The sequence below is a fragment of the Gemmata sp. SH-PL17 genome (assembly GCF_001610855.1).
In the GTDB taxonomy this organism is placed as follows: Bacteria; Planctomycetota; Planctomycetia; order Gemmatales; family Gemmataceae; genus Gemmata; species Gemmata massiliana.
Genome location: NZ_CP011271.1, coordinates 6,505,333 through 6,736,018, shown reverse-complemented (window position 1 = coordinate 6,736,018; position 230,686 = coordinate 6,505,333). Strand labels below are relative to the sequence as shown.

The following is a 230,686-nucleotide window of genomic DNA, read 5'->3' as shown; positions in this document are numbered from 1 at the left end:
GCTCGAAGCGGCCCTGAAACAGTACAGCGAGCAGAGCGGCGAGAACGCGCGGCAAGCCGCCACTGATTTGCACAGCGTCGCGAACGCGCGCAAGGCGTTCAGTGGGCAACTCCAGGGGCTGCTCGATCCGAAGATCATGGAACAGAAGCAGAAATCCGAGCGCGGGCTCGTTGAGAGCGCCGCGACACACAAGTACCGGTCACTGACCCCCGGGCCGGTCGATCCGAAACGGTTGGCCGCGTTCGACGACACGCTCGACGCGCTCGTGAAGATCGAGGCCGTCCAGGTGAAGCTCCGCGGGTTCGAGAAGGAGCACGGGCTGGTCGAAACCGGGCACGCATTCTTCTCGCCGCTGTTCGGCACCGCCCGGCACTGCGTGCGGATGGGCGACGAGTTGCCGAAGAAGTCGGCCGACCGGCTCCGCGAATACCGCGACTCCAACCTCGAATCGCTCAAGTACCAGCTCTTCAGCCCGGCGCCGATTTACCCGGAACTGGAGCGCGCGAAGCTCACCGCGTCGCTCACGTTCATGGCTGAGAACCTCGGCGGCGAGCACGCGCTCGTGAAGATCGTTCTCGCGGGGAAGAACCCGGCCGCTCGTGCGGAAGAGTTGATCGCGGGGACGAAGCTCCTCGACCCGGCCGAGCGGAAGAAACTGGTCGATGGCGGGAAGGAAGCGATCGACGCGAGCAAAGACCCGCTCATTGTTCTGGCGAAGTCTGTGGACGCCGAATCGCGCAAACTGCGCACGCAGTACGAAAACGAGACCGAAGAACCGGAGCGTCAGGCGTATGCCGCGCTCTCCGGCGTGCGGTTCCTGGCCTACGGCAACTCGGTCGCACCGGACGCAACATTCACGCTGCGCCTGGCGTTCGGCACCGTGCGCGGGTACGAGGTCGGCGGCGAGAAGTTGAACTTCCACACGACGTTCGGCGAAGCGTTCGAGAAGGCCGCGAAGTTAGACGGCAAGGAGCCGTTCGATCTGCCGAAGCGGTGGCTGGAGGGGAAGGACAAACTCGACCTCAAGACCCCTTTTAACTTCGTGAGCACTGCGGACACGATCGGCGGCAACTCCGGCAGCCCGGTTCTGAACCGCGCGGGCGAACTGGTCGGCATCAATTTCGACCGAAACCGGCACGGGCTGGTGCGGAACTTCGTGTACACCGACGTGCAGGCCCGGCACATCGCGGTTCACTCGAAGGCTGTACTGGATGCGCTCCGCAAACTGTACCCGGCCGCGCCGCTCGTTAAAGAACTGACGGGCAAGTAACCACACCGCGGGCATGTGTTCCACTCGTTCGTTGGCACTCGTGGTTCGCCAAGAAACATTCAGGCGAACCACGAGTGCCAACGAACGGGTGGAGTCCGGCAGTCTCGTCTAACGTTCACGCCGGTCGAGTCACTCACCTCACGATCGCACAACCCGAGTCGTCAGACACCGTTACAGCCGAGCCAGCGTGCGCGCGGCAATCCTGGGGCGACGCCCCGACGCGCTCGGCCGGCGGTTGTTTGAGTATCTCTTCGCGTGCGAGCCGCAGGGCACCTTCCTCGTCCATCGCGGGAACTCCGCCGCCGCGCCCGGTCGCCAGATTGAGCCACACACCAACGAACCGCGAGACACGCGGTCGGGCGCCCGGCAGCGGAATGAGGGGCGGGAATCCGGGCGGCAGCTTGAGCGGCTCGAAGTCCTTTCCCGCGCTATAGAGGTACCACTGACCGTTGTGAAGCATCGCAGGCATAGTCAACGAACCCGCTTGTGTGGTTACGGCTGTTCACACTCAATGCGAAATTCTGCCGGCTTGTCCGCCACCAATTTTCCCTTACACCGCCGAACCCTGAAGAAATGAGTGCCCCTTGAGGTTGTGACGAATGGGGCCTTGCGTCACAATGCCATCGACCCACAGGAGCGCACGAATGCCCGCTTTCACTGCGAGAACCACGCCGAAAACCAAGTTCCCCACGATCGCCGACGTCCAAGAGCGGATCGGCCACGTCCCCGAATCGCGCATTCTGTCGTTTCCCGCCCCGGGTACCGCGACCGTACAGGACTTGCTCGATGGCTCCATCACTGGCGACCGAGGGTGCGAACTCGTCGACGGGATTCTCGTGGAGAAAACGATGGGCTTCCGAGACGATGCGATTGGCGCGCGGATCATCTACCTCCTCTTGGCGTTTCTTGAAACGCACAATCTCGGACTCGTAGCCGGTGCTCAGGGACTGATTCGGTTCAAACTCGATTTGGTTCGCGTGCCCGATGTCTCGTTCATCCGCTGGGACAGCGTGGACGACCCGAACGAGATCGAGAACCCCGCCGGCGCGTTTCTGGAAGTGCCGCCGGACCTCGCGGTAGAGGTGCTCAGCCCGAGCAATACGCAGCGCGAAATGGAGATCAAGCTCGCGGAGTATGCGAAATCTGGCGTGAAACTCGTGTGGTTCGTGGACCCCGAGCGGAAAGAAGTGGATGTGTACCCAAAGGGCAACCCGAAGCGCAAGAAGACGCTCGGGGTGAACGACGAACTGGATGGTGGAACCGTGCTGCCGGGGTTCGCTGTGAAGGTGTCGCGGATTTTCGAGAGCCGCGCGCCGAAGGCCCCTAAGACTTCAGGCAATAAGACTCAGCCGAAACCCAAAAAGGGACAGTGACGGAAGCGGGCCACCAACTGTGACCCGCTTTCGTGCGGTCGCTCAGTCACTGCACTCCGCCGGAGCGGTTCAGCACTTCCGGATGACGCCGGCCAGCACGCCCAGGATGCGAATGTCTTCGCGGGCCGGGTCCACGATGATCGGCTCCATCGTGCTGTTCATCGGGTGCAACTGGATCTCGTTCTTCTTCTTGTAGTATTTCTTCAGCGTCATCGCTTTTTCGACCATCGCGACCACCTTCTCGCCGTTCTCGCACGTTTCCTTCTTGCGGATCACGACGAAGTCGCCGTCGGCAATGTGGCCATCGATCATCGAGGTGCCGCGGACCTTCACGACGAACAGGTCGTCGCTGCCGAACAGGTCGCGCATTTCCAACCGGTCGTCTTGTTCGGTCGTTTCAATCGCGCGACCGGCCGCGACCACGCCGACGAGCGGGAGGCTGAACCCGCCGGACGTGACGCCCGGGATCGTGATCCCGCGCGCCTGCGCCTTGACCGAGTTCTCTCCCTTTTGGATGCGCTGGATGTATCCTTTCGATTGCAGCGCCTTCAAGTGGCACATGACGCCGTTCGGCGACGAGATGCCGAACTCGGTGCAGATGTCGCGGATCGCGGGTGGGAAGCCCTTGTCCTCGATGTGCTTGCGGATGAAGTTGTAGATCGCTTCCTGGCGATCGGTCAGCAGGGGGCGGTCGGACATAGGTGGCCTCAACGAGGAGTTAGTGTAGACAGACGGTTTTCCTCACTGGAGGTTTATCCAGGTCTGTCGGTGGTTGTGATGAACCGGGGTGTATTTCTCGTGCCTTTTCGGATCACGCAACCGGCACAATCGTTACACCCGTCCACTGTATGAAAGTATAAGTAACAACTGTTCACAACGGAAGAGAAAAATTTCGCTTTCTGAGCTTGCGCGATACCATTTCGCCAGGGCTTGAGGATTCTCCCCTCTTTTGGGTGCGTCGTTTGGAGCATTTGACCCCAACTTGGTTCCCCGAGCTGTTTGCCCAACTCCTTAACGGGCAAGATTTACCGGCGGCCGGGGTGACGGAAGCGGTGCGCGATCTCGTCGCCGGGCGCGTGGACGAGGCCCGCGGGGCCGCGTTCCTGACCGCGCTGCGAATGAAGGGCGAAACCGCGGAAGAAATCGCCGCTGCGGCGCTCGTGCTGCGGGAACAGATGATTGGACTCGTCCCCGTGTCCGGTCCGGTTCTGGACACGTGTGGCACCGGCGGCGACGAAAGCGGCACGTTCAACATCAGCACCGCCGCGGCGCTGGTCGCGTGCGGGGCCGGTGTGCCGGTGGTGAAGCACGGCGGGCGAGCCGTGTCGAGTAAGTCGGGCAGCGCGGACGTGCTGCGCGAACTCGGCGTGCCGATCGAGGCCGGCCCGGAGTGGGCACAGCGGTGCCTCGATCGCACCGGGTTCGCGTTCTGCTACGCCCCGCACTTCCACCGCGGTATGGCTCACGTCGCCGACCTCCGGAAAAGGCTCGGTACCCGCACGCTGTTCAACCTGCTGGGGCCGCTCGCGAACCCAGCCAATGCACCCTACCAACTTCTTGGTGTGGGCAAAGCTGAGTTGCTCGATCCGCTGGCCGCGGCACTTGCGCGTTTAGGGGTTCGGCAGGCTGTGCTGGTCACCAGCTTCGACGGACTGGACGAAGTGAGTCTCTCGGCGCCGACGATGGTCCGCGTGGTGCGCGGGGACGAGTACGACGTCCTTGAATGGAGCCCGAGCGAGTTCGGGCTGGCGCCGGTTTCGCCGGCCTCGATTCGCGCGGCGGACTCGCGCGAGAGCGCGGCCATCATTCGCGGCGTGCTGAACGGCGAAGACGGCCCGGCGCGCCGCATCATCGTCGCGAACGCGGCGGCCGCGCTGTGGGCGGCGGAGGCCGTGCCCACGCTCCGGGACGGCGTCGAACGAGCGGACGCGGCGCTGAAGGCGGGCAAGCCGCGCGCGGTGCTGGCGGAATTGTGCCGCCGGGACAGCTCGGCGGGCTAAGTCTTGTCGAGTACCAGATCGACCACCCAACACCCGCGCACGTGCGTCAACGACGTGTCGCGGCAGTGGTTGAGGATGTCGGCGTTATCACATCCGGCATCTTGAAGCGCGTCCGCCAGAATCGGCATCGCGTTGAAGTCACGCGATTCGTACATCTGTGATGCGAGCGCGATGGCGTCGGACGTGCGCCAGGAAGGGGAAAAGATCACGGGGCGGAATGGGTTGCCGAAGATGTCGCGGATGAGACTGACCTGATTGGTTTGTTCGGTTCGTAACGCGGATACGAACTCGGGCAAAGCCCGAACCGCAGTCTCGTCCCTGCGCTGGTTCATGTCTCCCGGCCACCCCCTCGGCTCCCAGAGGGCGGCGATCCGTTCCAACCCGGGATTACCACTGCGCCAGAGCGCATCGTAAGCGACGGCGTCACACGCGAAGTCGGCGCAATTTGCCCATTGGCCCCGGCAAGCAGTCTCGAAAGCTCCCGCGGAGTAATGTAGCGCGTAAAGTCCGGCTTCGCCCGGGTTGCGGATCGACGCGCCGGTGCCGATCGCATCACTGACCACATCGCCCAATGCGGCCCGAAAACGGCTTTCACCGTCTGGCCCCTCGACTTCATTTTCCCACGCGACAAGGGCCGCGCGACATCCTTTCGTGTCCTCACCACTCAGCAGAAACTGGATGCGTTGGCAGCAAGCGAGTGCAAACAATCGCAGTTTTCGTTTGTCTGTCCCATCGTCAACCGCTTTCAGCAGTAAAAGTGGGTCTTCGCACATTAGCCACTCTGCTTCGGTCATCTCTCGACCTCTGAAGCCGATTTCGCTTCAACGCGGTAGATGCTGAGAAGGTCACTCCTGGTATCGCTGTCTGTACTCGTAGCCAGGCCATGCGGACCTGGCAAATCGGAAATGACGCCGGCGGAGCTAAGGACTACCGGACAAAACTACGAAGTCGCCTATCCTGATCGGCACCCATTCTGCTCAGGATTCGGTCCATGCAACTGAAGGATCTGGCCCGCGAACTACCGGAAGGCATCTGGGCGGTCTTTGAGCCGGTCCTGCCGACCAAGGTTTGGTCCGGCAACGGTCGCCCGCCGTGCGGCAATCGGGAATGCCTTCACGCGCTGTTGTACGTCCTGGCCTCGGGCATTAGTTGGGAGTTGCTCCCGTGGTGCTTCCCGTCGTACAAGACGGTCCAACGCCGACTCAAGGACTGGCTCCGCGAGGATGCGTTTCTTCGGGCGTGGCAACAACTGGCCGAGCGGTACCAGCGGTTGCACGGGATCAACTGGGACCAGATCCTCCTCGACGGGTCCAAGAAGCCGTCGGAAAAGGGGGCGAAGCTTCGGGGCCGAGTCCGGTTGATCGCGGCAAGTCGGGCACGGCGATCCACATAGCGAGCGACGCGCGAGCCATGCCCCTGGCGGTCGTAGTCACCAAAGCCGGGGCCAACGACGGCTGCCAGACCCACAAGGTGCTGGCGGCCCTGGTCGTTCGTGCGCCGGCCCCGGAGGTGCCGACCGACACGACCGACGAGCGGGGCCGACCAACCGCCCGAGCGGACGGTGCATACGGGAACGAACCGTCGCGGGGCCGAGCCGGTTCCCAGGGGTTCCGGTTGTACGCTCCCGGCCGTGGTCAGAAGCGCCCCGGAGTCGGCAAGGTGCGCAACGCCGTCGAGCGGTGTCACAACTTCTTCGCCCAGTTCGGCCGGGTCCGCAGGCGGCGCGACCGCAACGCGCGCAACTACCTCGGCTGGTGCCAGATGGCGGCTTGCGTGATCCTCTTACGATCGGGTTTTGTCCGGTAGTCCTAAGCTCCGCCGGTTCGCCCGCAAGCCTTCTGCATGACCGCGACCCGAGGAAACTCAGCGTCGGTCGCGTGCGACTACTTGACGGGTGGGACCGGGGGAATTCCTTCATTTGAAATTGGAATGGGAATTGGCACGAAGGGAGTCGGTCCCTTCTCGCTCCGCGATATCGGACCGCGGATCTCATACGTCAGTTGTGTCCCGGCCCGGACGTTGTCCTCTTCGCCGGGACCGACGCCCGGCGGCGTGCGGCGCCACGCGATCCCCTGGCACGTGATCCGGTACCCCTCGTTGAACATGCCCGTGAGCTGCGGGATCGTGAACGCCATGCTCGACGTCGGGGCCGGGTACTCGGGCGGGATGGCGGTCAGATAGTAGTTCATCCCCGTCAGCATCCCGGTCGTGAAATAGCGCTGCAAGTCGCCCCGCGTTTGCGCGTAGATCATCGCGGAGATTTCCTTGCTGGCCAGCGTGAGCGCCAGCGGCTTGATCTTCTCCTGGTCGGCGTACAACTTCCCGGCGACGACGAAGTACACGTTCGTTCCCGCGAGGTCCGCGTTCGGGTCTTTCGAGCGGTCCTCCGGTGGCACGTAGGGCGGCATGACGAAGAGAGCCTTTGAGACGCCCCCATCAATGTGCCGCTCCGTCACACACCTGCCGTCCACGTCGACCGTGATGTGCTGTGGCGGGAAGGCGCCCGGAATGGCGGACGACCCGAGGAGAATTTGCTGAATGAGCTTCACGTCCTGCGGGCGCCCGCGACAGGCGATTGCCCCGATGTCCCAGACGACGAACTGTTTGCTCTCCGCCGCGGTCGTGCCGATGTAGAGGCGCCGGCCCTTTTGGTGCTCCCGGGCCAGTTCGCATATCACCTGCGGGGACAGCACCTCCGCCACCTTCTCGGCGAGCGGGGTGTTGTCCGCGAGCGACTCACGGAACAGCCCGCGCACGGGCTTCATCTTGTAGAGGTCTTTTGCTTCCAGGGTCGTGTAGAACGTCTTCAACTGTTGGTCGTAGGCTGACCCGAGGAACGCGAAGGGGGCCGTCAGCGCGCCGGTGCTGATGCCGGTCACGACATCGAACTCGGGGCGATCGCCGCGCGCGGTCCAACCGCACAGAACCCCCGCCGAGAACGCCCCGAACGATCCGCCCCCGGACAAACTGAGGACGTTCTTCTCCCGAAACGGAGTGTTCGGGTTGCGCTCCTTTAAAGCCTTTTCCAAAGCCGCTTTACGCACCATCTCCGAGCGCGCGGCAATCTGTTTGAAATCGGCTTGGGCACTGAACTCGGCTTGCGCGACCGGGTCGATCGTGTCACGGGTGTGCATGCCGAGGGTGGTGGGCGTTGGGCATTCTCGTCTGGCTTGACGTGCGCTTTTGCAGCCAGTTGCAACGACGCCGAGCAGCGTCGCCAAGAATATCACCGAGCCAACTCGCTGCTGGAATAAGCTCATGGGATATTTCTCCAGTCAAAAGTATGCATCGGCTCGATTTCCCGGAAAACGGATATTCACATTCCTAATCGGGTGTTTAGTCGGGGCGCATCAGGAAATAGGCACAATCCTTGCAAGCCGGGCAAACGGCATGAACGGGTGAGGGGAGCGGATCTGGGGTACCCGGACGCACCTGTTCCGAATCACCGTACTCTCGACGTGAACGGCTCCGGCGTGATTACCGGCACTCCCTTTGCAAGTGCCGGCGCGGGAATTGCTTACCCGCTGTCGCCAAATCGAAAGTAGTGGTCCGATACTTGGTTTCACTCACAGGGGCGGCCCGGTAAAATGGGCGGACTCTCGCTCGCGGCTCGCTCTCTCCGTCGGGAACAATTCAATGCCACGAAAGGTGCTCCTCATCGCCGATCCGGGGATCGACACCGCGTTCGCGGTGGCCCTGGCGCTCAACGACCCGAACCTGGAAGTCGTCGGTCTGTTACCGACGGCCGGGAACGTGTCCGCGGAACAGGCGACCGCCAACGTCCACACGCTCATCGACGTCCTCGATCCCCCCAAGTGGCCGAAGCTCGGGGCCGCGCTACCTGTGCGCTACGACACGGACGGCACCGCCCTCCACGGACCCGGTGGGCTGGGCGGCGTCACGTTCCCGTCCGCCACGCGGCACACGCTCCACCCGGCTGACAAGATTTTGTGCGAACTGGCACACGAGCACCCGCGCCAGATCACGGTCATCAATCTCGGCCCGCTCACGACGCTCGCCACCGCGCTCGATCGCGATCCGGTTCTGCCCGCGCTACTCGATCAGACGGTCGTTATTGGTGGGTGCTGGCGGGAAGCGGGGAACTCCGGTCCGGTGGCCGAGTTCCACATGCACCTCGACCCGGACGCGGCCAAGCGCGTGTTCGCGGCCGAATTGAACCCGCTGCTCATTACACTCGACTCCACGCGCCGGCTGATCTTCTCCCCGCGCGACCTGCTGAACTTGCCGAACCCCGATTCGCGGACGTGTCAATTCCTGCGCCAGATCGTGCCGTTCGGCATCCGGGCCAGCTCGAACCTGTACGGCATCGAGGGCTTCCACCTCAAGGACGTGCTGGGCACTGTGGCCGTGGCGGTCGCCGGGTGCGTGAGCAGCGAATCGCATTATGTGGACGTCGAGACGCGCGGTGAACTGACGCGCGGGATGACGGTGATCGACACCCGCCCCAGTCCCGCGTCCGCGCCGAACGCCCGCGTCGCGACCAGCGTTGCAGTGGACGAGGTCCGAGAGTACATCCAGCGCATTCTGAAGGCCGCGCATTAGTTTGTGGAAGAGCCGTGAACCGAAGCATGAGGCTCGACAATAATTAGCGGCTATCGGTAACTTGAAAGAGCCGGCTGCGAGGACCGCACTCCAGGGACACAGGTTGCGCACGGAGCATTCATGATGCGTTACACCGCGACGATGGTACTTGGCCTGGTGCTGGTTGCGGGTACTTCCGCACAACCGCCCGATCCGGAACCGGTTCCGCTTCCGTTGCCCGCGCCCAAGCCGACGCTGGCACCGGCTCCGATCCCGCTTAAAGCGCCCAAGAGCGTGCCGCAACCGACGTCCCAAGAGGTTGCGGATCTATCGAAAACGCTCCGCACACTCACGCTCGCGAACCTCCCCGAACCGCTCGTGAAGGCGAACGACGGGTGGGGGAAGCAGAAGGAGTTCGTTGTCGGTGCGGTGATGCTGCGCAACCCCAAACGGTTCGGAGCGGATGCGCCGCGCCAGATGGTTAACGACGGCTTGTGGCGCCGGACCACCGTTACTGCGCGGAAGCCGGCCGACACGCTGAACGTGGCGATCGCCGATCTCGTGCGCCTGGACGCGAACACGGCGAACCTGGCACTCGACACGGAAATGGAGATCGACTTCCGCGTCGAGCACCAGCTTTGGAAGCGCGGCATCCAGCTCTACTCGGGCGAGACGCGCGGGCACTGCAAGGCCGGGCTGAAGATCAAAGCCGAGGTCGTGAGCAAGAGCGAAAAGTTACCCGGCTCGTTCTTCCCGAAGGTCACGCTGCTCATCAAAGTGACCGACGCAAAACTGTTCCACGACAAGATCATCATCGATCACACCGCCGGCCTGGACGGTGAGGACGCGAAGGCCGCGGGTGATTTCGTCCTCGACACGGTGAAGACGCTCAAGCCGGACCTGGAAAAGCAACTCTTGGACAAAGCGAACGCGGCCATCATGAAGGGGGCCGGGTCGAAGGAAATCAGACTGGAACTCGACAAGCTTCTGGGAACGGCCGTCAAGAAGTGAGCCGGTCCGAGGGGTCGTTGAGTTCTCGCGGTTGCGTCACTCCACCCGCTCGTAATGTAACGGCTCGGCGAATCACGTTAATGGTCGGATGGGCGTGCGGCGCAATATGGCCCGCTGGTCCCGGGTCAGCAGACACGGGCTAGCACGCGAGCGCGACAAATTCGCTCCAGAGGATCGCTAGAATGGCCGCCCGGCCAATTGCAGCGAAGTTGCCCGCATCCCACGAGGTGCCGACATCATGAGCGAACACAAGGACGCGCCGTCCGACAAAGACGCCGAACTCGAACGTGAGATCCGTGCAGAGCGCAAGTTTTCGTTGAGCGAAGCGATCGGGCGGATGGCCGGTCCCGGGATGATGAAGGGCGTGTCGCCGGTTACACGCAAGCGCCAAGCGGAGATCGAAGTACAGGAACACATCGCCCGTCACCTGACCGATGCCGGGGGCGTTCTCGGCACCGTCGTCCTCCGCCTTTTCACGGAAAGCGAAGTGCTGCTCAACAACCTCGACCAGCCGCTCGCGGCGCTGGCGACCGGCATCCGGAAGGTTCTCGACTCGGACTATCTGCTGAAGGAACTCGTTCGCGAGGCCGACGTGGAGTGGGGACGAGTGTTTGGGGAACGGCCGCACTTCGAGGTGGAGGGCCGCCCGCCCGACCCGGACGACCCCTACACGCATGCGTCGGTCAGGGCGGCGCTGACCGCTTTGTTGGAGACGTTAGCCGTCGGCGAAACGTAGCATTCCGGTGAGGGCCCCTCCCTGCCGAGGTACTCTCCGGACACGAACTCGATCGAACGGGTGTGGTGGCGGGTAATCGACACGTGATCCGCCGGGCAGGTACCTCGTAACTGCCCACTTCCACACATTAAACGGCCCTGGGAGCGCGGGTGGCGCTTGGCCTTTCGCGGGCGGTTCCGTTTTGTTTTGGCTCGCGCCCTGTCGCGAAGCCAAAAATTCCATTTCTACTGACATCGCGTTCATGTCTGACGGGTGTTAATGTTCCTCACATCGTCCACATTGCGCGTTTGAGATTGTGCGGCTTATTGCAACGTACTGGATTTCGTCATTGTTAGCATGCACCCAATGCGAATTGCATTTTCTCCCGTGAAAAATGCAATTTCGGGTGGCGCAATCCGGGAATGTTAGCAATTGTTAGCCCGGTTTCGGGCGTTTTTGGAGAGGATTTGAGTGGTGAAGGATAGTCGCCCTGTCAATTCGTAGTCTCATGGGTCGCTCGGTATTCTGAATTTCGAGGTGCCAACGAAGCGGATGAGGACGGCTGCCGTACTTGAGCTTGTCCCACTTTCCGCGTCTGCGTATAGAGTGCCGTCTCCGCGGCGGGCGCGAATCGCCCGGTCTGCCGCTTCACGGCAAGGACGCCGCCAGATGCTTCGTTTCGTGCTCGCTTTTGCCCTCATGGGCATCGCCCTCGCTGCGCGCTTCACGGTCGCTGCCGACGCACAACCGGACCCGATCGAGAAGCAACTCGCGGTGCAGCAGGCGATGGCCGACGCCCGTAAGTACCTCGAAGCGGGTTCGTCCGCCGAAGCGACTGCGGCGCTGGAAAAGGAAATCTCGAACGCGGACGGCAGTAAGGCGTTCCTCACACTGCTCCGCGAATGCTACACCGTCGAAGTTGCCCGACTCGAAAAGACTCCGAACGCGGACGCGGAACGCATCGCTCAAACACGACGCAAACTTTCGCTTCTCGGTGGTGAAGCGAAGCCGGCTCCGGTCCCCACGCCGGTGGCCCCCGCGGTGCCCGTAATGCCGCCTGTGCCCGCGACGCTGCCGGAACCAAATCTCGGCCCGTCGCTGGTCGAGCCGACGGTGGAACCGCTTGCGGCGCCAACAATTGCGCCGGCGGGTGATTCGGCGGCGAGTGCGGTTGCGGCGTTCAAGAAGGGCAACTACACGGACGCGGCGCAGCTCTTCGCTTCGGTCGGTGGGGCTAAACTCACTGTCGAACAAAAGGCGGCTTGGGCGTATTGCCGCATCAAACTCTCGGCGGACCGCGTGAATTCGCCGTCGTGTGACGCGGTAACCGCCGCCAGCGCCGTACAGGATGTGACAGAAGCACTGCAACTCGTTCCGCAGAGCGCGGACCTTCAGAAAGTCGGCCAGCAGTTGCTGAAGGCGGCCCAAGCCAAGGCCGGTAGCGCGAAAGCGGTTACTCCGGTCGTGAGCGCGGCCGGCGACGTGGTGGAGACGGACAGCTTCCGCGTGCATCACGGCGGTGATCGCGCTCTCGGCGAGTCGGTGGCGAACGCGGCGGAGGCGGGACGCAAGCAGATTTTCGAGCGCTGGTCCGGAGCGCCTGGTGGCGCGTGGCAACCGAAGTGTGACATCGTAATCCACACGACGGGCGACGTTTACGCGAAAGCCACGGGCAAGCCCGCCGCGATGACGGGGCACGCCAGTGTCAGCCTCACTAACAAACGCGCCACTGCCCGCCGGATCGATCTGCGTGCAGATGACACCGCCGCCGTCTCGAACGCGCTGCCGCGGGAACTGACGCACGTGGTCCTCGCCGACCTGTTCGCCGACAAGCCGCCGCCCAAGTGGGCCGAAGAGGGAATGGCGATCCTGGCCGGTTCGCCGGAAGAGATCAGCCGGTACACGCGAACGCTCCCGCGCTGCGCACGCGATAACGAATTGCGGAACCTCGCGGCTCTCTTTGAACTGAAGGATTTTCCCTCCGAGAAAATCACGGGCTATTACTGCCAGAGCGTGAGCGTCACGGAGCACCTGATTAAGCTGAAGGGCGAGCGGAACTTCAAAATCTTCCTGAGCGACGCCGAACGCTACGGCACCCCGCGCGCCTTGGAGCGACAGTACGGCATTCAAAGTGTGCAAACGCTCGAAGCCGCCTGGAAGAGCGCGAACTTGGAATCGGCCCGCGGCCAGGCGCCGTGAGCTTGTGAAGTGTGAGGAATGAAGAACCGCAGATAACGCGGATTAAGACGGATTGATTCGTCGGAAGATGATGCTGCGTTTGGACTTGCGTTATTTGCGATTCTGCTGGAATTAACTATGATCGCGGACGATGTGATTCGCCTGTTGCAACTCCAACCGCACCCGGTCGAGGGCGGGTTCTTCCGCGAAACGTACCGCTCCACTGCAACGCTCCCGGCGTCGGCGTTACCCGCGCACAACGCGGATCGCAGCGTATCCACCGCGATTTACTACCTACTCAAACCGGGGCACGTGTCTGAACTGCACGTGCTCCCCGGCGATGAGGTGTTCCACTTTTACCTCGGGTCGCCCGTGCGCATGCTGCAATTGTGGCCCGACGGCAGCGGACGCGAAGTGGTTCTCGGTGCAGACATTACGGCGGGGCAAGTTCCGCAAACCGTGGTGCCCGGTGGTGTGTGGCAGGGCACGCACCTGATCGGCGACAATGGATTCGCGCTGCTCGGTTGCACCGTCGCGCCTGGCTTCGATTACGCGGACTATCAGAGTGCGTCGCGGGCCGAACTCACCGCGAAGTGGCCCGCGTTCACCGACGCGATTCAGAAGTTGACGCCGCGCGGTTAGCGCTTTGGCTACAAGGTCTTCAGGTACTCGATCACCTGCGCGCGTTGTTCGTCCGTGAGGTCGTCACCGTAGGTGTGACCCGCGTTGCTCCGACCCGGTTTCGAGGTGTCGTAAATCTTGCGCGCTTCGTGCGGTGGCAGTTTCTCGCTCGGCGGGTCGCGTAGCTCGGTCACCTTCCACCCCACGTTCACTTTGTCGTAGGAGGCTTCGTTTGTTTTGAAGCTCCGCGTGTAGCGCTTCAGGCGGGCTTTGGAGTTCAATACGCCATCGAGAGTGGGAACACTGCCGTTGTGGAAGTACGGAGCCGTGGCCCAGATACCGTCGAGTGGAGGTGCCTGGTAACCCGCTGTTGCGCGTAACGGAAGCCCGTTCACGAACCAGCCGTTCTTTTCCTTCCCGAACCACGATTCGGAGTATTCCTTGCCGTAGGTGACGTCGATGCCCTTGTGCCGCGTCGGATCGGTGCCGATCTCGTCGAGCGGGATCACCTTGTTGGGGTACGTCCACTTCTCACCGTAGGTGCCGTGACACGTCGCGCAGTTTTGGTGGAAGAGCACTTTGCCCTTCGCGGCTTTGGCTTCGTCGATCGGGTACGGGTACTTCGGCGGTTCGAGACTGATGAGGTACTGTTGAATGTCGCGGAAGGCCGGTTCGTGCTTCTCGAAGTCTTTCGGCGTCGTGAGCGGGTGCATCATGAATTGCATGAGCGTGCGCACCGAGCGCGAATCCGTCGTACCCGCGTGGTAGATGGTTTTCTTCTTCATCATCAACCACCACGCCGGCACGTCCTCACACAAATCGTCACGTAACCCGAGTTCCTTGCGTGGGGTACGGAGGGTGAGGTCCGGGTTGCGGAACCCAAGGAGATACACGCCGAACCCGCCCGCTTCGGTGGTGCCGCGGACGTTCGAGAACGTGAACGGTAATTTCCCGCTCAGTCCGTCGACCTTGGCGAAGTCCTCGAAGAGCGCCTGAACGTCGAGCGTCGAATTTCCGAGGCCGACGATGCTTTTGCCGTCAATCGAACCCGCGTGGCACAACATGCAGTCGATCCCGACCCCGGTGTTCAGCACGCGGCTCGCTTTGCGCAGACCCATCGGTAGTCCGTCGTTCGCGTAGGGCGCAGAGTGCAGGCCGTAGCGTTCGAGGACGGCCGTGGTGTAGTTCGTGGGCTTTTCGGTCGCGCCCCACTGCTTCCACGCATTCGGGACGACGTTCTGCGTCCAGAACGCCGGGATGAACGCGGTCTGTGTGAGTGCTTGGTACCCGCGTTCGGTGGGGCTGATTTGATCGGCCACCTGCGGTTTCTTACCCGAAGCCGGTACTTCGTTCTCGGCGGCGAACGTCGAGGCGCAGGGGACGAGTAGTGCGAGCGTGGCGAACAACCGTGTCATCGGAACGTCCTCTGGGGCGCCAAGTATTCGCCATCTTACCTACCGCAGATTCCTTCTCCAACGGAACAGCAGGTGTGCTCGAACGCTAAACAGGGGACTTGAGAGAAATTCGCGAAAGTAGTTCGTCTCAGCGCAAGAGCTTGGCGTAGCCGCGTACCGGAGATGTAAGCGGTGCAAAACTACCCGCAACGCGAGACGCGGAACAACAACCAGAACTTCACCTTGTGACGGACTCAACCATGATTCGCTCAAGCCTACTCGCTCTGGCCGCCCCGGTCGCACTTGTCGCCACGATGTTCAGCCCCGGAACGGCTGAAGCCGCCAATCGGTTCGCCGTGACTGGCATCGAGAACAAGAGCACGCACACGATCACGTACAGCTACAAGTGGGGCAACGATCCCTGGCACACTGCCACCATCAAGCCGGGCGAGCAGCGGCTCCACTGGTGGACCTACGATAAGGCGAATGAGAACCACTCGCCGGACTTCCACGTGCGATTCGACTCCGAGTTCGACCCGAAGCAGAAGCCGTTCTTCATCTCGTACAAGTTGAAACGGAGCGCGGCCCCGGCTCACGATTGGGAAGACGCCCACAAGTACGTGTTCAAGAACGATGGGAACAAGTTCTTCGTGGATCTCTACGAGAAGAAATGACGGCTCCGATGACGAGGGGAACCGGCCGGTTCCCCTTCTCCATTTACAAAACACGAAGCCTGAATCAGAGACGTGCTTTACCCGACGCGATGTCGGCGCCCTGTGCGAGGAACAGCGTGTAGCTCTCTGGGATGTGTGTCACATCAACGGTGGCTGCGAGCAGTATGGCTGCGGCCACGGCGGTCGCGGTGAGGTCGTCACGCGGCGGCACCACGGCGAGGTGCGGCGGCGCGAGGCTTCCTCCGGACCAGAACGCCGAGGCCGCAAGGCACCCCGGAGCGGTCCCGTAGTTAGCTGCCGAAGCTGCGTCACCGCAGGCGCGCCGGTTGGCTTCGGTCGGTTCCTTCACCCACGCATCGGCAGTTGCAATCGCCCGGGTGACTTCCGGCACGGGCTTGGGGAACGCGGCGCGCACGCACCCGAGTGCCCACCACACACTTTCGCGCTTCGGGAGCGCGGCGGCCAGGAAGCGGATCGCGTCTTCGGCCAACTCGGGTTGAGCCGCGAGTACGTCAAAGAACTGCCGCGGTGTGTGTGCCGGGTTAATTAGCGCTTTCGCGGGTTCGGACAGTGCCAGCGTCTTCGCGATATCGGTCGCGAGTCGAGTGGAGCGCGGCGTGGTGGTGGGCGTAGTCATGTGACCTTTTCGCTCTCTGATCTCAATTGCTCGCGCACGCCCTCAAGTGTTCCTGGGGACGTAGGCACCTCGCCCATTTGGGCGACCCGTCCCCGTCTCAGAGGAGTGTGGCCGACGCGGGCACTAGCCCGGTATGGTTGCCCAAAATCGTTATACCTGGACCGTTGAGCGGCGAGACGTTCACGGTCCAGGGATGGTCGCAAAATGACCTCAAACCTGAGACCACACCCTTACGGCAACGCGCGCGCGAATCTTTCGCCGAGATTTGCAAAGAAAAATGACACCCCTCGCCGCCCCCCTCGTGATTGGCGCGGGGCATTAAAAGTGATTATCGGCGCACGGCTCGCAGGTTGGGCATCTCGTCGGCGAACTTCTCGGCCCCGTCCGCGGTGATCTTGGTCGAACCCGCGTAGAGCGTGCGCAGCCCGTCCAGCACTTTGAGTTCGAGCAGTCCCTTATCGCCGACTCCGGTTTTAGAGAGGTACAGAGCCTGCAGCCGCTCTAGGGCTTTGACCGTCGCCATTCCCTTGTCAGTGACCTGTGGGTTCTCGGAGATATCGAGTGATTCGAGGAACGCGAGTTTTTTCAGGCCGACCATTTCGGTATCAGTCAATCCGGCATTAGGAATTCGCAGGTCGCGCAAGTTCGCACACTGCGCGATCGCGTTGACGCGGGTCACCGTCAGGTTAGATTTGCTGAGAATCAACCGGCGCAAGTTGGGCAGGTCTTTGAGTGCGGTGAACGCCTTATCGGTACATTTCGAGGCGTCGAACACGTCGACGGAGCCGATTTGTGGGTACTTCTTGAGGGCCACCAGCGCGGCGTCGGCTCCGGTCTCGAATTTCACCGAAACGCGCCCCTTCTCGGGTAATTTGGGGTCGATCTCGGCCGTCCCCCCGGCCTTCACAACGGCATCAATTGCTTTCTGCTCGTCGGCCGTGGGCTTCGACGGTTGCGCCAGGGCCAAAGAAGTGAGACCGAGCGCGAGGAATGAAGTTAGTAGGGCACGCACAGGAGATCTCCGTCGGGGCGTGTGGTGGGCTTGGTGGGTGAAACCACGGCAGGAGTTCAGGCCAGTTTATCACAGAGTTTCTTTTCGTCACCGCACAGTTCCTGGAGGACCGTTACTAGCTCTTACTTGCGCCCGCTACTGACGAGGCGCGCGGGCGGACTGATACCCAGAATCGTCTCATTTCTCTTTCTGGTGCGATGAGATAAGATGGAGGTCGTTGACATCCGCCTCACGTTCTCCACCGTCGGCTCGTTCGGCGGTCGCTGCGGAACAACCCGTTGCGTTTAATTGACACCCCCACACGGCGGTTTTGCTGAACCTCCTGCGAGCCGGACCATGCCGGATACCCAGCCGCAAACCGCGCCGCAGCAACCGGACCTGACCGGCCGCACGCTGGGGGACTTCCACATCCTCCGCCGGATCGGAGCGGGCGGTATGGGGCAAGTGTACCTCGCCCGCCAAACGTCGCTGAAACGCGAGGTCGCGCTCAAACTGCTCCGCGACGAGTTGAACGCGAACCTCACCGCGCTGGCTCGGTTCCAGGCCGAGGCCCAGGCGGTCGCGAAGCTCAACCATCCCAACATCGTTCACATCCACCAGATCGGCGAGTCCGACGGGGTCCGGTACATGGTGCTGGAGTTCGTGGAGGGGCGCAATCTCCGCGACTACCTGGCGCGCAAGGGACCGCCCGATCTGCCGATTGCCCTGAGTGTGGTGCGGCAAGTCACGCTCGCGCTCCAGAAGGCCCACGAACAGGGCATCGTTCACCGCGACATCAAGCCCGAGAACATCCTGGTGACGCGGAAGGTCGAGGTGAAGGTCACCGACTTCGGTCTGAGCCGGTTCTTCGCGGGGGAAACGCCGGCCACGAACATCACGCAGAGCGGCGTCACGCTCGGTACGCCCCTGTACATGTCCCCAGAACAGGTGCAGGGGCACGCGGTCGATCACCGCAGCGATATCTATTCCTTCGGCGTGACGTGCTTTCACCTCCTCGCGGGGGAGCCACCATTTCGGGGCACGTCTGCGTTCGATGTGGCGCTGAAGCACGTTCAGGAGCAACCGCGCCAGCTCTCAGGCTTGCGGCCTGACCTGCCCACGGAACTGTGCGGCATGGTCCACAAGATGATGGCGAAGAAGCCGGAGGATCGCTATCAGTCCGCGCGCGACGTGCTCCGCGACCTGATGAAGGTGCGCGGCGGGTTAATGACGGGGACCGCGCAATTTTCCCTCTCTCAAAACACCGGGAAGGTGCTTGCGCTGGGAGCGGGCGACTCGTCGTCCTTGCTCACGCAAGCTCCCGTGCTCTCTTCCGAACACCGAGGGCGGTGGGGTCAGTGGCTCCTGATCGGGGCCGCGTGCGTGCTCGCCGCGGTCGGGGGGGTGTTCCTGTACGCCGGCACGAACCCGTCCGCCGACGCCGCGCACACGCCGTCGGGCGCGAGTAGTGGTCCGGGGTTGCCCGACGTGCGCTCCCCGGACCGGCTCAACACGACGCGCGAGCGCGAGTTGCTCGTGGTTCTTAACACCGAGGGCACGAAACCGGACGACGCGATCAAGGCGTCCGTCGAACTCGGGCTGCTCTACGTGAAGGAACGGCGCTTACCGGAAGCCAACGACCGGTTCGAGCGCCTTCGCGGTCGCGAGCGGGAGTGGCGCGACCCGATCGCTGCACGCACTGCCGGTGTCGCGGGGCGTTTGGGGCTGGCGGTGGTGCTGGCCCACGAGAACAAGCCGGAGCCGTCGAACAAGCTGTTTTTGGATGTGGCACAGGACCAACCGAAGTTCGGTGGTCCCGGCATGCCGAAGTTCGAGCGCCCGACGTTCAGCGTGAGCGGCACGCTCCTCCGCTACCCGGACCTGAGTCACGCCGTTTCGGACGCACTCAACCGTAACGCCACGAACCTCGGCAAGACCCGGCTCGAACCCGCTGTGCTAGAGCAACTCCGTTCCCCACAGCGCGTTGGGAAGTAGGTACCCACCGATACTCGACCGCCATAGTCAACCGCAGAAGAAGGACGGGTTGCCGAACTTCAACAAGGGGCGCAGGAGCTACTGCTAGCGCCGGCGCCCGTCTGTTCGCAGCTACGGACGTTATTTCGGCTTGTGGCCACCGGGGAACTTGATGCGGGCGAAGTCCTCGGCTTTCTCGACGCGAACCAAGCCGCGACTGTCCACGAGCATCCGTTCCCCGTTTACGCCCTCGGCTTCGTATGCCAGGATCGGTTCTTCGCCCTCGCCCAACCGGTTGTCCGGTACGAACGGGACGAGCACGATTGGTTTCTGATCCCGAGGGGATACGAGCGACGCGATCGTCTCGCCGTGCTCTTTCAGGAACGGCTTTAGATCGTCGGGGGTGGGGGGCTTCTTCTTCGTTCGGTACGCCTGCATGTACGCGGTCGAGATCTTGCGGAACATATCGGACGCGGCGACCGTCTGGTCGTCGTACTGCCGCGGGGCCGACGAACTGCACCCGGCTGAAGTGAGTACGACGCCGACGAGAAACAAGCACAGACTGAGGCGAAGCATGGTAATTCCTTGGCGGTGAGAGAGGAACGCGGGCGGGTACCTGCGACCCGCCCGACCGGGGCAGCGGGTCACAGGTCGCCCGGTACCACCTCACTGCCGTTACGGGTGCCGATCGCCCGGTATGCGTTCACGTCCATGTTGTACCGGAGGTGCTTGACCGAGCCGTCGGCGAACACCACGTTCATACCGGTTTGGTGGGCCGATCCGAACCGCTCGTTAGCCCCGTAATTCCAGTTGGTCGAGGTGTCACGCTGCCCGATGTTATCCGGGATCGGCAGATCCCAGGTCCGCCGGCACACCCCCCACCCGTGCCCCCGGGTGATCGGATCGCTCCCCCAGTCGTCGCTCTGGTATCGGTTGATCGGGATGTACTTCTCACCGACCATGAGTGTGTTCGACGTCCCGTCTGTGACCCCGGTGACGGTCAACCGCCCCTCGAAATTATCGACGTCCATTCCGTTGTGCGGGTTGTCGTACTCGCCCGACGTACCGTAGCTGCTCACATAGTCGGCCCGGAAGATCATCCGACCGGATTCGTTGAGGCTGGAGTACGGTTGGAGCGCGCGGCTCGCGCAAGAGTACGTCGGGACCACGACCTTGTCGATCGCCGCGTTCCGGCCGAGCGTCTGATCGGCCGCCGAGGTCGACACCGGAGACAGTTTCCAGAGGTTCGTTTGTTCGATGTAGGGGAGGATCTGGAACTGCCACCCGGCCAACTGGGTCGTCAGATCGAGGGCCGGCGGGCTGACCGCGGACTTGGCCGGGATCGGGCCGTTGGCCGGATCCCACCACCGGCCGCCGGCCGTCGGGAAGTAGCCGAACGTGCTCTCGTGGTTGTGGTACGCCAACCCGATCTGTTTGAGGTTGTTGGAGCACCTCATACGCGCCGCGGCTTCGCGGACTTTTTGCACGGCTGGTAGCAGTAACCCGATCAGGATCGCGATGATCGCGATCACCACCAGTAGCTCGATTAATGTGAACCCGCGGGCTGTTTTGGTTCCCAGGCGCATGGAGCCCCCTACGATAAAATGAAATGATTGGGCGAAACACGGATCTCACTGACTTGCAGCTATGAACCCGGTCCGAGACGCCCGCGGCTCGCGAGCTAACCGGCCCGGACGTGAGTTGGTCGTCCAACCGAAATACCTATGAACTTGCCGGCTCCGATTAAGACGTGTCAACTCAACTAGCAAATATAATCATTCGTTTTATTGATTGTCTTGGCTGAACCGTGAGTCTACACTCGGTTTCGCGCACAACTTGTTAGCCCGCGGCACGCCGGTGGTATTCGCCACTTTGACGCCGATTCTCATTATTCAGGCTGTTGAAGTAGGTGTGACAAGGAGCAGTTCTCGTACCGATCGGCGCCTATATTACCGCCCAATTTGTATTCGTCGTTGCAAGTGCCACGCAAAATAGCCCTCGTATTTTCGCTGAAGGGCCGGGAGTTGCCAGTCGCTTCCCGTCACCAATCCGCGACAGGTTGAGGCCCCACACTGACACGGCATCGGTTCGGCGTCGTGGTCGATCGTGGCGTAGTCCAGTGTCAGCTCTTCGCCCGCTTTCACGTCCCGCATCGCAACGAACACGATCTGTCCTTGCACGCCCACGTTCGGTTCGCACGAGTGATTCAGGAACATCATCACCGACTCGAATTCCTCGGCCGTTGTCGGTGCAAGAAACAGATCGTCAGCGATCTGCATATCGGCGTCGCTTACGACCGCTTTCAGACGCTCCAGGCTGGCTTTATCGAGTAAATGGCCGCCCTTCACGCACACAACTTCGTCGCGGGCGATCGGCTCGGTCGCGAACAGCCCCCGACCGACGATTCCGCTTTGCCTGATAACTGTTTTCGGCGACCGATAAGACGCGAGTTGCATACTCGTTACCGTGCGAGTTGGGCGAAATGAACGATCCGATGCAGACGCGCGTAACATTGCCGAGGTTCGCGCGGGTACTCGCAGGTTATCGAGTGGGTTATCCGCACCAGCTCGTCGGTTATTTTCCGCGTTGCGTTTCCGCGACCAACTCGAACGATCGGAGCCGGGCGGCGTGGTCATAGATTTGTCCCGTCACGATCAGTTCGTCCGCCCCGGTCGATTCGGCGATGGCTTCCAACCCGCGTTGCACCACATCCGCCGAGCCGACCGCGGAGCACAGCGTCATGCGCTCAACGTGTGCCCGTTCGATCGGTGACCACAGGCCGTCCATCGACTCGACTGGAGGTGGGAGTAACCCAGTTGCCCCGCGAACCAGGTTCAAGAATGCCTGCTGAACCGACGTGAATGGCCGATGAGCCTCGTCGTGTGTGTCTGCCGCGACCGCGTTGACGCCGACCATGACCCGCGGTTCGGCCAGCGCCACAGACGGCTCGAAGTGCCGCCGGTAGAGGGTCAGGGCTTCGTGGTTGCTCAGCTCGTGGGCCACCCGGTACACCCGGTCGAACAGCTCCTCCACCGGGGCGAACAGCTCGGCCGTCCCCTCCAGCCCGGTACTCACCAGCCTGTGCAACCGGGTCCGCTCCCGAGCCGCCCCTTTCTCCCCGCGCACAGCTTCTTCAGGCTTCCCGCCACCGCTTCCGGCCGCCCGCGCAAGCGCCGCCCGGCCGAGTCCAGCGGCCGCCGCCCGTCGTCGGTGATGGCGCTGCGCACGGCCGCGCAGTACCCGCGCACCACCTCGACCCCGGCCCGGTCCTCCACCTTCCGCTCGATCTCGCGCACCCCGCGGACCGCCTTCTTGGCGTGCCGGCCGGCCTCGTAGATGGGGCGGGCGGCCTCCCGCAAGTAGTGGAACTGGCGCAACTGGTGCGGCACCCCGGGCCGCGCCTTGGCGACCGCCTTGCGGATCGAGTGCGGGCCGTCGGAGGTGACCCCGGCAACGGGCACCGCCACAGGCGGTCTTCACCGCCGATAGCAACGCGGCAAGGTCCTGATTCCGGACGCTCAACAGGCTCTTGGCCAGCAAGATCTCGCCGCTGAGCATGTCCCGGATCACCCACAGGATCTCGTGCCCGACGTCCGGTTGGAGCCCGTCGAGGGCCAGGATCACCTCCTTCTGGGCGGCCAGGAGCGCCTTCAGACGGGCGTTGTCGGTGAGGGACGTGGCCCGGAGCTCGTCGTACCGGTCGAGCCGGTTGGTGGCACCTCGTCGGACGCCGTCACCTTGCGTCCGACGAGGTGCGCGCGGATCTCGGGGAGGGGCCGGTGCTCGGCGTACCGCAGGCGCCCGATGAGAGCGACTACGTTGAGCCCGAACTCGTGCCGGGGCAGCGCGAAGGAGCCCTCGGCCTCGAGCCGGTACGGCTTCTCGTGGGCCGCGCAGGCGGTGTTGTGGCACCGCCGGATGGTCAGATTGAGGCGGGTCACACCGGTCAGGGTGTGGAGGGTGCGGCGGTTGGCGTAGTCGGCGGTCATCGGCCGGGCGCAACGCGGGCACGTCGTCCGCTCGGGCGTCAGGTCGTGGGTGATCGTCGGCTCGGCCGTCTTCGCCGTCTTCATGGGCCATCCCCTTCGGTGACCCAATGCCTACAAAATTGGCCACTAATGAACCAGTTACGTTTGCCGGCCTAGGTTTTGGGGGCTTCGGCGATTGCGGGCGCAGGGCACTCGGTCGGCGCGGGCGTGGCCGCGGTCGTTTCGGGTACGGAGGGGACGAATATCGCTTGGATCAGGAGCAGTGCGGCTCCGACGACGAGGCAGCAGTCGGCCACGTTGAACACCGGCCACTCGATGCGGTAGAAGTAGAGGAAGTCCCGCACCCCGCCGAACACGAGTCGGTCGTACAGGTTCCCGATGGTACCGCCGAGGATCAGCCCCAGTGCGACCATCAGCCCCCGCTCGCTGGCGGTATGTCGGCGCGTTCCCCAAACGACGATCGCAACGGCCGCCGCGACGCTGATGATCGCGAAGAAGCCGTTCGCGTTCCCCTTCTGACCCTGTCCCAGGCCGAACAGCGCCCCGTGGTTCACGCGGGGCATGATCGGCGCGCTCCACGTTTGTAGCGCGGAGAACCCGCAGTCGCACAGTGGCGCGTCGGGATCGAACTGGGCAATGAACTTGAACCAGCCCGGCACCATGTCGTGTTCGTTACCGATACCGCTGCTCAACGCACCGTCCCGGTAGAGCCACTTGAACACCCCGTACTTGCTCGCCTGGTCCGCGCTCAAACCGATCACGGCCAACGTGACGAGAACCCAGCGGTACGTGCGGTCGGCCATGAGAACATCCGTCCGGGCAATGTTTGATCGTTAGCGGTCTAAAGTCACGATACGCCCGCTGTTCGGGCCAGTCAAGAATCGCGGGCGCTGGACAAACCGCTATACCCGTGCGTACCGTCAAACTCAACACGGATCCCAGAGCGGCCGCTCCGCGGGTGGCCTTGACCAACAGGAGAGGCGCGGGAATGATGCGCTGGGTGTGTAATTCTTACGCGCGAGCCGCCCGACCGTTCGCCCGGGACCGAGGAGGATCTGTTCAATGAGGCTCGCCGGTACCGGGTTGATCGTCGCCGCGTTACTGGCACTCGTCGGGTGCAAGTCCACGGACAAATCGGGCGACAAAACCCCGACCGGTCTCGGGGCCGGGCGCCTGAAGAACAAGGACACGAGCAAGGACGGAAAAGACGCGCGCGGCGACCTCGCGAAAAACACCCCCACGTGGCTCGATAACATGGACCGGCTCCCCGGTTCCGGCACGAGCGTTCCCAAATCCACCGGTCCGACGAACCCCAAAGACCCGAACTTCGACCCGAAGACTGCGGCTCAAGACTCGCTCGGTGGTCGCGTCCTCGATCCCTACGGCAAACCGGCGCGCAACGTGTATGTGCGCGTCGAGCAGGTCGGGGCGCCGGCGACTCCACTCGAAGTGGGCCTCTACACGGACGCGGAGGGGTACTTCTTCTCCCCCGGTTTCAAGCAGGGCAAGAGCTACGAAGTTACGGCCATCGCGACGCAGGACGGCAAACAACTATCGGGCGGTGCCCAAACGAAGGTTCCGAACGCGACCCTCTTGATCCTCTTGCGCGACGACGTCGCCCCGCCCACGGGTACCTTCCCGCCCTCCCCGAAACCCTCGGATAAGGGCAGCGACTACATCCCGCCGATGGGGGCCGCGCCGTCGACCCCTCAGCCGGTTCGTCCCAAACCACCGGGCGATGCGTGGGGGCCGGCTGGTCCGACGACCGGGGTGCCGCCTGCAACGATCGGCAGCGCGAACAACGCAGCACCCCCGCCCAAAACGCCCGGCGTTGCGCCGCCGAGTGGCCTCGTCCCGGGGCCGGACGATCTGGTGCCCTCGCCGAAACCAGTTCGTCCAGAGTCCACTGCGGACGGCCCGCGTGACCCGCGCACGCCGCCCCCCGCGAGCATCCCCAACCCGAACGGCCCGCCGGTGCCGAAGCTGCCGCCGCCAGTGAATCCGGTGGGGGGAAGCGGTTCCTCGATGGGCACAAACGCGGGGCGCACGGCCGACAAGTTCACCCTGCTCGACCCAATGGAGCGCACCTGGGACTCGGACTCGATGATCGAAGACGGCTCGCTCGTGTTGGTCGAGTTCATGGAGTCGTCGTGTCTGCACTGCCCCAAGGTGATCCCGATCCTGAAGGACTTGCAGTCGCGTTACGGCGCGAACGGGCTCCAGGTGATGGGCGTGTTGTGCGACGACCTGCCCCAAAAGGAGCGCGCCGCGGCCGCCGGGAAGTACGCGCAAGACCATAACTTGAACTACGCGGTCTTCATCGAACCGGTGAAACCGGGCAGCGTCCGGGACCGCCTGGGTGTCAATCGCTACCCGACGGCCGTGTTGCTCAACTCGGCGGGCAAGGTGCTGTGGCACGGGCACCCCGGCGACACGGCCAAACTCGAAGCCGCCATCAAACAGGGCCTCATCAAGTAGCGAGTTGGCCCGGCGCGGCTGTTAGCCCGCGCCGTTCGTTTTTCTGGGGCCTTCGGCCGGGAACCACCCGCCCGGTTGAACTTCGAGCGTCAGCACCTTCTTGAATTCGGCGAAGTGCTCAAGTGCCTCGGCCAGTGGCTTGCTGTTCGTTAATCCCTGCTGCCACACCTTTCGTTCCATCGTCCCCAACACCACGTACTCATTCCCGACCGCGGCCGGGGCGAGGCGCGTCATGGCGTGATTGATCTCCGCGTCGAGTTCGTTCTTGTGGGCCATAATCAACTCGCACTTCGAGCAGTACCGGCACGTCTTGCCGAGCGCGAGCGGGCCGTACTCCTTGATGTCGATCAGGAGCGGGAACTTCCGCATGTGCGTCAGCTTCTCGCACCGCGGGCACTTGCTCAACCGCACGTCGGAGTACGGGTTCAGGATGAAGGAGTACCGGGCGGGCAGGCCGCCGATTCGCTTTCGGGCCACGAGCGTTCCTCCGGCGCTGGTTTTGGCGCGGGCCGTTCTATCGTAACAATAGCGACCTTCGCGAACTCCTGGCGCAGCGCCTCGGCTCTTTCCAGCGGCAGATCCCGCAGCACCACCGCAGGCAGATCGGATAATAACGCCCGCGCCTGTTCGAGCATCATGCCAGCGTGTAACCGCGCGAGCTTTGTCACTGTGTGGCGTTGATCTGCATCGAAGGCGCGAATAATCAGGTCGCGCCGAATCGCAACGCTGCTGGCCCACTGCGTTTCGACCTGGGGACGCACGTGTTGAATGCGTCCCAGGACGGACGCCAGTTGGTGCTGGAGCCGAAGGAACTCACCTCGCGCGTCCCCTCGATCTTCCAACCAGTCCGCGTACACGAGTCGCGTGGCATCGTCGTTCGGGTCGGCAACGAGAGCCGCAGTGAATGCTGCATCGTCGTTCACGTGGCACCTTCCAGGGTTTGCGCGAGCCGATCGAAGTCGCCCGCGTCACCGAATTTGTGTTCGCGGCTCATTTCCCGAACGGGAGCGCTCCCGGGCCGCGCGGCTTGGTGGCGCCGTACCCGCCCACCTTGTCGTAGACCCGGACGTAATCGACCACCATCTCCACCGGGAACTTCGTATTCTTGTCCGGGTTGCCCAGGAACTTCCCGCCCACCGCGACGTTCATCACGAGGTAGAACGGCTGATCGAACGGCGCCGGCCACGCATTGAGGTCCGATTCCTGGCGCGGCTTCACGCCCTTATCGCCGTCGAGTTTACTGCTGCTCCACCAGGACGTTTGGGTCGCATACACTTTGCCGTCCACGGACCAACTGATCTGCCCCGGCTCCCATTCGAGGGCGTATTCGTGGAAGTCCGCGATCGTCCCCTTATTCGGTAGATCGTAGGTCTTGCTGCTGTGCGCGTTGTTCGGCCAGCGCGAGCCGTAGTGGAGCGTGCCGAGTACCTTCGTCGGCTCCTGGCCCCGCGCTTCCATCACGTCGATCTCGCCGGACGAGGCCCAGGTGCCGTACTTGTCGGATTGCGGCAACATCCAGAGTGCGGGCCACACGCCCTGGCCCGTCGGGAGCTTGGCGCGAAACTCGAACCGGCCGTACTTCTTACTGAACAGCTCGCTCCCGTCGCGCTTGCGAGACTTCATCCGGGCGGAGGTGTACCCGCAGCCGTTGTACGATTCCTTGATGGCCCGGATGTGCAGTGTGCCGTCCTTGACGAATGCGTTCTCGGGCTCGCGCGTGTAGTATTGCAGTTCGTTGTTGCCCCACCCGCTGATCCACATGTTCGCGTCGTAGTTGTAGAACCCGTTGCCCAACTCGAAGTCCCACTTGGACCGGTCGATCTCCTTCCCGTCGAACTCGTCGCTCCAGACCAGTTTCCACCCGTCGGGTGCGGGGCCGGGTTCAGCCGCCTTCGGGAGCACCGCGGGGGCGACCGCCGCGGCGAGTAGCGCACATGTCATCGGCCCCAGGACGCGCGGGACACGCATTGGGAGAGCACTCCTGTTGAGAAACGCCCGCGCCCGACTCACGACGAACCGGCGCGTATCGCGTTTCATTCACAGGTGTTTGTATGTCCCCGGTTCCGACACGCGACCGCGTCTTACGAGAATCTGGGCGCCGCAACTCGTGAACTCGGGCGCCCGTTAATAACGGCTAACAATTGCTAACATTCTGGGGCCGTAAAGTGGTGCGTATTCATCGTAAATATTTTGGTGGTAGTATCTTGTGAGAAACCGTATTCTGGCAAATTCCGCGTGCGATCACTTCGCTTTTACCCTGTGCTTGCGTACTGGCCCGTCAGGTTCCCCATTATACGCCGGCCAAGCGTCTGGTCATGCGTTCAATTTGTTTCGATTTTGCCAGTTTGTGCCAGTGATGTGTTGGGTAGTAATATGCGACTCGGTTAAGAAACGTTTTTTGACAGGATTAACAGGATTGACAGGATTCAAATGCGTAATTCCATGCGCCCGTTGGCACGCGCGGTGCGCCAAGACTTGAGGTGAACGGCCGGTGTGAGCCGGCCGGTGAGTGGCTCGAAGCCGATGCTGGAGCACATTTGGCGTCCTTGTTCTGTAAGGGCACCGGGGCACCGCGGTTGGTGAACCCCGCCCGCAAGGGCGGCGGGTGTAAGTCCGAGCGGGAGCACAAGGCGCGACCCGCTGCCCTTGCGGGATCGAGCGACCCGCCGCCCTTGCGGGCGGGGTTCACCAATAACGCACAACAACCGGTCACCGCAGGTTCCACCAGCCGGCTCACACCGGCCGTTCGCTTCAAGTCTTGGCGCACCGCGCGTGCCAACGAGCGCGTGGAGCATTCCCGTGTGGCACTCGTTGCGTGCGGCGTGATTTCCAATTGGTAATGGCGATGGATAACGATGGTTGGATCGGGTTTAACTTATTTCGTGCGCGGCTATTCTGGGTGAAGAGGTCGTTCGACCCGGTTTCTTGCCCCGGAGGTGCTCATGTCCGTCGCACGTGTTTTCCGCCCGGCCCTTGCTGCCGCTCTCGTCGGCGCAGTGGCGTATTCTCAGGCCCAACCGCCCGCTCCCGTCCCGGGCACGCCCGCGCCCGCCGTACCCGCTTCTCAACCGCGCTCGCTCACCGAGGACGGTGGGCAGCCGGTCGGTAACAACCAGAACAGCCGCACGGCGGGGCCGAACGGTCCGGTCACGCTGGACAACTTCCACCTCATCCAGAAGCTCGCGCGGTTCGACCGCGAGCGCATCCCGGAGCGCGTCGTCCACGCCCGCGGGGTCGGCGCGCACGGCGAGTTCGTGAGCGCCGGGGACTTCTCGCAGCACACGAAGGCCAAGCTGTTTGCCGAGAAGGGGAAGAAGACCCCGGTGTTCCTCCGGTTCAGCACCGTGATTCACCCGGGCGGCTCGCCCGAACAGCTCCGCGACCCGCGCGGGTTCGCCGTGAAGTTCTACACCGAGGAGGGCAACTGGGACTTGGTGGGCAACAACCTGCCCGTGTTCTTCATCCGCGACGCGATGAAGTTCCCGGACATGGTCCACAGCCTCAAACCCAGCCCGGTCACCAACCAGCAAGACCCCAACCGGTTCTTCGACTTCTTCAGCCACCAGCCCGAATCGACGCACATGCTCACGTTCGTGTACAGCGATCAGGGCACGCCGACGAATTTGCGGCAGATGGACGGGTTCGGCGTCCACTCATTCAAACTGGTGAGCGCGCGAGGTGAGGTGACCTACGTGAAGTTTCACTGGCGCTCGAAGCAGGGCCACAAGCCCGCGACCGCGGAAGCAGCCGCAGCCGCCAGCGCCAAGAACCACAGCGGGCACACCGAAGACCTGTACGAGAACATCCGGGCCGGGAACTTCCCGGCTTGGGATCTGTGTGTTCAAATGCTCGACCCGAAGGACTTGGGTAAGTTCGACTTCGACCCGCTCGACGCGACGAAGGTGTGGACCGGGGTGCCGGAGGTGACGTTCGGCACGCTGACGCTGAACAAGGTGCCGGACAACTTCTTCGAGTTCACCGAACAAGCCGCATTCGCACCGGGCATGGTGGTTTCGGGGATCGAACCGAGCGAGGACCGGTTGCTCCAGGGGCGGCTGTTCAGCTACCCGGACACCCAGCGGTACCGCGTTGGCACCAACTACCTGATGCTGCCCGTGAACCGGCCGCTCGCGTCGGTGGCGAACAACAACCAGGCCGGGGCCATGAACTTCGGTCACACCGCAAGCGACGTGAATTACGAGCCGAGCGTGGTCGGCGGGCGCCGCGATACCGCGTCGGCCGAGTACAGCAAGCTCACGCTCAGCGGTACCGTTCAGCAGCAACCGATCGCCAAGGAGCTGAACTTCCGGCAAGCGGGTGAACTGTACCGGTCGTTCACCGATACCGAAAAGACGAACCTGATTAAGAACCTCGCGGGCGATCTGGGCCAAGTGAAGAACGCGGACGTGAAGAAGAAGATGGTAGCTCACTTCTACGCGGCCGACGCCGACTACGGCACCCGGTTGGCCAAGGCGGTCGGGGTCGATGCCTCCGACGTCGAAACGATCGCGAAGACGCTGGCTGTGAAGTAGCACTCCACTTGCGCCGGTGGGCCGAGACCACACCCGGGGTTGAAACCCCGGGCTATTCCCGGTGACCCCATTCGGGGTCCAAAAGGCATGGTGTTTCGGACGCCAACGGCGTCACCGGTAATAGCCCGGGGTTTCAACCCCGGGTACGAACCGCACGATTCGTGTTCCCATACCCGAGGATCGATCCATGTTCGCGTCTCTGATTCTGTCGACCGCGCTCGCTGTTCCGTCCTCGCCTCCGTCCGCACCTGCCGCCCCGGTCGTGCTCGACGATGCGACTCGCGCCAAACTCAAGGAACTCGCGTTCCGCGCTGCACGCGAAGGAGACGCCAAGACACTCAAGGAGTATTTCGCCGCCGGGTTCCCCGCGGACGAGGCGAATACCCGCGGCGACACGCTGCTGATTCTCGCGACCTACTACGGGCATGCGGATGCGGTCGAAATCATTTTGAAGCAGTCGAAACCCGGGTTGGGGCACCGCAACAAGATGGGGTTCACCGCGCTGGACGGAGCGGCGTTTAAGGGGAGCGTGCCGCTCGCGAAGTTGCTGGTCGCGGCTGGAGCGGACGTAAACGGCGCGAGTGAAACGGGTAAGACGCCGCTGATGCTCGCGGCCCTGACGGGGCGGACTGAGATGGTCGAGTACCTGTTGTGCGCTGGGGCGAAGCCCGACGCGGCGGACACGGCCGGCAACACGCCGCTCTCGTTGGCCCGCACGCAGGGGGCGAAGGACGTCGTGAAGTTAGTCGAAGGCGCGCGGGCGAAGAAGTAGGCCCGGCGCCGTTCGCGTGCTCACCGTTGCCTTTGGAACAGCCCGTTTTCCAACAGCACGCCTGTTAGCGCATCCGGGAGCGACTGGTTCCCATTTCGCATTCGGTCGAATACGGCCGGGTAATTGACGTTCGTGTACGACTGTGGTTCGGTCAGCGTGAGTACCCGGAGCGTGGAGGGCAGATGCCTCACGATCGGATCGGGAAGGCGCGCGTCACACGCTTCGATTGCGACTATCTCGATCCGCCCCCGCTTGCAGGCCGCCTTCAGCCGCGTGGCGAATTCCCACTTGGACGTGCCTACCCCGTTACGATACCGGCCGAGTAGAAGCGCGCGGCCAAGCTCGTGGCCGAGTAGGATGCGCCCAAGAATATTGTGTCCGAGATGCCGATGTCCCAGCAAACTCTTCCCTAGCTGATTTTTACCCAAAATGTTGAACCCCAAGCCGTTGAACCCCATGTGGTGGCGACCCAAGAAATATCGCCCCAAGTTGTGGTGCCCCAGGAAGTATCGACCTAGAAGTGCGTGCCCTAAGAAACGCTGACCCAGAAACGCACGACCCATGTGGTTCCGCCCCAGGGCTCTTTGTTCTGCTACGACGGGGGCATTTGGTTGGCACGCATCCAGCGCCCAAAGCAGTTCCTCGCTAGAGCGAGCTTCAAGCAACTCGGCCATCAGACCGGTCAGCGCAAGGTTTTGGTCGCCGTGAGATTTGACGACCAAAACAATCGACGACCCACTTTCGGCCGCGAAGTCGGTCGCGACTTTGAGCGCGTTGGAGAACACTTGGGGGCGCGAAAGCGGGTGCTCCCGTTCTGCGTTCAGTTTCGCATGCGGCACTGTGAGAGGGATTCGGCGCGGTTCCGGCTCACCCCTGCGATACGCCAGCGCGTAGCCTCGCTGTGCGTCCTCGTTGGTGAAGGCTACGACCCCAGCAAACTGTTCCGGCCCTTCCGCGAGTCCACGCTGAATCGCGGCTGAGTCACTTGAAGCGGCGCAGGGGAATTCAATGTGGTCTTCATCGAGCCGCTCAGCCAAAGCGTGATGCTCGTGACAAGTGCTTTCTCGGAGCCAACTCGTTAATTGGCGGTAGGACTCAGTTTTCTTCGTGTCGTTCGTGTATGTCACCAGAACGTTAGACATGGCTGATACCCCATGTTGTGGAGATCCGTCCTTAAGACATTCGTTTCGCACACGAATTGTTTTACCCAATCAGTAAGCTCATCTAACGCAATTCGCGGCTCACATCTGCTGTTGTTACAAACCGATTCCGGCGCCCGCTCTCTGAATACCTGGGATGGTGAATGCAGGTTTCACTCACACAAGAATACGCGGCGTCACTGACGGTGCGTCCACCCGCTCGTTAGCACGCGCGGTTCGCCTGAGCGCCAAGGCGAACGGCCGGTGTGAGCCGGCCGGTAGAATCTGCGGTAACCGGTTGTTGTGCGGTTGTTGGTGAACCCCGCCCGCAAGGGCGGCGGGTGTAAGCCCGAGCGGGAGTACAAGGAGCGCCCGAATGCGGGTGGATCAAGCAACCCGCCGCCCTTGCGGGCGGGGTTCACCAACCGCGCGGTGCCCCGGCGCCCTTATGAACAAGGGCGCCAAATGTGCTTTGTAGCGGCTTCGAGCCGCTCACCGGCCGGCTTACACCGGCCGTTCGCCTTGGCGCTTAGACGAACCGCGCGTGCTAACGAGCGGGTGCAGTTGCGCAACCACGAGAACTCAACAGCTTGGTGTCACTGCTTGAGATGTGACGCATCTCGACCTGAAGTGGAATCAGTCACTGCACCGATTCGCGTGCTCGACAAGCCCACAAACGCACGACGCCCACCCGTTTGCGGGTGGGCGTCGCGTCGCACGTTAGCGGTGCATTACTTCTTCTTGGCCGCGACCGCGGGGGCCTCGCGCTGTTTGGTCTTGGCCTTCGGCGAGCCGGGGCCGACCTTGTTCGTCGGGCGGACCTGAACGACTGCGCCGGGGAACCCCGGGATGCCGCCGCGGATCAGCAGCAGGTTGTTCTCCGTGTCCACCTTCACGATGGTCAGGTTGCGGATCGTGACCCGCTCGTTCCCGTACTGACCGGCCAGGTTGCGGCCCTTCTTCGGGCGGCCGCTACCACGGTTGCTGGCGAGTGACGACGTCGAACCGGGCTGCCGGTGGTTCTTCTTCGAGCCGTGCGCGGCCGGCATACCGTCGAAGTTGTGGCGCTTCATAACGCCCGAGTACCCGCGGCCCTTCGTGGTGCCGATCACGTCCACCGCGAGCACGTCCTTGAACACCTGATCGATGGTCAGCTTGTCGCCGACCTTCACCGTCATTTCTTCGCTGTACGCCTCGAACTTTTTGGTCGCGCCCTCGCCGCTCACCTTGATGCGCTCGACCTTGAAGGTCGCTTCGGCGGGGCCGGCCTTCACCGAGGCGGTGTCCACGAACGCGCCGCCCACGTCGAGGCGGAACTCGCGGATCACGCGCTGCGGCTCGCAGTCCGCCTTCGGGGGCAGCACCACGCCGGCCTTCTGACGCACGTCCTTGCGCTTCGACTTCAGCGCGGCCGCGACGTGGCCCTGTTCCGGGCGGGTCGCGCTCTTACGCTTCTTGTCCTTGAACCCGAGTTGCACCGCGGTGTAGCCGTCCTTCCGGACGGTGCCTGTGCGCTCGCTCTGGGCGGTGGGGTACTTGATCTGGAGCACGGGGCACGGCCCGAGTTGGAGCACCGTGACCGGTTCGGCCTTACCTTCGGCGGTGAAGATCTGCGTCATCCCGACTTTGTAGCCAATCAACCCGAGAGACATCGAAGCACCTTTCGGCCGCACGCGGCGGCTCATGTTCACCCCGGCCGGCCTGCACCCGACGCGGTCGCGTCGCGCATCAGCCGGATTTTGTGCCGGGCGTGTAGGAGTACAAATTGTAGCGGTCGCGTCGGTTCCGGCCAGTGCGCACCGGGCGGCGCCAGCGCACGAGTCGGTTCGCGAGTTGGACATCGACGGGGCGGGCGTCATGATTGCGGCTGGAGAAGATGAGAGGCGGCGGGGCGGCGCTGGGGAATCGGGCGTAATAATCGCTCGCGCCTCGCCCGGCCGCACACGTGTCACCGGTTCACACGAATCGTAACTCGCGCGGTCTGGCCGGTTGCGAACGGCTTGACTCCGTGGGTAGTATTGAGTCGCTTCTCCACATCTTGAAGGGGCACAACATGAGGCGGCTGTTCGCGGCGATCGGGACGTGCGGGCTGGCCATCGGCTCTGCTGGCGGAAATCCTCCAGCACCCGCACCAGCGGCGCCAGGAACGAGCGTATCGGCGCCGGTGCCCGCGGCCGCTACTCAATCGCGGATCGCACAACTGATCGCGCGCCTCGGGGCCGAGGACTTCCGCGACCGCGAATCGGCCGTTTCGGAACTGGAGAAGGCCGGAGCGGAGGCGATCGCCCCGCTGCGCGACGCGGGCAAATCGGATAACCCCGAAGTGCGCCAGCGCGCGGCCGTTATTCTCTTCAAACTCGAGCGCCGTTCGGACAGCAGCAAAATACTGGTGCCGAAGAAAATCGCGCTCGCGTACCGCGACATGCCGCTCGGCAGCGCGATCAACGACCTGAAAACGCGCACCAAACTGAACCTTGCGCTCGACCCGGCCCGAATCGCGGACCCGCTCCGGAAGGTGACCTGTGTAACCGCGGGCGAGGTTCCGGTGTGGGAGGCGCTCGAACAGTTCTGCGCCGCGGCCGGGTTGTGCGAAGCGCACCGGCTCGAACTCGCCGTGCCCAAACAGCAACCGCACGGGCGCCGGGTGTACGTCCCGCCGCCCACGGTCCCGCTCCCGGACGCGGTGCCCATCGTGCTGATTGACGGCAAGGGTGAGCGCCTGCCCGGTGCCCGCGACTCGGCCGTCCGCGTGCTCGTGATGCCGCGAACGTTCTCGGGGCACCGCGTTACGCTCGGTACGGGCGAAACGACTCTGTGCTTCGACGTCGCGCCGCTCCCGGGCCTGAACTGGCAGGACGTGGTCGGGGTGAAGGTTCACAAACTCGTCGACGACGCCGGGCGCCTGGGCGGGGCCGGGACCGCCCGGCCGGTCGCGCAGGGGGGAGAGTTCGAGGGCGTTGCCGCGTGGGGCGGCGGGGCGGTGTTCGTTGGTGGGGGATTCGGGGGCGGGTTCGGAGGGCGGTTCGACCCGCGGACCGGGATGCCGATCCCGGCCGAAACGATTGCGAACCCGCGCATGGTGAACGTGCCGCTGAAACTCGGCACTCCCACCGCCCGCACCATCAAGCGCATGGAGGGGCACGTACTCGGCGAGATCCAAATGCCGAATCAAAACCTCATCACGATCACCGACCTGGCGAAGAACGCGGGAGTGGCGTTCGAGGGTGCGGGGCAAACACGCCTGACGGTGGTGTCCGTAGGCGAGCCGAAGGGCAACGCGGGCGTCGTGATCCAGGTGCGACTGGAACACCCCTCACCGTGGGCCGTGAACGCGCGCCGCGGACTCAACCCCGGCGGGATCTGGCCCGAATCGCCGCGCCCGTCTCAGGCCCCGACCGTGCAGGCATTCGACGCGAACGGTAAGCAGATGTCTTCCCAGAACAACGGCGCGTTCAACGATTCCAGCGACGACGGAACGATGATGATCCAGAACCTCAACCTGACGTTCCGCAAGGACGCGGGTACTCCCGCGAAACTGGTCCTCGTCGGCCCGCGCCCCGTAATCGTCGAGGTGCCGTTCGTAATGGAAAACGTGCAGTTGCCGTAGGTTGGGTGGACGTGACTTTTTGTCGGGTGTGCCAGAACTTTGTGCTGGTACACCCGCTTTTGTTTCCGCCGAGCGCGTTATGCCCCATCCGAACCCGCGTCAGTACAGCCTCGTCCGGTTCCAAGTCGATCTGCTGCCCGTTGAGTACCGCGACCGTTATCCCTTTACCCGGGACGGGGTGTACGTCTACTTCGGCGAGATCCCGAACATGCCCGGTCACTGTGTCGTTGCGGACCACCGGTCCGGCAGGATCTACTCCGGGTATCACATCGAGCACTTCGCCGAGATACCCGAGGACGAAATCTGACGGATCGCAGCAATCACTCCACGCGCACTTCGGTATCGGCGAACACCACGTGGGTGGCAGAGCTGTCGGTCGGGAGGCTGTAACTGACCCGCACGCGGACCGTACCCGCCTTGAGGCCTTTCCACGTCCCGTCGACCTTGCCCGCGAAATCCCCGCCGCCGAATACCGTCACGGTTTCGCCGGGCGCCAGGAATTTCAAGGCACCGTAAACCGGTACGTCCTTAAACACGATCGTGGTCACGTTCTCGGAGTGCGGGGTGATGCCGACCCCGTAACCGTTTTGGCTGATGTTGCCCACCGCTTGCTGCTTGTTCGATGTGTTCGTGACGGTGATTTCAATCACCTCGCTGGCCTTCATTTCGACACCGACTTTCAGAGCCTTTTTCACCTTGGCGCGGACGTCGAACGACCGCACCACCTCGAACTCGACCGGCTCCGAGCGCACCTCGAACAGCGGCACGCCGGCCATGAGTCCGCGCTCGGCGTCGGGGCGCGGTTTGCCGTCTTTTCCGCCAGCGGCGCGGTAGGCGTAGTGTCCGGTCAGGCGCACTTTGCCCGGATACTGGAACTCGAACCGCGCCGGCGAGTACCAGTCCGAGAGCGCGAGTTCCGCGCCCGGCTTCAGTTCAACCACGTCCTTCGCCCAATCCCAATCGAACAGCCCGCACCGCCCGAACGACTGGCGCTGCATTGCCGTCCACGAGCCGTCCACGCCGCGCTGCTCCGCGGTCACGTGAACCCACGGATCGCGCCAGCCGCATTCGGAGCCGTCACCGGGCTTCACCACCTTGTGCGTGCGCGTTTTGGAGGTGTTGACCAGCTTGAACTCGATGTACGGCTGCGTGCCGGCTTCGATGATCCGCGTGTCGCCGAACACCTTCGGCACGAGCTTCAGGTCGCTTTCGATCTGATCTTTTGTGACCGCGTCCGGCTTGGGATCGGCGGCGGGGGAAACGAACGCGAAGAGTATCGCCCCGAGACTGGCGTAGGTCGCGCTGCGCATGGCCCTCTCCCGGAAGCACGCGAATGGGTTTCACGATTCGATCATACCTGTGCGTTTCGCGTGCGTTACGATATTCGCGGTCCTCGTTACGAACCGGAGACGATCGCCATGCGCCCCGTGCGTTGGTTCGCTGTGGTTGCGGTTCTCGTGCTGCACGCATCGCTGCTGTCGCCCGTTGCCGGAGCGTCCGAACCGCGTGACGTCGCACCGGCGCCGCGGGCGATCGTCCGTCCGGTGTTGGAGGAGCTCCGCAAAGCACTTAAACTCGATCCCTTTTACGCGAAAGCAGCCGATTATAAAGGGCTTCCCATTCTCGCGTCGGAAAAAGTATCGGACGCTGCGCTCGCAGAGGCCCGGTACCTCATTGGGATGATGCTCGCGGACCGTGACGACGTCACTCGGGCGCTCGTGAAGGCCAATTGCCGGTTCGTCGTGATGGCGCCCACCGAAATGACCACGGACGTACCCGAACAGCGGAACATGACGCCCAAAGACTACTGGGACAAGCGCGCACGCGGGTTGGGCGGGCGCGTCACGTCGTGCGGCGAGGAGAACCTGTTGAACCTGCGAGGCGACCGGTACCCGCGCGAGAACATTCTGATCCACGAGTTCGGCCACTGTATCCACCAGTACGGCCTGCGCACGGCGGAGCCGAAGTTCGAGGCCCGACTCCGCGCGACTTACGCCCGGGCGATCGAGCGAGGGTTATGGAAGGACACCTACGCCGCGACCAACGCCAGCGAGTATTTCGCCGAGGGTGTGCAATCTTACTTTGACTGCAATAGCCCGCCGAACGCGGGTGTCCACAACGACATCAACACGCGCGAGAAACTCGCTAAGTACGACCCGGACCTGTTCGAGCTGATCGACGACGTGTTCCGGAAGTCGCCGTACCGCTACGTGCGCTACGACAAGCGCGGGAAGTCCCCAGCCGCTCGCTAGCACGCGCGGCTCACCAAGACCAGGCGTTCAACGGCCCTGAATCCGCCCGCAACTCTGACTTGACGCCTCCGCTTACCCACGCTATCACCTCGGCCTTTGTGAACCCGGGGTGCCTTGGGGGGCGATATGGGCACCCGATTCGCCTGGAGGAAGTCCGAGATGCGCAAGTCGATTCGCGGGGCCGCGGCCCTGGTTCTCGGTTCGGCCCTGACCGCGTCGGCCGCGGCCCAACCGCCGGCGCCGGGCGCGCCGCCCGCTACCCCGCCCGCAGGTGTACCCGCGACCCCGCCGGTCGGTGGGGCACCCGGCGCCGCTGCCGGACTCCCCGGTGTGGCCCCGTCCGTGACGCCCGCGGCCAAGGCGCCCGAAGTGCGCCCCACCGGGACCGCTGCCACTGTTAACGGGAAGGCCATTCCCGAGGTCGCCGTTTACCGCGCGCTGCGCCAGTTCCCGGACGCGCACAAGGAGATGGCCCGCAAAGAGATCATGGCTCACCTGATCGAGAACGCCCTTATCGACGAGTACCTCACCCTCCTCAAGGTGACGGTCGACGAGAAGGACGTGAACAAGCTCATCGGCGACCTGAAGAAGGAGCTGACCGACGCGAAGAAGGACTACACCAAAGAACTCGAAGCGATGATGCTCACCGAGGCCGAGTTCCGGACCGAGGTGACGGCCCAGATGAAGTGGGAGAAGTTCGTCCAGCAGCAGGGCACCGACGCGGCCCTCAAGCAACTGTTCGACAGCAGCCCCGAGGTGTTCGACGGCACGATGGTCCGCGCGCGCCACATCCTCATGACGCCGGGCACGGACGAGGCCAAGCAGAAGGACGCGGCCCAGAAGCTGCGCGGGATCAAGCAGGTGGTGGAGCAGGAAGCGGCCAAGGCCGTCGCCGCGCTGCCGCCCACCGCGGACGCGCTCGCGAAGGAACAGGCCCGGACCAACAAGACCGACGAACTGTTCGCGGCCTACGCGAAGGAGTACTCCACCTGCCCGTCCAAGAAGGACGGCGGCGACTTGAACTTCTTCCCGCGCGCCGGGGCGATGGTCGAGCCGTTCGCGAAGACCGCGTTCGGGCTCAAACCGTATGAGATGAGCGACGTGGTCGCCACCGAGTTCGGCTACCACCTGATCCTCGTGACCTCGCGGCGCCAGGGCGCGCCCAAGAAGTTCGAGGACAAGGGCGTGAAGGAAGACGTGCAGATGCTCTACGCGATGCGGCTCCGCGAGTCCGTCATCACGATGATGAAGCCCAAGGCGCAGATCACCATCGCGCCGAAGTAAATCGGACCTTCTGGGCGAACGGTCGGTTCGTACCGACCGTTCGCCGTTTCCTGCAAAGAGTAGCCCTTCCGTCACTTCCCGGCACACGAACACACCCGAATCACATCCCTTTCGGCTACAAAAGCCGCCGATCGTTGCTGCGTAGGTCGGGCTGTGCCCGACTGTTGCGTATCGCGCAATACCAGCCTATCCACAGTCCCCTTGTGAAGTTTAGCACCGTCGGGCACAGCCCGACCTACTTCACCAGCAACGCCGACCCGCCTCCCACTACCTCTCCCGGTTCGCAGTTCGGCTTGATTTTTTCGGGCACAACTTTACCATCCGCCGTCCCGGTAATGGAGTACCGAAATGGCAGACGCGACCGGCCGCGCCGGGCTGATCCACGCGATTCGCACGAAACTCAACCTGTTGATGTACACCCGGGACTTTCGCGGGGCGTTCCGTGCGTCGTGCCGCGCGGCGAGCTGGCTCGCCTCCGGGCAGTTCAGCCGGTTCTTCAACAAGTTGCGCTCCCCGCGCCACGGGCTGCGCCCGGCCGGGTTCTTCGTGCCGGTCCGCACCGGTCCGCCGCTGTACCTCGCCGGTCACATCCACGGCCACGGCGGGTACGACCACGTGGTGCTGAAGGCGCTCGTCGGGTTGACCGCGTCCAACGTCCACGTGTTCCGCGACCCGCGCGCGTTCATGAACCCGAAGTTCGTGCCGGACGAGGCCGTCCCCACCGAGCGGATGTACACGTTCGACGAACCGCGCCTCGCGATCATCCCGCCGCACCTGCTCCACCGGTTCCGCCCCGGTACGCGCACCGCGGCTTGGACCATGTGGGAAACCGACACGCTGCCGCACGGGTCCGCAAAGTACCTGAACAAGTGTGGCCTGCTGCTCATCCCGAGTCAGTGGGGCGTGGACTGCTTCCGCGCCAACTGCGTCACGGTGCCGATGGAGGTCGTGCCGCTGGGCTACGACCCCGAGGTGTTCTCCCCGCGCCCGGCTAACAGCGGCCCGGAGATCTGCACGTTCGGCACCGCCGGCGCGCTCGACGAGGGCGGGCTGCGCAAGAACGTCCAGCGCGTTATCGACCTGTTCGTGAAGGCGTTCCCGAACCAGCGCGACGTGCGCCTCAAGGTGAAGATCACCCCGCGCTCGCCGATGGTGAAGACCCACGGCGACTCGCGCATCGAGGTCGTCCACGGCAGCCTCACGCCGCACGAACTGGCCGACTGGTACCGCTCGCTCACGTGCTACGTGAACGCCTCCTACGGCGAGGGGTTCGGGCTGCACCTGCTCGAAGCGATGGGGTGCGGGGTGCCGCTCGTGAGCACTACGTTCAGCGCCGTCGGCGAGGTCTTCGATTCGGCCGTCGGCTACGAGGTCGGCTACAAGCTCATCGAAGCCAAGAACAAGATCTACTCCGGCATGTGGGCCGACCCGGACAACGACCACCTCATTGCCCGGATGCGCGAGGTGTTCGCCGACCGCGCCACTGCCGACCGGTTCGGCACCGCCGCCGCTCAGCGTGCCCCGTCGTTCAGTTGGACGGAAGCCATGCGCAAGCTCCGCGGCGCGCTCGCGAAGCACGGCTTCCTGCCGGCGGACGCGGTCACGAGCACGGAAACCCGCGCCGCGGCGTGAACCGCACCACAAGCACGATTCCCCACCCGTCGCCGTTGAACTTCGTCCGCAAGGGCGGAGTTCAACGGCGACATCCGTATGTCCTACCCCTTCGGCGCGGTGCCGGTCGCATCGAAGTACGACTGGCGCACCCGATCGAGCACCACTTCGTTCTCGGTCACGCGGTCCACGAGTACAGGACCGGCAAATACGTACCAAACCGACAGCGCGAGCGGCAGCACAACTGTTGAGAAGATCGCCGTCATCACCAGCGTGACGGCCAGGTCCGTGTTCTCGGTGCCCATCACCCGTCGCGTGACAACAATCGCCCACGCCCACAGTGCGACCAGCCCAAGCGACATCACGAAGCCGATCCACACGAACCGGTCGCGGAACCGGCGGTGCCGGTCGCAAGTCGTGACCGCGACGAGCATCGTCGGTGGATCGACCGGCGCGGCCGGTTTGGGCGCGGGCGTCGCTGCACTTCGGGGCTTTGTCACGAACCCGACGAGCGCACCGATCGCCGACACAATCCCCTTCAGCAGTTCCCACAGCACGAACGGCAGCATGAGTAGCCCGAACACCGCCGAAATGGGATCATCGCCGAGTGGAACCACCGACAGATCACCTCCACCGCCCCCGCCTTGGCTCGGCTTGTGATTGACGACCCGCCATTCCTGTTTCGTGGTGGCGGTCGCGCCGCAGTACATGCACACCATCGGGACCGGGCGGCGGTCGTTGCGGTTCAGAGTCAGTTCGGGCATCGGTCCGGGATCCAGCGCGATAGAGAGATTCGGTCGTGACTCGCTACTATCGGCGAGCGCGGACCCACGAGTTCAGAAGATCATCTCCGATCACGTTTTCGCCCGATCCGTTGCCACAGCGCCGAGTTGCGCGATTTCCCGAGCGTACACCGGTTGCAACAGTCGCGTGACGAGGCGCCGTTCGAGCCAGCCGACCGGCCACCCGTGAACCTTCATGTCGGTCGCGATCGTCACGCGCGCCTTCTGCCCGCCCTCGACCGGATCGACCGTGAACGTCGTGACGATCTTGCCCTCCACGTCCGTCTCCACGAGCACGCGCCCGGGTTCCGGCTCCGAGATCGTGGCCCGCATGGTGCGCGTGGCGCCGAGCATGCGCATCTGGAATCGAATAACAGTGCCGGCGCCGATACCGCCTTGCTCCACGTCCAGGGACACGAACGGCGGGCGCGGAAGGATGAGCGGGTGCCCGTCGCGGTAGTCCGCGATGGTGGCGTAAACCATCGACGCGGGAGCCGAAATCGTGGCTTCGGCGCTGATGCGGTGAACGGGCACAAAAGTCTCCACGGGGTGGATCGGGCAGCGGGGCTAACATTTGCTAACGTTTTGGGAAACCGGCCCCGTGTCCCTCTTCGCCGATACGCGCCAACTGCTTGTTTCCCTGTTACTTCCGGCTCCAAAACCGCTCTCAATTCACCGTTTTTGGGCCGATTTCTGCTAACATTCGGCTAACACAGACGACAGATTCGACCAAATTTCGCCCGCGAATCCCTCAAAACGAGCCACTCGCGTAAATCCGGTGGCCACGTTTCGTTGACGCGGTCGGGCCATCGGGAACTCTTCTACTAAAGTATACGCATTAACAGGTGGATTATCCAGAAGAAATCCGCGGGTCACAGGGCCTTTACTCCACCCGCTCGTTGGCACTCGCGCGTGCTTCCCGTGCCTGTTTACTTTTGCACACTCAACGATCCACCGCGCGTTACTCCTTCGCACGTTCGAGGCGCAGGAAGAGCGGGTGGAGTGACGCATCCGCGAGAACTAAACGGCCCTGTAAACCAAATACGCATTCTTCCGTTGTCTGATCCGCGTTATCTGCGTGATCCGCGGTTCCGCTTACTGATCTGCCTTCCGTACTCCCACTCTGAAAGCCGTTCGCCGCGGTCCGGTATCCGCCGTAAGAAAACGTGAAGTATCGTTCACCCCGGGCGGGCCATGCGAATCGCGTTCATCACCGCCGGCGCCGCGGGCATGTATTGCGGCAGTTGCATGCGGGACAACACGCTCGTCACCGCGCTGCGGCGCCTCGGGCACGACGCGCTGCTCATCCCCGCGTACATGCCCATCAAAGTGGACGAGCCGGATGCGTCGCAGCAAAAGGTCTTCTTCGGCGGCGTGAACATCTACCTCGAACAGAAGTTCTGGCTGTTCCGCCACACCCCGCGGTTCCTCGACCGATTGTTCAACTTCCGCTGGCTCCTGAAATGGGTGTCGCGGTTCGCCGTGCGCGCGAAGTACAGCGAGCAGGCCGAACTCACGATCTCGATGCTGCGCGGCGCACGCGGAAATCAGGCCAAAGAGGTCGAGAAATTGGTGGAGTACCTCCGGGACGAGAAACCGGACGTGGTGCTGTTCACCAACGCGCTGCTGTCCGGCGCCATTCCCTCGGTGAAGCAAGCGCTCGGGGTACCGGTGTTCGTCACGCTCCAGGGCGACGACATCTTCCTGGACGAGCTCTCGGAGCACGAACGGCAGAAGTGTTTCGAGCTGATTCGCGAGAACGGGCGCTCCGTGGATGCGTACATCAGCACGAGCGCGTACTACGCCGATCACATGGCCGGGTACATGGGAGTGGCCCGCGAGAACATCTACGTCGTTCCGCCTGGCATCAGCCTCACGGGTCACGGTGGACCCGCGGACGCGAACCCCACGCGCCCGCTCACGATCGGGTACTTCGCCCGGATCTGCCCAGAAAAAGGGTTCCACCGCGTTGTGGAAGCGTTCATTCGGTTGCGCCAAACGCCCGGCGCACCGGACGCGAAGCTCCGGGCCAGCGGGTGGATGGGCGAGAACAACCGGCCGTACTTCGAGGAGCAGATCAAGCGCCTCACGAGCGCGGGGCTGATCGCCGATTTCGAGCACGTCGAGAGTCCTACGCACGAAGACAAAGTGCGATTCATGCGCAACATCGATGTGCTCTGCGTGCCCACGGTGTACCGCGAACCGAAGGGGCTGTACGTGCTCGAAGCGTGGGCCAACGGCGTGCCCGTTGTGCTGCCCGCACACGGCTCGTTCCCGGAACTGGTCGAGTCTACCAGCGGCGGGTTGCTCGTGGACCCGGACTCGATCGATGAACTCGCCGGCGGGCTGCACCGCGTGCTGACCGATCACGAGTTCCGCGGGCGCGCCGGGCGCGCGGGCGAAACCGCTGTGCGCGAGCGCTTCACCGCCGACACGATGGCACGCGACACCGTCGCGCTCCTGAACCAGTTCGTCCGCACCCAGGCACCGACTCCCGTATGACGACCCCATTCAGCATCACGCGCCGCGTCGAGTTCGGGGACACCGACATGGCCGGCATCATGCACTTCTCGAACTTCTTCCGCTTTATGGAAGTAGCGGAGACGGACTTCCTCCGCGCACGAGGATTGTCCGTGAGTTGGATCGAGGACGGCGTGAAGTGGGGGTTCCCGCGCGTTTCGGTGACGTGTGACTATCAGAAACCGGCGAAGTTCTCGGACGTGCTGACGATCGCGGTGCGCCTGGAGAAGCTCGGGAAGAAGTCCGTGGGCTACCGGTTCGACTTCACGAACCAGCGCGGCGAACCGATCGCGGTCGGGCGCATGACCTCGGTGTATTGTCGGGGCACCAACTCGGACCAGATCGAGTCCCTGGAGATCCCGGCCCGCGTGCGCGAGATCCTGGAAGGGCAACTGTGACCGAAGTAGAACCGTACCTGGTGCGCCTCACGACCCGGTTGCTCGAAGGGATCGAGCGCTTGCCCGCGGACCAGCGCGAGCGGAACACCACGTACCTGCTCGAAGCCCAGAACCCGGACGGCGGGTTCTCCGGGCGCGAGGGCGGGTCCGATCTTTATTACACCGGGTTCGCGCTGCGCTCGCTGGCAGTGCTTCAAGCACTGAACGAAGACGTCTGCAACAAGGCCGCGAACTTCCTCCGCACGAAGATGACCGGCAGCGCGGGCGTGGTGGACTTCTTCTCGCTCGTCGTGAGTTGCTATCTGGTTCCGTTGGGTGGCGGTCCCGATGTGTTGGCAGACGCCCCTGCCGACTGGCCTGAGCGCGTCGCGGCCACGCTCGAAACGTTTCGCACCCCAGACGGAGGCTACGGTAAAACGCCCGGCGCGCTGTACGGCAGCACTTACACCAGTTTCCTCGTCACGCTCTGTTTGCAGCTTCTTGGGCGCTCCTCCCCGGATGCGGAGAAACTGGCCGCGTTCGTGAAATCGCGCCGGCGCGACGACGGCGGGTACGTGGAAATCTCCGCGATGAAGCGGAGCGGTACGAACCCCACCGCCGCGGGCGTGGGGTTGCTCCAGATCCTCGGCGCACTCGACGACACGGCCCGCACCGGCACCGCGACGTTCCTCGCGGCGCTCCCTTCGCCGTTCGAGGGCGGGCTTCGAGCAAACGATCGTATCCCCGCAGCGGACCTGCTCTCGACGTTCACCGGGAGCTGGACGTTGGACCAACTCGGCCATGCGAACAAGCTCGACTGGGACGCGATCCAGCGCTACGCCGAAGAGTGCGAGCGACCCATCGGCGGGTTCCGCGGTGGGTTGTGGGACGAACACACTGATGTGGAGTACACGTTCTACGGCCTCGGCACGCTCGCGCTCGCGGCCCTCATGCTGGAATGAACCTGGGACCGCGGGCGGCCTGTCCGGTGTTGGCCTGCGTTAGCCCGCGAGCGGGGCTTGGATTTCCTGGTGATGGATTTGCCTGTAGCCCACGGTAGCCAACCGCTCGCTCCGCGAGCGGACCAAACTCAAGAATGGTCGTGATCGCTTCCAGGGAACGCGGCGGCGATCACGATCCGGGCGCACGCTTCGGCGTCGGACCCGGCGTCGTGGTGCATCAGGCCGATCCCAAGACGCCGACACACCGCGGGCAGGTTCGCGGGTTTGAGCGCCCACTTTCGGCGCGCGAGCTGAACTGTGCAGACGAAGGGCAGGGCGGGGGCCGCCAGTTCCGCCGCGGCGCAGCACGCGGACAGCACGCGCCGGTCGAACGGGGCGTTGTGTGCGGCGAGGAACTTCACCCCTTCGAGTACCGGGGCGACCTTCGACCACACATCTTTGAAGACCGGCGCGCTTTTCACCATCGGCCACGTGATGCCGTGAACGTAAGTGAACAGAATGCGCTCGCGCGGCGGGCGGATCAGTATTGCTTCGCGGTGAACGATCTTCGAGTTTTCCACTCGAACTACCCCCACCGCGCAGGCGCTATCGGGGCCGTTGTCGGCCGTCTCGAAGTCGATCGCCACGAACGGGCCGTCCAGCGGCGGGAGCGGAACGGGCGGCTTCTTGCGGCGCGGGGTCATGGGTTCGTCCTGTGCCATTGCCGTTAGTATACGCCCTTTCCTCAGACGCGCGTCCAGGGCAAACTGTAAAGAGTGAACGGACCGTGGGTTACTCCCGTTATTTTGGGGTAATCGTTCGGCTTATTTCGGTTGCGCCGCACCGAGATGTGCGTATAATGTATTTATGTTCATATTGCGAGCCGAGTGCTTGGCGAGTGACTGGTGTAGTCGCTGCCGCCCGCTCGTTAACACTCGCGGTTCGCCGGGGTTGCACGCGAGTCGCTCTCCACCGGCCGCCTTGCACCGTCTGTTTGCCAAGAGGCGCGGGCGAACCGCGAGTGTTAACGAGCGGGTGGGGCAACGTGCGTCGCTCGCGCTGGTTGTTCGCCCAAAAACTAGGGTGCGCGCATTCATCGAATGTTAGCCGCGGGTGTGAAAAACGCCTGGGAAAACGCACCGTTGAGGCGGCTGGGGCGGAAACGTTAGCAAATGTTAGCCGCGCGGGGCTAACGATCGCGGTGGGGCGAAAATGGCTGCAAACGTTCGGGACATCCCGTAATCTGCGTGGGGCCGGCCACCTACCCACGAACCCAAGGTTCCACCGATGCGCCTCTCTCGCGCGTTCCTGTTCGCGCTGCTCGTGTTCGCCCCGTCCGCTCGCGCCGCTGATCCGCGGGTCGCGGACAGCCTGCAACCGTTCGTCGAAAAGAACCAGCTCGCGGGCGCGGTCGTGTTGGTCGCGTCGCCGGACAAGGTGCTGACCGTCGAAACCGTGGGCTTCGCCGATCGCGAGGCCAAGATCGCGATGAAGCCGGACGACCTGTTCTGGATCGCGTCGATGACCAAGCCCATGACGGCCGCGGGGCTCATGATGCTCGTCGACGAGGGGAAGGTCGCGCTCGACGACCCGATCGAGAAGTACCTGCCGGAATTCAAAACGCAGTGGATGGCCGTGTTCCAGGACAAGGACACGGTGCTGTTAAAGAAGCCGGGCCGCGTGCCCACGATCCGGGATTGCCTGCGCCACACGAGCGGAATGCCGTTCGGTTCCGCGCTCGAAACTCCGACCATCGACAAATTGCTGCTCAAGGACGCGGTGGGCAGTTACGCCATCACGCCGCTCCAGTACGAGCCGGGCGCGAAATACGTGTACTCGAACGCGGGCATCAACACCGCGGGGCGCATCATCGAAGTGGCCAGCGGCCTTTCCTACGAAGAGTTCATGGCGAAGCGGCTGTTCGGGCCGCTCGGGATGACCGAAACGACCTGGCGCCCCACGAGCGAGCAACTGAAGCGGCTCGCGAAGACCTACCGCCCGAGTAAGGACGGCAAGGGACTGGAAGCGATGCCCATTTCGCCGCTGGCGTACCCGCTCAGCGACTCGACGCGGCACCCGTGCCCGGGCGGTGGGTTGTTCTCCACGGCGCGGGACGTGGCCGCGTTCGGGCAGATGGTCCTGCGCGGCGGTACGCACGGCGAAAAGCGCTTGCTTTCCGAAGATTCGATTCGCGCAATGACCGGCACCCAAACCGACACGCTGCTCGACAAGGCGAAGGGGGAGAGCGGTTACGGCTTGGGTCTGAGCACGACGCGCAAGTCGAAGAAGGACGGCCCGGCGGTCGCGGGGCCGTGCGGTCACGGCGGGGCGTTCGCTACGAACGTGTGGATCGATCCAGACAAAAAGCTCGTAACAGTGTACATGGTTCAGCACGCGGGCTTCCCGGGAGAGGGCGCGAAGGCGCGATCGGCGTTCGAGAAAGCCGCCGCGGACATCTACGGTAAGTGACGGAAGACGACCGGTGGTTCCGGCCGCTGCACACAAACGAAAGCTGCTATGTCGCGTATCCTGTTGTTGCTCCTACTTCCTTTAGTGGTACTCAGCGCCATGCCAGCGGCCGAACCGCCCGCGACACCGAAAGGCGAGACGCTCACCCCGGAGTGGGCGTCCGCGTTTGCCAAACTCGCGCTGAAGGGGGCGAAGAAGGAGTTCCCCAACAAGCCGGGGCACGTGCTGCTCGACGACAAGGACACCAAAACGCCCAAAGCACTGCACCCCGCGTTCTACGGCTGCTACGACTGGCACTCCGCCGTTCACGGGCACTGGATGCTGGTCCGCGTGCTGCGGGCGCACCCGACGCTCCCGCAAGCGAAGGATATTCGCGCCGTTCTCGCGGAACACCTGACTGCGGCAAACATCAAGACCGAAGTTGAGTATTTCAATCGGCCGGAAGCGAAGTCGTTCGAGCGGCCTTATGGTTGGGCGTGGTTGCTCAAACTCGCGGAAGAGTTGCACACCTGGGACGACCCGGACGCGAAGACGTGGGCCGAGAACCTGCGCCCGCTCGCGGAACTGATCGCCAACCGGTACATCGAATACTTCCCGAAGCAGACGTACCCGATCCGCGCCGGGGTTCACTCGAACACCGCGTTCGGCCTCACGTTCGCACACGACTACGCGAAAGCGACGGGTAACAAGAAGCTACAAGAGTTGATCGAGGAACGGGCGAAGGCGTACTACGGGAAGGACGCGGACGCGCCCGCGCGCTGGGAACCGGACGGGGCCGACTTCCTCTCCCCGAGTTTGTGCGAAGCGGACCTCATGCGCCGGGTACTTCCACCGGCCGAGTTCGCCGCGTGGTTCCACAGGTACCTGCCCGGCGCGGTCAAAGGCGAACCCGCGAACCTGTTCGGCCCCGCGACCGTTACCGACCGCACCGACCCGCAACTCGTTCACCTCGACGGCCTGAACCTCAGTCGCGCGTGGTGCTTGCGCGGCATCATCACCGCGCTCCCGAAAGACGATCCGGCGCGCAAGGCGCTGGCCGCTTCCGCCGCGAAGCACGCCGAGGCCGGGTTAAAGCACGTTTCGAGCGGGGACTACGCGGGCGAGCACTGGCTCGCGTCGTTCGCGGTGTGGATGCTCTCGCTACCCGCGCCGGAGTGATGCGATTCAATGATCAGAACTCGGTGAAGCCGTCGTCGCCGCCCGAACCGAGTCGGTCGAGTTCGTGGGTGTGTTTGCTCTTCACCGGGCGGCTCGCGCCGGGGCGCGGCTTGTGAACCGGCGCTTTGGGTTTGGCTTTAGGGCGCGTGCCTCGTGTGGGCCGGGCCGGGGCGCTACTTTCGTTGTGGCTGAGCCTGAACCGGGTGACGAGGTCGCGGAGCTGGCCGGCCTGGTCCGTAAGCGTTTGGGCCGTGGCCGACATTTCTTCGGTTTGGGCCGCGTTGCGCTGGGTGACTTCGTCCATCTGCGAGACGGCTTTGCTGACCTGATCGATACCTGTGGACTGTTCCTTGCCCGCGGCGGCAATTTCGGTGACGAGGTCCGTCACGCGCGTGACCGAAGTTACAATGTCCCCGAGCGTAGCCCCCGAGCGGTTCACGAGTTCGGTGCCGGCGTCGACCTTCTTGACCGAGTCCTCGATCAGGTCTTTGATCTCCTTGGCTGCGGTCGCGGAGCGTTGGGCCAAGTTACGCACTTCCGAGGCGACGACGGCGAACCCGCGGCCCTGCTCCCCGGCTCGTGCGGCTTCGACGGCGGCGTTGAGCGCGAGCAGGTTCGTCTGGAACGCGATCTCATCGATCGTCGTGATGATGTCCGCGATCTTTTTCGACGACTGGTTGATCGCATTCATAGCGGTGACCGCGCTGCCGACGACCTGCCCCCCGCGCTCGGCGATTTCTTTCGAGTTGTTGGCGAGTTGCCGGGCTTGCTGGGCGCTGTCCGAGTTCTGGCGCACGCGGGCCGTGATCTGTTCGAGCGTGCTGGCGGTTTCTTCGAGGCTCGACGCCTGCTCCTGGGCGCCCGTGGAGATCTCTTCACTGGCCGAGGAGAGCTGGCTCGAGGCATCGGCGAGTTGCTCGGACACCTCGCGCACGCCCTCCAGGGCTTCGCGCACGGAAACGACGGCCTTGCTCAGTGCCGCGGCCATCTGACCAATAACGTCGGTGCCCATTTCGGGCGTCTGGTGCGTGAAGTCCCCTGCGGCCAGGGCGGTGATTCCGGTCAGGATGATATCGGCCTTGCGCCGCAGGTCTTCCGCCTGCTGGCGCTCGGTTTGGCGGACCCGTTCGGCCTCGGCTTCGCGCGCGGTCCGCTCGGCGGTCTCGCGCTCTGTGCGCTCGCGAATTTCCTGCGCTTGGGCGGCGATCGCTTGTAGATTGGCGCCCGACGCGCGTTCCGCTTCGGCGAGCGCGGCCTCGCGCGTCGCCTGCGTGCGCATTTCGTCCGTGCTGAGCACGCACATCCAGGCCAGAACGGGCATCGAGAACAGCGCCCAGGCCGCGTGCTCCAGCCACAGCCAGTTGCTGTACGGGCTGGACCCGTAAGCCGACTGCCACCAGAGGAACCCGCGGGCGATGTGGTCCACTGCCGCGACCCCCACGGCCAGCACGAGCACGCGCCAGTCGCGGTACACGGCGAGCATCCCGATGGACGCGAACACGTGGAAGTGCGACTCGATGCGCCCGCCGGTCAGGTGCATAATCAGGATGCCCATGACCATCTGGGAGACGGCGACCACGAACCCGTTCGCCATGTCCCCGGGCTTGTTGACCGCGAGGTACGCGGGCGCCGCCGCGCACACCGCGCCGAGCAGAACCGCTACCCATATGTGGGGGTGCGTTCCCGATTCGGCCCCGGCCCAGGCGCGCGGGCTGACGACCACGGCCAGCACGATCACCAGCACCCACTGCGCCACCATGAGGCCGGCGAAGAGCCGGTCGGCGCGGGCGCGGTTACTGGCCACCGCGGTGCGGAACAGTTCTTCGGCGTGGGCGGTGGGGGCCGGTTTCAGCGGTGCAGCGCTCATGGCGGGAATTTACTGTAGGGGACAGCCGAATACGGGGAACGACACCGGTTCGTTTTCGGTTCCGGACAAGCGGGCGGTGACGGCGCGCAGCCCGGGGTTGTCCCCCTCGTGCCCGCGCCCGTCGGTGATGCCGCCCTCGAACACCAGGCGCCCGTCGGCGCCGTACAGGAGCACGTGGCCGGACGTCATGGCCCCGAACTGTTTGGCGACCGCCCCGTCCGGGTCGGCGCGCAACTCGGCCGCGCAAACCCGTGCGACCCGGCCGTTCGGGGTCGCGGCCGGGTCTTCTGCGGTTACGTAAATCACGGCCTCGGCCCCGGTTCCCGCGACCGCCTTCGCGAAGTTGCGCAGGGAAACCGGGCTGCACGGACAGTGCGGGTGGACGAACATCATCACGCGCGGGCGCTCGGCCCGCTTCGTACCGGTTTCCGCTTCACTCAACTGGCGCGGGGCCGGTCCGCTCTGGCCCGGGGTGAACTGGTGGGCCGATAAAAAGCCCACGCCCCCCACCAGTGCGGCTAACCAGCATCCGAACGCGATCCACCCTCCACACTTCACAACGGGTTCCTCAACTTCGGGGACAACTCAATGCGGGGCGGACGACCTTAGAACTCCGTGAAGCCGTCGTCTCCACCACCGCCACCGCCACCGAGCCGGTCGAGCTCGTGGGTCTTGCTCATGGCCCGGGCGACCGCGGGCCGGGGCTTAGGGTTCGAGGGCTTGCTCCGGGGGGCCTTGTGCGTCGGCTTGGGAGCGGGGCGCTCGTCGTGCCCGAGCTTGAACCGGGCGACGAGGTCGCGGAGTTGTCCGGCTTGGTCCGTGAGGGTTTGTGCGGTGGCCGACATTTCTTCGGTCTGCGAGGCGTTGCGCTGGGTGACGGAGTCCATCTGCGAAACGGCCTTGTTGACCTGATCGATGCCCGTGGACTGTTCCTTACTGGCCGCGGCGATCTCGGTGATGATGTCGGTCACGCGCTTGACGCTGGTCACGATGTCGCCGAGCGTCGAACCGGACTGGTTCACCAATTCCGTACCCGCATCGACCTTCTTCACCGAGTCCTCGATCAAAGACTTGATTTCCTTGGCCGCGGTCGCGGAGCGTTGAGCGAGGTTGCGGACTTCGGATGCGACGACCGCGAACCCGCGCCCTTGCTCGCCGGCTCGTGCGGCTTCGACAGCGGCGTTGAGCGCGAGCAGGTTGGTCTGGAACGCGATCTCATCAATCGTCGTGATGATGTCCGCGATCTTCTTCGAGGCCTCGTTGATCTCGCTCATCGCGCCCACCGCGTGCCCCACAACCTGCCCGCCCTTCTCGGCGATTTCCTTGGAGTTGCTGGCGAGTTGGCGGGCTTGTTGGGCGCTGTCCGAGTTCTGGCGCACGGTCGCGGTGATTTCTTCGAGCGTGCTGGCGGTTTCTTCGAGGCTGCTCGCTTGTTCCTGGGCGCCGGTGGAAATCTCGTCGCTGGCCGAGGACAGTTGACCCGAGGCGTCGGCGAGCTGCTCGGACACCTCGCGCACGCCCTCCAGGGCTTCGCGCACCGAGATCATGGCTTTGTTGAGCGCGGCGGACATTTGGCCGATTTCGTCGGTGCCCAGGTCCGGGGCCTCTTGGGTGAAGTCCCCCGCGGCCAGTGCGTTGACCGCGGTCATGATGGTCGCGACCTTCTGTTTCAGCTCGATCGTGTCCTCTTTGACCTTGTGCTCCATGTTCTTGGCGGCGGTGATGTCGGTGGCGTACTTGACGACCTTGTACGGTTTGCCGTTGAGGTCCGGGATCGGGTTGTACGAGGCCTGAATCCAGACCTCCTTGCCCCCCTTGCCGATGCGCTTGAACTCGCCCGCGACGGATTCCCCGCGGTTGAGCCGGCTCCAGAAATCGCGGTACTCGGAACCGGAGGCAAGGGCCGGGGGTACAAACATGCTGTGGTGGCGCCCCTGGATCTCGGGCAGACTGTACCCCACCGTGCGCAGGAAGTTTTCGTTGGCGCTCACGATGGTCCCATCGAGCTTGAACTCGATTACCGCCTGGGACTTGCCAATAGCCACAATTTGAGCCGCGAAGTCCGCGTTCTGTTCGCGCTGCTTACCGACGGCTTCCCAGCTCACCTTGTCTTGTTGGAGCGCGATGTGGATGCCCTGGACCGTGGCGTTGAGGGCCGCGCCCATCTGCCCGAACTCGTCGGTCGAGGTTACTACGGCCTTCTGCGTCAGGTCGCCGGTGGATACGGCCCGGAGCACCTGTACGGTCGCGGCCAACGGGCGCACGACCAACCCCCGGAAGAAGATTCCCAACCCCAGGGCCGCGAGCATCGCGCCCCCGATCACCACGAACATCGTCGTCCGGGCCGCGGCGTACTCCTTGCGCGCTTCGCCCGCATCTTTCTCACCAACTTCTTTTTGGAGGTCGATGAGGGCGTCCAAGGCGTCGCCCATCTTGTTCGCGTTCGCGGTCGATCCGAGGCACAGCTTCTCGGCCTTATCGAGATCACCGGATTTAAGGGCCGCCATCGTCGCTTCGTGGTCCCGGCGGAACTCCTCCAGGCGCGGGCGGAACTCGCCCCAGAGCTGCTTTTCCCTCTCGATCATGGGATACGATTCGTACCGCGTGTACCCGTCCCGGATGTTGACCCAGGCCTTTTCCAGACCGGTTACAGCGCCGCGGTACGCTTCTTCGTTCTTGCTCCGGGCCGACAGGATCAGGGTGCGCTCGTTGCGCTGGATCGTGTTGACGCCCTTCCCGCGCATGTCGTTCAGCGCGTTAATCGAGGGGATCAGGTTCGCGTTCGCGTTCTCCAGCGCCGCGTTCATGTCGCTCATGGACGTGAGCGCGAAGTAGCCGACACCGGCGCTGGCCACGGCGAGTAGGAGGAACCCCACAATCAGACGGGTACCGACCCCCAGGTTGTTGAACGTTTTCATGGTTTGGTCCCGCCCGAAAAATATGTTCTCGCGTAACCCGATCCGCGTTGCGGCCGGGGGCGAAATATTGTCTTTGGTGAATCCACTTAATCTCTAGCTCGCAATCGCTCGTGCGGTCGAATCTTTTATCTTGATGGGCGGTTGAGCTAATGAGACGGCTGAGAACTCAGCTAAGGCAAGAAACCGCGATTCAATGACGCGAGCAGTCGGGGCTTCGGGAGTGAAGAAACAGCTCCCTCCCGAAGCCCCGACTGCTCACCATGATACACGATGGTGCGGGCGTTAGAACTCAGTAAATCCGTCATTACCAGTACCACTGAACGAATCACGTTCGTGGGTCTTACTCATGGCCCGAGCGACCGCGGGCCGGGGCTTGGTGGCCGGGGCCTTCGCACGAACGGGCTTGCTCGTGGAACGCGGAGCGGGGCGCGCGTCGCTGAGTTTAAACCGGGCGACGAGGTCGCGGAGTTGTGCGGCCTGGTCCGTGAGTGCTTGGGCCGTGGCCGACATTTCTTCGGTCTGCGAGGCGTTGCGCTGGGTCACCGAGTCCATCTGCGAAACGGCCTTGTTGACCTGTTCGATCCCGGTGGACTGTTCCTTACCCGCGGCCGCGATCTCGGTAATCAGGTCCGTCACGCGCTTGACCGAGGTCACGATCTCGCCGAGCGTCGAACCGGACAAGTTTACGAGTTCGGTGCCCGCGTCCACCTTCTTCACCGAGTCCTCGATCAGTGACTTAATTTCTTTTGCGGACGTGGCACTGCGCTGGGCTAAGTTGCGCACTTCCGAGGCCACCACTGCGAACCCGCGCCCCTGCTCGCCGGCGCGAGCGGCCTCTACAGCGGCATTGAGGGCGAGTAGGTTGGTCTGGAACGCGATCTCGTCAATGGTCGTGATGATGTCCGCGATCTTCTTCGAGGACTGGTTGATCTCGCTCATCGCGTCGACCGCGTTGCCGACGACCTGGCCCCCGCGCTCGGCCACGCCTTTCGAGTTGCTGGCGAGTTGGCGGGCTTGCTGGGCGCTGTCCGAGTTCTGTCGGACCGTGGCCGTAATCTCTTCGAGCGTGCTGGCGGTTTCTTCGAGGCTGCTCGCTTGTTCTTGAGCGCCGGTGGAAATCTCGTCGCTGACCGCGGACAGCTGGGACGAAGCATCGGCGAGTTGCTCGGACACCTCGCGCACGCCTTCCAGAGCGGTTCGCACCGAAACGACGGCCTTGTTCAGTGAGTGCGCCATTTGCCCGACCGAGTCGGCGCCCAGATCCGGGATCTCTTGCGTGAAGTCCCCGGCGGCCAGGGAGCTGACCGTCGTAATGATCGTGTCGATCCGGCTCTTGAGTTCGGCCGCTTGCGCCCGTTCCACTTCGGCTTGCGCGCGGGTGGCCGCGGCCTCGCGCTCGGTGCGCTCGCGCGCCTCGGCCGCTTCCCGCGCGGCGCGCTCGCGGTCCCGTTCGACCTGGGCGCGCTCGGCTTCCTTGGCGGCCACGAGCGCGCCAATGGCGACGTTCAGCGCCGCGGACATTTGCCCGATCTCGTCCGTGGACGTGACCTCGGCCCGGTGCGTGAGGTCGCCCTTCGCTACGGCTTCGAGGACGTGCATCGTTTTCTGAAGCGGGCGGGCGGTGAGCCGCGACAGCCCGACCCCGAGGGCGACGGCCAGGGCGCACGCCCCGATCACAACGGTCGTCACGATCCCGCGGAGTTGGGCGTAGGTCGCGCTCGCGTCGGTCTGGGCCTGTTTGATGAGTTCCTGCTTCGACTCGACCAGCGCATTGATCTTTTCTTCCATCGAATCGGCGATCGCCCGGATGCGCGGGAGCGGGGCCTTGGCCTCCTCGTCTTTCTGTGCCCGTGCCAGGGTCACGATTTCGTCCTGGAGCGGGCGCAGCTCGTTGAACTGGCGCTCGACTTCGGCCGCCTTGATTTTCGTGTCGTTTTTGACGATCGTTCGCCGGTACTCTTCAAACTCGGTCCGGAACCGCTGGTCCGCCCGGCGGATGTCGGCCGCACGTTTGTCGATACTCGCGGTGTCGGTGTCGAGAATCGCGTTGCGGACGGCGCGCGAGATCCGGAGCAGTTCCCCGTTGGCTTCCTGAACGTGGTTGAGGCCGTCGGCGTGCTTGGCGATGTCATCGGCGCGGTCGTTGACTTGTCCCAACCCATGCAGCCCGAGCCCCCCGGTACACGCGACCAGGAGAACCAGGATGGCGAAGCTGATACCCAGCTTCGCCGCCATTTTCAGATTACGAAACCAGCTCATTACGAACTCTCCTTCTCCCGAGAGGGAGCGGGACCAACCGACCGTCGGAGCTGGCGGGAATGTCCCGCTCGGCCCAGTGAGCACAATCACACGCGGTTCCGGGCAGCACAATCTGCGGTCATTTTCATGGAGCCGCGCGTCAAAAAAGACGATATCCGCAAGAGCGTCAAAGTAGGTTCGGGTTCTGTATTCGTGGTAACTGGCACAATCGGCATCATTGAACCGGAGGCGCCCTCGTGGACCAAAGGCTGTCCGCACTTCTGATGGCGGTACTCGTGCTCTGTACCGGGTGCGTGGCCGCCAACCGCCCGTTGCCGGAGTACCGCACTCGTCAGGCGCTCTTCTCGTGGAAGGGCGAGAAGGAATCCGACAAGGACGACAAAAAAGAACCCGACAAGAACGAGGCCGGGGGCAAGGAGCCCGGCGACGACGAGCCGAACGGGGACAAAAACGGTGGAGAGAGGAAGTCGGAGGAGCCGGACCCCATCGTGACCGAGCGCCCGGACTTTACCAATTCGAGTCGGACCATCGGTCGGAATCGGATTCAGCTCGAAAGCGGGTACACGTTCACCTCGGACGGCCGCGGCGCGAGTCGCATGAACTCGCACGCTTTCTTGGAGGCACTGGTGCGGGTCGGGATATTTGCCGACTGGTTCGAGGTCCAAATCGGGCAAAACTTCTTGCACACGCGCGCCGCGGACCCCGCGAACCCCGCCGGGGTCAATCTCCAAACCGGTCCCCAGGACCTTTATTTGGCGTCCAAGTTTGCTCTGACGAAGCAGGACGGCATTTTGCCCGAAACGGCCGTGACCCTTCAAATGACCCTTCCCACCGGGTCGCGCGAACAAGGGTCTAACAAGGTGCTGCCCGGGCTACTGTTCCTGTACTCGTGGGACGTCATCCCGGACCGCATCTCACTCGCCGGGAGCAGCGTGTTCGCGAACGCGGAAGAGGACGACCACGGGTACTTTTCGTATGCTCAGTCGCTTTCGGTCGGGTACACGCTCACCAAGCGTCTCAGTGCGTACACCGAGTGCTTCGCCCTTTTTCCTTCGGGCGCGACACCGACACAGGTCGGGCCGGAGTACTACTACAACGGTGGTTTTCTCTACCAAGTCACGCCCAACTTCCAGCTCGACATCCGGTTCGGTGTGGGGCTGAACAAGCACGCGGACGATTTCTTCACGGGAGTCGGGTTCGCGATCCGGTACTGACGGCGCGGCCCCTATTGTCTTCGCGGGTGGGGAGCGAGTCTTCCCCGCATGCTCTTATCGAAGCCGCGTGGGAAGATTTGCGTGGCAGTGTCGTGGTGTTATGGGATGTTAATCATAATATTAATTGATATATAATTGGTAACTCTTGATTATTTTCGTGTTCCATTTCGTAACCCGATCAGGCGCTAATCGCTCGCTCGCTTGCTGAAAGCCTACTGCCGACCGCCGCGATCCGAACCAAGGCAAACGCAAGCAGTTAGCCAATTCCGGTTGCAAGACGGTATTCTTTTGTTCATGTTGTGTATAATGAGTGTGTTGGCCGGAGCACTTCTCGCAGAACGTGCCGGTACTTTGGGTGCACACGTGAGGGGGCTTGTTAGCGAAATGTTAGCCGTTGTTAGTGATTGTTTTCGCAATTGCCGAAGGGGAGATGTGTCAGAAGTATTTGAAATATTAGTAGTTAGAACTCTTTCACTCGGAACGGTGCTCCGTTCACTGATGCGGCCCCAAAATGTTAGCGATTGTTAGGGTCGCTCATAACTACGGGCGCGGGGGGATCTCTTGAGGAGTAGGGGAGTGGCACTGTAACCTATCTGTCCAGACGCCTCGATCAGGTGACGTTCGCTCCGGAGCTGATGATGCTGCCGCTCGTGTTGTCCCTGGCTCTTTCTGCTCCACCGGACCCGCTCGCGTTCACGGTCATCGGTACTACGGAGAGCGCCCCCACCGGGAAACTCCGGGCGGTGTCGCTCACACTTGGGGCGGAAGTCGCCACGACCGGTGGTTCGCAGACGGTGCCGCGCTTGGTTGCACTACGAAAGCCCAATACCGCCCTTCCACCGTTCCCGACCGGGGCGCACATCATCACCGCGGTCGGGGATCGTGTACCCGGGAAAGTCACGGGCGGCGACGCGAAAGCACTGTACTTCACGCACGCAACGACCGACGAGAGCTGGTCGATCGCGCTCGACGCGGTCGCTGCCGTGTGGTTGAAACCGCCGGCAGCCGATACCCCGTCCGATCCGGCCAAATACACCTGGCTGGCGGGTACACCGACCCGCGACGCGCTGCTGTACCGCAACGGCGACACGGTTCGCGGCACGCTCACGGGCTTCACGGCTACGGGCGTGAAGTTCACACCGGACGGCGGAGCAGCGCGTGACGTGCCACTAGCGGACCTCGCAGCTATTGGCTTCAACCCGCGTTTCGTGCGCCCGCGCAGACCGAAGGGGCCGTATGCCGGCCTCGTGCTCACCGACGGTACGCGATTAAATGTGAACGAGGTCGCGTTGAAGGGAAACGCCCTCGTTTGCAAGGCCGCGTGCGGTCCGGCGATCGAAGTACCGCTCACGAAGCTGGTGGCTCTTAACGTATTTCAAGGCCCCGCGGTGTACCTCTCCGACCTGAAGCCGAAGAAGGCGGAAACGGTCGGATTTCTCGGTGACGGCTGGGCATGGGCCGCTGACCGCACGGTACGTGGGAACCCGCTGTTCCTTCAGTCGGGGGAAGGGGAGGAGACGTTCGATAAGGGGCTCGGAACGCACCCGAAGACGGTGCTGACATACGATCTCGCGGGGAAATACGGCCGCTTTGAGGCGGTTGTTGGACTCGATGCTGTAACTGGGAAACGGGGGCTCGCGGACGTGCGCATTCGTGTCGACGGTAAAGAGGTTCCGCTTCCCGAACTGAAGGCTCTCGCGGCCGGCAACGCGATCCCGGTGAAGGTCGATGTCCGCGGCGCGAAAGAACTTGCGCTCGTGATCGATTTCGGACCGGCCGGAGACGTGCAAGCGGACGTGAATTGGGGCACCGCGCGATTGGTAGAGCAACCAGCAACCGCACTCGGGCAATGAATTGCGTGCGGAAGACGAACGGCTGACGTGAGCCGGTCGGTGCATGGTCTGACTCGCTGTACTGTAACCATCCCAAATAACAACCGAGCCGTTTGGCAGAGATTGGTTGCAACCAATCTCTGCCAAACGGCTCGTGATAACCACCATCTCGAAGGCTTTAGCGCTTCGAGAACTGCGTCCCACGGCGGGCGCCGCGGAGACCGTACTTCTTACGTTCCTTCATGCGGGCGTCGCGGGTGAGGTAGCCCGAGTCGCGGAGCTTCTTCACCATGCCGCTGGCGATGTCGGCCGGCGACGCGGGAGCCGCTGCTGCCGGCGCGGTGCCTACGGGGATGAGCGGCGTGCCTTCGTTCACCGGGGCCGCGGGTGCGGCCGGCTTCGGCGCGATGGCCTTCGCCCGGGCCTGTTCCTTCTTCTCGTCGCGGAGGGCCTTGATGACGGTCGTGGTGCCGAAGACCTTGGCCTTCTGCTCGTCCGCCGGGCTGAACATGGTCTTCATCGCGCGGGCGAGGCCCTGCGACACGGCCCCGGCCTGGCCGGTGATGCCGCCGCCCTTGGCGGTCACGAACACGTCCACGCGGGTCAGTTGGTCGGTGATCTTCAACGGCCCGAGGACCGCGCCGCGGTCCTTGTCTTCGTTGAAGTACTGGTCGAACGGCTTGCCGTTGATGAGCACTTGCCCCTTGCCCTCGGTGACCCGGACCCGGGCCACGGCGGTCTTGCGCCGGCCGGTGGCGATGTAGTAGGTGCGGTGCGCTTTCGGGGCTTTCGCGGGCTTCTTCTCGGCCATTGTCAGTGAGTCCTTGAACGATGCCGGTGGGGTATCTCGGTGATCGGAACCGGGCGGAACCAGTTACGTTTCGCCCGCCGAAATCATTTGAGTTTGAGTTCTTGCGGCTGTTGGGCCTGGTGCGGGTGCTGGTTGCCGGTGTAGATCTTCAGCTTGCCGAGCTGCTTGTAGCCGAGCGGGCCGCGCGGCATCATGCGCTTCACGGCGCGGCGGATGATCTCTTCCGGCTTGCGGGCGAGCATCTCCTTCGCGGAGGTGATCTTCTGCCCGCCGGCGTAGTGGGAGTAGTCCTGGTATTCCTTCTGGTCCCACTTCTTACCGGTGAACTGCACCTTCTCCGCGTTCACCACCACGACGAAGTCACCGGTGTCGCAGTGCGGGGTGTAGGTCACCTTGTGCTTGCCGCGGAGGACGTTCGCGATCGTGACCGCGAGGCGGCCGACGACGAGATCGGTGGCGTCGATGACGACCCAGTTCTGTTGGACGGTCGCCGCGTTCGCGAGAGTTGTGGACATCGTTTGCAATCCGCTTCCGGCCCGGGCCGGGGTGACAAAAACAGAATACGCGACGCTTCGTCGGCGCCGGAAGACTATCATGCTACGTCGCCGGGTCCGGCCGTCAAGTCCGCTACAATGGGTAGTTCCAAGTTCCGAGCCTTGAAACAGAAGCGCCCGGGACCGAGTCTTCACGAGGCTCCGGTCCGCGCACGCGGCGTCTCGAACGCCGGAAAATGGAAAGAGCCAGGGGCCGCGCCCGAATCACTCAGTAGTCACAGAAATGTGTTGACGAAGTCACCCAATGGAGGACGTCATGGCCGTTGCGCCCGCTCTCGCTCCGCCGCACGAGTACCCGACGTTCGGTCTCCCGTCCGGTTCGATCCGCGGTATCTTATCGGTGCTGATTTGCTCGTTCTTCTGGATCGTGCTCCTGTTCCCGGCCGGTACCACGATAACGGTTCCGCTGGGGCACTTCTTCCTGCTCACGCTGGTGTTTTTGGCCTTCGCGTCGCACCCCGGAACGGACGCGCGAACGTCGGCCGTGCTCCCGTGGCTGATGCGCGTGGTCTTCGTGGGCGGCAGCGCCGCGGTGGTCGCGTTCGCGATCTGGAAGGATCCGGAACTCGCGGCGGCCCGGCTCACGCCCGGCACGAACGAAATCTCGCAGTGGCCGGTGCTTCTCGGGTGCCTGGCCGGGGGGTTCGGGGTTGCTCTCTTTCTCCGGTTCGTTATCGGGCGCAACCACAACCTGTTTCTCTCGATCCGCGCCTGGGTCGGTACGGTCGCCATGATGCTTCTGTTCGTGGAGACGATCCTCCAGTTCCTCGTGCTCCCCAATGTGGCGGAGAAGAACTTGGAAGCACTGAAAATCTGGGAGGGGATCATCATCGCGGTCGTCGCCGGGTACTTCGGATCGCGGGCTTGACCAACGCGGAGCGTGGAGCGCGGAACGCGGAAGGCAAAAATGCCCTTTGTGTTTCGCGTTCCACGCTCCGCATTCCGCGCTTCGAGTGAAGTTTGCGTCTCACCTGAACCTGTCCTAGTGTTGGGCGGAAATCACGTCCCCGCCCGAACGGAACTCCGGGCGGCGGTGCCCCCGCACGCACGGTGAGCGATGTCCGTACCTTCCTCGATCGAAGAGCTTTTGCAGTTGATCCGCAAGAGCGGCATGGTGGAAGAGACGAGGCTCTCGGCGTACCTCCAGCGGCGCCAACTGACGCGCGGGGTGTCGGTCGATCCGCGAGAGCTCGCCGAAGAACTCGTTCAGGACGGGGTGCTGACCTACTTCCAGTCCGAACAGTTCCTGCTCGGGAAGTGGCGCGGGTTCACGATCGGGAAGTACAAGCTCCTGGAGCGCGTCGGGGTCGGCGGCATGGGGCAGGTGTTCCTGTGCGAGCACATGTTCATGCGCCGCCGGGTCGCGGTGAAGGTGCTCCCGCCCGCGAAGGCCGAGCAACCCGCTGCTCTGGGGCGGTTCTACCGCGAGGCCCGCGCTGCCGGGAGCCTCGATCACCCGAACATCATCCGCACGCACGACATCGACCAGGACGGTAACCTCCACTTCATCGTGATGGACTACGTGGACGGGCCGAACCTGCTCGACGTGGTGAAGCGGTTCGGCCCGATGGACCTTCAGCGCGCGGTGAGCTACGTGCGCCAGGTCGCCGGGGGGCTGGAGTACGCCTTCCGTAACAAACTCATTCACCGCGACATCAAGCCGGGCAACATCCTCATCGATCGCAAGGGCGTCGCGCGCATTCTGGATATGGGTCTGGCCCGGTTCCTGAACGACCACACCGACCAGCTCACCATCAAGTACGACGACAAGATCGTGCTCGGCACGGCCGACTATGTGGCGCCGGAACAGGTCGCGAACAGCCACTCGGTGGACATCCGGGCGGACATCTACGGCCTCGGGTCGACGTTCTACTTCCTGCTCGCCGGGCACCCGCCGTTCCCCACGGGCACGGTGTCGCAAAAGCTCCTCTGGCACCGGACCAAGGAACCGGCTCCGATCCGACAGATCCGGCCCGAGGTACCCGAGGGGTTGGCCGTCATCGTCGGGAAGATGATGGCCAAAGACCCGAAAGCGCGGTACCAGACGCCGGCCCAGATCGTCGCCGAACTGGAGGCCTTCGTGTCGACGGGCGTGCCGCTCCCGGCCGCCGAGGAGATGCCGGTGCTCAGTCCGGCCGCGATGGAAGGAACCACTGAGGAAGAGTGCGAAGCGGTCATCGAAACGCCGCTCGATACCGCCGCGACGCTGAACGCGCCGGTCGGCAGCCAGGTGAAAGCTGCGTCCGCCGCCGCGGTGTTGACGCCCCCGGCCCTCAACCCGTTCGGGGCACCGAATGCGTCGCCGTGGGGAACCGGTCCGCGACTTCCCCCGGTGAACCCGCTCGCCAAACCGGGTTCGCGCCCGGTGTTGGCGCCGCTCCCGTCCGCACCCCCGCGATCGGAGGCGCCCGAGGCTCAAACACCCGCAACACAGCGAGAGCCGTTCACGCCGTCCAACCCGTTCGGCGGTGAAGTTAGCCCGCAAACGACCACACCACCCGCGAAGAAATCGCCCTGGGCGACTCTCGGCGCCGGGGTGATTATTGGCGTCGCGATCATTATCGCGGTGGTGCTCGCGAAGCTCCTGTAATGTGATTTCTGTGGTTTCGCGCCGGTCCGTTATGGGCGGGCGCGAGACCGACGGCATTTTGTACGCTCACTTCGACCCGGGATAACCCGCTCAATCGCCCCAATCTTCCTTGAACCGCTCCCGTTCGCGCGGATTAGCCTTCCTCGTTGCCCCCGTCGCGCAGTAATCTTTACCCATCCCACCTGCCTTCTCGCGCATCCATTTGGCGGAGACCCTCCTACCATGCGCACGCTCTCCCTTGCGTCGCTTGTGCTCGTTCTTACGGGGCTAATGCCCAACACACCGGACGCGACCGCGGCCCCCCCGCCCCCCGCCCCGCCGGAGTTCGCGCCGAATCAAACGCCGACGAAACCGACGCCGTTTCCGGTGAAAATGGTCGATCAGGGCACGTTCGACCCGAAGCTCAAGGGCACGTATTTGCCCGAGGGTTTCAAAGCGGAAATCGTTGTTGATGCCCCGGACGCCATCAACCCCGTCGGCATGACCTTCGATCCCGAGGGCAACCTGTACGTGATGGAATGGCGCCCGGACGCGGTGACCGGCGACCGGTGGTTCGAGGTGAAAGAAACCTTCCGCTACCGCGACGGCACCGTGCGGCAGGTCGCGACGATGAAGAAGTTCACCACCGACCTCATCAAGATGTTCAAATACTCCCCGAGCACCGGGAAGTTCGAGAAGCCGCAGATCATCATTTCGGAAGAACTACCGTCGAGCATCCTCTACCACGAGGGCTGGCTCTACGTGACCGGGCGCGGGACCGTGCGCCGGTGGAAGCAGTCGAAGCCGAACGGCCCGTGGGACGTGCGCGAAACGGTCGCGCAGGGTTTCTGCGGGTTCCACCACCACCAAGTTTCCGGCCTCACGCTCGGGAACGACGGGATGCTCTACCTCACGAGCGGTGACGACGACAACTTCGTGGAAGGCTCGGACGGGAGCCGCGCGACCGTGCTGCGCACCGGTGCGGTCTTCCGGTGCCGGCCCGACGGCTCGAAGATGGAAACCTACTCCATCGGCTACCGGAACCCGTACCGCGACATCGCTTACGACGACAAGTTCAACCTGTTCCACACCGACAACGACCAGGAAGACGGCAGCAAATTCCAGGGCTGCCGCATCATGCACGTGGCGGAGGGCGCGGACTTCGGCTGGCGCCTCCGGATCGGTGCGCGGTGCTGCCAAACGGACTTCGTTCGCGGCGCGGTCGCGGGCGAGTTGCCGGGTAAGGTGCCCCCGATGATTAAGACCGGGCGCGGGTCGCCGGCCGGGATGCTGATCTACCACGACACCCGCATCCCGGAACAGTACCGCGGGCTGATGTACTACCCGGACGTCTACCGAAAACTGGTTCGCGCGTACAAGGTCGCGCCGGACGGCAGCACGTTCAAGATCACCAACGAGTTGGAGTTCATGAAGAGCGACGACCCGCTCTTCCGCCCGTGCCAGATGGTGACCGGTCCGGACGGGGCCATTTACGTCTGCGACTGGCGCACCAACTCTGGTGGCGCCGGGAAGCTCTCCGGCGACGGGACCAACGGCCGCATCTACCGCGTGACTTGGGCCGGTACCACCGAGCAACCCGCACTCGCGCGCCGCGGAATGGATTCGTGGTCGAAGATCAGCAAGCAGTCCGATGCGGACCTGCTGAAGACGCTCGCGGCGCCGGACCTGACCGACCGCGTCGAGGCCCGCAAGGAACTGGTGCGCCGCGGACCGAAGGCGCGCGACCTCGTGTTGAAGAAGTTCATTTCCGGGGCGCTGGACGGCGACGCCCGGCTCGTGGCGCTCGGCGTGCTGCAAGCGAACTGGTCGCCCGAAGTCGAAGACCTGTTCCGCCTGTTGATGAACGACGAATCGGGTGACGTGCGCCGACTCGCGGTGGACGGTCTCGCGTACAACGCGAAGCCGAAGGACCAGCGCGTGTACGAGGCGATTCTGAAGGCGCTCGGCGACCGCGAACCGGCCGTTCGCCGGGCGGCCGCGCTGGGGCTCGGGCGCCTCGGGGCCGACGGGTCCGGGGAAACCCTCGTCAACTCGCTGCGCCAGGACGCCGAAGCCGATGCGTACCTGAAGGACGCTTACGTCCGGGCGATCGAGCGCCTGGGCAAACCCGGCATCGACGCTCTACTGACGCTCGCGCAGACCAACGACAAGGGCGCGAACCTCGCGGCCGAGGTGTTCCTCGGGTTGCGGACCAAGCCCGCGGCCGACGCGATCCCCGAAATCATGCTCCACCCGCACGTGACACCCGCCCAGCGCGAGGCCCTCGTGCGATCGTACACGAACTACCAGTTCGACCCGCCCGTTTCGCTCGACCCGCTCGCGGACTACCTCACGAAGCGCCCCAACGAGCCGGCGAACGTGCTGCTCGCCGCGGTCGATGTGTTCACGGCAAGCGGCACGGCCCTCGCCCCGCGCGCGGTGAACCTCGTGCTCGATTTGCTCTCGCGCCCGGACGAAATGACCCGCCTCTCCGCGATCGTCGCGATCGAATCGGCTCGCATCAAGGAAGCGACCCCGAAGCTGATCGAGTTCGTCGGCGATTCCAACCGCACGCAGGTGGAACGGGTTGCGGCGGTGAAGGCGCTCCGCGTGCTCGGTGATAAGGCCGCGGTCGGGCCGATCAAGACGCTGCTCAGTGGCCAGCACCCCGCGCTCCTGAAGGCCGAATCGCTCCGGGCGCTCGCCGCACTCGACATCGTGTCGGCGCGCACGGCGGCCGAACCGCTACTCGACCAACCCGACCCGACGCTCCTGACGGAAGCCGTCACCGTATTGGCCGCGACCAAGCCCGGCGCGAAGCTGATCGGCGAGCGGTTCGTGGCGAAGAAGTTGCCGCGCGAGTTCTTTGCGCAGGTGAACGACGCGATCAACAAGTTCGCGGACGACCCCGCGTTCGCCAAGCTCCGCGCCGACGTGCTCCGCGGCGGCCTGCTCCTTTCGCTGGAACCGGGGCAAGTGGATAAGATCCGTGTTCTGGTGAACTCGAAGGGGGACGCGAAGAAGGGTAAGGAATTGTACCTCAACACGAAGGTGCTCGCATGCGCTACCTGCCACCGGGTCGAGGGCGTGGGCGGCGCGGTCGGCCCGGACTTGACGCGCGTGTGGGACACGCACACCGTCGAGAAACTGCTCGAGTCGATCGTCGATCCGAGCAAGGAAATCAAGGAGGGGTTCCAGACGTACCGGCTCGTAACGGCCGACAGTAAGGTGTACACGGGCCTGAAGGTCAAGGACGACGCGAAGGAAGTCGTCATCCGTGACGCTAACGGGCGCGATAACCGCATCGCGAAGGACGAGATCGAGGCCCTGACGCCGAGCAAGCTCTCGCTGATGCCCGATAACGTGGTGTCGCAGATCACGTTCGAGCAGTTCATCGACCTGCTCGCGTTCCTCAAGAGCAAGGCCGAACAGGAATCGCTGCGTGGGTTGGTGGTCGATTCGACGGTCGCGGGACCGTTCCCGGCCGATATGAGCGGCAGCAAGATCGACCCGATCACGGAAGATAAGTGGAAGCCCCTCGCGGCCGAGCCGAACGGCAAAATGGACCTGAAGGCCGCGTTCGCGCCGACGAACACCCCGGCCGTTTACGTGCGGGCGTATGTGTTCGCACCGAAGAAGCAAAAGGCGGCTATCGCCCTGGACAGCACGAACCCCTGGCGCGCGTGGGTCAACGGGTCGACCGCGGCCCCCGTGGAGACGTTCGAGGTCGAACTGAAACAGGGCTGGAACGTGATTCTGGTGAAGGTGGTGAACAGTGGGAAGCCCGCGACGCTGGGCGTGCGCGTGACCGGCGACGGCCTGCGCACAGCGGCTCGGCCGGACACGGCCCCGACCAGCGGCACCGGCGGGCAGTGACCACGTTCCGGGTTCCTGAAGTTTCAAGTTCCACGGGTACGGCGCCGAGTCAAATCACTCGGTGCCGTACCCGCGTCTGTTGAAGCCGTTGGAACCGCAGGCGCGATCTTAGTAGATACCGCCGTGGACGCGCTCGGGCGTCAGGTGGCTGGGCTGGTCGTTGAACCAGAAGCGGCGCCACTCGTTCTGGATCTGCCGCAAATCTTCCGATTGATACAGCAATTGCTGCATCCGGATGTTCGGATCGCTGGAATACTGGTTGAGTAGGCAACCGCTATTAGCGGTCAGCGCGGTGGCCGCGATCAACGCCAGTAGTAGTTTGCGGAAGATGAATTTGCGGACCATGTCCGGCCTCCGTGCGCTGTGTACGCTGCTCGCCGCACGGCGTCCGCGTCCCCCACGCTGACAACCGCCCGGCGAGCCGTACCCCACTTATCGGCACCACCGGTCAGGGCCTTGAATTCAAATTTGTTTTTCTAGGCCGCACAGACGGACCGTCAGTCTACCGGAGCAGGATTATGATGGACGCCACTTGAACGAATGCGAGGAAGTTGCGAGCGGTTTCCTCGTAACGGGTGGCGATCCGGCGGTACTGTTTGGCCTTGGCCCAGAACCGCTCGACCAAGTTGCGGCCCTTGTACCGGTCCGTGGCACGGTCCGGTTCTCCCAACTCGGGATCACGGCCTCACCGCCACGAGCCTCGACCGCGTTCACGAGTTCCTGCTGGTCGTACCCCTTGTCACTAATCACCACCGCTGCCAGAACTCGCTCCAACTGAGCTGGGGCGTAGGTGATGTCGGCCTCTTGGCCCGCACTCGGCACGAACCGCGTCGGTAACCCGAGCCGCATTCACGCGGCCGTGGATCTTGGTCCCGTGTAATCGACCCGCTACCGGTACCCACCGAAAAGCAGTTCGAGCCGCATTCACGCGGCCGTGGATCTTGGTCCCGAATTCGCCCCGATTGCGCCATGTACCACCGGCTTTGGGGGGGATCCGGTGGCGGAGGGTGGGCGCGGATCACCGTGGGGGCGAGAATCAGCCACTCCCGGTCCGGATCTTGGAGCGCCTCGAACACGTTCTTCCAGATCCCCACCCGGGACCACCGCCCGAACCGCCGCCACACCGCGTTCCAGTGCCAGAACCGTTCCGGCACGTCGCGTCACGGGATACCCGTGCGGGCCACGAACAGCACCGCATCCACGAACCGGCGCGTACCTTTCTTCGGACCGTGCGCGGGGAGCAAACCCTTGATCCGCTCCCAATCGATGTCCGAGATCGCGTGGCGCGGTAGCGCGGCAAACCTCCGAGGGAGCCCGCTAAACTATCGGCCCGGAATCGGTACCGCCCACATGCACTAGCCCCATCCGTCCACTCCTCGGGTTGCAGACCGTCGCGTCTGCCGCGACCAGATCACAACAATTTTCACGCACCCAAGCTCCGACGAGGCTGAGGGTTGCGTGATATTTCATTATTAAATACGGTTATCCTGTGGAATATTAAGTTTTATTATTTATAACTTCTGTCGCCGGCCTGCTGTGGTTCCCGTCCCTGTTCCCAATCGAGGAGCTTTAAATGGGCGCTCTACCGTCACGCCGTTCGGCGTTCACCTTGATCGAATTGCTGGTGGTGATCGCGATTATTGCGATCCTCATCGGTTTGCTCCTGCCCGCGGTCCAAAAGGTCCGCGAAGCCGCCGCACGCATGAGCAGTCAAAACAATCTCAAGCAGATCGGGCTGGCGACGCACAACTTCCTGGGCGTGAACAACTCGTTCCCGCTGGCCAACTACTACCCGCAGACCGCGAACCCCGACGGCACGTACACGTCGGTCGACCCGAACTTCCACGTCATCAGCAGCGGGTGGTCCGTGATCCTCCCGTACATCGAGCAGGACAACATGGCCCGCCGGTACAACCCCAAGCTGCACCCGTTCGACACCACCGACCCGGACGGCGACGGGTTCACCAATCAGATGATCTCGAACATGCCACTGAAGACCTTCGTGGCGCCTGCCGACCCGCAACCCACCGCGGTGCAGTACCCGGGATGGTCGAGCTACTACTGGTGCTCGGGCAACCGCCGCTACCAGGGCGTCGGGCAACCGGGTACGGGGGCCGACGGGTTCACGCCCTCCGACGGGGTTATCCTCCCCGGAAAAGAAGGCGCTCGCGTGACCCTGCTGAGCATCACCGACGGCACGTCGAACACGTTCCTCGCCGGCGAGGGGCACCACACGCTCAAGGGGTACTCGTTCACGAGCGGCCCGCTCGCGGGGCAGGCGCGGACCGGCGACACGACGTGGAACTACGGGCACATCTACTTCAGTTACCAGTACACCGAAGCCCCGATGAACACCCAGCAGGTCGCGAGCTGGGCCTACGACCCGGCCCGCACCTCGGAAGACGGCAAATACAGCTTCCGCAGCTCCCACATCGGCGGGGTGAATTTCCTACTCTGCGACGGCTCGGTCCGGTTCATCAGCCAGTCGATCCCGATGGCGACGTACAAGGCACTCGGCAGCCGCGCGGGTGGAGAAGTGATCGGCAACTACTAACGGAGTGCGTGCGTGAAACGGTTCGCGTTGTTGGCAATCGCCCTCGTATCGGTCGGGTGCGGGTCGTCCGCCCCCGCAACGGGCGAACCGGCCAGGAAGATCACCTGGTCCGAGTACCAGAAGATGGACGCCGAGCAGAAGGACGACCCCTACGTCGTGGACAACCTCGACGACGAGGCCAAGAAAAAGCGGACCGAAGCCGGCCGCAAGAAGAAGTGATTTTCGCCCCAATTTTGTTTCCAACTACCAACCGACCGAAAGGACCGACCCATGATCCGCTCTCTACTCGTTCTCACAGCACTCGTCACGGCCCCGTTCGCGGCGCTCGCGCACATGGTTTATGTCGTTCCCGGCGCTGACGGGAAGGCCATCGTTGTCGTGTTCAGCGATACGCTCGATCCCGACACGAAGGTGACGACCGACAAGCTCGCCGGGCTGAAGCTGACCGGCCACACGGCTGATGGCAAGAGTGTCGCGATCGAAGCCAAGCGGGAACCGCACCAGTTCACCGCGACTCTGCCCGCCGGGACAGCGGTTGTTTCTGGCGACGTCATTTACGGTCTGATGACCAAGAGCGAGAAGCCGACGCTGCTCGTGTATCACCCAAAAGCGGTGACAGGCGGTGCGACCGGCGCCAAGACGACAGTGGGTGAGTCCGCGGCGCTGGAAGTGGTCCCAGTCACGGAAGGTGGAAAGACTCGATTCCGGCTGCTCGCGAAGGGGAAGCCGGTCGCCGGCTCGGAGGGGAACGTGCTGTTGCCGGACGGGAAGAAGGAAAAGGTGACGACCGACAAAGAGGGTTACACGGGCGCCTTTGAGGGGAGCGGGCGGTTCGCTGCGTGGTTCCGTCACGCTGAAACCCGAGCGGGAGAACACGACGGCAAGAAATTCGAGGAGGTTCGCCACTACGCCACGCTCGTGGCCGACATCGCCAAGTAGTCACCCACCCCCAACACCCCACGAGGACCAAAGATGACCCGTGAACCAATGTGGGACGTGTCGGCCGCGTCTCACTTACTCAGCCGCACCAGTTTCGGCGGCACCCCGCAGCAAGCGGAGCGGCTGGCCGCACGCCCACTCAAAGACGCGGTCTCCGCACTCATCGAAGAGGCCCAGCGCGTGCCCGCACCGCAGAAGCCCGCGTGGGTGAAAGAACCGTGGGTGAACACCGAGCGCGTGTACCCGGAGACGACCAACGAAGAGCGAATGGAGAACCACCGCAAGGCGGGCGAGCGCCAGTCCCGCGAGCGGAACGAACTCCGGTGCTGGTGGATCGACCACGCGATCCGCACGCCTGCGCCACTACGCGAGGTGATGACGCTGTTCTGGCACGGGCACTTCACCACCGAAGCGCGCCGGATGTCCGTCGCCCAGCCGCTCTACACTCAAAACGCAGCACTGCGGGCACACGCCTTGGGCAACTTCCGCGACCTGCTCGAAGCAGTCACGCTCGACGCGGCGATGATGATGTACCTCAACATGGAGGACAGCGACGCGAAGAAGCCGAACGAGAACTTCGCCCGCGAGCTCCTCGAACTGTTCACGCTCGGGATCGGCAACTATTCCGAAACCGACATCAAGGAGATCGCACGGGCGCTCACCGGCTGGACGCTCAGCGCCCCGCCCGGGTCCAAGACGCGCCCGCTCGTTGAGGGCGCGCCGCGTGCCTTCTGCCGCGACGGGTTGGTGCCGACGTTCGTGAAGGAGAAGCACGACGCGGGCGAAAAGACCGTTCTCGGCAAAACCGGGCGATTCGGAGCAAAGGAGGTTCTCGATATCGTTGCGACCCACCCTGCAACCGCGAAGTTCGTAGCGGGCAAGTTGGTCGCGTTCTTCGGTGCCGCAGACTCGAAGAACGAACTCCGGGACCGAGTGGCTGAAGCGTTCGTGGCGTCGAAGGGGAACATCGCCTCGGTGCTGGCCGCGTTGCTCACGTCGCCGGAATTCTTCGCAAAGGAGAGCCGCGGGACGCTCATCAAGTCGCCGGTGCATTTGCTCGTCGGCACCTGCCGGTTGCTCGATCTCGATGTCACCGCCACGCCGAGTTTGGCACAAGTCACGGCGGCGATGGGACAGGAACTGTTCAACCCGCCGAACGTGAAGGGCTGGCCGGGCGGTCGGGACTGGATCAGTTCGGGGACGCTGGCCGTCCGCTATCACCTGCCGGAAGCGCTGTTCGACGGCACGGAGCCGGGCGGATTCGAGCCGCTCGCCACTGACCGCTTCTTCGCACTGCCGGCCGACGAAACCGCGCGCCGCGATCTCATCAAACGCATCCAGGTCGCGGACCAGTTGCGGAAGGCGGAACGCAGGAAAGATGGGTTCAAGGTCACCTTCGTTCCAGAGAAAGCTGTGGGCGGGAAGGTTCCAGAGAAGACCGAAGCGCTGGTCGACGTACTTCTGGCCCGGCTCCTCGCGGTTCCCTCGCGCCCCGACACGAAGGCCGCACTCGTCGATGCCGTCAACCAGGTCGAACCGGCCGAGCGAGTAAAACTCGCGTGCCGGCTGATCCTCATGACCCCCGAATACCAACTCGCCTAACGGAGATTTTCATGTTTCCCTCAATTGATCGCCGGCGGCTCCTGAGTGTCGGGGCGCTCACCGCGACCGTGCCCGGCTTCCTGTCCGAAACCGGCCGACTGATCGCGGGCGACGACCGAACTCCATCACTCGCAGCGAACAAAGACCGCGTGCTGGTGGTAATTCAACTGGCGGGCGGGAACGACGGGCTGAACACGCTCGTGCCGTTCCGCGACGATGTGTACTACAAAACGCGCCCCAAAATCGCGATCGCGCGGGACAAAGCACTAAAGGTGACGGACGAGTTCGCGCTGCACCCCGAAATGAAGGAACTGCGTGCGCTTCACGACGATGGGCGGCTCGGCGTCGTCAGCAATGTGGGGTACCCGAACCCGAATCGTTCGCACTTCCGGGCCACCGAAATCTGGGAAACAGCGACCCCAGAGAAGGACGTTCTAACGGGTTGGGTCGGGCAGTACTTCGACGCGGAGTGCCGTGGGATCGCGTCGCCGATGCTCGGACTGCAACTCGGCGAAAAGCCCGCACTCACATTCGCGCACGCCAAGAGCCGGGCCGTTACGCTCACCAATCCGCGCCTGTTCCAGTGGGACACCGGCACCACCGGCCACGCGATGGACCGACTGAACCGCGTGCGCCCGACGGGGAACGATCAGCTCGATTTCCTCCAGCGCACGGCGAACGACACGCTCATGCTCTCGAAGAAGATTCAGGACGCGCTGAAGGACACGCGGGCCGCGACCGAGTACGCCCCGTTCAACTTCTCGCAGTCACTCAAAGTGGTCGCGCAGATGATCGCCGCGGACGTGCCGACGCGCGTGTACTACGTCTCGCTCGGCGGGTTCGATACGCACGTCACGCAGGTCGGTCGGCACGCCGGGCTGCTCCAGGAACTGAGTCAGGGCCTCGGCAGTTTCGTGAAGGACTTGAAGGCTCTGGGGCACCTTGATCGCACGCTGGTGATGACGTTCAGTGAGTTCGGTCGGCGAGTCGCAGAGAACGAGCAACAAGGAACCGACCACGGCACCGCGGGCGTGATGTTCCTGGCTGGCGGGAATGTGAAAGCCGGTATCCACGGCGCGCGACCGAATCTGACCGATCTCGATGAGGGTGACCTGAAGTTCGGGACGGACTTCCGCCGCGTGTACGCGACCGTTCTCGCGAACTGGTTCAAGGCGGACCCGAAGTCAATTCTGGGCGGGGAGTTCCAGCCGCTTCCGTGCCTCGCGTGACAACGAATTGTGCGCGCCTTTCGCGGTCGGCCGCATGAGTCCTGAGGAGCACAGATAGTAATCCCCAGACTCATTGCGGCCAGTTCCAGAAAGCCATCAAAACGAGATCGTATGAGTGGTTCCTCGCTGCCGGTGACGGTTCTTTCAGGCTTTTTGGGAGCCGGGAAGACGACTCTGCTGAATCACGTTCTCGCGAACCGCGAGGGCTTGAGAGTCGCAGTGATCGTTAACGACGTGTCCGAAGTGAACATTGATGGCGCACTGGTCAAAACCGGTGGTGCGGCACTCTCGCGTACCGACGAGAAGCTGGTGGAAATGCAGAACGGCTGTATCTGCTGCACACTTCGCGAGGACTTGCTACAGGAGGTAGCGCGGTTGGCCAAGGAGGGCCGCTTCGATTACCTGCTGATCGAATCTACGGGCGTTTCGGAACCGCTCCCGGTTGCCGAGACGTTCACGTTCGAGGACGAAACCGGGCACGCACTTTCGGCGGTCGCTCGGCTCGACACAATGGTCACCGTGGTGGATGCGGCCAACTTTCTCGACGACTATTTCTCGCCCGCGTCACTTACGGACCGGAACCTCGCTCTTAGCGCGGAAGACGATCGAGATGTGGTGAACCTGCTAGTCGATCAGGTCGAATTCGCCGACGTGATTGTTCTGAACAAGACCGATCTTGTCTCTTCCGAGAAACTCGATCAACTCGAAGCCGTGATTCGCGCGCTGAACGGCTCCGCGAAGATCATTCGCTCGGAGCGAGGGCGCGTTCCGCTGAACGAAATCCTCAACACCAAGCGCTTCGATTTCGAGCGTGCGGCGAACGCGCCGGGCTGGATGGCCGTGATGCGCGGCGACGAGCGGCCTGAAACGGCCGAATACGGCATCAGCAGCTTCGTCTACCGCGCCCGGAAGCCGTTTCATCCCGAGCGCCTGCACCAGTTTATGGTGAACGACGAGCTGACCGATTCTTTGCTCCGTTCAAAAGGGTTAATGTGGATCGCGACCCGACCGCAGTGGGCCGCCCTGTGGTCGCAAGCCGGGCGCGTGGTGGAGTTGTCACCGCAAGCCGTGTGGTGGGCCGATGTCCCGCGTGACCAGTGGCCCACCGACTCGGATGAGCGAACCGAGATCCTGGCAACCTTTGAGGGCGAATACGGCGATCGTCGACAAGAACTGGTCTTTATCGGGCAATCGCTCGATCAGGTCGCCATTCGCGCCGCTCTCGATGCCGCGCTGATGACGGAAGCCGAGATGTGCGGCGGATCAGTCGCGTGGGCACAAATCAACGACCCGCTCCCCGAATGGCTCGCGCTCGATCAATAACTCGTGCCCGTTTATCACGCGGGCGCCTCGAAACGCGCCGCAATCCCCCGATTCATGCACCTCGTTCCGTACCTTTTTGCGCGAAATCCCGCTCCCAATTGTCCCGCGCCCGTATCGCAATAGTCCCCGAACCGTGCTCGTACACGGTTTGAGGGTACGAAGACCGTGCGGCGCGCGGAATTGTGCTTACAATGAGGGGATGCAAGAGCCGCCGATTCGACCCGCGTTGAGCGCATGACGACAACAGAAATCGTAAAGAACATCCACCACTACTGCATCGGCCTCAGTTACCTGTGCGCCTTCCTGCTCGAAATCGCCCGGCTGCTGTGGCCGGCGCGGGGCTGGCGGGTCGCGGGGCTGGTGTTCGGTGCGGCGGGGCTGTTCGCGCACACCGCGTACCTGCTCGTGCAGCAGCCGTCGCCCGCGGTGCCGTCCGGTTCGGTGCTCATGCTCGCATGGGTGCTCGCCCTCTTTTACTTCTACGGCACTGTTCACCACGCGAGACAGGCGTGGGCCGTGTTCGTGCTGCCGGTCGTTATTGGATTGGTTGTGGTGTCGCGCATTTTGCTCACCGCGGAACCCGAACACGCGGCGTTCGATGTTGGTGAATGGGCGTCCGGTGAGCGCTTCTGGGGCGGCGTACACGGCCTGTTAATTCTGTTCGCGTCGGTGGGTGTGAGTGTGAGCTTCCTTGCAAGTATGATGTATCTAATTCAGGCGCGACGATTGAGGAACAAGGTCAGCCCGGGGACCGTGGTGCCGATGCTCAGCCTGGAGCGGCTCGAAACGATGAACCGGCGGGCGCTGAACATCGCGTTCCCGCTCCTCACCGCGGGGCTCCTGGTCGGCACACTACTCCTCCCGCACGGACTCTCGTTCGGCGACAATTGGCTGTCGCTCAAAGTGCTTTCCACAGCGGGTTTGTGGCTCGAATTCCTGGTACTCCTCTACCTGCGGTACGGTGCCCACGTTCCGGCCCGGCGCCTCGCGCTCTTTTCGATCGCGGCGTTCGGTCTGTTGCTCGTGGCGCTCGCGGCGTCGCACCCGTTCGCGATCGGAGGGGTGAAATGAACCTCCGTGCGATCGGCTGTAACGTGGCGTCCGCCCCGGTCGGGGTGCGTGAACGGCTCGCGTTCAACGCGGAAAAGACCCAAAGAGCGCTCGCCGAACTGAACTCCCGGTTCGCGGCCGAAGCGGTGATCCTCGACACGTGTAACCGCGTCGAGATCTATCTGTCGCGCCAGGAAACGGTTGCGCCACTACACATCCCGCTCATGGCCGAGTTCCTGTCGGAAGTTCACGGCGTGGCCCCGGCCGAGATCGTTCCGCACCTCTACGAGCACGCGGACTCCGCTGCCGCTCGGCACCTGTTCCGTGTCGCGTCCGGCCTGGACAGCGTGGTACTCGGCGAGGGGCAGATCGCGGGGCAGGTGAAAGACGCTTACGAGTCCGCGCACAAATCCACCGCGACCGGTCCGCTTCTTAACGTGCTGTTCCCGACGGCTCTACGGGTGTCGAAGCGCGTGCGGACCGAAACCGGCATCGCGCACGGACACGTCTCCGTTTCGAGCGCCGCGGTGGACTTCGTGCGCCAGGTGTTCGACACGTTCACCGATAAAACTGTGCTCGTGATCGGCGCCGGGAAGATGGGCCGGCTCACGCTGAAGCACCTCGCGGAACTGGAACCCGCGGCGATCCTGGTGACGAACCGCAACGCGGACCGGGCGACGGCCGTCGCCCGCGAGTGCGGTGGAGTGGTGGTGCCCTGGGCACAGTTGGACGATGCGCTAGTGCGCGCCGACATCGTGCTCAGTACGACGGGAGCGCCGGAGCCGGTTGTGAGCGCGGGCCGGTTCGACGAGCGGGTGCGCCCGCAGCGCGCGGGCCGGCCGCTCGTGGTGTTCGACATGGCCGTGCCGCGTGACTTCGACGCGCGCATCCACGACGGCGACACCGTGAGCGTGTTCAACGTGGACGACCTCGCGCGCGAGGCCGACCGCAGCATGGGCGAGCGCAAGCGGCACCTGTCCTCGGCGGAGCGCATCGTCGAGTCGGAGGTCGAGAAGTTCGTGGCGGAGTGGAACCGTCGCGCGAACGGTCCTGTAATCGGCCAACTGACAGCCGAAGTAGACCGGGTCCGTGACTCGGTGCTGGGTCCGCTGCTCGGTAAGCTGAACGGTAAGCTCACGGACAAGGACAAGTCGGACATTGAGGGCGCATTCCGCCTGTTCCAGAACCGGCTCCTGCACGGCCCGATCGCCGCTCTGCGCGAGGCCAGCAGCGAGGGGCACAGCGGGGGCCTCCGCGAAGCCCTCCGGAAACTCTTCGGGCTGAAGGGGTAGCACTGAGTTTCCGCCCCTCATTCTCCTCTGTGACAATGAAGTCGAGAACGGAGGGTTTATGGCTACGGACGTTACCGCGCTATCGACGGAAGTACCGCCGCTCCGCGACGGGGACCGACTCACGCGCACCGAATTCGAGCGCCGCTGGGACGCAATGCCGGAGGTGAAGAAGGCCGAACTCGTCGACGGAGTGGTTTACATGCCCGCCCTCTCGCGCGACCACGGCGTTCCTCATTTCGGCCTGATCGGGTGGCTGTGGATGTACCAAACTCTCACGCCGGGTACCGAGGGAGCCGACAACGCGAGCGTTCGGTTCGATGACGACAACATGGTGCAGCCGGACGCGCTGTTGCGTGTCCTCGAATCACACGGCGGACGGTGCCGCGTAACGCGCGATCGCTATTTGGAAGGCGGCCCCGAACTGGTTGTCGAAATCGCGAACACCACGGCCGATGAGGACATCGGGGCGAAGCGCGACGTGTACCGACGGTTCGGGGTGCAAGAGTACATCGTGTGGCGGGTCGCCGACCGGGCGCTGGACTGGTTCGTGTTGCGCAACGGGTACTACTGGCCGCTCGCTCCCAGCGCAGACGGCATCATCCGCAGCGAAGTGTTCCCGGGTCTGTGGCTCGATTCGGTCGCAACCGTTGCTGGTGACGCGGCCCGCGTTTTAACCGTGGCTCAACTGGGGCACGGGAGCCCGGAACACGCGGCGTTCGTTACGGAATTGCGCCGCCGTGCAGGGTACTCCGCTTGAGGAGGTAGCAACAAGCGGCGTCACTCATCGCTAACCTCCACGCGGGTCACCTCGAAGAACGGCTGATTCGCGAACAGTGCCCACGCGCCCGCGCGTTGGGCGTCCGTGGCTTCGTCCTGGCACAAGTCCCACCACTCCACCCAATCCAGAAGCCGGAACCCCGTGGGCCACGGCAACGGCGGTTCCAGGGTGGCCACGGCCGCGAAGAACCTCGCTTCCGTCAGGCCGGTCATGGGCGGTGTGTACACCTGAAACGGGTTCATCAGTTGAACGACCGCGGCCGCGAGTTCGTCGCGATAAGCCAGGGCCGCGGAATGGTCGGCGAACAACCGGATCGGTACCCGTGACCCGGTGTCGCTCCCGCGGCGCCCGTGGCAGATGTGCCCGGACGCACCGAACGCGCGCCGCTGCACCAAGAACGCGACGCCCGCACGCGGGGGCACGTCCCCGGCACCTCAGTAACCTCAAACGTACCCGAGCGCCCGGACTGACGGACGCGCGTAGTCCGGAGCCAGCGGAACTGTGTCAGGTACTCCGGGCGCCGGAACGGGTTGTGGTTCATCTCCTCGCACATCTCCGCGGCGCGCCTCGCGGTTCGGTACGCGCGCAACGGGAACCCGCCCTCGTCGTCCGACTCGCCGACGGCCATGCCGGGGTGGGCCGGGACATCGAACGTCCCGTAGAACGTCTCGATCGGGAACCAGGATTCACGGTCCACGAAGCGGATCTCCTGGATCAGCGGGAGCAACGTGCCCGCCTGCTCCTCGGCCACGTCGAAGAACCGCACCTTGTCGAACGCGGCCCAAGCGTGGGCCAGTTGGTCCGCGCTCCAGGTGTGCGCGAACGCCTCCCACCACGCGCGCCAGTCGTCATGGCGCAACTCGCTGACGGGCGGCTCGATGCCCGCGTCCATGAGCCAGTCGTGGAGCCGCGGGCCATCGAGGGACGACTGGAAGAACACGGAGCGCCCGCCGAAGCGGAACGGGTTCTCGGACTCGCGCGCGGCCGATTCGCACTCGCGACGGTGTGCTTCGGCGTCGTCAAACGTGTCGAGAGTAGCAACGGGAACGGTCGTGGGTACGCGCCGCGTGTACGGGTCGCCGTGCGGAGCCTGGTACCACCCCAACTGGCGAACGGTGTAACGTGGAACACTCATGACACTCGGGGGGCAAGAATGCGCCACGGATGAACACAGAAAACACGGATCAAGGCAAAGGGCAGATGCGTTTGTAGCCCCGCTAGGGGCGAAGGCGGGTAGCCAGGGGTGAAGCGCAGCTTCACCCCTGGCGGGTTGCCGAGCCAGCCAGGAATCCTCACACCGGGGTTTGCGGAGGTCCGCCAGGGGTTGCGCTGCGCTTCACTGCGCTTCACCCCTGGCTACTCGCCTTCGCCCCTAACGGGGCTACAAACGTACTGTCTTCTGATCTCTGCTTTTTGTCTTGTTCTGCGTTTTCTGCGTTCATCCGCGGCGAGTTTTGTCTCATCTCTTTTCGTTCCACGAACGGTTGGCGTATTTCTCCGCACGAATGGCCGGGGTGCGTTCTTGTTCCTCTGTGGTCCATTTGCCCGGAACTATCGTCCAGCCCGTATCGATCGCGAACGCTTCCGTTAGCATCTGCGCGAGAGGTTCGGGAGCGAATTTCGGCGCGCCCGCATCGTCGCACACGCCCGGAAGCTGCGGAGCGAACTCGCTGCGGTGGAGCAGGATGCTACCGTGTTGCAACATCGCGCCGCGCATCTTCCGCTGGGCGCTTCCCGCTACCTTCGAGCCGTTCAGGAGCAGGTCGCCGGGCGTTTGGTGCAGGAAGCACACGAGCGCCCCGAGCTTCTGTTCCTCACCGCAGACAACCGCGTGCGTCTTCACGCCGTGTTCCTTCAGCACGCCCTGCACAACGTGGTGGAACCGGCAAATCCAGTGTTCTTGCGACACCCACTCTTTACCCGGCGGTAACGCGAGGGCGTAGGTGAGCTCGTGGTGGTGGACGATCGCCGCCCCGCCGGTCGATCGACGGACCCACGGCAGCCCCGCGAGGTTCGCGTTGGCGCTGCGTTCCTCGGTGTGTTGGAAGTACCCGAGTGAGAGTGTCGGCTCGGTCCAGGTGTAAAACCGCAGCGACGCGACCCCGCCCACGGCGGATTCCAGCATCGCTTCGTCTGCGGACATATTCGTAGCGCCGTCGGCACCGGCGAACGGCAACAAGCGGATGGTTTGGCTCATAACAGCATTTTACCGATCCGATGGCACGCGGAGACACAGGGCTCCCGCCCTGTGCTACGGAAGTCGGCCCCATCCGGGGCGAAGACAAATACCGTCAATACCTTTCACGCCGCGGAGCGGCCGGCGTTCGTAGCACAGGGCGGAAGCCCTGTGTGCCTTTTAGTTTTGGCTCAAATCAGACGAATCCGCGAAATCCATCGATTCACTTGTCGAAAACACGGGTAGATATTACGATTTCAATGTGATATCACTCAGATATCGGAGGACGTGTCGTGGAAGACCGTGAGCTGAAACTGTGGTCGGGCTGGCTCGGGCTGTTCGGAGTGCTGGTCGGTTTGGGTGCGATCATCGCACTCATCGTGCTGGCCTCACAGTGGAAGGAGCCGAAATTGGTGTGGGCGATCGTTCCGCTGTCGCTTCTGTGGGTGATTTCTCTGGCGGGGTTCATTGTGAACGGGCCGAACCAGGCGCGCGTGGTGCAACTGTTCGGTAGCTACGTCGGCACGCTGCGCAAAACCGGGTTCTTCTACGGCAACCCGTTCTACTGGCGCACGCGGGTGAGCCTGCGGGTGCAGGTGTTTGAAACGGGGATGAACAAGACGGACGAAACGAAGGACGCGACCGGGCGGGTCATCACGCAGGCGACGTCGCACCGCGAGCCGCTCAAGGTGAACGATCACGACGGTACGCCGATCGAGATCGCGGCTGTGGTGCTGTGGAAGGTGGTGAACGCGGCCGAAGCGGTGTTCCAGGTGGATGACTACGAGGAGTTCGTGAAGCTCCAGGCGGACGCGGCTCTGCGTAATCTTGCGAGCCGCTACAGCTACGACGCGCCCGACACCGATGCGCACTCGCTCCGCGGGCACATCGAGGAAGTGGCGAGCCAGTTGAAGCTCGAACTCCAGGCGCGAATGCGGCAAGCCGGAGTGGAAGTTCAGGAGGCGCGCATCAGCTACTTGGCCTACGCACGCGAGATCGCGTCCGCGATGCTCCAGCGGCAACAGGCCGGGGCCATCATCGCGGCCCGTGCGAAGATCGTCGAGGGAGCCGTGGGGATGGTGGAGCACGCGCTCCAGATGCTCAGCGAGAAGAACATCATCGAACTGGACGCCGAGCGCCGGGCCGCGATGGTGAGCAACCTGCTCGTAGTGCTCTGCGGGCACAACGCCCCGCAACCCGTGCTCAACACTGGCACGCTGTACAACTGAGAAGAACCTCTCCCCAACCCCTCCCCTAAAAAGGGAGGGGCTTAAAACGGTCGCAGATATTTCGTGTCGGTTGTATTTGGTTCTGTTCCCCCTTCCTTCTTAGGGAAGGGGGTTAGGGGGTTAGGTCCGCCTTTCTCCCCTTCCCTTTAGGGAGGGGGTCGGGGGGTAGGTTCTTCAGGAGCCACGCATGTACCTTGCACTCGCTCTGGTTCTAGCCGCTCCACCCGCCGCGGACGTCCCCGCGCCGCGACTGCTCAGCGAACTGGTGGAACTGAAGACCGACACTGGCGTGCTGTATGGCACGCTCGATCTGCCCGAGAAGACCGGGCCGTGGCCGGTGGTGCTGCTTCATGCCGGCTCGGGGCCAACAAATCGTGACGGGAACGGACCGCTCACTCGCACCGACAATCTCAAGATGGTCGGCCGGGCGCTCGCCGCGAAGGGGATCGCGGTGTTGCGGATCGACAAGCGTGGAGTGGGCGCAAGCACTCCCGCACTGGCGAAAGAGGAAGACGTGCGGGTCGAGACCTACGCGACTGATGTGCTCGCGTGGGCGGGATTGCTCCGCAAAGATGCGCGATTCACGAAGCTCGGTTACATCGGTCACAGCGAGGGCGCACTCATCGGGTTGGTCGCGGCGAAGGACGCGAAGTTCGACGCGATCGTTTCTCTGTGTGGTCCGGGGCGCCCGCTTCAAACAGTTCTTCGCGAGCAACTGAAACGGGGACTGCCGGACGAACTGTACAAGCAGAGCGACACAATTCTGAGAGAACTAGAAGCCGGGCACACGGTCAAAGACACGCCCAAAACACTGGCCGCGTTGTTCCGACCAAGCGTTCAGCCGTACCTGATTTCGATGTTCAAGAACGACCCGGCGAAGCTGGCAACTGGGGTGAAAGCACCCTTTCTAATCGTGTCCGGATCGACCGACATTCAAGTTTCGGCCACGGACGCGAAGTGCTTGAGCGATGCCAACACGAGTGCCAAGGTTGTGACCATTGAGGGCATGAACCACGTGCTGAAGACGGTGCCCAAAACCGATCGGGCGGAGCAGCTCCCGAGCTATTCGGACCCGGCACTGCCGCTGCACCCGAAGCTGATGCCGGAACTCGTGGGGTTCTTCCAGAAATCGTTGGGTGGGAAATAGAGAGTTGGGGCGCCCGCTCACCGAGGACATTGGGGTATGGCCAAGAAAGACGTGAAACCGTTCCTGCTGCGACTCGACCCGCGCGTCCACGCGGCGGTACAGCGCTGGGCCGAGGAAGATTTGCGCAGCTTGAACGGGCAGATCGAGTTCATTCTGCGCCAGGCGCTCGTAAAGCGCGGCGTCAAGCTGACCGACGCCGACGAGAAAGCGCCCGACGCAGATACTTGAAGCTACAATACCCCGGCCGTCACTCCATTCGGTCGGGAGCGCTCATGTCAAATGCCCCGGAAGTGATTCGCGCGAAGTGCTGCATCGCCGGCGGCGGACCTGCAGGGATGGTGCTCGGTCTCCTCCTCGCACGAGCCGGGGTCGAGGTCGTCGTTCTGGAGAAGCACGCCGATTTCCTCCGCGACTTTCGCGGCGACACCATCCACCCGTCGACGCTCGAAGTGGTCCACGAACTCGGGCTCCTCGATGAGTTCCTCCGCCACCCGCACCAAGAAGCGCGCGTGCTCGCGGGTAACGTCGCGGGCGCCGAGTTCCCGCTCGCCGATTTCGCGCACCTCCCGACCAAATGCAAGTTCATCGCGCTGATGCCGCAATGGGATTTTCTGGATTTCGTGAGCGCGCACGCGAAGAAGTACCCGACGTTCCGGCTCGTGATGCGCGCCGCGGTCACGGACCTGATCGAAGAGAACGGGCGGGTACTCGGCGCGCGAGCGACAACGCCCGAAGGGGCGCTCGAAGTTCGGGCAGACCTCACCGTCGGTGCGGACGGCCGGCACTCCACAGTGCGCGCTCGCGCCGGGCTACCCGTACAAGATTTCGGCGCGCCGATGGACGTGTTGTGGATGCGCCTGTCGCGTAAACCGTCGGACGGTGAGCGCCCCGTGGGGCGGTTCGACCGCGGGCGCATCTTCGTAATGATTTATCGCGGCGATTACTGGCAATGCGGGTTCGTGATTCCGAAGGGCGATCACGCCGCGGTAATGACACGAGGACTCGAAGCGTTCCGCGCTGACATCGCCTCTGTGGCACCGTTTCTTGCGGATCGCGTGCAGGAATTGCAGAGCTGGGACGATGTGAAGCTGCTCACCGTTACGGTAGACCGGTTGCGGAAGTGGTGGCGCCCCGGGGTGCTGTGCATCGGCGACGCGGCCCACGCGATGTCGCCCGTTGGCGGAGTCGGGATCAACCTCGCGATTCAGGACGCGGTCGCGACCGCGAATATTCTCGCAGAGAAACTCCGCGCCGGGACCGTAACCGGAGCGGATCTCGCCGCGGTGCAACGGCGCAGGACTCTTCCAACACAACTGACGCAGTGGATTCAGGTCCAAGTGCAGAAGAAAGTGATTACACGCGCGCTGTCGGCTCACAGGTCATTGAAGGTGCCCACCGCGGCGCGCCTTCTTCAGCGGTTCCCGATCTTGCGGCGCATCCCGGCGCGGCTCGTTGGAATCGGAATTCGGCCCGAACACGTGCGGACGAAAGACACCTTCAAGTAAATCGATCGCTACGAGGAGAACCGCCGCTCTAACAGAATCGGCACGTATTGATTGCTTCGTAGATTCAGGAATTCGTCAAGGAGCGACATAGCACGGACACCGGCGCATCTTTCCGCGGGTGCGACCCTTTTCGGGGTCTCGATCGGCCGGGGCGTAAACAGACATCGGCGATAGCTTCGGTTTCTCGACCACTGGCCTTTATCTGGTTGCCCAGCATGCGACCAACGAGATGGCCGTTCTGTTCTGCGTGTCTGACTCGACCGCCGGTACGGTGCGGCATTTAGAGGCCGTTGAACAAGCCAATTTTCGGCGGGCATTTAAATATGCAATTTAATTAAATGATTTGGCAATTATAATACGACCTGTCGCTTGCGTCGCCGGTCAGCCGTACCAACGTGCCCCAGGCGGAGCGGTCGGGGACATGGATGCCCCAAGCGGCCCGAAACTGGCAAGCACCTGCGAATCATCGGTCCCACTCTCCCGAGGGTTGTCATGCGCGGTCCGGCGAAATGCCTCTGTTTAGTTGTCCTGATTACTCTGCTCGGAGGGTGCACGAAAAAGGTGTCCGAGGAGAACGCCAAAAAGGTGCAGCCGGGCATGACGCTGTCCGAGGTCGAGGCGATTCTCGGCTCGGGCCGAAAGGACGGAGCGGACCAGTACGAGTGGACCACCGAGAAGGGCAAGCTCCGGATCGGTTTCAGCAACAACAAGGTCACGCGGATCGAACACCAGGGCGCCCCGCGCGTCCTGACGGAAGAAGAACAAGCCGCGGAGAAAGCGCGGACCGACGCGAAATGGGCCGAGCAGAAGAAAGACGCGGACCGCGTCATGCAAGACCGGGACCGGATCAACGCTCTGAGCAACGTCTACTCGCTCCTATTTGCCGCCGTTGGTACGGGGGACCGGCTCCCCGCGAACGAAGCCGCGGCCGCGGCGAGCCCGCTGGCGAACGTGAACAAGGGAATGGACGCGATCCGCTCCGGGCGCGTGGTCGTGCGCTGGGGCGCGGCGATCACCGACGACGTTTGGGCGTATGAAAAGGACGCTCCCACCAAAGGCGGGTACGCCGTCGGTGAGAAGTACAACCCGCCCGAGAAACTGACCGCAGAGCAACTGCGCCCGTTCGCGGGCCGATAATAGTCGTTGAAAGGAGCACTACGCGGCCCGTCGCGCCCGTGGGCGACGGTGCTACGCAGCGCTATTCCCGGTGACCCTCGGCACAGCGTTCTTGACCGCAAGCCGCGGGTATGCGACAGTTTGATTGCTGCACGAGCGCGCCACGCGCACCCACCCGCCGAGTTCTTCCCACCACCCGTGCCCGTCCCGGAGGCCCATCATGTTCAGCCTCGATCTCGGTTCTTCTGGCCGTTACTGCGACGGTGCCTCGCGCCGCGACTTCCTCCGGATCGGCGTCGCGGGGATGGCGAGTTTGGGGCTGCCGGACGTGCTGCGTGCGAAGGCGACCTCGGCTCAATCTCCGACGAGCAGCAAGAATACGTCCGTGATCCTGATCTGGCTCGACGGTGGCCCCGGGCACATGGACATGTACGACATGAAGCCGGACGCGCCGGCCGAGTACCGCGGGATCTGGAAGCCGATTCGCACTAAGGTGCCCGGTTTCGACATCACCGAGCTGTTCCCCAAGCAGGCGCAGGTGACCGACAAGTTCTCGATGGTGCGCTCGCTGTACCACGACACCGGCGACCACTTCGCCGGCGGGCACCGGATGCTGACGACCAAAGACATGGGCGTGTCCGGGGCGAACAACGCGCAGAAGTTCCCGGGCATTGGCGCCATCGTGAACCGCGAACTCGGTTCGCGCGTGAACGGGATGCCGGGCTACACTGCGACCCCGCACGCGGCCAGCATCGGGATCGCACCCGGGTATTTCGGCGCCCACATGCTCGGCGCGCAACACGACCCGTTCTTAACCGGCGACCCGAGCGTCGCGAACTTCCAGGTGCCGAACCTGAACCTCGCGAACGGGCTGACGCTGGAGAAGATGGAGGACCGTCGGTCACTGCTCACGCACTTCGACAATAAGCGCAAGCACCTGGACACGCACCCGACGGCTCAAGCAATGGACCGGTTCGGGCGCGAGGCGTATGAGTTCGTGACGGGGCCGACCGCGCGCGAAGCGTTCGCCATTAGTAAGGAAAGCACCCGGCTCCGCGACCGGTACGGGCGCGACACGTGGGGTCAATCCACGCTCCTCGCCCGTCGGCTGGTCGAGGCCGGTTCGACGTTTGTTACGGTCCACTTCGGTGGGTGGGACCACCACTGGGATCTGAAGACCGGTTACGAGAACTACTTACCGAAGGTCGATCGCGCGGTCTCCGCGCTGTTCACCGACCTCGACGACCGCGGACTACTCGACACAACGCTCGTAGTTCTGTGCGGCGAGTTCAGCCGCACCCCGAAGATGAACGACGGCGGAAACGGCGGCGCGCCGATGAGCCAGGGCACGCCGGGGCGCGACCACTGGGGCAGCGCGATGTTCTGCCTTATGGGTGGCGGCGGCGTGAAGGGCGGGCAGGTCGTCGGCTCGACGGACCGCCTCGGCCAGCGCCCGCACACCCGCGCAGTCACACCCTCGAACATCCACGCCACGATTTACCAGGTTCTCGGCATCGACCCGAAGCTACAACTACTCGACCCGAGCGGTCGACCCGTCAACGTGCTCGACGATCCCGAACCGATCAGCGAGTTGCTGTGACCGTCCTCGGGACCACGGGCGGAATAACCGCGGTCCCAGGATCAACCCAATCACTTCGCCTTCAGCACGTCCAGAGCGATGTGCGACGCGAACTTCGGCGTGTGGTAGACGCGCTGCGTCGCCTTCTGGAAGTCGCTATCCACGGCCTCGAAGATGTTCGGGACGAACTTCTGCGGGTTCCGGTCGATCACCGGGAACCACGTACTGCTCACCTGCACCATGATCTTGTGCCCCTTGCGGAACCGGTGGTGCCCCCAGTTCAGGTCGATCGTGTACTCCTCCACCGCGCCGGGCTTCACGGGCTCGGGCTTCTCCAAACTCTTGCGGAACCGCGCCCGAACCGGCTCGCCCGCGATGAGCAGTTGGGAACCGGCCAGGTCTGCGGGCTTCGTGTAGTCGTCGGGGTACACGTCAATCAACCGAACGATCCAGTCACAGTCCGTGCCGGACGTTGAGCCGAACAGCTTCACCTTCATCGAACCGGCTACGATCACGTTTTCCGCGAGCGCTTCCGTCTCGTAAGAGAGCACGTCCGGGCGCCCGTGCGCGAATCGCTGGTCCTGCACCATCCACTCGGGCCACTCGGGACCGGGGTACGTCGGGCGCACCGGGCGCGGGCGGTACGGAACCGGGTTCGCGGGATCGGAGACGTATTCGTCCGCTTCGGCCGCTCCTTCCGCCGGCGGATCGAAGCTCAACTTGCCCTTCGGGTGAAAGTGCAGTTTTCGCGATACGACGCCCTTCGGGGGCCAAGAATCATACGTCTCCCACTTGTTCGCCCCGGTCTGGAACATGCGCGCTTCGGGCGGCGCGCCCTTGCCGATGTCCTTCAAGTAGTGCGCGAAGAACGGAGCCTGTATCTCTTTTCGGAAGTGCGCGCCGGTGGCCGAATCGAACGGGATGCGCCCCAACTTGTCGGCCCTACCGCCGCCCCACCCGCCGTGGTTCCACGGACCGACCACGAGGAAATTCTGGTTCTTGGTGTCGTGCTTCTCCAGCAACTCGTAGATCTTCAGCGGCCCGCGAAAATCCTCCTGATCGTACCAGCCCGCCACGTTCAGCGTCGGCACCGTGACTTTCGTGAGCCGCGGTTCGAGCGACTGCGTTTTCCAGAACGCATCATAGTTCGGGTGCGCAACGAAGTCGTTCCACGTCGGGAGCGTGTGCTTGAAGTGCAGCCGGTTCACGTTCGAGAGCGCGCCGAGCTTCAGGTACCACTCGTAGGTGTCGTGCTTGTCGAACTTGAAGCTGAAGTTGCTCTTGTCCGTCTCCATCATCGCGACGTACTCGAACCCGTAACTGAGCCGGAACGCGCCGTTGTGGTGGAAGTCGTCGCCGAGGAACATGTCGACCGGCGACGCTTGCGGGGAAACCGCTTTGAGTGCCGGGTGCGGGTCGAGCATCGCGACCGCCGCGAGCCAGCCGGGGTAGCTGATCCCGAGCATCCCGACGCGCCCGTTGTTGTTTTTCACCTCCTTCAACAACCAGTCGATGGTGTCGCTCGTGTCGGACGCTTCATCCACGGCTTTCGGGTCTTGCGGGTCGCGCGCCGGGCGCGTCATCACGAACGTCCCCTCCGACTTGAATCGCCCGCGAATGTCCTGAAGAACGAAGGCGTACCCGTCGTCGATCATCTCCTTGAAGTAGTCCCGGAATAGCCGCTCCGTGCGCCCGTCGATGCCGTAGGGTGTGCGGAGCAGAACGATGGCGACCGGCCCCTTCGGGGCTTTCGGCACGTGAACCGTGGTGAACAGTTTCTTCCCGTCGCGCATCGGGATCATCGCTTCCGTGCGCTCGAACCGGGTATCGGTTTTCGGCTGTTGTGCGTATAAAGTCGCGGTGGTAACAAGGAGCGCAAAAAGAGCCGAGGCGAGTCGTCGCATGAGTAAGGGGCTCGTGTTGGGTACGGGGGAACCAGTTTGACCGGTGTAATGCAGAAGAACTTTTGACAGTCTCGCATCCAGGGGTTTCAACCCCTGGCTATTCTCGGTGACCCCGTTGGGGTCATAAAGACAGCGCCTCTGGCCTCTGGACCCCAACGGGGTCACCGGAAATAGCCAGGGGTTGAAACCCCTGGAATCCTTGTTAATTCTGTCAAAAATCTTCATTCGATTGCGCGCGCCGGCCCAGCCTACTCGTCGCAGCAGGGGCACTTGTCCGGCACGAACACGGTGAGCGTGGCGGCGAACTTGGTCGCCTCGTACTTGTCACCCTTCTCATCCGTCTCGTGGTGCGCCACGACGAGGTAGTAGTTGCCGGTCTTCGGGGTGAAGCTCGCGCGCCCGTCCTTGTCCGTGGTGCGGTCGTAAGTGGGGTCGGTTCCCTCCTTGAGTGCGCCCCCGCGCGGGACGAAGCTCACGCGCGCCCCCGCGAGCGGCTTCCCGGCGAGGAGCAGCTTCACCTTGAGGGCGGTTCCCGGCCCCATCGGGGCGACCGGGTTCACCTCGGGCACCAGTTCCAGTTTGTGGCCGAGCGGCTTGTCGAAGCCGGTCAGGTTGGCGGGCACCTTGTCGAGCGAGTTGGAAACCACGAAGTACGTCTTGGCGCTGCGAACGGCCCGCACCGGCTTGCCGTGGTTCACGACGGTGTCGGAACTCTGCGCGGCGACGTACAGCCCGGCCTTCGCGGGTGCGAACTTCGCGGTGTGAAAGCCTTCTTTGGGCGCGTATCCGAGATCCGCCAGATCGGGCTTCAGATCGTAGCTCTTGCCGTCCGGCCCTACCACAACCAACGCCCCCACGGACTCGCTCGGGAGTTTCCCCGCGATCTTGAAGTCGCGGTGATCGTTGCCGTGGTTGCCGAGCAGCAGATCAATGTGAACGGCGTCGCCGGTCCGAATGATGTGGGCGTTCGTTTGAACCCAGGTGTCGTGTGCGATCGCGGGTATTCCGAGGAGCGCGAGGGCAAGAACAGCAGCCAAACTCGAACGGCTCATAAGGTAGGTTCCCTTAGCGGTTCAGTGCTCGTGTTTCAGGCAGTTTCTCCGTTGTACGCGCGCCACGCTCCCGCGCCAAAAGGAATCTCGCGTACCGATCGAAGCGAATACGCGGACGGCACGGCCCCGCACGCCGCGCCCCCCGGACCGAAGCCTCGCGCCGCAAAAGTGGGTACGCGGACCGCTGAGTAAAGTTGTGTGAGAGCGTTTTTCGCGCGGGAGGAATTCGGATGGAGGTCGAGGTTCCGTTTCGGCTGACCGAACGCGCGGCGCGCATTCGCACCCAGGCCCGCGCGTTGCTGAATTCCCACGGGTTGACCGCGTGGGAGTTCGGGTTTAACGCGAACGTGCGGCGCGCCGGCGTGTGCTTCTACCCACACGCGGGCGAACCCGGGCGCATCGAACTGTCGGTCCATTTCGCAGCGCGAAACACCGACGAGGAAGTGCTCGACACACTGCTCCACGAAATCGCGCACGCACTGGTCGGTCCGAGGCACGGGCACGATGCGGTTTGGCGGGCGAAGTGTCGCGCGATCGGCGCACGCCCGGAAGCGTGTTACGGCGAAGAGATCGAGATGCCGCGTGGTCGTTGGCGGGCGCTGTGTCCGGGGTGTGCCGCGGAGTACGACCGGCACCGGCGCCCGGCCCGCGCAGAGGGGTGGTATTGCCGACCTTGCGGCCGGAATCGCGGGCAGTTGCAGTGGCGCGAAGCGGAGTCGAGTTAGGCTTGCGTATCGAGGAGCGCGAACACCACGCGGATCGCGTCGTAACTCACTTCACCGTTGAGTTCGAGGAACACTGGCTTGAGTTTGGCGGTGCCGTGGATCTCTGCGGCGGCCGCAACTCGCTCGCACACGTCTTCGGGCACCCAGCCAAAGATCGACGCCGGCTTTTCCGTCCGGACGAACTCCGCGAGGTAGTCGGTGATCGTTGGGGCGGTCAACTCGGTCTTGTTCACGACATCTGTAATCGCCGCCCCAGCGCGGAACATCTTGAACGCGAGTTCTTTCTTCCCTCCCGGTTTGGTCGTTGCGGGAGGTAAGGCGACCGGCGCGGTCCTCGGTGCAAGCGCACTTTTTGGCAGCGGCACGTCGTTCATGAGCCCGGTACGCAAACAGTACGCGATGATCGCCTTCAGGAAGGCCCGACCATAAGACTGGAGCCGGTAATCGCCGACACCGGAGATGCGCCGAAGGGCGTCTTCGGTGGTCGGCCGGCCGCGCGCCATTTCCGCCAGCACCGTGTCGGGGAACACCTGTTCCGGCTTCACGCCCGCACGCGACGCCTCCTGTCGGCGGAGCTGACGAAGCGCCTCGAACAGTTTGGCATCGGCCCCGGCGGGCAGCGCGAACGGTTGCGCGGACGCGGCGGAACTGCCGCGCTTCTCGCGGCGGGCGAGTTGGATGAGCCGCACCGTCTGCTTACCGTTCATCACGGCCCACGATGCGGGGTTCAACTTGAGTAGCGGGTACTCGTCCCCGCTCTGCACGAGCACGTCCTGCCCAATCAGTTGGTAGACCCAATCGCGCAAGTCGGCTTTGGGAACGCTCTTCAGCAGTCCGTGCGTACTCAGCTCGTGGTGCCCGCGTGCGCGGATCGTGGCAGTATCGGCCCCGCGAAGGACGTCGATTACGTGCGCGATGCCGAAACTTTCTTTTACGCGCGCGACGCACGAGAGGATCTTCTTCGCAACAGTCACCGCGTCCGGAACTTCCTGCGTGTCGCCGAGGCACAAATCGCACGCGCCGCAGTTGGGCGCGTCGTAAGTTTGGCCGAAGTGCTGAACGAGCGCCTTGTGCCGACACACGGCCCCGCGGCAGTACCGGGCCATCTCGTCGAGGTGCTTGATACTCGCGGTGACGTACTCAGCCGCGGTCTGCGCCTCTTCCGCCGATTTCTCGATGATCGCCTTGAGCGAGACGAAGTCCGCGCCGGAGTGGAGCAGCACGCACTCGGACTGCAACCCGTCGCGCCCGGCGCGCCCGGTTTCCTGCTGGTAGTGCTCGATAGTCTTGGGCATCGCGGCGTGGACGACGAACCGCACGTTCGAGCGATCGATCCCCATGCCGAACGCGACCGTCGCCACCACGATATCGGCTTCTTCAGCCGCGAACGCTTCCTGCGTGGCCCGGCGCGACTCGTTGTCCATCCCGGCGTGGTACGGTAGCGCGCGGTACCCGGCGGCCTTTAGCGCGGTGGTCATCTCGTCCACGTCCTTGCGGCGCAGACAGTACACGATCCCGGCGTCGCCGGCGTGCCGGTTGAGCACCTCGCGCACTTGCGTCTGCAAATCCAATCTGGGGAGCACGCGGAATATCAGGTTCGGCCGGTCGAAGTTGCCGACCAAAATTTCGGGTTGCTTCAACCCGAGTTGCTGCGCGATGTCACGGCGCACTTGTTCGGTAGCCGTTGCGGTGTAAGCGTGAACGGCGGCCTTGGGGAAGAACTCGCGCAACCGGGCGAGTTGCCGGTACTCGGGCCGGAAGTCGTGCCCCCAGTGACTCACGCAGTGGGCTTCGTCCACCGCGATCGTGTTGGTCCCGGCGTTTTGGAGCATCCGGAACACGTCGGTGTTGACGAGCCGCTCAGGAGACGTGAAGACGAGCCGCGTGGTACCGTTGCGGATGCCCTCGGCGGTGGACGCGCGCTCGGCCGCGGTGAGCGTGCTATCGAGCCGGGCCGCGGGTACGCCGATGCGGGTCAGGTTATCGACCTGGTCCTTCATGAGCGCGATGAGCGGCGAGATCACGACCGTCAGCCCCCCGCGAACGACCGCCGGGGCCTGAAAGCAGAGCGATTTCCCACCGCCCGTGGGCATAACGACGAGCGAATCGCGCCCGGCAAGCGACGCGCGGATAGCCTGTTCCTGAATCGGGCGGAGCGACGAGAACCCCCAATGTTTGGCGACTGCGGCGAACAACGCGGGCGGCAGCGGAGCGGGGGCTGGCACGATAAACCTCGAGAGGAACGGGACCGCGGCTCAAATAAACATCCGTACCCTAACCCAAAACCGTGCTTCGCGTCCAGCCCAGCCGGATAAGAATTGCGAGACGGAGGTCAGTTCGCGGTTCGTGGAGGCTGGCGCGCCCGTTGATGTGTGCGGCCCCCATTCCGAACGCCTCTTGGTGATTGATGGGGACGTGCTTGCCGTGGCTCTGGACGTCGTTATAGCTGGTGAACTCGTCGGTGTTCTACACCGATCCCTTTAATGAAGTTTAATCGCGTAGTTTGCTGAAATTGCCCTTCGCGCCAGGTGGTCGAGCGGCCATATCTCTCACCGGCGCGAACCGAGCACACGTTCGGCGCGTCTAAACCAAGGTCCGAGCCATTCTGACTGGGAGGTCACTATGACGTGGATGATCGCTTCCGAGACAGTTGCGTTTTTCGCCCCGTCGCCGGAGGGATCATTTCCATGCCCGCTTCCATTAGTTTGTTCGATCTCACGTGGGCCGCGCCCGATTGCCCGCCGCTCTTCTCGCGCCTGAACCTGAACTTCGGCCCGGCCCGGACGGGGCTCGTTGGCCGTAACGGGGTCGGGAAGACGACGCTGCTCAAATTGATCGCCGGCGAATTGTGCCCGCGGTCGGGGAGCGTGTCCGTCGTCGGTACCCTGGGGGTTCTGCGCCAAACGGTTCAGGTGAACCCGGACGAAACGGTTGCCGATTTGTTGGGCGTAACAGACGCTCTGGCGGTTCTGAACCGGGCCGAGCGCGGTGAAGCCACCGACGAAGAACTGGCCGATGCCGATTGGACCCTGGAGACGCGGGTCGCGTCTGCACTCGGTCGTGTCGGGCTTGAAACACGTCCCGAAACACCCCTCACCACTCTATCGGGCGGGCAACGCACGCGGGCCGGACTCGCCGCGCTCATTTTTGCGGAACCCGACTTCCTCTTACTGGACGAGCCGACCAACAACCTCGACCGCGACGGGCGCGCGGCCGTCATCGAATTGCTCGCCGGCTGGCGGTCCGGTGCGATCGTGGTCAGCCACGACCGGGAGTTGCTCGAAACCGTCGACGCGATCGTGGAACTGACCACACTCGGTGCCACGCGGTACGGTGGTAATTGGAGCACGTATCGCGCCCTCAAGACCCAGGAACTGGCGGCTGCGAAGCGCGACTTGGCGGACGCGGAGAAGCGTGTCGCGGACGTCGCCCGCAGTGCCCAGGTCACGGCCGAGCGCCATGCGCGGAAGAGCCGCGCTGGTCAGCGGAAGGGGGAGAAAGGCGGGACGCCGCGCATCATTCTCGGTGGGATGAAGGACCGGAGCGAGGACACGAGCGGCGGGAATGCCCGACTCGCCGAGCGCCAGCGCGAGGACGCTCTTGAAGCCGCGTCCGCCGCTCGCGAGCGCATCGAAATCCTGCAACCGCTCACCGTCCGGCTCCCGCCGACGAACCTGCCCGCCAACAAGACGGTGCTGAAATTCGACGCCGTCACCGCGGGCTACGAACCGGACCGGCCGATCGTCCGAGAACTGTCTCTGACCATCATCGGCCCCGAGCGCATCGCCGTTACGGGGCCGAACGGGTCCGGGAAGACGACGCTGCTGGCGCTCGTTACCGGTCAACTGAGTTCCTGGGTCGGAACCGTTCAGGTGATGACCGATTTCGCCGTGCTCGACCAGCGAGTAAGCGCGCTCGACCCAGCAACCACGATCCGCGACAATTTCTTGCGGATCAATCCGCGCGCGGACGAGTTCGCGTGTCGGACCGCACTCGCTCGGTTCATGTTCCGCGCGGAAGCTGCGCTACAAATCGTATCCACACTCAGCGGTGGCCAGCTCCTGCGTGCCGGCCTCGCCTGCGTGTTGGGGGGAGCGACCCCGCCTCCGCTCCTGATCCTCGATGAGCCAACGAACCACCTGGATATCGATTCGATCGAGGCCGTCGAAGCCGGGTTGCGTGCCTACGACGGCGCCCTGCTGATGGTGAGTCACGACGAGTCGTTCCTGGAGGCCATAGGAATTACACGACGGCTGGAGTTGCAACCATGATTCTGATGTCGTCCCCTCTGCACGAGCGACGTCTTGATTGAGTATTGGCTTGACGGGCGGTTCCTCTCCACTATGTTGTTATTTGTTGAGATGAAGTCTCAGTTAATTCGCAGCCTGCTCCGCTATTCAGGTTCCACCCGATATGGCGGTGGAACCCACCTCGCAACGCGGCTCGCGACCCGAATACCGCATTGCCGCGAGCGCCAAAATTGGCGCTCTGGTGCCGGGTGACCGCAGGTGGTCACCGTGCGTCGTTCTGGTGCGCCGCGTAAACTCCGAAATCCCTTCGTTTACAGGGGTTCCGGGTCGGCGTGCTAGAGGCCGGCCGACCCGAAGCGAGGAACCCATGCCGCACCCGCGCCCTACCCACCGCGCGTTCACACTGATCGAGCTACTCGTCGTGATCGCGATCATTGCGATTCTCATTGGACTGTTGCTGCCCGCGGTTCAGAAGGTGCGCGAGGCCGCGGCCCGGATCAAGTGTCAGAACAATTTGAAGCAGCTCGCGCTCGGGGTGATGAACTACGAGTCGGCCAACGGGAAGTTGCCCCCGGCCGAGTACAACTTCCACAACAAGATCACCGGGTACCACATCGAGCACGGGTGGGCCCCGTACACGCTCGCTTAGAAACGGTGACGTAATGAGTGATCGGCATCGGTTTCGCGACCGTCTTCCTCCGGAACGCCTCGGAGGATTGAACGATGTCCAAGCCGTTACTACCCGACGAACTCTGGGTGAAAATCGAACCGCTTTTGCCCCGCCCCAAACGTCGTCGGTTCCGTCACCCCGGTCGCAAGCCGTTGGACCGTCGCAAGGTGCTTACCGGAATCCTCTTCGTGCTCCGGACCGGAATCCGATGGAACGAGTTGCCGTGCGAGTTGGGTTGGGGTTCGGGCAGCCGATGCCGACGTTACCTCAAGACGTGGCATCGAGCCGGTGTCTGGAACCGACTCTACGCCCTGTTGTTGGCCGAGTTGGATGATGCCAAGGCCATCGACTGGTCCAGAGGGGCGGTCGATTCATCGAGTGTTCGAGCCCTGGGTGCGGGCACGAGAACCGGTCCGAACCCTACGGATCGTGGGCGCCCGGGGTCCAAGCACCATGCCGTCGTCGATCCAAACGGTGTGCCTCTGGGTGCGATCACGACCGCGGCCAACGTGCCCGACGTGATCGCGTTGCCGGAAGTCGTGGATGCCATACCCGCAATCGGCCCGAAGCGTCGAGGTCGGCGAAAGCGTCGTCCGAAGAAACTGTACGCGGACCGAGCCTACGACTCGGAGCCTCACCGCCAACGGATGCGTCGTCGGCACATCGAACCGGTGTTCGCTCGAAGACGGACGACGCACGGGAGCGGGCTGGGGAAGTATCGTTGGCCGGTCGAACGGTTCTTTGCGTGGTTGCATCGCTACCGAAGGCTGAGGTTGAGAACGGATCGGAGCACGCACATGCACAACGCCTTCCTGAGCTTGGCGTTGTCCTGCATTTGCTTCGGTTTCCTCTGACCTCATTACGCCACCGCTTCTTACATCGAACAGGGGAGCCTCGTGGCCCCGTACCGCTTCGACGTGACGTGGTGGCACGAGGCGAACCGGGCCGTCGTTTCGACGCCGCTCAAGATCTTCCAGTGCCCGTCCGCGTTCCCGGCCGATCGGCTCGACGACTACATCGATTCCGATGACGACGGCGAAGCGAAGACCTACTACGCCTCGTGCGGTGACTACTTCGTGTGCAAGGGCGTGAAGAAGGATCTGGCGGACCCCGCCAAGGCCCGCTGCACCGACGCGACCGGGGCCTACATCGCCTGCATCGACGGCGGGAAAGAACCGGAGACTAAGTGGGTGGGGGCGCTGGACAAGGAAGAGACGACGTCGACAAGAAGGATCCGGCCAAGAACAAGTATTCCACCGCGACCCGGCTCGCCCAGGTGACCGACGGGGCGTCGAACACGCTCCTGCTCTCGGAGTGCGCCCGCCGGCCGAAGTTCTTCCGCTTCAACACCGAGTACACGAAGAACAAGGGGAACGACCCGGCCAAACCGCTCGACGTGAACAAGGGCGGCGGGTGGGCTGCGAAGGAGAACGCGATCGAGGTCAGTGGGGCCACCGCCGACGGGACCGTCGAGGTCGGGACCGGGGGCACGAAGCGGTCCGGGGGGCCGCTCGCCGTCAACGCTACGAACGAGAAGAACGTTTACGCAATGCACACGGGCGGGGCCAACGCCGCGTTCCTTGATGGCTCGGTCCGGTTCCTTTCCGACAGGCTCGACATCAAGGTTCTGGCCGCGCTCGCGACGCGCGCCAACGGCGAGGTCGTTCCCAACTACTAGCCCGCTCCTGCACCCCACGAAGGGTCAGCCATGCCCCCGACCGAGTCCCCCGCGAAGGTGAAGCCGAACCCGAACGCGCGGTTGCTCACGTACAGGAAGCTCCACACCTGGTTCGGTCTGTTCGCGGCTATCTTCCTAGTGGTGATCGCCGCGACCGGGATCTACCTGAACCACAAGAACACGTTCCAACCCGTGCTGGAACTCGTGGGGGCGCCCCCCAAGGGGGAGGAGCACGCGGGGCCGTCTGGTAAGCCGGGCACGACCGCGGGGGAACTCGCGGCACTGCCGATCGCTCTGTCACAGGCACTGGACCGGGCCGGGCCGCACCTCGGGGACCGCCCGGTCGAGCGCGTCGAGGTGAAGCCCGAGCACGGGCGCGTGGTGTATAAAGTGAAGGCCGTCGGCGGGCCAGAGGTGGTGGTAGACGCGGTCACCGGGGTCACCGAACTCAAGGGCGAGAAGAAGGAGCCGCGGGCCGAGGAATCGAAGGGGGAAAAGGGCAAAGGTGCGAAGCCGAAACCCGAAAAGGCCGGCGCGAACGATGCGGTGACCGGCGCCCCACCGGCCCTGAAGGGTACGGATTGGGGGAAGGCACTCAAGGATCTCCATACGGGGAAGGTCGGTGGCGACGCCGGCAAACTGCTCGTGGACCTTGTGGCCGTTGGTATCATCGTGCTGACGCTGACTGGGATATACTTGTGGGCTGTTCCGGCGTTGCGCAAGCGCCGGTCCGCCCGCGCACGGGCGGCACTCGAGGGCGCCGCCCGTGCGCGGCTCGACGGAGCCGAGCGACCGGTCCCGGTTGCGTCGTAGCGCACGGCACCTTCTACTTCGTAGTGGCGTTGAAATGGTCCGCGAGCGCTCGGCCCGGTGTGGTGGTGCGCCACCTGGGTTTCACGAAACCGAACCCGCTCGCCGAGCGCTCCAAACAACTGCCGCAACTCATCCGGCAACGAGAACACCGCATTTCTTTCCGCAACATTCGCCCGCCTTTTCCGCGCCTCTTTCATTTCACCCCCGTTACACTGGTGCGAATTCTGCCCTCCCTCACGGCGCGATCATGCCGTCACCGGATCTCGAACCTCCAGTTCAGCCGCCGACACAAACGCGGTTCGTTGTCGCCGCGTGGCTCTGCGGGCTTGCTGCCATTCTCTACCTCGATCGCATCTGCATGTCGCAAGCGGTGAAGCCGATCTGCGATGATTTGGGTCTTTCCAAGAACCAGATGGGCGACGTGATGGCCGCGTTCACGCTGGCCTACGGCATGTTCGCGGTGCCCGTCGGCCGGTTGGGGGACAAGCTCGGTCCGCGGTCCGTGCTCGGGGGCATTGTGCTCGTGTGGTCGGTGTTCACCGCGCTCACGGGTCTCGCGACCGGACTCGCTACGTTGCTTGTCGTGCGGTTCTTGTTCGGTGCAGCGGAAGCGGGCGCGTTCCCGAGCGCGGCGAAGGTGATGTCGCGGTGGTTCCCGCACAGCGAACGGGGCCGCGTGCAGGGCGTTATGCTCGCGTTCGCGCAAATCGGTGCGGTGATCGCGCCGGCCGGAGCCGCGTACCTCATCGACGCGGCTGGATGGCGCTGGGCATTCTTCCTGTTCGGCGCGCTCGGCATCGTGTGGGCGGTCGGGTTTTGGGTGTGGTTCCGCAACGACCCGTCACAGCACGCGAGTGTGAATGAAGCCGAACTCGCGCGCATCCACGCAGAAGAAGCCCCGCTCGCCCTCGACCCGGGACCGGTGCCGTGGCGGGCGGTTCTGACCAACCGCGGCGTCCTCGTTCTCAGCCTCATCATGATTCTTGGGGCGTTCTACACCTACTTCTTCTACGGCTGGCTCCCCACATACCTTCGCGACGCACGCGGAGTAGACAACAAAGAGGCCGGGTGGCTCTCGTCGCTCGTGCTCGGCGGGTCGGCAATCGGGATGCTCGTCGGCGGCTGGCTCGCGGACCGCATCCCGCAGCGCGCCGCTGACCCGGTCGCGGCCCGTCGTTACCTCGGGGTGGGCGCGTACCTTACTGCCGCCGGGTTCCTTTACTCGGGCGTCCAGTGCGACGACGCGCTGTCACTCGCACTCTTCTGGGGTGCGTCGTTCTGCGTGATGCACCTCACGCTCCCGAACTGGTGGTCGGTCATCATTCCGCAATCGGGCAAGCACGTCGGCACGGTCTTCGGCCTGGCGAACGGCGCCGGCGTGCTCGGAGCGATGGTGTCGCAGAAGTTCGTGGGCTGGTTCACTGATCGGCAAGAGAAACTGCACGGATTAACGGCGCGCGCGGCGTGGGATCCACTGATCGATCTGTACGTGTGTGTGCTGGTGTGCGCGGCGGGGGCGTGGTGGTTGTACCGCTTCACGCCACTCGTGGAGCCGTCGCCACCACCACAGAAAGAAGGCGAAGAGTGGTGAACACCGCCCGCGCGTTGGATCGTATGCTTTTGCTCGTGGTACAGGCCTCTGGCCTGTGGAGGCGCTACCACAGGTCAGAGGCCTGTACCACCGAACCAAGAACTATACACGCCCATTCAACACAACACGCAGTTGCCCAAATCTCGTGCTGGCAACGCGATCGTAATCGGGTACGCTAGACCTACTTCCCGCCGTGTCCGTCCGGCCGCCCGGAGTCTCGCAATGCTCTCCCGTTTCGTCGTTCACTTCGCGCTAATGGCCGCGCTGCTCGTGGTGCCCACGGGTACGTTCGCGGTCGAACCGCCCAAACCGGTGGATTTCGAGCGCGACGTGAAGCCGATCTTCGCGAAGCACTGCGTTTCGTGTCACGGCGCGGAGAAATCGAAGGGCGGGTTGCGGCTCGATCGCAAGGCCGATGCGCTTCAGGGCGGCGATTCGGGGAAGGCCATCGCGCCCGGTAAATCGGCGAACAGCTTGCTCATCGAACTCGTGACGAGCGACGCCGCGGACCGCCGAATGCCGCCGAAGAAGCCGCAACTGACCGCGGCAGAAATCGCCACACTGAAGCGGTGGATCGATGGCGGGGCGAAGTGGCCCGACGACGGCTCCGCCACCGCGAACCCCGCGGACTGGTGGAGCTTCAAGCCGCTGAAGAAATCCGCTGTGCCCGGGGATGCGAACCCGATCGATCACTTCGTCCGCGCGAAGCTCAAGGAGAAGGGGCTGGCGCCCTCACCAGAAGCGGACCGGCGCACGCTGGTCCGTCGGTTGTACTTCGACTTGATCGGGCTGCCGCCCACACCAGAGGAAGTCGAAGCGTTCGTTGGTGACAAGAACCCGAAGGCTTTCGAGGCGCTCGTTGATAAGCTGCTCGCGGCGCCGCAATACGGCGAGCGCTGGGCGCGGCACTGGCTCGACGTGGTCCACTTTGGCGAAACGCACGGCTACGACAAGGACCAACCGCGCCCGAATGCGTGGCCCTACCGCGATTACGTCATCCGCGCGCTGAACGCGGACAAGCCCTACGGCCGGTTCATCGCCGAACAGATCGCGGGCGACGTGCTGTACCCGGGCACGGTGGACGGAATCGAAGCACTCGGGTTCCTTGCGGCCGGTCCGTGGGACTTCATCGGACACGTCGAGGTACCCGAATCGAAAATCGACGGTAAAATCGCTCGCCACCTCGACCGCGACGACTTTGTCGCGAACACCATCGGCACGTTCATGGGGCTGACGGTCCATTGCGCGCAGTGCCACAACCACAAGTTCGACCCGATCGCGCAGGAGGATTACTACCGTCTTCAGGCGGTGTTCGCGGCCCTCGATCGCACCGACAGAACCTACGACGCGGACCCGAAAATCGCCTCGAAGCGCGCGGAACTGGACGCGAAGAAGAAGGCCGCGACCGCGCGGATCGCGTCGCTGGAAGCGGACGCTCGCAAACTCGCGGGTGCGGAGCTTGCGGAACTGGAGAAGCAGCTCCGCGAAGCGACCAAACCGACATCGGCCCTCAAGCCGCCGGAGTTCGGCTACCACTCCCAGCTCGCGTCCAAGCGGGACGACGCCAAGTGGGTGCAGGTCGACCTCGGCGAGAACATCAAACTCGACCGCATCGTGCTGAAACCGTGTCACGACGACTTCAACAACATCGGCGCCGGGTTCGGGTTTCCAGTGCGCTTCAAGATCGAACTTTCAGACGACGCGACCTTCAAGAACGATGTCGTGGTGCTCGCGGACGAAACCACGAAAGACTACCCGCCGTCCGGTATGGCCGCGTACACTGCGAAGGCGGGCGGCAACGTCGGGCGGTACGTCCGCGTGACGGCAACGGTACTGGCCCCGCGGCAGAACGATTACATGCTGGCACTGGCGGAACTCGAAGCGCTCGACGCGGGAGGCACGAACCGCGCGTTGAATAAATCTGTGACCGCGCTCGATAGCATCGAGGCGCCCGCACGATGGCGCAAGAGCAATCTCACCGACGGCCTCGCCCCCGCGGGGCCGAAACTCGCTGCGTCCGAACTCGCGAAACTCACTGAGCGCCGGGACGTGCTGCTAAAAACAGCCCTCGGTGAAAAGGGTGTCGCGGACCTTGCTGCGCTCCGTGCGGAAGTGACCACGATCGATACGGAACTCGCGAAACTCGCCGGTTCGCGCCGGACCGCGTACATCGGCGCGATTCACACCGGAAGTGGTTCGTTTACTGGCACCGGCGCCGCTGGTGGGAAGCCGCGAACGATTCACGTGCTCCCGCGCGGCGACGTCACCAAACCGAGCAAGGACGTCGGGCCGGGGGCGATTCCTGCGGTTCCGGGTGTCAACGGCCGGTTCGATCTGCCGCCAAATCACACCGAAGGCGACCGCCGGGCGACTCTCGCGAAATGGCTTACGGACCCGAACAACCCGCTCACCTGGCGCGTGATGGCGAACCGCGTGTGGCAGTACCACTTCGGCCGCGCCCTGGTGGATACGCCCAACGACTTTGGCAAAATGGGGCAACTCCCCACGCACCCAGAGTTACTCGATTTTCTTGCGTCGGAACTGCGCGATCACCAATCCCTCAAGAAGCTCCACAAACTCATCGTGACGAGCGCCACCTACAAACAAGTTTCGACATCGAATGATACGAACGCGAAGGTGGACGGCGACAATCGCTTCGTGTGGCGCCAGAACCGCCGCAAGCTCGAAGCCGAGGCGGTGCGCGATTCCATTCTCGCGGTCGCCGGGAAGCTCGATCTCACACCGGGCGGACCGAGCTTCCGCGACTTCGTGGTCGAGAAGCCCGAGCACTCGCCGCACTACCAGTACCACCTGCACGACCCCGAAGACGCGAAGGCGCATCGGCGCGCTGTCTACCGCTTCATCGTGCGATCCAAACAGCAGCCGTTTATGGCGGCGCTCGATTGCGCCGACCCGTCGCTCGCGGTCGAGAAGCGGAACGAAACGCTCACGCCCCAACAGGCACTCGCGCTCTTGAATAACAAGCTCGCGGTCGCAATGGCCAAGCACTTTGCCACGCGGATCGAAAAACTCGGCGCCACCGACGCGGAGCGCGTGACGGCCGCGTTCCAACTGGCGCTCGGTCGTACCCCGAGCACAAGAGAACGCGACGCGCTAACCGCCTATGGCAAAGAGCACGGATTGGCGAACATGTGCCGCGTGGTGTTGAACCTGAACGAATTCGTCTTCGTGGATTGAGGGCGGTGGTGCGAAAATCTGCCACGGATGAACACAGATAACACGGATCAGACAAGCAGAGAACAAGAAGGCGGAATGGCCGCAAAAAGGCACAAAGGGCACAAAAGAAGGCAGAGGGCAGAGATCAGAAGACAGAGAACGTTTTGGGATTTAGCCCCGTGAGGGGCGTAGGCGCGTAGCCGGGGGTGAAGTGTAGCGCAACCCCCCTGGCGGACTGGGTGCAAGAGTTCGGGGCGCGGAAATTCGAGGCGCCGGGGTTCACGGGAGTTCGCCAGGGGTTGCGCTACACTTCACCCCCGGCTACGCGCCTACGCCCCTCACGGGGCTAAATCCCAAACTCCGGACCTCGGATTCCCTTACTCGATCTTTGCTTTCTTTTGTGCTTTTTTGTGGCCAATCTGCCTTTTGTCTTGATCCGTGTTATCTGCGTTTATCCGCGGCGGATTTGGTTCTTCGTTCGCTCTGCGTATTGAGATTCTTCGCTCGTTCTGAGGTGTTGCGATGCTCTCCCGGCGCGATTTTCTGTTCCACTCGGGCGGTGGGTTGGGGGGCATTGCGCTCGCGTCACTGCTCGGCGCGGACCGCCTGTCCGCGGACGCGCCCGCGCGCGCCGACGGCGGGCTGCACCACAAGCCCAAAGCGAAGCGGGTGGTGCAACTGTTCATGGCGGGCGGGGCGTCGCACGTTGACTTGTTCGACTTCAAGCCCGAACTGGTGAAGCACCACGGGAAAGAGGCGAATTTCGGCGAGCACGTCGAGGCGTTCCAAAACGGTCTGGGGCCGTGGCTCAAACCGGTGTGGGACTTCAAACCCTACGGGAAGTGCGCGAAACCGTTGAGCGAGGTCGTGGCGCCGCTCGGGGACGTTGTGGACGAGATGGCGTTCGTTCACAACATGGTCGGCAAGACTGGCGTACACAGCCAGGGCACGCTGCTCCAAACGACGGGCTTCAACCGCCCCGGGTTCCCCGGCATGGGGTGCTGGGCCAGTTACGGCCTCGGCAGCATGAACCAGAACCTCCCGACGTTCGTGGTGCTCCCGGACCACCGCGGGCTGGCGTCCAACGGCACCAAGAACTGGGACAGCGCGTTTCTACCCGCGCAGCACCAGGGCGCTGCGATCTATCCCGGTACGAAAACGCCCATCGAAGACCTGTTCCCGGACGACCGCGCCAAGTTCATCACTCGCGCTTCCGACAAGGCCGGTATCGACCTGCTCGCACAGCTCAACCACGTTCACGCAGACACCCGGGCGGGCGACGAGCGCCTGGGCGCTCGCATCAAGAGTTACGAACTCGCGGCGAAAATGCAGCTCGCGGCGCCGGAGGCGCTGGATATCTCGAAGGAAACCGCGCGCACGCTCAAACTGTACGGGCTGGACCACGGGAAGGGGACGTTCGACAAGGACATCAACCCGATCGAGGAAACGGACTATTTCGGGCGCAAGTGTTTGGTCGCGCGTCGGTTGTTGGAGCGCGGGGTGCGGTTCGTGCAAATCTGGAGCGGCAACGACAACGGGTTCCCGCGCCGGAACTGGGACTCGCACGAGGACGTGAAGCGCGACCACGGCCCGCTCGCTTACGGCATGGCACGCGGTGCGGCGACCCTCATCGCGGACCTGAAGCGCCTCGGGCTGCTCGAAGACACGATCGTTCTGTGGACCACCGAATTCGGGCGGATGCCGTCGTCGCAGGGCGGGAAGGGGCGCGATCACAACCCGTACTGTTTCACCAGCTGGCTCGCCGGTGGGGGCGTGAAGGGCGGCGTGTCGCACGGCCCCAGCGACGACTTCGGGTACAAGCCCGCCGACCGCAAGAACCCGACAGAAGTGTACGACATCCACGCGACGATCCTGCACCTGCTCGGCATCGACCATACGAAACTCACCGTGCGCCACAACGGGATCGATCGCCGACTCACCGACGTTCACGGGCACGTGATTAACGAGTTGATCGGGTGACAGTGGGCGAACGAGCCGCGACCGCCAGGGAGCGGGGCAGAGACTTCCTGGGGTGCGGTCTGAGCCAGGAAGGAAGAGACGCGCGGACCGCACCGGAAGCGCCTCCCGCTCCCTTGCCAGTAGTTTCAAGGCGTAGCCGTGCGTGTAAGTGTATTGTGGGTCAGTGTGATACATCGTGTGCGCGGGTATCGCGAGCGGATCCGTAGTGTGAGCCAGTCGAGCATCTCGACCAACGGGAGTTCGCGCACCCACGCACTCGGGTTCCGTTTCCGGGCGCGGGCGATTTGGAGTGCCAAGCACACCCACACCTGTCGCAACACCAGCGCGACCCCTTCCAAGAGCAACCGGTACTCGGGGTTGGTGCTGGTGGTCCACCCGCGGGCCTGGTTCTTCTGCCGGTAGCTGGTTTCGATCCCGAACCGCTCCCGGTACCGGCGCCGCCCGAGCCACGCGCGCGTCGCCTCGGACACGGCCGTTCCCTTGCCCCACCCGGAAAATGCGTACACCCGGGCGTGCGATTCGCCCGGGCGGCGCCACACGAGCACCCGAGTCGATACCGCCCGGCGGCTCTTCTCGGTCACCCATCCCATCGTGGCGATCGTACCCGACGGTTGCGCGTCGCACTCGTTGCGCCGGTTCGTGCCTTTCCCCTTCTTGCGGATCGGCACCGCGTAGTACAGATCCCGTTGCTGCAACAGCAGCAGCGTTTCCCCGCTGTCGAACCCGGCGTCCAGCACCACCCCGCGGACCTGGAGCCCGCGAGCCGCCACCTGATCCAGAAGGATGCTCACCTGCTGGTGCGGCTTGGTTCCTTTCGCCACGCTCATCAGCCCGACCGTGTACCGCCGGCGCTTATGAATCAGAACGCACGTGGCGTAGGCGTGGAAGAACGAGGTTCCGGCCTTCTTGGGTCCGCCGATGATCCCCGGGGTGGAGCGGTCCCCGTAGAACGGCACGTAATGCACGTCGATGGCACACGTCCACCGGCGCCTCCGATCCCGACGGGTGAACGTCGCCACCTGGTGGAGCGCATCCACCAACCGGGCCGTGAGTTGGTCCCGAGAGCCCAGGTTCGCACGAACGGCCTGTCGCGCGGTCTCGTGCGAGAAGTGGAAGTACCGGGTCGCCACCGCGAACAGGGTTCGTGTGGTGCTCGCGATCCGCAGCACCAGATCAACCAACTGGGTGCCCGTGATCGACGGCTTGTAGTCGGGCCAATCGAGTGCCCGGGCCAACGTTCGCCGGGCCAACGCATGGATCACCGCCGGGGTAATCGTAGAATAACCACGTCGCATGGGAGCTTCCCGTTCAAGTGCTTGAGAACCTTGAACTTAGGAACTCCCATGCGACACTGCCATGACCCTTGAAACTACTGTTGCGGTCGCGGCTCGTCACGGGCATCCGAACCCGACTGCTGAACGCGGTTCACCTCACAAAGTGAGCCAATTTCCATACCCTTCCGAAGCGTGTTCGCTTTTGCGATCGGGATGGTCGCGGTACCAGGAACGCACAATGCGTATTACTCGAATTTCTGCGTGGCAGGTCGATCTCCCGCTCCACGAGGGCAGCTACAAGTGGTCCGGCGGCAAGTCCGTCACCGTGTTCGATAGCACGGTCGTCGCGGTGGAGACGGACGCGGGCGTCACCGGCTACGGCGAGGTGTGTCCGCTTGGGCCTGCGTACCTTCCGGCTTATGCGGCGGGCGTGCGCGCCGGGCTGCAAGAACTCGCGCCCAAGTTGTTGGGCGAAGACCCGACGCAGTTGGGCAAACTGAACCGCACGATGGACGCGGCCCTGAAGGGGCACCCGTATGTGAAATCGGCCGTGGACGTCGCGTGCTGGGACATTCTGGGTAAGGTGTCTGGGCTGCCGGTGTGCGTGTTGCTCGGCGGGCGCTATGGCGAGGACTTCCACCTGTACCGCGCGATCTCACAGGAATCGCCCGAAGCGATGGCGGCGAACGTCGCGGGCTACCGCGCGGAGGGGTACCGCCGGTTCCAACTGAAGGTCGGTGGCGACCCTGACACGGACATCGCGCGCATCAAAGCAGTGGCGGCGGTGCTCCAACCGGGCGACCGCCTGGTGGCCGACGCGAACACCGGTTGGCTCCAGCACGAAGCGGTGCGCGTGGTGCGCGCGGTGCGCGACATTGACGTGTACATCGAACAACCGTGCCTCACCTACGAAGAGTGCCTCGCGGTGCGCCGGAACACCGATCACCCGTTCGTGCTCGACGAGGTGGTTGATGGAATCGACATGCTGGTCCGCGGGCACGCCGAAGGCGCGATGGACGTGGTGAACCTGAAGATCAGCAAGCTCGGCGGGCTTACGAAAACGAAGCAACTGCGCGACCTGTGCATTTCACTCGGAATCGGGATGACGCTCGAAGACAGTTGGGGCGGCGACATCGTGACGGCCGCGATCGCGCACCTCGCGCACAGCACCCCAACCGAGTTCCTCTTCAGTTCGACCGACTTCAACAGCTACGTCACGCGGTCCATCGCGACCGGCGCGCCACAGCGCCAGAACGGTCGACTCGCGGCTCCAGTCGTACCGGGGCTGGGCATCACGCCGAAGTTGGGCGAGTTCGGTGCCCCGGCTGTGGACGCGCGCAACGGCTGACAAGTAGGCGCAACGAAGCGGAAATGAGAGAAGAAACCGCGACCGGTTATCTGATCGGTCGCTGCGGTGCGAGCTATCGGTTCCAGTTCCACAGTTTGATGACCCGGTTCCGCCCGCCCGAGGCGATGGTCCGGCCGTTGGGTCGGAACGCGACCGCGGTAATGTACATCTCTTTTTCCAACGGGGACTGCACTTTGGACATGTCGCCGTGAACCGCCGTCGCGACACACTTCCCCGTACCCGTGTCCCACACCCGAATCCTGTCACCGCCGCCCGCCGCCACTAACCGGGTGCCATCGGGGCTGAACGCCACGGACATAATGACCCCGCCGGCCGTCATCGCCCGAACCGGTTGGTGTGTGACCGTGCTCCACAGGCGGATCGTCTCGTCGTTCGAGCCCGATGCCACGATCTTTCCGTCGGGACTAAACGCCACCGTCCGCACCCAGTGCGTGTGGCCCTCGAAGATGGCCGTAGTTTCGCACTTCGCCACGTCCCACAGCCTCACGCACTTGTCCCCGCCGGCCGAAGCGAGGAGCTTCCCGTCGGGGCTGAACGCGACCGCGGCAACGTCTTCTTTGGGATCGTGGCCGTCCAGGGTCGCCACACGCTCGTAGGTCGCTGTGTCCCACAGCGCAATTCGCCCCGCGCCCTGGGCCGATGCCAGGAGCTTCCCGTCGGGGCTGAACGCCAACCCCTTAATCCACCCTTGCCGGTCCCGGCAGACGTCCACGCGGCGCCAGGTGGTGGTGGCCCACAATTGGACCCGGCCCGCGCCCCATTCGGCGGCCAGGAGTTTTCCGTCAGGGCTAAACGCGAGGCACCAGACACTGCCCTGAACACGTGCGCCCGTCCAGACGACACGGTCCGTGGTCACGTCCCACACTTTTACTCGCCCGTCATCCGCCGCCGACGCCAACCGGGTTCCGTCGGGGCTGAACGCGAGCGCGAGAATTTGCTCGGTGTGCCCTTCGAGTTCGCACCGAGGGGACAAATCGTCCGCGGGCCGGCGAGCCGCCGCGACTCCGGTGAGCAACCCGACGAGAACCAACGCGACAGCGCGCTTCGTTCGCACCATGCCCCTCTCCTCACTTCTGAGCGTGCAGGATACTGGTGCGATATGTCGTTTGGAATGCCAATCAACTGGTAGAGGTGCGATCGCGCCCCTTGGAATATTAGCCGTGTGTGTTGGTGTGATTAGCGGATGTTGTGGGCCGGGTCCACCTTCTGGAACGACCGCAGCGCGGCCAACCCGGACCCGACCGCCATACACATCGTGACCGCCGCGGCGCCGCCCAGAATGAACGGGTGCAGGCGCACGGCGGTTCCCATTGCGGTCGCGCCTTCGGCTAGTGCGATCGTAATTGGCGCGGCCAGCGCGATGCCGAACAGCCCCACCCAGAACGATTGAGCTAGCACCGAGAACTTCAACCGCCACTTGGGAATTCCCATCGCGCGGAGCGTGGCGAACTCGCGCTGACTGGCCGCGGTCGCCGCGAACAGTGTTTGACTCGTCACTACCGCGCCGACGAGCAAGCCGAGTAGTGCGGTGAACCCGATCGCGACGCCGGCCTTCGTCGTGGTCAGCCAGTGGAGGCGCGAACGCGCGGAGAACTCGTCCGCGGTGAACGCGCTCAGTTGCGCGTAGCCGTTCATCCGGCGCGCGACCGCGGGCGCGTCTTCCGGCTTGGTGCATTTCGCCACCAAGTACGTGACTTCGTCTTGCTGGTAGTGGAGCAGCACGCGGGCGGTTTCGAGCGAACAGAACAGGTACGGGCCGCCCAAACTGCGGCACCCCGTCACCAGGCCCACCACCCGAACGCGAACACCGAGGATTTCGGCCGTATCGCCCGCGCCGCGAATCCCGAGCCTACCGAGTTCGGACTCGTCCACCGCGATCGAGAGCGGCTGCGTGAGGCTCGCGAGTAGCTCGCGGTTGTTGCGGACCACTTCCATTGCGGCGAGTGAGTTGGCGTCGAGCCGCGTACCGACGACGGTGCAAACTTCCGTGGTGGTTTTCGCGGGGATCTCGCCGTTCCGCGTCCAGGGCGTGAAGCCGATGATCGCGCCCTCCGCGCGCTCGACCTCGGGCTGCGCGGCGAGCCGGGACACCCAGCGCTCCGGGACGGGCCGGCCGGTGTCCACGCTCCGCACGGCCGGGTAACCGACCCACACGTCCGAGGTGGCGCGGTCCACCGGGAGCGACATCATCGAGAGCAGCCCGAGCACCAGCCCCGATTGCACCGCGACCAGTACCGCGCTGAACGCGACCGCCAGAATCGCCGGCAGGAACCGCTGGCGCTCGTACCAGATCGTGGTGAGAGAGTAGCTCACTTCGGTTCCATCAGTGCTTCATTGGGGCAGTGTTTCGTCACACCCACAGGTGCATTTTCGCCTTCAGGTCGGCCGGGAGCTTGTTGTCGAGCAGCTTCCGCACCTCGTTCGGGTGGTACCGCGTGCTGAAGTGCGCCGCGATAATCAGCTCGTTCTTGAAGCGCGGGGCGCGCTCCACGAAGTCGTCCAGGTGCATGTGGCCGAACTTGTGGATCTTGTCGCGCCGGTGGCTCGCGCGGATGAAGCTCATTTCGGTGATGAGGATCTTCGCCTCGAAGCACGCGGGGCACGCATCCAGTCCGGCCGGGGACGTGTCGCCGGTGTAGGCCACGATCGGGATGCGCACCTCGCGCGTGATCGGGGTGCCGCTCAGCTTGAGATCGCGGATCTTGTCACCGGGCAGCCCGACGAACTCGTCCTTCAGCTTGTTGCGCCGCTCCCACACCACGAACCCGCGGCTCGGGATCGTGTGGGTCGTGTTGAACACCGTGACGAGGTGCTCGCGGCTCAACTCGATCTCGTCGCCGGCCGTCAGCCCCTTCAGGTGGGCGAGTTGCCGCCCGCGGTCGAGTCGGTGCATAATCATCATCAGCTTCTTCACGTCCTCCAACCCTTCGGTCGGGACGTACACCGTCGGCGGTTCCATCTTCATCATCCGGCGCCGCGCCACGTACACCGGCAGCGCCGCGACGTGGTCCAGGTGCGTGTGCGACACGAACCACGTCGGGGTGCCCATGAAGTCCCACGGCTGGGCGCCGAGGTCGAACCCGATCTTCAGCTCCGGGATGCGCCAGTAGCTCTGCACCGCGGCGCGCGACCACCCCTCGACCGTCAGACCTCCGTGCGAGAGCGAGTAATACGGGGCGTTGTCCACCGGCCGGTCGGGTAGCATGTCGCGTCCTTTAGGAAAACTGCGCGGAATCCGTCTTTTCCATCTTAACGACACGCGCCTACGGTCGCGGTTCGTTCGGTGCCGATAGTTGGTGTGTGAGTCGGTCGCGCGGAAGTCAACACGCCCCATTAAAACCGCCCCCGCGGAACTGGGGCCGCCTGTACCGCGTGTATCGACTGTTCGGTCGAACGGGGCCGATCCCGCTCGCACTCGGGCGCCCGGCGTGCAAGTCGCGCCGCCCGAAGCGTTAAATTGGGTGTAACTAACTTCTCTGGTGGGGTTGGCGGAATTTGGGTAAGTGGGGTGTTCTCGGATGCGAACAGGGATGTTCTATGAGCAAGACCGTCACGATTGAAATCCCCGCCGAAAGCGAAGCGCTAGTCCGGCAGCTATTGGCCGTCCACGAAGAGCTCCAAGCTCTGGCGCTCTCCGCGGCCAACGGCACGGTCTTGGACGCCTGCGAAACGGCGGTCATACCCAAGGGACGCGAACTGACCAAAAACCTCTTGGCCGATGCGGTCACCCGACGCATCCAAGCCGCCGAAAAAAAGGGTCGCCGATCCGAATCTGCGACTGCGGGCGAGCCAAAGAAGACCGCGGGAAAAAGCCCCGGCAGTTCGTGACCACTGTCGGCCCTCTGAACCTCACGCGACACTATTGGCAATGCCGCTGTGGAGCCGAAGGAGCTTACGCAGCCGATGCCGTCATCGGTCTGACGCAGCGATTCAGCACGGTTCTTCAGAAGCATTGCTGTCGTTTGGCTGCCGATGTGTCGTTCGCCAAGACCCGCGAACATCTCCGGGAGTTGCTGGGAGTGAAGTTGGCCCCCGAGACCGCGCGCCAGCTCGTGGGAACGCATGGCCGGGCGATGACGACGTTCCAACCCCAGGATCACGCCACGGCCCAGACGTTTCGCCAAACCCCAGGCGAGATCGAGTTGGCGATTGACGCGGGCAAGGTCAATACCCGCGAAGAAGGCTGGAAAGACCTGAAGATCGCAGTGATTTCCAAGCGTGAGGCCGGCACGGCGGTATCACCCGAGCAGTGGCAGGACGACGAGCGCTTGCCCCCGGCCGGTGCGGTCGTGTCGTTCGCGATGATCGCCAAATCGAAAGTGTTTCGACGCCGTTGGGGTCCGTCGTTGCGTCAGTTGGGTGTGGCGCAGTGGTCGAGCGTCCATGCGTTGGGTGACGGGGCCAGTTGGATTTGGAAGTCGGTCAATCGTGTGCTGCCGGGTTGTCGAGAGACGCTGGACATTTACCACGCCAGTGAGCGGTTGAGCCTTTGTGCGCAGAGGATATTCGGCCAGGGGACCGACGAGGCCCGTGCTGCTTTTGAGCGCGGTCGCGACGTGTTGTTGCGTGAGGGTTGGGGTGGTGTGTGCGTGTGGGTGTCAGAACTGTTGTCCGTCGAGACTCTCGAAGAACGGACACGAAGGCAGAAGGCGACGGAGAAGTTGTTGGGCTACTTCGCCAAGCACACGAATCGTTTGGCGTATCGTGATCGGTTGGCCCGTGGCCAGGCCATCGGCAGCGGTGCGGTGGAAGGACAAGCCAAGACCCTGGGATTGCGTTTGAAAGCCCGAGGTGCTCGCTGGCTCAAGAAGAACGTCCGACCGATGGCGAGCCTGGTCTGCGTGCGGAACTCCATCCAGTGGCAGGCCTATTGGAGCTTGGCGGCATGACCCCAGAGAATTTGGATACACCCGTTAAATTGAAGAAGCCCAACCGCGGTTGACCGGTGCGCTTGAACTCGGCATAACCCCTCACTGAGGGGCGGAATCGCAAGAGGGACAGATGCGCCAGATACACTTTCGACGCCTGGGAGCTTTAGCGGTGTTCGCGTTCGCGGCGGCCGGGGCCGGCTGCGCGTCGATGAACAATACAGAAAAGGGTGCGATCGGCGGCGGCGTGGTCGGTACCGCGCTGGGCACCGCCGTGGGCGCGGCGACCGGGCACACCGGGGCCGGCGCCGTGATCGGCGGGTTGGCCGGGACCGCGACCGGGGCGCTCGTCGGCAACGACATCGATAAGCAAGAGCGCCGGGACCGCGACATCAACCAGGCCGCGGCACTGGCTGCGGCCCAACAGCAGCAACAGCGCATGGGCATGTTCGACGTGATCCGGCTCGCGCAGGGCGGGCACGACGATACGGTCATCATTAACCAGATCCGCACGACCGGCAGCACGTTCCAGCTCACCGCATCGGACCTCGACGAGCTGAAGCGGGCGGGTGTATCGTCGCGCGTCATCGCGGAAATGCAGGCCGCGCGCCCGGCCCCGACCCGCGTGATCGTTCGCGACGCGCCCTCGGTCGTCTACGATTCGGGGCCCGTTTACGTGCGCCCGGCCCCGGTCGTCGTGGTCGGTCCGCCGCGCCCCTACAGTTACGGCTATGGCTACGGGTATTACCGGCGTGGTGGCTGGTAGCACGAAAGTTCACTGTTGAACGATCCCCGCCCGGCGAGTTGCGAACTCGGCCGGGCGGTTCGCATTCACAGTCTTTTAATGTGTGGGTGCGGGCCAAGTGTGGTCGGCTCCCGCACTCGTGTTGGCACGCCCGGTTCGCCTAAGTCTTTTGGCGAACCGGGCGTGCCAGCGAAGTCGGTCGAACGTCTTGTCGACAAGAACTCAACAGACAAGAGTGCTCATTTCACCGGGGTTGCGGCACCTACACAACCGCGTAAACTGATACTTCTCTCCCACCGTTCCTGCCGCCCCACACAACCGGAGCTACTGCCATCATGGCGCTGCGAGTTCCCTTTCTAGTTTGCACCTTTCTGTTCACCGTGACGCCCGCTGTAGTAACTGCCGCCGACTGGCCGGGCTTCCGCGGCCCGAACCGCGACGGCATCTGCACCGAAACCGGGCTTCTTAAGAAGTGGCCGACCGGCGGTCCCAAGCAGGTCTGGACCGCGAAGAACCTCGGCCTCGGTTGGGGCACGCCCTCTGTTGCCGATGGCAAGATTTTCGGCATCGGCACCCGTGACGGGAAGGACGGCGTGTGGGCGCTGAAGGAAGCGGACGGTACGGAACTGTGGTTCACCCCGTTCGCCGACCCCGCCAAAGGGCTCGCGCCGCAAACGAACGGCCCGGCGAGTACGCCCACGTACCACAACGGGAAGCTGTTCGTGGTTAGTGCGAACGGCACGCTCTCGTGCCTGGACGCGGCCAAGGGCACGTTGGTCTGGAAGAAGAACTACGTCGACGACTTCGGCGGCAAGATTCCCACGTGGGCGTACACGGATTCCGTGCTCGTGGACGGTGATAAGGTGATCTGTGCCCCAAGCGGGAGCAAAGGCGCGGTCGCCGCGCTGAAGTTCGAGAACGGGGACGTGGTGTGGAAAACGGAAGTGAACCCGGTCGGCGGCGGGTTCGGGTACTCGTCCCCCCTCAAGGCGACGATTGACAACGTCCCCATGTACATTGTGCTCCTCGGCCAGTCGTCGGGGGTGGTCGGGGTCCACGCGGAAACGGGCAAACTGCTGTGGCAGTACAAGAACGCCCCGGCCGCGGGCGGCGTGGCGCAGATCCCGATCCCGATCGTGAAGGGCGACAAGGTGTGGGTCTCGTGCGCCTACAACGGCGGCGCGGCGCTGCTCCAGATCGTCCCGAAGGGGGCGGGCGCGTTCGAGGCAAAGGAGCTGAAGGCGTACAAGAAGCCGGAACTGAACAACCACCACGGCGGCATGGTGCTGGTCGGGGACTACATCTATTTTGGCCACGACCAGAACAACGGCAAACCCGTGTGCGTCGAGTTGAAGACGGGCGAGATCAAGTGGGGGCCGGAGAAGCTACCGGCGGGCGGGCAGGGGTCCGCGGCGGTCCTGTTCGCCGACGGGCGCCTCTACTTCCGGTACCAGAACGGGGTGATGGTGCTCATCGAGCCGTCGCCCGAGGAGCTCAAAGTGGTCTCGTCCTTCAAGCTCCCGGAAGCGAACGTCAAGACGCACTCGCAGAGCTGGCCGCACCCGGTTATCGCGAACGGCAAACTCTACATCCGCGACCAGAACGTGATGTACTGCTACGACGTCAAGGAAAAGACGAACTGATATTCTCCCTGTGAGAACGACACGGCCCCGGGCGTTACGTGCGCCCGGGGCCGTGTCGTTCTCACAGGGTCACAGGGCTCCCGCCCTGTGCTACGTCAGACGGCCCCTCCGGGGCGGAAAGGCATTGGGGGTACTGCCCGCCGCGAGGTACCGCTCTACCCGCGGCTGATAGTTTCCTGTCTTCGCCCCGGAGGGCCGGCGTTCGTAGTGAACCAAAACGAAGACAAAAACCGTCAGCGCGTTTCCGCCCCGGAGGGGCCGGCGTTCGTAGCACAGGGCGGAAGCCCTGTGCGCTCTTACCCTCTTACTTCTTAGCCCACGTAGACGCCGCCGCTGAACGTCGGGTCGCCCGCGAGGAGGCTGGCCACCAGTACGCCGTTAACGAACGCCTTCACGTGCGGGCCGGCGCCCGGGCCGGCCCCGGTGAGCACGGCCGCGCTGCCGTTCACGGTCCCGACGCCCACGCGGACCCCGCCCCGGAACCCGGCGTCGTAGGCGAGGAAGCTCTGAATCAGCGAAGTGTCCGAGCCGTTGAACACCTTCACGTGCCCGCCCGGGGCGCCCGGGCCTGAGCCGGTGACGATGTCATCGAGCCCGTCCCCGTTCAGATCTCCGGCCGCGACGTACACGCCACCGGAGAACCCGGCATCGTAGGCTAAGAAGCTGCGGAGGAGCGCGCCGTCCTTGCCGCTGAATGCCTTCACGTGCGCCGTGGTGCCCGCCCCGGTACCCGTGACGATGTCGTCGAACCCGTCGCCGTTCACGTCCCCGACGCTCACGCGGACCCCGCCCCGGAACCCGATGTCGTAAGCGAAGAAGCTCTGGAGCAGCGCGCCGTTGGCGCCGCTGAACACCTTCACGTGCGGCGTCGCCCCCGCGTCCGCCGAGACGATGATGTCGTCGAACCCGTCGCCGTTCACGTCCCCGGACGTGACGAACACGCCACCAGAGAACCCGTCGAACGCCAGGAAGCTCCGGAGCAGCGTGCCGTCGGCGCTGAAGACCTTCACGTGCCCACCCGTCGCTCCCGCTCCCGCGCCCGTGATCGTGTCCGCTTGTCCGTCGCCGTTGATGTCCCCGGACGCCACCCGGATCTCGCCACCGAACCCGGCGAACGCGAGGATCGGTGTCCCCTGTTGGCCGGTCGCCGGGTCCACCGGGACCACCGTTCCCGGCGTCCCGTTCCCGGCGCCGACGCTGATGACGGTCGTGCTGGTGGCGGCGTCGTCGTTCGTGATCGTGCCGGTACCGGTGCCGGTCGCGATCGTCGTGTTCGTGGGGTTCGAGAGGACCACCGTGAACGTCTCGTCGGACTCGATCTCCGTGTCACCGGTGACGGTGACGGTGACGGTCTTCGAGGTCTCGCCCGGTGCGAACGTGAGCGTGCCCGAAGCGGCCGTGAAGTCGGTGCCCGCGGTCGCGGTTCCGGCCGCGGTCGCGTAGTCCACGGTCACGGTCTGGCTACTGGGGTTCGACAAGGTGACAGTAAAGGTGAAGCTCGTCCCGCCCGTGTTCCCTTCGGCCGCCGTCACGTTGTTGATGGACACGGTCGGGGGCGCGGTCGTGATGACCACGTCGTTCCCGTCGCCGCCGACGTAGCTGATCGTGAACGTCACCCCGCCGCTGGTGAAGGTCGCGCCCTCGGCCAGCCCGTTGAAGGTGCCGGTCACCGCGTCGACGAGGTCGTTGTCGATCAGGATAAAACTGGTGCCCGCGACGGGCGTGAACCCGAGCGTGACGGTCAGGGTCGAGCCGGTCACGTCCACCGCGCCGGTGACGACGGCCTGGTCGTAATTCGTGCCGGGGGTGGTGCCGTTGACCTCGGCGCTGAAGGTGCCCCCCGTGGTCAGAGTCAGGGCGCCCGTGTTGAGCGTTCCCGGGGACGTGCCGGGGGCAATGGTGCCGCCGGTGTTCACCGTGACCGCGGGTACCGTACCCGTGCCGCCCAGGGTGCCGCCCGTGACCTGGACGTCCGAGCTAGTGGCGATGCTCCCGGTGACGAGCAGCGTGCCCGCGGACACGGTCGTGGTACCGGTGTACGAGTTGGTGCCGGACAGGGTGAGCACCCCGGTACCCGCCTTGGCGATCCCGCCGGTGCCGGAGATGTCGCCGGAAAACGTGGTGCTGGAGTTGTCGCCCCCGGCGGTGAGTGTGTTGGCGCCGAGGGTCACGCCGCCGGCGCCCGCGAGGGAACCGATCGTTTCGGCCGCCCCGAGGTCGAGCGCGGCTCCGGCGCTCACGGTGACGGCGCTGGTGTCGGCCAAGGCCGTACCGCCGTTGAGTGTGAGTGCGCCCGCGGACACGGTCGTGGCGCCGGTGTAGGTGTTGGCCCCGGCCAGGGTGAACATCCCGGTGCCGGCCTTGGTGAGCCCCCCGGTGCCGGAGGCGACGCCGGAGAACGTAGTGCTGGAGTTGTTGCCCCCGGCGGTGAGTGTGTTGGCGCCGAGGGTCACGTTGCCCGGGCCGGCGAGCGAGCCGATCGTTTCGCTCGCGCCCAGATCGAGCGTGGCCCCGGGGCTCACGGTGACAAAACTGGTGTCGGCCAGGGCGCTGCCGCCGTTGAGTGTGAGCGTGCCCGCGGAGACCGCGGTGACGCTGAAGGTGTTGGTTCCGGACAGGGTGAGCGCCCCGGTGCCCTCCTTGGCGATCCCGCCGGTGCCGGCGGCGATGCCGGAGAAGGTGGTGCTGGAGTTGTCGCCCCCGGCCGTGAGGATGCTCGCGCCGAGGGTCACGTTGCCCGCGCCCGCGAGGGAGCCGATGGTCTCGTTGGCGCCCACATCGAGCGTGGCCCCGGCAGAGACGGTGACGGCGCTGGTGTTGGCCAAGGCCGTACCGCCCGAGAGCGCCAGTGTGCCGGTAGCGACGGTGGTGGTGCCGGTGTACGTGTTGGCCCCCGAGAGGGTGAGTGTGCCGCTACCGGCCTTGGTGAGTGTTCCCGTGCCGCCGATGACGCCGGAGAACGTGGTGCTGGTGTTGTCGCCCCCGGCCGTGAGGAAGTTCACGCCGAGGGTCACGTTGCCGGCCCCGGCCAGGGACCCGATGATCTCGTCGGCACCCAGGGCCAGGGTAGCACCGCCGCTGACGGTCACGGCGGCCGTGTCCGCGATGGCCGAGTTGCCCGCGAGCGTGAGCGTGCCGGCGGAGACGGTGGTGGTGCCGGTGTACGTGTTGGCTCCCGAGAGGGTGAGTGTGCCGCTGCCGGCTTTGGTGAGGCCCCCGGTTCCGGCGGCGGTGCCGGAGAAGGTGGTGCTGGAGTTGTCGCCGCCGGCGGTGAGGGTGTTGGCGCCGAGGGTCACGTTGCCCGCACCCGCGAGAGAGCCGATCGTTTCGTTGGCGCCCACATCGAGCGTGGCCCCGGCGGCGACGGTAACGGCGCTGGTGTCGTCCAGCGCAGAACCGCCCGAAAGTGCCAGTGTGCCCGCGGAGACGGTCGTGGCCCCGGAGAAGTTGTTGGTGGTACCCGAGAGGGTGAACGTTCCGGTACCGGTTTTGGTGACCCCGCCGCTGCCGCCGATGCCACCGCTGAACGTGGTGCTGGTATTGTCGCCTCCTGTGGTCAGGGTGAACGCCCCGATGCTCAGGCTGCCCGCTCCGGCCAGGGAGCCGATCGTTTCGCTCGCGCCCAGGAAGAGTACGGCCGCTGCGTCGACGGTCAGGGCGCTGGTGTCGGCCAGGGCGCTGCCGCCATTGAGCGCGAGCGAACCCGCAGTCGCGGTCGTGGCTCCGGTGTACGTGTTGGCCCCCGAGAGGGTCAGTGTGCCGTTACCGGCCTTGGTGAGCCCGCCGGTTCCGGAGGCGACGCCGGAGAACGTGGTGCTGGTGCCGTCGCCGCCGGCGGTCAGGGTGAACGTGCTCAGCGTCACGTTGCCGGCGCCGGCCAGGGAGCCGATCGTTTCGCTCGCGCCCAGATTAAGCGTGGCCCCGGTGCTCACGGTGACGGCGCTGGTGTTGGCCAGCGCGGTGCCCCCGTTGAGTGTGAGCGTGCCCGCGGAGACGGTGGTGGCCCCGGTGTACGTGTTGGCCCCGGACAGGGTCAGGGTGCCGGTCCCGGCCTTGGTGAGCCCGCCGGTTCCGGAGGCGACGCCGGAGAACGTGGTGCTGGAGTTGTCGCCCCCGGCGGTCAGGGTGTTGGCGCCGAGGGTCACGTCGCCGGCTCCCGCGAGGGAACCGATGGTTTCGTCGTTATTCAGAGCGAGCGTGGCGCCGGTGCTCACGGTCACGGCTGCCGCGTCCGCAATCGCAGCGTTGCCGCTGAGCGCGAGTGTGCCCGCGGAGACGGTGGTGGCCCCGGTGTACGTGTTGGCCCCGGACAGGGTCAGGGTGCCGGTCCCGGCCTTGGTGAGCCCGCCGGTTCCGGAGGCGACGCCGGAGAACGTGGTGCTGGAGTTGTCGCCCCCGGCGGTCAGGGTGTTGGCGCCGAGGGTCACGTCGCCGGCTCCCGCGAGGGAACCGATGGTTTCGCTCGCGCCGAGATCGAGGGTGGCTCCGGCGGCGACGGTGACGGCGCTGGTGTCGTCTAGGGCGGTGCCGCCGTTGAGTGTGAGTGTGCCCGCGGAGACGGTGGTGGCCCCGGTGTAGGTGTTAGTGCCCGTGAGGGTGAGTGTGCCGGTGCCGGCCTTGGTGAGCCCGCCGGTTCCGGAGGCGACGCCGGAGAACGTGGTGCTCGTGTTATCGCCCCCGGCGGTCAGGGTGAACGTGCTCAGCGTCACGTTGCCCGCCCCGGCGAGCGACCCGATGGTCTCGTTCGCGTCCAGGTTCAGAGTTGTTCCGGCGGCGACGGTGACGGCGCTAGTGTCGGCCACCGCCGCCCCGCCGTCGAGTTCCAGCACGCCGCCCGAAACAGTGGTGGCGCCGGTGAACGTGTTCGTCCCCGACAGGAACAAGCTCGATCCACCGGACTTCGTCAGCACCGCGGTACCGTCGATGCTCAGGGAGATCGTGTTCGAGCCGGCGGTCGTCGTGTCCGTCACCGCCGTGTTCACGGTGACCGGCTGCGAACCGGTGATGGTGTAACCCGAGAAACTGAGCTGGATGTCGCTCACCGTCAGCGACGAGATGTCGTTGTTGCTCGTGAAGGTCGAGGCGGTGCCGTCGAACACCAGAACGTCGTCGGCCGAGTCCGGGACTTCCGTGTTAGCCGCTCCGTCGCTCCAATTCCCCGAAGTCGACCAGTCGTTGTTGCCCATTGCTCCGCCGATCCAGGTGAGGGTCGTGGGGACCGTGCGGTCCTCCAGGAGCGTCACGTGTAACCGCGTGCGCGCCGGGAGGGGGCACCCGGGGCGGAAAGAGCGGGCCTTCTGGAGCCGGCGGAGGAGGGTGGAAATCACGGTCACGGTGAAACCTCGCAGCTTGAGAATGAACGGCCCTCCGGCGGTTGGGGTGCCGGAGGAGAGGGGCCGAAACGGTCCGAGGTGCGGGGCGCGCGGCGTGATACGCGGCCCCACTCGCGCACGGGAATCGTTCCGACCCGGACAGCGGGTCGCGGGTCGGAGTGCGCCTGGTCGCTTCCCGTCACGAATAAGCGCCGGGTTACACCGCCGTGCGAGTCGAATACGAGCCTTCGGGCCGCGTTTTGGCCCCGTCCGAATTAACACATAGGCTGAAAAAATGGATGGAGCAAGCAAAATGGGTTATTTTGGCAGAAGAAATGGTCTGTGCGTTGCGCGAATGAGAGCGAGCGGAATAATGAGATTCGCTTTGGGTGAATCGATTTATGATATTTTTTAGAAAGGGTTTGCGGCGAGTAGTTGTGGGTGATCCGGTACGAGTCGTGTCGAGCCGGGTCGGGAAAAATACTAGTGCAGTTATTGGGAATTTGGTGTCCGATATCTACTGGCTTTTAGACGCGCAAATTTGCTTCCAGATTGCTTGTAGCGAGTTCCCGTGGGCCGCGCACGGGGCTTGTTCGCCTTGCAATTCTTTCCCCCTCGGGCTATTCCTCCCCATCCGAATTCGCGCGAGGTGTGCCGGGACGCGGCGTTGATGTAACGCTTTTGTCACAAGCGGAGAGCCACAGTCGAAACTGTTTGTATTCTTTTGTTCATATGTGTAGAATTGGGGAGTATGGGTAGCAGGGTCGTAGGCGAACCCCGCCTGCAAGGGCGGTGGGTGCTTATGCTCGTGTCGATGAACCCCTAACCACACGAGTGCCCGCTGTGAATTAGGGGGCGAAAGGTCACAAAGGAGCCGGAATTGTTAGCCAATGTTAGCAAAGCGGCGACGGCGGTTTAAGTGGGATATGTGTCTGAAATGTTTGAGGGCGCAGTAGTTAAGGCGGTTTTGCTCTCCGGGACATTGGCCCGCGGCCCAAAAGGTTAGCAATTGTTACTCGGGCCGTTTGCGAGAGCCAGCAGTTCGGGCAGTTCGGGTTCCAATCTGAGGTCCGAGACCACGTTTCACCCACAACCAGCCATGAACGACTCCACCGGAACGGCGTTCGACAAGCTCGACTACGCCCGGCGCGTATTGCGGACTGAGGCCGCCGCACTCGACGTCGTCGCCGGGCGCCTCGATGACGGCTTCGGTCGCGTCGCGGACGAGCTGTTCGCGTGCCGCGGGCGCGTCGCGGTGGTCGGCGTGGGGAAGTCCGCGGACGTCGGGCAGAAGATCGTCGGGACGTTCAACTCCACCGGCACCCGGGCCTACACCCTCGATGCGACCCGCGCCGTCCACGGCGACCTCGGCAGTGTCCACCCCGATGATGTGGCGCTGCTGCTCTCGCACAGCGGCGAGTCGGAAGAGTTAATTCGATTGCTCGGACCGTTGAAAAAACTCGCGTCGTCTCTGGTGGCGATCACGAGTAGCGCGGGGAGCACGCTCGGCCGCGCCGCGGTCGCCGCCGTCGTGTACGGCCCGATCAAGGAAGCGTGCCCGCTCGCGCTCGCGCCCAGTAGCAGCACGACGGTGATGCTCGCGCTCGGCGACGCGCTCGCGTTCACGCTGCTCGAACAGCGGCAGTTTACTGCCGACGAGTTCGCGAAATTCCACCCGGCCGGTTCGCTCGGGCGCAAGCTCGCGGTGGTTTCGGAGTGTATGCGGTGTGGGGCCGAACTCCGGATCGCGGTGCAGACGGACACCGTGCGCGAGGTGTTCGCGAAGGTGCGGCACACCGGTCGGCGCACCGGCGCGATCATGCTCGTGGACGCGGACGGGCGGCTCGCGGGGCTATTCACCGACAGCGACCTCGCGCGCCTCTTCGAGAACCGCGAGGATCGGCTCCTGGATTCGCCGATCGCGAACGTGATGACGCACGCACCCGTTGTAATCGGGCCGCACGCGCGCGTGTCTGTCGCGCTGGACGTGTTAAAGGCGCGAAAGTTTAGCGAACTGCCCGTTGTTGATGAGGGCGGTAAGCCCGTCGGAATGCTCGATATTACCGATCTGATCGGACTCGATCCGCTGGCCGGGGGCGCGGAAACTCGGCTAACACCGCGCGTGGTCGCACGCAAGAGCGCGTAAAGTGATGCAGACGTCTGACATTCCCGCGCGGGCCGCGGCCATCGAACTCCTGTTGCTCGACGTGGACGGCGTCCTCACCGACGGGCGCGTGGTCTACGCGGACGACGGGCGCGAGCTGAAGTTCTTCCACGTGCGCGACGGTTCGGGGTTGAAGTTGTGGCGCGCTGCGGGTAAGCGGGCGGCCATTGTTTCGGGACGAGATTCGCGCGCGGTGGAGCGCCGGGCGGCCGAACTGGGAATCGCCCCGGTCCTCCAGGGCCGCGACGACAAGCTCCGCGCGTTCGACGACGTGCTGGCCCTGACCGGCGCGTCCCCGGAACAGGTGTGCGCGATCGGGGACGACCTCCCCGATGTGCCAGTGTTGCGGCGGTGCGGGCTGGCGGTAGCGGTGGCGGACGCCTGTCCCGAGGCCCGCGCGGTGGCGCACTACGTGACCGCGGTGCCCGGGGGACACGGGGCCGTGCGCGACCTGATCGAGTGGTTGCTCAAGGTGCAGGGCCGGTGGGCCGAACTGACCACCGGTTACACCAACACATAACCCCGGAGTGGACGGTGCTGACGCCGCGGCGAACGATGTTGTTGCTCGCCGGTTTCGTGCTCTTCGCCGGCGCGTATGCCGTTTACGCACAACTCCTCGGCTGGCTCGACGGGTTGCCACAACTTCCCCCTCAAATGCTGGCGGTGCGCCCCCTCGGCGAGTTCGTGCCGCCCGAGAGTTCGACCGTTCTCAAAACCGAGCTGAAGCTGATCGAAGCGTTCGGCGCGAACAGCCCGGAAACGAACGGCGCGCACTACAAGATGCAGTTCGATTTCAAGAGCGGCGACTCGTCCGTGGTGGTCGCGTCCGGGATGCCGCCGGACAAGCCCAACTCGACCCGCGTGACTCTCACGCCGTTCAGCATCGCGGTCTTCAGTAAGCCGAAGCCGCCCCACCTCCGCCAACCGGGTGAGGTGACGGAGATCAGCACGGCCCACGCCGATAAGGGCGTGCTCGAGTTCGATCGCGTCATCAACAACCTCGCGGACATGAAGAAGGCGGCGCTCTTAAAGGTCGAACTCATCAGCGATTTTGAACTGGCGCTCCCGGACCCGCGGCGCGGGGTCGTTCACATCACCAACAACCAGCGGACGAACGACCCGAACCGGTTCCTGGTGCTCCGCACCGTCGGCCCGGTGTTCTACCGCAACCCGAAGACGGCCGGCGCGAACGCGACCGCACCGGACTTCTGGACGGACGCGCCGGTCGAGATCGTGGACCGACAGAACCTCCCGCGCTCGGTCGGTTCACCGGCGCCGGTCACGGCCCCCACCAAGAGTGAAGACAACCGCAACACGGGCGCGATCGCGGCGATTCTGAGCGGCCAGCGCCTGCCCCCGCCGACCCTAACGGCGGTCGGCCTCCGCGTGTACCTGGAACCGGACCCGCCCCCGAACCAGCCGAAGAAGGAACCGAAACCCGGTACGACTCCCGTGAAAGGGGTGCGCCGGATCGAGTTCCAGGAACAGGTGGTGCTGAACCTGTGGGTGAACAACGGGGAGTCGCTCGCGGGTACTACACCGGTGCAATCGAACGTGCCGAAGAGCAGCGGGCTCGCGTTCGTTCCGCCCCCGGCGGCGATCGCGGGGATTACCGGGGGACTCGGGACGGCCGCGTACAACACGCGACTCATGGACCGTGCGCTGCTCCAGATCGACACGCGCGGGCCGTTCGCCTACGACGCGGAGAAGTCGCTCGCGCGGTTCGACGTGGTTCCGCAAACGGACTCGAACCTGCCCAACGACGTCCAGGTGACGAAGATCCCCTCGCGCGGCGGCACGAGCAGCTTGTTCAGCCAGGTGCTCGAACTGGAGTTCAACGGCGGACCGACCGGCGCTTCGCGCGCGGCCAACACGCCGGCGATCAAGCGGCTCCACGCCTGGGTGAACGCGCCGGGGCGGTTCGTGACGGTGGCGTCGCAAGAGGAAACAGCCCCTCCCACTCCCGGCGCTGCACCAGGACTCAGTTCGACGCAGGCTTACGGGCGCGATCTCGTCCACGAACAGGCGGCCAGCAAGACGATTTTGAACGGCACTCCCGTTGTCGTCGTGCGCGACAACAACACACTCAAGGCCGGCACGCCCCAGGAACCGGCGACGCTCACGATCGAGCCGGGGCCGCCGATCGCGCAGGCCCAGGGCCAACCTCCCGTGCGCAAGCTGCAAATGACCGTGCGGGGCGCGGGCGAGGTGGCGCTGACCGATGCCGCGAACAACAATCAGCCGCTCCGCGCGGAGTGGAGGATCTCCCTCGTGCAGTCCAAGGAAGTCATTAGCGGGCGCGAACAGGACCGGTTCGATTTCACGGGCGACGCGAAGCTCGAAGACCGAAAAGCGGACTACTGGTTGAAGGGGAACGTGATCAAACTGTGGTTCCAACCGCGTGTCGAACCGCCCGCGGACGAGAAAGCTAGCACGGATACGAAAATCGCTGCCGGTGGATCACCACCCGCGGACGGGAAGGCCAACGCGGACACGAAAGTCGCCTCCGGCGGCGGACAACCGAAGCCGTCCCGCGTCGAGGCCATCGGGAAGGTAACGAGCCACTCCACGGATTACGACATCAAGGAGTCGGACCAGCTCACGGTTCACTTCATCGACGCCAATCCGGTTCCCACGGTCGGCGCGGTCGCCCAATCGAACAAGCCCGCTTCGCCCGACGCGGTCGCGTCCGGACCGCCTTCTCCGCCCACGGCGCCAGGGGCCGCGCCGAAACTGCCCGACCCGATGCCCCCGGCCGGGCCGGAAGCACCGAAACTGCCCGAGCCGATCGCGAAGGCGCCGGAGAAACCGAAGCCGCCGTTCGAGATCAGCGCGAAGACCATCGAGACGTTCGTTAAGCGGATACCGGTGGCGCCCGCCGACAAGCAGGCCGGGGGTAAGCCCGCGGACGAGAAACCCGCGGAACCGCCCGCGGCGAAGTACCAACTCGACCGCGCCCGGTGCGAGGACAACGTGGTCGTGCACCAGGAGCCGACCGACCCCAGTAAACAGCGGGGCGTCGACATCTTCGGCCGGCTCCTTCTGATCGAAGGGACGAACGACGGGAGCGTGATGACCGTCTTCGGCTGGCCGGACAAGATCGGCGAGGTCCACCAGGAGGAGATGTCGCTCCTGGGGCCGAAGATCGTTCTCAACCAGGTGCTCAACTCGGCGTCGGTGGACGGGCGCGGGTCGCTCACCATGCCGACCAAGAACAATTTCGCGGGGAGCGAACTCGCGCAGGCGGAAGTGGTCATCGTCCACTGGCGCGACTCGATGACTTTCAACGGGGCGCAGCGCTCCGCGGTGTTCACCGGAAAGGTCCGCGCGCACCAGGGCGAGTCGGCCGTGGAGTGCCACCGGATGGACGTCGTTTTCGACCGGCCGGTTTACTTCAACCAGGCGCGGAAGAAGCCCGCTCCGCCTCCGGGCGTGGACCCGAAAGACCCGATGACGGGGGCCGCGGCCAAGAAAGACGAGAGCGCGAAGATCGACAGGATCCGGTGTCACCGCGCCCCGGCCGACGAGGACGATAGCAAGGTCGAAAGCGGAGTTTTGTACACGCAGGTGGACTACGACAAGGACGGCAAACTGTTGAAAGCGCAGTGGCTCCGCGCGTCGGAACTGACGATGGAGGCCCAGGCACAAGAATCGAGCGGGGGCGAGAAGTTCCCGCGCGTGACCGCCGAAGGGCCGGACGGAAGGCTGCGCATCTGGCAGCGGGGCGAAGCGAACCCCGCCGGTCCGCCGGTGGGCGCGAAACCGGCGAAGGACGAACAGGAGATGAAACTCACGTTCATCAAGTTCACGGGCCGGATGATCGGCGTCGATAAGGCCAAACTGTACCAGGCGGCGACGTTCAGCGGCGAGGTCACGGCCATCCACGTACCGACCAATTCGCCCACGCTCGAAGTCGACGGCCTGGAATACAACCTGCCGCCCCGCGCGGTGCTGCTCACCTGTAACGACAAACTCCTCGTTTGGAGCCAGAAGGCGCAGGGCGATACGCCCGCCGCGCAGAACATGAAAGCGAGCGGGAACGCCTTCTTGCGGAGCGACGATTACGAGGGGACCGCGGCGACGATCGAGAGCCGCGGGAACGCGGTCACGCTGACCGGTAGTGAGGCGGCCGCGGCCCGTTTCTCGAACCGCTTCAGGGGGGGGAACGAGCAGATCGGTAAAGTCATCACCTACGACCGGAGCACGGGCGCATCGAGTATCAAGGAAGGGGCCGGTACGTCGATCGGAGCGCCTCCGAAGAACCGCCCCGCTACTCCGGCGCCCAAGAAGTGATTGCCCGCACCCAGGCGAACCCCGCCCGCAAGGGTGGCGGGTAGTTCGGGGTACTCGTGACTCAGGCAAACCCACTGCCCTTGCAGGCGGGGTTCGCTAACAGTTGTCTGGGAGTAGTTGCTTATAGAGGCGCGAGTCACAGCATCGGGCGGGGCGTCACTTCTTCGCGGTGCAGGGCTTCGCCATGATCGCGATGATGAGTTGCTCGCCGCCCTTCGTGCGGTGCGGCGTTACGACGGGGAAGAACTTGTCGCACGCACAGGCGTAAGTGACCGCGTCCATGCCGGGCGGGTTGAGGGTCAGGCTGATCCGCCCCTTCTCGTCCTTCGACTGGTCCACCTTCATTTTCAGTTCTTGCTTGTCGGTCAGTGAGATCGTGGTATTGCCGCCGACTGGGATCGACTTGCACTCGGTCGCCACGAGCTTGAAGCCGGTCAACTTCGGGTCGCGCTTCTGTACTTCCTTCGCGAGTTCCTTGAGTTTCGGATCGACGGTCGTGTTGTCGGCCGTGGCGAGCACGATTACCACCGTGACGCGCACGGGATCTTCGGTGGGGCACGCCACGAACATGTACGCGACCAGAACGAGAGCGGACATGGCTCACCTGGGCTTGGCGACGAAGAGGACCGGCGCGTCCCCGGGGGACAGCGTCACGCGGGGCCACGACGGGTGCGGGGCGTCGAGTTCGACCTCGTCCGTGGTGGCGAGCGAAATCACACTGGGGAGTGGGTCGGTACCGACCGGGAACCAACCGGACCCGGGCACGCGGTGGAAGTCGACTTCCTCGGCCGTCGCCATTGGCAGCACCGTGTAGTCCGCGAGCGGGTCGGTTACCTCGCGTGGTGCCGGTGCCAGCGCCACTACGGACGGGAGAGGTGGGCGAACACCAACGATTTCGCGTTTTTCTGTCGGCGTTGGGGTCAGCGCGACCCACGCGATCGCAGCGGCAACTGCAGTTACTGCCGCCCCGGCCGCCACCAAAACGGTCGTGCGCCAGTGACCTCTTCTTGGGGGCGGTACCGGAGCCGCGGGGTGTAACCGCGCCCGGATGTTCCGGTACACCGCATCCCATTCGGGTTCGGACGGTTCGTCGGGGCGAACGGCGCGCGCAGCGGAGCGAATACCCTCGGCGTAGGCGCTGAGGACGTCGCGCTCGTTCGGTTCGGGTTGTTGCGGGGCGGGTGTCATGGCTGTTGGTACGCGGCCAGCAGGTCTTTCAATTTCTGTCGGGCGTAAAACAAGCGGCTCATCACGGTGCCGATGGAGATCCCGAGCGCGTCAGCGACCTCACGATAGGTCAGTTCGCCTTCAACGTGCAAGACGAACGTTTGCCTCTGCACGTCGGGCAAGCGGGCGAGGGCCGCGTCGATCACCCGGCGCAGGTCGGACCGCACGAGGTTCGTTTCCGCTGGCGGGAGGTCGTCGGCCCCGAAACCGTCGGGAGAGAACCCGCGCGGCACCTGCGGCACGCGCTCGTTCCGCTTCCGCTGCCGACCGATATCGAGGGCCGCGTTGCACACCACTCTCAGGAGCCACGTTTTGAACGAACTGCGACCGCCGAACCGGTCCAGGTGCGTGAGCGCGTTCACGAACCCGTCCTGGACCGCGTCGAGCGCATCGGCCTCGCGCCCGAGTAGCCGGTACGCGACCCGGTACGCGATCCCGCGGTAGCGGCGGAACAGGTCATCGAGTGCCGTGCGGTCGCCGGTCGCGAAGCGCGCGAGCAGCGCATCGTCCGTGAGCAGAGCCGGCGGAGTGGGTAACGCGGCAATCGGCATGAGGGGGACACGTTCCAGGCGGGAGCGAATCCGGTGGCTCGTATTCTACCCCCACCCACGTGGCATCTTCCAACCGAAATTCGGAACCGCGAAAAACGCGGGGCCAGTGGAACAAGGGGCCTGTCGACTTCGGAACCGGTCCTCGACTTCGCAACGCGCCGCCCGACGGACCTCTCCGTATCTAGACGCGAACGGGGCCGCGGCAATTCAAACTTTCGCTTCCGGAACACGTTAATGATTACCGTCCACCGCTGGAACGGTTCGTGCTGCGAGCGCACGGGCGCGGAAGGGTTGCCCGAATCGGCCGCCACCATTCCGGCCGAAGAGTTCATCTGGGTCGATATGAGCAATCCGACCCCGGAAGAAGAGGCGAGAGTATTTCAGAAATTCTTTGCCGTTCACATGCTCACGCTCGAAGACATCACGCGCATGCGCCGCGAACCGGACCAGGGCGCGCACTTTCCGAAAGTGGAAGAGTTCCCGGATTACCTGTTTGTGATCGTGAACCCGCTCCCGCCCGGGCTCTCGAAGTTGGCCGCGTCGAAGGGGAAGGTGCCCGAGGGCGAAGCGAAACTCCCGTCCGCGTCGCGGATGTTGCGCCGGCACCGGCCACAGTTAAGTGCGGTGCTCACGAAGAACGTCCTCATCACGCACTCGATGGAATCGGTCCCGTGCATCGCGAGCGCGCACCAGTTCCTCGCGCGCCACGGGGACTCGGCCCGGCGTGGCCCGGATTACGTATTCCACATCGTTCTCGATGCGATGGTGGACGAGTACGCGCCGGTGGTGGAGTGGGTCGCGGGTAAACTGGACCGATTGGAATCGCGCATCTTCACGCGCCCGACGGCCAAACTCATTTCTGGCATCCTGAAACTCAAACGGATCGTCACCGGCATGCGGAAGACGCTCATCATCGAGCGCGAGGTGCTGTCGCGGTTGATCCGCGGGGAGTTCGAGTTGGTGGAGGCGCGCGAGATCGCGTACTACCGCAACGTCTACGATCACCTGGTGCGCTACACGGAACTGATCGAAGCGGCGCGCGAAATGGTCAGTGACCTCGGCGAAACGCACCTCGCGGCCGTCTCGAATCGGCTGAATCAGATCATGAAGGTGCTCACCATGATCTCCACCACCATTCTCCCACTGACACTCATTTCCAGTGTCTACGGCATGAACTTCAAACACATGCCGGAACTCGAATGGGAGTGGGGGTACCCGCTCGCCTTGGGGCTGATGCTGCTCACTGGGATCGCGTCACTGGCGTTCTTCCGTTGGAAGAAGTGGATCTAGCGTCGAGGCGTGTGGCACGAAGTGTGCCCGCGCTCGCCCTTGTCGCTACCCGTGTCCCGAGTTAGCTTAACGGTTGCGATTCAAATATGCTCGGAGGGGACGCAGATGGCAAAGGGGCGCAAGAGCCGGATGGACCTGCGGCGCGAGGCAGAGGCGCTCGAGGCCAAGCAGCGTGAGGAAGAAACCGAAGGCGAAGAAACCGAAGACGAGGACGAGGAAGAAGAGGATTCCGATACCGAGGGCGACGCGGAAGCCGAGGGAGAGGGGGACGCCGAGGGTGACGCGGACGCCGAGGGCGATGGAGACTCGGGCGACGACGACGGCGACGACGAGGACCGCCCCAAGAAGAAGAAGAAGGTCAAGAAGGTCGCCGTCAAGAAGACGACTACTAAGCGCTCGCGGACCGCGAAAGAGGTCCGCACCCGCGCCGTGTGGATCGTGTTCGACAATGGCAGCAAGGTCGTTGAGAAGTTCCCCTACAACCAGAAGGAAGAGGCCGAAGCTCTTCTCGCCAAGAAACTTGAAGAGAAGAAGACCTTCTACCTGAACTTGGTGAAGGAAGAAATCAAGGAGTAAATGACGGGTGTTGGTAGCTTCGCTAGCCGCGGCTTCCAGCTCCTGATCGCAGGTGACCCCGCCCACAAGGGCGGGGTAGTTCAGATAACTCCATCTCCGTTTCGCCGCGGGTTGTTGGAGTTGCGAACGATTTTGCCGCGAATATGTGATTACAGAATCAGCACTTCTTTTGAGCGATTTAGCCTTCTATCCGACCTGTGAATCCAATTTCCCTTGTCCGCCATCGAATAATGGCATGGGCGGTGCATAATCTGCCGCCGGAAAGGGGAATCGCTCTAATGTTTAGCTCTTTGAAACTAGGCCGACTATTCGGCATTGACCTATATATCCACCCGACGTTTTGGCTCCTGCCGCTGTTCGTTGTGATGTCCGGGGCTGGGGCGAGCGCGGGGGAACTCACGTCCGAAGTTCTGTTCGTGTTCGCCGTGTTCGCGTGCGTCGCGCTGCACGAGTTCGGGCACGCGCTCGCGGCGGCTTCGTATGGCATCCGCACGCGGGACATCACGCTGTACCCGGTCGGCGGCGTCGCGTCGCTCGAAGGTATGCCGGAAAAGCCGGGCCAAGAGATCGTGGTCGCGCTCGCTGGTCCCGCGGTGAACGTTGTGATTGCGGTCGGGTTACTGCTCGGGTTGTCCGCGGGCGGACTGGCGCTCCCTTGGGAGCGGATGTCGGACCCGATCGAAGCGTTCGTGAACCGGTTGCTCGTTGCGAACGTGTTTCTGGTTGTGTTTAACCTGTTGCCGGCGTTCCCGATGGACGGGGGCCGCGTGCTGCGGGCGCTGCTCGCGACGCAGATGACGCGCCTGCGTGCGACTGAGGTCGCGGTAACGGTCGGCACCGTGGTCGCCGTACTGTTCTTCGTCGGTGGGTTCATGATCCCGCAGTTCAGCCTGATGGCCATTGCGGTCATAGTGTGGCTGATGGGGCAGTCCGAACTCGCGTCACTGCGGATGCTCGCGGCTCGGAGGGAAATGGGGCGCCGGGCGCGGGCTTTCTTCGGGGAGCCGGAACCGGCCCCAGAATATCCGCGTGACACGAACGTGGACCTCGCAGCGCGCCGGTTCACGGGTATCGCGTGGGACACGGTTCACGGTGTCTGGATTCAGTGGGTGAATGGCGTCCCGGTTCGGGCGCTGTCGCGATAAACCCCGTGCGCTCTCCGAATTTGGGGAGGGCATTTTGCTTTTGCCTGGGACCGCGAGCGTCCCGCACGCTCGGGTTCCTGGGCGCGAAAATTTGAGGTTAGTCGCGCGTCGACCATAGCGATTGGCGCGCCCAACTGACACGAGAAGATGCGAGCGGGACACCCGCGGTCCCAGGTGTTCCCCGATTGGTCTGCCCTTCGGCACATTTGCGCGGTACAACCGCGTCATGTCTTCTGCTCGTCCCGCGCCCGCGTTCGTTGCCCGGTGGACCGGTCCGTTCACGAACGCCATGATCGCGTTCGGGGACTGGTGGTTGTTTTCGCTGCGCGCCGCGAAGGGGATTGCCCAGCGCGCTTTTGGGAGCCGGGACTTCCTGCGGCTCTCGGTCGAGGTCGGCACCAACAGCGTGAGCGTGGTCGCGATCACCGGCATGTTCATTGGCATGGTGCTCGCGGTTCAAGCCTACGGCCAGTTCCACACAATCGGCCTGGAAACGTCGCTCGGTGCGGTCATTCACATATCGGTGGTTCGAGAACTCGGACCGGTCCTCGCAGCGGTCATGCTCGCGGGGCGCGTCGGGTCCGCGATGGCGGCGGAACTCGCGACCATGCGCGTGACCGAGCAACTCGACGCGCTCGCGTGTCTCGGTGTAGACCCGGTGAAGTACCTCGCCGGCCCGCGCCTGCTCGCGGCCCTTTTCTTGCTTCCTTTGCTCACCGTTCTAGCCGATGTCATGGGTTTGCTCGGTAGTTCCCTGATCTGCCTGCACGTGTACAACATCGACAGCTTTCACTACTGGCGCCACACCCGCGAGTTCGTTAAAGTGTGGGACGTGATGGTGGGTTTAGGGAAAGCTTTCGTGTTCGGCGGCGTGCTGTCGCTGATCGCGTGTCACCGCGGGTTCAACAGTCGGCCCGGAGCTGAAGGTGTCGGGCGGGCCGCGACCGAGGCGTTCGTCGTGGCGTTCGTTGCCATCCTGATGATCGACTTCGTTCTCGCGATGTTGGCCAACACCGTTTACGCTCTCGTGTGGCCGCCCACTAGCGCAAAAGTCGTTTGAGGCGAAGAACCTAACCCCCAACCCCCTTCCCTAAGAAGGAAGAGGGCGTGGGCGCGCGAAACCGCTGTGCTCGAGGCTTCGCGGCCGGGGGAGGTTCTACGATAGGTTCCGTGAAAGGACAACATGACCACACCGGCTTACTCTCCCGGTCTCGAAGGCGTGCCCGCTGGTGAAACCGCGATCTGCACGGTCGCGGACGGCCTGAGTTACCGCGGCTACAGTGTCGGCGACCTCGCGGAAAATTGCTCGTTCGACGAGGTCGCGTTCCTCTTACTGCACGGCGAACTGCCGTCTGCGGCGCGGTTGCAGGAGTTCCACGCGGGCGTAGCTGCCGCGCGAAGGCTCCCGCCTTCACTGAAAGATCTGTTCGCCGCGCTGCCCAAGTGGACGACCCCGCTCGACGCGCTCCGCACCGCGGTCAGCGCGCTGGGGCACTTCGACCAGGACGCGGCTGACAATTCGCATATTGCGAACTTGCGCAAGTCCGAGCGCCTACTGGCACAGATCCCGGTCGCGATCGCGGACCAGTACCGGATCGCGAAGGGGTTACCCGTTGTGCCCGCGCGCCAGGATCTCTCTCACGCGGCGAACTTTCTTTACATGCTCCGAGGGGAAGAGGCGTCGTCGGCCGAGGTGAAGGCACTGGATGTGTCGCTCATTCTCTACGCGGAGCACGAGTTCAACGCGAGCACGTTCGCGGCGCGGGTGATCGTCTCCACGCTCTCGGACCTTCACAGCGGCGTCACCGGGGCCATTGGCGCGCTGAAAGGCCCGCTCCACGGCGGCGCGAACGAGAAGGTGATGGACATCCTGCTCGCGGCCGGCGGCCCGGACCAAGCCGAGGCGTGGACAAAAGCCGCGCTCGCGCGCAAGGAGCGCATCATGGGCTTCGGTCACCGAGTCTACAAAGCCGGTGACGTGCGCGCGACCATTCTGAAGAAGTACGCGGGCGCTGCGGCGGAAGGGGCCGGGGCGACGAAGTGGGAAGAGACCGCTGACATCATCGAGCGCGTGATGGCGGCCGAGAAGAACATGTACCCGAACCTCGACTGGCCCGTGGGTCGGCTGTACCACGCGATGAAGCTCGAGATTCCGCTGTACACACCGATCTTCGCGATGTCGCGCATTACGGGGTGGGCCGCGCACGTGATCGAGCAACTCGACAACAATCGGCTCATTCGACCCCGCGCGATCTACAAGGGACCGGCTCCGCGCACGGTGAAGCCGATCGCCGAACGTGGGTGATTGCACTCCGTGAACCCCGCCCGCAAGGGCGGTGGGTGATTGCAAAGCGGGCGCTAGCGGAATTCGGTGCGGCGGTCGATCAGAATCGGGAGAACGGAGCAACACAGTACGCAGAGGACGATCGCGCTGCACGGATCGCGGGTCGCAGACAGTATCCCGAGGAAGAAGGTGAACGCGTTAGACTACTTGTTACGGCGGCGCGAAAGATGCGCAGGGCGGAAACGCTGAAAATCTCAGCCAATCGTTCCCTGAACGCCCTCAATCAATGCGTATCTTGCGCGCCGCTGTAATATACCGAATCTCGTTGGTGGCTATCCTCTCCAATTGTGGGAGGAGAAGCTATGACGCGGTTACCCGTGGTTGCCCATTTACCGCCGGCCGAGATCGGGTGGTGCCCTATTTGCGCTGCACGAGCAAGATGGGTTGCCGTAGAACGACTCCCGTCAATCCGGGATCACGGGGGCGATCATGGACGACCTGGGGCCGTTCTGCGGTCTGAACCCGCGCGGCCCGGACCACGGGAAGCGTGGTCACGGGAACCGGACCGTGACCTCCCGGTACGGGCCGGGTAAGGTCCGCCGGATGCTCCGCTGTCGAACCGGCAAGGCGCGCGTCTCCGAGCGCAAGGGCACGCCCCGGTTCGACGCGCGGCTCTCGGCGGAGAAGGTGACCGCGGTTCGGGCTCACGTGGCCGAAGGGATCGGCACCCGCAAGACGGCTCGGCGGATCCGCGCCCACCCGGGCACCGTCGCCCGGTACACCCGACGGGCCGGCGACCACGCCGCACAACGGCACGACGAGTTGGTCCCTTTTTCCCCCGAACACCGCGGAGCTCCCGTTCGACGAGAAGTGGGCGCTCGTCGGCAGGAAGCAGAAGAACTGTGCCGGCGATGCCCCCGACAAGGGGACGGCGGGGACCACGTGGCCCTCGACCCCGAGACCCGGTTGGTGGTGAGCCCGGTGGTCGGCAAGCGGACCGCCGACGCGACCCACGCGCGGGTCCGGGACTTCCGCCCGCGGACCGGCGGTCGGGCGATGCGGCGGATGACGTCCGACGAGTACCCCGTGTACGCGGAGCCCATCCGGGGCGCCTACGGGCACGTGGTCGCACCGCCGCGGGCCGGTCGCCCGGGTCGGCCCCGGAACCCGCACGTGGCGGTTCCGCCGGCGATCACGTGCGCGACCGTTCACAAGGAGAAGGAGAACAACCGGGTGGTGCGGGCGAGCACGCGCGTGGTGCTCGGGGCGGCGGCGGTGGCCCTCGCCGTGGCCGCGTCCGCCGTCGGGCGGGTGGTGAGCACGAGCGTCGTGGGGCGCCACAACGGGACGGACCGGAACCGGTGCCGCCGCAAGGCGCGCAAGACCTATGCGCTCTCGAAGGATTGGGACACCCATCGGGCCGCGACCGTGTTCCGCTACTTCAGTTACAACTTCGGCTGGCCCGTGCGGACCCTCCGGGTCAAGGGCGAACGCGGTCGGTGGCAGAAACGAACGCCCGCAATGGCCGCCGGTTTAGCGGATCGCGTGTGGTCAATGTCGGAATGGGTGGCGTATCCCGCCAGACATATGCCGCGCAAATAGGTCACCACCAGCGCGTCGCGCAGAACCCACAACATCTCGTGCCCGACGTCGGGCTGCAACCCGTCGATCGACCTTCTGAGCGTGATATTTCTTGAGGGCGCCGTCGAGATCGTTCCAGGGGCCGATGTAGTGCGCCTTCCCGCGGATCTTCTTCGCCCATCGCCCGGGTACGGTTTGTTTGGCTTGCTCGCGAACTCGGACGAAGTAGAATCGCTCTTAGACACGGTGGTCGTTCCTCACAAACGGTTGGTGTGGCTCGACCACGAGTGTTGCTACACCCTTGGTCACTTGCGAGGATAGCGGGTGTCAGAAGAGGTATCAAATGTGGTGGATGGAGGCGGGTAAGAAGTCGCAAGTGTTTGAAAAATAAGGTATTAGCCCTCGTAGCTCAGGGGATAGAGCACTGGTTTCCTAAACCGGGGGTCGCGCGTTCGAATCGCGCCGAGGGTACTGGCCGTAAGGCCTTATAGTCGAAGCGTTTCAGCTTACCGCCGGGTGTTCCGGCCTGCCGTCACGATGGCCCTAAATACTGCGGGAATTCGACTCTGTAGCAAGGAAGGGGAGTCATTCCTCTCTCCGCTGCTTGTGGAGAGTCTTTGTCGTCGCTTGTCGTCCTGTGGTTTGGCGCTCGCGTTGCAGGTCCAGAGCCAACCGACCCTCCAAGTTGGTCTTTGTTCGGACTCGGTAGACGGACTTCTGCATCTTGCGGTGACGGCGGTTGCTCCGCTCCACGGCGTTGGAGGTTGAGGGCACGAGCCGATCGTCGAGGAACGTCAGTGCTTTCTCCAGGTTGGGCGCGTTCAACTGGTCCAGAGCCCGGCCCAGGGATCGATAACGTCGGACGTGCCGCCGCAGACGGACCAATTTGGTCAGGGCGGTATCGGTGCGGCCGCGGCGGTCGAACAGATGGTAGACTTCGTCCATGATTGCTCGCAGGGCAACCAGTATCGGCTCGCCGCGCACCAGCCCACTCAAGGTGGCCCGCTGTGAGGTCGTGAGCGCGTGCCGAACAAACAGGTGACGATGCTCGAACACGTCCGTCACCCGTTGCTTGATCCGCTTGGCCTTCCGCACCTGGCGACGGGCCGCGGCGTTGTCCCGCGGTCGTCCGCGGGACAACGCCGGAACACGGGCTTTCAACTTCTTGCGGACCCCGGCCACGGCATGCAAGATGGCCCTGGTCAACTCCTTGAGGACATGGAACTCGCACACCTGATGGGGAACCGCGGGGACGACTTCGGCCAGCGGGATCGGGTACAGCGCGGACCCGTCGGTGGTGATCCCGCGGAGTTCGCCCCCGCGGGCCGCGATGGCCTCCTTCAACCGCATCAGGAAAGGCCGGATGTCGTCATGCGTGGGGGCGTGGTCGAGTACCTCGCACAGAACCCGTCGCTGCTGCGGGCTGTCTACGGCCGACAACACGCAGAACGGGCCGTCGTACAGTTCATCCACCGCCAGATAACCGGAAAAGCCGGACAGTGCCCAGTCCAGGTGTTCGGACACGCCCCGCTCGTCGGCTTTTTTCCCCCGCCGCCTCGACCCAGTTCTGGATCGTGGCGTAGGGGACGAAGACGCGATGGTCCCGCCACAGGTGCCAGGATGCCGTTCGGTACGGCAGTCCGTCCTCGACGACCAGGCTGACGGCCACGGAGATGACGTGGTGGGTGTAATGGCTCCCGGCCGGGGCCACGTCCGACAGGTCCGCACAGAACCGGTGGTGGCAGTGGTCGCAGCGGTGCTTGGAGTACGTCACGAGCAGGTCGAGGGGATCGCCGCGAGATCGATTACCAAGATCGTGGAGGGTGCGGTGGCCCAGGTCGTAGCGGTAGGCCGACCGCCCGCAGCTCGGGCAACAGCGGTGCCGATAGTTGCGGGACCGCGCGCGCCCGCGCTGGGGGAAGATCCTCCACGCGGGTGACGCCCTCGGTGGGATCTGGGATGTATTGCCCCGGTGGCATATGCACACCTCCCTCTCGACTTCTCCCTGTAAAAGTATCCCGCGTGTGGGAGGGAACGCAACCATTACTCCCTTTCCTTGCTACAGAGCCAATAATCTTGTTATTAATAACCATCGACCTTGTTACTTCTTGCGACATAGATCGCCAGCCCGCCCCAGTGTTTGTTCTGTTGGGCTACTCGCGAACCGAACAACCGCCAATTTGCGTCATCACCTCACTTCCCCCGCGTGACGACGCGCATTTCGTGCGTGCGGAACGCTTCCGCGGTCACGCCGGTTGCGTGGCTGCACACGGTCACCGCGCCCGCGGTCGGCGTGTCCCACACCGTTGCGCCCACCGCGCCGTAGTTCGCGTGCAAGTGGGCCGTCGCGGAACCGGTCCGCTGGCTCGACACTACCAACTTCGGACGCGCCCACGACGCCACCGCGCCCGGTTCGGGCTTCTCCACCGGTCCGCGTGGCGCGTTCGCGGTCTTCGCGCCGTGGTGCGGCGCGAGGAGCACGTCGACGGGCGCGACTGGCTTCGCGGTCACGAGCGCCTGGCCCTCGCCCTCCAGGTCGCCCGTCAGCAGTATTGTGTGCCCCTCGTGGCGAACTAAGAGCACGAGGCTCCGCGCGTTCTCGGTCCCCTCCGGGCCGACCGCCGGCGGGTGCAAGACCTCGAACGACACGCTCCCCGCCGTGAACCGCTCGCCCGCGACCACCGTGCGCCGCGGAACGTCGTGCTTCTCCAGCGCGGCCAGCACCGCTCCGACGCCGGGACTGTTCTTGTCCGGGAACGTCGGCGTCATCGTCACCTGCCCCACGTGGAAGCGCCGGAGCAGTTCGGGCAGGCCGTTGAAGTGGTCGAGGTCCGCGTGCGAGAGGAACACTTCGTCGATGCGCCCGATCCCGCGGCTCCACAAGTACGGGGCCACCACGCGGCGCATCGCGTCCGGCCCCGCGGTGGTGCCGGTGTCGTAGAGCAGCACGCGCCCGTCTGGAGTTTCGATCACCACACAACAGCCGTGACCCACGGCCAAAAACGTGACACGCAGCTCGTCCGACGTTCGCGGCGGTAGACCGAGCGCGAGCCCCACGAACACCCACGCACAAATGGCCGCGAGGAGCCGCTTCGCCCGCGTGCCGTCGAACAGGATCAGCCCCACCACGAGCGCATAAAAGCCGACCAGCCACCACATCGGCGGCGCGGGGCAGTAGACGTACCCGCCCGGCACGCGGTCGCCCAGGTGAACCAGCCACTCGCACGCGGCCATGCACCACTCGGTCACGCGGGCGAATGGCTCAGCGACCCACGAACCCGCCGGCGACACGATGAGCAGCAAGAAGCCCGTCACGAGCGCGATCGCCGTAAGCAGAATGAGCGGCGGACCGAGTAGCATACCGATGGGTGAAATGACGTTCTGCCCGGCGAGAACGAGCGGCGCGTTGACCACGGTCAGGATCACGCTGACCGCGAACGTTTGCACCAACACGCGCAGTGTCGCCCGGAGGATTTTCTCGGGTGTGCCGCGTGTCTCTTCGATGAGTTGCTCCACGGGCGTGAGTTCACGCGGCTTGAGCCAGCGCACCGCGCCCCACAGCAAAATGAACACACTCAGAAAGGACAACTGACACCCGGCCGTGAACGGGTCCGTCGGGTTCACGACCAGCACGACGAGCCACGCGAGCGCGAACACGTTCGCCATGATGACCGGTCGGCGCAGAATGATCCCGCCGCACACAGCGCACACCATCACTGCCGCTCGGATCGCTGACGGGCGCGCACCGGTGAGGAGCGCGTAACCGAGCAGCAGCGCCGCGACCGCCCAAGCCGCGTGCCGCCGGCGCACGCCACACACCCGAAACACGAGCCACGCGAACCACCCCAGAATCACCAGGTGCTGGCCCGAAATCGCGAGCACGTGAATCACGCCGGTGCGCACATAAACGTCCCACTCGTCGCGGTCCAGGGCCGTGCTGTCGCCGAGGAGCAGCGCGGTGGCGAGTCCGGATTCGTCCTTCGGCAGTGATCGCGCGAGTGCCCGCGAACCCCAGCCGCGAACCACTGCGAGCCAGCCGAACAGCGATGCGCGCCAGCCCTCTTCGAGTCGCACAACGGCATCAGTGGAGCGCTTCACGCGCAAATCGGCCGTAATCCGGCGATCGAGCAGGAACGCTCTGTAGTCGCGCTCGCCGGGGTTGTGCGGGCCTTCGGGAAGTGCCAGGCGCCCAAAAACTTCCACCACATCGCCGCAATGCAAATCATCGATCCGCCCCTCCACCGAAAGCCGCACGTTCCCGGTCGCCGCGTGCCAGCCCGCACTGCCTTCTATCGCTGTTATTTCCAGCACGCCCATACTGCTCGCGTCGCGCTGTACCGTCAGCAATGGATCGTGACGCGGTGGACGGAACCGGTCGGGTTCTTCCGCGAGGCGCCCACGAACGCGGACTGCGGTCGGCGAATCCTTCGCGAACGCGGCGATGTCATTGGGGGCTTCGGGGTTCCGGTGCGCGTGGTGGTGAGCCGCAGCGAGCGTCCCCGCACAGACGAGAAGCCACCCGAACGCGACTTGTGGCGACGTTCGGCGCGAGAAATACCACCCCACGAGCGCCAGCACCGCGGCGGGCAGCGCCAGATCGAGCGTCACGCCGATGTACCGGTCCGCGAGTAACCCCACGGACGCGGCCAGAGCCACGGGAACGAGCGGGGCGCGTGCCCACTCGCGCCAGGGAGCCGGCGCGGGCACGGGCGCGTCGTCAAATGCGGGCGAGTTCGTGGGCATCGGCGAATATCGTACCCGCTCGCTACTTGGCGAACCTCCACGTTCCCACTGAAATGCGGGTATGAACACCGTCCGCGTGAATCTCGGCTCCCGCAGTTACGACATCGTCATTACGCCCGGCGATCCCGCGGGCATCGGCCCGTTTGTGCGCTCCGCGCTGCGAAAAGCCTCCACCGCCCTCGTCGTGTGCGACGCGAACACGCAGGCCCACGGCCGCGCGGTCGAAGCGACCCTCACCGCGGCGGGGTTGCGTACCGGGTTCGCCACGGTGCCGGCGGGGGAACCGTCGAAGTGCATGGAGCAGCTAGCGAAGCTCTACGACGCGCTTTACGACCTCGCGGCCGATCGCAGCACGGCTGTAGTCGCGGTGGGCGGCGGGGTGATCGGCGATCTCGCGGGGTTCGCGGCCGCGAGCTACAACCGCGGGCTGCCGCTCGTGATGGTGCCGACGACGTCCCTGTCGATGGTCGATTCATCCGTCGGCGGGAAGACCGGCATCAACCACCCGAAGGGCAAGAACCTGATCGGCGCGTTCCACCAGCCCGCCGGCGTGTGGATCGACCTCTCGTACCTCGACACGCTCCCGGAACGCGAGTTCCTCAGCGGGCTCGCGGAAGTCGTAAAGTACGGCGTCATTCTGGACGCGGAGTTCTTCGCGTACCTGGAAGCCAATGCCGCCGCGGTCCGCGCACGCACCCCGCAAGCACTGGCGCACATCGTTTCGCGCTCCTGTCGGCTCAAGGCCGACGTGGTGGAGAAAGACGAACACGAAACGACGGGATTGCGGGCCATCCTGAACTACGGGCACACGTTCGCACACGCCTTCGAGACGTGCGGCGGGTACGGCTCGCTGTTGCACGGCGAAGCGGTGTCGATCGGGATGGAATGTGCGGCCCGGCTCGCTCAGAAAATGGAACTGATCGGCGCCGATTTCGTGGGGCGTCAGACGAAACTGCTGCAAGCGCTCGCACTCCCGATTGTCCCCCCCGCACAGTGGCCGACGGACGAATTCATCGCGGTAATGCGCCGCGACAAGAAGGCCGTGGGGGGCCAGATGCGGTTCATTCTGCCCACGCAGCTCGGCGCGGTGAAGCTGTTCGATAACGTCCCCGAACCGCTCGTGCGGGACGTGCTGGAGTCCCGATGACGTACTCCGGGCTGGCGAACTGGCTGCGCGACCGGCTGTGGGTCGGGGTCGTCATCGGGTGCGTGCCGTGGGCCGTGTGGATCGCGAGCCTCGCTTCCGGTGGCTGGTATAAAGACAGCCGGGACCAGCTCGTCGGCACCGATCACCTCGCGTTCTACCACGCCGCCCGGCTCATACGCGACGGCGAATCGTACCGCCTTTACAACTACAACGAACTCGCGGAGACGAAATACCAACAGCAGCTACTCGGCTGGGACTGGGACGGCTTCGAGGCGTACCGCAACCCGCCGTTCTACGCGCTCCTGTACGTGCCCACTGCTGGGTTACCGTACCCAGTAAGTTTCTTGATCTGGACCGGCATCGGCTTCGCGCTGTTGGGGCTTGCCGTCCGGCTACTCACCCCCGAACGCCCCGGGCGTGCGTTCCTGTGGGCGCTCACGTTCTTTCCGGTGTTCGCGACCGTGAGCTTCGGCCAGAACACGCTCATCAGCCTCGCGATTTTCGCGGGCGTGTACCGCCTCCTGCGTTCCGAGCGACCGTTCGCGGCCGGGTTGGTCGCGGGGCTACTATGGTTCAAGCCGCAACTGCTGCTCGGGCTGTTCGTGTGGTGGGCGTTCGAGCCGCGGCGGTACTTCCGCTGCTGGCTCGGTACTGGTATCACTGGCGCGTTCCTCGCTACAGTGTCGTGGACCGTCATCCCGGAAGGTTCGCGCGCGTTCGTTCAAACGCTGGCCGCGAACGCCGGATTCGGCGGGTTCGGTCAGTGGAACGTCGTAAACCCGAAAGCGTTCTTTGTGCTGCTCCTGCCGGGGTTCCCGCAACTACACTGGCCGCTCGCGGCGCTGTGCTCGCTCACAAGTATCGTGATCGCGTGGCGGGTGAAGCAGAAAACAGGCGCGCCGGTAACGGTGATGTTCCCGGCCGCGTTTTTTTTGTCGCTGTGGGCTTCGCCGCACGCGCTCATTTATGAGTGGACGCTGCTCGTCGCTGCGGCCGTAGTGTTGTGGGAGACGCGGCCCGAATCGCAGGCGGTCTGGCTCTGTTTGTCCGCGCTCGCGTGGACCGGGCTGAGCGTCACGACCGCGCTCGCGCGCGTGCAAGACCTCCAGAAGTTCCCGGTAGTCCTTCAAGTCGGCGTGCCGGTGATGGCGATCGTAGGTTGGCTCGCGGCGCGGGAGTTGGTGCGAGCACCTCGCGCCCAGTTGTGAACAAAATTTGGCCACCCGGTTGGGAGGGCGAACCGCGGCCGTCGTTCCCGAACAAGCCCGCACGCGAACTTGACCCGCCCTCACACGCCCTCGACAATTCCGGTAGAATGGATCTACCGCTCGCTTCCCACCTTTGACGGACATTTTCTCCAATGGCCCAGCGGCGCGTCGGATTGTGGTTAATTGGTGCGTGTGGCGGCGTCGCCAGCACGACCGCTCTGGGGCTTTCTGCGCTCGCGCGCGGGCACACCCCGACAACGGGTATGGTGACCGCCCTTCCCCAATTCCGCGGGCACGACTTCGACGAACCGGCCGCGTTCGTTCTCGGCGGGCACGACATCCGGAAGGGGAACTTCGTTACCGCCGCGCGCGAACTGCACGAGCGGTCGAACGTGTTCGACGAGCGCACGCTGGCGGCCTGTGTGGGCGATCTGGAAACGTGGTCGGCGAACATTCGACCGGGCGTGGTGTATCGCCCCAACGCGGCGATTACAGCACTCGCCGATCGGGGCGACATGCGCCGGGCCAACACCGCGCGCGAAGCCATCGACGCGATCCAGGGCGACCTCAAGGCGTTTAAAGCGGCCAACAAGCTCGATCAGGTCGTGGTGGTGAACGCGGCCTCGACCGAGCCGCCGTTTGAAGCGACCGACGAACAGAAGTCGCTAGAGTTGCTCGTTCCTGCACTAGATCGCCCCGCACCCGCCGCACTCCCCACGAGCGGCGTGTATGCGTTCGCCGCAATTGATGCCGGCTTGCCCTACGTGAACATGACGCCGAGCCGCGGCGCGACACTCCCCGCGATCGAGGAACTCGCACGCAAGCGCGGCGTCCCGCACGCGGGGCAAGACCTCAAGACCGGCGAAACGCTCATCAAATCGGTGCTGGCCCCGATGTTCGCGCGGCGCAATCTCCGGGTGCTCAGTTGGGTCGGGCACAACATCCTCGGCAACCGCGACGGGCAGGTGCTCAACGACCCGGACAACAAGGCGAGCAAGGTCAAGAGCAAGGATCTGTTGCTCGCGGAGCTGCTCGGGTACAAGCCGCAGTCGCACGTGAGCATCGAGTACATCGAGTCGCTGGACGACTGGAAGACCGCCTGGGACCACATTCACTTTGAAGGGTTCCTCGGAACGAAGATGATGATGCAGTTCACGTGGCAGGGGTGCGACTCGCTGCTCGCCGCCCCCCTCGTGATCGACCTCGTCCGGCTCGCGGCCCTCGCACAGCGCCGAGGCGAGAGCGGCCCGATGCCGCACACCGCGTGCTTCTTCAAGAGCCCCGTCGGAGTCACGGAGCACGACTTCGGCAAGCAGTTCCAGATGCTGGAAGACTACCTGACGGCGCGGTGAATACAGCCCGAATACAGCCACGGATGAACACAGATAACACGGATCAAACCAAGAAACGGATTTGAGAGCTAGCCCTTCCAGCTCACCGAAAGTGAGTGCGGTCACCGTTACTTCTTGTCTGATCCGTGTTATCTGTGTTCATCCGTGGCTGTATTCACTACGTCATTAGCTCTCAAGCAAGCAGCACTTGACGATTAAACAACCATCAGCAACACATCTGCCGCAAAAATCCCGATTCTGACGCAAGTATTGTCCGCGGGTGCGTTCTTAAGACCACGGCGGGCGCGGGGGTGAACTTCTGGGCCGGGTCCGGTTCAGAGACCATTCCGCACACAGGCGAGACAAATGCTTCCCACGTAACGACATAGCGGCACCCTCGCACCTGCCCGTAGGAGTTGCCGCATGATGTCACACTCACATTTCGCGCGAGCAACGGCCCTCTGCGCCGTATTCGCGTTTACGTCGTCCGGGCGCACCCAAGACCCAGTACCGTTACCGCTACCCGTTCCGCCCGTGAAGCCCGAGAGAAAAGTCGACCCAGCGACCCAGCCGGTCACGGTTGTCGAGCGCGGACCAGTTCACGAAGCTTTTGCTCAGCCCAGTGCCGGCGTTCGCGGGCGCGGGATCACCGCTCCCAAAGTCCCGCCGCCACCGATCGACGAAGTGCCACCGAATGTGAAAGTTGAAAGCCCGATCGCGCGGTGGATTCCGGGCCAGTGGCAGTGGGGCGCGGACCGGGCCGACTTCGTCTGGGTGTGCGGTTGCTACCGCAACGTGCCGCCCGGACGCACCTGGGAACCGGGGCACTGGAAGGAAATCAAATCCGAGTGGACCTACTTCCCCGGTTACTGGCGCCCGAGCGAAACGAAAACGCTCCTCGCGGACCTGCCCGAACCGCCCGCGCCCAAAGACGAGGCTCCCGATGCGAAAGAGAACCCGAACGCGATGTGGGTTCCCGGTATATGGGAACGCAAGGACGGGCGGTTCGAGTGGCAGCCCGGGTACTGGGCACCGGTCCGCGAAGGCGTGATCTGGCAGCAGAGCCAGTTCGTAGCGACCGAAACCGGCTTCGTGTTCGTGTCGGGGTACTGGGATTTCGCGCTGGAAGAACGAGGGTTGCTCTACGTACCGATGTACTTCTCAAAGGCCCAGCGAGCCAAAAGCGGGTGGACGTACCGGCCCGAGTACGTGATCCCGTTCGGAGTTGAGGGAAAATGGGGCCAGGGTGGGACGTTCGACGCGCTCTACATTGGGCCGAATTTCAACAGCTACTATTACGGCAATTTCTCGCAGATCAGCAGCAACGCGGCGGCGCGCGTCGGGTTCGCGCTGCGGGGCTCCCTCTCCGAACTCGCCGGCCCGATCATCGATCTTTACGGGTCGAGCGCCTACCGGCCGTGGAACTCCGTGGCGCCCGGGTACACGAACCCGCTCTGGCTGCACTACGTGCGATTGAACCAAAACGCCCCCGGTTCTTCAAATGGCACGCCCTCGCTCTACGCCACGCACGCCGCGAGCGGCTTCACGCCGAGCGGGGTCGCGTGCGCGCCGGGCGGGTTCGCGGTCGTGTCGGCCACCGCGGTGCGCCCAACCCGCGTCACGAACACGGTGTCGCTGTCATACCAGCACGTGTCGCGTCGCGGAACAGTCACGACCGGAACGACGCAGTACCGGAGTAGCTCGCCCCCGTTTTATCCGGGCTGGGGCCGTCGTTATTAGGGTGAGCAATAGATGTGGAAATGCGTGCGCCGCTTTGCCCCGCGGTGCCAATTTGCAAGAAGCGATCAGTAGACCACGGTCCACTGATAGATCCAACTCACGGGCGTAGGGACCGGTATCCACGCCCAGTCCAACAGGAAGAGCCAGAGCCGCCACTGCCCGGTACGGTAAATGGAACGGCTTGGGCCAGCGAGGAGTAACTCAGTGGCCGCGAAGCCGGCCAACAACGAGCCGGCCAAAAGGGGCAGTGTACCAATCGCACCAAGTGGGGAGGCGAATATGAGGCCGGCGGGCAGATAAACCGGCGGCGCCCACGCCCAATCGCTCGCCTGAGTTCCCAGAGCCAGAGCGCAACGACCCGGACGTACCAGAAAAAATGGAAGCCTGCGAACACCATCGTGCCGACGACGAGTGCCAGTTCCCGCACGACAGCCCCTCGGGGTTACGATTGGGAAGTCCACCTTTGGAACGGATGATAAAACACCACAGGGTGTGCCTCACTTATCGCGCCATCACCTCTTCACCGTGGGCAAAAAATTACAAGCCAATTGCGACGAATATTCGCCGATAACATCATTTAACACATCTTTATAACAAGCTGCGATGCTCCACCCTGCCTCAGCATCGAACGGATCGGTTGGACTAGTGGAATTATAGGTAACTTTTGCGACTAGTTCACCAAACGTAAGTAGACGAAGGAGCCGCTGCTGCGAGTCTGTCTTCGACTGAATTCGATCTAATTCCAAAACAATATTTCTAATCATCGAGAATACTGAGTGTGCTTTACCCCATTGTTCTGGATGACTAGCCACGTAAGTTGCTGTTGCCAACGCCGCATGCCACACGCGGCTCCGTCTAAGAAGATCGTCGAGCAGGCCGGACGCCCATTGCGGGCGCAATTCCATTGAGATCGCTTCAAAAAGGAGACGGCCAGCGTGAAGTTTGTCACCCACGTGCCAAGCTACACCGGCCTGAGCAGCAAGCACCTCATCCACCCCATGTTTCGCGTCACTCATCAACACCTTCCTGGCAGGTGGTTATGTAACTCGGACTACCCGCGTGGAACAACGGGGAAAATCAAGTACTGGCTCGAACAGTTGGCTAGCAGGATTTCGGCAATTAAAATTCAACCTCAGCCACACTCACCAACGGCATTCTCGTTCATTGCGGCCTCCCGCAGCGCGGCTTCGTAAGAACAAGCGACCGCCCGAAATGCGCAATCACTTCTTCTCGGTGTCTGGCGAATTCTTGCCCCACAACTTGGTTTTCGCGGCGTCGAACAGCCCACCGGCCGCGTCACGAACGAGCGCCTTGTTACTGATTTTTGAACTGCGGGTCACGACCACGTCGTCGCGGGTGTTCCACTCGCCATCGGGTCCGGCCGAGCGCACCTCTAACCCGTCGGATAGTGTGCCCGGCTGGTAGTTCAGGCGAAGTGCCCGCCCCCACGCATCTGTTTCCGACAGTGGACCGACGGGTTTGCGGACGAAGCGACCGTTCGGGTCGGTGTCTTTCGCGATCTCGTCGGCGAGCCGGGTCGCGGTCTCGCTCGTTGCCGTGCGTTCGGTTTCTTGGCGTGCCTTCTTCTCCTGGCTCCGCCAATCGAGCACGAGAATGACGATCACGACGATCACGATCTTGAAAACGATGGCCGACACGCACCCGAAGCCGGTGCGAAAAAAGGCTTCGGCGATCGTCGGCGGGCGGTTCGAGGTCGATTGTGGCACGCGGCACCTCCGCGAATATTCGACGACACACGCGACAAATCTCGCCGGATCAGGACGCTTCTTCTTTTAGCAGCGATTTCGCGCTGCTGTCGCGCGTGTCTTCGAGCCACGCCACGTTCCCACTCTCCGCGAACCGCTTCACGCCGATCTGCTTAATGGCCGCGTCCGGCACCACGCTGAGCGGGGTGTAGCGCGGGTGGTGGCTCTCCTTGTAGGGGTCGTTGGCCCGTGCGTTGTAACAGCAGATCATCGCCCAGCGCGGGTTATCGCTCTTGTTCTGGTCGCTGCGGTGTAGCAGGTTCGAGTGGAAGAACAGCGCGTCGCCGGGTTCCATCAGAACGTATTCGAGCGGGAACTGGTCGGGGCGCTTCAGCAGTTCCTCGACGCGCTCCCGGTCCGCGCCGGCCTGCTCGCCGGTCAGAACGTGGTTGATGCGCCCCGCGTGGTGCGAGTTCCGGATCACTTGCAGGCAGCCGTTCTCTTTCGTGCAGGGATCGACCGCAATAAACACGCTGGTGAGATTCGGGGTGAGCACACCGTTCTGGTACCAGTAGCCGTAGTCCTGGTGCCACGCCCACGCGCCGCCCACCTTCGCGTCCTTCAGGATCATTTTCGAGTGGTAGTGGTACACCTCGCCGCCGAGTAGCTTCTCGGCACTGCGCACGATGCGTTCGCACCGGGCGAACATGCCGTAAATGCCGTCGCCGGGGTGGTTCCACAGTGACAACCGCACCACGCCCCCCTCGCCGTCGGCGCGCCCGAACGAGCGCTTGTCGAGTTCGTTGTCTTCTTTCGCGGAGCGCTTCAGCAGATCGATCTCTTCCGCGTCGAAGAACCCGCGGGCGAGGTGGAATCCTGTGGCGTGGTACTCGCGGGCCGCGGCATCGGAGAGGATCGCGGGCATTGTTCGCTCCCGGCAAAAGGGGTTCGATTCTCGTCGCGCTTGCGGTTACCATATCCCAAATTCGGCCCTCCCCCAACCCGCCAGTTGACACCATGCGAACAGTTCTGCTTTCTCTCCCGCTCCTTCTGACCGCGTCCGCGAGCGCTGCCGATCTTCCCCCGGCCGACAAACCGATCCCGACCCGGGACGCGGCGAAGGCCATGACCGTGCCCGACGGCTTCAAGGTCACGCTGTTCGCGGGCGAACCGGACGTGGTGCAGCCCATCGCGTTCACGTTCGACGACCGCGGGCGGATGTGGGTGGTCGAGTGCCTCAGTTACCCGATCTGGTCGAAGGACGGGAAGGGGAAGGACCGCGTCGTCATCCTCGAAGACACGGACGGCGACGGTGTTCACGACAAGAAGACCGTGTTCTTCGACAACGGATCGAACCTCTCCGGCATCGAACTCGGGTTCGGGGGCGTGTGGCTCTGCTCGTCGCCGAACTTGCTGTTCGTCCCGATTCTTGAGGGCGACAAGCCGGGCAAGCCGGAGGTGAAGCTCGACGGATGGAACATGATCGACACGAAGCACAACATCTTCAACTCGCTCGTGTGGGGGCCGGACGGCTGGCTCTACGGCTGCAACGGCATCCAGGCGAAGGCGTGGGTCGGCGCGCCGGGCACGCCGAAGGACAAGCGCACCTACATCGATTGCGGCGTGTGGCGCTACCACCCCACGAACAAGCGGTTTGAAGCGGTCGCGCACGGCACCACGAACCCGTTCGGCCTCGACTTCGACGACCACGGCGAACTGTTCATCACGAACTGCGTGATCGACCACCTGTTCCATTTCGTCCCCGGCGGGCACTACCAGCGCATGTACGGCCAGGACGCGAACCCGCACGCCTACGGGCTGATGAAGAGTTGCGTGGACTACAAGCACTGGGCCGGCGGCGACTGGACCAGTTCGCGCGGCACCGGCGTGGGCGGGAAGCCCGAGCACTCCGACGCAGGCGGCGGGCACGCGCACAGCGGGGCGGCGATTTACCTCGCGGACAACTTCCCGAAGGAGTACCGCAACACGCTGTTCACCGCGAACATTCACGGCAACCGGCTCAACAACGACGGACTCGAACGCACGGCGAGCGGCATGAAGGGCGTCCGGCGCCCGGACTTCCTGTTCGCGAACGACTCGTGGTTCCGCGGCATCTGCGTGAAGACCGGACCCGAGGGCGGGCTGTACGTCAGCGACTGGTGCGACACGGGCGAGTGCCACAACTACGACAAGGCCGACACCACCAACGGGCGCATCTACCGCGTCGTGTACAAGAACGCGAACCCACTGAAAGCCGACATCTCAAAACTCACCGACGCGGAACTGGTAAAGCTACAACTGTCGCCGAACGACTGGCTCGTGCGGAAAGCCCGTCGCGTACTTCAGGAGCGCGCCGCGGCCGGGAAGCTGGAGAAAGCAACTCCGGACGCACTGCGGAAGATCCTGAAGGACGAGAAGGAGGTTCCGAAGCGACTGCGGGCGCTGTGGGCGCTCGTGGCAACGGGACGCGCGAACCTGGAAGACGCGGCCGTGCTCGTCGCGACCGACGACGTGTCCCTCCGCTCGTGGGGCTTCCGCTGTGGGCTCGCCTGCGACGGCCCCCGGGGAGCGGAGTCAATCGTCCCGCTCCTCAACGCACTGGAGGGAGAACGCTCTGAGTTCGTCTTGTTAAACGTCACCGCGGCGATCGCTCAGGCCGGACGGACGGACGCGGGGGCGTCGCGTGCGCGGGGGTGTGCCAAAATTCTGGCCGAGAAGCTGACGGCGAAGTCGGCACCGCAACTGGCGCTGGCGGTCTGGTACCGCCTTGCAGACGACTTGGCTATCCCTCTGGATGACGGGCAACTGGTCACGACCATGTGCGAGACCAGCAGCCCGCTCATCTGGCGGAGCGTGGTGCGCCTGCTGTTGAGCGGGCCGGACGACCAGATGAACCGTGAAGTGCCCCGGCTCATCGAGCTGCTCAGTAACGTCAACCAGCCGCTCACGTTTCCGTCCATCATTAGCCCGCCCGGTCTGACCCGTGAAACGCTGGCCGCGATGCGCGACGTGCTTTCCGGGCGGCAAAACGTCAAGCTGCCGGCCAACTGGCCCGAGGCCCGCAAGCAGATACTGAAGCAAGCAACAGGTGAGGTGACGCGCGAGGTCGAGGCGCTCTCCGTCCTGTTCGGCGACAAGGACGCGATCGCGACACTCCTGAAGCGCGTCACCGACACGAGCGCGAAGCCCGACGAGCGCCGAGCCGCGGTCGAACTGCTCGCGCCGCGGAAGCTCCCCGACTTCGCGAAGGCGCTGCAAAACCTCCTTGATGACGCAGCCCTCCGCGGCACTGCGATTCGCGCGCTCGCGAGCTTCCCCGACGCCGGTACGCCGGCCGCGCTCATCAAGGCGTACCCGAAGCTCACGCCCGAGGAGAAGGCCGACGCGGTGCAAACGCTCGCCGCGCGCGTCGGCTTCGCGAAGGAACTCCTCGACTCCGTCGAGAAGGGCACGATTCCGCGCGCGGATGTTCCGGTAGTGACGGCCCGGCAAGTGCTCGCGCTCAACGACAAGGCACTCTCTGAACGGCTGGAAAAAGTGTGGGGGAAAATCACCCCGGTCGCGAAAGAGCGCGCGGCCCTGATGAAGAAGTGGAAGGACGTGCTCACTGAGGACACGGTCAAAAAGGCCGATGTCGCCAACGGTCGGGCGCTGTTCACGAAGAACTGTGCGTCGTGCCACAAGATGTTCGGCGAGGGGCAGGCGGTGGGGCCGGAACTGACCGGGTCGCAGCGCTCGAACCTCGACTACGTGCTCGAAAACGTCCTCGACCCCAGCGCGGTGGTGCCGAACGAGTACCGGATGGTGAACTTTGTCCTCGCCGACGACCGCGTGGTGAGCGGGATCGTGCTGCGCGAAACGAAGGACGCGGTCACCGTGCGCACCGTGAACGACACGCTCACCGTCCCGGTCGCGGACATCGTCGCGCGCAAGCAAACGGCACTGTCGATCATGCCCGAGGGCCTGTTCGACGCGATGAAGCCCGACGAGGTGCGCGACCTGATCGCGTACCTGCGTGCGAAGGAACAAGTACCGGTTCCCAAGAAGTAGCCCGTTCCCGCGCGGTGCGCATCCGATACGCACCGCGCCACTCTGACCCCTACCCACTCTATGCTCACGCGCGTTCTCGCTGCCACCGTTCTCGCGCTCACCATAACGCCGTTACTCCCCGCCGAGCGCCCGACCCCACAAGCCGGTAAAGCCGGACGTTCGGAAACTGTTGCGGCTAACGGGATGGTCGCAACGAGCCACCCGCTCGCGGCCCAAATCGGGCTCGACGTGCTGAAAAACGGCGGCAACGCGGTGGACGCCGCGATCGCGACCAACGCCGCGATGGGCCTCATGGAGCCGACCTCCTGTGGCATCGGCGGCGACCTCTACGCGATCGTCTGGGACGCGAAGACGCAGAAACTCTACGGCCTGAACGCGAGCGGGCGCGCCCCGGGCCGGGCCACACTCGCGTACTTCCGAGACAAGCAGCTGACGGACATCCCCACGTCTGGGCCGCTGTCGTGGTCCGTGCCCGGGTGCGTGGACGGCTGGGACCAGTTGCGCCAGAAGTTCGGCACCAAGAGCTTCAAGGAGTTGCTCGCGCCGAGCATCGGTTACGCCGAGAGGGGCGTGCCGGTGCCGGAGGTGATCGCTGGGCACTGGAAGTCGGTCAACAAGATGCGCGACCCGGGGATGCGCGAAACGTTCCTGATCCGCGATGGCGCCCAGCTCCGCTCTCCGAACGCGGGCGAGGTGTTCAAGAACCCGGCTCTCGCGCGCTCGTACACGCTCATTGCGGAAAACGGGCGCGATGCTTATTACAAGGGGCCGATCGCGGAACAACTGGTCGCGCTCTCAGATAAAGTCGGCGGGCTCTTCGCACTGAAGGACTTCGCCGACCATAAGTCCGAGTGGGTCGACCCGGTCAAAACGACGTACCGCGGGTACGACGTGTGGGAACTCCCGCCGCCCGGTCAGGGCATCGCCGCGCTCCAGATGCTGAACCTGCTCGAACCGCACGACCTCAAGAAGATGGGGCCGGAATCGGCCGATTACTGGCACCTGCTCGTCGAGGCGAAGAAACTCGCGTTCGCGGACCGGGCGAAGTTCTACGCCGACCCCGTGTTCGCGAAGGTACCTGTGACCGAACTCGTCTCCAAGGAGTACGCCGCGACGCGCGCCAAGCTCCTCGACCCGAAGCACGCGCTCACCAACGTCCCCGCGGGCGACCCGAAGCTCAGCACGTCGGAAACGATTTACCTCACGGTGGTGGACAAGGACCGCAACTGCGTGTCGCTGATCCAGAGCAACTACAGCGGCTTCGGCTCGGGGCTGTCCGCGCCGGGCACGGGGTTCGGCATCCAGAACCGCGGGTGCCTGTTCGCGCTCGACGAGGCCCACGCGAACAAGCTCGAACCGGGCAAGCGCCCGTTCCACACGATCATCCCGGCGATGGTGACGAAGGGCGGCAAACCGTGGTTCACGTTCGGCGTGATGGGCGGCGACATGCAGCCGCAGGGCCACGCGCAGGTGCTCGTGAACCTCATCGACTTCGGCATGAACGTGCAGGCCGCCGGCGAAGCGCCGCGCGTGGAGCACGTCGGCAGTGCGACTCCGACCGGCACCGCGGAGAAACCGAAGGGCGGCACGATCAAAGCCGAGATCGGGATTCCCGACGAAGTGGTCAAAGAACTGGAGCGCCGCGGGCACGTCGTGGAGCGAGTGAAGGTGAACAGCGGCGGTTACCAGGGCATCCTGATCGACCCGAAGACCGGCGTGCTGCACGGGGCAGCGAATCACGTAAAGACGGCGCCGCGGTGGGATATTGAGTGCGTCGCGGTGCGGAGCTGTTCATCGCAGAGCGCGCGAAGAGTTTTTCACCGCAGAGGGCACGAGAGGGCGCGGAGAAGAAGCAAAGCCGAACGAATCACGGCCGCTCGTGCCTCTTCTCTGCGCTCTCCGCGCCCTCTGCGGTGAATCGTCTTCGCGCGACTACTCTTTGCCCAGCACCAAATCGACGACCCAGCACCCACGAACGTGTGGCCCGGGACCGCGGCAGTGGCTCAGAATGTCGGTGCAATCACAGCCCGCGTCCTGGAGCGCATCAGCCAGAATGGGCATCGCGGAGAAATCACGCGACTCGTACATTTGGGATGCGAGTGCGATCGCGGTGGGAGTGTGCCACGAAGGGGAGAATTTGACCGGTTCGCGTGGCCCGTACACATCAAGCCACAATTTCCACTGAACACCTGTTTTTCACCCTCCATTAGATCCAAGGCATATCCCGTTGGATTGAAGTTCGGGTCCATCAGTTCACCATTTGAGACCGCAACCCACGGCAATACGGCCATCGCCGCACGTTCCTTGTCGCTGAACTCGTCGCTATTCTCTGCCTCCCACGCAGCGAACTCTGCTATCCCACGTGCGGTTTGTAATTCCGCATCTGTGAGTAACCCGTCAGCGTGTCGCTCGGCCGCATCAATAGCAGCCCGGCTCCGCTCATCCACCAGCAGCGGCAGGAGTTCGAGGTAACAAGCGATAACAAAGAGGCGGCGCTTACGTGCTCCGCGATTCCATTCCCACCTCTCTAATTCGTTCGTGCTGAACTCGCAAGTTCGCCAATCAAAGATCCAATCCGCTTCGATCATCGGTCACTTGGGTGGAGTTGTTCGCAGGTACTCGCACGGCTTCAGTCGATGGACCGCGTAGCGGTTCTGCTTGGTCGATTCAAATCCGTTCGGCCGGCCCTTGTAGTTCCCGGTCGGGTCCACCTGATGGCACCACCCGTCACCGGGGAACTCGGTGACCCAAACGAGCGTGTCCCCCTCGAACTTGAAAATCGTCGGCAGAACGGCCACGCGCCCCCGCTCCCCCCGACTGAGGATGTCCATCCGCCACACGTCCCGGGATATGTCGATCGTGGCCCCACCGAACATTCGGCCGGTCACCAACTCACCCGTAATCTGCCAGTTCTCTACCTCGCCCGCCCCGAACTTCCAACCGAGCGGTCCGTCGGGATCTTTCTTCCCGGCCACGACCTTACCGATCTCGTACCAGCAGGTGCCGAACAACCGCTTCTGCACTTCTTCGGCGGTCGGGGGAAGTGGCTTCGGAACGGGCGCAGCGGAAGCAAGTCCGCACCCGACCAACCAATCCGGGCCGGCCAGCCACGCTTGATCGGCCCGGTGCGTGACCACACCACCCACTACCGCGAGCAGTACGACACCGGCGATCCGGAACGAGTGCGACACGTCCGCCTCCGGAGCCTGCGCTCCTGATGATTTGGGCGGATTTATCATCCCCGAACGTTGTGACCGTTGCAATTTGGTTCAGCCGGTCACTTCGTGAGTTTCCCGAAGTCGATCACATTGCCGTCGGCCGGCATGATAGCTTTGATCATTTCGTCCAGGTCGTAGTCCTTCTTGAAGCGCATCACGGACCCGTCGCACATGCCGACATGGAAGTCACCGTCGAACAGCCCGCCGAGCTTCGGGAGCGGGCGCTTCTCGGCGAACGGCAGGTCGACCGGCCGGGACCAGATCACCGGATCACCCGCTTCCACCACGAACACCGTGTTCACGGTGCCGTCCGTGATGCTGGCCGGAAACGTGGGCGCGTTTTTCGAGCCGTACAGCGCGCCCTCCCCGAAGAACGTCTGGTAGAAGGTTTCGCCGGCCTTCGCCTTCACGCGCACCGGCGCGTAGAGCTTCGGCATCTTCTCGATGAGTTTCTTGTTGTGGTCGCTGTCCCACGGTTCATCGAGCTTGAACGCCTTGTAGAGGTTGTCTTGCTCGATGTACGGCAGGATCGCGACGCGCCAACTCAGCAGCGGTCGGCCGTCCTTGTCCGTGATGTTCATCGGCATCCGGCCGTTGTTCGCGTCGGAGCTGTTGATGACCGCGAGCATGATCTGTTTCAGGTTGTTCTGCGAGGTCTCCAGTTCCTTCTTGGTCGGCTCGCCGGCCGCCATCGGCCGCACCGCGAATACTCCCGCGATCAGCGCCAACGCGATCGCGCGTAACCAGAACGTGCGCATCATGAACCTCGGTTGTGAAGGAGATGTACTGCGACGATTCACAGACCCGCGCGAACAGCCCGTGCCAGAAAAGAGTTTTGACAGGATTAACAGGATTGACCGGATTTAAAACAGGCACCCAGGTTTCGTGATACCGGTATTGCGTACTGTTTTCTAAATCCTGTTCATCCTGTCAATAACTTTCCTGTGACTCACTTCTGGAGTTTCCGCGTGTCGACGGGTTGGGCGTCATCGGGCATGATGACTTTCTTCATTTCGTCTACGTCGAAGTCTTTTTTGACGCGGAAAACGGAGCCGTCGCCGAGCAGGACGTGGAACGAACCGCCGAACAGCCCGCCGAGTTTGGGTAGCGGTTGTTTGGCGCCAAATGGGAGGTCGTCGGGCTTCGACCAAATCACCGGATCGCCCGCCTCAACGACCAGCGCCGTGTTAGATAGGCCGTCCGGGACCGCGTTGAGTTTGTAGCTCGATCCCTTCTCGTTGAAGAGCGCCCCCTTCCCGACGAACCGCTGGTAGAAGGTTTCACCGGCCTTCGCCTTCACGCGGACGGGGGCGTAAATCTTGGGCATCTTCGCGACGAGCTTCTTGTTGTGGGCGCTGTCCCAGGGCTCGTCGAGTTTGAACTCCTTGTACAGATCCTCCGCGTCGAGGTACGGCAGCAGCGCCACGCGCCAGCTCAGCAGCGCCCGACCGTCCTTGTCGGTGATGTCATCGACCCACTGGAATTCGTGTGAGTCGCTGTACCCGTGGAACCCGAGCCCGATTTGCTTGAGGTTCTGTAGCGCCGCTTCGAGTTCCTTCGGCGTCGGCTCATCGGGCGCCGGCGCGGACCAACCTACCACGCCCCCAAGGAATACGAGCACCAGGGCGAGGGATCTTGCGGGCATTGCGAACCTCCGAGTGCGAGTCGGGCTACAGTTTCCCCTTGAAGAAGACGGCGCCCAACGGAGGCAGATTCAGCGACACGGAATATTTTTGGCCGTGCAGCGGCTGGAACTCCGCGTACACGCTACCCGAGTTTCCGACGTTGCTCCCGCCGTACACCCCGGCATCCGTGTTCAGCACTTCGGTCCACGCACCCGGCCCCGGCACGCCCACGCGGTAGTTGTGGCGCGGGATCGGCGTGAAGTTGTAAACGATGACGATGATGTCGTCGCCCTTCCCCTTGCGCATGCAGGAGATGACGCTGTTCGCGGCGTCGGTGCAGTCGATCCACTCGAACCCGCCGGGCTGGTTGTCCAGTTCGTGCAGCGCGGGTTCGGCCGCGTACAGCTTGTTCAGGTCGCGCACCACCCCCTGCACACCCTTGTGAGGGGTGAATTTCAAAAGGTGCCAGTCGATGCTCTGGTCGTGCCGCCACTCCTGGCGCTGGGCGATCTCGTCGCCCATGAAGATGAGCTTCTTGCCGGTCATGCCCCACTGGTAGGCGAAGAGGAGGCGCATGCCCGCGTACTTCTGCCACTCGTCGCCGGCCATCTTGTCCCAGAGCGGCCCCTTGCCCTGCACCACCTCGTCGTGCGAGAGTGGCATCACGAAGCTCTCGTTGTAGGCGTAGAGCATGCGGAACGTGAGGTCGTTCTGGTGGTGCTTCCGGTGGACCGGGTCCATCATGAAGTACTTGAGCGTGTCGTGCATCCAGCCCATGTCCCACTTGTACCCGAATCCGAGCCCGCCGACGTAAGTGGGGCGCGACACCATCGGCCACGCGGTCGATTCCTCCGCGAACGTCTGCACGTCCGGGAAGTGCTTGTACACTTCCTCGTTGAACCGGCGCAGGAAGTTCACCGCGTCGATGTTCTCGCGCCCGCCGTATTGGTTCGGCACCCACTCGCCCGCCTTGCGCGAGTAGTCCAGGTACAGCATGGACGCGACCGCGTCGACCCGCAGCCCGTCGATGTGGTACTTGTCGAGCCAGAACATCGCGGACGAGAGCAGGAAGCTGCGCACCTCGTGCCGGCTGTAGTTGAAGACGTAGCTGCCCCAGTCCGGGTGGAACCCCTGTTTGGCGTCCGCGTGCTCGAAGAGGGCGGTCCCGTCGAACCGCGACAGCGCCCAGGCGTCGGTCGCGAAGTGGCTTGGCACCCAGTCGAGGATCACCGCGACGCCGTGCTGGTGCAACGTGTCCACGAGAAACATCAGGTCTTGCGGCGTCCCGTACCGACTGGTCGCGGCGAAGTACCCGGTCGTCTGGTACCCCCACGACGCGAAGAACGGGTGCTCCGTGATCGGCAGCAGTTCGACGTGCGTGAACCCCATGTCCTGGCAGTACGCCGCGAGCTTCGGGGCGATGTCGCGGTAGTTCAGCGAGTGGTACGGCGGGTCGGCCTCGCGCATCCACGACCCGAGGTGGACTTCGTAAATGCTCACCGGTTTGTCGTGCGCGCCCTTCGACTTGCGCTTCGCCATCCAGTCGGCGTCGCTCCACTGGTAGCCCAGATCCCAGGTCACCGCGGCGGCCTTCGGCGGGATCTCGCAGGTGAACGCGAACGGGTCCGTCTTCTCGGCGATGAACCCGCCGGGCGCGGCGACGTGGTACTTGTAACAGGAACCCGTCTTCACACCCGCGATGAACCCGCCCCACACGCCCGACGAACCCACGGCGCGCAGCGGGTTCTTCCCGCGGTCCCACCCGTTGAAGTCGCCGACCACGCTGACGTAGTCCGCGTTCGGCGCCCACACCGAGAAGTGGTACCCGCTCGCCCCGTTCACGGTCGCGGGGTGCGAACCGAGTTTGTCGTAGAGCCGGAGGTGACTGCCCTCGTTAAAGAGGTACATGTCCTGCGGACCGAACCAGCCGTACTCGCCGGGAGCAGAGGGATTGGGCGCTGCGGGCGCGGGGTCCGAGCCGAACGGCAGGAACTTGGACGTTTCGCCGGCGTGACTCATTGATGACCCTAGCACGATTGAGAGTGTGAGGAGATAAGGAAGAAGTACCGGATTCGCGGCCCAACCGCCAGTCGCGCGGGCGCGCTTCAAGGTAAGAAGTGCAGTCGTTGCAACGATTGTGCCGCGCGCAGGCGAAGATCGGAAAAGAGTTGCAGAGAACTGAGGGCGGAGAACAGAACCGCGGATCACGCAGATTACGGGGATCAGACAGCAGTGTTTTGTAGCCCCGGTAGGGGCGCAGGCGTGTAGCCAGGGGTGAAGCAACGCGCGCAACCCCTGGCGCGATTCGTCGTAACGAGCGCACTTCAAAATACTGGAAATCTCAGAACGCCGGAGATCTCCAAACCAAAACGTCGGGGTTCGCGGGAGCCCGCCAGGTTCGACAAGGTGAGTGCGCGGGAGCGGATCGCGCGAAAACGAAATGTCGGGGTTCGCGGGAGCGGATCGCATCGAAAACGAAACGTCGGGGTTCGCGGGAGCCCGCCAGGGGTTGCGCTTCGCTCCACCCCTGGCTACTCGCTTTCGCCCCTATCGGGGCTAAAAATCAAGTATGCATTCTTTTCGTGTCGGATCCGCGTTATCGGCGTGATCCGCGGCTCTGTTCTCGGCCTTCTATGGCCGATGCCTGCCCTGTTCTCCCTCATGGCACGAGTCCGGGCGTAAAATGTGTTCATCGGAGTAACACCCATGACACTTACGAGCGGACAAGTCGCGAAACGGGCCGGGGTCGGAGTGGAGACGCTCCGGTTCTACGAGCGCGAGGGGCTGTTGCCCGAACCCGCTCGGCGCGCGTCCGGGTACCGCCAGTACCCGGAGTGTACTGTCGAGCGGGTGGAGTTCATTCGCCGCGCCCAGCTCCTCGGGTTCCAACTCAAAGACATCAAGGAACTGCTCGCGCTGCGCGACGACCCGGGCGCCGACCGCCAGGACGTGCGGGCGAAGGCGGTGGCGAAGCTGGCCGACATCGACCAGCGCATCCGCGACCTGGAAGCGATGCGCGAGGCGCTCACGCAGCTCGTCGCGACCTGCCACGGATCGGGGCCGGCGGGCGGCTGCCCGATCATTACTGCAATCGCCCAAACGCGAGACACGGTAAGTGATTCTGTGTGAAATCGTCACTTTCCCCTCACCTCCTACTTGACTCCGTACTTAGGTACGGGCTGTAAACTTTGAACGGTGAGACACGATCCGTTCGGAGTAACGCGCCATGAACCCCCACGACCATAACAGCGAGAAACGCCCCTCGTTTTCTTTGTCGCTCGTAGCGGAATCGGCGGTCGATCCCGTGTGCGGAATGACCGTCGACCCATCCACGGCGGCCGGTTCCGCCACTCATGCGGGCACGACGTACCACTTTTGCAGCCGGCACTGCCTCGTGAAGTTCGAGGCCGATCCCGTCCGGTACACGACTTCCACGCACGCTCCCGAAGCGCACTCGTGCTGTGGTGGGGCGAAGACCGCGCATCAGCACTCACCCGCACCAACGGACCCGACGGGGACCGCAAAGTACACCTGTCCGATGCACCCCGAGGTGGTGAACGACGGCCCCGGTACCTGTCCCAAGTGCGGGATGGCGCTGGAGCCGATGATCCCGCAAGCGGGCGAAGAGGACGATTCGGAACTGCGCGACATGCGCCGGCGGTTCGTGATCGCGGGCGTGCTCACGCTTCCCGTGTTCGTCCTCGCGATGCTCCCGATGATTCCGGGGGTGCATTTACCACACGGCCTGATGCTGGCCGCGAACTGGATCGGGTTCGTGCTGTCCACGCCGGTCGTGTTCTGGGCCGGGTGGCCGTTCTTCGTGCGGGCGGCGCAAGCACTGCGTCACCGGTCCGCGAACATGTTCACGCTCATTGTGCTGGGCACCAGCGCGGCCTGGGTGTACAGCGCGGTTGCGACCCTGGCTGCGGACGTGTTCCCGACCGAATTCACCGACGCTCACGGTACGATCCCGACGTACTTCGAGGCCGCTGCCGTCATTGTGACACTCGTGTTGCTGGGACAGGTACTCGAACTCCGCGCCCGACGCAGCACCGGTGCCGCGATTCGGGCGCTCCTGGCTCTCGCTCCCGCTACCGCCCGGCGCATCAGCCCGAACGGCGCGGAGGAGGACGTTCCGCTCAGTCACGTTCACGTCGGCGACAAACTGCGCGTGCGCCCCGGTGAAAAGGTTCCCGTGGACGGGACCGTGGCCGAAGGCTCGGGCGTGGTGGACGAATCGATGCTCACGGGCGAGCCGATCCCGGTGCCGAAACAGCCCAGCGACACAGTGACCGGCGGAACCGTGAACACCACCGGGTCGTTCGTGATGGCCGCGACCGAAGTGGGCGGTGGAACAGTTCTTGCGCGTATTGTTCGGCTGGTGGGCGAAGCACAACGGAGCCGCGCACCGGTGCAGAAACTCGCCGACCGCGTGGCCGCGTGGTTCGTTCCGGCGGTCGTCGGGTGCGCGATCGTCACGTTTGCGCTGTGGGCACTGTTCGGCCCGCAACCGGCCCTGACTTATGCCCTCGTGAACGCCGTCGCGGTACTCATCATCGCGTGCCCGTGCGCACTCGGGCTGGCAGCCCCGATGTCGGTCACGGTCGGTGTCGGGCGCGGGGCTTCGGCCGGCGTGCTGATCCGTTCGGCCGATGTTCTGGAACGCATGGAGAAAGTGGACACGGTGGTAGTGGACAAGACCGGCACCCTCACCGAAGGCAAACCGCGGCTGGTCACGCTACTCCCCGCACGCGAGTTCACCGAAATTGAACTCCTGCGGCTCGCGGCCGGGCTGGAACGCGGGAGCGAGCACCCGCTCGCCGCAGCGATCCTGAAGGGCGCGCAAGACCGTGTCGTCACGCCGGCCGCGGTCGAGGGTTTCGAGTCGGTGGCTGGGAAGGGCGTGCGGGGCCGCGTTGCGGATCGGCGCGTCGCGCTCGGTAATCGGGCGATGATGGAAGCGGAAGGGATTCGCGATCTGGGCAGTTTCGCGACGCGGGCCGAAGATCTGCGCCGCGACGGGCAAACGGTCGTGTTCGTCGCAGTGGATGGGCAAGTGGCCGGTGCCATTGGTGTGGCCGATCCCATCAAAGCCACAACGCCCGACGCGGTGAAAACCCTGCACGCGGCGGGCGTTCGGGTGGTCATGCTAACCGGGGACAACCGCACTACCGCCGACGCGGTCGCGAAGAAGCTCGGGATCGATGAGGTGATTGCCGACGTTCTCCCGGAGCAGAAAGTCGAAGCGGTTCGCCGGCTCCGCGCTGAAGGGCGCGTAGTCGCGATGGCCGGTGACGGGGTGAACGACGCCCCGGCTCTGGCGACAGCGGACGTGGGCATCGCGATGGGCACCGGCACCGATGTGGCGATGGAATCGGCCGGGGTGACGCTGGTGAAAGGTGACCTGCGGGGCATCGCGAAGGCGCGAACTCTGAGCGCGGCCATGATGCGGAACATTCGGCAAAACCTGATGTTCGCGTTCGCCTATAACCTGCTCGGCGTTCCGGTCGCGGCCGGCGCCCTGTACCCGGTGTTCGGGCTTCTCCTGAACCCAATGATTGCAGCCGCAGCGATGAGCCTGAGTTCCGTGTCCGTGATCGCGAACGCGCTCCGGTTACGGGCGGTCAAATTGTAACTGACACGGACCGTCAGACAGTTTGGGCTACCGGGAGCGGACTGGCCGTCTTCAGAATGTTCAGTTGCTGGAGGGCGGCCCCGTCCGCGGTGCCGGGGAAGAGCGTTCGGTTGAACAGGTGGTTGGCCAAGAAACTCCCCGCGTCGCAACTCAGCCCCCGCCGTTTCGCGATTGGGCCACTCCGCGCCACCCGATCACCTGAGCGATGGGGACGTCGAGGGTCAGTACCTCGTGAGTATTGATGTTGGCCGTGGTGATGACCCCGGGTAGCGCGATATCGTCTTCCGGGAGCGCGTCCGGCAAATAGATCCCGTCGCCGGCGCGGATGAATACGGCGTAGATGTACCGGGGCCAGCCGCCCCCGGTGACAGCGGTCGGGTGCGCGGCCCCGCCCCGGGTCGCGTAGTTCGCCGCTACATCCACTTGTGTCGTGGTAGTCACGGTGTTCTTCGTCCCGCCACCGTCCATGATTGTGGGTTTCGTGCTGGTTGGGCTGGATATGTAGCGGTGCAGCCCCCCGGCTTGAAGGATCATTGCCGGTGGTCGGTTATCCCCGTGAAACGCGATGAGGTCGCGGGTCGTGGTTACCAGATTGTTGAACCGCTTCCAGCTCCCGAGCTTGTTCTTGTTCATCACGCCGAGCTTCCGCAGAATGCGCTTCATCGCTTCGCCCTCACGAGTTGGTGTTGTTTCATTGGTGCCACCGTCATTACGGCGATTCGCGTCGCACTCTTTCAGCCGATAGACACGGAGCCAACGCGCGAGTTGATTGAAGCCCTCTGCGCCGTTCGGCCGATATTGTCCCAATGCGCACAGATAACACTCCCACATTCACTCCCGGACCGACCCCGAACTCGGTGCGTGCACCCGACGGTACGGTTCGCACAGTCCCCGAAGGCTGGGTACTCGTGCTACCTGGGGACGCTGGACTCACGCGCCGAATCCGTGCCGCGGGTGAGAGCTGGTCCGTCGCGGAGAAGCGGGGGCGGAAAGTGTTCTCGCGCGGAGTTTGGGCGCCGGCCGCGACCGTTGAGTCACTGAAAACCGAACTCGAAGCCGAGCGCTCCACGGAAACCTACGCGCGCCGCAAGAAGGCCGACGCCGGGCGCCGCGAAAAGGCCCAGACCGAGTACGTCGAGGAGTTCTGGCTCGCGGTTCGCGCATTTCTGAAGTTCCCCGCGCTGCACGCGGACCTCGCCGACCGACTTGCACGTGCGGTGGCCGACCACGCCACGCCCGTCGGGAGCGGGACCGTCGCGCGCACCACGCGAATCCCCGTGGAGCAGCGTGCCGAGGCCGCCGTCATCGCATGGATGCGGCACCAGACAACCGCTTACGATTCCATGACCATCCCGCGCGTGAAGGGGAAGCGCCGGGAGATTCGGCGCATGCTCGCGCGCCGGTCACAGGAATTGCTCGACCGCTACCGCAAGGGCGAACCCGCTCCGGACAACTGCCCGCTCCGAAAGGCGCTGGGCGAGCCGCCACAATCCGGCGCCGCGTAAGCTTCGGGTGCGGATTCGAGTATAACGGCGTGCAGAGTGTCGCCCGAATTCACTGCACGTCGAGGACGCGATGGAATACCGTCAGTTGGGCCGGTCGGGGTTCAAAGTTCCGGTACTCAGCCTGGGCACCGGGACGTTCGGCGGGGGCAATGAGTTCTTCAAGGCGTGGGGCGACACCGATGCGAAAGGCGCATCGCACCTCATCGACGTGTGCCTTGACGCCGGGCTGACGATGTTCGACTCGGCCGATATCTACTCGAACGGTTTGGCGGAAGAAGTGCTCGGGGCCGCGATCAAGGGCCGGCGCGACAAGGTGCTCATCTCCACGAAGGCCACGTTCCGGTTCGGCGATGGCCCGAACAACGTCGGCTCGTCCCGGTTCCACCTCATCCGCTCGTGCGAAGCGCAACTGAAGCGCCTGGGCACCGATTACATCGACCTCTACCAGATGCACGGCTTCGACGCGACCACGCCGGTGGAAGAAACGCTCTCGGCGCTCGACGACTTGGTTCGCGCCGGGAAGATCCGCTACATCGGGTGCTCGAACTTCTCTGGCTGGCACCTGATGAAATCGCTGGCCACTTCAGACTGCTACGGCTGGTCGCGGTACGTCGCGCACCAAGCGTACTATTCGCTGGTGGGGCGCGACTACGAGTGGGAACTGATGCCGCTCGGGATCGACCAGGGCGTCGGGGCAGTGGTGTGGAGCCCGCTCGGGTGGGGCCGACTCACAGGCAAGATGCGTCGCGGGCAGGCACTCCCAAAGACGAGCCGCTTGAACAGCCAGATCAGCAACGAGAAGGGACCGCCGGTCGACGACGAGTACGTGTACAAGGTCGTGGACGCACTCGACGTGGTGGCGAAGGAGACGGGCAAGACGGTCCCGCAAGTCGCGCTCAACTGGTTGCTCCAGCGCCCCACGGTGGCGACCGTCATCATCGGCGCACGCGACGAACAACAACTGCGCGACAACCTCGGTGCAGTGGGCTGGAACCTGACCCCGGCCCAGGTCGCCAAGCTCGACGCGGCCAGTGCGGTGACACTCGCGTACCCCTACTGGCACCAGCGCGGGTTCGTCGAACGCAACCCGTCGCCGGTCGGGTAAGGGGCGAAGGAAAGCCGAAATCCGCCACGGATGAACACAGAAAGCACGGATCAAGACGGTGATCGAAAGGCAGAGAACAGAGCCGCGGATCACGCCGATAACGCGGATCAGACACGAGAATGATTTTGGCTCATGAGGCATCAGGGGTGCACTGGTCTACCCTACGCGCTTGGTAGTGGTTAGGCTCGCTCCAGTACCGGCGCGCACCGGGGCCGCACCCGGCGGGCCGTCGAGTCGGACACCCCGAACAGGAACCCGAGCACCTCGTTGGTCGGGTTCCGGCGCAACCCAATGACGGTCAACAGCAGTTGGTCCGCGGTGCACAGGTCGAAGTTGTCGCACCCACCGACGGCCCGCTGTCGGTCGGGTCGCTCGAGACTCTTGCGGTGCCCCGCCTCGACCGCCGGAACCAGGTCCGCAGCCAGCGCGTCGAACACCGCTACGGGCAACCCCGTCAGGTGCTCAAACACGATCGGGTGCTTTCGCAGGTGGTCCAGACGCGCGATCATCGGGGCATCCACGAGGGGCAGGTTCGTACACCTACACTACGAATTCGCACCTATCGTGAATGCGGTCTATTGGGGCCTGACAAGTTTCTTTGCTTGATCTTGTTGATCCTGTTAATCCTGTCAAAACTCTTCACTGCCTCAATACGTTCGGAGACGCCCATGCTGATCGGTTACGTCAGCGACGAGCGGTTCGTTGCGCTGCCCGATGTGGTACTGGAGTTCATCGGCGCCTCGGGCGAGTCGTGGGACGTGCGGTCGCGCGCGTCCGGGGCGGTTCACCTCGATTTGCCGCCCGACAAGTACCGCGTGGTGCTTCAAAAGTCGGGGTACGGCGCGAAGTTCAGCCGAGTCACGGTGCCCGGCCCCACACCGCACCACTTCCGGCTGCTCTCCGACGGGTTGCTCGGGTATGCCTGGCCGAAGTGGGTACGTAGCGGGGAACCGTCCGAGTTCCGCGTTCACTCGATCGAGCCGTACAAGCTCGAACTGTGGCGATACGGTTGGCGGCCCGAGTTCGTGCGGGCGCTCGGCTGGCACGACGAACACGGTCCGCGTGCCGTGATGCAAATTACACCCGACGGCGATTACACGCAGACCGGCGCGGAGTGGAACAAGGTCGGCTACGCGAACTCGGTGCATTCGCAGCACGTCGCGGGGCCGGCGCGGAGCGGGCTGTACTACTTTCGGGCCTCGACCGCGAGCGGACGGCAATTCAGCTTCCCGTGGATCGTCGCACCGGCGCGCCCCACCGCGAAGATGGCGGTGCTCGCGTCGAACTTCACCTGGAACGCTTACAACAACTTCGGCGGGCGCAGTAACTACATCCACGCGGACGGCCTCCCCCCAACGCCCACGATCAATGCCCGCGCGGAACTGAAGCGTTACTCCGACTCGGGGTTCTTTACGTGGGGCGCGGATCAGTACCCGCCGCTCTCGTTCGACCGGCCCGAACCGTTCAACCACATCGACTTCGCGGAGCAGATCACGGACCCGATCGGGGGCCGACAAGCGTGCCACCTCGCGCCGGCGGAATGGCGGCTCCTCGGTTGGCTCGAACGGCAGGGGTTCGCTTACGACTACTTCGCCGAAACGCAGCTCGACGACGGCACGCTCGATCTGTCGCAGTACCGCGTTCTTGTGCTCGCGGTTCACCCCGAATATTGGACGCCGCGCATGTACGCGCGCGTGAAGCGGTGGGTGTTCGAGGAAGGCGGGCGGCTCGTATACCTCGGTGGCAACGGGCTGAACTGCGCGGTGGAGCTGCTCCCCACAGGGGCCGTACTTCACCATAACGGAACGATCGCGGGATTGGATGTCGCGGGCCTGGGCGGGTACGAGAGCCGCTACGCGATGCGCCACGAATCCGAAGCGAATCTCTTGGGCTGCGTGTTCACCCCCGCGGGCGCCATGACCGGCGCGCCGTACCGCGTGCTGGACGCATCGCATTGGGCCTTTGCGGGTACGGGCCTGAAGACCGGCGACACGTTCGGCGAGAAGTGTTTACACATGCGTTGCCCGGGTGGTGCGTCCGGGCACGAAACGGACAAGGCGTCGCCGCACTCACCGAACAACGCGCAAGTCATCGCGCGAGGGCTCAACCCCGACAACGGCGGCGCCGACATGCTCACCTTTAACACGCCCTCGGGCGGCGAGGTGTTCTCCGTCGGCTCGATCAACTTCGTCGCGTCGCTGCCGGTGGATGAAACCGTTTCGCGCATCACCGAGAACGTGCTCCGTCGGTTTCTGTCGTAAACCAGTCTTGCAGAGCACAGCCTGCTGTAAACGGTTTGGCCACGTCACCGTGGTTAGGCGGTGTGGAGTTTGGCCAGTTCAGCCACACGGAAGCGGCTGTGGAAGTGCTCACCGTCCCAGGCCACGCCGCCCGGTCGGAAACACCACGGCCAGTACGGGTCTTTGGGGAGCTGGAAGCACACACTGCCCCAACCGATCAGGAAGTCCCGCCAGTTCGCGCCGAGTGGGTGCCCGTTATCGCCCGAACCTCCGTCCATCCAGTCGTGCTGGTCGAAGACGACCGGGCACCCGGGGGCGCCCAAGTCCAGGCAAATCGCGTCGCCGTTCTCCTCCGCGATAATCGGTAGCCAGTGCCACATCCGGGCCGCGGTGTGTTTTGCCAGGGCGGAGTCTTTCGTATGAGGGAAGCCGTACTCCTCGGCTCGCTCGGGGGAGTAAAGCACGAGCCTCCGCCAGCCGGTGTACATTTTAACGAGGGACGATAGCGACGGGACCGGGAGGCTTCCCCACGGCGTCTTGGGGTCGCCGGAGTCAGACTCCCAGAAGAATGAGAACCCGTCCCCGACAGTTTGATAAAACTCTCGAAGTTCGGCCGGCAAGCGGATCTTCATTGCGGCTTCGGCAGACGCCAGTGCTTCGTCGGTGGCCGGTTCACCGGAAGCGGCTTGGTAAGGTATCCCCAGTTCGTCCAAGTGGCCAAAGACCGTTTTCAAGAGACTCGGATAATCCACTTCGCACTCCCGTGGACGAACTGCTGATTCACTCGGCCGAGCAATCTCCACAAAGGTTACGGCGCCCCGGTCCACTCACCGGAGGTCAGTGCGCCACTTCTCCGCTTGGCAAAAGAGAGTTGAGCAAGACTTGAACGATTCCACCAGTCGCACCGCCTCCGCGCCCCGGGAAGTCACTACCAGTGACTTCCCGGGGGCGCGGAGGCCGGCAACAGAAGAACATTCAATGATTCGATGCCCTTGGCTATAACACGCGCCGTCCCGTTCGCTACGCCACAATGACGTGTGGCTTACGATCGTCCGGCACATCGGCGCGGCGAATCAGCGTGTACACCATCCACGGCACGTTACCGATCCCGAACAGCACGAAGTGCAGGTTCGCCGTCACCGGGTTCTCGACCGACCAGCCGAAGTGGACCTCCGGCACGCCGCCCGTTTTCGCGAGTTCGAGCGCGCACGCGGCCACCGCGTGCGCCACCGAGCAACAGCGCGTGATGTGGATCACCACGCGCCCCTCTTCGCGCGCGATCCGCACCAGCGGGCGCTGGTTGAAATCGCTCGGGTCGGCCACTTCCGCCAACACGAACATGATCGGCAGCGTACCGGGGATGCGGTGCCGCGTGCGGACCTCGATCTCCCGCGCCCGGAGGTCGTGCTTGCCTGGTCGGAGCGGCACCAGGATCGGCAGATCGGCCGCCATCAGGCGCTCCCACTCGTGCTCGGTCACCTTGTCCGCGAACTCGAACGCCTCGAACCGGAACTCGGTACTGCGCCACGCCCGACTGATAACGGACAGCACCAGCACCAGGGCAACAAACGCCCCCGCGACCACAGCACCCACGGGCCGCGTCCACGCGACCAGGATCGTACACGCGCCGAACGTGGCCAGCGCGAGCAGGAACACCGGCGGCACGCGGAGTGCTTTGCGCCACTCGCGTGCGGTTCGGCGCTGCCACACGTCCACGGTCGCGGCGAGCGCGGCGAACGCGAAGAGCGCGAGCACGGCCGTGAGGTACGCGGCGCGGTGGGCGTCGATGTCGGTCGCGTAGTACGCGATGAGCACGAACTTCAGCGCGAGGAACAGGTACGCCAGCACCCCGAGCTTCACCGACCAACTGAACTCCATCCCGAGCCGGTTCAAGTACGGCGGAATCCACGACGCCAGCGTGAGCGCGAAGCTCAGCCCCGCGAGCGCGAGAATCGCGACCGTGGCGGCTCGTAAGCGGTACCGAACGCCAACCCGAGCGCGGGGTTCATTTCGGTCGCCGGTTGGCCGTCGGAGAGCGCCCCGCCGTGCGCGAGGTACGCGAGCGAGCGGTACTTCGCTTGGCCGTTCACTTCCTGGGCGCCCGGCGGGATCAGTACCGTCGTTACGAGTGTGGACGTGAGCAGGTACGCGGACATCGTGATCGCTGCGAGCGTGAGCAAGAGTCGCGTGTTGCGGATCACCCCGCGGGGTTTCTGCGGATCGTCGTCTTTCCGCCCGCGAACGAGCGGCATCGCCATCAGCGTTAGCTCGAACCCGCTCAGCCCGAGGCACAGCGCGGGAACCAGCGGAATGCACGCGCCGAGCAGTGCGCCCCAACCACCGGGGGAAGGTGCTTCGGCCCCCGGGCGCCCGTTCCCGCTCCACACGTCGGCCCACCACGACGCGATCAACTTCGGGTGGTCCACCAGATACGCGACACCGCTCCCGATCACGACGAGCGTCATCGCGAGGTACACGAGAACCGTGAGCGCGGCGAGCCGGATGAAGTTCCGCGTGTACCCGCGAAAGAAGAGCAGACCCGTCGCCGTGCTCAAAACGAGAATGACGAGCGACACGACCGTTTGCCGGTGCCACAGGCCGTCGGACCGTTGTTTCGCCCAATCGGGCAGCCCGGCGCGCGCGCCGTCGCCCCAGCGCGTGGCGTCGTCGAGCGCCTGCTGCCATTGGGGGTGCGGGTTGAACGTGAGGTGCTCGGCCGCGGTCGCGGTGGAGAACGTCCGCGTGAACACGAGGTCCACCGCGCCGAACGCGAGCAACACGAGCAGGAGCAGCTTCCCGAACCACCCCGGGACGACGCGCTCCAGGAGCGCGGTGGACCCGCCGCCGTGGGGCGATCGGCCCGCGATGTAGCAGTAAACGGGGAGCGCAAACCCGAGCGTGACGAGCGCGATCAGCACCGTCACGAGCGGCGCCAGCCGGCCCGCCGCGCCGAACGCGATCGAGGGCTGGTACGCGAGCGTACTGAGGTAGTCCAACCCGATGACGCACAGCACCCACGGCCACGCGGCGCGGAACGGGGCCGGCGCGGGGACCGGAGGGTCCGCGTTGGCGTTGGCGGGTTGCGGGGGAGGTCCGTCGGGCGGCTCCCCCGGTCTAGATGGGGGTTCGGAGCGACTACTGGGGGGGTCGGCCGATTCGCCAGAAAGGACGTCGGGAGCGGGCATTGTTGCCTCCAAGCCGGCCGAAGAAGGTGGGCAAAGTGTCTGAGCGTGTGGCCGGCTTGGACCCTATTTTACGCATTATGCCATTGCGAAATGCACGAATTCACAAAAAACTCACGCACAGATAGGAGTCAATTAAAATTCAATGACAAGACACATATAAGCCAAACACCCGCGTATAGTCAAATAGCCCCGATTCAAAATTTGTAAGAGAACGGGGTTTCCAGCCACGAACGCGGAGGGTGGAACATGAGTGCAGAAGTACTCACCACAAGTGTAGGGTTGCCAGTTGCAGCCGATCTGGGCACGAAGATCGCGATGACCGCACAGGTTCAAGCCGCGAATACAGCCATTGCCGGGGTCGCCGGAACGGTAGTCGGCGCCGGTCACGCAGCAGTCGCGGGCACTGTTGCCACGGCCGTGGCCCTCGCGCCAATAGCTGTCCCGGTAGCTATTGTGGCCGGAACGTTTTGGTTACTTGACGAAATATTTGGCTAAAATCCGGACCAATTGTGTCTTGTGATATTCGGTGAGCAACCTCTGTTTCGGGTGGGGTACGACGCCCCCACTCATCAACCAGACCTCCTACGCGACCCGTTTCTGCGGCGAGCCTTCCGCAATTAGTTCCAGGAGCCGCGACGCCATGCGCGGTCCGGCCCCCGCATCTTCGTGCTTGAAGAACACGAAGCACTCGCGCCAGCCCTGCCCCCGCATTCGCGCGGCCCACTCTCGCAACGCGGTGTCGTCGTAGTCGGGTCGGCGCAATCGGAGGTAGCCCCAATCCGCTGTTGAAATGAAGGGAACGTCCAGATCGTCCTCCGCGTCGGCCACGCACATGGCCGCCTGATGATCGCGGAGCAACTCGTACACGTCGTCGTCGAACCACGACTGATGGCGGAACTCGAACGCCACGCGGCACGGCGGCAGGTACGCGAGGAAGTCAGAGAGCGCCGCAGTGTCCTTGCGGAACGTCGGCGGCAACTGGAACAGGATCGGCCCCAGCCGTTCGCTGAGGGCACCCGCACTTGCGACCAGCGATGACACCATCTCACACGAATTCGCGAGCCGCTTCACGTGCGTGATTTCTTGTGGTGCCTTCAGCACGAACCGGAAGTCCACGGGCACCTGGCTCGCCCACGTTTCCAGAATCGATGCTGTGGGCGCGCGGTAGAACGTGTTGTTGATTTCCACCGTGCGGAACCGCTCGCCGTAGTAGCCGAGCATCTTGTTGGCCGGGAGCTTGTCGGGGTAGAAGCTCCCCTTCCACTCCTTGTACGAGTAGCCGCTGGTGCCAACGAAGAAATTCACGTGCCGCTCCTCCGTGAGCGATTTTGGGAAGGACTCGCCGTATGGCGGTTACCGTGATGCTATTCCCGTTATGAGAGCCAGCATGATGACTGCCACGATCGCCGCAAATACGAACCCAAATATCTTCCAGTTCATTGCAGATTCGTAGCAACTCGGACACCGCAGTTCGTTCGCGCCGCCTTGATTGTGCTGGACGTAGATCGACTGAACGTGGCGCGGGCAACAGAACATGTTACACCCCTGACACCGCGTCGTGGCTGGCGCCGGGCACAGGCAGCACTTTGGGCCGGTTTGCGGTGCGGGAGACGGCGGAGCCGGACGGTTCGGGTGCCCGCATTGGGGACACGCGACCGCCTCAATCGATATCTGATGGCCGCACGCGGGGCAAGCGATCAACGGCATGGCGCACCGTATGGGGGGAAACACAAGCGCAACACAATTCAAGAGCGTTCGACGGCGTACTCCAGCATCACAGTTCCGGTAGCTTTGTACGCCTTACTGTTCAGTAAACGCAAGCGCGTTCGGCCCTCACCGGGTGGTAACAGCGGAACGCCGCTGCCGAGGAGCACGGGAATCACGGCGACTTCGACCGTGTCCACCAACCCCAAATTCAGCACGCTGCGAAACAGCGTCCCGCCCCCGAACAACCAGATGTCTTTACCCGGCGCGGACCGCAATTGCGTCAGCGCGCCGCCGAGGTCGTCCCCAATGATTGTGATGTCGGGGTGATCCTGCGGGCGCAGTGTGCGCGAAACGACCACGGACGTCACGCCGGGCATCGCGCCGCCCTGCCCCTGCGCCTGAGTGACCTCAAATGTTCGCCGGCCCATCAGCACGGTATCGAACCGGGCGAATATCGCTCCGAAGTCGATTTCGGGGTCCATCACGATCCAGTCGGCCTTACCGTTCGGCCCGGCCACGAAGCCGTCGAAGCTCATCGCGACCGAGTAGCAGATCTTGCGCATCGGTCCCCCTCGCATGGTGTCGCGCAGCAATCGATCTGACACCCGCACCACGATATCCGGGGATCTATTCGACCGCAATCAAGAGCGCACGAGGCGAACGTTTGGTACACGGATAGTTCTTCGACATTCGGTGTTCCTTCTTTTGCGGGCGGGGCGATTCGCAAAGGTTGCCCATCTTGCCTCCCGACAACGTTCGTTCTGATTTCCGGATAAATTCCCCTGGGCGCATTGCCGACTATTTCGTGATTCCTATACTTTCTGCGCGAATCCTCTTGCCCTGCCGGACCACCGGCAGAACCTCTCCTCGACGACCAGTGTTGCCTGTGTGGGGCAAGCGCGGCGTCGGGGCCCGCCCGGAGCGGGCTAAAGGAACGGACCGAAAGGGTCGAGTCATGGGCAGCGGCTTACTTTCCGACATGGACTTTATTGAGGAATTGCGGCTCCGCCGCTGGGCACGCGAAAATTATGTGCCCACCAATGAGCGCGACACCGCCTGGCATCCGATCATTCTGGAAGAGATGCGCCACCGGGACGGGGAAGTGAGCGAGGCCGTGCTGGTCGGGTGACCGCCACTCGCTCCGCCGACCCACCCGACGCACTCGGGTGGGTTTCTTTTTTTGTGGCGAGCCGAAAGACTCGCCGCGCCCCACCGCTCGCGCTGTGGGCGGGACACCGGACGAGCAGGACGCTCGCGCGATGCCCTGGAACTGAGCGACAAAGGTCGAGCGACAAGGAGGTTGCGCGATGGGCTTCTTCACCGGACGGGCCACGTTTCTTCGCTTCAAGGTGAACGGCCCCGCGCCACGCCAGTTCGACGACGAGCACCTCGCGCGCCTCATGGACCGGCAGGCCGGGCGCCAGCGGATCGCGTCGGCCGACGGCGTCGAGACCGGCTGGACCGCGGGCGAGCACATCCTCGACACCGACTTCCACCTCGCCAAGAACATCATCAACGACACGCTCACGTTCGACCTCCGCGTCGACACGGACAAGCTCCCGGCGGACCTGCTGCGCGCGTACATCGCCGTGGAACTGAAGGCGCTGTCGAAGGACAACCCCAGCGGGTTCGCGAGCGCGCGCCAGAAGCGTGAGGCCAAAGAAATGGCCCGTGACCGGCTCGAACAGGAGTCGAAGGACGGGCGCTACCGCAAGCGCAAGTGCATCCCGGTGCTGTGGGACCGGCAGACGAACGAGGTGCTGTTCGGCGCCACGTCGCTCACGCAGGTGGACCGGCTGTGCAGCCTGTTCGAGCAGACGTTCGGCGCGGAACTGGAGTGCGTGACCGCCGGGCGCCGGGCGTACCACCTCGCCGAACTCAACACGCGCACGCGGATGGTGGACGACTCCTCCCCCAGCGTGTTTGTACCGGGCAGCACGCCCGCGGACGTGGCGTGGATCGCCGACGAGAGCAGCCGCGACTTCCTCGGCAACGAGTTCCTGCTGTGGCTGTGGTATTACACCGACGTGCATTCCGACACGATCAAGCTCGCGGACGATTCCGAAGTCACGCTCATGATCGCCCGGACCCTGAACCTGGAGTGCCCACGCGGGCAGACCGGGCACGAGACGATCTCGCATGAAGGGCCGTCGCGCTTGCCAGAAGCGCGGCGCGCGATCCAGAGCGGCAAGCTCCCACGCAAGGCGGGCCTCACGCTCGTGCGGCACAGCGACCAGTATGAACTCACGCTGCACGCCGAAACACTCGGGGTCGGCGGCGCGAAGTTACCGCCCCCCGATGAAGGGGCGGACGCACGCGGGAAGCTCGACGACCGCGCGAACCAGCTCCGGACACTCATCGAGACGCTCGACCTGCTTTACGATGCCTTCGGGCAGAAGCGGTTCAGCAGCGAATGGGCCGGGGAACTCGAAAGTATGCAGAAGTGGTTGAAGCGCGAGGACCGGCGCGCGGCCTAACGGCGCGCCGGTTGCACATGCTCCCTTCGTGGCGCCGCGAACACCCGCGGCGCGTTCACGTCTTCAACGCGAGGGGCGCATGAATCACACCAAGTTGCTCGGGGTGTTGGGACTGCTGGCGGTTTCGTTCACGGTCGCGGGTACCGCAGTCGCAATCGGCGGAAAACCTCCGACCGAAACACCCGCGACTACCCCGACGGCCGCCGAAGACCGAGCCGTCGACCCCAAGATGTCACAGTTCATGGACTGTGCGAAGGCGTGCGACGACTGCGCACGCATTTGCAATCTGTGCGCGGCCCACTGCACGAAAATGGCCGTCGACGGGCAAAAAGAGCACCTCACCACCGTGCGCACCTGCGCGGACTGTGCGAGCATCTGCACCTCCGCGTCCGCGATCGCCATCAAGAGCGGACCGTTCTCGGACCTGATCTGTACCGCGTGCGCCGAGGCGTGCAAGCGCTGCGGGGATGCATGCGAGAAGCACGCCGATCACGACCCGATCATGAAACAGTGCATGGACGAGTGCCGGAAGTGCGAGAAAGCCTGCCGCACCATGATGAAGAACACCATCAAGCCCGAAAAGTAAGTTCGCTGAGCAACTCAGTCACCGGCCGGGCGAGATAAGCCCGGCTTGTTGCATTAGATTGGTGATAAATCGTTCTCATTGTCTGATTCGCGTGATCTGTGTTATCCGCGGCTCTTCCTGCTTCTTCTCAACACCGGACACTTACTCGCGTTCAGCAACGTGTCGCGCAGCCCTCGCTTCGGGGGTGGGGAGAGTAACAAATGCTAACGTTTTCGGCTCTGCGGCAGGTCTTTGCTTGAGTTTTTGAGCCCTAAGTGCTTTTCTTGCAATATGTTGACGCGATCGCGTTCCGCCGTGCACGCACGTCGGTTGCTAACATCTGCTAAATACGGCTTCAAAACCTCCATTTCGTCCCCGTGCGCGGCTAACAACAGGTTGACACTCCCGCCCCAAAAATACCTTTGTCTTATCGCGACCAGATCATCTACGCACTTCGATACACCCAATTATACGCTAGTGGACAGAAGGTTATAGTGGCGGCGCCAGTTTGTGGTCTCGCGGTCCGGGTGATGGGTGAGTGGAGCGTTCGGTGCTGCTCGCCCGCGTGAAACGCGAACCGAGTTTCGCGGGGTAGGTACAGCCCGCTCCACGAAACCCGCTTCGCAACTTCTTCCGAACGCGAACTCAGAAGTCCGGGATAACCTTGCCGTGGCCGCGCGTGCCCAGCAGCTCGAACGTGTACTGATCGATGTTCACCGAAATCGGGCGCACGCGGCCGTCGCCGAAGCAGAACTGAACGACGCCGGTGTGTCGGCTGCCGAACCTAGGGCTGTCGTCGCGCGGGTCGGTGGTCAAACCGGCTGACACGCCGCGGCCGTGCGCGAGCGAGTTTTCGCCGTTGTAAATGGAGCTGTCCAGTGAACCGCGGCCGTGCTTGTCGATGTGGACCTGTTTCTCGCCCACGAAGATCACGTTGCTCAGTCCGTCGGTAAAGTCCGCGAATCGTTGTGGCGTTCCCAACTGGAACGGTCCGGTCATGTTCGGTCAGGTCTCTTCGGGCGCGTCGTGGCCGCTCTTGTCGACGACGACCGCGTAGTCGCCCAGTGCGCCGGGGCGGTGGACGCGGAGCGGGTCGGTCGGAACAACGTCGCCGGATACGCTCAACGCGCCCGCCGAGGAACGCCGCGACGGACAGAAGTACGTCTTCACCACGGTCTCGCGGGCCACTGGCGTCTGCTCGTGATACGTGCGCGACAGATCCCAGGTGCGGTACAGGTTGTCCTGTTCCAGGTAGGGCAGGACGAGCACCGCCCACGTCGCCCTCCCGCGCTCCAGCGAGCTGGGCGGGTAGTGGTTATTAGTGTGCTCGTACAGGTGCATCGCCAGCCCGATTTGTTTCAGGTTGTTGGCACACGAGATGCGCGCTGCGGCCTCGCGTGCCTTCTGCACGGCGGGCAGCAGCAACCCGACCAGAACCGAGATGATGGCGATCACCACCAGCAACTCGATCAGCGTGAACGCCGCTCTTCGCAACATGGCGGACCTCCCAGGCGGGCGTAAGGGTTACGGGAACGAACCGCGGGCGGGGAGCCCCGCCCGGAACCGAATCTCGTCTGGCGCTCCGACCGCGGCACCAGACAGTTGCACGCGAACGAACTCCGACTTGGCCGGCGGCGGGGCGAATACGAGCACCACTTCGGACGCGTGCCCCGGCAGTGCGCCGGTGGTCGGCTTGCCGCGCTCCGGCGCCCACGCGCTCTCGAACGCAGCGATTTTCAGCGGGCGGTCGTTGGCATCGAGGACGCGAACGCCGTCCGCGCCCTGTCCGGCGGCCCACCCGGAGAGTGGGAGCTCGTTTTCAACGCCGGTGTTCCGCACCCGGACCGCAAGGCGCAAGTACGGCTCCTTCGTCGTCCGCTTCGCCCCTTTGGGTCCGGACAGTTCGAGCGGGCCGACCGCGGCCCGCACCGTCACCCGCACGTTGCCGGACTGCCAGGAAACCGTACCCGCGTTGAGCCAGTCGGCCGGAGAAATGGGAGCCGGCGCACCGGAGTTGAGGTCGACCGCGTGCGGCCCCTTGAGTTCCTCCGGTTTCCCATCGCTGCTGGAGGGGTAATGACCCAGCCAGGATGGAAGGAACAGGAGCACCACGATTCCTAAGAAGTGGAGCGCGGCGGCCCCCAAGCCCGCGAACCGCGCCTTGCCTTCCGCACCGAGACACAGCAACCCACCCACGAGGCCGCCCGCGGCGAGCACCAGCGCGATGATTCGCCCGTATGGTAGCTGCGACGCCAGTACCGCCGGCCCCACGAGGATGAACGCCAGCAGCGCGAACACGAGCCCCATGTCGGCCGGAGCGGGCGGGTCGAATGACGGTGCTGTCGCGGGAGCGGGCTTCGGTTTCAGTTCAGCCGGCAGCACCGGGGACGGTTCGGTCACGTCTGACAAGGCCGCAGCGGTGGGCAGTGTCTCTGCCACGGTTGGCAGTTTCGGCTTCTCGACCGACGGTGCCGAGGAGAAACTCGCCTCCGCACTGCCTTTCGCCCAGTCGGGCGGGTCATCCTCCGGCATCAGCGTGAAGTTGCTTTTGCACTTCGGACACGTCGCGCTCGCGCCGACTGCGTAGCTCGTGGCACGAACCCCACCGGCACGGCAGTACGGGCAAATGGCAATGATCGTCGGCATAACAGACCGGCGGGAGCGGGAGAGATAGTGAGAAAACTTTAACCTGCACCTTAATCGCCTTCAACATATTTCTGCGTAGCATGTTGACGATTCGCTCGAATATTCTCACGCTGCCCGGACCACGGTCTACCCGCCCCACCTATTTGTAAGGTAAGTAGTCACACCGACTGTCTGCGGTGAATGTTTGGGTCCAGGTGCCGTGTCCGGTCTGCAACGGAGCATTCCGTGAAGCGCGAACTGCTTCCTCAACTCGAATCTTTGGTCAGGCGACTGTACGAATGTCGCGGATCGTTGGTGGAAGTGGTCGAGCAGATCACCCGGTTCCCGGGCACTCTGGATCGGCACTTCACCACCACTTCGACGCTGGTCATGCGGCTGGAATTCGTGGGGGTCACGGTCAGCGGGGCGTCCCTGATGGTGCTGGGCCGGGCCTTCGGTCGGGATGTCGGGTACCAAGCTACTTGCGATCTCCTTGAGTCGCTAACGGTGTTTCCCGGAGAAGCCGTGTTCGTGGAGCGGTTCAGCAAAGGTGTCGAGCGACACTCCACGTTCCGATTGCTAAACAGTGGCGAGGTGACACCTGATGACACGTGAATTACGACTGGGGTGCGAGTCGCCAGTAAGGTCATCATGTCTGCATTTGGTGGGATTTAGCGCTGGCGCCCCGTCCACTCGTTGCCTCACCGCTCCAGGAGGTTGGCGAGCAGCACGTGTTCACGAGCGGGAGAACCAATCGCGACGCGCAAGCTTTCAGCGCCGCACCGTACTCCATAAAAGATCAACGAAGACGCGGTGAATGCCCCGGAATGTCTCGCACGCGCAGATGCTTGTGCTACGGTCGACGTAACTTGCTGCGAATTGGTGAGAAAAAGTCCGCGCATTGGGCGGTTGGTTGCGGTAGACTTGGTCGTTGTAATTCGGGTAATGTCGGTGTTTTCTCCTGCGGACGCTCCTCCCAAACCGTTTTCCCACCAACGCTGCCAAGTTTTGGTGTGACTCCCCGCCAGGAAAAGAGTCAACGATCGGCTGTCCCGGACGGCCGAGCGGTTCCGTTTCACAATGCAATCCCGTTTGAAGAGCGGGTGAAGGAGCGGTGAGAATGTCGGAGTTGTCCGATACCACCGAGGGGGCGCTCGCCCTTTCGGGAAGTGGTTATGCGACACCTGCGAGCGGGTTGGAATCGCCCTCGTTGTTCAACCCCGCCGCCGGCACCGATGCCCCGACCGCCTACGAGGTGAAGTACCTGCTGACCGAAGAGCAGGTCGCCGAAGTCGTGGACCGCGTGACCGGGAAACTGGACCTGGACGCATACGCCGATCCCGCGATGGGGAACGCCTACATCACCACGAGCGTGTACACGGACACCCCGAACTTCGACGTGTTCTACCGGAACGAGGGGTATAACCGCGACAAGTTCCGGGTGCGCCGGTACGGGCACACCGGACCCGTGTTCGTGGAGCGCAAGACCAAGAACGGGGACAAGGTCCGCAAGCACCGCGTGCGCATCAGCGCTGATGAGGTGCCGGAACTCGCGGCCCCCGCGCTTAACGGAGAATGGGCCGGAGAGTGGTTCCACAGCCAGTTGCTCCAGAAGCAACTCCAACCCGTGTGCCGAGTGGCTTACGAGCGCGTTGCGTACCTGGGCACCGCGGACGGCGGAACCGTGCGCCTCACGTTCGACCGCAACATTCGCGGGGTGCTCGTGCGCGAGTGGAAACTGGAGTCCGTAGGCGCGGTCCCAGCGCTCCTGGACAAGGTGGTGTGCGAGTTCAAGTTCCGCACCGCGATGCCGGCGCTGTTCAAGGGGATCGTGGCGGATTTGGGGCTGACTCCGACGCCCGTCTCCAAGTACCGCACGTTCGTTCAAGCCGCGGGGCTCGCGCCTGCAAGGACCGTGAATGTCTAAGCACGCGGGTGAAGTAGCGAACCCGTTTACCGACCCTGCGACCCCCGAGCCGGCACCGTTGACACCCGAAGACATTGCCTTGCGGTTGATTTTGGCGGCCCTGTTCGGGATCGCCGCGGCGCTGGCGTACTTCCTGACGCAACGCAAGACCCGCGCACAAGCGGCATCGTTCGTAGCGACAATGGTCCTGCTCGCTATCCTTCTGGGGATGGTGAGTATGGTGATCGGCACAAACATCGCGCGGGCGTTCGCGCTCGTGGGGGCGCTGTCGATCGTCCGGTTCCGCACGGTGGTCGAAGACACGCGCGACACGGCATTCGTGATCTTCGCGGTCGTAGTCGGGATGGCGGCCGGTGCCGGAGCGTATCTCGTTGCGGCTGTTGGTATTCCGATCGTGGGGTTGGTGGCATGGCTACTGGCGTACTGGGGCCGGTCGGGTGAAAAGGCACTGGCCCCCGCACCCACGCGACCCGCAACGACGGTGATCGTCCGCGTCGGGATCGGCGTGGACCCGACCGAGGCGCTAACGACTACTTTTGCGAAGCACGCGGAGGGCGTGGAACTGAACTCGGCCGTCACGGTCCGGCAGGGAACCGCGCTCGACCTCACTTACACGCTGCGACTCCGCGAAGGCGCAGCGCCACTCACACTGGTCGGCGACTTGAACCGCACCGAGGGCGTGCAGGGTGTGGAGTGGAAGGCGGAATCTAAACGCGATTAAGCGTCGGCTGGTCGGAAAATTAGGGCTACCGGGCGGGGCAGTGCCTCGCCCGTTTTCGTTTGCATCGTCGTTCGCATTACGCGTGGCCCAAGATACGATTCAGGACGTGACATGTTCGAGAGTGCCGCCCCTGCACCCGACAGTGGTTCAGAATGTCAGCATCTTGGCACCCGGCATCCTGCAAAGCATCGGCGAGGATTGGCATTCGGTCGAATGCACAATCAGAATGAATGGCTTTTGCCAGCAATATCACGGTCGATGTCAAGAACTCGGGAGCGATGGTCCCAGATTGAGGGTAAGCAAAGGTACCGCAGTTTGGCGCGCCCGAACCTAAACGTTGTCCCCAAAGGGACCAATATCGGCCCATTCGGGCATCGGCAGTAAAATCGATTCGCGCCAACTGGTCCAACCCATCTCCATCGAAAAGAATGCCGGCTGAATAACTCGGGTAAAGCCGCTCGATTGATTGGCCATAGGCATTGATTTCGACCACCCGAATGCAAACTTCGGCCTCAAGAGTGAGTTCGACGCGCTTTGAAATGTGTAGTGCTCCACGTCTTTCAATGTGAGAGCAGTGCAGTTCGGTGAACACACTCCCGACCTCAAACTCCGCATCTCCACAGTGCCCACAGACGACTAGCCCGCGCGGGAGTCGCATGAGATCAAGCCCGTGGAAATCGAACTGTTCCACAGATCCCTACCTCGGTCCGAAAAGAGAACGGCGTCAACTCTTTCTCAGCACCATGTCCACAACCCAGCACCCGCGCACGTGCGTTGCGCCTGTGTCGCGGCAGTGATTCAGCACATCGGAATTGTCGCAGCCCGCGTCCTGGAGTGCGTCGGCCAGAATCGGCATCGCGCTAAAGTCACGCGACGTATACATCTGCCGAGCTAACGCGATTGTGGTCTCGGTGCGCCATTCGGGAGAGAAGGTAACTGGGCGGAACGGGTTCCCGACAACATCTCGGAGACGATTGGCCGAAGCTCGCAGCAGTTCGGCAGTGTCGGGGGTTGGTTGCCGGTGCCATTGCCCCACTACGGGCTTGCTATAGGCTTCTGTCATTACAAATGAGCCCGCATCCCACCAAGCCCAAGAACTAAGTGGGCGGCCGATCAGATGCCTGAGTTCGTGATTCACGGCCCACGCATCAATAATTTGCTTTTCTAACGGATCGAATTCCGTGAACTGTGGGTAGAGAGTTGCCGGATTGGGTCCATCCTCTTGAACCCATCGAACGTAGTCATCGAACGCCCGTTGCATTTCGGGCGTGAGTAGTTTGCGCACGCGCCCATTTTCAGCGAACGTTGAAATGTAAACAGGCACCCGTGAACTATCGAATTCCTTGAGACGCAACTCATATAGCATCGCTTCCAAGTTGTTGCACTTCAGCCATTCCTCTTCCATCATGGCGCGTCCCTCAATTCCGTGAGTCGATCGCGGGCCTCGCCCTCGACGAACTGCCGGACGCGGGCGTCGTCGGCTTGCGCGAGGCCGGTGGGCGGGCCGTCGTAGAGGATCTGCTTGTCGTCCGGCTTGAGGCGCGAGCGCGGGTACAGCATCACGACGCGGCTCGCACATTTGTGTACGGTGCGGAGTTCGTGCGTCACGATGACCGACGTGACGGGCCGGCGCGCCCGCGTTTGGAGGATCAACTCGTTAATCACGTCCGTCATGATCGGGTCGAGACCGGTCGTCGGTTCGTCGTACAGCATCATGTCTGGGTCGAGTGCCAGTGCGCGGGCGAGCCCCACGCGCTTTCGCATCCCGCCGGAGAGTTCCGCGGGCATTTTGGCTTCCACCGATGCCGGGAGCCCCACTTCCAGGATGCGCTCGCGCACCTTCGCGGCGATGTCCGCGTCGCTCACCCCGCCCTTGGCACGTAGCCCGAACGCGACGTTATCGAACACGTTCAAACTGTCGAACAGTGCCGCTTGTTGGAACAGGAACCCCACGCGAAGACGCAGCAGCGTGAGGTCGCGTTCGGAGAGCTGGTGAATCGGCGTGTTCTCGAACAGTACCTCGCCCTTAGTCGGTTTCAGCAGGCCGACGATGAGCTTCAGCAGCACGGTTTTGCCGCACCCGCTTTCGCCGATGACGCAGAGCGTGTCTTGCGGGAAGATGTCGAGATCGATGTCGGCCAGCACCGGCTGCGCGCCGAACTGCATGCTCACACCGCGGAGCTGAACGATCGGCGCGGGTGCGTCGGACATCTTTGGTTCCCTGGGTTGAGGACGCGCAGGCCATCGGCCTGCAAAAGCCCCGAAGGGGCGCGATTCCTAAGCCCAGGGCAACACCCTGGGGCGCGTTTCGGACGTCATTTACCCACCAAAGTACGCGCGATTGCGCTGCTCGTAGCCCGTGTAGCCGAGTAGGTCGTATAATTCGGCACGAGTTTGCATGTTCGGAATGCTGGCCGTCTGTACGCCATTTGCCGCGAGGTCGCGGAGTGTGTTTTCGGCCGCTTTCATCGCGGCACGGAAGGCCGTGAGGGGGAAAAGGATGAGCCGGTAACCCATTGATCCGAGAGTGGTTACGTCGAGATTCGGGGACTTGCCGAACTCGGTCATGTTCGCGAGCAGGACCGAGCCGGGAAGGGCGTTCGCGAACCGCTCGAACTCTTCACGCGACTCCATTGCCTCCGGGAAGATCCCGTCCGCGCCCGCGTCCAAATACATCTTCGCGCGATTCACCGCGTCGTCGAAACCGTGAACGCCCTTTGCGTCGGTGCGGGCGATGACGACGAAGTCTTTGTCCGTTTTGGCGGCCACCGCGGCGCGGATTTTCGCGACCATTGCCTCCGCGCTCACCACCGACTTCCCGGAGAGGTGCCCGCAGCGCTTCGGCATCTCTTGGTCTTCGAGGTGAATCCCCGCGACCCCGGCCGACTCGAACATGCGGACCGTGCGCTCGACGTTCAGCGCTTCGCCGAAACCCGTATCCGCGTCGCAGAGTAACGGTAGCGAGGTCGCTTGTGCAGTCAGTTGTGCGGCCTGCGTGAACTCCGTGAGCGTGAGGAGCCCGATGTCGGGCACGCCGTTACCCGCGGAGAGCGCACCCCCCGAGAGGTAGACCGCCTGGAACCCCAGGCGCTCGGCCATCTTCGCCACGAGCGGGTTGAACACGCCGGGGATCGCGATCGGTCCGCGTGCCCACGCCTCGCGGAGCCGGCGCCCGGGCGAAATCGGAGCGGAATCAGCCATCGTTTTGCCCGTAAGTGGTGCAAGTGAAATCCGCGTTATCATAGCGCCGCGGCGGGTGGGAAGGAAGATTTTTTGAAACGATCGGAATTGTCGGAAGTCGTTTCATAGCAACGCGCCGCGGTTTTCGGCGCTTACCATGTTCGGGCGGCGCGCGAACCGGACACTTGACACACCGTGTCTCGCTTTTAGAATCTCAACGTGCAATCCCACCCCTTGAGGTGTGCATGATTACTCGGTTGCCGATTTCAACCGCGATGATTCCGCTGCAAGGCGGTTAGCTCTCCCGACAACTTGGTTGTTGAGGGGGCCAAACCAGATCGGTTTGGCTTTCGTATTTGATAGGGCGATCGAAATCGTGATAGACGACCTCTCAAGGTCGATCGAAGCCGAAGGGAATGAGGAGAGATGTTGCGCGTGTAGCTCAGTTGGTATGAGCACGTCGCTGATAACGACGGGGTCCCTGGTTCAAATCCAGGCACGCGCACCTAGGTTGGTGAAACGGTCGGGGGAGTAGCTCAACTGGTAGAGCGCCTGCTTTGCAAGCAGGAGGTCAGGGGTTCGATTCCCCTCTTCTCCACACCAAAGTTGTGTCCGATCCGAGAATCCTGCGAGTCTTTGCGAATAACTTGCAAAGAGAATGAGAAGAAAAAATCGCGGGCCGGGTTGACAGTGAGAAGGGCCGTGACTAATATACTCTTCGCGATAATGTAAATGTAACGCTGTCAAGTGGTTGCGAACACAATCGCAAATAGAGTGGATTGAAGGCTGAAGCAAGATAGAGTTCGCTTTGCTCGACAGGGTGAACGAACTAATTGGGTGATAGAAGTTTCCTGAAAGGGAGATGGAGGTTGCCCACAAATGCAGGTGGCATTGCTGCCTGCGAGATCGATCTTTGACAACGTGGTGAAGCAAGTTAGTTGCATCTGTTCGGTGCCACTGGCGGCGGATTGGTTCGGCCCGGGAGGGTCGGTTCGTCCGGTGCGGGTGGTGGCCGAGTGCATGACAATGCAAAGACAAGACACGAGCCTTAGAAGTGAGAAATGAATCGTCAGCCCGGGTCGCACCCAAGTGACTCGGGACGATGCTAGCTGGAAGAGTGCTTGTGAACCTGTTGCGGCGACGTGGCGGGGGAGCGAGCAATGCGGCCAAGCTAGTAAGGGCGTGTGGGGGATGTCTTGGCACCAGAAGGCGAAAGGGCGTGGAAGACTGCGAAAAGTCCGGGGGAGCTGTCAAACGAGCTTTGATCCCGGAGTACCCGAGCGAACCCAGGGAACTGAAACATCTCAGTACCTGGAGGAGGAGAAAGAAACCTCGATTCCGTCAGTAGCGGCGAGCGAACGCGGAACAGCCCAAACCACGGGTAACACCGTGGGGTTGTAGGACCGCATTTAGGATCCCGAGTTCCTAACGAAAGGGTCTGGAATGACCCGCCACAGAGGGTGAAAGTCCCGTACGTGACAGGAGCAAGGGCCGAGCGGTATCCTGAGTAGGACTCAACACGTGAAAGTGAGTCCGAATCGGCGGGGTCCATCCCGCAAGGCTAAATACTCTCTGGTGACCGATAGCGAACAAGTAGCGCGAGCGAAAGATGGGAAGAACCCCGATAAGGGGAGGACACTGAACCTGAAACCACATGCCTACAAGCGGTGGGAGCCCTATGCCCTCACGGGAACGGGTGACCGCGTGCCTTTTGCATAATGATCCGGCGACTTACCGTAACCAGCCAGGTTAAGGGCCTCTGGCCCGGAGCCGAAGCGAAAGCGAGTCTCAAACGGGCGCTAAGTTGGGTGCGGTAGACGCGAAACCACGTGACCTACGCATGGCCAGGATGAAGTGGGGGTAACACCTCATGGAGGACCGAACTCATTTGGGTTGAAAACCGATGGGATGAGCTGTGTGGGGGAGTGAAAGTCTAATCAAACGTGGAGATAGCTCGTTCTCTCCGAAATAACTTTAGGGTTAGCGTTCGGATAGTTGACGCTGGGGGTAGAGCGACTGATTTCGAACGGGGGCCTACCCGGCTACCCGTCGAAGCCAAACTCCGAATACCAGTGTACCAGTCCGGGCAGCTAGACGGTGGGGGATAAGCTTCATCGTCGAGAGGGGAACAACCCAGATCACCCGCTAAGGTCCCGAAGTCGTACTCAGTGCGAAAGGAAGTTGGATTCCCGAGACAGCCAGGATGTTGGCTTAGAAGCAGCCACCATTTAAACAACGCGTAATAGCGGACTGGTCGAGGAGTCCTGCGCCGATAATGAACGGGACTCAAGTACGACACCGAAGCGGTGGGTGCAGCAATGCACGGTAGGAGAGCGTTGCGTGTGCGGCGAAGGGGTACGGGCAACGAGCCCTGGAGCGCATGCAAGTGATTATGCCGGAATGAGTAGACGATAAAACGGGTGAGAATCCCGTTCGCCGTAAACCTAAGGTTTCCTGGGGAAGGTAAATCCGCCCAGGGTTAGCCGGTGCCTAACGCGAGGCCGAAAGGCGTAGCGGATGGGGAGCAGGTTAATATTCCTGCGCTCCTCGCACAACACGGGACGCCGGTTCAAGGTGGTGTAGGCTGATCAGATTGCCTCAGGGCACTTAAGACCCCGATATCCACCGCGGACCGGCCGAGAAAACCGTGCGAGAAACCGTACTAAAACCGACACAGGTAGGTGAGATGAATATTCTAAGGCGCTCGAGAGAACTCTCGTGAAGGAACTCTGCAATTTAACTCCGTAACTTCGGGAAAAGGAGTGCCCCCGCAAGGGGGCCGCAGTGAAAAGGTTCTGGCGACTGTTTACTAAAAACACAGGTCTGTGCGAAGGCGCAAGCCGCGGTATACAGACTGACGCCTGCCCGGTGCTGGTAAGTTAAGGGAGAGGGTTAGCCGTAAGGTGAAGCTCGCAACCGAAGCTCCAGTAAACGGCGGCCGTAACTATGACGGTCCTAAGGTAGCGAAGTTCCTTGTCGGGTAAGTTCCGACCTGCATGAATGGCGTAACGACCGGAACACTGTCTCCACGAGAGACTCGGTGAAATTGTAGTTGTCGTGAAGATGCGACATACCCGCAGCTAGACGGAAAGACCCCGTGAACCTTAACTGCAGCTTGGTATTGGGTTTAGACCCGGCATGCGTAGTGTAGGTGGGAGACTATGAACCGCGCATCTCGGTGCGTGGGGAGTCAATGATGAAACACCACCCTTGCCGTGTTTGAATTCTAACCTGACGTGTGTAGCGTCAGGGACCGTGCTAAGTGGGCAGTTTGATTGGGGCGATCTCCTCCTAAAAGGTAACGGAGGAGTGCAAAGGTACCCTCAGCCCGGTTGGCAATCGGGCATCGAGCGTAAAGGTAGAAGGGTGCTTGACTGCGAGTCCGATGGGACGAGCAGGGACGAAAGTCGGCCTTAGTGATCCGGTGGTCCCGGATGGAAGGGCCATCGCTCAACAGATAAAAGGTACTCCGGGGATAACAGGCTTATCTCCTCTGAGCGTTCATAGCGGCGAGGAGGTTTGGCACCTCGATGTCGGCTCATCACATCCTGGGGGTGGAGAAGCTCCCAAGGGTTCGGCTGTTCGCCGATGAAAGTGGTACGTGAGCTGGGTTTAGACCGTCGTGAGACAGGTCGGTCCCTATCTGCTGTGGGCGGAGGATACTTGCGGGGCTTTCTCCCTAGTACGAGAGGACTGGGAGGGACACACCTCTGATGTTCCAGTTATGGCGCTAGCCGTACCGCTGGGTAGTCACGTGTGGACGGGATAAACGCTGAAGGCATATAAGCGTGAAACTTCCCCCAAGATCAGGTATCCCGCGCAAGCGAAGGCTCCTCGTAGACTACGAGGTCGATAGGCCGGACGTGTAAGTGTGGTAACACACTCAGCTAACCGGTACTAACAGCCGAGCGCTTGGCCGCATTGCTCGCTTCCTCGCTCGTGTCGCATGTCATGCGGCACAGTGCGACTAACACGCTTCACCACGTTGACAACGATACACCGGCCCCGGCTCACCCCGGGGCCACCGGGCGACGAAACCTCGTCCCCAGCGACTTCAAGTAGATTTGAAGCAGCTTGCCGGTGACCAGACCCGAGCGGAAACACCCGTTCCCATTCCGAACACGGCCGTGAAACGCTCGGGGCCGATGGTAGTGCGTCCAGCGCGAGAGTAGGTATCGCCGGCTACTTTACAATAAACCCCGCACAGCCAAAGCTGTGCGGGGTTTTTTCGTTGTTTGATCTCGGAGTGTGTGAGGGGCATAAAAGAGCCGCGGATAACGCAGATTACGCGGATCAAGACAAGAACGTATGGCTCATGAGGCGGTAGAGGTGGAGGTTTAGCAGAGGATGCTGTCGGGCAACGAGTTGCGACCAGCCTCCACCTCTACCGCCTCATGAGCCGAACGTATTTGTTGTTTCGTTCAGGATGCCAAGGGCAGAAGTGATCCCAGCTTCACGAACCAACCACAAGTGATCGGAGCTTCGCCCATGTTCATCGTTTGGAGCGGCCTCGGGTTTCTGGTTATCCCGATCGTCATCATTGGCGTCGTTACGGCAGGAGCGATCGCACAGTTCGAGCCGAACGTTCGCTGGCCGCGGATGGTTGCGGTACCGACGACCGCAATCGCCACGCTCGGTTTGGGGGTTCTGCTCAACCGCAAGAAAGTGATCGGCCGTGACGCTTGGGGCAACGCCGTGACCGCGAACGAAGGGCACTCACTGTACTGGATTCCGATCCAATACTGGTCCGCGATCATCTTTGTGATCGGGACCATTCTGGTCTTCAAGAGATAAACTCATTCGCCTTCGAGGTCGGTGTCCTTCAGATCGGTCAGGAACATGTGACCGGGCTTGTGTGTGACCGCGAACGGCGGTTTCGCTTGCATCACGGCCGCTTGTGGAGTCACACCACAGGCCCAGAATACGGGCACTTCTCCCGCGCGAATCTCGACCGCGTCACCGAAATCCGGTTTGTCGATGTTCTGAATGCCGATCGCGGCCGGCGCGCCGAAGTGGACCGGTGCGCCGTGTGCGCGCGGGAACCGGCTACACACCTGAGTGGCTTTTACAGCTTGTGAGGGCGTGAGCGGCCGCATCGAGACAACCAGTGGTCCGCTGAAGCGCCCGGCCGGTTTGCACGGGATGTTCGTGCGATACATCGGCACGTTTACATTTTGTTCGATGTGGCGCACCGGAACGCCCGCGTCGAGGAGAGCGTTCTCGAAGGTGAACGAGCAGCCGATCGCGAACGAAACGAGGTCGTCGCGCCAGTGGCGGGTGACGTCGGTCGGTTCTTCGACTAACTCGCCGTTCTTCCACACGCGGTACGCCGGCAAATCGGTACGCAGATCACTGCCCGGCGCAACAAGCTTTGCTTCTGGATCGCCCGGTTCCGTGACATCGAGCACCGGACACGGCTTCGGGTTCCGCTGACAGAACAGAAGGAAGTCGAACGCCCAGTCGCGCGGGAGGATCACGAGGTTGGCGTGGACGAAACCGAGCGCGAGGCCCGGCGTCGGCCCGGTCAGAGTACCCGAGCGGCACGCGGACCGCACTTGTGCCCCGGTCGCGTTACGCAGATCACTACCACTACCCATCACGCCTCCAGAATCTCACGAATGCGGACGAGCGGTTTCACGTACTCGTCCCACGACAGCCCGTCCACGGTGGCGGTTTGCTGACCCGTTACACCGTCCACAAGCGGCCCTTCGCGGACCATCACTTCGAGAATTTCGCGTTCGCGGTCGGGATCGAACAAATCTGTCGGTGGTTTCACCCCGCGAAGCACGTATATGCCCGCGGCGAGCGCATATGCGCCCCAATTACTCACTCCCGCAACGATGAGATGATCCGTCGGCACTCGACAGTGAATCTGATCGCCGTTGGGGATGTTCTTCACGATCGTTTCGTGCGGGATTTTTCCCATCCCGACTTCGTTTCCCCCGTCGCCGATACCAATCGAAGGTGCGCGCTGCGGGGCCTCGAACCACGTTCGGACCGGAAGCATTTCGTGGCTGATATCACGGCCACGCATGGTGTAACAGCGATTGTCTACGGCAGGGCCACCGCGTTCGAGCGCAATGAGGTGAGAGAAGCGATTCTCGCTCGGAAGCGCGACGACACCGTTTGAGTCCACAACAAGCGATTCGGCCTGCGCGGAGAACCCGAACTGTCGGATCGCAACGGCGTGAGAGCGATGGCCTTTGGGTTCGCTGTACAGTGTGACCGCGATGGAGAGGGCTGGCAGAGCGCGTGCGAGAAAGATCGCACCGAGAGGCCCGTCCGTTTCAAATGCCGGTGGACTGGAGGATGGAATAAAGAAACCCGTGACGACACCGAGATGCGGCTTTTCGGCCTTTACGATGCTCTGGCACGCCGCCTGAAAGTCGCCCGCGGTGGCGGTGAATAAGTTGTCGTGTGGGTCGCGGGCGAGGCCGCGGTTGCCCGGGTCGATTTGCACCGCGGCCAGGATCGCGGCGAGCTTTTCGTCGGTTGTCATGCGGGTGTGTCGGGCTAGGTCGGCCGGTCGCCGTTGAGGAGGTACGCGAAGCGCCCGCGCCAGAACTTGGGTACGTCGGCCTTCGCGGTGATGGGTTCTTTCGTCGTCGGGTGGAGGAACGTGAGGCTGCGGGCGTGCAGGCCGATCGCGTGTCCGAACGATTGGTCGCTACCGTACTTATCGTCCCCGTAGATCGGCGTTCCGCGACTGGCGAGTTGTACGCGGAGCTGGTGCTTGCGGCCCGTGTGCGGTCGCAGTTCCAGCCACGTGAGCCCGTTGTGACGCGCACGTACCTGAAACAGTAATCGCGCGAACTGAGCGCCGGGTGTTTCGGGCGCTACAACTTCCACGCGCATCTTCAGTTCGTCTTTTTTCAGCCAGTCTTCGATCGCACCAGTATCTGCGGTGGCCCACGGCGCGGCCGTGATGGTCTTCCCGCGAACCTGGTTTTCGACGACCGCCCAATAACACTTCTCGACGCCGCCTTCGCGGAACTGTTCGCTCAGTCGCGCTGCGGACTTACTCGTTCGCGCGAACAGGAGCGCGCCGCTCACGGGCTTGTCGAGCCGGTGGACGACCCCGAGGAACACGTTGCCGGGCTTGTCGTACTTCTCTTTCAGGTACGCTTTGACGAGCCGGTCAATGGTTTCGTCCTTGCCGTCGAAGTGCGTGGTCGGCCACCCGGCCGGCTTGTTCAGCGCCAGACAGTGGTTGTCTTCGTACAGGATGTCGAGGTGTTCCGCGAACGACATGCGGCTCATCATAGCGGAAGTGGCCGGCGCGCGAAACCGATTGCCGCTTCGACCCACGCGGCCGTTTGGAACAAGTCCGCTTCCTGATTTCGTTTGGCAACGAGTTGGACCGCGAGCGGCATTCCGTCCGCAGTCCACGCGAAGGGCAGGGACACGACCGGCATTCCGACGAAGCTCCACGGCGCGTTGAATGCCGGGTCGCCCGTTGTGTCTTTGTTCGGCGCGGCCGCCGGGGTCGCGGGCACGAGGAGCGCACGGAACCGGGTCCGGAAGTCGTCGACGAGGCGCGCCTGAGCCTGTTTGCAGCGCGCGTACTCCGCAGCGGACGTGCGCAACCCGTGCTCGATGAGCGACGTGATTTTCGGCGGATAGTCGTCCGGGTGCCGGCGGTATCGCGGTTCGTGGTATGCAGCGGCTTCGGTCGCCATGACGGTGAGTTGCTGCGCGGGCGCTTCCGCGAACCCTGCTGGTAGCGCGACCGGTCGGACACGCCCGACTTGCTCATTTACTGGCTCGTAGCGCACGAGCTTCCGAACCGTCGCGTCAAACGCGGCCCGCATCGCATCGTCGCAGCGGTTCGGGAAAAAGTCGTCCGTCACACACATCCACTGGTGCTCGTAACCCATATCGGGATCGCGGGGCATCTCGTAGTTGTTACCGAATGCGTCGTGAACGATGGCGTTTCGGCAGTGCGGATCGCGGTTATCGGAGCCGGCGATCGTCTGGAACACAATTGCCAAATCCCGCACGCAGTTCGCCATCACGCCGATGTGGTCCAGGCTCGGCGCCAGCGGCAGTACACCGTCCACACTGACGCGGCCGTGCGTCGGTTTCAGACTGTACACGCCGCAGTAGCTCGCGGGCCGGGTGATCGAGCCGCCCGTTTGCGTTGCGAGTGCTCCCAAACACATCCCGCACGCGACCGCCGCGGCCGAGCCGCTCGAACTGCCGCCGGGGGTGCGGTCGAGGTTCCAGGGGTTCCGCGTGGGGGGTGGGTCGAAGCTCGCGTAGGCCGTTGTGACCGTCTTCCCGACGATGATTGCACCCGCCTGACGCAACCGTTCCACGCAGGTCGCGTCGCGTCGGGCGAAGCTGTTCGCCCAGCGCTTCGAGCCGCACGCGGTCGGCATGTCGAACACGTCGATGATGTCTTTGATGCCGATCGGGATGCCGTGCAGCGGTCCGCGGTAATCGTTCTGCTTGAGTTCGGCCGTGAGGCGCGCGGCTTGTTCGCGTGCGCCGTCGCGGTCGAGGTACACCCACGCTTTCACGCGCTCTTCGTACCGGTCGATGCGCGCCAGACACTGGTCGAGAAGCGCCGAGGGTGTGAGTTCCCCTTTTCGGATGAACTCGGCCGCCTCGGTGATTGTCATGGGTTCGGGCATCGCGGGTTCCGTGTGCTTACGAGGCGCAATGAGTTTACTGGGCTCCCGCCCCCTGGAGAGAAGGCCGAAAACTATCTTTCGCCGCTGCCCGGTGCTTCGGTGTACTGTGCTTTTGTGTCGCCGATATACTACGAACGTGGGGCTTTGTGTCGCATTCCGAGGAAACAATGGACAAGGTGAAGGTCGCGATTCTCGGTGGGTCCGGTTACACGGCGGTGGAACTCATCAAGCTGTTGCTGCGGCACCCGGGCGCGGAGATCGTGGCGATCACGTCGCGCCAGTCCGAGCACATCGCGGACCTGCACCCCAGTCTGTTGGGCCGGCTCGATCTGCGGTGCGAACCGTTTGATCCCGATGCGCTGAAATCGAAGGGCACGCAGGTCGTGTTCGGGTGCCTCCCGCACGGCACTAGCATGGAGAGCATTCCGCCACTACTGGAACGCGGGATGCGCGTGATCGACCTCAGCGCCGATTACCGCCTGCGCGACGTGAAGGTGTACGAACAGTGGTACAAGGAAACGCACCACGACCAGAAGAACCTCGCGCACGCGATCTACGGGTTACCCGAGATTTACGGCGATAAGCTTGCGGGGGCAAAGCTCGTCGCGAACCCCGGCTGTTACCCGCAGACTGCGATCCTCGGTCTCGCGCCGCTCGTTGCGAACAAGTTGATCGAACTGACCGGGATCGTGATCGACAGCAAGAGTGGCGTGTCCGGTGGCGGGCGCACGCCGAAACTGAGCTTCCACTTCCCAGAGTGCAACGAGAGCGTCACGGCGTATGCGGTCGGCACGCACCGGCACACGCCGGAGATCGAGCAGGCGCTGGGCGACGTCGCGGGGGCACCCGTATCGGTGATCTTCACACCGCACCTCATGCCGATGGACCGCGGCATCTTCAGCACGATCTACGCGACACCGACGCGCGCCGTCACCGAAACCGAACTGGTGGAACTGTACCGGAGCTACTTCGCCGACAAGCCGTTCGTCCGCGTGCGCGCCAACCCGCCCGCGACGAAGGACACGACCGGCACCAACTTCCTCGACGTGTGCGTGAAGGCGGTTCGCGGGAAGGTGCTGGTGCTCGCCGCGGAGGACAACTTGGTTCGCGGCGCGAGCGGCGTGGCCGTGCAGAACTTCAACCGCGTGTTCGGGTTCGACGAGCGCACCGGGCTCATGTAATGGATCTGTTGTCGCAACACGAGGCGTTCCTGCGGGCGATTTTTGACGCGCCCGACGATGACACGCCGCGCCTCGTGTATGCCGACTTCCTTCAGGAACACGGTGAAGAGGAAAGAGCGACACTCATTCGCTGGCAGTGCGGGCGCGGCGCCAAACCCGCGACAGTAACATCCGCGCCGCCCAAGTCCTGGCGCGGCTTTCCGCCGCCGCCCGCGGAACTCGATCTCCGTTTGGAGCGATTGCTCGACACAAACACCCTGCGCGGGGACATCGTCCGCTTGTCCCCGGAGTTCTTCGCGGCTACTACGGTGAGGCTGTTTGGCGGTCGTATCGCGTCCGCGGAACCGTTCGACGTGCTATTCGGGCTGGCCGCTTTCGCCCTCGTAACGGAACTCGAACTCATCGGCGAAGAGGTTCCCGACCTCGATTCCGATTTCACCACGTTCAGCCTCGTCCCGGTCATCACGCCCGCGGGCGTTGCCGCTCTCGCCCAGCACCGCAGCCTGCGGCGCATCACCACGCTCGACCTTCGCAACAACGACCTCGATAACGACGCGGCGCGGGCACTGGTGAAATCGCCGTACCTCGATAACCTGAAGCGCCTCCGACTGCTCGAAGGCAACAGGCTGCGCGGGCGCGTGTGGCAGCAGGTGATCGAGCGGTTCGGTGAGGATGTGGTGGGCTGAGTGGAGGTACTATGCGATTTGTGCTTGCTCTGGCTGTGGTCGTGCTCCCCGCGTATCTGGTGGCCGCGGAGCAGAAGTTGTCGGCGAAGGTGGAGAAGGTCGCCGCGCCCGAGGCACTCGCCGAACCGGTGCGGAAGCTCCTCGACGAACAGGCCCTCGTGGTGCGCGACGGTGACACGGAAGTGATGACCGTGTGGTTCCGCACGGAGATCCCGGCGAAGGCGACCGAGGAGCAGGTCAAGAACGGGCTCACGTACCGCGAGATCCCGGAGGGTACGCTCGTCGGTGCGATCCAGTTCCCCGCGAAGTTCACCGACTTCCGCAAGCAGGAGATCCCCGCCGGCGTGTATACGCTGCGGTTCGCGGTGCAGCCCGATATCGGCGACCACACCGGCACCAGCCCGAATCCGGAGTTCTGCCTGATGTCTCAAGCGGAGAAGGACAAATCCGCGGACACGATCGAACTGAAGAAGCTCATCGAGGTGAGTAGCCTCGTGAACGAAGGGCGCCATCCAGCGGTACTGCTTCTGTGGCCGAATAACGCCAAAGATGCGGGGCCGAAGGTGGTGGATAAGGGTAACGGCGTGGTCATCGCGACGGTCCGGCGCGCCCTCGTTGCCGAAGACAAGAAGGCGGTGCTCGGGTTCGGGATCACGATCGCGGGTGTGCGGAAGGAATAGACACGCGAAGGGGCGCGGCCAGTATCGCACCCCTGGGAGAACGATCACTTCTTTTCGATCTTCTTCACGGCTTCGGCCGCGCACTTGCGGTTGCTTATTTCCGGGTCCGCTTTGACCAGCTTCTTCAATTCGGGGAGCGCGTCTTTTGCGCCCGGCCCAACGGCGCCGAGCGTTTCGATCGCGTATTGGCGGTTGTGGTCGTTTTCGGACTTCAGTTGCGCGATCAGGTCCGGTACGAGCGGTTCGGCGAGCTTACCGAGTGCGGGTAACTGTTCGCGCACGTCGTCGCGGTCCGGCACGCTGTCGTCCAGAATCTTGCGGACCCAATCGTAAGCGGCCGTCGCGTTCTTGGCGTCGATCGTAATCATCGCGAGCGCCACATCACCGCGAAATAGTGCGTCGTTATCGGTGAGCACTTGGGCCAGAGCGGGCATGGCGGCCTTCGCGGGCGCGCCGATGCGCACCAGGGCCTTGAGTGAATACTCGTGAACCCCGCTCCGCAGGTTCTTCCGGTCCTTGAGTAGTTCGGTAATTACTTCGATCGCTTTGGGGGCCTGTGTCGGGTCGATGCGGATTACGGCATCGGCCGCGGCGACTCGCAGGTGCGCGTCGTTCGCATCGAACTTCCTGACGAGTTCCGGCAGTGCGAGTTTCGCGTCCGCGCCGAGGTCGCCCAGTGCTTTGGCGGCCCAACGTGCGGACGAGTTCTGGCTGGATTTGAGCGATTCGACGAGTGCGGGTAGCGCGTCCTTCGCGTCTTTCGGGTCCACGGCGACGAGCGCGAGAGCGGCCTCGAACGATACTCGTTGCATCCGGTACTCGATCAGCTTTTTCAGCGCGGGAGCTGCGTCTTTGGTGGGTGGGCCGAGTGAGGCCAGAATCTGGCAGGCGTCGATTTGAACCTGTTCCTCTTTCTGTTGCAGCCCTTCGATCAGGATCGGGACGGCGCGGATCAGGTCTGGGTCGCTCTTATACACGTACCGGTACACGCCCTTTGTGGCCGCGAACCGGACGGCGAACTCCGGGTCCGCGAGCGCGGCTTTGAGTGCGGGCGTCGGGTTCCCGTCGTCGAACCGGTGCGAGCCTAGGACAAGGGCCGCGCCCAGGCGGGTGTGTGCGACTCGAGCCTGGAGCGCGCCTTCCATTTGCTCGCGCACCGGGAGGTGGGCCAGCGTGTCGACGGCCCACCGGCGCACGCGGTCCGATTTGTGACCGAACAGCGGGACCAGCGCGGCCGCGGCTTGCTTCGGAACGGGGCGGAAGATTTCCGGCGCGCGGATGTGGTCCAGGAGGCGCTCGTTTTTATCGTCGAGTGCCACCGCGACAGCGACGGGGATGACTTTCTCGGGGCGCTCCTCGGTGCGGGAGATGGCCAGACACGCGCTCAAGCGCACTTCGGCGGACTCGTCCGTGAGCAACTTGTCTAGCGCCGCGGGGATGCCTTTTGTGGCTTTGGTGCCCGCCTTATCGAACAGTGTGACTTCTTTCCGATCGGGGTTCCGCTTGAGTTCACCGAGTGCGGTCGCGGCACGCGCTCGTACTCGCGCGTCCTTGTCGCCGCACAGGGCGATCACGTGCTGCACCACTTCCGCCGGGTGTTGGTGCAGCGTGTCGGAATGGAGGACCATGATTTCTCCGCCCTTGGCCGACGTGAGGACGAGCGCGCGGGTGGCTTCGGGCTTGGGGCCGTCGATCGCCGTGATTGCCACCGCAATGTCCTCGGCGGCGTACCCGATCCCGTCCTCGTTCGGGAGTTGGGCAATCAGCGCGGGAACCGCGTCCTTCGCGCTCGGCCCGATCGCTCCGAGAACCTCAATGGCGTGGCGCTGCGCGTTTTTGTCGCCGAGCTGTTTGATGAGGAGCGGGACCGCGGACTTTGCTTTCGGCCCCGCCTTGACGAGCGCGTCTCGCGCCGCGAACTGCTTCCCGATGTCCGCGCCGCCCAGATCCGCGACCCACGAAAAGATCGCGGGATCGTCGGACACTTCGAGCGGAGCGCCCGCGAGTGGAGCAACGAGCAAAAGTATTGTTGTGGTCATTGTTCGCTCCCCAATGTGACGACGGCATCATACCCGTAGACGCACCGAACGCGCCGGCCCCACGCGGGACATTACACGGGCGTTACACTGCGCGCGACGAGAGACCGCACCCGCGTGGGGTAAGGAGCGAGGTCGGGATCGGCAAACGGCCACCCGGGGAGCCTGCCGAGGCTGGTGGGGGCGCGTGTTGAGTTGGTGAACCCCGCCCGCAAGGGCGGCGGGTCGTTTGGCCTCACCTTGTTTGGTGCTCGCATTTGATACTTCCACCCGCCGCCCTTGCGGGCGGGGTTCACCAACTGTCCTTCGGTATGTGCCGTCACACGAGAACGAAACGGCCCCATCCCGTTGGGATTGCATTCATACCTATCATAGATTACTTTGCATTGCAAAGAATTGGTTCGGCGTGAAGACGTGCCGGACGAACGCGGCCCCAACGGAGGTGTGGTGCTTATGATCCGTTTGCTGTTGGCTCTTGCTGTTACGGTGGCGCTCGGGCTCGCGTCTCGGCTGTACCCGACGGGCTGGTTCCTTTGGGACCGGGTTCTCGGGGAAGTCCTGTATGCTGTGGCCGCTTACATCGCTTGGGGCATGTTGTTCATCCGCAAGTCGCCGCTGTTTCTCGCCGCGATTGCGTTCGCGAGTTGTTTGGCTGTCGAGTTGTTCAAGCTGACGGGCATTCCGGCCGAAAACCATCACGTGTTCTTGGTGCGCTGGTTTTGGGGCATGACTTTCTCTGTGGTGAACCTCGGCTATTACCTCACGGGCGTGATTCTGGCCGCGCTCGCGGACCGCGCGACACGCGGTTCAAAGCCAAGTGAGAAAGGAACGCCCCCAGCGCTACAGGGAGCGTAGTGCGAGGGGAAGTGTGGCGGGAGAGTTGCGACCGGGGATTTGCGCGAGAGTCCGCCAGGGGTTTCGCGTTGCTCCACCCCTGGCTACTTGCTGTCGCCCCTAACCGGGGCTAAAAACCGATCTGTCTTCTGTTCTCTGAACTCTGCTCTCTGTCTTCTGATCCGCGTTATCCGCGTTATCCGCGTGATCCGCGGTTCTTCTTTTCGACCGCCTGCCTCATTCCTTCTTCAGCGACGCGGGTTTCCAGTTCAGCCCGATCGCGACGGCCTTTTCTTGCTTGGCCTGGATCGCCCAGGGCGTGCCCTTGTACTTGGCGCTAATTTCGCCGAAGAGGGTTTGTGCTTCTTCGGCCATTTTCTTGATCTCTTTACCGCTCTTGAGCGTTTCGGACGCGACGAGCGTGTACCCGTCCTGGCCGAGTTTCGCGTCGAGTGGCGGGAGCGATTCCGTCATGAGGTTGCCGAGCAGTTTGTTGTACTCATTCATGTACGCGAGCCGGGCCTTGACCGACGCGAGCGCGAAATCGTAGTGGGCCTGCCAGCGCTTGCTCGGCTCGCTCTGGCGCTCGGCGGCCATGTCCGTCAGGGCGCCGAGCACCAGTTCCAGGTCCGCGATGCTCACGGCCCAGAACTTCTGCTCCTCTTTGACCGCGGCCTTAAGCGCGTCGTTGATCGGGCCGTTCACGGTGTCGCGGATCTTGGTGGTGCCGGCCCCGCTCGCCCACTTTTCGCGGAGCTTGTCGAAGCTGCGCAGAACCGCGTTCCGGAGTTTGTACTTTTCCTTGTCGCTCCTGATCTCGCCGAGCGTCGCGTCGGGTGCGAAGTCCTTCATCACGTCGGCCGGGAACGGGAACTCGGCCAGTGCGACCTCACTCAGTTCCGGTTTGAGTGGGGGGAGCATGAACTCGCTTTCGACGGACCGGATCTCGGCCTGGGACGCGCCCTTTGGGGCTTGAGGGAAGCTGAATCGGGTGGCGACCTTCTCGGTTCCGTCGGGGGCGGTCAGCGTCGCGGGGGCCGCGCCGGTGAGCATCACCGTTTGCTTGCCGCCGCTGCCGACCTTTTCGGCCTGCGTGCCGATGTTCGTGGTGCGCTTGACGAGCGTCGCGTGCCAATCGGCGACCGGGAGCGGGTCGGCTTGAGTTACCGATGTTTTGGGGGCGTTGGGGACCACCGGGGGCGGGAGTTTGACCGCTTCGAGGAACGCGCTACCGCTATAAACGAGCCGGCTGGCGAACCCGTCGGGCCGGAGTTGGGTGAACTCCAGCGCATTCTCACCGGCCTTGCACGACGTGATGACCTGCACGTCCGGCGGCGCGGTCGTGAGGGCCTTGTACAGTGCCTCGCTCATCGGCTCCGAACCGGGCCGCACCTTCCCGCGTTCCGGGTTGTACCGGCACACGTCCCACACCACGACCTTCTGCGTGGCCTTGCACTTCTTCACTTCGTCGTAGAACTGGTCGAGCGGGATCAGGGTCTTCTCCCACTCCTCGCCGTCGAGTTCGGCTTCCATCGGGGCGAGGTACGCCTTGCCGTCCTTCTCGATCGCGTGGCCGCCGAAGTAAATCAGCACGCGGTCCTGGGGCCGCGAGGTCTGACAGAACTCCTGGTACGTGCCCTGAAGGACGTTTTTCATCGGCAGTCGCTCGTCCTTGCCGGTGGCGCTGTCCGAGAGGACGAAGAGCTGGTTGTTGTCTTTGTCTTGGGGGACGCGCCACTGGAACGCGAGCGCGTTTGCGGCGTTCGTGGGGCGGTCGGCGGTCCCGGTGCCCGCGGTGAGCGGGTTCAGGTACATGTACTTCGTCACGGAAATGAACAGCATCCGGCGCGGGAACGCTCCACTCGCGGGCTTCGGGTTAGTGCCGGGATTAGTGTTCGTGTTGTTTGTGTTGTCCGGTCCCGGTTCGGGCTTCCCGGGTTCGTTTTCCTTCTCCTTTTCTTTCACCGCGAAGGCGGCGATCTGTTTGCCGTAGAGAATGCCGCCCGCAACCAACCCGGCGGTCAGCAAGAGGCAGAGACCGATCCAAATGAATTTAGCGCCTCCACCGCTCTTGGCGCGCCGGGATTGGTATCGCCCGCGCCGGTTGCGGCTTGCTCGGGGCGCGCTATCGACCTCGAACTCGTCGTCGATCAAGATCGGTTGCGGCGCGGGCCGTGCTGCGGGCGCGGCCGGGAGCGGTTCGAGTGCGGCCGGCGCTGCGGGCACGGGTTGCGGGTACGGGTAACCCGCCGGTTGCGGGTACCCGGGGGGCGGAGCGTATGCGCCCGGAACCGGGTGCGGATAGCCGGGAGGAACGGGGTGCGGGTACCCGGCCGGAGGCGGAGCGTAGCCGGCAGGCGCGTGTGGGTATCCGGGCGGTGCGCCGTAGGGATATCCGGGGGGCGCGGGGTATCCCGGGGGGGCCGGGTATGCGGCACCGGGCGGCACCGGGTATCCGGGCGGTGCGGGGTGTGGATATCCGGGCGGGATCGGTGCGCCGGGCGCGTTGAGCGCCGGTTGGGGAAAGAGCGTTTCGTCCGGCGGGAGATCGAGATCGAGTGCGGGGAGCGCTTCGGGCGCCGGGACCGGTTGCGGAAATGGGGCACTTGTCCCGGAGGGCGTTTCGGGCGCGCGTGCCTTCGTTCGCACGAGCGCGCCGCATTTCTTACACTTCACTGCCTGTCCGATCCACTGCGCGGGGATGCGAAGTGAGGCCTGGCATTTTGGGCAGGTGGCCCGCACTGTCGAGTCCATCAAGTATCTCCGGCTCTCCTCCCGGTTGTGGGTACCGGGGGCGGCGACAGAATGTCCTAACTTAGAGAATAGTTTACCAGATTCAGTTCCGCGAAGTGGGGCGCATTCCGCGCGCCCGGACGGCGTGTCGATCGCGCCTCGGGCATAAACTCGCGCCACGACTCAACGGATAGCCGCTTGCCGGATCGGGGTCCGACCGGCATTCTGACAGAAGACCCCTCTCCGCAGAGGATTGCCATGCAGATCGTGTTGATCGAGGGCGACGGGATCGGGCCGGAAGTCACCCAGGCCGCGTGCCGCGTTGTTGCCGCCGCCGGGGTGAAGGTCGATTGGGTGAAGGCGCCCGCCGGCATCCCCGCGGCGGAGCAGTTCGGCGAACCGCTCCCCGAAGAAACGCTGGAGATGATTCGCCGGTACCGCGTCGCGCTTAAGGGACCGTGTACGACGCCCATCGGGAAGGGGTATCGCTCGATCAACGTGCGGATGCGCCAGGGGTTAGAGCTGTTCGCCAGCGTGCGCCCGGTGAACACGCTGCCGGGCATCAAGACGCCCTACGAGAAGGTCGACCTGATCGTCGTGCGCGAGAACACCGAGGGGCTGTACGCGGGGCTGGAGCACGAGGTGGTGCCCGGCGTGGTGGAGAGCGTGCGGCTCATCACCCGGTCCGCGGCCGAGCGGATCGTGCGGTTCGCGTTCGAGCTGGCCCGGCACCGCGGGCGCCAACTGGTCACGTTCTGCCACAAGGCGGACGTGATGCGCCTCTCGGACGGGCTGTTCCTCGAATGTGCCCGGACCGTCGCGGACGACTACCCGTTCATCCAGTTCGAGGAAAAGCCGATCGACAATGTGTGCCTGGAACTGGCGATGGACCCGTCGAACTTCGACGTGCTGGTGATGGAGAACCTGTTCGGGGACGTGATCTCGGACCTCGCCGCGGGCTGATCGGCGGGCCGGGGCCGGGCGGCGGGTTGGGACTGGTGCCGGGCGCGAACCTGGGCACGCGGTTCGCGGTGTTCGAGGCGGTCCACGGGAGCGCGCCGGACATCGCGGGGAAGGGGATCGCGAACCCGATCGCGGTGATCCGCAGCGCGGCGCTGCTGCTCGAACACGTCGGGCACGGCGCGGCCGGCGCCCGGATCGAGCGCGCGGTCATCAAGACGCTCCAAGCCGGGGTCGGGCTGACCGGCGACATCGGCGGCACCGGGACCACCGCCACCATCACCGACCAGATCATCAAGAACCTGGGGGCGTAGGTACCGTCAGTCCTTGGTGACGCGGGTGGGGACGTGCGGGGCAATGTAAAGCGGTTTGTTCGCCTCGTATGCCGCCAACATTGTTTGGGCGTAGGTGGCTTCTTTTTTGTACCAGGGGTCTTCGAGCGCCTTTTTCAGCCATTTAATGGCCCCGGGATAATCACCGATTGCGGCCGTGCCCGATGCCATTGCCTCCAGAGCGAGTGGGTTCTTGTACTCGGTTAGTTCGCAGGCGCGGTCCGCGTCCTTAAACGCCTGAACGCTGTCCCGGAACTTTTCGTCGCGGCAGCGCGCGAGAAAAACCGCTCGATAGATGTGCGCGTTGGTGTTATTGGGACCGAGGCGGACGGCCTCGTCGTAAGCGGTCCGGGCACCGGCCAAATCGTTGCGGCTCGTTTGCACGTAGCCGCGTAGAACGAACGCTTCCGGGTTTTTGGGGTCGAGTTTGATGGCTTCGTCCGCGTCCTTGAGTGCGGCGCCGAGGTCGGTGCCCTGTTGTAAGTGGCACGCGCACCTCTGGAGGAACCGAAAAGAATTCTTGGGGTCGAGCCGGACGGCTTCGTTGAAGTCCGCCAGCGCCTTACCGAGTTTTCCCTGTGACCGAAACAAACTGCCCCGGGACGAGAACGCGGGGGCGTATTTGGGGTCGAGTTCGATCGCCTTATTGAAGTCTGCCAGTGCCCGATCAAATTTATCTTGATCTGCGTACACGCAGCCGCGTCCGTAAAGTGCGAGCGCGTATTCGGGGTCGAGGCGGATCGCTTCGTTCAGATCGGTCAGCGCCGCATCGATTTTCCTTTGCTGGCGCTGTGCGAAACCCCGGTTATAAAAAGCCTGCGAGAATTGGGGATCGAGTCGGATCGCTTCGGTGAAATCCGCGACGGCTTTTTCGGTCCAGCCCAAACTTATCCGGGTTGTCCCACGGTTGTGGAACATGCGCGCGTCGTTCGGGTTGAGTTCGATCGCTTTGTTGAAATCTTCAATGGCCTCGAACAAATCCCCGTTCCAACTCCGAGCGGTCCCCCGGCGCTGAAACGCATCGGTACTATTCGGGTCGAGTTGGATCGCTTTGGTGTAATCTTTGATTGCCGCGCCGTGGTCGCCGAGTTGATCCTGTGCGTGGCCGCGGCCGAGATAGGCCGGTACGAACTTCGGGTCGAGTTCGATGGCCTTCGTGAAGTCCTTAATTGCTTCTTTGTAATTCTCTTTCTCGATCGCTTCGTTACCACTCTCAAAATAGTCCAGTGCGTCGTCCGGTTTCGGCTGGGCGGACGCGGGGGAGGCGAGCGCAACGAGCACGCAGGCGAGAGCGATTCGGGTCCGCACGTGTGTTCCTCCGAAGGTCGTTGCGACGAGTGTAATCGAGGGGCGATGAGCCTTCCATGATTTCGTTCTCATTAAACCTTCGGTTGCAATTGCACCCGTGCGCGTGTCACTTGCGGTGCGATGAAGTTTTACAAGGTGCGGCAATTTCTGAAGGGCCGCGCGAGTGGGGCGGCATCATTCCTTCGTTCACGCCCCACACTCGGGTTCGTTATGCAGCGCCAAGAGCCGTCTGTGATTTTCGATCAAAAACATGCGTCCGAATACGACAAGCGGTTCGCGAAAACTGGCGCCCATGCGCGATCGGCCTTACCGGTGAGTGGCCCTGGGCGCACTTTCCCGGTCCGTGGCGTCGTGGCAACCTGACTGAACGTGCTTTGAAAATTCCGTGTCCCGCACATCCGCCCCGGCATCTCGGCCGTCTTAATCAGTGTCCGGTTCAACTCTCCGGGAGGTTCTTATGGCGCGGTGGGCGATGGTCGTGGCGGCGGTGACGTTCGGCGGGTGGGCACTGGCGGACGACCCGAAGAAGGCCGAGGACGTGAAGGGCGCGGTGGTCGGCAAGTGGGAGACGGCGGACAAGGACCGGGTGCCGCTGGAGATCCGCGCGGACGGGACGATCCGGGTGCCGTTCGTCCTGCGGGACGGTGCGTGGGTGATGGCGGACGGGACGTACACGGTCGACGCGGCCGGAAAGGTCACCTACAAGGCCGCGAGTGGCGGCGCGACCCTCGGCGGGTGGTACCAGTACAAGGACGGCGGACTCGTGTCCGCGATGGGGCCGAAGAACCGGGTCACGTGGAATCGGGTGCAGGAGAAGAAGTAGGCCGCCCCTGAAAGGCCGCGCGAGTGGGGCGGCATCATTCCTTCATTCACGCCCCACACACTCGGGTTCGTTATGCAGCGCCAAGAGCCGTCCGTGATTTTCGACCAAAAACATGCGTCCGAGTACGACAAGCGGTTCGCGAAACTGGCCCCCATGCGAGATGCGCTGCATTTGCTCATCAGCGCGGTGTTCGCCGACCTGCCCGCCGAGGCGCGAATCCTGTGCGTCGGCGCGGGGACCGGTTCGGAGCTGATCTACCTCGCCCAGAAATTCCCACAATGGCGCTTCACCGCGGTGGAACCTTCCGCCCCGATGCTGGACGTTTGCCGGCGCCGGACCGAGGAATGTGGCATCGCGTCTCGGTGCGTTTTTCACGAGGGCTACCTCGATTCGCTCCCGCCCTCCGAGCCTTTCGACGCAGCCACATCTCTGCTCGTTTCGCACTTCATTCTCGATCCCGATGCGCGGTCCCAGTTCTTCCGGTCGATCGCGGAGCGCCTTCGGCCGGGCGGGTATCTGGTGAGCGCAGATCTGGCTTCCGACCCGGCGTCCGCGACGTACCAGAGCCTGCTCGAAGTCTGGCTCCGGCTGATGCGGGAGACGGACGCCACTCCGGATAAGCTCGAGGCCCTCCGCACTGCTTACGCTCGGGACGTGGCCTTTCTGCCACTGGAGCGAGTGAGCGCGATCATCGCGTCGGGCGGCTTCGAGGCGCCCGTGCAGTTCCTCCAAACCGGTCTCATTCACGCCTGGTACGCCAAACGCGCGTAAGCTACCTCCGTCGCCACAACGGGGGCTTGCCGTGGACCTTACATACACCGACTACCTGTTCGTCGAGGAACTGCTCGCGCTCCAGAAACCGCGGTCGGACCCGGTCGAGCACGACGAACTGCTCTTTATCGTCGTTCACCAAGCTTACGAACTGTGGTTCAAGCTGCTCCTGCACGAACTCGACAAGGTGAAAGCGGACTTCGTCGCGGGGCGTACTTACCCTGCGATCAGCACGTTCAAGCGCGTCCGCACGATCATGAAAGTCGCGGTGGAGCAGGTGGACATCGTCGAGACGCTCACGCCGATGTCGTTCAACAGCTTCCGCGACCGGCTCGATAAGGCGTCCGGGTTCCAGTCGAGCCAGTTCCGCGAGATGGAGTTCCTGCTCGGCTACAAGCGCGCTGAGATGCTCAAGCACCAGAAGGCCGGCACCCCGGGCTACGAGCAACTCGTGAAGCGCCTCAACGAGCCGTCGGTGGTAGACTCGTTCTACACGTACCTCGCGCACCACGGGGTCACGATCCCCGAGCAACTTAAGACGCGCGATGTGACCCTTCCGACGCAGCCCGACGAGACGGTTGAGGAGGGGATTCTGCGCCTCTACAAGAGCCAGCCCGATCTCGAAATCCTCTTCGAGTTAATGACCGATTTCGACGAGGGGCTCCAGGAGTGGCGCTACCGGCACATCAAGCTCGTGGAGCGCACGATCGGGAGCAAGCGCGGCACCGGCGGGTCGCTCGGCGTCGAGTTCCTGAAGCGCTCGCTGTTCCACCCGGTGTTCCCCGACCTGTGGGCGATCCGGCACCGGCTGTAGGGGAACCAAGGAAGAGCAGCCGCGGATCAACGCAGATAAACGCGGATCAAAACACAACGGGCGTGGTGGAAGAGACAAATGGCACCACGGGTTTGGTGGATCTGTGAGCCCGCTCCGGTCCGCCAAACCCAATGTTCTTTTCTGATCTGCGTTTATCTGCGTTGATCCGCGGCTGCTCTTCCGCCCCGCCTTTGTAAGATACCCGCGACGCGAGGCCACGGGGGACGTCGATGCGCAAGGTGATATTCGTTCAGGGCGGCGGGCTGGGCGAGGACCAGGAACTCTCGGTGCGGCGGCTGTTCGAGGCCGCGAAGGTGCCGATCGAGTTCGAGGTCCATCTCGCGGGCCGCATGGCGATCGAGCACGGCTCGGACGCGCTGCCGAAGTCCACCTTCGACGCGGTCCGCCAGTGCGGGATCGCGCTCAAGACCAAACTGCTCCAGCCGAAGGGCGCCGGGATGCCGACGGCCCACGGCCCGAGCGTGCCCACGAACTACAACGTCGCGTTCCGGCGCGCGCTCGGGCTGTTCGCGTCGATGCGCCCGGTCCACAACCTGCCCGGCATCCCGAGCCGGTTCACCGGCGTCGACTTCCTGCTGTTCCGCGAGATTACCGAAGACTTGTACACCGCCAGCGAACACGAGATCGTGCCCGGCGTGGTGCAGAGCTTCAAGATCGTGACCGAGGCCGCGTGCATGCGGTTCTTCCGGCTCACGTTCGAGACCGCGCGCAGGCGCGGCCGGAAGACGGTCCACTGCATCCACAAGGCGAACATTCTGAAGATGGCCGACGGGCTGTTCCTCGATTGCTTCCGGCGCGTGGCACGCGAGTACCCGGAGATCACCGCGAAGGATCTGATCGTCGACAACACCTGCAACCAGCTCGTGAGCCGGCCGCAGCAGTTCGAGGTGCTCACCGCGGGCAACCTGTACGGTGACCTGCTTTCGGACTTGGGTGCGGGGCTGGTCGGCGGTGTGAGTACCACGGCCGCGATCAACAGCGGTACGGACGTGACCGTGTACGAAGCGGTGTACGGGGCGTCTCACGAGAGCGTCCCGCCGGACGTGGGGAACCCGCTGCCGCTCATCCTCCCGGCCATTGAGTTGCTGAAAGACATCGGCGAGGGGGAAACGGCCGCGCGGATTCAGAAGGCCGTGGAAGCCGTGCTGATGGAGGGGAAGGTCCGCACCCGCGACATCGGTGGCACTGCGGGGACCACCGCGTTCACGGACGCTATCCTCGCACGGATGTGAGCGCGACGGGCTTTGCGCGTTCCCGGGGGGCCGAAGGAATAACGGTGGCCGCGTCAGTTTCTCGTAACGAGCCGCGACCGCCAGGGAGCGGTGGCATCTCCCGCTCCCTAGCGGTCACGGCTCGTGCGGCTCGCTACGATGGCACCGAAATCGGATTTAGTGGCCAAGAAAGCGAGCGCCCGCGTTGGAACTGTGGAACTTCACCGGCAACGTCGCGCTGGCCGCACTCCTCGGCACCATCATCGGTCTGGAGCGGCAGTTCCGTCAGCACCCCGCCGGGTTGCGGACGAACGCGCTGGTGAGCACCGGCGCGGCCCTCTTCGTCACGCTGACACAACTTCAGGGGGATACGAACAGCCCCACTCGAATCGCGTCCTACATCGTGAGCGGCGTCGGGTTCCTCGGCGGCGGCGTGATTCTCAAGGAAGGCACCAACATTCGCGGGCTGACCACCGCGGCCGGACTGTGGTGCAGCGCCGCGGTCGGCACGATGGCAGGTATCGGGTTCGGGCTGCACGCGGCCATCGGCACCGGGTTCGTGCTCCTGGTCGTTCTGGGACTGAAGCCGATCGCGAAGTGGGTCGACCAGCGCCAGTCGCGGTTGCAGAGCACCCCGGCGTACTACCAGTTGCGCGTGACGTGTCAGGACCGCGATCACTCGCTCGTTCGCGCCGTGCTCGCCCGGCACCTCGGTTCGGTTCCCGGAATAGTGCTCACGGGCACCGCGGTCGGCAAGCCGAAGAAGAAAAAGACCGTGCTCCGCGCGGACGTGACCGCGACCCCGGCGAACGACCGGGCCATCCAGGACACGGTCGCCCGACTCCTCATCGAACCGGGCGTGCGCTCCGCGAGTTGGGCGAAGGTCGCGGCCCCGCCCGAGTAGCGCCCGCCACACCCACGTCCCTTCCCACGCTTTCCCAAATTGCAATTCGCCTTGCGTGTTCGTGAGAAGATTGGTAGATCGTTGCGCCGACCCGAACTGTGACCGCGTCCCGCGGGTGTAGCCCGCCCACCGGTGCAAGGAGCGCGACGATGGTCGTTCCCCGCTTCAGTATCGTGATCCCGACGCGGGAACGCGCCGAGACGCTCCGGTTCGCCCTGCGCACGTGCCTGGATCAGGCGTTCGACGACTACGAGATCATCGTTTCGGACAACTTCAGCTCGCCCGCTACGAAGGCCGTGGTGGATGCGTGCGGATCGCCGAAGGTGCGGTACGTGCGCACGACCGAGCCGGTGGCGATGAGCACGAACTGGGAGTTCGGGGTTTCGCACGTTCGAGGCGAGTACGTTCTGCTCATCGGCGACGACGACGGGTTGCTCCCTCACGCGCTGACTGAACTGGACCGGATCGCACGCGAAACGGGCGCGCGGGCGATCCGGTGGGACGCCGCGTACTACACTTGGCCGAATATTGCGCTCCCGGGGCAGGGGAACTACCTGCGCATTCCGCTGGGGCGGACCGCGGGGATGCGCGACGGGGCGGAAGCGATCCGCGAGGTGGCGGCGTTCCGGGAGTTCTACACGGCGCTGCCGATGCTGTACAACGCGGCCGTCCACCGGGACGTGCTCGCGGCCCTGCGTGCGCGGGCGGGCCGCGTGTTCCCGCACCCGGTCCCGGACGTGTACTCCGGGTTCGCCGTCGCGCACGCGGCCGGGCAGTTCCTTTCGATCACGGCCCCGATGTCGGTTTCGGGCCAGTCCGCGGCGAGTAACGGAATCGCGACCCTGTTCAACCGTGGGCGCAATGAAATCGACCGCGAGTTCCACGCGCTCAACGCCCGCGACGGGCTGCGGTCCGAGCCGACGGTGCCGGACCTGCCCGTGTTCCCCCACGTCCCGGTCGCCGACACGTTCGTGTTCGCGAAACGGGTTCTGTTCCCGGACCTCGACGCGGACCTGGATCGCCGCGCGCTCGTGGCCGCGTGCGTGACCGGTGCGCGAGTCTCCGCGGACGATTGGTCTGCGGCGCTGGCACTCGTTCGCTCGTCGCTCGCGGACGACCCGGCGCTCCAGGCGTGGTTCGACGCGGAATTCGCTGCGACGCCGTACCGCGCACCGGCTCCGGTTCAGTTGCGTTCGGCGCGACCCGGGGCCGACAGTGAGGCACTGCACCTGGATGCGGACGCGCTTGGTGTGTCCGACGTGGCCGGAGCTGCAAACTTGTGCGAGGCCGTGCTGGGGTACCGGCGCCGCGGACTGGAGTTGCAGTTCGGGACCGCGCGCTCCGAATTTCAGGAGAAAGAGGCCCAGGTTCAGCAACTGCACGCGGCGTGCGACCAGTTGCAGACCCAGCTCCGCGAATCGAGCGCCGCGTTTTGGCTCCGAATCAACGGCCAGGACGCACAAATCGAGGCCCACGTGCGCGAGAACAAGGCCCTGCGGGACCGCGTCGCGGAACTGAACGTACACATCCGCGCCTACGAGTTCCAGGCGCAGCGGGGGCTGCTGAGCCGGATCGCGGACCGCGTGTTCTCGCGCCGCGCGGGGTGAGCGATCCGCCCGGCAACACCGGCCAACAGTACCGCGCGGGTGCCCCCGGGTTTCGTAAGTCGAGTCATCGGGAGGGGTGCCGATGACGGAGCAAGAAATCGCGGCCCTGGGCCCGGCGCTCGCGGCGGTTCCGAGGGCTTCTTGCGGAAGCGGACGGCCGCCCACTTCAACACCTACAGCCGCGAGTTGCTTCCCGACCTGCCGCGCAAGAGTGCCGAGCCCGTCGCGTTGACCCGCGTGCGCCCACTCCAGGAGCTCCTCGTTACCGCCGACTCGAACGACCTCTCATGGCCGGGGGAGCGTTCCAGGCGCTACTGGACGCCGACGTGTGCTTGCCCGAGTGCGGGGATGAGAACCGGACCCGGCGCCAAGGGGCGGGCATTTTCGATGAGACCCGCTCCGATCGAAGTGGTCAACCACTGACAACTGCGGGCGGTCAAAATTTACAGGGGCACCCCGTGCCGTTGTTCGCGTTGACAGGTCCGTTCGCGGCGCTGTACCACTGGTGGCCATTACGTGGGCGCTCTAAAAATTTCTTGCCCCGCTCGGATTTAATCTCACCGAGAGCGGCGACGCCCTCAAGTGCCCACAGAACAGCGCAGGAGCTGGCGTGACGATCGATCTTCCGGTTGTTGTGCTTTGCGGCGGACTCGGAACGCGGCTGCGGTCCGCGGTCAGTGATCGCCCCAAAGCACTCGCCCCCGTCGGCAATGAACCGTTCCTCGCGGTGCAACTCGATCTCCTCCGTCAGCGCGGGGCGCGGCGATTCGTGCTGTGCGTCGGGCACATGGCGGACCAGATCGAGGCCGAATTCGGAGACGGCTCGCGTTTCGGCGTTCGCATCGACTATTCCCACGATGGCGAGAAGCTGCTCGGCACCGGTGGCGCCCTGAAGCGCGCGGAGCGGTTCTTCGCGCCCGCAGCCGTTGTGGTGAACGGCGACACTTACATTGACGTCGATCTGCACCAGCTCGCTCACACACACGCATCGGCGCGCACCCGTTGGCACGATACAGGAGCGACGCTCACACTGGCGCGCATGCCGGACGCCAGCCGCTACGGGAGCATCGACACGGACGGCACTCGCGTGAGAGCGTTCCGCGAGAAAGAAACTGGTGCCGCGCAAAGCGGATGGGTGAACGCGGGCGTTTATGTCATCGAACGCGATCTCCTCGCGCGCATCCCCGCGGACGAAGTCGTGTCGCTGGAACGCGACGTGTTCCCGGCCGCGCTCCGCGACGGTTTAACGCTCGCTGCGTTCTCACAAGACGCGGGGTTCCACGACATTGGCACGCCGGACGACTTCCGCGGGTTCGTCGCGCAGCGGGAAACGATCCATGTCGCGTGAAGCCATGTTCCTCGACCGCGACGGCACGCTGATCGAAGAGGTCAACCACCTCTCGTCGCCGGACCAAGTGCGCCTTATCCCGGGCGCAGCAGAAGCCGTTCGGCAGCTGAACGACGCGGGCGTACTCGTCATCGTCATCACGAACCAGTCCGGCGTCGCACGCGGGTACTTCCCGGAGAGCCGGTTGAGCGCCGTCCACGACCGCGTATCGGAACTCCTGGCAGCACACGGCGCGAAGGTCGACGCCTACTACTACTGCCCTCACCACCCCACCGAGGGCATAGGCGCGTACCGCGTAACCTGCGCGTGCCGCAAACCGAAACCGGGAATGCTGCTCGCGGCCGCACGCGACTTCGGCATCGACCTCGCGCGCTCGTGGATGGTCGGCGACAAGGTCTGCGATTCGGGCGCCGGTGACGCGGCCGGGTGCCGATCGGTCCTGGTGCGCACGGGCCACGGGCGCGAGTTGCCGAACGCGGTCGCGGACCTCACCGCCGCAATCGAATTGTGGGCGACTTCGAGATAGTCGCCCCTACCGTTGCGCTCACCACCGACACACGAGGACACGGCATGGCGGCCAAGTTCCTGATCGTGAACAACGGAATGACCGAAGCGCGCGGGCATTTCGTGGAAACGGGGGTCGCGATCGCCCGGGCCGCCCGGCGCCGCGGGTTCGATGTACTGATGGGCGTTCACGCGCGCTGCACCGGGCGCGGGCTCCCGGCCGATCTGCCGACGCTCCCGCTGTTCCGCGTCGACCACTGGGGCCACATCGTCGACGAAGTTCAGCCGTCGGTGATTCCCCTTCGCGGAGAACTCGGTCCGCTCTGCGATACCCCGATCGAAGCCGTGCTTGACGGCCACGCGACGCTGCGCGAACTGCTCGATGCGCGACTCGCTCCCCCGCCCCAACCGAAACGCAATCTGAAGGCGAAACTCGCTCACTTCGCGACGCGCACGCTCCCGCCGGTTGTGAGCGGGGTGTTCCGGGCACTGGTGCCGCCGGTCGCATTCGACCACGTTCGCGCCACTGCACGCAAGCGCCGCGGACTTCCCCCGGTGCCGACTTTCGGCGCCGACCACTTCGGCCCGCTCCCAACGGACGCCGAAGGGCTGCTCCGCCGGGCACTCGGGCGCATTCCTCCCGAGCACAACGAGTTCGTTCACTACCAAATGTTCGCGGCCGACCTCGAACGGTTCCTCACGCTCAGCGGGACCGGGCCGAACGACCACGTCTACTTCCCGACGGCTTACGGGCGCGACGCGCTCGCGGTACTCGCGCTCGTGCAGCGCGTCGGCGCCGAACGCCTGCCCACGTTCCACCTCGAATACCGGCACACAATGCTCTCGCCCTCCGAACTGGAGCGCGAACCGTCGCCCGTCGAGGCGTTCCACACGCGCACGCACCGCGCGTACTTCGATGCGTGCCGCGCGTACCCCGAAACCGGCAACGCGCGCTTCTACACGGACACCGCCGAACTCGCGGCCGATTACACCGCACTCGCGGGGTTCTCGTTTGGCGTGCTCCCATACGCATTTCGCGCCGACCTGATCCCCCCTTCCTCTCCGCGGAACACAATGGGGCCGCTCCGCGTGCTGTTCCTCGGCGACTTGCGGAAGGAAAAGGGCTTCACGAAACTGCCCGCCCTCGTGCGTGCGATGAGCACGGGCGAGAAGAACCGCGTGCAGTTCGTCATTCCCGGTGCGATCCACCCCGAAGAGCGCGAACCCGCGATGCTCAGCGCCCTCGCAGAGCTGGAATCGCACCCGGAGTCGGTCGTCGAGCGCCCGTACCGCGACGGTTTCGTGCCCGCCGATGATTACTACCGGCTGCTCAGTTCGGCCGACGTCGTGCTGTGCTTTTACGACGCGAAAGCCTATCGCGCACGCAGTTCTGGCATCTTCGCCGAGGCGGTCGCGGCCGGAAAGCCGACCATCGTTTCGGCCGGCACGTGGATGGCTTCCGAACAACTGGCCGGCAGCGGCGAAGTTGTGCGCGACGAGCACGAACTACTCCGCGCGTTGCGGGACGTTGTCGCCGATTACCCGAGCTATCGTGCGGCCGCGTCGGAAGCGCGCACCCGCTGGTTGAGCCACCACTCGCCGGAAAACCTGCTCGCGCAGTTGATCGGCACGAAGCCAACGAACATCGCGACCTCGAAAGTCGGCGCGCGAGCCGCAGTTTGACAGTCGGTGCGGCTTTTGTGCTCGTGGCACAGGCCTCAGGCCTGTGTAAGCGCCTCCACAGGCCAGAGGCCTGTGCCACCAAACACAAAATCAAGCGCACCAATTCAACACGACGAACAAGTGACGGCCACGGAGGGCGCCCGAGTGCGTGTACTGCTCTATCACCCCTGGGGGCGGTTCGATTCCGCGTGCGGCGCGAGCCACACCGCGCTCGCGCACCGCGACTACTTCCGCGCGCACGGTTGGGACGTTCATTGCGTCACGCAGCAAATCCCCGCTTGGGGTGTCACGGCGCAGGAAGGCGAGCGCACCATCACGCTCGACTGCACGCCGGAATCCGCACACGAACTGGGAACCGCACTTAGCCAGTTGCTCTACGCGAGCGAACGGGCCGCAAATGATCGCGCGTTCCGCGCACTTGCGGCCGAGCCGTGGGACGTGTTCTTCACCACGGACGTGTGCGCGGCCCCGTTCGCTCACGCGCTCCCGCACACCACGCGAAAGGTGCTCGCGGTCGGTGACAGCTACGCGCGCCGAGCGGCCACTTCCGAGCTAGTGCCGCAAGCGGTGCGCGAAGCCGAGTACAAGTTCGCGTTCGGCCGCGTGGAAGCGGAACTGTACCGCCTGTTCACCCACGTCCTGTTCCCCACCGAAGCCGACGCGAACGCGGCCCGCAAGCACGGCGTGAAGTCCGCGCGCCACGTTCCCCTCTGGGTGTGTTCGGCGCACGGGGCACCTTCACAAGCACACGAAGAACACGACATAACCATTTGCGGCAGCGCGTGTAACGGCGATCTCGCGGACCTCGAATGGTTCTACCGACACGTGTACCTGCCCCACCTGCGTGCGTGCGGCGTTCGGCTCACGGTGGCGGGTTCGGTCGCGGACCGGTTCCCGGTGGCCGATCTCCGGGTTACCAAACTCCCTTCAACAACCGGCGCGTACGAGGCGTCGCGCGTGATCGTTGCGCCGGCGCACTCTGCCACGGGGCCATACGTTTCCGCGATGGACGCGATGGCTGCCGGGCGCGCAGTCGTTACCACGCCGCTCGGCCTGCGTACACTCAACGCGACCGGCGACGCGGCCATTTCGATCGATATGCGAACCGACCCGAGTGGCACGGCCGCAGTGATTCGCGAACTGCTCGCGGCCCCCGGTTGGCGGAAGGCCCTGGGCGCGCGGGCGGCCCAAGTCCCCGCGGTCCACTCGCGCGAACGATTCTTTGCCGCGCTCGATGCGGTATGGGGGCTTCACACGTTCGCGCAGCGCCCGTTCGCGAGTGCCGCGTAACGCTCACCGCCGGGAGGTGGGTGCTACAATCACGACGGTTTTTGCCCGCGCATCATCGATTGGACCTGATTCACGATAGCGCGTGTGGGTGCGGTATCCCTCCCAACAGGTGTTCAAACGGCATCGGCCCGGTGGTCGAGCATGCGGTTGACCAACCAGGTAACCGCCCGGACCCGGACGGTATGCCCACCGCGCCGGTGCCGGTTCGCGTGGGCGAGAGCTCGGAACCGGCGAGCATCGGTTCCGAACCCGGCTGGCGGTCGAGTCGGACACCCCGAATAAGTACCCGAGGGCCTCGTTGGTCGGGTACCGGCTGCGCCAGACCACCGCCAGCCGCCGTTGATCCGGGGTGTTCAGATCGAAGTTATCACCCGCGCCCACGGCTCGCTGCCGGCCCCGGGCGCTCAAGCCCTGGCGGTGTGCCGCTTCGATCACCGGAACCACGTCCCGGGCCAGCGCATCGAACACGGTCGCGGTCAACCCGGTTAGGTGTTACCGCTGGTTGTTTCCGCGGGTGGGCCAGATGCGCGATCATTGAGGGCACTCACGAGCGCCGAGATTCACACACTTCGACTACGAACTTGCCGCTATCGTGAGTAACACCCATTCGCCGAGCGAAGGCACCATGCAGGTGACCGGCTCGGGAATACTCCGCACGTCGATACCGAACGGGAAATGACCCCGCTCTTTTGGTGACCTCACGTCACGGCGTCAGGTCGCCATCCAGAGGGAAATCGAAGACGTTGTCGGTCTTGGCCACGACGTCGGCCGTGAGGCGGGACGTTTCCGGCGAGAAGTATTTCTTCGGGATCAGCGGTTTACCCGGCATCCGGAGCGTTTCCGCCGCGGCCTCGGCCTTAGCCAGGTGTTCCGGGAGCGGCGGCGACGGACCGGTCAGCGAGATCGCCACGCGGCACCGACCGACCGGGGCACCGTCACCGTTGCCGTAGGTGGACAGCGTGTAAGCCCCGTTCTCATCAGTCGTTGCCAGCGCCGGGACCGTGCCCGGCGTTTCGGGAATGAAGGACACGGCCGCTTTCGCGACCGGTTTCCCCTTGTACGTAATCGTTCCGCGGGCCTTCGCGACCGGTACGCCGTTCGAGGAGCCGCAGCCAATCAGCAACGCGACCACCAGAGCGGCGCCGACAACCGGCGCGCTACTACGAAGAGAGCCGAAACTCATTGACGGTTCCTTGATAGGGATCAGTAGTCCCCGACGACCTCGCCCCCGGCCCGACTGCCCAGAGCGTTGTAAGTGAACTGGTTAATGGAATCCGGGACGAAACGCACGGAGCCGTCTCCCAGCGTCACCATGATGCCGCCCGTGTGTCGGCTCGCGAACCCGCGGCCCATCCAACTCGACGTGACCCCGCCGCACGCATCGACCGACATCCCGGCCGTCGACTGGCAGACTCGCAGCTTCCAGTTCGGCGGGATGCTCGTGCCGTGAACCGAGCCGGTGCTGCTCATCCAGATGGAACTGTTTGATGAGGTAGACCAGTCGGTGTGCCCGAAGGCGATGGTGTTACTCAGCCCGTCGGTGATGGACGAAAAGTTGATCGCCGGGGTGGTCCCGGTGTAGTCGAAAAGGCCGCGGTGGTTGGCCCCACCTCCGTATCCCTGGCCCGGTTGCGGGCACGCGGAGGTCGGGGTAACGGTGTTGTTGCTCCCGCACCCGCCGCACCCGTAGGTGACCCGCGCCCCGTCTCCGCCGTAGGGGTCGATCGCGGGCGACGCGATGTTGTTGAACCCGTCGCCGTAGCTCCCGACGTAGTTGCTGTGCCAACCGCGGAAGAAGCTCCCGGTCCCGTCCGGGGCACCCGATGTACCCAACTGCGGGCACCCCGCGACGGGCATCGTGCGGTTGTCACTGATGGTCGAGGACCGCGGGTCGCTGGGGCAAAGCAGTACGGGCACTTTGGCTTGCCGGATGACTGCCATCGCCTCGCACGTCACGTTCACGTCGAACCGGATCTGCTTGTACAAGTTGTCCTGCTCGATGTACGGCAGGAGGCGCGGCAGGTGCCCCCAACCCAGGTTGAACCCGTCGATCTTCGGCAGGGCGTTGTAGGAATCGTGGTGATTGTGGAGCGCGAGCCCGAGCTGCTTCAGGTTGTTGGCACACCGGATTCGGGCCGCGGCCTCGCGTACCTTTTGCACGGCCGGGAGCAACAACCCGATGAGGATCGCGATGATCGCAATTACGACCAGGAGTTCAATGAGGGTAAAGCCTTTGCGACGGCGGGACATGTTGGGCCTTGCAAAGTGGGGCGCAGCCGACCGTTCGTGACGGCGGCCAATTGGAATAAAACTTGTTGCCGGGGAGATATGTCGCGAGCGGGCCGTTCGACACCGTTGGGCCGAACGGTCCGATCACGCTCGTGCCAAAGTTATCGAAACGCAAAACGAAGTGCAACACGAAATTTTCACGAATTCATCTTCTTGATTTCACAAATCATATCAATTGCACGCAGGTTTATAAAGAGATTGTCGCCGATACGTCTGCTCCTCACTTGCCCGGAGCCGCGGCGTTCTTTTCCAGCCACTCGATCCCAGATTTGATGTCGTCGTACAGTGGTCCACGCCACCCGTGTCCGCCATCGTAATCGACGAGCTTGACTTTGGCCCCGGCCTTGGTCAAATCCTTTTCCGCTTGCTCGGCCATGCGGTACGGGCACACGCGGTCGTCGGGGGAGTGGTACAGGTAGAACGGCTTCCCCTTCGCGGATTTCAGTTCCGGCAACTGATCCGGCTTGAACACCGACATCGCGATCAGTGACCCTGTTACCTTGGGGCTGGTGAGGGCGACCGAGTAAGCGGCCGGGCCGCTCGACGACCACGACAGCGTGAACACCTTTTGCGGGTCGAGTTTGTGCTTGGCCGCGACGTCGTCGATCACCGCTGTGACGAACGCCTCGGTCGTGAACTTCGAGCCTTCAACGTCTTTCTTGTTCGCCTCGGTTGGCCAGACGATTTGCTGCTTATCGGTCCACTTTACCGCGACGGGCTGGGCGGCCAAGTAACCCTCCGGGATCGCGTTCTGGTAGATGCGCTTGACGAACGGGTGAAAGTCCGCAGAGCCGGGGCCGCCGGGCATAATCACCACGAGTCCGTACCCCTGCTTCGGCGCTTTTGCGTCCTTCGCCGGGCCGATGAGGAAGTACCTCTTCTTCTCGTCCGTACCGACCTTCAGGTCTTCCGAGGGGACGTCTTTAACGTCGTCCTGTGCCCGTACCGAGTTTGGTGCGCCGGCCAACAGCGCACCGACCGCGAGCAGTGTGAAGCGGATCATGAGTACCCCCATAATCGGGAACCGTACCGCGAGCAGTTTACCGGGTAAGTCAAACGGCCGCAAAGCAGATCGCGCCACGCGCAAGGGATCGTGTGCCAACGTCCCAACCGGCTTTGGCGACGTGTGGACGCACGCTAAGATTTGGCGGGGAATGTTGGCTTCAAGCGCTTGATTTGTTAGCGTGTGAGTCGGTGTTACATGCCGCGGTTCGTCGGCAGTGAAAACAGAGTGCGCGGGCCGGATCGCGGATTAGGAGGTGCTTTCATGGTCGCCCAGGACGAACGTCCGTTTCTCGATGCCATTCTCGCGACCCCGGACGACGATACGCCGCGGTTGGTCTTCGCGGACTGGCTCGATGAACGCGGCCAGAACGATGACGCGGCGCGGGCCGCACTCATTCGGGCACAGTGCCAGTTGGAGCACCTCGCGCCCGGGAGCGCTGCGCGGCGGGTGCTCGAACGGGCCGCGAAAGCGATTTTGAAGGAACACGGGGAGCGGTGGGCGCAGGAGCTTGCCGGCGCCAAGATCTGTCGTTCCTGGACGTTCCGGCGCGGGTTCCTGGACGGGGTCAGCATGTCCGCGACCACGTTCGCGCAAAAGGCCGAGCGCCTCTTCGAGATCGCGCCCACGGTTCGCACGGCCACGTTCCCGGACGCATCGAACGAGGTCACCCGGCTCGCGCGGTGCCCGTACCTCGCGCGGCTCGCGTCGGTGGACATCCGTGATATGTGCTCGTGCGGTTACTGCCGGATCGAGAACGACCTCCGCGCGCTGTTCGGCTCGAAGCACACGCAGAGCTTGACCGCGCTCAACATCGCGAGCGACCGAATGGACGCCACGGGTGCGAAGTCACTCGCGGCGTCGGCGGCCCTCGCGCGGCTCACGGTGCTCGACGTTTCTGATAACCCACTGGGCGCGACCGGAGTGCTCGCGCTCGCGAAATCGAAGCACTTGGGGAACCTCAAGTCGCTCCACCTGGCGCGCACCGAACTCGGTTCCGCGGGTGCGGAGGCGCTCGCGAAGGTCAAAAATTTGCCCGCGCTCGAACACCTCTCGCTGTGCGGAAACGCGCTCACTGCGGACGCGGTTCGAGCGCTCGTGGCGGCACCCGTGTTCACGCAAGTGAAGTCGCTCGACCTTTCCCAGAACCCCCTCCGTGCACCCGGCGCGAAGTTACTCGCGGCCGTGCCCGCGGGCGCGAAACTGGAGCACCTCGACGTGAGAAAGTGCCAGATCCCGGAAGGTACGATTCGCACGCTCAAGAAACGGTTCGGGAAAGGGGTAAAGCTCTGAACCTCGCGCGGGCGGTCCGGGATCGTTTGCCCCGAACCGCCCGGCGCACCGCGCCCGGTCACACGCCCTTCGGTACGGCCCAGTGGTTCGGGCGGTACTGTCGCCGGACCAGGGCGTTCGCGTCCGGGCTGTTGGTGACGACCTCTTTCACCGGGTCGAACTCGAGCGTCTTCCGGAGCCGGGTGCTGATGTTCGCGAGGTGGCAGATGCCCGCGGAGACGTGCCCCACGCTCGCCGGGGCCGCGAGCTTCTCGCCCTTCAGACAGGCGTCAATGAAGTTCTGGTGGTGGGCCGACAGGTCGGCGCGGCCCTTCATTTCTTCGAGCGGCTTGTTGCGCTCGCCGAACAGCTTCCAGCCGACCCCGTGGCCGATGATTAGCATGCCCTTCGTGCCGTAGAACGCGCACCCGTTTTCGTAGTCTTCCTGCACGTAGGGCGACCAGATGCGCTGCTCGAAGATGAACTGGCGCGGCTTCGGCCCGCCGTTCCCGGCGTCGTACTCGCACACGACGTACTGCGTGTCGGGCCACTCCTGGTCGTCGTCGAAGAAGAACTTGCCGCCGAGTGCGGCGACCCGGTTCGGGAGCGCGCCGAACTTCATCCCCCACACGCCCACATCGATGTCGTGGACGCCGTCGTTCCCGATGTCGCCGGCCCCGTAGTCGCGGAAGAACCGCCAGGAACCGTGGACGCGGTTGGCGTAGAACGGCGCTTCCGGCACCGGTCCCTGCCACGCCTCGTAGTCGAGGTGCTTGGGCGGCTCGGTCGGCTTCACCTTGCCCAGGCTGCGCCGCAACTGGCTGTTCCACGCCTTTGCGACCAGCACCTCGCCGATCGCGCCGTCGTGGAGGCGCTTCATCGCTTCGGCGCAGGTCGGGGTGCTGCGCGACTGCGTGCCCACCTGAATGTGGACCTTGTTGCGCTGCGCCGCGTCGACGAGGAGCCGGCCCTCGCGCACGTTGTGCGAGCACGGCTTCTCGACGTACACGTGCTTGCCCGCGTCGGCCGCGAGGATCGCGCCGGGTGCGTGCCAGTGGTCTGGGGTGGCGATCCAGACCGCGTTCACGGCCTTGTCCGCGAGGACCGCGCGCAGGTCGCGCTCGGCCTTCACCGCGTGGCCCGCGTCGGTGGCGATCTTGGCCGCGGCCCGCTGCCGGGTATCGTCCACGTCGCACACGTAGGCGATGTTCAGTTGCTTGTGCTTCGCGAGCAGGTTGAGGTGGTGCGTCCCCATCCCGCCGCACCCGATGAGTGCGATGGTGAGTTTGTCGGGGCCGACCTTCCGGGCCGGTTCTTCCGCGGTACCCGTGCCGTTGGCACAAGTTATCGCGACGGCGGAGGATTTGAGAAACGTGCGGCGGGAGTTCATGGCGGGACTCCGAGAGAGAGGGTAAAATTCAAACGGCGGGTTCTAGCAGTCGGGGCAATTGCTCGGGTCGTCGGCTCGTGACCGCCCGAGTTCGCGGGATCGAGGGGCGAACGGGTTTCGCTTCGGGCCGGGCGGAACCGAAACTGTCAGAAACGGGCGCCGCGGTCCCACAACACACAAAGCGATACCATGCTTTACAGCGCCATCTCGTCCAGCAGTACCGGCATCCAGGCCGCGTCCAGTTTCCTCGACGTGACCAGCAACAACGTCGCGAACTCGAACACGCCCGGGTACAAGACGGCGCAGATCACGTTTCAGGATCTCCTTTACGTTGGGCGCCGGCCGGGGCGAGCACGGCGGGAATCACGCCGCCCGGGGCATCCAGATCGGGAACGGCGTCGTGGTCGATTCGGTCACGGGGCAGTTCACTCAGGGCGGGCTGGAGCAGTCGAGGGGCAATTTCGATATCGCGATCAACGGGGAAGGCTTCTTCTCCGTGGTTCTCCCGGACGGGACCACCGGGTACACGCGCGCGGGCGACTTCATCGTCGACAACACCGGTCAGTTGGTCACACCGGACGGGTTCCGGTTAGCGGGTGGCATTTTACTCCCGGCAGGCACCGACTCCATTTCGGTGGCGCCCAACGGGGTTGTGACCGCGGTCAACGAGAACGGCAGCACGCAGGTCGTTGGGCAGCTCACGCTCACGCGGTTCCTCAATCCGGGCGGGCTGCTGCGGCTCGGGGATAACACCTTTACCGCGACCCCCGCGTCCGGGAACGGCGTGACCGACGTCCCGACCACGAACGGGCTGGGCACCCTGACCTCGGGCTCCCTGGAACAGTCGAACGTGGACGTCACCTCGGAACTCGTGAACCTGGTCATCGCCCAGCAAGCGTTCCAGTTCAACACGCAGTCGCTCCAGGTCGAGAGCCAGGTGCTCCAGACGACCGCGGACCTGATCCAGTAGTGTTCAGTAGGACCGGGGCGGTGTGATCGCCGCCCCGCGCAACTTTCACTTCCCCAACTTGTCCAACACGTTTTTGGTGATGCGGACGACGTTCGCGTCGTTCCCGCGCAGCCCGAAACTCCAATCCGTAGTCCCGACGGTCACAACCGTTCCGCCGCGCGTGTAGGTGCCGACGACCGCGTTCCCGGCGCGACCCTTCTGCCACTTCTCGTACCACTCGCAGTCGTCCGGGTGCCAGCGGGCGGGGGCGGTCGCGAGCACCTCGAAGTTCTTCGGCGTGCCGTCGGTGTGAGTGGGGAAGGGGAGCCCGTCCTTCCAAACGAGTTCGCACCCGTCGCACTCGTAGCCCACGACCTTGTACCCGGGCAGCTTCGCGCCGAACGTGTCGCCCCGCTTGAGGTTCGTGCCCGCGAAGAGCCAGTGGTCGGGCCGGTGGGCCGTGAACGCGCCGCTGCCGTCCATGAGTTGGTCGTGACTGCGGTGGTACCCGCCCCAGAGGAACCCGACGCCGGTGAGCTGGTTCTCCGGGCGGTTCACGAGGTAGTGGCTCCAGAGCGACGTGAGCGTTTTGTGGTCGCCCGACTTGTAGACGGGGTCGTCGCCGAACGCCTGCTTCCAGCACGCGAGCGCGCGCCCCTCTTCTTCCGTTCGCACCTGCCAGCAGCACGTGTTCCCACTAAAGAACGCGACGTTCCCGCCGGTGCCGATGAACGCTTCCAGGTTGTCGCGCATCGGCGCGGACCAATATTCATCGTGCCCGACGCTGAGCACGAGCTTGTAGCTCTTGAGCAACTCCGGGTGGAATTCGAGATCGAGGTTCGTGCAGTAGTCGAGCGCGTAGCCGGCTTTCTCGGCCCACTTCCCGAACGGCTCTTCCCACTGCGGGAATTGCGAGTGCTGGGGCCGGTCGAACGACACGCGCCGCCCCTGGACCTTGTGCCGGCCGTGGTAGGAGTAGAGGCTGTAGCCGTTCCAGTTCGTGTATGCGTTATAGGTGTTGGTCGAGAGCTGGATGAGAATGTTCGCGTCGCGCCCCGGGTGCTTCGGTCGGAGGACGAAGAACGCGCTCGCGAGTTCGCCCGCCGGGGCCGCCACGCTCCCGAATGCCACGGAGTAGTAGCCTGTCTTCCAGCCCGCCGTGCGCACGGTCAGGCCGACCGGCCAGCGGCACCCGTGGGACGAGGCGTCCTTGGGGACGTCGTGCGCTCGCGGGTTCTCGACGCACCCGCCCTCGACCTCCTCTTTCGTCGCCCCGTGGCGGTAGACCTTGTACCAGTACCCCCCTTCGGAACACGAGAGCCGCACCTTCACGTCCTCGCCCGCAGCGTAGCTTTGAGGCATCGCGTAGGCTTCGACGAGCGGGCGCTTCGGCGGTTGCGCGGCGCGGGCCTTTCGGGGCAGCGTGTTACCGAGTGCGACCGCGGCGCCGGTTTGCAGCGCGGTCCGACGGGAGACGGGTTCGTTCATGGCAGCGGGTCCAGAGGGCAGCGTGGGAGAACCGCAGTGTACCAATGAGTGTGAACTGCGAGCAAAACGATTCCGGGACCGCGCTCATTTGCCCAGGAAGACGAGTTCCGCCACCACGGTCAGATCCGCGCCGCTGCCGCTCTGAAGGAACCCGGACCCGCGTGCGGTGGCGTCGAGAACGAGGATGTGGTGACTCGATGCCACCGTGCGGTGGTCGGTAGTGGTGGCGTCGCGTGCGCTGGCGAGCTGACCGCCTCCGGCGATTTTGTACGCGCTCACCGCGCCGCTCGCGCTCGACTTGCCCGCGAACGCGGCCTGCTCATCGGACCGCCAGTCCCATCCGGCGGGCACGGTGCTCACGGCGAAGGTCACCGTGCCGTAGCGGTTGGTGGCGACGACGCGGTGACTGCGCACGTACCACCCCGGGGGCGGCGAGTAGACCGCGCGCTGGGACTCGCGCCCGGTCCCGCCGACTGCGAGCGATAAGGACAGTACTGGAAGCGTTTGCGTGGTTCCGATTGCGGGCGCCGGGATGTGCTCATCGACGGGGTTCGCGGTTGCCGCGCCGCCGAGAGAAACGGCTATCGCAACGACCGGGGCGAGCAGCGTTTGTGCCAGGGACATGATCGGTCTCCTTACCGGGACGTGATCCGAACCGCATGACGCTTCGCAACCGCCGCGCCCGCGACTGGGAAAAGCGCCAGAATGTAAGATTGCCAGGGCGAGCGGGTTGCCCGGTTTACCGGGGCGCGTTCCTCTTACGGCACCGCGCACTCGGTTGCGCGATCTCGTGCGCGGTGCCGGGTGCGACTAAACGCCGCGAGCGGTCGGGTACCCCCGGCCGCTCGCGGCGTTTAGTCGCACCGCGGGCTTAGAACTCGGTGAACCCACCATCGTTGTTACCCAGGCGATCGAGTTCGTGGGAGCGCCCGGTCCCGCTAGAATTCGCCTTGTTTAACGCGCGGGTGACCGCAGACCGCGGCTTCGTTGCGGGGGCCTTGGCCCGAGTGGGTTTGGCCCCCGGGCGCGGCGCGGCGCGTTCGTCGCCGAGTTTGAACCGGGCGACGAGGTCACGGAGCTGGCCGGCCTGGTCCGTGAGGGACTCGGCCGTGGCGGACACTTCTTCGGTCTGGGAGGCGTTGCGCTGCGTGACCGAGTCCATTTGGGAGACGGCCTTGTTCACCTGGTCGATGCCCGTGGACTGTTCCTTGCTGGCCGCGGCGATCTCGGTGACGATATCCGTCACGCGCTTCACGCTCGTTACGATGTCACCGAGCGTGGCCCCGGAGCGGTTCACGAGTTCGGTTCCCGCGTCCACCTTCTTGACCGAGTCTTCGATCAGCGCCTTGATTTCCTTCGCTGCGGTCGCGGAGCGCTGAGCGAGGTTCCGAACTTCGGACGCGACGACCGCGAACCCGCGCCCCTGTTCCCCGGCCCGGGCGGCTTCGACCGCGGCGTTCAGAGCGAGCAGGTTCGTCTGGAACGCGATCTCGTCGATCGTCGTGATGATTTCGGAAATTTTCTTCGACGAGTGGTTGATCTCGCTCATCGCGTCGACCGCGTTGCCCACCACTTGGCCCCCGCGCTCGGCGATGTCCTTGGAGTTGCTCGCGAGTTGCCGGGCCTGCTGCGCGCTGTCGGAGTTCTGGCGCACGGTCGCGGTGATCTCTTCGAGGGTGCTGGCCGTTTCTTCGAGGCTCGAGGCCTGCTCTTGGGCGCCCGTCGAGATCTCGTTGCTCGCGGACGCCAGTTGGCCCGAGGCGTCGGCGAGTTGCTCGGACACCTCGCGCACCCCTTCGAGCGCGGTGCGGACCGAGACCACGGCCTTGTTGAGCGCGGCGGCCATCTGGCCCACGGTATCGTTGCCCAGGTCCGGGGCCTCTTGGGTGAAGTCGCCCGCGGCCAGTGCGCTCACCGAGACGGTGATCGCCGCGACCTTGTGCTGCAACTCGGCCGCGTCGTTCTTGACTTTTTGTTCGAGCTTCTTGGCCGCGGTCACGTCGGTGGCGTATTTGACGACCTTGTAGGGCTTGCCGTTGAGGTCCAGGATCGGATTATACGAGGCCTGGATCCAGACCTCCTTGCCGTCCTTACTGGTCCGCTTGAACTCGGTCGTGATCGGTTCGCCCCGGTTCAGCTTCGCCCAAAATTCGCCGTACTCGGGGCCGGCCGCGTACCCCCGGTCCACGAACATGCTGTGGTGCCGGCCCTGGATCTCGGACAGGCCGTAGCCGGTGGTGCGCAGGAAGTTCTCGTTGGCGTTTGTGATGGTCCCGTCCATCTTGAACTCGATCACCACCTGGGACCGGCTGATGGCCGCGATCTGGACCGCGTAGTCCGCGTTCAGCTCGCGCTGCTTACCGACCTGCTGCCAGTCGACCCGGTCCTGGCCCAGCGCGGTTCGGATCCCGCTCGTCGTGGCGTTCAGGGCCGCGGCCATCCGGCCGAGCTCGTCCCGGCTGTGGGCCTCGACCTTCGGGGTCAGGTCGCCGTTCGCGACCGCTTCCAGCACGGCGACCGTCTGAACGAGGGGCCGGGTGATCGCGCGCGCGAGTGCGAGCCCGATAAACATGCTCGCGAGCCCGGCGCACGTCGTGCCCCCGATGAGCGTCTGCTGGGCGGACCGGGCGGCCGCGTTCCCGTCCTCGTTGATGTCCCGGGCCACTTCGGTCACGGTTTGTATGAGCTCGTCGATGGCCGCCGTCGCGGTTTCAAACTTGGGACCGGCGGAGAACATGGCCGCGGTCATCTTTTGTTTGTGGCCCTCGCGCTCCTTGTCGGTGTCGGCGCGCCAGTAATTTTGGAGGGCCTGGGCCGTTTGGTCCGCGGCCTCGAAGTACGCCTTGACGCCGGCGCGGACCTTGTCCAGGTCTTTCCTCTCGTCGCGCCCGCTGTGCGAGACGCGGAGCTCCGTTGCGGCATAGGCGTCCAGGCCGCTCGTGATCTGCTCGCGCAGGCCGCGCTGGGTTCCGAGGATCCGGTCCACCGTCTGTTGGTCGCGCGCGCTCACGGCGAAAACCATGTTGTTCCGGAACCGGGCCAGGTTGACGGACGCTTTGGCCAGGTCCGTGCCCGCGACCGTGTAGTCGGCGTACAGAACCCGCATTCCCTCGCGCGACGTCGAGAGGCCGCGGTACCCGAGCGCGCCGCTCGCCGCGACGATCCCACAAACGGCCGAGAACCCGAGGAGGAGTTTGGCCATTACGGTTTGATTGCGAAACCAGTTCATGACATGGCACTCTGGGAGAGGCGCCGTGTGGGGCGATGAGAGCTGGGCCGCTCACCGGTCACACAGCAAGTGTTGGTGCAGGGGCGGGGAGCCCGATCGGACCATTCAATGTCGGAGGTGGACATGGGTTGGACGTCGGGCGAACAATCCAAGTATGCAATGAGATATCTGTGCCGGCGCCGGAATTTTGAATCGATCTGAGAGAGACGTGAGAGGTGAACTGCTCGCCTCCTGGCGGACCACGAGGCGAGCGGGAACTTTTTAGAACTCGGTGAACCCGTCGTCACCGCCGAGGCGGTCGAGTTCGTGGGCGTGGCCTTTCCCGTTACCGTTGGAGTGCCCGTTGCTCATCGCGCGGGCCACCGCGGGCCGGGGCTTGGACGCCGGGGCCTTCGCGCGAGCGGGGCGGGACGCGGGACGCGGGACGGAGCGCCCGTTCTCACTGAGCTTGAACCGGGCGACGAGGTCGCGGAGCTGTCCGGCCTGGTCCGTCAGCGTTTGGGCCGTGGCCGACATCTCTTCGGTCTGAGAGGCGTTCTTCTGGGTTACCGCGTCCATCTGAGACACGGCCTTATTGACCTGCTCGATCCCCACGGACTGTTCCTTTCCGGCCGCCGCGATCTCCGTGATGATGTCGGTGACGCGCTTCACGCTCGTCACGATCTCGCCCAGCGTCGAGCCGGACTGGTTCACGAGTTCGGTGCCCGCATCGACTTTCTTGACCGAGTCCTCGATCAGCGACTTAATTTCCTTCGCGGACGTGGCCGACCGTTGGGCCAGGTTTCGGACTTCGCTTGCGACCACGGCGAACCCGCGGCCCTGCTCGCCGGCTCGGGCCGCCTCCACTGCGGCGTTGAGGGCGAGCAGGTTGGTCTGGAACGCGATCTCGTCGATCGTCGTGATGATGTCCGCGATCTTCTTCGACGACTGATTGATCTCGCTCATCGCGTCGACCGCGTTGCCCACGACCTGACCGCCCTTCTCAGCGACGTCCCGGGAACTGCTCGCGAGTTGCCGGGCCTGCTGCGCGCTATCGGCGTTCTGGCGCACGGTGGCGGTGATCTCTTCAAGGGTGCTGGCCGTTTCTTCGAGGCTGCTCGCTTGCTCCTGAGCGCCGGTCGAGATTTCCTCGCTGGCCGAGGAGAGTTGGCCCGAGGCGTCGGCGAGCTGCTCGGACACCTCGCGCACCCCTTCGAGTGCGGTGCGGACCGAGACCACGGCCTTGTTGAGCGCGGCGGCCATCTGGCCCACGGTATCGTTGCCCAGGTTCGGTGCCTCTTGGGTGAAGTCGCCCGCGGCCAGTGCGCTCACCGAGACGGTGATCGCCGCGACTTTCTGTTGCAACTCGGCCGCGTCCTCTTTCACCTTCTGTTCCATGTTCTTGGCGGCCGTAACGTCGGAGCCGAACATGACGACCTTGTAGGGTTTGCCGTTGAGGTCCAGGATCGGGTTGTACGAGGCCTGCAACCAGACCTCTTTGCCGCCCTTGCCGATCCGCTTGAAGTCGCCCGCGATGTACTCCCCGCGGTTCAGCCGGCTCCAGAAATCGCGGTGCTCGGAACTCGAAGCGTAGGCCTGGTCCACGAGCGTGCTGTGGTGCCGGCCCTGGATCTCGGAGAGCGAGTACCCCGCGAGCGCGAGGAAGTTATCGTTGGCGCTTACGATGGTCCCGTCGAGCTTGAACTCGATCACCGCCTGGGCGCGCCCGATGGCCATGATCTGGCCGATGTAGTCCGCGTTCTCCGCGCGCTGCTTGCCCACGACCTCCCAGCTCACTTTGTCCTGTTGGAGTGCGGTGTGAATGCCCTGGACGGTCGCGTTGAGGGCGGCGCCCATTTGCCCGAACTCGTCGACCGAGGTCACCGTTGCTTTTTGAGTCAGGTCGCCCGAGGCCACGGCTTGCAGCACTTTCACGGTCGCGTTCAGCGGGTTCACGATCAGGTTGCGGAAGAAGATCCCGAGCCCGACGGCCAAGAGAACCGCGCCCCCGATGACCGCGTACATGGTCGTTTTGGCCGACGCGAACTGCTCCTTGGCTTCCTTGGATTCGCTCTCCGCGATCTCGCCCTGGAGATCGCAGAGGTCGTTCAACAGCGCGCTCAGCTTCGCCGCGTTGGGGCCTGAAGCGAGAGATAACTTCTCGGCCTTTTCGAGGTCGCCGGATTTGAGGGCCGCCATCGTCGCTTCGTGGTCCCGCCGGAACTCTTCCAGGCGCGGCAGGTAGTCGCTCCAGATCTTTTTCTCTTTGTCGGTCATGGGGAACGACTCGTAGCGCTTCTGCGACTCGCGCGCTTTGGTCCAGGCGGTTTCTTGTGCGCCCGCGGCCTGGCTTCGGGTCGCCTCGTCCTTGTTCCCCGCGGCTACGAGCATGGCGCGCTCGGCCCGCTGGACCGCGCTGAACGAGCTCCGCAGGTCGGTGATGGCCCGGACCGACGGGAGCAGGTTCCCGTTCGAGTTCTCCAGAGCGGCGTTGATCTCGGTCATGGACCGGATGCCCCAGAACCCGACCGCGGCGCACGCGACTGCTAGTAGCAAGAATCCCCCGATGAGGCGGGTGCCGATCCCGAGGTCGTTAAACTTGGCCATGAGTTAGTTCCACGTTGAAGAAGACATTAAACGGTACCCTCGGGCCGTACACCGGCCGAGCGGGGAGATAATGGGCGATTCTGTTTCACGGCGCGGTTACGCGAGAGCGGTTGCGCCCACGTCCGACGCGCCGACCAGTTTGTCGATGTTGAGGAGCGAGACGAGGCGCTCGCCGGTGCGCGCGATCCCGTTGAGGAACGAGGTGTCCACGCCCGAACCGAGGTCCGGGGTCGGGACCATCTCGTTCGCGCCGACGTTGAGTACGTCGGACACGGCGTCCACGACCAGGCCCACGATCTTGGTGCCCACGGTGACCACGACGATGACCGTGAACACGGTGTACTCGGCCTCGCGCAGCCCGAGCCGGGCGCGCAGGTCGATGATCGGGACCACGGCCCCGCGCAAGTTCATAACCCCCTTGACTTCTCGGGGGGTGTTGGGCAGCGGGGTGATTTTCGAGTACCCTTTGATTTCCTGCACGCGCAGGATGCCCAGACCGTATTCCTCGTCCCCCAAGCGGAACGTCAGGAACTGGCTCACGTCCGGGGAACCGGTCAGGTCGCTCGTGTTGGCAGTGCTCACAGGATCTCTCAACGGGGGCGCGGGTCTGACGAAACGTAGCGGTGCCACCGGACCGGGCGCGCCTTCCGATCGGCGCACCGTCCCCGTCGTATGCGGACCCGCTACTTATTGCTCTTTATCGAATGACGACGGAGAAAATTTCTACCCGTTCGCTCACTTGGGCCGCACAGGGGCGGGCACCGATCCGGGGGCACCTGGTAGGATCATCGCCATCGGTTCGTGGGGCGGTCGACACTTCTCGTCTCGACGGTTCGCGCCGCGCCCGATTTGGTGCCGCGCGAGTTCTATTGCTGCACCATCAAACACTCGTGCCCGGATTGCCGTGATCCCTTATTTTTTAGGCCCGCGAATAATTTTCTCGAGCGAGGTAAGTGATTGTGGCGTCAGCAATAACGCTCCTATTCGTATATGGCACACTAAAACGCGGCGGGCGCAATTATCCCCGGATCGCGGACCAAGAGTTCGTTGCGGAAGTAGCGACCGCGGCCCGGTATCGAGTGGTCGATCTCGGGCCGTACCCCGGGCTGATTCGCGACGCGGTGAATGGCCTCGCGGTTCACGGGGAACTGTTCGCCGTGGACGCACGCGGGCTCGCGGAACTGGACGAGTTCGAGGACGTGCCGAACTTGTTCGTGCGCGACCTTGTCGAGATCCCCGGGTACGAATCGGTGTGGGCGTACTACACGAACGTCCCCGCTCCCGCGGGCGCGCGAACCGGTGACCGTTGGCCGCTCGCGGGCGGATCGGGTCGAGATTCTTGACAGAATTCATGTGCCTTCGGGATTGAAGACGGGCTTCTTGCGTTCATCCTGTCTATCCTGTTAATCCTGTCGAACGTCTTCTTCGGAGGCCCGGCCATGCGATGCCGCCTGTTCGCCTTCCTGCTGTGTGCCGCGTGTGTACTCGCGTTATCCACTTCGGGCGCTGCGCAGCCCAAGGAGAAATCGAAAGAGAAGGGGAAGCCGAACAAGCTCGCGAAAGAGAGCAGCCCGTACTTACTCCAACACGCTTACAACCCGGTCGAGTGGTACCCGTGGGGGCCGGAAGCGTTCGAGCGCGCGAAGAAAGAGAAGAAACTCATCTTCCTGTCGATCGGCTACAGCGCGTGTCACTGGTGCCACGTGATGGAGCGCGAGTCGTTCTCCAACGCCGAAATCGCGAAGATCCTTAACACGAATTTCGTGTGCATCAAGGTGGACCGCGAGGAGCGCCCGGATGTTGACGAGATCTACATGACCGCGCTGCAAGCGAGCGACCAACAGGGCGGGTGGCCGCTGAGCATGTTCCTCACGCCCGAGGGCAAACCGATCTTCGGCGCGACCTACTTCCCGCCCGAAGACAAGAAGGTCGGTGAGGACACGGTCCCCGGGTTCAAGACGGTGCTGGGTAAGGTCATCGAGTTCGACAAGGATCGCGCTGATCTGGAGGCGCAGGCCGAGCGCATCGCGAAGCGCACGATCGAGATGCTCGACGCGAACAGTCGCATCGTTGCGCTCGTGCCGATCAAGCGCGAACTGGTGACCGGTGGGGTGGATGCGTTCGACATCGACCCGGAGCACGGCGGCACCGGGAACAAGCGGCGCGACTTCCGCGGTACGAAGTTCCCGCGCCCGCCCGTGTGGGGGTTCCTGCTCGCCCAGAGCAAAAAGCCGGGTAACGAGCGGCTCGCGAAGCTGACCACCACCACGCTCGCGAAGATGCTCGAAGGGGGCATCTACGACCACCTCGGGGGCGGGTTCCACCGCTACAGCACCGAGCGCACGTGGACCGTACCGCACTTCGAGAAGATGCTCTACGACAACGGGCAGTTGGTCGAACTGTACAGCGAGGCCCACGCGCTCGACCCGCGCCCGGAGTACAAGCGCGTGGTGGCCGAGACGCTCGGGTTCATCAAGCGCGAGATGACGGCGCCGGAGCGGGGCTTCTACTCCGCTCTCGACGCGGACAGCAACGAGAAGGAAGGCGAGTTCTACGTCTGGACCGCGGACGAGATCAAGAAGGTTCTCGGTGCCGAGGCCGATGTCGCGTTGTTCAAGGCCGTGTACGGCGTCACGAGCCCGAACTTCGAGGAGAAGTTCCACATCCTGCGGTTGCCGAAAGCGTTCTCGGAGATCGCGAAGGAACAGAAGCTGACCGAAGCGGAACTGTTCGCCAAACTCGAACTATTGAAGAAGAAACTGTTCGACGTGCGCGCGAAGCGCGAGCGTCCGTTCCTCGACACGAAGATCATCACGGCTTGGAACGGGCAAATGATTGCCGGGTACGCGAAGGCCGGGGAGATCTTCAAAGAGAAGGCGTACACGCAAACGGCGGCGGACGCGGCGACCTTCGTTCTCACGCGGATGCGCGACAAGGACGGGCGCCTGTTCCGCATCTTCGCCGCGGCGCCGGGCGAGAAGCCGACCCCGAAGGGCGCCGCGTTCATTGACGACTACGCCTATTTGATTCACGGCTTACTGAACCTGCACGACGCGACCGGTGAACAGAAGTGGCTCGACGCGGCGAAGCAGCTCACCGACCTCGCGGTGAAGCACTACGGCGACGCGGTCGGCGGCGGGTTCTTCTTCGCCGCGGCGGATAGCGAGAAGCTCTTCGCGCGATCGAAGGACAGTTACGACGGCGTGCAGCCGTCGGGCAACTCGCAGATGGCCCGCAACCTGCTTCGGCTCGGGGTGAAGCTGAAGGACGACAGCTACCGTGATCGCGGGATTCGCACGGTCAAATCGTTCTCGCTGGCGCTGAGCACCAACCCCACGAGCATGCCACTCATGCTCCGCACGCTCGACGAGTTGCTCGATGCGGCCGGCGAACCCGATAAGGCCACGCAGAAGGACAACCCGAAGCCGAAGAAGCCGAAGGAATCGGCCGACGTCGTAACACCCAAGCTCACGCTCGCCGCACCGAAGGACGGGAAGCGAGCGTTTACACTCGCCTTGACCGTCGAGGCCCCGTGGCACCTGTACGCGAACCCGGTCGGTTCGGAGATGCTGACCGAATCTCAGACCGAACTGACCGTGTATGTCG

189 protein-coding genes, 3 tRNA genes, 2 rRNA genes and 8 pseudogenes (2 of these 202 running past the window's edge) are annotated in these 230,686 nt (G+C 64.0%); 114 read left to right on the top strand and 88 right to left on the bottom strand.

Going from position 1 to position 230,686, the window contains the following annotated elements; all coding sequences use genetic code 11:
• Window positions 1-1,270: the 3' portion of a S46 family peptidase gene (locus tag VT84_RS27800; RefSeq protein WP_082841788.1), read on the top strand. It extends 797 nt beyond the left edge of the window; only the last 1,270 of its 2,067 coding nucleotides appear in the window; its start codon lies off the left edge, out of view; it ends in the stop codon at window positions 1,268-1,270.
• A gap of 133 nt (window positions 1,271-1,403) precedes the next feature.
• Here VT84_RS27800 and VT84_RS27795 read toward each other — a convergent pair whose 3' ends face one another.
• Complete coding sequence (locus VT84_RS27795) at window positions 1,404-1,739, bottom strand: hypothetical protein (RefSeq protein WP_157469883.1); 336 nt, start codon at window positions 1,737-1,739, stop codon at window positions 1,404-1,406.
• 175 nt (window positions 1,740-1,914) lie between these two features.
• Here VT84_RS27795 and VT84_RS27790 point away from each other — a divergent pair, with 175 nt between their 5' ends.
• Entirely contained in the window at window positions 1,915-2,643 is a 729-nt protein-coding gene (locus VT84_RS27790; protein WP_162271868.1) for a Uma2 family endonuclease, read from the top strand.
• 69 nt (window positions 2,644-2,712) lie between these two features.
• On the opposite strand, the gene lexA is transcribed toward VT84_RS27790, so the two are convergent.
• Window positions 2,713-3,342, bottom strand: a complete 630-nt coding sequence (lexA, locus tag VT84_RS27785) for a transcriptional repressor LexA (RefSeq protein WP_082841785.1) — start codon at window positions 3,340-3,342, stop codon at window positions 2,713-2,715.
• Between the two features lie 254 nt (window positions 3,343-3,596).
• On the opposite strand from lexA, the gene trpD reads away from it, so the two are divergent.
• Window positions 3,597-4,643 carry an anthranilate phosphoribosyltransferase gene (gene trpD, locus VT84_RS27780; RefSeq protein ID WP_255359512.1) on the top strand — a complete coding sequence of 349 codons (1,047 nt, stop codon included), beginning with the start codon at window positions 3,597-3,599 and terminating at the stop codon, window positions 4,641-4,643.
• On the opposite strand, the gene VT84_RS41315 is transcribed toward trpD, so the two are convergent.
• Window positions 4,640-5,437, bottom strand: coding sequence for a hypothetical protein (locus VT84_RS41315; protein WP_239465486.1), 798 nt, complete (start codon window positions 5,435-5,437; stop codon window positions 4,640-4,642). The two genes, trpD and VT84_RS41315, sit on opposite strands and share 4 nt — an antisense overlap.
• 197 nt (window positions 5,438-5,634) lie before the next feature.
• Here VT84_RS41315 and VT84_RS27770 point away from each other — a divergent pair, with 197 nt between their 5' ends.
• Together VT84_RS27770 and VT84_RS27765 are read left to right on the top strand one after the other, a co-directional pair.
• On the top strand, window positions 5,635-6,036 hold the full coding sequence (locus VT84_RS27770; RefSeq protein WP_082838127.1) for a transposase: 402 nt from the start codon (window positions 5,635-5,637) through the stop codon (window positions 6,034-6,036).
• 17 nt (window positions 6,037-6,053) lie between these two features.
• Window positions 6,054-6,449, top strand: coding sequence for a hypothetical protein (locus VT84_RS27765; RefSeq protein WP_082838126.1), 396 nt, complete (start codon window positions 6,054-6,056; stop codon window positions 6,447-6,449).
• 77 nt (window positions 6,450-6,526) lie between these two features.
• Here VT84_RS27765 and VT84_RS27760 read toward each other — a convergent pair whose 3' ends face one another.
• The gene (locus tag VT84_RS27760; RefSeq protein ID WP_162271867.1) at window positions 6,527-7,777 is read right to left on the bottom strand and encodes a patatin-like phospholipase family protein; all 1,251 of its coding nucleotides are present in this window, start codon (window positions 7,775-7,777) and stop codon (window positions 6,527-6,529) included.
• A gap of 502 nt (window positions 7,778-8,279) precedes the next feature.
• On the opposite strand from VT84_RS27760, the gene VT84_RS27755 reads away from it, so the two are divergent.
• The 5 genes from VT84_RS27755 to VT84_RS27735 all read left to right on the top strand — a co-directional run bounded on the left by VT84_RS27755 (window position 8,280) and on the right by VT84_RS27735 (window position 13,731).
• A complete protein-coding gene (locus VT84_RS27755) occupies window positions 8,280-9,206 on the top strand; it encodes a nucleoside hydrolase (protein WP_052555908.1) in 927 nt (308 codons plus the stop codon).
• A gap of 120 nt (window positions 9,207-9,326) precedes the next feature.
• Window positions 9,327-10,196 carry a hypothetical protein gene (locus tag VT84_RS27750; RefSeq protein ID WP_082841782.1) on the top strand — a complete coding sequence of 290 codons (870 nt, stop codon included), beginning with the start codon at window positions 9,327-9,329 and terminating at the stop codon, window positions 10,194-10,196.
• A gap of 238 nt (window positions 10,197-10,434) precedes the next feature.
• Complete coding sequence (locus VT84_RS27745) at window positions 10,435-10,932, top strand: hypothetical protein (RefSeq protein ID WP_082841781.1); 498 nt, start codon at window positions 10,435-10,437, stop codon at window positions 10,930-10,932.
• Between the two features lie 648 nt (window positions 10,933-11,580).
• Entirely contained in the window at window positions 11,581-13,110 is a 1,530-nt protein-coding gene (locus VT84_RS27740) for a hypothetical protein (protein ID WP_082841780.1), read from the top strand.
• 117 nt (window positions 13,111-13,227) lie between these two features.
• On the top strand, window positions 13,228-13,731 hold the full coding sequence (locus VT84_RS27735; RefSeq protein WP_052555902.1) for a cupin domain-containing protein: 504 nt from the start codon (window positions 13,228-13,230) through the stop codon (window positions 13,729-13,731).
• A gap of 8 nt (window positions 13,732-13,739) precedes the next feature.
• On the opposite strand, the gene VT84_RS27730 is transcribed toward VT84_RS27735, so the two are convergent.
• Window positions 13,740-15,125 (bottom strand): c-type cytochrome, encoded by a 1,386-nt coding sequence (locus VT84_RS27730; RefSeq protein ID WP_082841779.1) that lies wholly within the window; start codon window positions 15,123-15,125, stop codon window positions 13,740-13,742.
• A 239-nt stretch (window positions 15,126-15,364) separates the two neighbouring features.
• Between VT84_RS27730 and VT84_RS27725 the strand changes: the two genes are divergently transcribed.
• Window positions 15,365-15,778, top strand: coding sequence for a hypothetical protein (locus VT84_RS27725; protein WP_082841778.1), 414 nt, complete (start codon window positions 15,365-15,367; stop codon window positions 15,776-15,778).
• Between the two features lie 64 nt (window positions 15,779-15,842).
• Here VT84_RS27725 and VT84_RS27720 read toward each other — a convergent pair whose 3' ends face one another.
• The gene (locus tag VT84_RS27720) at window positions 15,843-16,415 is read right to left on the bottom strand and encodes a DUF6931 family protein (protein ID WP_082841777.1); all 573 of its coding nucleotides are present in this window, start codon (window positions 16,413-16,415) and stop codon (window positions 15,843-15,845) included.
• Window positions 16,416-16,743: 328 nt separating this feature from the next.
• Window positions 16,744-17,427: a hypothetical protein gene (locus VT84_RS27715; protein WP_052555896.1), complete on the bottom strand. Its 684-nt coding sequence runs from the start codon at window positions 17,425-17,427 to the stop codon at window positions 16,744-16,746.
• 336 nt (window positions 17,428-17,763) lie between these two features.
• On the opposite strand from VT84_RS27715, the gene VT84_RS27710 reads away from it, so the two are divergent.
• Window positions 17,764-19,401 carry a serine/threonine-protein kinase gene (locus VT84_RS27710; protein ID WP_082841776.1) on the top strand — a complete coding sequence of 546 codons (1,638 nt, stop codon included), beginning with the start codon at window positions 17,764-17,766 and terminating at the stop codon, window positions 19,399-19,401.
• Between the two features lie 120 nt (window positions 19,402-19,521).
• Here the strand turns inward: VT84_RS27710 and VT84_RS27705 are convergent, their stop codons facing one another.
• The 7 genes from VT84_RS27705 to lspA all read right to left on the bottom strand — a co-directional run bounded on the left by VT84_RS27705 (window position 19,522) and on the right by lspA (window position 24,172).
• The gene (locus VT84_RS27705; RefSeq protein WP_052555892.1) at window positions 19,522-19,956 is read right to left on the bottom strand and encodes a hypothetical protein; all 435 of its coding nucleotides are present in this window, start codon (window positions 19,954-19,956) and stop codon (window positions 19,522-19,524) included.
• Between the two features lie 68 nt (window positions 19,957-20,024).
• Window positions 20,025-20,966 (bottom strand): DUF1559 domain-containing protein, encoded by a 942-nt coding sequence (locus VT84_RS27700; RefSeq protein WP_082843429.1) that lies wholly within the window; start codon window positions 20,964-20,966, stop codon window positions 20,025-20,027.
• A 363-nt stretch (window positions 20,967-21,329) separates the two neighbouring features.
• The gene (locus VT84_RS27695) at window positions 21,330-21,836 is read right to left on the bottom strand and encodes an SET domain-containing protein (RefSeq protein WP_162271866.1); all 507 of its coding nucleotides are present in this window, start codon (window positions 21,834-21,836) and stop codon (window positions 21,330-21,332) included.
• A gap of 118 nt (window positions 21,837-21,954) precedes the next feature.
• Window positions 21,955-22,467, bottom strand: coding sequence for a hypothetical protein (locus tag VT84_RS42465; protein WP_204249652.1), 513 nt, complete (start codon window positions 22,465-22,467; stop codon window positions 21,955-21,957).
• Window positions 22,452-22,847: a hypothetical protein gene (locus VT84_RS42460; protein WP_082841774.1), complete on the bottom strand. Its 396-nt coding sequence runs from the start codon at window positions 22,845-22,847 to the stop codon at window positions 22,452-22,454. The genes VT84_RS42465 and VT84_RS42460 overlap by 16 nt, the downstream gene beginning before the upstream one ends.
• 183 nt (window positions 22,848-23,030) lie before the next feature.
• The gene (locus VT84_RS42455; protein WP_082841773.1) at window positions 23,031-23,453 is read right to left on the bottom strand and encodes a hypothetical protein; all 423 of its coding nucleotides are present in this window, start codon (window positions 23,451-23,453) and stop codon (window positions 23,031-23,033) included.
• A gap of 68 nt (window positions 23,454-23,521) precedes the next feature.
• Window positions 23,522-24,172, bottom strand: coding sequence for a signal peptidase II (gene lspA, locus VT84_RS27675; RefSeq protein WP_082841772.1), 651 nt, complete (start codon window positions 24,170-24,172; stop codon window positions 23,522-23,524).
• Window positions 24,173-24,431: 259 nt separating this feature from the next.
• On the opposite strand from lspA, the gene VT84_RS27670 reads away from it, so the two are divergent.
• A complete protein-coding gene (locus VT84_RS27670) occupies window positions 24,432-25,847 on the top strand; it encodes a redoxin domain-containing protein (protein ID WP_052555882.1) in 1,416 nt (471 codons plus the stop codon).
• 21 nt (window positions 25,848-25,868) lie between these two features.
• On the opposite strand, the gene VT84_RS27665 is transcribed toward VT84_RS27670, so the two are convergent.
• From VT84_RS27665 to VT84_RS27655, 3 genes are all read right to left on the bottom strand, one after another.
• On the bottom strand, window positions 25,869-26,324 hold the full coding sequence (locus VT84_RS27665; protein ID WP_052555879.1) for a hypothetical protein: 456 nt from the start codon (window positions 26,322-26,324) through the stop codon (window positions 25,869-25,871).
• Window positions 26,273-26,770 carry a TIGR02996 domain-containing protein gene (locus tag VT84_RS27660; RefSeq protein WP_082841771.1) on the bottom strand — a complete coding sequence of 166 codons (498 nt, stop codon included), beginning with the start codon at window positions 26,768-26,770 and terminating at the stop codon, window positions 26,273-26,275. The genes VT84_RS27665 and VT84_RS27660 overlap by 52 nt, the downstream gene beginning before the upstream one ends.
• A 67-nt stretch (window positions 26,771-26,837) precedes the next feature.
• The gene (locus VT84_RS27655) at window positions 26,838-27,815 is read right to left on the bottom strand and encodes a family 16 glycosylhydrolase (protein ID WP_082841770.1); all 978 of its coding nucleotides are present in this window, start codon (window positions 27,813-27,815) and stop codon (window positions 26,838-26,840) included.
• Between the two features lie 512 nt (window positions 27,816-28,327).
• Here VT84_RS27655 and VT84_RS27650 point away from each other — a divergent pair.
• From VT84_RS27650 to VT84_RS27640, 3 genes are all read left to right on the top strand, one after another.
• Window positions 28,328-28,687 carry a hypothetical protein gene (locus VT84_RS27650; protein WP_157469881.1) on the top strand — a complete coding sequence of 120 codons (360 nt, stop codon included), beginning with the start codon at window positions 28,328-28,330 and terminating at the stop codon, window positions 28,685-28,687.
• 102 nt (window positions 28,688-28,789) lie between these two features.
• Complete coding sequence (locus VT84_RS27645; RefSeq protein WP_082841768.1) at window positions 28,790-30,379, top strand: catalase; 1,590 nt, start codon at window positions 28,790-28,792, stop codon at window positions 30,377-30,379.
• 187 nt (window positions 30,380-30,566) lie between these two features.
• Window positions 30,567-31,151: an ankyrin repeat domain-containing protein gene (locus tag VT84_RS27640; RefSeq protein WP_082841767.1), complete on the top strand. Its 585-nt coding sequence runs from the start codon at window positions 30,567-30,569 to the stop codon at window positions 31,149-31,151.
• 20 nt (window positions 31,152-31,171) lie between these two features.
• On the opposite strand, the gene VT84_RS27635 is transcribed toward VT84_RS27640, so the two are convergent.
• Complete coding sequence (locus tag VT84_RS27635; RefSeq protein WP_082841766.1) at window positions 31,172-32,293, bottom strand: hypothetical protein; 1,122 nt, start codon at window positions 32,291-32,293, stop codon at window positions 31,172-31,174.
• Window positions 32,294-33,021: 728 nt separating this feature from the next.
• The gene (locus tag VT84_RS27630) at window positions 33,022-33,942 is read right to left on the bottom strand and encodes a large ribosomal subunit protein uL3 (RefSeq protein ID WP_052555874.1); all 921 of its coding nucleotides are present in this window, start codon (window positions 33,940-33,942) and stop codon (window positions 33,022-33,024) included.
• A 401-nt stretch (window positions 33,943-34,343) separates the two neighbouring features.
• On the opposite strand from VT84_RS27630, the gene VT84_RS27625 reads away from it, so the two are divergent.
• Entirely contained in the window at window positions 34,344-35,897 is a 1,554-nt protein-coding gene (locus tag VT84_RS27625) for a HEAT repeat domain-containing protein (protein ID WP_157469879.1), read from the top strand.
• A 79-nt stretch (window positions 35,898-35,976) separates the two neighbouring features.
• On the top strand, window positions 35,977-36,204 hold the full coding sequence (locus VT84_RS27620) for a hypothetical protein (protein ID WP_052555869.1): 228 nt from the start codon (window positions 35,977-35,979) through the stop codon (window positions 36,202-36,204).
• Window positions 36,205-36,217: 13 nt separating this feature from the next.
• On the opposite strand, the gene VT84_RS27615 is transcribed toward VT84_RS27620, so the two are convergent.
• On the bottom strand, window positions 36,218-37,207 hold the full coding sequence (locus VT84_RS27615) for a hypothetical protein (RefSeq protein WP_082841764.1): 990 nt from the start codon (window positions 37,205-37,207) through the stop codon (window positions 36,218-36,220).
• 108 nt (window positions 37,208-37,315) lie between these two features.
• On the opposite strand from VT84_RS27615, the gene VT84_RS27610 reads away from it, so the two are divergent.
• The 3 genes from VT84_RS27610 to VT84_RS27600 all read left to right on the top strand — a co-directional run bounded on the left by VT84_RS27610 (window position 37,316) and on the right by VT84_RS27600 (window position 41,065).
• A complete protein-coding gene (locus VT84_RS27610; RefSeq protein ID WP_082841763.1) occupies window positions 37,316-38,149 on the top strand; it encodes a hypothetical protein in 834 nt (277 codons plus the stop codon).
• 159 nt (window positions 38,150-38,308) lie between these two features.
• Window positions 38,309-39,433, top strand: a complete 1,125-nt coding sequence (locus VT84_RS27605) for a peptidylprolyl isomerase (RefSeq protein ID WP_052555863.1) — start codon at window positions 38,309-38,311, stop codon at window positions 39,431-39,433.
• Window positions 39,434-39,781: 348 nt separating this feature from the next.
• Complete coding sequence (locus VT84_RS27600; protein ID WP_082841761.1) at window positions 39,782-41,065, top strand: glycosyltransferase; 1,284 nt, start codon at window positions 39,782-39,784, stop codon at window positions 41,063-41,065.
• An 83-nt stretch (window positions 41,066-41,148) separates the two neighbouring features.
• Here the strand turns inward: VT84_RS27600 and VT84_RS27595 are convergent, their stop codons facing one another.
• Window positions 41,149-41,808, bottom strand: coding sequence for a hypothetical protein (locus tag VT84_RS27595; RefSeq protein WP_052555860.1), 660 nt, complete (start codon window positions 41,806-41,808; stop codon window positions 41,149-41,151).
• 90 nt (window positions 41,809-41,898) lie between these two features.
• Window positions 41,899-42,360 carry an SRPBCC family protein gene (locus VT84_RS27590; RefSeq protein ID WP_052555858.1) on the bottom strand — a complete coding sequence of 154 codons (462 nt, stop codon included), beginning with the start codon at window positions 42,358-42,360 and terminating at the stop codon, window positions 41,899-41,901.
• 660 nt (window positions 42,361-43,020) lie between these two features.
• Here VT84_RS27590 and VT84_RS27585 point away from each other — a divergent pair.
• From VT84_RS27585 to VT84_RS27575, 3 genes are read left to right on the top strand one after another with little or no spacing between them, the layout of a single operon-like run.
• On the top strand, window positions 43,021-44,328 hold the full coding sequence (locus VT84_RS27585) for a glycosyltransferase family 4 protein (protein WP_052555857.1): 1,308 nt from the start codon (window positions 43,021-43,023) through the stop codon (window positions 44,326-44,328).
• On the top strand, window positions 44,325-44,744 hold the full coding sequence (locus tag VT84_RS27580; RefSeq protein ID WP_052555855.1) for an acyl-CoA thioesterase: 420 nt from the start codon (window positions 44,325-44,327) through the stop codon (window positions 44,742-44,744). The genes VT84_RS27585 and VT84_RS27580 overlap by 4 nt, the downstream gene beginning before the upstream one ends.
• A complete protein-coding gene (locus VT84_RS27575; protein ID WP_239465485.1) occupies window positions 44,741-45,685 on the top strand; it encodes a prenyltransferase/squalene oxidase repeat-containing protein in 945 nt (314 codons plus the stop codon). The genes VT84_RS27580 and VT84_RS27575 overlap by 4 nt, the downstream gene beginning before the upstream one ends.
• Before the next feature lie 128 nt (window positions 45,686-45,813).
• On the opposite strand, the gene VT84_RS27570 is transcribed toward VT84_RS27575, so the two are convergent.
• Window positions 45,814-46,368 carry a 3'-5' exonuclease gene (locus VT84_RS27570; RefSeq protein ID WP_052557403.1) on the bottom strand — a complete coding sequence of 185 codons (555 nt, stop codon included), beginning with the start codon at window positions 46,366-46,368 and terminating at the stop codon, window positions 45,814-45,816.
• 583 nt (window positions 46,369-46,951) lie between these two features.
• On the opposite strand from VT84_RS27570, the gene VT84_RS27565 reads away from it, so the two are divergent.
• Window positions 46,952-48,133 carry a serine hydrolase domain-containing protein gene (locus tag VT84_RS27565; RefSeq protein WP_082841760.1) on the top strand — a complete coding sequence of 394 codons (1,182 nt, stop codon included), beginning with the start codon at window positions 46,952-46,954 and terminating at the stop codon, window positions 48,131-48,133.
• Window positions 48,134-48,181: 48 nt separating this feature from the next.
• On the top strand, window positions 48,182-49,291 hold the full coding sequence (locus VT84_RS27560; RefSeq protein WP_082841759.1) for a DUF2891 domain-containing protein: 1,110 nt from the start codon (window positions 48,182-48,184) through the stop codon (window positions 49,289-49,291).
• Between the two features lie 13 nt (window positions 49,292-49,304).
• Here VT84_RS27560 and VT84_RS27555 read toward each other — a convergent pair whose 3' ends face one another.
• From VT84_RS27555 to VT84_RS27540, 4 genes are all read right to left on the bottom strand, one after another.
• Window positions 49,305-51,158, bottom strand: a complete 1,854-nt coding sequence (locus VT84_RS27555) for a methyl-accepting chemotaxis protein (RefSeq protein ID WP_082841758.1) — start codon at window positions 51,156-51,158, stop codon at window positions 49,305-49,307.
• Between the two features lie 9 nt (window positions 51,159-51,167).
• Window positions 51,168-51,659 (bottom strand): hypothetical protein, encoded by a 492-nt coding sequence (locus tag VT84_RS27550; RefSeq protein WP_157469877.1) that lies wholly within the window; start codon window positions 51,657-51,659, stop codon window positions 51,168-51,170.
• Between the two features lie 104 nt (window positions 51,660-51,763).
• A complete protein-coding gene (locus tag VT84_RS27545; RefSeq protein WP_082841757.1) occupies window positions 51,764-54,076 on the bottom strand; it encodes a methyl-accepting chemotaxis protein in 2,313 nt (770 codons plus the stop codon).
• Between the two features lie 282 nt (window positions 54,077-54,358).
• Window positions 54,359-56,335: a methyl-accepting chemotaxis protein gene (locus VT84_RS27540; protein ID WP_082841756.1), complete on the bottom strand. Its 1,977-nt coding sequence runs from the start codon at window positions 56,333-56,335 to the stop codon at window positions 54,359-54,361.
• Between the two features lie 236 nt (window positions 56,336-56,571).
• Here VT84_RS27540 and VT84_RS27535 point away from each other — a divergent pair, with 236 nt between their 5' ends.
• A complete protein-coding gene (locus VT84_RS27535) occupies window positions 56,572-57,549 on the top strand; it encodes a transporter (protein WP_082841755.1) in 978 nt (325 codons plus the stop codon).
• Between the two features lie 614 nt (window positions 57,550-58,163).
• Window positions 58,164-59,402, top strand: coding sequence for an NPCBM/NEW2 domain-containing protein (locus VT84_RS27530; protein WP_157469875.1), 1,239 nt, complete (start codon window positions 58,164-58,166; stop codon window positions 59,400-59,402).
• Window positions 59,403-59,559: 157 nt separating this feature from the next.
• On the opposite strand, the pseudogene rpsI (VT84_RS41305) reads toward VT84_RS27530, so the two are convergent.
• The 3 genes and pseudogenes from rpsI (VT84_RS41305) to rplM all read right to left on the bottom strand — a co-directional run.
• Window positions 59,560-59,661, bottom strand: a pseudogene (gene rpsI, locus VT84_RS41305) (30S ribosomal protein S9); the annotation flags it as partial.
• A 210-nt stretch (window positions 59,662-59,871) separates the two neighbouring features.
• Window positions 59,872-60,192: pseudogene (rpsI, locus tag VT84_RS41300) on the bottom strand (30S ribosomal protein S9); the annotation flags it as partial.
• 83 nt (window positions 60,193-60,275) lie between these two features.
• The gene (rplM, locus tag VT84_RS27520) at window positions 60,276-60,707 is read right to left on the bottom strand and encodes a 50S ribosomal protein L13 (protein ID WP_052557395.1); all 432 of its coding nucleotides are present in this window, start codon (window positions 60,705-60,707) and stop codon (window positions 60,276-60,278) included.
• A gap of 295 nt (window positions 60,708-61,002) precedes the next feature.
• Here rplM and VT84_RS27515 point away from each other — a divergent pair, with 295 nt between their 5' ends.
• The 3 genes from VT84_RS27515 (at window position 61,003) to VT84_RS27505 (ending at window position 67,191) form a co-directional block, all read left to right on the top strand.
• Window positions 61,003-61,614, top strand: a complete 612-nt coding sequence (locus tag VT84_RS27515) for a hypothetical protein (RefSeq protein WP_157469873.1) — start codon at window positions 61,003-61,005, stop codon at window positions 61,612-61,614.
• A gap of 189 nt (window positions 61,615-61,803) precedes the next feature.
• On the top strand, window positions 61,804-63,336 hold the full coding sequence (locus tag VT84_RS27510; RefSeq protein WP_082841752.1) for a serine/threonine protein kinase: 1,533 nt from the start codon (window positions 61,804-61,806) through the stop codon (window positions 63,334-63,336).
• Window positions 63,337-63,558: 222 nt separating this feature from the next.
• The gene (locus tag VT84_RS27505) at window positions 63,559-67,191 is read left to right on the top strand and encodes a PVC-type heme-binding CxxCH protein (protein WP_082841751.1); all 3,633 of its coding nucleotides are present in this window, start codon (window positions 63,559-63,561) and stop codon (window positions 67,189-67,191) included.
• Window positions 67,192-67,299: 108 nt separating this feature from the next.
• On the opposite strand, the gene VT84_RS27500 is transcribed toward VT84_RS27505, so the two are convergent.
• From VT84_RS27500 to VT84_RS42450, 3 genes and pseudogenes are all read right to left on the bottom strand, one after another.
• Entirely contained in the window at window positions 67,300-67,536 is a 237-nt protein-coding gene (locus VT84_RS27500) for a hypothetical protein (RefSeq protein ID WP_052555839.1), read from the bottom strand.
• Between the two features lie 157 nt (window positions 67,537-67,693).
• Window positions 67,694-67,861: a transposase gene (locus VT84_RS41295; protein WP_082841750.1), complete on the bottom strand. Its 168-nt coding sequence runs from the start codon at window positions 67,859-67,861 to the stop codon at window positions 67,694-67,696.
• A gap of 50 nt (window positions 67,862-67,911) precedes the next feature.
• A pseudogene (locus VT84_RS42450) lies at window positions 67,912-68,040 on the bottom strand (IS5/IS1182 family transposase); the annotation flags it as partial.
• A gap of 724 nt (window positions 68,041-68,764) precedes the next feature.
• Between VT84_RS42450 and VT84_RS27480 the strand changes: the two are divergent.
• The 9 genes from VT84_RS27480 to VT84_RS27440 all read left to right on the top strand — a co-directional run bounded on the left by VT84_RS27480 (window position 68,765) and on the right by VT84_RS27440 (window position 77,937).
• Complete coding sequence (locus tag VT84_RS27480; protein WP_082841747.1) at window positions 68,765-69,745, top strand: DUF1559 domain-containing protein; 981 nt, start codon at window positions 68,765-68,767, stop codon at window positions 69,743-69,745.
• Between the two features lie 12 nt (window positions 69,746-69,757).
• Entirely contained in the window at window positions 69,758-69,964 is a 207-nt protein-coding gene (locus VT84_RS27475; RefSeq protein ID WP_052555834.1) for a hypothetical protein, read from the top strand.
• A 51-nt stretch (window positions 69,965-70,015) separates the two neighbouring features.
• Entirely contained in the window at window positions 70,016-70,684 is a 669-nt protein-coding gene (locus VT84_RS27470) for a hypothetical protein (protein ID WP_082841746.1), read from the top strand.
• A 33-nt stretch (window positions 70,685-70,717) separates the two neighbouring features.
• Complete coding sequence (locus tag VT84_RS27465; protein WP_082841745.1) at window positions 70,718-72,286, top strand: DUF1800 family protein; 1,569 nt, start codon at window positions 70,718-70,720, stop codon at window positions 72,284-72,286.
• An 11-nt stretch (window positions 72,287-72,297) separates the two neighbouring features.
• Window positions 72,298-73,515 carry a DUF1501 domain-containing protein gene (locus tag VT84_RS27460; protein WP_082841744.1) on the top strand — a complete coding sequence of 406 codons (1,218 nt, stop codon included), beginning with the start codon at window positions 72,298-72,300 and terminating at the stop codon, window positions 73,513-73,515.
• A gap of 111 nt (window positions 73,516-73,626) precedes the next feature.
• Window positions 73,627-74,838 (top strand): zinc metallochaperone GTPase ZigA, encoded by a 1,212-nt coding sequence (gene zigA / locus VT84_RS27455; protein WP_082841743.1) that lies wholly within the window; start codon window positions 73,627-73,629, stop codon window positions 74,836-74,838.
• Window positions 74,839-75,072: 234 nt separating this feature from the next.
• Window positions 75,073-75,909 carry a cytochrome c biogenesis protein CcsA gene (gene ccsA / locus VT84_RS27450; protein ID WP_082841742.1) on the top strand — a complete coding sequence of 279 codons (837 nt, stop codon included), beginning with the start codon at window positions 75,073-75,075 and terminating at the stop codon, window positions 75,907-75,909.
• Window positions 75,906-77,180, top strand: coding sequence for a glutamyl-tRNA reductase (gene hemA / locus VT84_RS27445; RefSeq protein WP_082841741.1), 1,275 nt, complete (start codon window positions 75,906-75,908; stop codon window positions 77,178-77,180). The genes ccsA and hemA overlap by 4 nt, the downstream gene beginning before the upstream one ends.
• Window positions 77,181-77,238: 58 nt before the next feature.
• Window positions 77,239-77,937, top strand: coding sequence for a Uma2 family endonuclease (locus VT84_RS27440; RefSeq protein ID WP_082841740.1), 699 nt, complete (start codon window positions 77,239-77,241; stop codon window positions 77,935-77,937).
• Between the two features lie 20 nt (window positions 77,938-77,957).
• Here VT84_RS27440 and VT84_RS27435 read toward each other — a convergent pair whose 3' ends face one another.
• The 3 genes from VT84_RS27435 to VT84_RS27425 all read right to left on the bottom strand — a co-directional run bounded on the left by VT84_RS27435 (window position 77,958) and on the right by VT84_RS27425 (window position 80,155).
• The gene (locus VT84_RS27435) at window positions 77,958-78,200 is read right to left on the bottom strand and encodes a hypothetical protein (protein ID WP_082841739.1); all 243 of its coding nucleotides are present in this window, start codon (window positions 78,198-78,200) and stop codon (window positions 77,958-77,960) included.
• Window positions 78,200-79,093, bottom strand: coding sequence for a hypothetical protein (locus tag VT84_RS27430; protein WP_082841738.1), 894 nt, complete (start codon window positions 79,091-79,093; stop codon window positions 78,200-78,202). Before VT84_RS27430 ends, VT84_RS27435 begins: the two co-directional genes overlap by 1 nt.
• 324 nt (window positions 79,094-79,417) lie before the next feature.
• Window positions 79,418-80,155, bottom strand: a complete 738-nt coding sequence (locus VT84_RS27425) for a biotin/lipoate A/B protein ligase family protein (RefSeq protein ID WP_082841737.1) — start codon at window positions 80,153-80,155, stop codon at window positions 79,418-79,420.
• A 272-nt stretch (window positions 80,156-80,427) separates the two neighbouring features.
• Here VT84_RS27425 and VT84_RS27420 point away from each other — a divergent pair, with 272 nt between their 5' ends.
• The 6 genes from VT84_RS27420 to VT84_RS27395 all read left to right on the top strand — a co-directional run bounded on the left by VT84_RS27420 (window position 80,428) and on the right by VT84_RS27395 (window position 86,731).
• Window positions 80,428-81,363, top strand: coding sequence for an SPFH domain-containing protein (locus tag VT84_RS27420; RefSeq protein ID WP_052555816.1), 936 nt, complete (start codon window positions 80,428-80,430; stop codon window positions 81,361-81,363).
• A gap of 187 nt (window positions 81,364-81,550) precedes the next feature.
• Window positions 81,551-82,510: an alpha/beta hydrolase gene (locus tag VT84_RS27415; RefSeq protein ID WP_082841736.1), complete on the top strand. Its 960-nt coding sequence runs from the start codon at window positions 81,551-81,553 to the stop codon at window positions 82,508-82,510.
• 36 nt (window positions 82,511-82,546) lie between these two features.
• Window positions 82,547-82,738 (top strand): hypothetical protein, encoded by a 192-nt coding sequence (locus VT84_RS27410; protein WP_052555813.1) that lies wholly within the window; start codon window positions 82,547-82,549, stop codon window positions 82,736-82,738.
• Between the two features lie 44 nt (window positions 82,739-82,782).
• Entirely contained in the window at window positions 82,783-84,015 is a 1,233-nt protein-coding gene (locus VT84_RS27405; protein WP_082841735.1) for an FAD-dependent oxidoreductase, read from the top strand.
• Window positions 84,016-84,507: 492 nt separating this feature from the next.
• The gene (locus tag VT84_RS27400; RefSeq protein WP_082841734.1) at window positions 84,508-85,152 is read left to right on the top strand and encodes a hypothetical protein; all 645 of its coding nucleotides are present in this window, start codon (window positions 84,508-84,510) and stop codon (window positions 85,150-85,152) included.
• Between the two features lie 199 nt (window positions 85,153-85,351).
• Window positions 85,352-86,731 (top strand): DUF1501 domain-containing protein, encoded by a 1,380-nt coding sequence (locus VT84_RS27395; RefSeq protein WP_052555807.1) that lies wholly within the window; start codon window positions 85,352-85,354, stop codon window positions 86,729-86,731.
• Between the two features lie 50 nt (window positions 86,732-86,781).
• On the opposite strand, the gene VT84_RS27390 is transcribed toward VT84_RS27395, so the two are convergent.
• Both VT84_RS27390 and VT84_RS27385 read right to left on the bottom strand, forming a co-directional pair.
• Window positions 86,782-88,614, bottom strand: coding sequence for a CocE/NonD family hydrolase (locus VT84_RS27390; protein WP_082841733.1), 1,833 nt, complete (start codon window positions 88,612-88,614; stop codon window positions 86,782-86,784).
• Window positions 88,615-88,862: 248 nt separating this feature from the next.
• Window positions 88,863-89,666, bottom strand: coding sequence for a DUF4198 domain-containing protein (locus VT84_RS27385; RefSeq protein WP_082841732.1), 804 nt, complete (start codon window positions 89,664-89,666; stop codon window positions 88,863-88,865).
• A gap of 230 nt (window positions 89,667-89,896) precedes the next feature.
• Between VT84_RS27385 and VT84_RS27380 the strand changes: the two genes are divergently transcribed.
• The gene (locus tag VT84_RS27380) at window positions 89,897-90,391 is read left to right on the top strand and encodes a SprT-like domain-containing protein (protein ID WP_052555802.1); all 495 of its coding nucleotides are present in this window, start codon (window positions 89,897-89,899) and stop codon (window positions 90,389-90,391) included.
• Here VT84_RS27380 and recQ read toward each other — a convergent pair.
• Entirely contained in the window at window positions 90,388-92,616 is a 2,229-nt protein-coding gene (recQ, locus tag VT84_RS27375) for a DNA helicase RecQ (protein ID WP_082841731.1), read from the bottom strand. The two genes, VT84_RS27380 and recQ, sit on opposite strands and share 4 nt — an antisense overlap.
• A gap of 462 nt (window positions 92,617-93,078) precedes the next feature.
• Between recQ and VT84_RS27370 the strand changes: the two genes are divergently transcribed.
• The 9 genes and pseudogenes from VT84_RS27370 (at window position 93,079) to VT84_RS27330 (ending at window position 104,550) form a co-directional block, all read left to right on the top strand.
• Window positions 93,079-94,662, top strand: coding sequence for an ABC-F family ATP-binding cassette domain-containing protein (locus VT84_RS27370; RefSeq protein WP_082841730.1), 1,584 nt, complete (start codon window positions 93,079-93,081; stop codon window positions 94,660-94,662).
• 346 nt (window positions 94,663-95,008) lie between these two features.
• Window positions 95,009-95,218 (top strand): annotated as a pseudogene (locus VT84_RS27365) (DUF1559 domain-containing protein); the annotation flags it as partial.
• Between the two features lie 146 nt (window positions 95,219-95,364).
• A complete protein-coding gene (locus VT84_RS27360; protein ID WP_082841728.1) occupies window positions 95,365-96,165 on the top strand; it encodes an IS5 family transposase in 801 nt (266 codons plus the stop codon).
• Between the two features lie 42 nt (window positions 96,166-96,207).
• Window positions 96,208-96,591, top strand: coding sequence for a hypothetical protein (locus tag VT84_RS27355; RefSeq protein ID WP_052555796.1), 384 nt, complete (start codon window positions 96,208-96,210; stop codon window positions 96,589-96,591).
• Complete coding sequence (locus VT84_RS27350; protein ID WP_082841727.1) at window positions 96,498-96,989, top strand: DUF1559 domain-containing protein; 492 nt, start codon at window positions 96,498-96,500, stop codon at window positions 96,987-96,989. The genes VT84_RS27355 and VT84_RS27350 overlap by 94 nt, the downstream gene beginning before the upstream one ends.
• 30 nt (window positions 96,990-97,019) lie before the next feature.
• On the top strand, window positions 97,020-97,802 hold the full coding sequence (locus tag VT84_RS27345) for a PepSY-associated TM helix domain-containing protein (RefSeq protein WP_052555792.1): 783 nt from the start codon (window positions 97,020-97,022) through the stop codon (window positions 97,800-97,802).
• Between the two features lie 247 nt (window positions 97,803-98,049).
• On the top strand, window positions 98,050-99,393 hold the full coding sequence (locus tag VT84_RS27340; protein WP_162271864.1) for an MFS transporter: 1,344 nt from the start codon (window positions 98,050-98,052) through the stop codon (window positions 99,391-99,393).
• Between the two features lie 222 nt (window positions 99,394-99,615).
• Window positions 99,616-102,591, top strand: coding sequence for a DUF1553 domain-containing protein (locus VT84_RS27335; RefSeq protein WP_082841725.1), 2,976 nt, complete (start codon window positions 99,616-99,618; stop codon window positions 102,589-102,591).
• A gap of 501 nt (window positions 102,592-103,092) precedes the next feature.
• Window positions 103,093-104,550, top strand: coding sequence for a DUF1501 domain-containing protein (locus VT84_RS27330; protein WP_052555787.1), 1,458 nt, complete (start codon window positions 103,093-103,095; stop codon window positions 104,548-104,550).
• 125 nt (window positions 104,551-104,675) lie between these two features.
• Here VT84_RS27330 and VT84_RS41285 read toward each other — a convergent pair whose 3' ends face one another.
• Window positions 104,676-105,845 (bottom strand): hypothetical protein, encoded by a 1,170-nt coding sequence (locus tag VT84_RS41285; RefSeq protein WP_239465413.1) that lies wholly within the window; start codon window positions 105,843-105,845, stop codon window positions 104,676-104,678.
• Window positions 105,846-106,062: 217 nt separating this feature from the next.
• On the opposite strand from VT84_RS41285, the gene VT84_RS27315 reads away from it, so the two are divergent.
• Window positions 106,063-107,172 carry a cis-3-hydroxy-L-proline dehydratase gene (locus VT84_RS27315; RefSeq protein ID WP_082841724.1) on the top strand — a complete coding sequence of 370 codons (1,110 nt, stop codon included), beginning with the start codon at window positions 106,063-106,065 and terminating at the stop codon, window positions 107,170-107,172.
• 73 nt (window positions 107,173-107,245) lie between these two features.
• Here the strand turns inward: VT84_RS27315 and VT84_RS27310 are convergent, their stop codons facing one another.
• The 3 genes from VT84_RS27310 to VT84_RS27300 all read right to left on the bottom strand — a co-directional run bounded on the left by VT84_RS27310 (window position 107,246) and on the right by VT84_RS27300 (window position 110,398).
• A complete protein-coding gene (locus VT84_RS27310; RefSeq protein ID WP_052555783.1) occupies window positions 107,246-108,250 on the bottom strand; it encodes a WD40 repeat domain-containing protein in 1,005 nt (334 codons plus the stop codon).
• A gap of 119 nt (window positions 108,251-108,369) precedes the next feature.
• Window positions 108,370-109,506, bottom strand: coding sequence for an ABC transporter permease (locus VT84_RS27305; protein ID WP_082841723.1), 1,137 nt, complete (start codon window positions 109,504-109,506; stop codon window positions 108,370-108,372).
• Window positions 109,507-109,543: 37 nt separating this feature from the next.
• A complete protein-coding gene (locus VT84_RS27300; protein ID WP_052555778.1) occupies window positions 109,544-110,398 on the bottom strand; it encodes an MBL fold metallo-hydrolase in 855 nt (284 codons plus the stop codon).
• A gap of 332 nt (window positions 110,399-110,730) precedes the next feature.
• On the opposite strand from VT84_RS27300, the gene VT84_RS27295 reads away from it, so the two are divergent.
• The 4 genes from VT84_RS27295 to VT84_RS27280 all read left to right on the top strand — a co-directional run bounded on the left by VT84_RS27295 (window position 110,731) and on the right by VT84_RS27280 (window position 114,449).
• Window positions 110,731-111,021: a hypothetical protein gene (locus tag VT84_RS27295; protein ID WP_052551189.1), complete on the top strand. Its 291-nt coding sequence runs from the start codon at window positions 110,731-110,733 to the stop codon at window positions 111,019-111,021.
• Window positions 111,022-111,155: 134 nt separating this feature from the next.
• Window positions 111,156-112,082 (top strand): hypothetical protein, encoded by a 927-nt coding sequence (locus VT84_RS27290; protein ID WP_157469072.1) that lies wholly within the window; start codon window positions 111,156-111,158, stop codon window positions 112,080-112,082.
• A 151-nt stretch (window positions 112,083-112,233) separates the two neighbouring features.
• On the top strand, window positions 112,234-112,827 hold the full coding sequence (locus VT84_RS27285; RefSeq protein ID WP_052555777.1) for a glycine zipper domain-containing protein: 594 nt from the start codon (window positions 112,234-112,236) through the stop codon (window positions 112,825-112,827).
• 314 nt (window positions 112,828-113,141) lie between these two features.
• Window positions 113,142-114,449 (top strand): PQQ-binding-like beta-propeller repeat protein, encoded by a 1,308-nt coding sequence (locus VT84_RS27280; RefSeq protein WP_082841721.1) that lies wholly within the window; start codon window positions 113,142-113,144, stop codon window positions 114,447-114,449.
• A gap of 311 nt (window positions 114,450-114,760) precedes the next feature.
• Here the strand turns inward: VT84_RS27280 and VT84_RS27275 are convergent, their stop codons facing one another.
• Window positions 114,761-119,782 carry a beta strand repeat-containing protein gene (locus VT84_RS27275; RefSeq protein ID WP_082843427.1) on the bottom strand — a complete coding sequence of 1,674 codons (5,022 nt, stop codon included), beginning with the start codon at window positions 119,780-119,782 and terminating at the stop codon, window positions 114,761-114,763.
• Window positions 119,783-120,860: 1,078 nt separating this feature from the next.
• On the opposite strand from VT84_RS27275, the gene VT84_RS27270 reads away from it, so the two are divergent.
• The 3 genes from VT84_RS27270 to VT84_RS27260 are packed head-to-tail and all read left to right on the top strand — an operon-like array spanning window position 120,861 to window position 126,218.
• Window positions 120,861-121,907 (top strand): SIS domain-containing protein, encoded by a 1,047-nt coding sequence (locus VT84_RS27270; protein ID WP_082841720.1) that lies wholly within the window; start codon window positions 120,861-120,863, stop codon window positions 121,905-121,907.
• Between the two features lie 4 nt (window positions 121,908-121,911).
• Window positions 121,912-122,445 (top strand): KdsC family phosphatase, encoded by a 534-nt coding sequence (locus VT84_RS27265; protein ID WP_052557391.1) that lies wholly within the window; start codon window positions 121,912-121,914, stop codon window positions 122,443-122,445.
• Window positions 122,446-122,459: 14 nt separating this feature from the next.
• Complete coding sequence (locus VT84_RS27260) at window positions 122,460-126,218, top strand: hypothetical protein (RefSeq protein ID WP_082841719.1); 3,759 nt, start codon at window positions 122,460-122,462, stop codon at window positions 126,216-126,218.
• Window positions 126,219-126,374: 156 nt separating this feature from the next.
• Here the strand turns inward: VT84_RS27260 and VT84_RS27255 are convergent, their stop codons facing one another.
• From VT84_RS27255 to VT84_RS27245, 3 genes are read right to left on the bottom strand one after another with little or no spacing between them, the layout of a single operon-like run.
• Window positions 126,375-126,815 carry a hypothetical protein gene (locus VT84_RS27255; RefSeq protein WP_082841718.1) on the bottom strand — a complete coding sequence of 147 codons (441 nt, stop codon included), beginning with the start codon at window positions 126,813-126,815 and terminating at the stop codon, window positions 126,375-126,377.
• Between the two features lie 3 nt (window positions 126,816-126,818).
• Window positions 126,819-127,406, bottom strand: coding sequence for a hypothetical protein (locus VT84_RS27250; protein ID WP_082841717.1), 588 nt, complete (start codon window positions 127,404-127,406; stop codon window positions 126,819-126,821).
• Entirely contained in the window at window positions 127,403-127,996 is a 594-nt protein-coding gene (locus tag VT84_RS27245; protein WP_082841716.1) for an RNA polymerase sigma factor, read from the bottom strand. Before VT84_RS27245 ends, VT84_RS27250 begins: the two co-directional genes overlap by 4 nt.
• A 234-nt stretch (window positions 127,997-128,230) precedes the next feature.
• On the opposite strand from VT84_RS27245, the gene corA reads away from it, so the two are divergent.
• The 7 genes from corA to VT84_RS27205 all read left to right on the top strand — a co-directional run bounded on the left by corA (window position 128,231) and on the right by VT84_RS27205 (window position 135,343).
• Entirely contained in the window at window positions 128,231-129,286 is a 1,056-nt protein-coding gene (gene corA / locus VT84_RS27240) for a magnesium/cobalt transporter CorA (RefSeq protein ID WP_052555759.1), read from the top strand.
• Between the two features lie 105 nt (window positions 129,287-129,391).
• On the top strand, window positions 129,392-129,862 hold the full coding sequence (locus VT84_RS27235; protein ID WP_052555758.1) for a hypothetical protein: 471 nt from the start codon (window positions 129,392-129,394) through the stop codon (window positions 129,860-129,862).
• Between the two features lie 278 nt (window positions 129,863-130,140).
• Window positions 130,141-131,007 carry a M50 family metallopeptidase gene (locus VT84_RS27230; protein ID WP_162271863.1) on the top strand — a complete coding sequence of 289 codons (867 nt, stop codon included), beginning with the start codon at window positions 130,141-130,143 and terminating at the stop codon, window positions 131,005-131,007.
• Between the two features lie 226 nt (window positions 131,008-131,233).
• Window positions 131,234-132,067, top strand: coding sequence for an MlaE family ABC transporter permease (locus tag VT84_RS27225; RefSeq protein ID WP_052555754.1), 834 nt, complete (start codon window positions 131,234-131,236; stop codon window positions 132,065-132,067).
• 123 nt (window positions 132,068-132,190) lie between these two features.
• A complete protein-coding gene (locus VT84_RS27220) occupies window positions 132,191-133,312 on the top strand; it encodes a citrate/2-methylcitrate synthase (protein WP_082841714.1) in 1,122 nt (373 codons plus the stop codon).
• Between the two features lie 468 nt (window positions 133,313-133,780).
• Window positions 133,781-134,893, top strand: a complete 1,113-nt coding sequence (locus tag VT84_RS41280) for a hypothetical protein (protein ID WP_239465484.1) — start codon at window positions 133,781-133,783, stop codon at window positions 134,891-134,893.
• A gap of 377 nt (window positions 134,894-135,270) precedes the next feature.
• A tRNA-Arg gene (locus tag VT84_RS27205) sits at window positions 135,271-135,343 on the top strand.
• A gap of 114 nt (window positions 135,344-135,457) precedes the next feature.
• On the opposite strand, the gene VT84_RS27200 is transcribed toward VT84_RS27205, so the two are convergent.
• The 3 genes from VT84_RS27200 to VT84_RS27195 all read right to left on the bottom strand — a co-directional run bounded on the left by VT84_RS27200 (window position 135,458) and on the right by VT84_RS27195 (window position 139,615).
• Window positions 135,458-136,396 carry a hypothetical protein gene (locus VT84_RS27200; RefSeq protein WP_082841713.1) on the bottom strand — a complete coding sequence of 313 codons (939 nt, stop codon included), beginning with the start codon at window positions 136,394-136,396 and terminating at the stop codon, window positions 135,458-135,460.
• The gene (locus VT84_RS38940; RefSeq protein ID WP_157469871.1) at window positions 136,338-136,646 is read right to left on the bottom strand and encodes a hypothetical protein; all 309 of its coding nucleotides are present in this window, start codon (window positions 136,644-136,646) and stop codon (window positions 136,338-136,340) included. Before VT84_RS38940 ends, VT84_RS27200 begins: the two co-directional genes overlap by 59 nt.
• 419 nt (window positions 136,647-137,065) lie before the next feature.
• Window positions 137,066-139,615, bottom strand: coding sequence for a ComEC/Rec2 family competence protein (locus VT84_RS27195; protein WP_082841712.1), 2,550 nt, complete (start codon window positions 139,613-139,615; stop codon window positions 137,066-137,068).
• 61 nt (window positions 139,616-139,676) lie between these two features.
• Between VT84_RS27195 and aroB the strand changes: the two genes are divergently transcribed.
• The 4 genes from aroB to VT84_RS27175 all read left to right on the top strand — a co-directional run bounded on the left by aroB (window position 139,677) and on the right by VT84_RS27175 (window position 145,041).
• A complete protein-coding gene (gene aroB, locus VT84_RS27190) occupies window positions 139,677-140,762 on the top strand; it encodes a 3-dehydroquinate synthase (RefSeq protein ID WP_082841711.1) in 1,086 nt (361 codons plus the stop codon).
• Complete coding sequence (locus tag VT84_RS27185) at window positions 140,759-141,970, top strand: glycosyltransferase family 87 protein (protein WP_082841710.1); 1,212 nt, start codon at window positions 140,759-140,761, stop codon at window positions 141,968-141,970. The genes aroB and VT84_RS27185 overlap by 4 nt, the downstream gene beginning before the upstream one ends.
• 152 nt (window positions 141,971-142,122) lie before the next feature.
• On the top strand, window positions 142,123-143,322 hold the full coding sequence (locus VT84_RS27180; RefSeq protein WP_082841709.1) for an inositol-3-phosphate synthase: 1,200 nt from the start codon (window positions 142,123-142,125) through the stop codon (window positions 143,320-143,322).
• Window positions 143,323-143,724: 402 nt separating this feature from the next.
• Window positions 143,725-145,041 carry a YXWGXW repeat-containing protein gene (locus VT84_RS27175; protein WP_082841708.1) on the top strand — a complete coding sequence of 439 codons (1,317 nt, stop codon included), beginning with the start codon at window positions 143,725-143,727 and terminating at the stop codon, window positions 145,039-145,041.
• Between the two features lie 512 nt (window positions 145,042-145,553).
• Here VT84_RS27175 and VT84_RS38935 read toward each other — a convergent pair.
• The 3 genes from VT84_RS38935 to VT84_RS27165 all read right to left on the bottom strand — a co-directional run bounded on the left by VT84_RS38935 (window position 145,554) and on the right by VT84_RS27165 (window position 147,672).
• Window positions 145,554-146,057 (bottom strand): hypothetical protein, encoded by a 504-nt coding sequence (locus VT84_RS38935; RefSeq protein ID WP_157469869.1) that lies wholly within the window; start codon window positions 146,055-146,057, stop codon window positions 145,554-145,556.
• Window positions 146,058-146,261: 204 nt separating this feature from the next.
• The gene (locus VT84_RS27170; protein WP_052555737.1) at window positions 146,262-146,768 is read right to left on the bottom strand and encodes a hypothetical protein; all 507 of its coding nucleotides are present in this window, start codon (window positions 146,766-146,768) and stop codon (window positions 146,262-146,264) included.
• 49 nt (window positions 146,769-146,817) lie between these two features.
• Window positions 146,818-147,672: a phytanoyl-CoA dioxygenase family protein gene (locus VT84_RS27165; RefSeq protein WP_082841707.1), complete on the bottom strand. Its 855-nt coding sequence runs from the start codon at window positions 147,670-147,672 to the stop codon at window positions 146,818-146,820.
• Between the two features lie 92 nt (window positions 147,673-147,764).
• Here VT84_RS27165 and VT84_RS27160 point away from each other — a divergent pair, with 92 nt between their 5' ends.
• Both VT84_RS27160 and ggt read left to right on the top strand, forming a co-directional pair.
• Complete coding sequence (locus VT84_RS27160) at window positions 147,765-150,797, top strand: PVC-type heme-binding CxxCH protein (RefSeq protein ID WP_082841706.1); 3,033 nt, start codon at window positions 147,765-147,767, stop codon at window positions 150,795-150,797.
• Between the two features lie 60 nt (window positions 150,798-150,857).
• Window positions 150,858-152,566: pseudogene (gene ggt / locus VT84_RS27155) on the top strand (gamma-glutamyltransferase).
• Window positions 152,567-152,729: 163 nt separating this feature from the next.
• Here ggt and VT84_RS27150 read toward each other — a convergent pair.
• The 5 genes from VT84_RS27150 to glgB all read right to left on the bottom strand — a co-directional run bounded on the left by VT84_RS27150 (window position 152,730) and on the right by glgB (window position 157,659).
• A complete protein-coding gene (locus VT84_RS27150; protein ID WP_204249845.1) occupies window positions 152,730-152,960 on the bottom strand; it encodes a hypothetical protein in 231 nt (76 codons plus the stop codon).
• A gap of 428 nt (window positions 152,961-153,388) precedes the next feature.
• Window positions 153,389-153,988: a hypothetical protein gene (locus tag VT84_RS27145; protein ID WP_082841704.1), complete on the bottom strand. Its 600-nt coding sequence runs from the start codon at window positions 153,986-153,988 to the stop codon at window positions 153,389-153,391.
• An 86-nt stretch (window positions 153,989-154,074) separates the two neighbouring features.
• Window positions 154,075-154,776: a DUF1559 domain-containing protein gene (locus VT84_RS27140; RefSeq protein WP_157469867.1), complete on the bottom strand. Its 702-nt coding sequence runs from the start codon at window positions 154,774-154,776 to the stop codon at window positions 154,075-154,077.
• A gap of 188 nt (window positions 154,777-154,964) precedes the next feature.
• Complete coding sequence (locus tag VT84_RS27135; RefSeq protein WP_082841702.1) at window positions 154,965-155,660, bottom strand: DUF1559 domain-containing protein; 696 nt, start codon at window positions 155,658-155,660, stop codon at window positions 154,965-154,967.
• A gap of 25 nt (window positions 155,661-155,685) precedes the next feature.
• Window positions 155,686-157,659, bottom strand: a complete 1,974-nt coding sequence (gene glgB / locus VT84_RS27130; RefSeq protein WP_082841701.1) for a 1,4-alpha-glucan branching protein GlgB — start codon at window positions 157,657-157,659, stop codon at window positions 155,686-155,688.
• A gap of 687 nt (window positions 157,660-158,346) precedes the next feature.
• Between glgB and VT84_RS27125 the strand changes: the two genes are divergently transcribed.
• Both VT84_RS27125 and VT84_RS27120 read left to right on the top strand, forming a co-directional pair.
• Window positions 158,347-158,769 (top strand): heavy metal-responsive transcriptional regulator, encoded by a 423-nt coding sequence (locus tag VT84_RS27125; protein WP_082841700.1) that lies wholly within the window; start codon window positions 158,347-158,349, stop codon window positions 158,767-158,769.
• 97 nt (window positions 158,770-158,866) lie between these two features.
• The gene (locus VT84_RS27120) at window positions 158,867-161,275 is read left to right on the top strand and encodes a heavy metal translocating P-type ATPase (protein ID WP_082841699.1); all 2,409 of its coding nucleotides are present in this window, start codon (window positions 158,867-158,869) and stop codon (window positions 161,273-161,275) included.
• Window positions 161,276-161,425: 150 nt separating this feature from the next.
• On the opposite strand, the gene VT84_RS27115 is transcribed toward VT84_RS27120, so the two are convergent.
• The gene (locus VT84_RS27115) at window positions 161,426-161,938 is read right to left on the bottom strand and encodes a hypothetical protein (protein WP_082841698.1); all 513 of its coding nucleotides are present in this window, start codon (window positions 161,936-161,938) and stop codon (window positions 161,426-161,428) included.
• Window positions 161,939-162,081: 143 nt separating this feature from the next.
• Here VT84_RS27115 and VT84_RS27110 point away from each other — a divergent pair, with 143 nt between their 5' ends.
• Together VT84_RS27110 and VT84_RS27105 are read left to right on the top strand one after the other, a co-directional pair.
• Window positions 162,082-162,780 (top strand): DUF2293 domain-containing protein, encoded by a 699-nt coding sequence (locus VT84_RS27110; RefSeq protein WP_082841697.1) that lies wholly within the window; start codon window positions 162,082-162,084, stop codon window positions 162,778-162,780.
• 70 nt (window positions 162,781-162,850) lie between these two features.
• Window positions 162,851-163,885: an aldo/keto reductase gene (locus VT84_RS27105; RefSeq protein ID WP_082841696.1), complete on the top strand. Its 1,035-nt coding sequence runs from the start codon at window positions 162,851-162,853 to the stop codon at window positions 163,883-163,885.
• Between the two features lie 179 nt (window positions 163,886-164,064).
• Here the strand turns inward: VT84_RS27105 and VT84_RS27100 are convergent, their stop codons facing one another.
• Window positions 164,065-164,394, bottom strand: coding sequence for a helix-turn-helix domain-containing protein (locus tag VT84_RS27100; protein WP_239465482.1), 330 nt, complete (start codon window positions 164,392-164,394; stop codon window positions 164,065-164,067).
• 159 nt (window positions 164,395-164,553) lie between these two features.
• Here VT84_RS27100 and VT84_RS27095 point away from each other — a divergent pair, with 159 nt between their 5' ends.
• Window positions 164,554-166,146, top strand: a complete 1,593-nt coding sequence (locus tag VT84_RS27095; RefSeq protein WP_082841695.1) for a N,N-dimethylformamidase beta subunit family domain-containing protein — start codon at window positions 164,554-164,556, stop codon at window positions 166,144-166,146.
• A 53-nt stretch (window positions 166,147-166,199) separates the two neighbouring features.
• Here VT84_RS27095 and VT84_RS27090 read toward each other — a convergent pair whose 3' ends face one another.
• From VT84_RS27090 to VT84_RS27080, 3 genes are all read right to left on the bottom strand, one after another.
• The gene (locus tag VT84_RS27090) at window positions 166,200-166,877 is read right to left on the bottom strand and encodes an SMI1/KNR4 family protein (protein WP_082841694.1); all 678 of its coding nucleotides are present in this window, start codon (window positions 166,875-166,877) and stop codon (window positions 166,200-166,202) included.
• Between the two features lie 268 nt (window positions 166,878-167,145).
• The gene (locus VT84_RS27085) at window positions 167,146-168,018 is read right to left on the bottom strand and encodes a hypothetical protein (protein ID WP_157469863.1); all 873 of its coding nucleotides are present in this window, start codon (window positions 168,016-168,018) and stop codon (window positions 167,146-167,148) included.
• Between the two features lie 38 nt (window positions 168,019-168,056).
• Entirely contained in the window at window positions 168,057-169,310 is a 1,254-nt protein-coding gene (locus VT84_RS27080) for a hypothetical protein (protein ID WP_157469861.1), read from the bottom strand.
• Window positions 169,311-169,556: 246 nt separating this feature from the next.
• On the opposite strand from VT84_RS27080, the gene VT84_RS27075 reads away from it, so the two are divergent.
• Window positions 169,557-169,805: a hypothetical protein gene (locus VT84_RS27075; protein WP_052555706.1), complete on the top strand. Its 249-nt coding sequence runs from the start codon at window positions 169,557-169,559 to the stop codon at window positions 169,803-169,805.
• 87 nt (window positions 169,806-169,892) lie between these two features.
• Here the strand turns inward: VT84_RS27075 and VT84_RS27070 are convergent, their stop codons facing one another.
• Genes VT84_RS27070 through VT84_RS27065 form a run of 3 tightly spaced genes read right to left on the bottom strand, consistent with a single transcriptional unit; the run spans window position 169,893 to window position 171,580 of the window.
• Complete coding sequence (locus VT84_RS27070) at window positions 169,893-170,615, bottom strand: DUF72 domain-containing protein (RefSeq protein ID WP_082841691.1); 723 nt, start codon at window positions 170,613-170,615, stop codon at window positions 169,893-169,895.
• Window positions 170,616-170,663: 48 nt separating this feature from the next.
• Complete coding sequence (locus VT84_RS42445; protein WP_157469859.1) at window positions 170,664-171,017, bottom strand: zinc ribbon domain-containing protein; 354 nt, start codon at window positions 171,015-171,017, stop codon at window positions 170,664-170,666.
• A gap of 38 nt (window positions 171,018-171,055) precedes the next feature.
• Window positions 171,056-171,580 carry a dihydrofolate reductase family protein gene (locus tag VT84_RS27065; protein WP_162271862.1) on the bottom strand — a complete coding sequence of 175 codons (525 nt, stop codon included), beginning with the start codon at window positions 171,578-171,580 and terminating at the stop codon, window positions 171,056-171,058.
• A gap of 392 nt (window positions 171,581-171,972) precedes the next feature.
• Between VT84_RS27065 and VT84_RS40290 the strand changes: the two genes are divergently transcribed.
• The 3 genes from VT84_RS40290 (at window position 171,973) to VT84_RS27055 (ending at window position 174,080) form a co-directional block, all read left to right on the top strand.
• Window positions 171,973-172,146 (top strand): hypothetical protein, encoded by a 174-nt coding sequence (locus VT84_RS40290; RefSeq protein ID WP_174266029.1) that lies wholly within the window; start codon window positions 171,973-171,975, stop codon window positions 172,144-172,146.
• Window positions 172,147-172,324: 178 nt separating this feature from the next.
• Entirely contained in the window at window positions 172,325-173,494 is a 1,170-nt protein-coding gene (locus VT84_RS27060) for a hypothetical protein (RefSeq protein ID WP_082841690.1), read from the top strand.
• Window positions 173,495-173,573: 79 nt separating this feature from the next.
• Window positions 173,574-174,080: a four-helix bundle copper-binding protein gene (locus VT84_RS27055; RefSeq protein ID WP_082841689.1), complete on the top strand. Its 507-nt coding sequence runs from the start codon at window positions 173,574-173,576 to the stop codon at window positions 174,078-174,080.
• Between the two features lie 624 nt (window positions 174,081-174,704).
• Here VT84_RS27055 and VT84_RS41275 read toward each other — a convergent pair.
• Both VT84_RS41275 and VT84_RS27040 read right to left on the bottom strand, forming a co-directional pair.
• Window positions 174,705-175,556 (bottom strand): annotated as a pseudogene (locus VT84_RS41275) (DUF1559 domain-containing protein).
• Window positions 175,557-175,583: 27 nt separating this feature from the next.
• Complete coding sequence (locus VT84_RS27040; protein ID WP_082841687.1) at window positions 175,584-176,705, bottom strand: hypothetical protein; 1,122 nt, start codon at window positions 176,703-176,705, stop codon at window positions 175,584-175,586.
• A gap of 225 nt (window positions 176,706-176,930) precedes the next feature.
• Here VT84_RS27040 and VT84_RS27035 point away from each other — a divergent pair, with 225 nt between their 5' ends.
• The 3 genes from VT84_RS27035 to VT84_RS27025 all read left to right on the top strand — a co-directional run bounded on the left by VT84_RS27035 (window position 176,931) and on the right by VT84_RS27025 (window position 179,332).
• Window positions 176,931-177,299, top strand: a complete 369-nt coding sequence (locus tag VT84_RS27035; RefSeq protein ID WP_082841686.1) for a hypothetical protein — start codon at window positions 176,931-176,933, stop codon at window positions 177,297-177,299.
• Between the two features lie 505 nt (window positions 177,300-177,804).
• The gene (locus tag VT84_RS27030; protein ID WP_082841685.1) at window positions 177,805-178,611 is read left to right on the top strand and encodes a polyphosphate polymerase domain-containing protein; all 807 of its coding nucleotides are present in this window, start codon (window positions 177,805-177,807) and stop codon (window positions 178,609-178,611) included.
• Window positions 178,604-179,332 carry a DUF4956 domain-containing protein gene (locus VT84_RS27025; protein ID WP_082841684.1) on the top strand — a complete coding sequence of 243 codons (729 nt, stop codon included), beginning with the start codon at window positions 178,604-178,606 and terminating at the stop codon, window positions 179,330-179,332. Before VT84_RS27030 ends, VT84_RS27025 begins: the two co-directional genes overlap by 8 nt.
• Before the next feature lie 76 nt (window positions 179,333-179,408).
• Here VT84_RS27025 and VT84_RS38925 read toward each other — a convergent pair whose 3' ends face one another.
• The 4 genes from VT84_RS38925 to prpB all read right to left on the bottom strand — a co-directional run bounded on the left by VT84_RS38925 (window position 179,409) and on the right by prpB (window position 182,533).
• Window positions 179,409-179,924 carry a hypothetical protein gene (locus VT84_RS38925; RefSeq protein WP_157469855.1) on the bottom strand — a complete coding sequence of 172 codons (516 nt, stop codon included), beginning with the start codon at window positions 179,922-179,924 and terminating at the stop codon, window positions 179,409-179,411.
• 132 nt (window positions 179,925-180,056) lie between these two features.
• Window positions 180,057-180,740, bottom strand: coding sequence for a hypothetical protein (locus VT84_RS41270; RefSeq protein WP_239465481.1), 684 nt, complete (start codon window positions 180,738-180,740; stop codon window positions 180,057-180,059).
• A complete protein-coding gene (locus tag VT84_RS27015) occupies window positions 180,737-181,543 on the bottom strand; it encodes an ABC transporter ATP-binding protein (protein WP_082841683.1) in 807 nt (268 codons plus the stop codon). Before VT84_RS27015 ends, VT84_RS41270 begins: the two co-directional genes overlap by 4 nt.
• A gap of 108 nt (window positions 181,544-181,651) precedes the next feature.
• On the bottom strand, window positions 181,652-182,533 hold the full coding sequence (prpB, locus tag VT84_RS27010; RefSeq protein WP_082841682.1) for a methylisocitrate lyase: 882 nt from the start codon (window positions 182,531-182,533) through the stop codon (window positions 181,652-181,654).
• A 410-nt stretch (window positions 182,534-182,943) separates the two neighbouring features.
• Between prpB and VT84_RS27005 the strand changes: the two genes are divergently transcribed.
• The 5 genes from VT84_RS27005 to VT84_RS26985 all read left to right on the top strand — a co-directional run bounded on the left by VT84_RS27005 (window position 182,944) and on the right by VT84_RS26985 (window position 187,306).
• Window positions 182,944-183,017: transfer RNA gene (locus VT84_RS27005), tRNA-Ile, on the top strand.
• 20 nt (window positions 183,018-183,037) lie between these two features.
• Window positions 183,038-183,110, top strand: a tRNA-Ala gene (locus tag VT84_RS27000).
• 566 nt (window positions 183,111-183,676) lie between these two features.
• Window positions 183,677-186,432, top strand: a 23S ribosomal RNA gene (locus VT84_RS26995).
• Window positions 186,433-186,588: 156 nt separating this feature from the next.
• A 5S ribosomal RNA gene (gene rrf, locus VT84_RS26990) occupies window positions 186,589-186,696 on the top strand.
• 304 nt (window positions 186,697-187,000) lie between these two features.
• Window positions 187,001-187,306, top strand: coding sequence for a hypothetical protein (locus VT84_RS26985; RefSeq protein ID WP_052562049.1), 306 nt, complete (start codon window positions 187,001-187,003; stop codon window positions 187,304-187,306).
• A 2-nt stretch (window positions 187,307-187,308) separates the two neighbouring features.
• Here the strand turns inward: VT84_RS26985 and VT84_RS26980 are convergent, their stop codons facing one another.
• Genes VT84_RS26980 through VT84_RS26965 form a run of 4 tightly spaced genes read right to left on the bottom strand, consistent with a single transcriptional unit; the run spans window position 187,309 to window position 191,148 of the window.
• On the bottom strand, window positions 187,309-188,109 hold the full coding sequence (locus VT84_RS26980; protein WP_052562048.1) for a putative hydro-lyase: 801 nt from the start codon (window positions 188,107-188,109) through the stop codon (window positions 187,309-187,311).
• The gene (locus VT84_RS26975) at window positions 188,109-189,011 is read right to left on the bottom strand and encodes a glutamate cyclase domain-containing protein (protein WP_082841681.1); all 903 of its coding nucleotides are present in this window, start codon (window positions 189,009-189,011) and stop codon (window positions 188,109-188,111) included. The genes VT84_RS26980 and VT84_RS26975 overlap by 1 nt, the downstream gene beginning before the upstream one ends.
• A gap of 14 nt (window positions 189,012-189,025) precedes the next feature.
• A complete protein-coding gene (locus tag VT84_RS26970; protein ID WP_052562044.1) occupies window positions 189,026-189,763 on the bottom strand; it encodes an RluA family pseudouridine synthase in 738 nt (245 codons plus the stop codon).
• 8 nt (window positions 189,764-189,771) lie between these two features.
• Window positions 189,772-191,148, bottom strand: a complete 1,377-nt coding sequence (locus tag VT84_RS26965) for an amidase (protein WP_082841680.1) — start codon at window positions 191,146-191,148, stop codon at window positions 189,772-189,774.
• 167 nt (window positions 191,149-191,315) lie between these two features.
• Here VT84_RS26965 and argC point away from each other — a divergent pair, with 167 nt between their 5' ends.
• The 3 genes from argC to VT84_RS26950 are packed head-to-tail and all read left to right on the top strand — an operon-like array spanning window position 191,316 to window position 193,695.
• Complete coding sequence (argC, locus tag VT84_RS26960; RefSeq protein WP_082841679.1) at window positions 191,316-192,329, top strand: N-acetyl-gamma-glutamyl-phosphate reductase; 1,014 nt, start codon at window positions 191,316-191,318, stop codon at window positions 192,327-192,329.
• Window positions 192,329-193,015 (top strand): TIGR02996 domain-containing protein, encoded by a 687-nt coding sequence (locus tag VT84_RS26955; protein ID WP_082841678.1) that lies wholly within the window; start codon window positions 192,329-192,331, stop codon window positions 193,013-193,015. The genes argC and VT84_RS26955 overlap by 1 nt, the downstream gene beginning before the upstream one ends.
• Before the next feature lie 11 nt (window positions 193,016-193,026).
• Window positions 193,027-193,695, top strand: a complete 669-nt coding sequence (locus VT84_RS26950) for a hypothetical protein (RefSeq protein ID WP_052562038.1) — start codon at window positions 193,027-193,029, stop codon at window positions 193,693-193,695.
• Between the two features lie 44 nt (window positions 193,696-193,739).
• Here VT84_RS26950 and VT84_RS26945 read toward each other — a convergent pair whose 3' ends face one another.
• A complete protein-coding gene (locus tag VT84_RS26945; protein ID WP_052562037.1) occupies window positions 193,740-195,734 on the bottom strand; it encodes a HEAT repeat domain-containing protein in 1,995 nt (664 codons plus the stop codon).
• Window positions 195,735-196,184: 450 nt separating this feature from the next.
• Here VT84_RS26945 and VT84_RS26940 point away from each other — a divergent pair, with 450 nt between their 5' ends.
• Window positions 196,185-196,586 (top strand): DUF2809 domain-containing protein, encoded by a 402-nt coding sequence (locus VT84_RS26940; protein ID WP_052562034.1) that lies wholly within the window; start codon window positions 196,185-196,187, stop codon window positions 196,584-196,586.
• A 216-nt stretch (window positions 196,587-196,802) separates the two neighbouring features.
• On the opposite strand, the gene VT84_RS26935 is transcribed toward VT84_RS26940, so the two are convergent.
• Window positions 196,803-199,319, bottom strand: coding sequence for a caspase family protein (locus VT84_RS26935; protein ID WP_082841677.1), 2,517 nt, complete (start codon window positions 199,317-199,319; stop codon window positions 196,803-196,805).
• A gap of 237 nt (window positions 199,320-199,556) precedes the next feature.
• Here VT84_RS26935 and VT84_RS26930 point away from each other — a divergent pair.
• Window positions 199,557-200,572 (top strand): annotated as a pseudogene (locus VT84_RS26930) (isocitrate/isopropylmalate dehydrogenase family protein).
• A gap of 6 nt (window positions 200,573-200,578) precedes the next feature.
• Here the strand turns inward: VT84_RS26930 and VT84_RS26925 are convergent.
• Entirely contained in the window at window positions 200,579-201,898 is a 1,320-nt protein-coding gene (locus tag VT84_RS26925; protein WP_162271861.1) for a tetratricopeptide repeat protein, read from the bottom strand.
• A 457-nt stretch (window positions 201,899-202,355) separates the two neighbouring features.
• Here VT84_RS26925 and VT84_RS26920 point away from each other — a divergent pair, with 457 nt between their 5' ends.
• From VT84_RS26920 to VT84_RS26870, 10 genes are all read left to right on the top strand, one after another.
• A complete protein-coding gene (locus tag VT84_RS26920) occupies window positions 202,356-202,721 on the top strand; it encodes a TIGR03066 family protein (RefSeq protein WP_082841675.1) in 366 nt (121 codons plus the stop codon).
• A gap of 72 nt (window positions 202,722-202,793) precedes the next feature.
• Entirely contained in the window at window positions 202,794-203,492 is a 699-nt protein-coding gene (locus tag VT84_RS26915) for a class I SAM-dependent methyltransferase (RefSeq protein WP_082841674.1), read from the top strand.
• Between the two features lie 31 nt (window positions 203,493-203,523).
• Window positions 203,524-204,306, top strand: a complete 783-nt coding sequence (locus VT84_RS26910; RefSeq protein ID WP_052562022.1) for a tryptophan 2,3-dioxygenase — start codon at window positions 203,524-203,526, stop codon at window positions 204,304-204,306.
• Window positions 204,307-204,536: 230 nt separating this feature from the next.
• A complete protein-coding gene (locus VT84_RS26905; RefSeq protein WP_052562020.1) occupies window positions 204,537-205,559 on the top strand; it encodes an isocitrate/isopropylmalate family dehydrogenase in 1,023 nt (340 codons plus the stop codon).
• 184 nt (window positions 205,560-205,743) lie between these two features.
• Window positions 205,744-206,442, top strand: a complete 699-nt coding sequence (locus VT84_RS26900) for an MgtC/SapB family protein (protein WP_052562018.1) — start codon at window positions 205,744-205,746, stop codon at window positions 206,440-206,442.
• Between the two features lie 149 nt (window positions 206,443-206,591).
• Window positions 206,592-208,049: a glycosyltransferase family 2 protein gene (locus VT84_RS26895; protein WP_082841673.1), complete on the top strand. Its 1,458-nt coding sequence runs from the start codon at window positions 206,592-206,594 to the stop codon at window positions 208,047-208,049.
• A gap of 610 nt (window positions 208,050-208,659) precedes the next feature.
• Window positions 208,660-209,397 (top strand): nucleotidyltransferase family protein, encoded by a 738-nt coding sequence (locus VT84_RS26885; protein ID WP_052562014.1) that lies wholly within the window; start codon window positions 208,660-208,662, stop codon window positions 209,395-209,397.
• The gene (locus VT84_RS26880) at window positions 209,387-209,923 is read left to right on the top strand and encodes a D-glycero-alpha-D-manno-heptose-1,7-bisphosphate 7-phosphatase (protein ID WP_052562012.1); all 537 of its coding nucleotides are present in this window, start codon (window positions 209,387-209,389) and stop codon (window positions 209,921-209,923) included. The genes VT84_RS26885 and VT84_RS26880 overlap by 11 nt, the downstream gene beginning before the upstream one ends.
• Before the next feature lie 44 nt (window positions 209,924-209,967).
• Window positions 209,968-211,584: a glycosyltransferase gene (locus tag VT84_RS26875; protein WP_082841672.1), complete on the top strand. Its 1,617-nt coding sequence runs from the start codon at window positions 209,968-209,970 to the stop codon at window positions 211,582-211,584.
• Window positions 211,585-211,728: 144 nt separating this feature from the next.
• Complete coding sequence (locus tag VT84_RS26870) at window positions 211,729-212,874, top strand: glycosyltransferase (RefSeq protein ID WP_052562009.1); 1,146 nt, start codon at window positions 211,729-211,731, stop codon at window positions 212,872-212,874.
• 703 nt (window positions 212,875-213,577) lie between these two features.
• Here VT84_RS26870 and VT84_RS26865 read toward each other — a convergent pair.
• The 3 genes from VT84_RS26865 to VT84_RS26855 all read right to left on the bottom strand — a co-directional run bounded on the left by VT84_RS26865 (window position 213,578) and on the right by VT84_RS26855 (window position 216,166).
• Window positions 213,578-214,057 (bottom strand): carboxypeptidase-like regulatory domain-containing protein, encoded by a 480-nt coding sequence (locus VT84_RS26865; RefSeq protein ID WP_082841670.1) that lies wholly within the window; start codon window positions 214,055-214,057, stop codon window positions 213,578-213,580.
• A 20-nt stretch (window positions 214,058-214,077) separates the two neighbouring features.
• Window positions 214,078-215,124, bottom strand: a complete 1,047-nt coding sequence (locus tag VT84_RS26860; protein ID WP_082843422.1) for a DUF1559 domain-containing protein — start codon at window positions 215,122-215,124, stop codon at window positions 214,078-214,080.
• A 259-nt stretch (window positions 215,125-215,383) separates the two neighbouring features.
• Window positions 215,384-216,166 (bottom strand): alpha/beta hydrolase, encoded by a 783-nt coding sequence (locus tag VT84_RS26855; RefSeq protein WP_157469853.1) that lies wholly within the window; start codon window positions 216,164-216,166, stop codon window positions 215,384-215,386.
• Between the two features lie 264 nt (window positions 216,167-216,430).
• On the opposite strand from VT84_RS26855, the gene VT84_RS26850 reads away from it, so the two are divergent.
• The gene (locus VT84_RS26850; RefSeq protein WP_162271860.1) at window positions 216,431-217,459 is read left to right on the top strand and encodes a TIGR02996 domain-containing protein; all 1,029 of its coding nucleotides are present in this window, start codon (window positions 216,431-216,433) and stop codon (window positions 217,457-217,459) included.
• Between the two features lie 58 nt (window positions 217,460-217,517).
• Here VT84_RS26850 and VT84_RS26845 read toward each other — a convergent pair whose 3' ends face one another.
• Window positions 217,518-218,828: a Gfo/Idh/MocA family protein gene (locus VT84_RS26845; RefSeq protein WP_082841667.1), complete on the bottom strand. Its 1,311-nt coding sequence runs from the start codon at window positions 218,826-218,828 to the stop codon at window positions 217,518-217,520.
• A 189-nt stretch (window positions 218,829-219,017) separates the two neighbouring features.
• Between VT84_RS26845 and VT84_RS42440 the strand changes: the two are divergent.
• Both VT84_RS42440 and VT84_RS26835 read left to right on the top strand, forming a co-directional pair.
• Window positions 219,018-219,086: pseudogene (locus tag VT84_RS42440) on the top strand (hypothetical protein); the annotation flags it as partial.
• Window positions 219,087-219,159: 73 nt separating this feature from the next.
• Window positions 219,160-219,798, top strand: a complete 639-nt coding sequence (locus VT84_RS26835) for a flagellar hook-basal body protein (protein WP_082841666.1) — start codon at window positions 219,160-219,162, stop codon at window positions 219,796-219,798.
• Window positions 219,799-219,843: 45 nt separating this feature from the next.
• Here the strand turns inward: VT84_RS26835 and VT84_RS26830 are convergent, their stop codons facing one another.
• The 5 genes from VT84_RS26830 to VT84_RS26810 form a co-directional block, all read right to left on the bottom strand.
• Window positions 219,844-221,265 (bottom strand): N,N-dimethylformamidase beta subunit family domain-containing protein, encoded by a 1,422-nt coding sequence (locus VT84_RS26830; protein WP_082841665.1) that lies wholly within the window; start codon window positions 221,263-221,265, stop codon window positions 219,844-219,846.
• An 84-nt stretch (window positions 221,266-221,349) separates the two neighbouring features.
• A complete protein-coding gene (locus VT84_RS26825; RefSeq protein WP_082841664.1) occupies window positions 221,350-221,889 on the bottom strand; it encodes a hypothetical protein in 540 nt (179 codons plus the stop codon).
• Window positions 221,890-222,136: 247 nt separating this feature from the next.
• Window positions 222,137-224,494, bottom strand: coding sequence for a methyl-accepting chemotaxis protein (locus tag VT84_RS26820; RefSeq protein WP_082841663.1), 2,358 nt, complete (start codon window positions 224,492-224,494; stop codon window positions 222,137-222,139).
• A gap of 261 nt (window positions 224,495-224,755) precedes the next feature.
• On the bottom strand, window positions 224,756-227,080 hold the full coding sequence (locus VT84_RS26815; RefSeq protein WP_082841662.1) for a methyl-accepting chemotaxis protein: 2,325 nt from the start codon (window positions 227,078-227,080) through the stop codon (window positions 224,756-224,758).
• A gap of 96 nt (window positions 227,081-227,176) precedes the next feature.
• Entirely contained in the window at window positions 227,177-227,662 is a 486-nt protein-coding gene (locus tag VT84_RS26810) for a chemotaxis protein CheW (RefSeq protein ID WP_052561990.1), read from the bottom strand.
• 377 nt (window positions 227,663-228,039) lie between these two features.
• Here VT84_RS26810 and VT84_RS26805 point away from each other — a divergent pair, with 377 nt between their 5' ends.
• Window positions 228,040-228,423: a gamma-glutamylcyclotransferase gene (locus VT84_RS26805; RefSeq protein ID WP_162271859.1), complete on the top strand. Its 384-nt coding sequence runs from the start codon at window positions 228,040-228,042 to the stop codon at window positions 228,421-228,423.
• A gap of 96 nt (window positions 228,424-228,519) precedes the next feature.
• A protein-coding gene (locus VT84_RS26800) for a DUF255 domain-containing protein (protein ID WP_082841660.1) crosses the window boundary here: on the top strand, window positions 228,520-230,686 show its 5' portion. 206 nt of this gene lie beyond the right edge of the window; only the first 2,167 of its 2,373 coding nucleotides appear in the window; its start codon is at window positions 228,520-228,522; its stop codon lies off the right edge, out of view.

Coding starts and splice junctions, on each gene's coding strand:
- VT84_RS27765 (WP_082838126.1), top strand. CDS start 6,054: ATGCCCCTGGCGGTCGTAGTCACCAAAGCCGGGGCCAACGACGGCTGC.
- VT84_RS27015 (WP_082841683.1), bottom strand. CDS start 181,543: ATGTCCGACGCACCCGCGCCGATCGTTCAGCTCCGCGGTGTGAGCATG.
- VT84_RS27395 (WP_052555807.1), top strand. CDS start 85,352: ATGTTCAGCCTCGATCTCGGTTCTTCTGGCCGTTACTGCGACGGTGCC.
- VT84_RS42455 (WP_082841773.1), bottom strand. CDS start 23,453: ATGAAGACGGCGAAGACGGCCGAGCCGACGATCACCCACGACCTGACG.
- VT84_RS27345 (WP_052555792.1), top strand. CDS start 97,020: ATGCCCCCGACCGAGTCCCCCGCGAAGGTGAAGCCGAACCCGAACGCG.
- VT84_RS27545 (WP_082841757.1), bottom strand. CDS start 54,076: ATGAAAACGTTCAACAACCTGGGGGTCGGTACCCGTCTGATTGTGGGG.
- VT84_RS27185 (WP_082841710.1), top strand. CDS start 140,759: ATGACGTACTCCGGGCTGGCGAACTGGCTGCGCGACCGGCTGTGGGTC.
- VT84_RS27705 (WP_052555892.1), bottom strand. CDS start 19,956: ATGCTTCGCCTCAGTCTGTGCTTGTTTCTCGTCGGCGTCGTACTCACT.
- argC (WP_082841679.1), top strand. CDS start 191,316: ATGGACAAGGTGAAGGTCGCGATTCTCGGTGGGTCCGGTTACACGGCG.
- VT84_RS26920 (WP_082841675.1), top strand. CDS start 202,356: ATGGCGCGGTGGGCGATGGTCGTGGCGGCGGTGACGTTCGGCGGGTGG.
- VT84_RS27555 (WP_082841758.1), bottom strand. CDS start 51,158: ATGAGCGCTGCACCGCTGAAACCGGCCCCCACCGCCCACGCCGAAGAA.
- corA (WP_052555759.1), top strand. CDS start 128,231: ATGATTACCGTCCACCGCTGGAACGGTTCGTGCTGCGAGCGCACGGGC.
- VT84_RS27790 (WP_162271868.1), top strand. CDS start 1,915: ATGCCCGCTTTCACTGCGAGAACCACGCCGAAAACCAAGTTCCCCACG.
- VT84_RS27540 (WP_082841756.1), bottom strand. CDS start 56,335: ATGAGCTGGTTTCGTAATCTGAAAATGGCGGCGAAGCTGGGTATCAGC.
- VT84_RS27760 (WP_162271867.1), bottom strand. CDS start 7,777: ATGCACACCCGTGACACGATCGACCCGGTCGCGCAAGCCGAGTTCAGT.
- VT84_RS27080 (WP_157469861.1), bottom strand. CDS start 169,310: ATGCCCGCTCCCGACGTCCTTTCTGGCGAATCGGCCGACCCCCCCAGT.
- VT84_RS27480 (WP_082841747.1), top strand. CDS start 68,765: ATGGGCGCTCTACCGTCACGCCGTTCGGCGTTCACCTTGATCGAATTG.
- VT84_RS27515 (WP_157469873.1), top strand. CDS start 61,003: ATGGCCGTTGCGCCCGCTCTCGCTCCGCCGCACGAGTACCCGACGTTC.
- VT84_RS27430 (WP_082841738.1), bottom strand. CDS start 79,093: ATGAGTGTTCCACGTTACACCGTTCGCCAGTTGGGGTGGTACCAGGCT.
- VT84_RS27435 (WP_082841739.1), bottom strand. CDS start 78,200: ATGAACCCGTTTCAGGTGTACACACCGCCCATGACCGGCCTGACGGAA.
- lexA (WP_082841785.1), bottom strand. CDS start 3,342: ATGTCCGACCGCCCCCTGCTGACCGATCGCCAGGAAGCGATCTACAAC.
- VT84_RS27180 (WP_082841709.1), top strand. CDS start 142,123: ATGGCCCAGCGGCGCGTCGGATTGTGGTTAATTGGTGCGTGTGGCGGC.
- VT84_RS40290 (WP_174266029.1), top strand. CDS start 171,973: ATGGGCAGCGGCTTACTTTCCGACATGGACTTTATTGAGGAATTGCGG.
- VT84_RS27580 (WP_052555855.1), top strand. CDS start 44,325: ATGACGACCCCATTCAGCATCACGCGCCGCGTCGAGTTCGGGGACACC.
- VT84_RS27565 (WP_082841760.1), top strand. CDS start 46,952: ATGCGCCTCTCTCGCGCGTTCCTGTTCGCGCTGCTCGTGTTCGCCCCG.
- VT84_RS26850 (WP_162271860.1), top strand. CDS start 216,431: ATGGTCGCCCAGGACGAACGTCCGTTTCTCGATGCCATTCTCGCGACC.
- VT84_RS27695 (WP_162271866.1), bottom strand. CDS start 21,836: ATGCAACTCGCGTCTTATCGGTCGCCGAAAACAGTTATCAGGCAAAGC.
- VT84_RS27600 (WP_082841761.1), top strand. CDS start 39,782: ATGGCAGACGCGACCGGCCGCGCCGGGCTGATCCACGCGATTCGCACG.
- VT84_RS27340 (WP_162271864.1), top strand. CDS start 98,050: ATGCCGTCACCGGATCTCGAACCTCCAGTTCAGCCGCCGACACAAACG.
- VT84_RS27060 (WP_082841690.1), top strand. CDS start 172,325: ATGGGCTTCTTCACCGGACGGGCCACGTTTCTTCGCTTCAAGGTGAAC.
- VT84_RS27620 (WP_052555869.1), top strand. CDS start 35,977: ATGCCCCATCCGAACCCGCGTCAGTACAGCCTCGTCCGGTTCCAAGTC.
- VT84_RS27625 (WP_157469879.1), top strand. CDS start 34,344: ATGAGGCGGCTGTTCGCGGCGATCGGGACGTGCGGGCTGGCCATCGGC.
- VT84_RS27055 (WP_082841689.1), top strand. CDS start 173,574: ATGAATCACACCAAGTTGCTCGGGGTGTTGGGACTGCTGGCGGTTTCG.
- VT84_RS27235 (WP_052555758.1), top strand. CDS start 129,392: ATGGCAAAGGGGCGCAAGAGCCGGATGGACCTGCGGCGCGAGGCAGAG.
- VT84_RS27750 (WP_082841782.1), top strand. CDS start 9,327: ATGATGCGTTACACCGCGACGATGGTACTTGGCCTGGTGCTGGTTGCG.
- VT84_RS27645 (WP_082841768.1), top strand. CDS start 28,790: ATGTCCGTCGCACGTGTTTTCCGCCCGGCCCTTGCTGCCGCTCTCGTC.
- VT84_RS27075 (WP_052555706.1), top strand. CDS start 169,557: ATGAGTGCAGAAGTACTCACCACAAGTGTAGGGTTGCCAGTTGCAGCC.
- VT84_RS27740 (WP_082841780.1), top strand. CDS start 11,581: ATGCTTCGTTTCGTGCTCGCTTTTGCCCTCATGGGCATCGCCCTCGCT.
- VT84_RS27135 (WP_082841702.1), bottom strand. CDS start 155,660: ATGCCCGCAAGATCCCTCGCCCTGGTGCTCGTATTCCTTGGGGGCGTG.
- VT84_RS27270 (WP_082841720.1), top strand. CDS start 120,861: ATGAACGACTCCACCGGAACGGCGTTCGACAAGCTCGACTACGCCCGG.
- VT84_RS27640 (WP_082841767.1), top strand. CDS start 30,567: ATGTTCGCGTCTCTGATTCTGTCGACCGCGCTCGCTGTTCCGTCCTCG.
- VT84_RS26825 (WP_082841664.1), bottom strand. CDS start 221,889: ATGTCCCTGGCACAAACGCTGCTCGCCCCGGTCGTTGCGATAGCCGTT.
- VT84_RS26985 (WP_052562049.1), top strand. CDS start 187,001: ATGTTCATCGTTTGGAGCGGCCTCGGGTTTCTGGTTATCCCGATCGTC.
- VT84_RS27560 (WP_082841759.1), top strand. CDS start 48,182: ATGTCGCGTATCCTGTTGTTGCTCCTACTTCCTTTAGTGGTACTCAGC.
- lspA (WP_082841772.1), bottom strand. CDS start 24,172: ATGGCCGACCGCACGTACCGCTGGGTTCTCGTCACGTTGGCCGTGATC.
- VT84_RS27330 (WP_052555787.1), top strand. CDS start 103,093: ATGCTCTCCCGGCGCGATTTTCTGTTCCACTCGGGCGGTGGGTTGGGG.
- VT84_RS26970 (WP_052562044.1), bottom strand. CDS start 189,763: ATGTCGTTCGCGGAACACCTCGACATCCTGTACGAAGACAACCACTGT.
- VT84_RS27470 (WP_082841746.1), top strand. CDS start 70,016: ATGATCCGCTCTCTACTCGTTCTCACAGCACTCGTCACGGCCCCGTTC.
- aroB (WP_082841711.1), top strand. CDS start 139,677: ATGAACACCGTCCGCGTGAATCTCGGCTCCCGCAGTTACGACATCGTC.
- VT84_RS26980 (WP_052562048.1), bottom strand. CDS start 188,109: ATGGGTAGTGGTAGTGATCTGCGTAACGCGACCGGGGCACAAGTGCGG.
- VT84_RS27410 (WP_052555813.1), top strand. CDS start 82,547: ATGGCCAAGAAAGACGTGAAACCGTTCCTGCTGCGACTCGACCCGCGC.
- VT84_RS27595 (WP_052555860.1), bottom strand. CDS start 41,808: ATGCCCGAACTGACTCTGAACCGCAACGACCGCCGCCCGGTCCCGATG.
- VT84_RS27125 (WP_082841700.1), top strand. CDS start 158,347: ATGACACTTACGAGCGGACAAGTCGCGAAACGGGCCGGGGTCGGAGTG.
- VT84_RS27755 (WP_052555908.1), top strand. CDS start 8,280: ATGCCACGAAAGGTGCTCCTCATCGCCGATCCGGGGATCGACACCGCG.
- VT84_RS26935 (WP_082841677.1), bottom strand. CDS start 199,319: ATGGACTCGACAGTGCGGGCCACCTGCCCAAAATGCCAGGCCTCACTT.
- VT84_RS27370 (WP_082841730.1), top strand. CDS start 93,079: ATGCCCGCTTCCATTAGTTTGTTCGATCTCACGTGGGCCGCGCCCGAT.
- VT84_RS27380 (WP_052555802.1), top strand. CDS start 89,897: ATGGAGGTCGAGGTTCCGTTTCGGCTGACCGAACGCGCGGCGCGCATT.
- VT84_RS27745 (WP_082841781.1), top strand. CDS start 10,435: ATGAGCGAACACAAGGACGCGCCGTCCGACAAAGACGCCGAACTCGAA.
- VT84_RS26915 (WP_082841674.1), top strand. CDS start 202,794: ATGCAGCGCCAAGAGCCGTCCGTGATTTTCGACCAAAAACATGCGTCC.
- VT84_RS27165 (WP_082841707.1), bottom strand. CDS start 147,672: ATGCCCGCGATCCTCTCCGATGCCGCGGCCCGCGAGTACCACGCCACA.
- VT84_RS27175 (WP_082841708.1), top strand. CDS start 143,725: ATGATGTCACACTCACATTTCGCGCGAGCAACGGCCCTCTGCGCCGTA.
- VT84_RS41315 (WP_239465486.1), bottom strand. CDS start 5,437: ATGACCGAAGCAGAGTGGCTAATGTGCGAAGACCCACTTTTACTGCTG.
- VT84_RS27390 (WP_082841733.1), bottom strand. CDS start 88,614: ATGCGACGACTCGCCTCGGCTCTTTTTGCGCTCCTTGTTACCACCGCG.
- VT84_RS26895 (WP_082841673.1), top strand. CDS start 206,592: ATGGTCGTTCCCCGCTTCAGTATCGTGATCCCGACGCGGGAACGCGCC.
- VT84_RS27610 (WP_082841763.1), top strand. CDS start 37,316: ATGCGCCCCGTGCGTTGGTTCGCTGTGGTTGCGGTTCTCGTGCTGCAC.
- VT84_RS27230 (WP_162271863.1), top strand. CDS start 130,141: ATGTTTAGCTCTTTGAAACTAGGCCGACTATTCGGCATTGACCTATAT.
- VT84_RS27095 (WP_082841695.1), top strand. CDS start 164,554: ATGCTGATCGGTTACGTCAGCGACGAGCGGTTCGTTGCGCTGCCCGAT.
- ccsA (WP_082841742.1), top strand. CDS start 75,073: ATGACGACAACAGAAATCGTAAAGAACATCCACCACTACTGCATCGGC.
- VT84_RS27280 (WP_082841721.1), top strand. CDS start 113,142: ATGGCGCTGCGAGTTCCCTTTCTAGTTTGCACCTTTCTGTTCACCGTG.
- VT84_RS27405 (WP_082841735.1), top strand. CDS start 82,783: ATGTCAAATGCCCCGGAAGTGATTCGCGCGAAGTGCTGCATCGCCGGC.
- VT84_RS27115 (WP_082841698.1), bottom strand. CDS start 161,938: ATGAAGCGCATTCTGCGGAAGCTCGGCGTGATGAACAAGAACAAGCTC.
- VT84_RS27710 (WP_082841776.1), top strand. CDS start 17,764: ATGCCGGATACCCAGCCGCAAACCGCGCCGCAGCAACCGGACCTGACC.
- VT84_RS26955 (WP_082841678.1), top strand. CDS start 192,329: ATGGATCTGTTGTCGCAACACGAGGCGTTCCTGCGGGCGATTTTTGAC.
- VT84_RS27105 (WP_082841696.1), top strand. CDS start 162,851: ATGGAATACCGTCAGTTGGGCCGGTCGGGGTTCAAAGTTCCGGTACTC.
- VT84_RS27630 (WP_052555874.1), bottom strand. CDS start 33,942: ATGTCTCTCGGGTTGATTGGCTACAAAGTCGGGATGACGCAGATCTTC.
- VT84_RS27770 (WP_082838127.1), top strand. CDS start 5,635: ATGCAACTGAAGGATCTGGCCCGCGAACTACCGGAAGGCATCTGGGCG.
- VT84_RS27225 (WP_052555754.1), top strand. CDS start 131,234: ATGTCTTCTGCTCGTCCCGCGCCCGCGTTCGTTGCCCGGTGGACCGGT.
- VT84_RS26860 (WP_082843422.1), bottom strand. CDS start 215,124: ATGTCCCGCCGTCGCAAAGGCTTTACCCTCATTGAACTCCTGGTCGTA.
- VT84_RS27795 (WP_157469883.1), bottom strand. CDS start 1,739: ATGCCTGCGATGCTTCACAACGGTCAGTGGTACCTCTATAGCGCGGGA.
- VT84_RS26950 (WP_052562038.1), top strand. CDS start 193,027: ATGCGATTTGTGCTTGCTCTGGCTGTGGTCGTGCTCCCCGCGTATCTG.
- VT84_RS26880 (WP_052562012.1), top strand. CDS start 209,387: ATGTCGCGTGAAGCCATGTTCCTCGACCGCGACGGCACGCTGATCGAA.
- VT84_RS27360 (WP_082841728.1), top strand. CDS start 95,365: ATGTCCAAGCCGTTACTACCCGACGAACTCTGGGTGAAAATCGAACCG.
- glgB (WP_082841701.1), bottom strand. CDS start 157,659: ATGAGTCACGCCGGCGAAACGTCCAAGTTCCTGCCGTTCGGCTCGGAC.
- VT84_RS27140 (WP_157469867.1), bottom strand. CDS start 154,776: ATGATGCGCACGTTCTGGTTACGCGCGATCGCGTTGGCGCTGATCGCG.
- VT84_RS41285 (WP_239465413.1), bottom strand. CDS start 105,845: ATGCGACGTGGTTATTCTACGATTACCCCGGCGGTGATCCATGCGTTG.
- VT84_RS26875 (WP_082841672.1), top strand. CDS start 209,968: ATGGCGGCCAAGTTCCTGATCGTGAACAACGGAATGACCGAAGCGCGC.
- VT84_RS41280 (WP_239465484.1), top strand. CDS start 133,781: ATGGACGACCTGGGGCCGTTCTGCGGTCTGAACCCGCGCGGCCCGGAC.
- VT84_RS42445 (WP_157469859.1), bottom strand. CDS start 171,017: ATGCCGTTGATCGCTTGCCCCGCGTGCGGCCATCAGATATCGATTGAG.
- VT84_RS27195 (WP_082841712.1), bottom strand. CDS start 139,615: ATGCCCACGAACTCGCCCGCATTTGACGACGCGCCCGTGCCCGCGCCG.
- prpB (WP_082841682.1), bottom strand. CDS start 182,533: ATGGCTGATTCCGCTCCGATTTCGCCCGGGCGCCGGCTCCGCGAGGCG.
- VT84_RS27730 (WP_082841779.1), bottom strand. CDS start 15,125: ATGACACGGTTGTTCGCCACGCTCGCACTACTCGTCCCCTGCGCCTCG.
- VT84_RS27220 (WP_082841714.1), top strand. CDS start 132,191: ATGACCACACCGGCTTACTCTCCCGGTCTCGAAGGCGTGCCCGCTGGT.
- VT84_RS27310 (WP_052555783.1), bottom strand. CDS start 108,250: ATGGTGCGAACGAAGCGCGCTGTCGCGTTGGTTCTCGTCGGGTTGCTC.
- VT84_RS26865 (WP_082841670.1), bottom strand. CDS start 214,057: ATGAGTTTCGGCTCTCTTCGTAGTAGCGCGCCGGTTGTCGGCGCCGCT.
- VT84_RS27160 (WP_082841706.1), top strand. CDS start 147,765: ATGCGAACAGTTCTGCTTTCTCTCCCGCTCCTTCTGACCGCGTCCGCG.
- VT84_RS27510 (WP_082841752.1), top strand. CDS start 61,804: ATGTCCGTACCTTCCTCGATCGAAGAGCTTTTGCAGTTGATCCGCAAG.
- VT84_RS27460 (WP_082841744.1), top strand. CDS start 72,298: ATGTTTCCCTCAATTGATCGCCGGCGGCTCCTGAGTGTCGGGGCGCTC.
- VT84_RS27585 (WP_052555857.1), top strand. CDS start 43,021: ATGCGAATCGCGTTCATCACCGCCGGCGCCGCGGGCATGTATTGCGGC.
- VT84_RS26845 (WP_082841667.1), bottom strand. CDS start 218,828: ATGAACTCCCGCCGCACGTTTCTCAAATCCTCCGCCGTCGCGATAACT.
- VT84_RS27300 (WP_052555778.1), bottom strand. CDS start 110,398: ATGCTACCCGACCGGCCGGTGGACAACGCCCCGTATTACTCGCTCTCG.
- VT84_RS27110 (WP_082841697.1), top strand. CDS start 162,082: ATGCGCACAGATAACACTCCCACATTCACTCCCGGACCGACCCCGAAC.
- VT84_RS26855 (WP_157469853.1), bottom strand. CDS start 216,166: ATGATCCGCTTCACACTGCTCGCGGTCGGTGCGCTGTTGGCCGGCGCA.
- VT84_RS27120 (WP_082841699.1), top strand. CDS start 158,867: ATGAACCCCCACGACCATAACAGCGAGAAACGCCCCTCGTTTTCTTTG.
- VT84_RS26815 (WP_082841662.1), bottom strand. CDS start 227,080: ATGGCCAAGTTTAACGACCTCGGGATCGGCACCCGCCTCATCGGGGGA.
- VT84_RS26905 (WP_052562020.1), top strand. CDS start 204,537: ATGCGCAAGGTGATATTCGTTCAGGGCGGCGGGCTGGGCGAGGACCAG.
- VT84_RS26820 (WP_082841663.1), bottom strand. CDS start 224,494: ATGAACTGGTTTCGCAATCAAACCGTAATGGCCAAACTCCTCCTCGGG.
- VT84_RS27465 (WP_082841745.1), top strand. CDS start 70,718: ATGACCCGTGAACCAATGTGGGACGTGTCGGCCGCGTCTCACTTACTC.
- VT84_RS27040 (WP_082841687.1), bottom strand. CDS start 176,705: ATGCCGACGATCATTGCCATTTGCCCGTACTGCCGTGCCGGTGGGGTT.
- VT84_RS27615 (WP_082841764.1), bottom strand. CDS start 37,207: ATGCGCAGCGCGACCTACGCCAGTCTCGGGGCGATACTCTTCGCGTTC.
- VT84_RS27250 (WP_082841717.1), bottom strand. CDS start 127,406: ATGACACCCGCCCCGCAACAACCCGAACCGAACGAGCGCGACGTCCTC.
- VT84_RS27415 (WP_082841736.1), top strand. CDS start 81,551: ATGTACCTTGCACTCGCTCTGGTTCTAGCCGCTCCACCCGCCGCGGAC.
- VT84_RS27505 (WP_082841751.1), top strand. CDS start 63,559: ATGCGCACGCTCTCCCTTGCGTCGCTTGTGCTCGTTCTTACGGGGCTA.
- VT84_RS27440 (WP_082841740.1), top strand. CDS start 77,239: ATGGCTACGGACGTTACCGCGCTATCGACGGAAGTACCGCCGCTCCGC.
- hemA (WP_082841741.1), top strand. CDS start 75,906: ATGAACCTCCGTGCGATCGGCTGTAACGTGGCGTCCGCCCCGGTCGGG.
- VT84_RS27315 (WP_082841724.1), top strand. CDS start 106,063: ATGCGTATTACTCGAATTTCTGCGTGGCAGGTCGATCTCCCGCTCCAC.
- VT84_RS27265 (WP_052557391.1), top strand. CDS start 121,912: ATGCAGACGTCTGACATTCCCGCGCGGGCCGCGGCCATCGAACTCCTG.
- VT84_RS27245 (WP_082841716.1), bottom strand. CDS start 127,996: ATGCCGATTGCCGCGTTACCCACTCCGCCGGCTCTGCTCACGGACGAT.
- VT84_RS27400 (WP_082841734.1), top strand. CDS start 84,508: ATGCGCGGTCCGGCGAAATGCCTCTGTTTAGTTGTCCTGATTACTCTG.
- VT84_RS26830 (WP_082841665.1), bottom strand. CDS start 221,265: ATGAACGAACCCGTCTCCCGTCGGACCGCGCTGCAAACCGGCGCCGCG.
- VT84_RS27500 (WP_052555839.1), bottom strand. CDS start 67,536: ATGGTCCGCAAATTCATCTTCCGCAAACTACTACTGGCGTTGATCGCG.
- VT84_RS38935 (WP_157469869.1), bottom strand. CDS start 146,057: ATGAGTGACGCGAAACATGGGGTGGATGAGGTGCTTGCTGCTCAGGCC.
- VT84_RS27425 (WP_082841737.1), bottom strand. CDS start 80,155: ATGAGCCAAACCATCCGCTTGTTGCCGTTCGCCGGTGCCGACGGCGCT.
- VT84_RS27720 (WP_082841777.1), bottom strand. CDS start 16,415: ATGACTACGCCCACCACCACGCCGCGCTCCACTCGACTCGCGACCGAT.
- VT84_RS27635 (WP_082841766.1), bottom strand. CDS start 32,293: ATGTCTAACGTTCTGGTGACATACACGAACGACACGAAGAAAACTGAG.
- VT84_RS26945 (WP_052562037.1), bottom strand. CDS start 195,734: ATGACCACAACAATACTTTTGCTCGTTGCTCCACTCGCGGGCGCTCCG.
- VT84_RS27025 (WP_082841684.1), top strand. CDS start 178,604: ATGTCTAAGCACGCGGGTGAAGTAGCGAACCCGTTTACCGACCCTGCG.
- VT84_RS27255 (WP_082841718.1), bottom strand. CDS start 126,815: ATGTCCGCTCTCGTTCTGGTCGCGTACATGTTCGTGGCGTGCCCCACC.
- VT84_RS27700 (WP_082843429.1), bottom strand. CDS start 20,966: ATGCGCCTGGGAACCAAAACAGCCCGCGGGTTCACATTAATCGAGCTA.
- VT84_RS27295 (WP_052551189.1), top strand. CDS start 110,731: ATGAGCAAGACCGTCACGATTGAAATCCCCGCCGAAAGCGAAGCGCTA.
- zigA (WP_082841743.1), top strand. CDS start 73,627: ATGAGTGGTTCCTCGCTGCCGGTGACGGTTCTTTCAGGCTTTTTGGGA.
- VT84_RS27065 (WP_162271862.1), bottom strand. CDS start 171,580: ATGCGCAAGATCTGCTACTCGGTCGCGATGAGCTTCGACGGCTTCGTG.
- VT84_RS26965 (WP_082841680.1), bottom strand. CDS start 191,148: ATGCCCGAACCCATGACAATCACCGAGGCGGCCGAGTTCATCCGAAAA.
- rplM (WP_052557395.1), bottom strand. CDS start 60,707: ATGTCCACAACTCTCGCGAACGCGGCGACCGTCCAACAGAACTGGGTC.
- VT84_RS27030 (WP_082841685.1), top strand. CDS start 177,805: ATGTCGGAGTTGTCCGATACCACCGAGGGGGCGCTCGCCCTTTCGGGA.
- VT84_RS27605 (WP_052555863.1), top strand. CDS start 38,309: ATGCGCAAGTCGATTCGCGGGGCCGCGGCCCTGGTTCTCGGTTCGGCC.
- VT84_RS27100 (WP_239465482.1), bottom strand. CDS start 164,394: ATGATCGCGCGTCTGGACCACCTGCGAAAGCACCCGATCGTGTTTGAG.
- VT84_RS27670 (WP_052555882.1), top strand. CDS start 24,432: ATGAGGCTCGCCGGTACCGGGTTGATCGTCGCCGCGTTACTGGCACTC.
- VT84_RS27735 (WP_052555902.1), top strand. CDS start 13,228: ATGATCGCGGACGATGTGATTCGCCTGTTGCAACTCCAACCGCACCCG.
- VT84_RS27570 (WP_052557403.1), bottom strand. CDS start 46,368: ATGACCCCGCGCCGCAAGAAGCCGCCCGTTCCGCTCCCGCCGCTGGAC.
- VT84_RS27335 (WP_082841725.1), top strand. CDS start 99,616: ATGCTCTCCCGTTTCGTCGTTCACTTCGCGCTAATGGCCGCGCTGCTC.
- VT84_RS26975 (WP_082841681.1), bottom strand. CDS start 189,011: ATGACAACCGACGAAAAGCTCGCCGCGATCCTGGCCGCGGTGCAAATC.
- VT84_RS27385 (WP_082841732.1), bottom strand. CDS start 89,666: ATGAGCCGTTCGAGTTTGGCTGCTGTTCTTGCCCTCGCGCTCCTCGGA.
- VT84_RS27725 (WP_082841778.1), top strand. CDS start 15,365: ATGATTCGCTCAAGCCTACTCGCTCTGGCCGCCCCGGTCGCACTTGTC.
- VT84_RS27655 (WP_082841770.1), bottom strand. CDS start 27,815: ATGCGTGTCCCGCGCGTCCTGGGGCCGATGACATGTGCGCTACTCGCC.
- VT84_RS26940 (WP_052562034.1), top strand. CDS start 196,185: ATGATCCGTTTGCTGTTGGCTCTTGCTGTTACGGTGGCGCTCGGGCTC.
- VT84_RS41270 (WP_239465481.1), bottom strand. CDS start 180,740: ATGATGGAAGAGGAATGGCTGAAGTGCAACAACTTGGAAGCGATGCTA.